General features: G+C 53.5%; 217 protein-coding genes and 1 other RNA gene (2 of these 218 cut by a window edge). 128 read left to right on the plus strand and 90 right to left on the minus strand.

The window, feature by feature from the left end:
- Together ABFZ83_RS00770 and ABFZ83_RS00775 are read left to right on the plus strand one after the other, a co-directional pair.
- Positions 1-162: the end of a serine hydrolase domain-containing protein gene (locus ABFZ83_RS00770; RefSeq protein ID WP_411817526.1), read on the plus strand. Its footprint begins 1,236 nt before the window's first position; the window shows 162 of its 1,398 coding nt (coding positions 1,237-1,398); its start codon lies beyond the left edge, outside the window; the stop codon is at positions 160-162.
- A gap of 127 nt (positions 163-289) precedes the next feature.
- Positions 290-499, plus strand: coding sequence for a DUF2061 domain-containing protein (locus ABFZ83_RS00775; RefSeq protein ID WP_411817527.1), 210 nt, complete (start codon positions 290-292; stop codon positions 497-499).
- On the opposite strand, the gene ABFZ83_RS00780 is transcribed toward ABFZ83_RS00775, so the two are convergent.
- From ABFZ83_RS00780 to ABFZ83_RS00795, 4 genes are read right to left on the minus strand one after another with little or no spacing between them, the layout of a single operon-like run.
- On the minus strand, positions 446-1,342 hold the full coding sequence (locus ABFZ83_RS00780; protein ID WP_411817528.1) for a hydroxymethylglutaryl-CoA lyase: 897 nt from the start codon (positions 1,340-1,342) through the stop codon (positions 446-448). The genes ABFZ83_RS00775 and ABFZ83_RS00780 overlap by 54 nt on opposite strands.
- Before the next feature lies 1 nt (position 1,343).
- Complete coding sequence (locus tag ABFZ83_RS00785) at positions 1,344-3,356, minus strand: acetyl/propionyl/methylcrotonyl-CoA carboxylase subunit alpha (protein ID WP_411817529.1); 2,013 nt, start codon at positions 3,354-3,356, stop codon at positions 1,344-1,346.
- A gap of 8 nt (positions 3,357-3,364) precedes the next feature.
- Positions 3,365-3,889: a GNAT family N-acetyltransferase gene (locus ABFZ83_RS00790; RefSeq protein WP_411817530.1), complete on the minus strand. Its 525-nt coding sequence runs from the start codon at positions 3,887-3,889 to the stop codon at positions 3,365-3,367.
- On the minus strand, positions 3,889-4,680 hold the full coding sequence (locus ABFZ83_RS00795; protein WP_411817531.1) for an enoyl-CoA hydratase/isomerase family protein: 792 nt from the start codon (positions 4,678-4,680) through the stop codon (positions 3,889-3,891). The genes ABFZ83_RS00790 and ABFZ83_RS00795 overlap by 1 nt, the downstream gene beginning before the upstream one ends.
- A 117-nt stretch (positions 4,681-4,797) precedes the next feature.
- Between ABFZ83_RS00795 and ABFZ83_RS00800 the strand changes: the two genes are divergently transcribed.
- Positions 4,798-5,211 carry a DUF3775 domain-containing protein gene (locus ABFZ83_RS00800; protein ID WP_411817532.1) on the plus strand — a complete coding sequence of 138 codons (414 nt, stop codon included), beginning with the start codon at positions 4,798-4,800 and terminating at the stop codon, positions 5,209-5,211.
- A 3-nt stretch (positions 5,212-5,214) separates the two neighbouring features.
- Here the strand turns inward: ABFZ83_RS00800 and ABFZ83_RS00805 are convergent, their stop codons facing one another.
- A complete protein-coding gene (locus ABFZ83_RS00805) occupies positions 5,215-6,819 on the minus strand; it encodes a carboxyl transferase domain-containing protein (protein ID WP_411817533.1) in 1,605 nt (534 codons plus the stop codon).
- A gap of 94 nt (positions 6,820-6,913) precedes the next feature.
- Here ABFZ83_RS00805 and ABFZ83_RS00810 point away from each other — a divergent pair, with 94 nt between their 5' ends.
- Positions 6,914-7,768, plus strand: coding sequence for a TauD/TfdA dioxygenase family protein (locus ABFZ83_RS00810; protein ID WP_411817534.1), 855 nt, complete (start codon positions 6,914-6,916; stop codon positions 7,766-7,768).
- On the opposite strand, the gene ABFZ83_RS00815 is transcribed toward ABFZ83_RS00810, so the two are convergent.
- The 8 genes from ABFZ83_RS00815 to ABFZ83_RS00850 all read right to left on the minus strand — a co-directional run bounded on the left by ABFZ83_RS00815 (position 7,748) and on the right by ABFZ83_RS00850 (position 17,380).
- Entirely contained in the window at positions 7,748-8,167 is a 420-nt protein-coding gene (locus ABFZ83_RS00815; protein ID WP_411817535.1) for an acyl-CoA thioesterase, read from the minus strand. The genes ABFZ83_RS00810 and ABFZ83_RS00815 overlap by 21 nt on opposite strands.
- Positions 8,167-9,294, minus strand: a complete 1,128-nt coding sequence (locus ABFZ83_RS00820) for an iron-containing alcohol dehydrogenase (protein ID WP_411817536.1) — start codon at positions 9,292-9,294, stop codon at positions 8,167-8,169. Before ABFZ83_RS00820 ends, ABFZ83_RS00815 begins: the two co-directional genes overlap by 1 nt.
- Positions 9,295-9,308: 14 nt before the next feature.
- Entirely contained in the window at positions 9,309-11,063 is a 1,755-nt protein-coding gene (locus ABFZ83_RS00825) for an N-acyl-D-amino-acid deacylase family protein (RefSeq protein ID WP_411817537.1), read from the minus strand.
- On the minus strand, positions 11,060-11,980 hold the full coding sequence (locus tag ABFZ83_RS00830) for a bile acid:sodium symporter family protein (RefSeq protein WP_411817538.1): 921 nt from the start codon (positions 11,978-11,980) through the stop codon (positions 11,060-11,062). The genes ABFZ83_RS00825 and ABFZ83_RS00830 overlap by 4 nt, the downstream gene beginning before the upstream one ends.
- Before the next feature lie 46 nt (positions 11,981-12,026).
- Positions 12,027-12,509, minus strand: coding sequence for a DUF3429 family protein (locus ABFZ83_RS00835; RefSeq protein WP_411817539.1), 483 nt, complete (start codon positions 12,507-12,509; stop codon positions 12,027-12,029).
- A gap of 43 nt (positions 12,510-12,552) precedes the next feature.
- Positions 12,553-13,308, minus strand: a complete 756-nt coding sequence (locus tag ABFZ83_RS00840; RefSeq protein ID WP_411817540.1) for a TIGR02186 family protein — start codon at positions 13,306-13,308, stop codon at positions 12,553-12,555.
- Positions 13,305-14,219 carry a sulfite exporter TauE/SafE family protein gene (locus ABFZ83_RS00845; RefSeq protein WP_411817541.1) on the minus strand — a complete coding sequence of 305 codons (915 nt, stop codon included), beginning with the start codon at positions 14,217-14,219 and terminating at the stop codon, positions 13,305-13,307. The genes ABFZ83_RS00840 and ABFZ83_RS00845 overlap by 4 nt, the downstream gene beginning before the upstream one ends.
- A 128-nt stretch (positions 14,220-14,347) precedes the next feature.
- A complete protein-coding gene (locus ABFZ83_RS00850; RefSeq protein ID WP_411817542.1) occupies positions 14,348-17,380 on the minus strand; it encodes a hypothetical protein in 3,033 nt (1,010 codons plus the stop codon).
- A 276-nt stretch (positions 17,381-17,656) separates the two neighbouring features.
- Here ABFZ83_RS00850 and ABFZ83_RS00855 point away from each other — a divergent pair, with 276 nt between their 5' ends.
- Positions 17,657-19,441, plus strand: coding sequence for an acyl-CoA dehydrogenase C-terminal domain-containing protein (locus ABFZ83_RS00855; protein ID WP_411817543.1), 1,785 nt, complete (start codon positions 17,657-17,659; stop codon positions 19,439-19,441).
- Between the two features lie 51 nt (positions 19,442-19,492).
- Here the strand turns inward: ABFZ83_RS00855 and ABFZ83_RS00860 are convergent, their stop codons facing one another.
- Entirely contained in the window at positions 19,493-20,047 is a 555-nt protein-coding gene (locus ABFZ83_RS00860; RefSeq protein WP_411817544.1) for a class I SAM-dependent methyltransferase, read from the minus strand.
- A gap of 213 nt (positions 20,048-20,260) precedes the next feature.
- Between ABFZ83_RS00860 and ABFZ83_RS00865 the strand changes: the two genes are divergently transcribed.
- Positions 20,261-22,150 (plus strand): DUF885 domain-containing protein, encoded by a 1,890-nt coding sequence (locus ABFZ83_RS00865; protein ID WP_411818854.1) that lies wholly within the window; start codon positions 20,261-20,263, stop codon positions 22,148-22,150.
- A gap of 23 nt (positions 22,151-22,173) precedes the next feature.
- Here the strand turns inward: ABFZ83_RS00865 and ABFZ83_RS00870 are convergent, their stop codons facing one another.
- Complete coding sequence (locus ABFZ83_RS00870) at positions 22,174-22,620, minus strand: GNAT family N-acetyltransferase (RefSeq protein ID WP_411818855.1); 447 nt, start codon at positions 22,618-22,620, stop codon at positions 22,174-22,176.
- A 70-nt stretch (positions 22,621-22,690) separates the two neighbouring features.
- Between ABFZ83_RS00870 and ABFZ83_RS00875 the strand changes: the two genes are divergently transcribed.
- Positions 22,691-22,882 carry a hypothetical protein gene (locus tag ABFZ83_RS00875; RefSeq protein ID WP_411817545.1) on the plus strand — a complete coding sequence of 64 codons (192 nt, stop codon included), beginning with the start codon at positions 22,691-22,693 and terminating at the stop codon, positions 22,880-22,882.
- Here the strand turns inward: ABFZ83_RS00875 and ABFZ83_RS00880 are convergent, their stop codons facing one another.
- The 3 genes from ABFZ83_RS00880 to ABFZ83_RS00890 form a co-directional block, all read right to left on the minus strand.
- Positions 22,883-24,019 (minus strand): DNA cytosine methyltransferase, encoded by a 1,137-nt coding sequence (locus tag ABFZ83_RS00880; RefSeq protein WP_411817546.1) that lies wholly within the window; start codon positions 24,017-24,019, stop codon positions 22,883-22,885.
- 251 nt (positions 24,020-24,270) lie between these two features.
- A complete protein-coding gene (locus ABFZ83_RS00885) occupies positions 24,271-24,495 on the minus strand; it encodes a hypothetical protein (RefSeq protein ID WP_411817547.1) in 225 nt (74 codons plus the stop codon).
- Positions 24,479-25,132, minus strand: coding sequence for a hypothetical protein (locus ABFZ83_RS00890; RefSeq protein ID WP_411817548.1), 654 nt, complete (start codon positions 25,130-25,132; stop codon positions 24,479-24,481). Before ABFZ83_RS00890 ends, ABFZ83_RS00885 begins: the two co-directional genes overlap by 17 nt.
- 468 nt (positions 25,133-25,600) lie before the next feature.
- Here ABFZ83_RS00890 and ABFZ83_RS00895 point away from each other — a divergent pair, with 468 nt between their 5' ends.
- The 6 genes from ABFZ83_RS00895 to ABFZ83_RS00920 all read left to right on the plus strand — a co-directional run bounded on the left by ABFZ83_RS00895 (position 25,601) and on the right by ABFZ83_RS00920 (position 29,809).
- Complete coding sequence (locus tag ABFZ83_RS00895; protein ID WP_411817549.1) at positions 25,601-26,644, plus strand: tetratricopeptide repeat protein; 1,044 nt, start codon at positions 25,601-25,603, stop codon at positions 26,642-26,644.
- A gap of 110 nt (positions 26,645-26,754) precedes the next feature.
- The gene (locus ABFZ83_RS00900) at positions 26,755-27,693 is read left to right on the plus strand and encodes a glycine--tRNA ligase subunit alpha (protein ID WP_411817550.1); all 939 of its coding nucleotides are present in this window, start codon (positions 26,755-26,757) and stop codon (positions 27,691-27,693) included.
- Entirely contained in the window at positions 27,690-28,166 is a 477-nt protein-coding gene (locus ABFZ83_RS00905; protein ID WP_411817551.1) for a GFA family protein, read from the plus strand. The genes ABFZ83_RS00900 and ABFZ83_RS00905 overlap by 4 nt, the downstream gene beginning before the upstream one ends.
- Positions 28,167-28,241: 75 nt before the next feature.
- On the plus strand, positions 28,242-28,649 hold the full coding sequence (locus ABFZ83_RS00910; RefSeq protein ID WP_411817552.1) for a DUF1761 domain-containing protein: 408 nt from the start codon (positions 28,242-28,244) through the stop codon (positions 28,647-28,649).
- A gap of 66 nt (positions 28,650-28,715) precedes the next feature.
- The gene (gene mtgA, locus ABFZ83_RS00915) at positions 28,716-29,462 is read left to right on the plus strand and encodes a monofunctional biosynthetic peptidoglycan transglycosylase (RefSeq protein ID WP_411817553.1); all 747 of its coding nucleotides are present in this window, start codon (positions 28,716-28,718) and stop codon (positions 29,460-29,462) included.
- Positions 29,463-29,473: 11 nt separating this feature from the next.
- Positions 29,474-29,809: a DMT family transporter gene (locus tag ABFZ83_RS00920; protein ID WP_411817554.1), complete on the plus strand. Its 336-nt coding sequence runs from the start codon at positions 29,474-29,476 to the stop codon at positions 29,807-29,809.
- Between the two features lie 8 nt (positions 29,810-29,817).
- On the opposite strand, the gene ABFZ83_RS00925 is transcribed toward ABFZ83_RS00920, so the two are convergent.
- Positions 29,818-30,366: a hypothetical protein gene (locus ABFZ83_RS00925; protein ID WP_411817555.1), complete on the minus strand. Its 549-nt coding sequence runs from the start codon at positions 30,364-30,366 to the stop codon at positions 29,818-29,820.
- 94 nt (positions 30,367-30,460) lie between these two features.
- Here ABFZ83_RS00925 and ABFZ83_RS00930 point away from each other — a divergent pair, with 94 nt between their 5' ends.
- Positions 30,461-30,901 (plus strand): PaaI family thioesterase, encoded by a 441-nt coding sequence (locus ABFZ83_RS00930; protein WP_411817556.1) that lies wholly within the window; start codon positions 30,461-30,463, stop codon positions 30,899-30,901.
- A gap of 43 nt (positions 30,902-30,944) precedes the next feature.
- Positions 30,945-33,248 carry a glycine--tRNA ligase subunit beta gene (gene glyS / locus ABFZ83_RS00935; RefSeq protein WP_411817557.1) on the plus strand — a complete coding sequence of 768 codons (2,304 nt, stop codon included), beginning with the start codon at positions 30,945-30,947 and terminating at the stop codon, positions 33,246-33,248.
- Between the two features lie 27 nt (positions 33,249-33,275).
- On the opposite strand, the gene ABFZ83_RS00940 is transcribed toward glyS, so the two are convergent.
- Entirely contained in the window at positions 33,276-34,208 is a 933-nt protein-coding gene (locus ABFZ83_RS00940; protein WP_411817558.1) for a LysR family transcriptional regulator, read from the minus strand.
- A 212-nt stretch (positions 34,209-34,420) separates the two neighbouring features.
- Here ABFZ83_RS00940 and ABFZ83_RS00945 point away from each other — a divergent pair, with 212 nt between their 5' ends.
- A complete protein-coding gene (locus tag ABFZ83_RS00945) occupies positions 34,421-34,750 on the plus strand; it encodes a nuclear transport factor 2 family protein (protein ID WP_411817559.1) in 330 nt (109 codons plus the stop codon).
- The gene (locus tag ABFZ83_RS00950) at positions 34,747-35,526 is read left to right on the plus strand and encodes an SDR family oxidoreductase (protein ID WP_411817560.1); all 780 of its coding nucleotides are present in this window, start codon (positions 34,747-34,749) and stop codon (positions 35,524-35,526) included. Before ABFZ83_RS00945 ends, ABFZ83_RS00950 begins: the two co-directional genes overlap by 4 nt.
- 177 nt (positions 35,527-35,703) lie before the next feature.
- Here ABFZ83_RS00950 and ABFZ83_RS00955 read toward each other — a convergent pair whose 3' ends face one another.
- Positions 35,704-37,218, minus strand: coding sequence for a hypothetical protein (locus tag ABFZ83_RS00955; protein ID WP_411817561.1), 1,515 nt, complete (start codon positions 37,216-37,218; stop codon positions 35,704-35,706).
- A gap of 314 nt (positions 37,219-37,532) precedes the next feature.
- Here ABFZ83_RS00955 and ppdK point away from each other — a divergent pair, with 314 nt between their 5' ends.
- Positions 37,533-40,211, plus strand: a complete 2,679-nt coding sequence (gene ppdK, locus ABFZ83_RS00960) for a pyruvate, phosphate dikinase (protein WP_411817562.1) — start codon at positions 37,533-37,535, stop codon at positions 40,209-40,211.
- Positions 40,212-40,523: 312 nt separating this feature from the next.
- Positions 40,524-41,297 carry a cell wall hydrolase gene (locus tag ABFZ83_RS00965; RefSeq protein ID WP_411817563.1) on the plus strand — a complete coding sequence of 258 codons (774 nt, stop codon included), beginning with the start codon at positions 40,524-40,526 and terminating at the stop codon, positions 41,295-41,297.
- 17 nt (positions 41,298-41,314) lie between these two features.
- Here the strand turns inward: ABFZ83_RS00965 and nadC are convergent, their stop codons facing one another.
- The 6 genes from nadC to ABFZ83_RS00995 form a co-directional block, all read right to left on the minus strand.
- Positions 41,315-42,163 carry a carboxylating nicotinate-nucleotide diphosphorylase gene (gene nadC, locus ABFZ83_RS00970; protein ID WP_411817564.1) on the minus strand — a complete coding sequence of 283 codons (849 nt, stop codon included), beginning with the start codon at positions 42,161-42,163 and terminating at the stop codon, positions 41,315-41,317.
- Positions 42,160-43,722 (minus strand): L-aspartate oxidase, encoded by a 1,563-nt coding sequence (locus ABFZ83_RS00975; RefSeq protein WP_411817565.1) that lies wholly within the window; start codon positions 43,720-43,722, stop codon positions 42,160-42,162. Before ABFZ83_RS00975 ends, nadC begins: the two co-directional genes overlap by 4 nt.
- Positions 43,723-43,829: 107 nt before the next feature.
- Positions 43,830-44,942, minus strand: a complete 1,113-nt coding sequence (gene nadA, locus ABFZ83_RS00980; protein ID WP_411817566.1) for a quinolinate synthase NadA — start codon at positions 44,940-44,942, stop codon at positions 43,830-43,832.
- A gap of 185 nt (positions 44,943-45,127) precedes the next feature.
- Positions 45,128-46,150, minus strand: coding sequence for an NUDIX hydrolase (locus ABFZ83_RS00985; RefSeq protein WP_411817567.1), 1,023 nt, complete (start codon positions 46,148-46,150; stop codon positions 45,128-45,130).
- Between the two features lie 19 nt (positions 46,151-46,169).
- A complete protein-coding gene (locus ABFZ83_RS00990; RefSeq protein WP_411817568.1) occupies positions 46,170-46,664 on the minus strand; it encodes a hypothetical protein in 495 nt (164 codons plus the stop codon).
- A gap of 136 nt (positions 46,665-46,800) precedes the next feature.
- Entirely contained in the window at positions 46,801-47,418 is a 618-nt protein-coding gene (locus ABFZ83_RS00995; protein WP_411817569.1) for a YfbR-like 5'-deoxynucleotidase, read from the minus strand.
- A 216-nt stretch (positions 47,419-47,634) separates the two neighbouring features.
- Here ABFZ83_RS00995 and ABFZ83_RS01000 point away from each other — a divergent pair, with 216 nt between their 5' ends.
- Positions 47,635-48,000: a hypothetical protein gene (locus tag ABFZ83_RS01000; protein WP_411817570.1), complete on the plus strand. Its 366-nt coding sequence runs from the start codon at positions 47,635-47,637 to the stop codon at positions 47,998-48,000.
- A gap of 48 nt (positions 48,001-48,048) precedes the next feature.
- Here the strand turns inward: ABFZ83_RS01000 and ABFZ83_RS01005 are convergent, their stop codons facing one another.
- Positions 48,049-50,160, minus strand: coding sequence for an AsmA family protein (locus ABFZ83_RS01005; RefSeq protein WP_411817571.1), 2,112 nt, complete (start codon positions 50,158-50,160; stop codon positions 48,049-48,051).
- Positions 50,161-50,493: 333 nt separating this feature from the next.
- Here ABFZ83_RS01005 and ABFZ83_RS01010 point away from each other — a divergent pair, with 333 nt between their 5' ends.
- The 6 genes from ABFZ83_RS01010 (at position 50,494) to alaS (ending at position 59,763) form a co-directional block, all read left to right on the plus strand.
- Positions 50,494-51,840 (plus strand): efflux RND transporter periplasmic adaptor subunit, encoded by a 1,347-nt coding sequence (locus tag ABFZ83_RS01010; protein ID WP_411817572.1) that lies wholly within the window; start codon positions 50,494-50,496, stop codon positions 51,838-51,840.
- A gap of 25 nt (positions 51,841-51,865) precedes the next feature.
- Complete coding sequence (locus tag ABFZ83_RS01015) at positions 51,866-53,800, plus strand: MacB family efflux pump subunit (protein ID WP_411817573.1); 1,935 nt, start codon at positions 51,866-51,868, stop codon at positions 53,798-53,800.
- Positions 53,801-53,804: 4 nt separating this feature from the next.
- Entirely contained in the window at positions 53,805-55,166 is a 1,362-nt protein-coding gene (locus tag ABFZ83_RS01020; RefSeq protein ID WP_411817574.1) for an efflux transporter outer membrane subunit, read from the plus strand.
- A gap of 231 nt (positions 55,167-55,397) precedes the next feature.
- Positions 55,398-56,483 (plus strand): recombinase RecA, encoded by a 1,086-nt coding sequence (gene recA / locus ABFZ83_RS01025; RefSeq protein WP_411817575.1) that lies wholly within the window; start codon positions 55,398-55,400, stop codon positions 56,481-56,483.
- Positions 56,484-56,597: 114 nt separating this feature from the next.
- Positions 56,598-56,966, plus strand: coding sequence for a VOC family protein (locus tag ABFZ83_RS01030; protein WP_411817576.1), 369 nt, complete (start codon positions 56,598-56,600; stop codon positions 56,964-56,966).
- A gap of 142 nt (positions 56,967-57,108) precedes the next feature.
- Positions 57,109-59,763 (plus strand): alanine--tRNA ligase, encoded by a 2,655-nt coding sequence (gene alaS / locus ABFZ83_RS01035; protein WP_411817577.1) that lies wholly within the window; start codon positions 57,109-57,111, stop codon positions 59,761-59,763.
- Here the strand turns inward: alaS and ABFZ83_RS01040 are convergent.
- From ABFZ83_RS01040 to ABFZ83_RS01050, 3 genes are all read right to left on the minus strand, one after another.
- Entirely contained in the window at positions 59,760-60,401 is a 642-nt protein-coding gene (locus tag ABFZ83_RS01040; protein WP_411817578.1) for a head GIN domain-containing protein, read from the minus strand. The two genes, alaS and ABFZ83_RS01040, sit on opposite strands and share 4 nt — an antisense overlap.
- A gap of 22 nt (positions 60,402-60,423) precedes the next feature.
- Positions 60,424-61,074: a GIN domain-containing protein gene (locus ABFZ83_RS01045; RefSeq protein WP_411817579.1), complete on the minus strand. Its 651-nt coding sequence runs from the start codon at positions 61,072-61,074 to the stop codon at positions 60,424-60,426.
- A gap of 206 nt (positions 61,075-61,280) precedes the next feature.
- A complete protein-coding gene (locus ABFZ83_RS01050; RefSeq protein WP_411817580.1) occupies positions 61,281-62,495 on the minus strand; it encodes an NADP-dependent isocitrate dehydrogenase in 1,215 nt (404 codons plus the stop codon).
- 165 nt (positions 62,496-62,660) lie between these two features.
- On the opposite strand from ABFZ83_RS01050, the gene ABFZ83_RS01055 reads away from it, so the two are divergent.
- The 7 genes from ABFZ83_RS01055 to ABFZ83_RS01085 all read left to right on the plus strand — a co-directional run bounded on the left by ABFZ83_RS01055 (position 62,661) and on the right by ABFZ83_RS01085 (position 71,938).
- A complete protein-coding gene (locus ABFZ83_RS01055) occupies positions 62,661-63,461 on the plus strand; it encodes an RNA methyltransferase (protein ID WP_411817581.1) in 801 nt (266 codons plus the stop codon).
- 39 nt (positions 63,462-63,500) lie between these two features.
- A complete protein-coding gene (locus ABFZ83_RS01060; RefSeq protein ID WP_411817582.1) occupies positions 63,501-64,247 on the plus strand; it encodes a queuosine precursor transporter in 747 nt (248 codons plus the stop codon).
- 110 nt (positions 64,248-64,357) lie between these two features.
- Positions 64,358-65,878, plus strand: coding sequence for a flavin-containing monooxygenase (locus ABFZ83_RS01065; protein WP_411817583.1), 1,521 nt, complete (start codon positions 64,358-64,360; stop codon positions 65,876-65,878).
- A 133-nt stretch (positions 65,879-66,011) separates the two neighbouring features.
- Positions 66,012-66,611, plus strand: coding sequence for a VPLPA-CTERM sorting domain-containing protein (locus tag ABFZ83_RS01070; RefSeq protein ID WP_411817584.1), 600 nt, complete (start codon positions 66,012-66,014; stop codon positions 66,609-66,611).
- Between the two features lie 205 nt (positions 66,612-66,816).
- Positions 66,817-67,434 (plus strand): 30S ribosomal protein S4, encoded by a 618-nt coding sequence (rpsD, locus tag ABFZ83_RS01075; protein WP_411817585.1) that lies wholly within the window; start codon positions 66,817-66,819, stop codon positions 67,432-67,434.
- Positions 67,435-67,905: 471 nt separating this feature from the next.
- Entirely contained in the window at positions 67,906-70,995 is a 3,090-nt protein-coding gene (locus tag ABFZ83_RS01080; RefSeq protein ID WP_411817586.1) for a TonB-dependent receptor domain-containing protein, read from the plus strand.
- A 169-nt stretch (positions 70,996-71,164) separates the two neighbouring features.
- Positions 71,165-71,938: a hypothetical protein gene (locus tag ABFZ83_RS01085; RefSeq protein WP_411817587.1), complete on the plus strand. Its 774-nt coding sequence runs from the start codon at positions 71,165-71,167 to the stop codon at positions 71,936-71,938.
- Positions 71,939-71,971: 33 nt separating this feature from the next.
- Here ABFZ83_RS01085 and ABFZ83_RS01090 read toward each other — a convergent pair whose 3' ends face one another.
- Together ABFZ83_RS01090 and ABFZ83_RS01095 are read right to left on the minus strand one after the other, a co-directional pair.
- The gene (locus ABFZ83_RS01090) at positions 71,972-72,601 is read right to left on the minus strand and encodes a phospholipid-binding protein MlaC (RefSeq protein ID WP_411817588.1); all 630 of its coding nucleotides are present in this window, start codon (positions 72,599-72,601) and stop codon (positions 71,972-71,974) included.
- Between the two features lie 34 nt (positions 72,602-72,635).
- Complete coding sequence (locus ABFZ83_RS01095; RefSeq protein ID WP_411817589.1) at positions 72,636-73,451, minus strand: VacJ family lipoprotein; 816 nt, start codon at positions 73,449-73,451, stop codon at positions 72,636-72,638.
- A gap of 208 nt (positions 73,452-73,659) precedes the next feature.
- Between ABFZ83_RS01095 and ABFZ83_RS01100 the strand changes: the two genes are divergently transcribed.
- From ABFZ83_RS01100 to ABFZ83_RS01120, 5 genes are all read left to right on the plus strand, one after another.
- Entirely contained in the window at positions 73,660-74,628 is a 969-nt protein-coding gene (locus ABFZ83_RS01100; RefSeq protein ID WP_411817590.1) for an ArsR/SmtB family transcription factor, read from the plus strand.
- A 405-nt stretch (positions 74,629-75,033) separates the two neighbouring features.
- A complete protein-coding gene (locus ABFZ83_RS01105) occupies positions 75,034-75,717 on the plus strand; it encodes a TerB family tellurite resistance protein (protein WP_411817591.1) in 684 nt (227 codons plus the stop codon).
- 56 nt (positions 75,718-75,773) lie between these two features.
- Positions 75,774-76,031, plus strand: a complete 258-nt coding sequence (locus ABFZ83_RS01110) for a hypothetical protein (protein WP_411817592.1) — start codon at positions 75,774-75,776, stop codon at positions 76,029-76,031.
- Positions 76,032-76,145: 114 nt separating this feature from the next.
- Positions 76,146-77,051 (plus strand): DMT family transporter, encoded by a 906-nt coding sequence (locus ABFZ83_RS01115; protein ID WP_411817593.1) that lies wholly within the window; start codon positions 76,146-76,148, stop codon positions 77,049-77,051.
- 3 nt (positions 77,052-77,054) lie between these two features.
- Entirely contained in the window at positions 77,055-77,735 is a 681-nt protein-coding gene (locus ABFZ83_RS01120) for an N-acetylmuramoyl-L-alanine amidase (protein ID WP_411817594.1), read from the plus strand.
- On the opposite strand, the gene ABFZ83_RS01125 is transcribed toward ABFZ83_RS01120, so the two are convergent.
- Positions 77,722-78,081: a DUF1304 domain-containing protein gene (locus ABFZ83_RS01125; RefSeq protein WP_411817595.1), complete on the minus strand. Its 360-nt coding sequence runs from the start codon at positions 78,079-78,081 to the stop codon at positions 77,722-77,724. The two genes, ABFZ83_RS01120 and ABFZ83_RS01125, sit on opposite strands and share 14 nt — an antisense overlap.
- Before the next feature lie 120 nt (positions 78,082-78,201).
- Between ABFZ83_RS01125 and rnpB the strand changes: the two genes are divergently transcribed.
- The 4 genes from rnpB (at position 78,202) to ABFZ83_RS01145 (ending at position 80,700) form a co-directional block, all read left to right on the plus strand.
- Positions 78,202-78,584: RNase P RNA component class A (rnpB, locus tag ABFZ83_RS01130), an RNA gene on the plus strand.
- A 69-nt stretch (positions 78,585-78,653) separates the two neighbouring features.
- Positions 78,654-79,139 carry a YajQ family cyclic di-GMP-binding protein gene (locus ABFZ83_RS01135; protein ID WP_411817596.1) on the plus strand — a complete coding sequence of 162 codons (486 nt, stop codon included), beginning with the start codon at positions 78,654-78,656 and terminating at the stop codon, positions 79,137-79,139.
- Between the two features lie 96 nt (positions 79,140-79,235).
- Positions 79,236-79,487 (plus strand): acyl carrier protein, encoded by a 252-nt coding sequence (locus tag ABFZ83_RS01140; protein ID WP_411817597.1) that lies wholly within the window; start codon positions 79,236-79,238, stop codon positions 79,485-79,487.
- 1 nt (position 79,488) lies between these two features.
- A complete protein-coding gene (locus ABFZ83_RS01145) occupies positions 79,489-80,700 on the plus strand; it encodes a beta-ketoacyl-[acyl-carrier-protein] synthase family protein (RefSeq protein WP_411817598.1) in 1,212 nt (403 codons plus the stop codon).
- Here the strand turns inward: ABFZ83_RS01145 and ABFZ83_RS01150 are convergent.
- Positions 80,697-81,050, minus strand: a complete 354-nt coding sequence (locus ABFZ83_RS01150) for a hypothetical protein (protein ID WP_411817599.1) — start codon at positions 81,048-81,050, stop codon at positions 80,697-80,699. The two genes, ABFZ83_RS01145 and ABFZ83_RS01150, sit on opposite strands and share 4 nt — an antisense overlap.
- Positions 81,051-81,178: 128 nt before the next feature.
- Here ABFZ83_RS01150 and ABFZ83_RS01155 point away from each other — a divergent pair, with 128 nt between their 5' ends.
- Positions 81,179-82,057: a bifunctional transcriptional activator/DNA repair enzyme AdaA gene (locus tag ABFZ83_RS01155; protein ID WP_411817600.1), complete on the plus strand. Its 879-nt coding sequence runs from the start codon at positions 81,179-81,181 to the stop codon at positions 82,055-82,057.
- Between the two features lie 62 nt (positions 82,058-82,119).
- Here the strand turns inward: ABFZ83_RS01155 and ctrA are convergent, their stop codons facing one another.
- A complete protein-coding gene (gene ctrA / locus ABFZ83_RS01160; RefSeq protein WP_411817601.1) occupies positions 82,120-82,821 on the minus strand; it encodes a response regulator transcription factor CtrA in 702 nt (233 codons plus the stop codon).
- 449 nt (positions 82,822-83,270) lie between these two features.
- On the opposite strand from ctrA, the gene ABFZ83_RS01165 reads away from it, so the two are divergent.
- The 25 genes from ABFZ83_RS01165 to lpdA all read left to right on the plus strand — a co-directional run bounded on the left by ABFZ83_RS01165 (position 83,271) and on the right by lpdA (position 113,847).
- Complete coding sequence (locus ABFZ83_RS01165) at positions 83,271-83,597, plus strand: hypothetical protein (RefSeq protein WP_411817602.1); 327 nt, start codon at positions 83,271-83,273, stop codon at positions 83,595-83,597.
- Between the two features lie 314 nt (positions 83,598-83,911).
- Positions 83,912-84,394, plus strand: coding sequence for a division/cell wall cluster transcriptional repressor MraZ (locus ABFZ83_RS01170; protein ID WP_411817603.1), 483 nt, complete (start codon positions 83,912-83,914; stop codon positions 84,392-84,394).
- Complete coding sequence (gene rsmH / locus ABFZ83_RS01175; RefSeq protein WP_411817604.1) at positions 84,391-85,401, plus strand: 16S rRNA (cytosine(1402)-N(4))-methyltransferase RsmH; 1,011 nt, start codon at positions 84,391-84,393, stop codon at positions 85,399-85,401. The genes ABFZ83_RS01170 and rsmH overlap by 4 nt, the downstream gene beginning before the upstream one ends.
- Positions 85,398-85,772, plus strand: a complete 375-nt coding sequence (locus ABFZ83_RS01180; RefSeq protein WP_411817605.1) for a hypothetical protein — start codon at positions 85,398-85,400, stop codon at positions 85,770-85,772. Before rsmH ends, ABFZ83_RS01180 begins: the two co-directional genes overlap by 4 nt.
- Positions 85,773-85,805: 33 nt before the next feature.
- The gene (locus ABFZ83_RS01185) at positions 85,806-87,587 is read left to right on the plus strand and encodes a peptidoglycan D,D-transpeptidase FtsI family protein (RefSeq protein ID WP_411817606.1); all 1,782 of its coding nucleotides are present in this window, start codon (positions 85,806-85,808) and stop codon (positions 87,585-87,587) included.
- Positions 87,584-89,023 (plus strand): UDP-N-acetylmuramoyl-L-alanyl-D-glutamate--2,6-diaminopimelate ligase, encoded by a 1,440-nt coding sequence (locus ABFZ83_RS01190; RefSeq protein WP_411817607.1) that lies wholly within the window; start codon positions 87,584-87,586, stop codon positions 89,021-89,023. Before ABFZ83_RS01185 ends, ABFZ83_RS01190 begins: the two co-directional genes overlap by 4 nt.
- The gene (locus ABFZ83_RS01195; protein WP_411817608.1) at positions 89,020-90,507 is read left to right on the plus strand and encodes a UDP-N-acetylmuramoylalanyl-D-glutamyl-2,6-diaminopimelate--D-alanyl-D-alanine ligase; all 1,488 of its coding nucleotides are present in this window, start codon (positions 89,020-89,022) and stop codon (positions 90,505-90,507) included. The genes ABFZ83_RS01190 and ABFZ83_RS01195 overlap by 4 nt, the downstream gene beginning before the upstream one ends.
- Positions 90,507-91,640 (plus strand): phospho-N-acetylmuramoyl-pentapeptide-transferase, encoded by a 1,134-nt coding sequence (mraY, locus tag ABFZ83_RS01200; protein ID WP_411817609.1) that lies wholly within the window; start codon positions 90,507-90,509, stop codon positions 91,638-91,640. The genes ABFZ83_RS01195 and mraY overlap by 1 nt, the downstream gene beginning before the upstream one ends.
- Positions 91,641-91,649: 9 nt before the next feature.
- The gene (gene murD / locus ABFZ83_RS01205) at positions 91,650-93,062 is read left to right on the plus strand and encodes a UDP-N-acetylmuramoyl-L-alanine--D-glutamate ligase (protein WP_411817610.1); all 1,413 of its coding nucleotides are present in this window, start codon (positions 91,650-91,652) and stop codon (positions 93,060-93,062) included.
- On the plus strand, positions 93,059-94,195 hold the full coding sequence (locus ABFZ83_RS01210) for an FtsW/RodA/SpoVE family cell cycle protein (protein WP_411817611.1): 1,137 nt from the start codon (positions 93,059-93,061) through the stop codon (positions 94,193-94,195). The genes murD and ABFZ83_RS01210 overlap by 4 nt, the downstream gene beginning before the upstream one ends.
- On the plus strand, positions 94,192-95,292 hold the full coding sequence (locus tag ABFZ83_RS01215; protein ID WP_411817612.1) for a UDP-N-acetylglucosamine--N-acetylmuramyl-(pentapeptide) pyrophosphoryl-undecaprenol N-acetylglucosamine transferase: 1,101 nt from the start codon (positions 94,192-94,194) through the stop codon (positions 95,290-95,292). The genes ABFZ83_RS01210 and ABFZ83_RS01215 overlap by 4 nt, the downstream gene beginning before the upstream one ends.
- 8 nt (positions 95,293-95,300) lie before the next feature.
- Entirely contained in the window at positions 95,301-96,749 is a 1,449-nt protein-coding gene (gene murC / locus ABFZ83_RS01220; RefSeq protein WP_411817613.1) for a UDP-N-acetylmuramate--L-alanine ligase, read from the plus strand.
- A complete protein-coding gene (murB, locus tag ABFZ83_RS01225; protein WP_411817614.1) occupies positions 96,750-97,673 on the plus strand; it encodes a UDP-N-acetylmuramate dehydrogenase in 924 nt (307 codons plus the stop codon).
- A complete protein-coding gene (locus ABFZ83_RS01230) occupies positions 97,666-98,592 on the plus strand; it encodes a D-alanine--D-alanine ligase (RefSeq protein ID WP_411817615.1) in 927 nt (308 codons plus the stop codon). Before murB ends, ABFZ83_RS01230 begins: the two co-directional genes overlap by 8 nt.
- Positions 98,580-99,446, plus strand: a complete 867-nt coding sequence (locus tag ABFZ83_RS01235) for a cell division protein FtsQ/DivIB (protein ID WP_411817616.1) — start codon at positions 98,580-98,582, stop codon at positions 99,444-99,446. Before ABFZ83_RS01230 ends, ABFZ83_RS01235 begins: the two co-directional genes overlap by 13 nt.
- A gap of 40 nt (positions 99,447-99,486) precedes the next feature.
- Complete coding sequence (ftsA, locus tag ABFZ83_RS01240) at positions 99,487-100,773, plus strand: cell division protein FtsA (RefSeq protein WP_411817617.1); 1,287 nt, start codon at positions 99,487-99,489, stop codon at positions 100,771-100,773.
- A 143-nt stretch (positions 100,774-100,916) separates the two neighbouring features.
- On the plus strand, positions 100,917-102,476 hold the full coding sequence (gene ftsZ, locus ABFZ83_RS01245; RefSeq protein ID WP_411817618.1) for a cell division protein FtsZ: 1,560 nt from the start codon (positions 100,917-100,919) through the stop codon (positions 102,474-102,476).
- Between the two features lie 240 nt (positions 102,477-102,716).
- Entirely contained in the window at positions 102,717-103,613 is an 897-nt protein-coding gene (gene lpxC / locus ABFZ83_RS01250; protein WP_411817619.1) for a UDP-3-O-acyl-N-acetylglucosamine deacetylase, read from the plus strand.
- A 116-nt stretch (positions 103,614-103,729) separates the two neighbouring features.
- A complete protein-coding gene (locus ABFZ83_RS01255; RefSeq protein WP_411817620.1) occupies positions 103,730-104,686 on the plus strand; it encodes an outer membrane protein assembly factor BamD in 957 nt (318 codons plus the stop codon).
- 93 nt (positions 104,687-104,779) lie between these two features.
- The gene (gene recN, locus ABFZ83_RS01260) at positions 104,780-106,504 is read left to right on the plus strand and encodes a DNA repair protein RecN (RefSeq protein ID WP_411817621.1); all 1,725 of its coding nucleotides are present in this window, start codon (positions 104,780-104,782) and stop codon (positions 106,502-106,504) included.
- A gap of 18 nt (positions 106,505-106,522) precedes the next feature.
- On the plus strand, positions 106,523-108,682 hold the full coding sequence (gene ligA / locus ABFZ83_RS01265; protein ID WP_411817622.1) for an NAD-dependent DNA ligase LigA: 2,160 nt from the start codon (positions 106,523-106,525) through the stop codon (positions 108,680-108,682).
- 218 nt (positions 108,683-108,900) lie between these two features.
- Complete coding sequence (locus ABFZ83_RS01270) at positions 108,901-110,133, plus strand: 3-methyl-2-oxobutanoate dehydrogenase (2-methylpropanoyl-transferring) subunit alpha (protein WP_411817623.1); 1,233 nt, start codon at positions 108,901-108,903, stop codon at positions 110,131-110,133.
- Between the two features lie 3 nt (positions 110,134-110,136).
- Complete coding sequence (locus ABFZ83_RS01275; protein ID WP_411817624.1) at positions 110,137-111,153, plus strand: alpha-ketoacid dehydrogenase subunit beta; 1,017 nt, start codon at positions 110,137-110,139, stop codon at positions 111,151-111,153.
- Positions 111,153-112,454 (plus strand): dihydrolipoamide acetyltransferase family protein, encoded by a 1,302-nt coding sequence (locus tag ABFZ83_RS01280; protein ID WP_411817625.1) that lies wholly within the window; start codon positions 111,153-111,155, stop codon positions 112,452-112,454. The genes ABFZ83_RS01275 and ABFZ83_RS01280 overlap by 1 nt, the downstream gene beginning before the upstream one ends.
- Positions 112,455-112,458: 4 nt before the next feature.
- Positions 112,459-113,847 carry a dihydrolipoyl dehydrogenase gene (lpdA, locus tag ABFZ83_RS01285; protein ID WP_411817626.1) on the plus strand — a complete coding sequence of 463 codons (1,389 nt, stop codon included), beginning with the start codon at positions 112,459-112,461 and terminating at the stop codon, positions 113,845-113,847.
- Here the strand turns inward: lpdA and ABFZ83_RS01290 are convergent.
- The 3 genes from ABFZ83_RS01290 to parE form a co-directional block, all read right to left on the minus strand.
- A complete protein-coding gene (locus ABFZ83_RS01290; RefSeq protein ID WP_411817627.1) occupies positions 113,844-114,644 on the minus strand; it encodes a zinc-dependent peptidase in 801 nt (266 codons plus the stop codon). The genes lpdA and ABFZ83_RS01290 overlap by 4 nt on opposite strands.
- Entirely contained in the window at positions 114,592-114,861 is a 270-nt protein-coding gene (locus tag ABFZ83_RS01295) for a hypothetical protein (protein ID WP_411817628.1), read from the minus strand. Before ABFZ83_RS01295 ends, ABFZ83_RS01290 begins: the two co-directional genes overlap by 53 nt.
- Before the next feature lie 341 nt (positions 114,862-115,202).
- A complete protein-coding gene (gene parE / locus ABFZ83_RS01300) occupies positions 115,203-117,191 on the minus strand; it encodes a DNA topoisomerase IV subunit B (RefSeq protein WP_411817629.1) in 1,989 nt (662 codons plus the stop codon).
- Positions 117,192-117,400: 209 nt separating this feature from the next.
- Between parE and ABFZ83_RS01305 the strand changes: the two genes are divergently transcribed.
- Positions 117,401-118,711, plus strand: a complete 1,311-nt coding sequence (locus ABFZ83_RS01305) for an NADH:flavin oxidoreductase/NADH oxidase family protein (protein ID WP_411817630.1) — start codon at positions 117,401-117,403, stop codon at positions 118,709-118,711.
- A 77-nt stretch (positions 118,712-118,788) separates the two neighbouring features.
- Here ABFZ83_RS01305 and glnA read toward each other — a convergent pair whose 3' ends face one another.
- Positions 118,789-120,195: a type I glutamate--ammonia ligase gene (gene glnA / locus ABFZ83_RS01310; RefSeq protein WP_411817631.1), complete on the minus strand. Its 1,407-nt coding sequence runs from the start codon at positions 120,193-120,195 to the stop codon at positions 118,789-118,791.
- 293 nt (positions 120,196-120,488) lie between these two features.
- Here glnA and ABFZ83_RS01315 point away from each other — a divergent pair, with 293 nt between their 5' ends.
- On the plus strand, positions 120,489-121,430 hold the full coding sequence (locus ABFZ83_RS01315; protein ID WP_411817632.1) for a mitochondrial fission ELM1 family protein: 942 nt from the start codon (positions 120,489-120,491) through the stop codon (positions 121,428-121,430).
- Positions 121,431-121,434: 4 nt separating this feature from the next.
- Here ABFZ83_RS01315 and ABFZ83_RS01320 read toward each other — a convergent pair whose 3' ends face one another.
- On the minus strand, positions 121,435-121,974 hold the full coding sequence (locus ABFZ83_RS01320) for a gamma carbonic anhydrase family protein (RefSeq protein ID WP_411817633.1): 540 nt from the start codon (positions 121,972-121,974) through the stop codon (positions 121,435-121,437).
- Between the two features lies 1 nt (position 121,975).
- Positions 121,976-122,617 carry a maleylacetoacetate isomerase gene (gene maiA, locus ABFZ83_RS01325; RefSeq protein ID WP_411817634.1) on the minus strand — a complete coding sequence of 214 codons (642 nt, stop codon included), beginning with the start codon at positions 122,615-122,617 and terminating at the stop codon, positions 121,976-121,978.
- Positions 122,618-122,725: 108 nt separating this feature from the next.
- Here maiA and hppD point away from each other — a divergent pair, with 108 nt between their 5' ends.
- Genes hppD through ABFZ83_RS01340 form a run of 3 tightly spaced genes read left to right on the plus strand, consistent with a single transcriptional unit; the run spans position 122,726 to position 125,251 of the window.
- A complete protein-coding gene (hppD, locus tag ABFZ83_RS01330; protein ID WP_411817635.1) occupies positions 122,726-123,793 on the plus strand; it encodes a 4-hydroxyphenylpyruvate dioxygenase in 1,068 nt (355 codons plus the stop codon).
- 12 nt (positions 123,794-123,805) lie between these two features.
- Positions 123,806-124,276 (plus strand): MarR family winged helix-turn-helix transcriptional regulator, encoded by a 471-nt coding sequence (locus ABFZ83_RS01335; protein ID WP_411817636.1) that lies wholly within the window; start codon positions 123,806-123,808, stop codon positions 124,274-124,276.
- Between the two features lie 42 nt (positions 124,277-124,318).
- Complete coding sequence (locus ABFZ83_RS01340) at positions 124,319-125,251, plus strand: alpha/beta fold hydrolase (protein WP_411817637.1); 933 nt, start codon at positions 124,319-124,321, stop codon at positions 125,249-125,251.
- On the opposite strand, the gene ABFZ83_RS01345 is transcribed toward ABFZ83_RS01340, so the two are convergent.
- The 4 genes from ABFZ83_RS01345 to cutA all read right to left on the minus strand — a co-directional run bounded on the left by ABFZ83_RS01345 (position 125,248) and on the right by cutA (position 129,967).
- Complete coding sequence (locus ABFZ83_RS01345) at positions 125,248-126,093, minus strand: glycosyltransferase family 2 protein (protein ID WP_411817638.1); 846 nt, start codon at positions 126,091-126,093, stop codon at positions 125,248-125,250. The two genes, ABFZ83_RS01340 and ABFZ83_RS01345, sit on opposite strands and share 4 nt — an antisense overlap.
- A complete protein-coding gene (locus tag ABFZ83_RS01350; RefSeq protein WP_411817639.1) occupies positions 126,093-127,322 on the minus strand; it encodes a glycosyltransferase in 1,230 nt (409 codons plus the stop codon). The genes ABFZ83_RS01345 and ABFZ83_RS01350 overlap by 1 nt, the downstream gene beginning before the upstream one ends.
- Positions 127,323-127,968: 646 nt before the next feature.
- On the minus strand, positions 127,969-129,570 hold the full coding sequence (locus tag ABFZ83_RS01355; protein WP_411817640.1) for an ABC-F family ATP-binding cassette domain-containing protein: 1,602 nt from the start codon (positions 129,568-129,570) through the stop codon (positions 127,969-127,971).
- Between the two features lie 70 nt (positions 129,571-129,640).
- Positions 129,641-129,967, minus strand: a complete 327-nt coding sequence (cutA, locus tag ABFZ83_RS01360) for a divalent-cation tolerance protein CutA (RefSeq protein ID WP_411817641.1) — start codon at positions 129,965-129,967, stop codon at positions 129,641-129,643.
- A 131-nt stretch (positions 129,968-130,098) separates the two neighbouring features.
- Here cutA and queC point away from each other — a divergent pair, with 131 nt between their 5' ends.
- The 3 genes from queC (at position 130,099) to ABFZ83_RS01375 (ending at position 132,882) form a co-directional block, all read left to right on the plus strand.
- Entirely contained in the window at positions 130,099-130,809 is a 711-nt protein-coding gene (gene queC, locus ABFZ83_RS01365; RefSeq protein ID WP_411817642.1) for a 7-cyano-7-deazaguanine synthase QueC, read from the plus strand.
- Between the two features lie 8 nt (positions 130,810-130,817).
- Entirely contained in the window at positions 130,818-132,008 is a 1,191-nt protein-coding gene (locus ABFZ83_RS01370) for an MFS transporter (protein WP_411817643.1), read from the plus strand.
- Positions 132,009-132,090: 82 nt separating this feature from the next.
- Entirely contained in the window at positions 132,091-132,882 is a 792-nt protein-coding gene (locus tag ABFZ83_RS01375) for a class I SAM-dependent methyltransferase (RefSeq protein ID WP_411817644.1), read from the plus strand.
- A gap of 5 nt (positions 132,883-132,887) precedes the next feature.
- On the opposite strand, the gene ABFZ83_RS01380 is transcribed toward ABFZ83_RS01375, so the two are convergent.
- Positions 132,888-135,164, minus strand: coding sequence for a CHASE2 domain-containing protein (locus ABFZ83_RS01380; RefSeq protein ID WP_411817645.1), 2,277 nt, complete (start codon positions 135,162-135,164; stop codon positions 132,888-132,890).
- Between the two features lie 185 nt (positions 135,165-135,349).
- Here ABFZ83_RS01380 and ABFZ83_RS01385 point away from each other — a divergent pair, with 185 nt between their 5' ends.
- Genes ABFZ83_RS01385 through ABFZ83_RS01400 form a run of 4 tightly spaced genes read left to right on the plus strand, consistent with a single transcriptional unit; the run spans position 135,350 to position 138,821 of the window.
- Positions 135,350-136,486 (plus strand): MlaE family ABC transporter permease, encoded by a 1,137-nt coding sequence (locus ABFZ83_RS01385; protein WP_411817646.1) that lies wholly within the window; start codon positions 135,350-135,352, stop codon positions 136,484-136,486.
- Entirely contained in the window at positions 136,483-137,280 is a 798-nt protein-coding gene (locus tag ABFZ83_RS01390; protein WP_411817647.1) for an ABC transporter ATP-binding protein, read from the plus strand. Before ABFZ83_RS01385 ends, ABFZ83_RS01390 begins: the two co-directional genes overlap by 4 nt.
- 6 nt (positions 137,281-137,286) lie before the next feature.
- A complete protein-coding gene (locus ABFZ83_RS01395; protein WP_411817648.1) occupies positions 137,287-138,210 on the plus strand; it encodes an MlaD family protein in 924 nt (307 codons plus the stop codon).
- Positions 138,210-138,821 carry an ABC-type transport auxiliary lipoprotein family protein gene (locus ABFZ83_RS01400; RefSeq protein WP_411817649.1) on the plus strand — a complete coding sequence of 204 codons (612 nt, stop codon included), beginning with the start codon at positions 138,210-138,212 and terminating at the stop codon, positions 138,819-138,821. The genes ABFZ83_RS01395 and ABFZ83_RS01400 overlap by 1 nt, the downstream gene beginning before the upstream one ends.
- Positions 138,822-138,851: 30 nt before the next feature.
- On the opposite strand, the gene ABFZ83_RS01405 is transcribed toward ABFZ83_RS01400, so the two are convergent.
- The 3 genes from ABFZ83_RS01405 to ABFZ83_RS01415 all read right to left on the minus strand — a co-directional run bounded on the left by ABFZ83_RS01405 (position 138,852) and on the right by ABFZ83_RS01415 (position 143,232).
- The gene (locus ABFZ83_RS01405) at positions 138,852-139,256 is read right to left on the minus strand and encodes a response regulator (RefSeq protein WP_411817650.1); all 405 of its coding nucleotides are present in this window, start codon (positions 139,254-139,256) and stop codon (positions 138,852-138,854) included.
- A 25-nt stretch (positions 139,257-139,281) separates the two neighbouring features.
- Positions 139,282-140,610 carry a sensor histidine kinase gene (locus ABFZ83_RS01410; RefSeq protein WP_411817651.1) on the minus strand — a complete coding sequence of 443 codons (1,329 nt, stop codon included), beginning with the start codon at positions 140,608-140,610 and terminating at the stop codon, positions 139,282-139,284.
- 153 nt (positions 140,611-140,763) lie between these two features.
- Entirely contained in the window at positions 140,764-143,232 is a 2,469-nt protein-coding gene (locus ABFZ83_RS01415) for a hypothetical protein (protein ID WP_411817652.1), read from the minus strand.
- Between the two features lie 283 nt (positions 143,233-143,515).
- Between ABFZ83_RS01415 and ABFZ83_RS01420 the strand changes: the two genes are divergently transcribed.
- The 3 genes from ABFZ83_RS01420 (at position 143,516) to ABFZ83_RS01430 (ending at position 146,409) form a co-directional block, all read left to right on the plus strand.
- A complete protein-coding gene (locus tag ABFZ83_RS01420) occupies positions 143,516-144,358 on the plus strand; it encodes an ion transporter (protein WP_411817653.1) in 843 nt (280 codons plus the stop codon).
- Positions 144,359-144,407: 49 nt separating this feature from the next.
- Entirely contained in the window at positions 144,408-145,580 is a 1,173-nt protein-coding gene (locus ABFZ83_RS01425; RefSeq protein WP_411817654.1) for an isovaleryl-CoA dehydrogenase, read from the plus strand.
- Positions 145,581-145,689: 109 nt separating this feature from the next.
- On the plus strand, positions 145,690-146,409 hold the full coding sequence (locus ABFZ83_RS01430; protein WP_411817655.1) for a protein kinase domain-containing protein: 720 nt from the start codon (positions 145,690-145,692) through the stop codon (positions 146,407-146,409).
- On the opposite strand, the gene ABFZ83_RS01435 is transcribed toward ABFZ83_RS01430, so the two are convergent.
- Positions 146,410-147,630 carry a cation:proton antiporter gene (locus ABFZ83_RS01435; RefSeq protein ID WP_411817656.1) on the minus strand — a complete coding sequence of 407 codons (1,221 nt, stop codon included), beginning with the start codon at positions 147,628-147,630 and terminating at the stop codon, positions 146,410-146,412. It abuts the gene before it with no gap.
- Between the two features lie 309 nt (positions 147,631-147,939).
- Here ABFZ83_RS01435 and ABFZ83_RS01440 point away from each other — a divergent pair, with 309 nt between their 5' ends.
- From ABFZ83_RS01440 to ABFZ83_RS01450, 3 genes are read left to right on the plus strand one after another with little or no spacing between them, the layout of a single operon-like run.
- A complete protein-coding gene (locus ABFZ83_RS01440) occupies positions 147,940-148,497 on the plus strand; it encodes a hypothetical protein (RefSeq protein WP_411817657.1) in 558 nt (185 codons plus the stop codon).
- Between the two features lie 34 nt (positions 148,498-148,531).
- The gene (thiO, locus tag ABFZ83_RS01445; RefSeq protein ID WP_411817658.1) at positions 148,532-149,647 is read left to right on the plus strand and encodes a glycine oxidase ThiO; all 1,116 of its coding nucleotides are present in this window, start codon (positions 148,532-148,534) and stop codon (positions 149,645-149,647) included.
- Positions 149,648-149,703: 56 nt separating this feature from the next.
- Complete coding sequence (locus ABFZ83_RS01450) at positions 149,704-150,522, plus strand: transglycosylase SLT domain-containing protein (RefSeq protein ID WP_411817659.1); 819 nt, start codon at positions 149,704-149,706, stop codon at positions 150,520-150,522.
- Between the two features lie 2 nt (positions 150,523-150,524).
- On the opposite strand, the gene ABFZ83_RS01455 is transcribed toward ABFZ83_RS01450, so the two are convergent.
- On the minus strand, positions 150,525-151,373 hold the full coding sequence (locus ABFZ83_RS01455) for a pentapeptide repeat-containing protein (RefSeq protein ID WP_411817660.1): 849 nt from the start codon (positions 151,371-151,373) through the stop codon (positions 150,525-150,527).
- 109 nt (positions 151,374-151,482) lie between these two features.
- Positions 151,483-155,232, minus strand: coding sequence for a vitamin B12-dependent ribonucleotide reductase (locus ABFZ83_RS01460; RefSeq protein ID WP_411817661.1), 3,750 nt, complete (start codon positions 155,230-155,232; stop codon positions 151,483-151,485).
- 219 nt (positions 155,233-155,451) lie between these two features.
- Between ABFZ83_RS01460 and ABFZ83_RS01465 the strand changes: the two genes are divergently transcribed.
- Genes ABFZ83_RS01465 through ABFZ83_RS01475 form a run of 3 tightly spaced genes read left to right on the plus strand, consistent with a single transcriptional unit; the run spans position 155,452 to position 157,055 of the window.
- The gene (locus tag ABFZ83_RS01465; protein ID WP_411817662.1) at positions 155,452-155,862 is read left to right on the plus strand and encodes an NADH:ubiquinone oxidoreductase subunit NDUFA12; all 411 of its coding nucleotides are present in this window, start codon (positions 155,452-155,454) and stop codon (positions 155,860-155,862) included.
- Positions 155,863-155,895: 33 nt separating this feature from the next.
- Entirely contained in the window at positions 155,896-156,393 is a 498-nt protein-coding gene (gene mlaD, locus ABFZ83_RS01470; protein WP_411817663.1) for an outer membrane lipid asymmetry maintenance protein MlaD, read from the plus strand.
- The gene (locus tag ABFZ83_RS01475) at positions 156,393-157,055 is read left to right on the plus strand and encodes a DUF2155 domain-containing protein (RefSeq protein WP_411817664.1); all 663 of its coding nucleotides are present in this window, start codon (positions 156,393-156,395) and stop codon (positions 157,053-157,055) included. The genes mlaD and ABFZ83_RS01475 overlap by 1 nt, the downstream gene beginning before the upstream one ends.
- Here the strand turns inward: ABFZ83_RS01475 and aat are convergent.
- The 4 genes from aat to aroQ are packed head-to-tail and all read right to left on the minus strand — an operon-like array spanning position 157,007 to position 160,101.
- A complete protein-coding gene (gene aat / locus ABFZ83_RS01480) occupies positions 157,007-157,672 on the minus strand; it encodes a leucyl/phenylalanyl-tRNA--protein transferase (protein ID WP_411817665.1) in 666 nt (221 codons plus the stop codon). The genes ABFZ83_RS01475 and aat overlap by 49 nt on opposite strands.
- 55 nt (positions 157,673-157,727) lie before the next feature.
- Positions 157,728-159,074, minus strand: coding sequence for an acetyl-CoA carboxylase biotin carboxylase subunit (gene accC, locus ABFZ83_RS01485; protein ID WP_411817666.1), 1,347 nt, complete (start codon positions 159,072-159,074; stop codon positions 157,728-157,730).
- A gap of 44 nt (positions 159,075-159,118) precedes the next feature.
- On the minus strand, positions 159,119-159,598 hold the full coding sequence (gene accB, locus ABFZ83_RS01490) for an acetyl-CoA carboxylase biotin carboxyl carrier protein (RefSeq protein ID WP_411817667.1): 480 nt from the start codon (positions 159,596-159,598) through the stop codon (positions 159,119-159,121).
- Positions 159,599-159,648: 50 nt separating this feature from the next.
- The gene (gene aroQ / locus ABFZ83_RS01495) at positions 159,649-160,101 is read right to left on the minus strand and encodes a type II 3-dehydroquinate dehydratase (RefSeq protein WP_411817668.1); all 453 of its coding nucleotides are present in this window, start codon (positions 160,099-160,101) and stop codon (positions 159,649-159,651) included.
- Between the two features lie 108 nt (positions 160,102-160,209).
- Here aroQ and thiS point away from each other — a divergent pair, with 108 nt between their 5' ends.
- The 5 genes from thiS (at position 160,210) to ABFZ83_RS01520 (ending at position 165,257) form a co-directional block, all read left to right on the plus strand.
- Positions 160,210-160,410, plus strand: coding sequence for a sulfur carrier protein ThiS (gene thiS / locus ABFZ83_RS01500; protein WP_411817669.1), 201 nt, complete (start codon positions 160,210-160,212; stop codon positions 160,408-160,410).
- A 1-nt stretch (position 160,411) separates the two neighbouring features.
- Positions 160,412-161,200 carry a thiazole synthase gene (locus ABFZ83_RS01505; RefSeq protein ID WP_411817670.1) on the plus strand — a complete coding sequence of 263 codons (789 nt, stop codon included), beginning with the start codon at positions 160,412-160,414 and terminating at the stop codon, positions 161,198-161,200.
- 145 nt (positions 161,201-161,345) lie between these two features.
- Positions 161,346-164,003, plus strand: coding sequence for an ATP-dependent chaperone ClpB (gene clpB, locus ABFZ83_RS01510; protein WP_411817671.1), 2,658 nt, complete (start codon positions 161,346-161,348; stop codon positions 164,001-164,003).
- Between the two features lie 8 nt (positions 164,004-164,011).
- Positions 164,012-164,209: a hypothetical protein gene (locus ABFZ83_RS01515; RefSeq protein WP_411817672.1), complete on the plus strand. Its 198-nt coding sequence runs from the start codon at positions 164,012-164,014 to the stop codon at positions 164,207-164,209.
- Between the two features lie 70 nt (positions 164,210-164,279).
- Positions 164,280-165,257, plus strand: a complete 978-nt coding sequence (locus ABFZ83_RS01520) for a carbon-nitrogen hydrolase family protein (RefSeq protein ID WP_411817673.1) — start codon at positions 164,280-164,282, stop codon at positions 165,255-165,257.
- Here the strand turns inward: ABFZ83_RS01520 and ABFZ83_RS01525 are convergent.
- The 9 genes from ABFZ83_RS01525 to ABFZ83_RS01565 all read right to left on the minus strand — a co-directional run bounded on the left by ABFZ83_RS01525 (position 165,236) and on the right by ABFZ83_RS01565 (position 175,694).
- A complete protein-coding gene (locus ABFZ83_RS01525; protein WP_411817674.1) occupies positions 165,236-166,447 on the minus strand; it encodes a TIGR03087 family PEP-CTERM/XrtA system glycosyltransferase in 1,212 nt (403 codons plus the stop codon). The genes ABFZ83_RS01520 and ABFZ83_RS01525 overlap by 22 nt on opposite strands.
- A gap of 4 nt (positions 166,448-166,451) precedes the next feature.
- Positions 166,452-167,510, minus strand: a complete 1,059-nt coding sequence (locus tag ABFZ83_RS01530; protein WP_411817675.1) for a FemAB family XrtA/PEP-CTERM system-associated protein — start codon at positions 167,508-167,510, stop codon at positions 166,452-166,454.
- The gene (locus ABFZ83_RS01535; protein ID WP_411817676.1) at positions 167,510-168,397 is read right to left on the minus strand and encodes an XrtA system polysaccharide deacetylase; all 888 of its coding nucleotides are present in this window, start codon (positions 168,395-168,397) and stop codon (positions 167,510-167,512) included. The genes ABFZ83_RS01530 and ABFZ83_RS01535 overlap by 1 nt, the downstream gene beginning before the upstream one ends.
- Before the next feature lie 31 nt (positions 168,398-168,428).
- Positions 168,429-169,829 carry an XrtA/PEP-CTERM system-associated ATPase gene (locus tag ABFZ83_RS01540; RefSeq protein ID WP_411817677.1) on the minus strand — a complete coding sequence of 467 codons (1,401 nt, stop codon included), beginning with the start codon at positions 169,827-169,829 and terminating at the stop codon, positions 168,429-168,431.
- A gap of 1 nt (position 169,830) precedes the next feature.
- Positions 169,831-171,519, minus strand: a complete 1,689-nt coding sequence (locus ABFZ83_RS01545; protein ID WP_411817678.1) for a hypothetical protein — start codon at positions 171,517-171,519, stop codon at positions 169,831-169,833.
- A gap of 5 nt (positions 171,520-171,524) precedes the next feature.
- Positions 171,525-172,460 carry a hypothetical protein gene (locus ABFZ83_RS01550; RefSeq protein ID WP_411817679.1) on the minus strand — a complete coding sequence of 312 codons (936 nt, stop codon included), beginning with the start codon at positions 172,458-172,460 and terminating at the stop codon, positions 171,525-171,527.
- Positions 172,457-173,998 carry an XrtA system polysaccharide chain length determinant gene (locus ABFZ83_RS01555; protein ID WP_411817680.1) on the minus strand — a complete coding sequence of 514 codons (1,542 nt, stop codon included), beginning with the start codon at positions 173,996-173,998 and terminating at the stop codon, positions 172,457-172,459. Before ABFZ83_RS01555 ends, ABFZ83_RS01550 begins: the two co-directional genes overlap by 4 nt.
- Before the next feature lie 35 nt (positions 173,999-174,033).
- Positions 174,034-174,672 carry an XrtA/PEP-CTERM system exopolysaccharide export protein gene (locus ABFZ83_RS01560; RefSeq protein WP_411817681.1) on the minus strand — a complete coding sequence of 213 codons (639 nt, stop codon included), beginning with the start codon at positions 174,670-174,672 and terminating at the stop codon, positions 174,034-174,036.
- Positions 174,673-174,884: 212 nt separating this feature from the next.
- On the minus strand, positions 174,885-175,694 hold the full coding sequence (locus ABFZ83_RS01565) for an exopolysaccharide biosynthesis polyprenyl glycosylphosphotransferase (RefSeq protein ID WP_411817682.1): 810 nt from the start codon (positions 175,692-175,694) through the stop codon (positions 174,885-174,887).
- 483 nt (positions 175,695-176,177) lie between these two features.
- Here ABFZ83_RS01565 and ABFZ83_RS01570 point away from each other — a divergent pair, with 483 nt between their 5' ends.
- The 3 genes from ABFZ83_RS01570 to ABFZ83_RS01580 all read left to right on the plus strand — a co-directional run bounded on the left by ABFZ83_RS01570 (position 176,178) and on the right by ABFZ83_RS01580 (position 179,393).
- Positions 176,178-178,346, plus strand: a complete 2,169-nt coding sequence (locus ABFZ83_RS01570; protein ID WP_411817683.1) for a glycosyltransferase — start codon at positions 176,178-176,180, stop codon at positions 178,344-178,346.
- Between the two features lie 59 nt (positions 178,347-178,405).
- The gene (locus ABFZ83_RS01575; protein ID WP_411817684.1) at positions 178,406-178,780 is read left to right on the plus strand and encodes a flagellar biosynthetic protein FliO; all 375 of its coding nucleotides are present in this window, start codon (positions 178,406-178,408) and stop codon (positions 178,778-178,780) included.
- 130 nt (positions 178,781-178,910) lie between these two features.
- Positions 178,911-179,393 carry a hypothetical protein gene (locus ABFZ83_RS01580; RefSeq protein ID WP_411817685.1) on the plus strand — a complete coding sequence of 161 codons (483 nt, stop codon included), beginning with the start codon at positions 178,911-178,913 and terminating at the stop codon, positions 179,391-179,393.
- 114 nt (positions 179,394-179,507) lie between these two features.
- Here ABFZ83_RS01580 and ABFZ83_RS01585 read toward each other — a convergent pair whose 3' ends face one another.
- From ABFZ83_RS01585 to bcp, 4 genes are all read right to left on the minus strand, one after another.
- Entirely contained in the window at positions 179,508-180,002 is a 495-nt protein-coding gene (locus ABFZ83_RS01585; RefSeq protein ID WP_411817686.1) for a bactofilin family protein, read from the minus strand.
- 103 nt (positions 180,003-180,105) lie between these two features.
- Complete coding sequence (locus tag ABFZ83_RS01590; RefSeq protein WP_411817687.1) at positions 180,106-181,410, minus strand: M23 family metallopeptidase; 1,305 nt, start codon at positions 181,408-181,410, stop codon at positions 180,106-180,108.
- A gap of 156 nt (positions 181,411-181,566) precedes the next feature.
- A complete protein-coding gene (locus ABFZ83_RS01595; protein WP_411817688.1) occupies positions 181,567-182,364 on the minus strand; it encodes a ferritin-like domain-containing protein in 798 nt (265 codons plus the stop codon).
- 3 nt (positions 182,365-182,367) lie between these two features.
- Positions 182,368-182,838 (minus strand): thioredoxin-dependent thiol peroxidase, encoded by a 471-nt coding sequence (gene bcp / locus ABFZ83_RS01600; protein ID WP_411817689.1) that lies wholly within the window; start codon positions 182,836-182,838, stop codon positions 182,368-182,370.
- A 193-nt stretch (positions 182,839-183,031) separates the two neighbouring features.
- On the opposite strand from bcp, the gene ABFZ83_RS01605 reads away from it, so the two are divergent.
- A complete protein-coding gene (locus ABFZ83_RS01605) occupies positions 183,032-186,439 on the plus strand; it encodes an AsmA-like C-terminal domain-containing protein (protein ID WP_411817690.1) in 3,408 nt (1,135 codons plus the stop codon).
- Here ABFZ83_RS01605 and tyrS read toward each other — a convergent pair whose 3' ends face one another.
- Positions 186,440-187,696 carry a tyrosine--tRNA ligase gene (gene tyrS / locus ABFZ83_RS01610; RefSeq protein WP_411817691.1) on the minus strand — a complete coding sequence of 419 codons (1,257 nt, stop codon included), beginning with the start codon at positions 187,694-187,696 and terminating at the stop codon, positions 186,440-186,442.
- Between the two features lie 161 nt (positions 187,697-187,857).
- Here tyrS and ABFZ83_RS01615 point away from each other — a divergent pair, with 161 nt between their 5' ends.
- Positions 187,858-188,991 (plus strand): anhydro-N-acetylmuramic acid kinase, encoded by a 1,134-nt coding sequence (locus ABFZ83_RS01615; RefSeq protein ID WP_411817692.1) that lies wholly within the window; start codon positions 187,858-187,860, stop codon positions 188,989-188,991.
- On the opposite strand, the gene ABFZ83_RS01620 is transcribed toward ABFZ83_RS01615, so the two are convergent.
- The 4 genes from ABFZ83_RS01620 to ABFZ83_RS01635 are packed head-to-tail and all read right to left on the minus strand — an operon-like array spanning position 188,988 to position 193,280.
- Complete coding sequence (locus ABFZ83_RS01620) at positions 188,988-190,277, minus strand: TCR/Tet family MFS transporter (protein WP_411817693.1); 1,290 nt, start codon at positions 190,275-190,277, stop codon at positions 188,988-188,990. The two genes, ABFZ83_RS01615 and ABFZ83_RS01620, sit on opposite strands and share 4 nt — an antisense overlap.
- Entirely contained in the window at positions 190,277-191,602 is a 1,326-nt protein-coding gene (locus tag ABFZ83_RS01625) for an HlyC/CorC family transporter (protein ID WP_411817694.1), read from the minus strand. Before ABFZ83_RS01625 ends, ABFZ83_RS01620 begins: the two co-directional genes overlap by 1 nt.
- Positions 191,602-192,705: a 3-dehydroquinate synthase gene (aroB, locus tag ABFZ83_RS01630; RefSeq protein ID WP_411817695.1), complete on the minus strand. Its 1,104-nt coding sequence runs from the start codon at positions 192,703-192,705 to the stop codon at positions 191,602-191,604. Before aroB ends, ABFZ83_RS01625 begins: the two co-directional genes overlap by 1 nt.
- On the minus strand, positions 192,705-193,280 hold the full coding sequence (locus ABFZ83_RS01635; RefSeq protein ID WP_411817696.1) for a shikimate kinase: 576 nt from the start codon (positions 193,278-193,280) through the stop codon (positions 192,705-192,707). Before ABFZ83_RS01635 ends, aroB begins: the two co-directional genes overlap by 1 nt.
- Positions 193,281-193,463: 183 nt before the next feature.
- On the opposite strand from ABFZ83_RS01635, the gene ABFZ83_RS01640 reads away from it, so the two are divergent.
- From ABFZ83_RS01640 to ABFZ83_RS01655, 4 genes are all read left to right on the plus strand, one after another.
- Positions 193,464-193,589, plus strand: a complete 126-nt coding sequence (locus tag ABFZ83_RS01640) for a hypothetical protein (protein ID WP_411817697.1) — start codon at positions 193,464-193,466, stop codon at positions 193,587-193,589.
- Positions 193,576-195,258 (plus strand): hypothetical protein, encoded by a 1,683-nt coding sequence (locus ABFZ83_RS01645; protein WP_411817698.1) that lies wholly within the window; start codon positions 193,576-193,578, stop codon positions 195,256-195,258. Before ABFZ83_RS01640 ends, ABFZ83_RS01645 begins: the two co-directional genes overlap by 14 nt.
- Positions 195,259-195,267: 9 nt before the next feature.
- On the plus strand, positions 195,268-196,209 hold the full coding sequence (locus ABFZ83_RS01650) for a site-specific tyrosine recombinase XerD (RefSeq protein WP_411817699.1): 942 nt from the start codon (positions 195,268-195,270) through the stop codon (positions 196,207-196,209).
- A gap of 93 nt (positions 196,210-196,302) precedes the next feature.
- Complete coding sequence (locus ABFZ83_RS01655; RefSeq protein ID WP_411817700.1) at positions 196,303-197,274, plus strand: acetyl-CoA carboxylase carboxyltransferase subunit alpha; 972 nt, start codon at positions 196,303-196,305, stop codon at positions 197,272-197,274.
- Here ABFZ83_RS01655 and ABFZ83_RS01660 read toward each other — a convergent pair.
- From ABFZ83_RS01660 to ABFZ83_RS01670, 3 genes are all read right to left on the minus strand, one after another.
- Entirely contained in the window at positions 197,271-197,414 is a 144-nt protein-coding gene (locus tag ABFZ83_RS01660) for a hypothetical protein (RefSeq protein ID WP_411817701.1), read from the minus strand. The two genes, ABFZ83_RS01655 and ABFZ83_RS01660, sit on opposite strands and share 4 nt — an antisense overlap.
- A gap of 38 nt (positions 197,415-197,452) precedes the next feature.
- Positions 197,453-197,794, minus strand: coding sequence for a hypothetical protein (locus ABFZ83_RS01665; RefSeq protein ID WP_411817702.1), 342 nt, complete (start codon positions 197,792-197,794; stop codon positions 197,453-197,455).
- Between the two features lie 89 nt (positions 197,795-197,883).
- Positions 197,884-198,558: an alpha/beta hydrolase gene (locus ABFZ83_RS01670; protein WP_411817703.1), complete on the minus strand. Its 675-nt coding sequence runs from the start codon at positions 198,556-198,558 to the stop codon at positions 197,884-197,886.
- 258 nt (positions 198,559-198,816) lie between these two features.
- Here ABFZ83_RS01670 and ABFZ83_RS01675 point away from each other — a divergent pair, with 258 nt between their 5' ends.
- The 9 genes from ABFZ83_RS01675 to ABFZ83_RS01715 are packed head-to-tail and all read left to right on the plus strand — an operon-like array spanning position 198,817 to position 206,430.
- Positions 198,817-199,320, plus strand: a complete 504-nt coding sequence (locus ABFZ83_RS01675) for an Rrf2 family transcriptional regulator (protein WP_411817704.1) — start codon at positions 198,817-198,819, stop codon at positions 199,318-199,320.
- Entirely contained in the window at positions 199,317-200,456 is a 1,140-nt protein-coding gene (locus ABFZ83_RS01680) for a cysteine desulfurase family protein (RefSeq protein WP_411817705.1), read from the plus strand. The genes ABFZ83_RS01675 and ABFZ83_RS01680 overlap by 4 nt, the downstream gene beginning before the upstream one ends.
- Positions 200,456-201,982: a Fe-S cluster assembly protein SufB gene (gene sufB / locus ABFZ83_RS01685; protein ID WP_411817706.1), complete on the plus strand. Its 1,527-nt coding sequence runs from the start codon at positions 200,456-200,458 to the stop codon at positions 201,980-201,982. Before ABFZ83_RS01680 ends, sufB begins: the two co-directional genes overlap by 1 nt.
- Before the next feature lie 53 nt (positions 201,983-202,035).
- Positions 202,036-202,782, plus strand: coding sequence for a Fe-S cluster assembly ATPase SufC (sufC, locus tag ABFZ83_RS01690; protein ID WP_411817707.1), 747 nt, complete (start codon positions 202,036-202,038; stop codon positions 202,780-202,782).
- Between the two features lie 5 nt (positions 202,783-202,787).
- Entirely contained in the window at positions 202,788-204,026 is a 1,239-nt protein-coding gene (sufD, locus tag ABFZ83_RS01695; RefSeq protein ID WP_411817708.1) for a Fe-S cluster assembly protein SufD, read from the plus strand.
- The gene (locus ABFZ83_RS01700; protein WP_411817709.1) at positions 204,023-205,267 is read left to right on the plus strand and encodes a cysteine desulfurase; all 1,245 of its coding nucleotides are present in this window, start codon (positions 204,023-204,025) and stop codon (positions 205,265-205,267) included. The genes sufD and ABFZ83_RS01700 overlap by 4 nt, the downstream gene beginning before the upstream one ends.
- Positions 205,268-205,276: 9 nt before the next feature.
- Entirely contained in the window at positions 205,277-205,681 is a 405-nt protein-coding gene (locus ABFZ83_RS01705) for an SUF system Fe-S cluster assembly protein (RefSeq protein ID WP_411817710.1), read from the plus strand.
- A 2-nt stretch (positions 205,682-205,683) separates the two neighbouring features.
- Entirely contained in the window at positions 205,684-206,049 is a 366-nt protein-coding gene (locus tag ABFZ83_RS01710) for a HesB/IscA family protein (protein WP_411817711.1), read from the plus strand.
- A gap of 18 nt (positions 206,050-206,067) precedes the next feature.
- Positions 206,068-206,430: a TfoX/Sxy family protein gene (locus tag ABFZ83_RS01715; protein WP_411817712.1), complete on the plus strand. Its 363-nt coding sequence runs from the start codon at positions 206,068-206,070 to the stop codon at positions 206,428-206,430.
- Here ABFZ83_RS01715 and ABFZ83_RS01720 read toward each other — a convergent pair.
- The 8 genes from ABFZ83_RS01720 to ABFZ83_RS01755 all read right to left on the minus strand — a co-directional run bounded on the left by ABFZ83_RS01720 (position 206,427) and on the right by ABFZ83_RS01755 (position 211,130).
- Positions 206,427-207,134 (minus strand): dienelactone hydrolase family protein, encoded by a 708-nt coding sequence (locus ABFZ83_RS01720; protein ID WP_411817713.1) that lies wholly within the window; start codon positions 207,132-207,134, stop codon positions 206,427-206,429. The two genes, ABFZ83_RS01715 and ABFZ83_RS01720, sit on opposite strands and share 4 nt — an antisense overlap.
- Positions 207,135-207,185: 51 nt before the next feature.
- Positions 207,186-207,356 carry a hypothetical protein gene (locus ABFZ83_RS01725; RefSeq protein ID WP_411817714.1) on the minus strand — a complete coding sequence of 57 codons (171 nt, stop codon included), beginning with the start codon at positions 207,354-207,356 and terminating at the stop codon, positions 207,186-207,188.
- Between the two features lie 22 nt (positions 207,357-207,378).
- Positions 207,379-207,552, minus strand: a complete 174-nt coding sequence (locus ABFZ83_RS01730; RefSeq protein ID WP_411817715.1) for a YqaE/Pmp3 family membrane protein — start codon at positions 207,550-207,552, stop codon at positions 207,379-207,381.
- A 21-nt stretch (positions 207,553-207,573) separates the two neighbouring features.
- On the minus strand, positions 207,574-207,780 hold the full coding sequence (locus ABFZ83_RS01735; protein WP_411817716.1) for a hypothetical protein: 207 nt from the start codon (positions 207,778-207,780) through the stop codon (positions 207,574-207,576).
- A 70-nt stretch (positions 207,781-207,850) separates the two neighbouring features.
- Entirely contained in the window at positions 207,851-209,269 is a 1,419-nt protein-coding gene (gene pyk, locus ABFZ83_RS01740; RefSeq protein WP_411817717.1) for a pyruvate kinase, read from the minus strand.
- Positions 209,270-209,343: 74 nt separating this feature from the next.
- Positions 209,344-209,856, minus strand: coding sequence for a CreA family protein (locus tag ABFZ83_RS01745; protein ID WP_411817718.1), 513 nt, complete (start codon positions 209,854-209,856; stop codon positions 209,344-209,346).
- A gap of 52 nt (positions 209,857-209,908) precedes the next feature.
- A complete protein-coding gene (locus ABFZ83_RS01750) occupies positions 209,909-210,088 on the minus strand; it encodes a hypothetical protein (protein ID WP_411817719.1) in 180 nt (59 codons plus the stop codon).
- Positions 210,089-210,164: 76 nt separating this feature from the next.
- The gene (locus tag ABFZ83_RS01755) at positions 210,165-211,130 is read right to left on the minus strand and encodes an NAD(P)H-dependent flavin oxidoreductase (protein WP_411817720.1); all 966 of its coding nucleotides are present in this window, start codon (positions 211,128-211,130) and stop codon (positions 210,165-210,167) included.
- 138 nt (positions 211,131-211,268) lie between these two features.
- On the opposite strand from ABFZ83_RS01755, the gene ABFZ83_RS01760 reads away from it, so the two are divergent.
- Together ABFZ83_RS01760 and ABFZ83_RS01765 are read left to right on the plus strand one after the other, a co-directional pair.
- Complete coding sequence (locus ABFZ83_RS01760) at positions 211,269-212,822, plus strand: AMP-binding protein (RefSeq protein ID WP_411817721.1); 1,554 nt, start codon at positions 211,269-211,271, stop codon at positions 212,820-212,822.
- 222 nt (positions 212,823-213,044) lie between these two features.
- On the plus strand, positions 213,045-213,776 hold the full coding sequence (locus ABFZ83_RS01765) for a VPLPA-CTERM sorting domain-containing protein (RefSeq protein ID WP_411817722.1): 732 nt from the start codon (positions 213,045-213,047) through the stop codon (positions 213,774-213,776).
- A 51-nt stretch (positions 213,777-213,827) separates the two neighbouring features.
- On the opposite strand, the gene ABFZ83_RS01770 is transcribed toward ABFZ83_RS01765, so the two are convergent.
- Entirely contained in the window at positions 213,828-214,391 is a 564-nt protein-coding gene (locus ABFZ83_RS01770) for a TetR/AcrR family transcriptional regulator (RefSeq protein ID WP_411817723.1), read from the minus strand.
- 116 nt (positions 214,392-214,507) lie between these two features.
- Here ABFZ83_RS01770 and ABFZ83_RS01775 point away from each other — a divergent pair, with 116 nt between their 5' ends.
- From ABFZ83_RS01775 to ABFZ83_RS01790, 4 genes are read left to right on the plus strand one after another with little or no spacing between them, the layout of a single operon-like run.
- Entirely contained in the window at positions 214,508-216,118 is a 1,611-nt protein-coding gene (locus ABFZ83_RS01775) for an acyl-CoA carboxylase subunit beta (protein ID WP_411817724.1), read from the plus strand.
- Positions 216,119-216,127: 9 nt separating this feature from the next.
- On the plus strand, positions 216,128-217,300 hold the full coding sequence (locus ABFZ83_RS01780) for an acyl-CoA dehydrogenase family protein (RefSeq protein WP_411817725.1): 1,173 nt from the start codon (positions 216,128-216,130) through the stop codon (positions 217,298-217,300).
- A 14-nt stretch (positions 217,301-217,314) separates the two neighbouring features.
- Entirely contained in the window at positions 217,315-219,264 is a 1,950-nt protein-coding gene (locus tag ABFZ83_RS01785) for a biotin carboxylase N-terminal domain-containing protein (RefSeq protein WP_411817726.1), read from the plus strand.
- Positions 219,261-220,121, plus strand: coding sequence for a 3-keto-5-aminohexanoate cleavage protein (locus tag ABFZ83_RS01790; RefSeq protein WP_411817727.1), 861 nt, complete (start codon positions 219,261-219,263; stop codon positions 220,119-220,121). The genes ABFZ83_RS01785 and ABFZ83_RS01790 overlap by 4 nt, the downstream gene beginning before the upstream one ends.
- Here ABFZ83_RS01790 and trxB read toward each other — a convergent pair.
- A complete protein-coding gene (trxB, locus tag ABFZ83_RS01795) occupies positions 220,118-221,065 on the minus strand; it encodes a thioredoxin-disulfide reductase (RefSeq protein ID WP_411817728.1) in 948 nt (315 codons plus the stop codon). The two genes, ABFZ83_RS01790 and trxB, sit on opposite strands and share 4 nt — an antisense overlap.
- A gap of 272 nt (positions 221,066-221,337) precedes the next feature.
- On the opposite strand from trxB, the gene ABFZ83_RS01800 reads away from it, so the two are divergent.
- The 6 genes from ABFZ83_RS01800 (at position 221,338) to ABFZ83_RS01825 (ending at position 227,038) form a co-directional block, all read left to right on the plus strand.
- A complete protein-coding gene (locus ABFZ83_RS01800) occupies positions 221,338-222,471 on the plus strand; it encodes a homogentisate 1,2-dioxygenase (protein ID WP_411817729.1) in 1,134 nt (377 codons plus the stop codon).
- 5 nt (positions 222,472-222,476) lie between these two features.
- On the plus strand, positions 222,477-222,701 hold the full coding sequence (locus tag ABFZ83_RS01805) for a DUF6980 family protein (protein ID WP_411817730.1): 225 nt from the start codon (positions 222,477-222,479) through the stop codon (positions 222,699-222,701).
- Positions 222,702-222,726: 25 nt separating this feature from the next.
- Positions 222,727-223,740, plus strand: coding sequence for a fumarylacetoacetate hydrolase family protein (locus tag ABFZ83_RS01810; RefSeq protein ID WP_411817731.1), 1,014 nt, complete (start codon positions 222,727-222,729; stop codon positions 223,738-223,740).
- Positions 223,741-223,779: 39 nt separating this feature from the next.
- Entirely contained in the window at positions 223,780-225,795 is a 2,016-nt protein-coding gene (locus tag ABFZ83_RS01815) for a TonB-dependent receptor (protein WP_411817732.1), read from the plus strand.
- Positions 225,796-225,869: 74 nt separating this feature from the next.
- Entirely contained in the window at positions 225,870-226,781 is a 912-nt protein-coding gene (locus tag ABFZ83_RS01820) for an alpha/beta hydrolase (RefSeq protein WP_411817733.1), read from the plus strand.
- Positions 226,778-227,038, plus strand: coding sequence for a hypothetical protein (locus ABFZ83_RS01825; protein ID WP_411817734.1), 261 nt, complete (start codon positions 226,778-226,780; stop codon positions 227,036-227,038). Before ABFZ83_RS01820 ends, ABFZ83_RS01825 begins: the two co-directional genes overlap by 4 nt.
- A gap of 27 nt (positions 227,039-227,065) precedes the next feature.
- On the opposite strand, the gene ABFZ83_RS01830 is transcribed toward ABFZ83_RS01825, so the two are convergent.
- Positions 227,066-227,428, minus strand: a complete 363-nt coding sequence (locus tag ABFZ83_RS01830) for a YMGG-like glycine zipper-containing protein (RefSeq protein ID WP_411817735.1) — start codon at positions 227,426-227,428, stop codon at positions 227,066-227,068.
- Positions 227,429-227,589: 161 nt separating this feature from the next.
- On the minus strand, positions 227,590-227,958 hold the full coding sequence (locus ABFZ83_RS01835; RefSeq protein WP_411817736.1) for a hypothetical protein: 369 nt from the start codon (positions 227,956-227,958) through the stop codon (positions 227,590-227,592).
- Positions 227,959-228,197: 239 nt separating this feature from the next.
- Between ABFZ83_RS01835 and ABFZ83_RS01840 the strand changes: the two genes are divergently transcribed.
- The 4 genes from ABFZ83_RS01840 to ABFZ83_RS01855 form a co-directional block, all read left to right on the plus strand.
- The gene (locus ABFZ83_RS01840; protein WP_411817737.1) at positions 228,198-229,235 is read left to right on the plus strand and encodes an NADP-dependent oxidoreductase; all 1,038 of its coding nucleotides are present in this window, start codon (positions 228,198-228,200) and stop codon (positions 229,233-229,235) included.
- A gap of 124 nt (positions 229,236-229,359) precedes the next feature.
- Complete coding sequence (locus tag ABFZ83_RS01845) at positions 229,360-229,845, plus strand: CC0125/CC1285 family lipoprotein (RefSeq protein ID WP_411817738.1); 486 nt, start codon at positions 229,360-229,362, stop codon at positions 229,843-229,845.
- The gene (locus ABFZ83_RS01850) at positions 229,846-230,400 is read left to right on the plus strand and encodes a cupin domain-containing protein (RefSeq protein ID WP_411817739.1); all 555 of its coding nucleotides are present in this window, start codon (positions 229,846-229,848) and stop codon (positions 230,398-230,400) included.
- Positions 230,401-230,412: 12 nt separating this feature from the next.
- On the plus strand, positions 230,413-230,686 hold the 5' portion of the coding sequence (locus ABFZ83_RS01855; RefSeq protein ID WP_411817740.1) for a PaaI family thioesterase. Its footprint extends 140 nt past the window's final position; only the first 274 of its 414 coding nucleotides appear in the window; its start codon is at positions 230,413-230,415; the stop codon falls past the right edge of the window.

Below are 230,686 nucleotides of genomic sequence, written 5' to 3' on the forward strand. Positions count from 1 at the left end.
GGCCTTCCGGCGGGGACGTATGCGGCCCTTGGCAATCGCGGGCAATCGCTCGTGATTGTTCCCTCTCGGAATATTCTGGTCGTTCGGCGCGGTTTCGATGATGGTGGCGGGTTCGATATTGCCCGTTTTACCGCTGATATTCTTGCCGCGTTGGACGATTGATCGGCCCATCTCGCGATAACGTGAGCGCCTTTTGAAAAATAGTAGTTGCGAATCGTTCGCAAAAACTATATCTCTGGTCCTCAGTAATAAGTGGACCCCCGCGATGGAACAGAGTGCTTTAAAAACAATGAGTTATGGCGTTATGCATTTTTGCGTAGCCGTCATCGTCGCCTTTGCGGTGACCCGTAGCTGGGTGGCGGCGCTTGGTGTTGGCCTTGTCGAGCCGGTCATTCAGACGGTTGCTTATACGCTGCATGAACGGGCTTGGGCGCGGCGCGGCCGGTCAGCTAGCGGCGTGACGGGCCAGAGTCACTTTGGAGCCGGGCTTGCGGCCTAAGGATTCGGAGATCCAGATACTCGTTTCAATCAGCGCATCAAGATCGACCCCGGTGTCATAGCCAGAGCGTTCAAGCGAATAAACGACATCTTCACTAGCGACATTGCCCGAGGCGCCCTTGGCATAGGGGCAACCGCCTAGTCCGGATACGGAGGAGTCAAAGACACGGACGCCTTCGTCAATCGCGGCCCAGATATTCGCCAAGGCTTGGCCATAGGTATCATGAAAATGACCGGCGAGAGCCGAGACGGGAACAGCACCAGAGACGGTGCGAATAAGGGCCCGTGTTTCTTCCGGCGTGCCGACGCCAATCGTGTCACCCAAAGATATTTCGTAACAGCCCATGTCAAAAAGCGTTTTGGCAATCGGAACCACAGCGGCAGGCGAGACCTTGCCTTCATAAGGGCAGCCAAGCACGCAGGATACATATCCGCGAACACGCACGCCATCGGCCTTTGCCGCATCGATGACGGGTTTGAAACGCTCAAGGCTTTCTTCAATCGAGCAATTAATGTTCTTTTGGCTGAAGCTTTCAGAAGCCGCGCCAAAGACGGCAACGGTATCCGCTTTAACGGCGCGTGCGCCCTCATAACCTTTCATGTTCGGGGTCAGCACTGGATAAGAAACACCCTCGACGCGATTGATCTTGGTCATCACCTCGTCACTGGCGGCCATTTGCGGCACCCATTTGGGAGAAACAAATGCGCCGCCTTCGACCGATTTCATGCCCGCGCTCACAAGTCGTTCGATAAGTTCAACTTTGGTGGGAATGTCGACGGTGCTCTTTTCATTTTGCAAACCGTCGCGCGGGCCGACTTCGACAATGCTGATATGCTGAGACATGCTAGGCGCTTTCTTCAAATTCGACCAATAAGTCGCCATCCTTGACCTGATCACCGGCCGCAAAGCGATATGATTTTACGGTTCCATCAAATGGGGCCTTCACGGCGTGTTCCATTTTCATGGCCTCCATAATCAATAACGGCGCACCCGCTTCGACCGTGTCGCCGACCTTTGCGGATAACAGGGTAATTACGCCCGGCATCGGGGCCGTCAATGACCCTTCGCTGGAATGATGGGCAGAAATACCCAAAAGTGGGTCAGGTATGGTCACATCCCAATGATCGGCCCCAATCCAAACCCGCAAGCCGTCGCCATGTTTCGTGACGAACGCGACGCATTGGTCTTGATCGACGCTCATACGGATTGTCCCGGTGTCATCGCAGGTGCCGGAGAAGGAGAATGAGAGTGTGTCTTGCGGTTCGCGGCCCTCGCGCCGCGCCGCTGCGGCGGCATCGGGTTCAAGTGTGGCTTTAAAGTCGTCGCCATCTTGTGACAGGCGCATTATTGCGGGCGCGCCCTGATAATCGATCCACATTAATTCGTGTGTAGGGCGGTTTAGGCGAAATCCTTTTAGCGATGCCCACGGATCATCATTGGCAGGGGCGGATTGTTCCAGTTTCCATAAAGCCACAGCCGCCCAAACGCGCTTATCGCTTTTCTTGTCGTCAAAGAGTTCGCTTTTATGCTCTTCGATGAAACGGGTTGAGACATCACCCGCAATAAAATCAGGGGCCGCAGCAAGCGCGTAAAGAAATTGCGCATTCATTTCCAGTCCGGCAACACGCGTCTCTTTCAATGTTGCACGTAATCGCCCCAGGGCCTCATCGCGACTGGTGCCATAGGTAATGACCTTGGCGATCATCGGATCATAATAGGGCGTAATTGCCTGTCCTTCCTCAACACCGGAATCGATGCGCGCATGTTCGACCGGCAGCCGCAAGGTCGTCAGGGTGCCGATTGATGGCGCAAAATTACTGGCGGGGTTTTCGGCGTAGAGGCGCGCTTCAAATGCGTGGCCGGTTTCACCGATTTCATCTTGCGCAAGCGGTAAACCCTCACCAGCCGCGATCCGCAGTTGCCACTCGACGAAATCAAGTCCGGTAATCGCTTCGGATACAGGGTGCTCAACCTGCAGACGCGTATTCATTTCCATGAAATAGACTTTTTCGTCTTTAGGATCGTAAAGAAACTCAACCGTGCCTGCGCCGCGATAATTGACCGCTTTACCGGCATCGACACCGGCCTTTAATAGCGACGCTCGCAGGTCGTCCGACAGGCCCGGCGCGGGTGCTTCTTCGATAACTTTTTGGTGCCGCCGCTGGATCGAGCAATCGCGTTCATACATATGAACGACATTCCCGGTGCCATCACCAAAAATCTGAACCTCAACATGGCGCGCCCGTGCGATATATTTTTCGATCAAAAACCGGTCATCGCCAAACGCGGATTTTGCTTCTCGCTGGGCGGATTTGAGCGCATCTTCTAGGTCGTGTTCCTTTTCGACCATGCGCATGCCCTTGCCGCCACCGCCGGCGGTTGCTTTTAAAAGAACCGGATAGCCAATTCGCGCGGCTTCTTTTTTGAATATTTCAACGGATTGGTCCGCACCCTGATATCCTGGTGTCGTCGGCACATCTGCCGCTTCCATCAGGTCTTTCGCCGCCGATTTTGACCCCATTGCGCGGATGGTTTCGGCTGTTGGGCCGATAAACACAACGCCAGCCTTTTCGAGAGCGTCAGCGAATTCTGCATTTTCCGAAAGAAAACCATAGCCGGGGTGAGCACCTTCCGCGCCGGTTTTTTTGATCGCATCGAGAATTTTTTCGGTGCGAAGATAACTTTCCGCCGCGGGCGAGGGGCCGATGTAAACCGCTTCGTCGCAGGCCCGCACATGCGGTGCATCGCGATCAGCATCGGAAAACACCGCAACTGTCGATACGCCCATTTTCCGCGCTGTCCGGGCAACCCGAACGGCAATTTCACCGCGATTGGCGATAAGAATTTTTTTAAACATAACGGCCCTTATGAAACACTGTCGAATGCGGGGTGATAATGAATGACGCGAATGTCTTCGACGTCGAGGTCGTCATCGTCGCGGGTTATGACGCGAAAGGCGTCGCCAGCGTCAAATCCGGCCCAAGTCATTTTGCGTTTAGATGCGGGTTCAAACCCAAAGCGCGCGTAATATTTGGGATCGCCCAAGACCGCGATCAGGCGCGCATTGTTATCGCGGCAGATCTTGAGGCCTGTATGGACAAGTTCAGATCCAATGCCCTGATTTTGATGTTCCGGTGCAACCGCGAGCGGCCCAAGGCCGAGTAATAAGCCATCAAGATCAGGTTTGGAGGTGACGGGGCTGAACGCACAATAGCCAACGATGACGCCGCTTATCTCTGATACGCGCTCAAATTTTGTCGCGTGTTCTGCCCATAATCTGCGGACAAGGTCAGCCTCATCCTGTCGCCCAAAGGCGCTTGCGAGAAGCGCAGCGACAGCATCGTAATCATCGGTCGTGATTTTCCGTATGACCTGACCAAGCCCTGACATTACTTTTCCTGCCAGTTGGGTTTTCGTTTTTCCAAAAAGGCGGCGATACCTTCCTTGCCGTCTTTGCTGGTTCTTGCCTTGGCAATGATCCCGGCTGTCTCTTCCATGACATTATCGTTTGGCGTTCTGTAGGAAACGCTGCGGATGAGTTCTTTTGCGGAATCTTGTGCGGCGGGACTGCATAATAAGAGATTTTTGAGAACTTCTTCTAGTTCGTCATTCAGAGTATCGGCAGGCACACATTTGTGTAATAGCCCGATCTTTTCTGCGTGGGCAGCATCGAAACGTTCGCCGCTGACAAATAGCCGTCTGGCCTGACGAACGGTGATTGCCTGAATGACGAAGGGCGAAATCACCGCGGGCACCAATCCAACCCGAACTTCGGTCAACGCAAAAAACGACGTATCCGCACCAATGGCAATATCACAAGCGGCAATAAGGCCAAGGCCGCCCCCCATTGCAGGGCCGTTCACAAGCGCAACGGTGGGTTTGGGGGAATGATAGATCGAGCTCAACATGTGGGCGAGGCGACGCGCATCATCTTTGTTTTCCGCAGCGGAGTAACCTGCTGCGCGCTTCATCATATTCAGATCGGCACCGGCCGAAAATGCGGTGCCGCTGCCGGTGATAACGATAACGCGCACATTCGGGTCAGCATTTAAGCGCCCCATGGTGTCACAAATTTCGCCGATCAGTTCTTCATTGAACGCATTTCGTATGTCCGGCCGATTCATGGTGAGCCGCGCAACGCCGCGATTATCTATGGTGGTAATAAGTACTTTATCGTTCATTTTATCGTCTCCCATATGCCCCAATTCATAGGCCAAATTTTGATCTTTCGCCACTAGGCGAACTATTTCTGCTGTGCGGTTGTTATCGTTTTAGAAAGCAAAACAACCGGAGGCACCATGATCCTCGATCCAGATACCGCATGTGCGCTCATTTATAAGATCAGGCGACTCCACGGTAAGGAAGCCGCTGGCCCTGATGTGCTCGTTTCCAACGATATTGATGAAGGCCAGCCCAATAAAATGCGCATGGACGATGTTCTTGCTGAAGGGCAGGACACCGGAAACCTAGCGGAGATTGTTGGCCTTCTGGAAGGGTTGGAGTCTGAGCAAATGCAAGAATTGGCAGGTTTGTTCCTCCTTGGTCGTGATCGCGATAGCTACGAAAATCTGGAAGCGGCGAAAAAAGCATCAATGGACATGAACCAGCCCATAATAGACCTGATACGGAACGATCCTGCATCTGCAGAGTATCTTGCGAGCGGATTGGAAAAAGAAAACATCCGCTGTGATGCCCGTATCGGGGCGGTTTAATCGCTACATCCTGAATACACCGAATTTCGTTTCTTTGACCGGCGCATTCAGCGATGCTGATATGCATAAGCCCAGAACATCACGCGTTTGCGCAGGATCAATAATACCGTCATCCCATAACCGCGCCGAAGAATAATAGGGAGAGCCCTGCGCCTCATAGCCGGCGCGGATTTTATCTTTAAAGGCTTCCTCGTCTTCCTCGGACCAGGTTTCTCCCTCACGGAGGCCATCGCGCTTTACGGTCGCGAGTACGCTCGCGGCCTGTTCGCCGCCCATAACCGAGATCCGCGCATTCGGCCACATAAACATAAAACGTGGGCCATAGGCGCGGCCACACATGCCGTAATTCCCGGCCCCATAGGAGCCACCAACAACGACAGTGAACTTCGGAACATTGGCGGTCGCCACAGCGGTTACCAATTTCGCGCCATCCTTGGCGATGCCGCCTTCTTCGGCTGCGCGCCCGACCATAAAGCCGGTAATATTCTGTAGAAAGATCAACGGAATTTTGCGCTGGCAACACAGCTCGATGAAATGCGCACCCTTTTTTGCGCTTTCAGAAAATAAAATTCCGTTATTGGCGAGAATGCCGACAGGGAAGCCATGCAGGCGCGCAAAGCCGGTTACCAATGTTGAGCCGTAAAGCGGTTTGAATTCGTCAAAGTCAGAACCGTCAACAATGCGTGCGATGATCTCTCGCGCGTCATAGGGTTTGCGCGCATCTGCCTCGACCACGCCATAAAGCTCTTCGGCGTCATATAGCGGTGGGGTTGGTTCGGCCATTGTGACCTCGCCAAGTTTCACCCAATTAAGGCGCGAAACAATCTGGCGCGCAATGCCTAATGCGTGGTCGTCATCTTCGGCGAGATGATCGGCGACGCCAGAAATGCGCGTGTGGGTGTCGCCGCCCCCTAAATCTTCGGCGGATACGACTTCACCGGTTGCTGCTTTGACGAGGGGTGGGCCACCCAGAAAAATCGTGCCTTGCTTTTTAACGATGATCGCTTCGTCCGACATCGCCGGGACGTAAGCACCGCCCGCCGTGCAGGAGCCATGGACAACGGCAATTTGCGGGATGCCCATCGACGACATTTGCGCCTGATTATAAAAAATCCGCCCGAAGTCGTCTTTATCGGGGAAGACTTCGTCCTGCATGGGCAAGAACGCGCCGCCACTCTCAACGAGATATATACACGGCAGTCTATTTTCCTGTGCGATTTCCTGTGCACGCAAATGTTTTTTCACCGTCATCGGGTGATAGGTACCGCCTTTGACCGTCGGGTCATTTGCGACGATCATACATTCAACACCATTGATGCGACCAAGGCCCGCGACGACCCCAGCGGCCATGACATCGCCGCTATACATTTCCCACGCCGCAAACTGCCCGATCTCTAAAAAGGGCGCACCCGGATCAAGCAGGCGTGCAATGCGCTCTCGTGCCAATAATTTTCCGCGCTTTTTGTGGCGTTCGTTGCGCGCTTCGCCGCCCCCTTCGGCAACACGGTCCATATTTGCGCGTAAGGTATCCACGGCGTCGCGCATGGCCCTGGCATTGGTCGCAAAGCTTTCCGAGCGCGGGTCGATCTTCGTTTGTATTACTGGCATGTTCTACTGCGTTTCCCTCGTGTTTGGGGTAACCTATCAAAGCTAATGTGCGAAGGGAATAAGAGTGTGGGGCAAGGGATAAGGAGTGTGGCCGATGAAATTGACTCCAAAGCCGGGCGGGTTCGGGGCAGTCGTTACTGATATCGACCTTACACGTCCTTTAACCAAACAAGTGGTTTCCGCTTTGCGAACAGCATGGCTTGAGCATCATGTGTTGATATTCCCAGATCATGCTATGAGCGACGATGACCTAGAGCGATTTACGCTTTATTTCGGCGAATTTGGAGACGATCCGTTCATTGCGCCTATTGAAGGGCGCGACCACATTATTGCGGTTCAACGAGCGGCCGATGAAACCGCACCCATATTCGCCGAGAGCTGGCATACGGATTGGAGCTTCCAAAAAAATCCGCCGGCAGGCACCTGTCTTTTCGGAATCACCATTCCGCCGCAGGGCGGGGACACGCTTTTTGCGAATCAGCATTGGGCGCTTGAGAAAATGCCGGATGAGCTGCGCCGTAAACTGGAGGGGGTAGAGGCAATTCATTCCGCCCGTGTGCCTTATGCGCCAGACGGTGTTTATGGTAAACGAGACGCGAAAGATCGTTCGATGGATATTCGCGCTTCCGACGATGCGATGGTCGAACAGCGCCATCCGATCATCAGGGCGCATCCGGAAACCGGCCGCGAAGCGATTTATGGCTGTATTGGCTATATCACCGGGATCGCCGATATGGATCAAGCTGAGGGCATGGCGCTTCTTGCGGAGCTATATGCGTGGCAAACCCGGGAAGAATTTCAGTACAGACACAAATGGCGGGAGAATATGTTGGTGATGTGGGACAACCGTTCGGTGTTACATATGGCAACGGGCGGTTATGATGGTTACGCCCGCAAGCTTCATCGGACGACGATCGCGGCGTGGCGATCAGACGAGAATAGTCTCTAGGGCTTTTCGGAATTGTTGCGGAAGGGGAACAGGCTTGCGCGCATCCCGATCAACATAGACATGAATGAAATGTCCCTCTGCGGCTGGCGCGTCATCACCCGCTTTGAATATCGCTAATTCATAACGCACAGATGAATTCCCGATATGGGCGACACGCAAAGCGCCTTCGAGCTTTTGCGGAAATTCGAGCGGTACGAAATATTTGCAACCGGTCTCCACCACAAGGCCGATGACTGGGCCATTGTGGATATCAAGAACCTTTTGGGAAATCAGGAACTCGTTCACGACCGTATCAAAATAGCCGTAATGGGCCACATTATTCACATGGCCATAAATATCATTATCTGCCCATCGCGTTTGCAGCGGCAGAAAATGTTTGTAGTCGCCACGCCGCCCCATCAAAGAACCTCAGTATAAAGCCTTAACGCATCATCATAGGTGACTTCGCGCGGGTTACACCTCATCAAGCGTTCGACCTTAATTGCGTCCTCGGCCAGTTTCGGTAATACATTATGCGATACACCTACATCGGAAAGGCGGTTTTTAACGCCCGTTCCCGCACAGATTGAAAGCATAGTATCGAGAAAATCATTGGCGCTATGAGATGCACCAATGACGGGGCCAAGTTCCGCATAAAGCTTTTCCGCAACCGGCATGTTATGGCGAAGAACCGGCGCGAGCATCAGCGAATTTGCAAGCCCATGGGGCACATGAAAATGAACCCCTAGCGGATAGGCCATTGCATGAACAGCGGCGCAAGGAGAGTTCGTGAACGCCTGTCCCGCGAGCAAGGCACCAAGCAACATGGCTTCGCGCGCCGACGTGTCGCCGGGTTCATCACAGGCGCGCTGAATATTTTGCGAGAGTAGGCTTAGGGCTTTCGTCGCCAGCGCATCTGAGATCGGATTTTTGTAAAGCTTGTTGGTGAAGGCTTCGATGGCGTGTACCATTGCGTCGATACCCGTCGCCGAGGTGACGTGGCGCGGCATCGATAAGGTGAGGGACGCATCGAGTATCGCAAGGTCGGCATAGAGTTGTGGTGCAACAATGCCCATTTTCAAATCGTCATCGCTCGTAATGATCGAAATATTGGTAACTTCCGATCCGGTACCGGCGGTTGTTGGCAATAATACCAAAGGCGCACGGTCGCCGCGCACCGTGTCAGTGCCGTAAATCTCTTCGAGGCTTTGTTGAGACTTTAAAAGAACCGCAATGACTTTTGCGGTGTCCATGGATGATCCGCCGCCAAACCCGATTACGCCATCGCTGCCATGTTGACGCGCTGCCTCAACGGCACCGCGTACGACCTTAGCGGGGGGATCGGCCTCAACACCGTCAAACAAATGATAGTCTAACCCGGCTTTTTTCAGGCTGGCCAACGCATCGTCGATCAATCCCGCATTGATGACACCTTTATCGGTAACAACGCATGGCCGCTGCATCCGTTCTTTGATGATCTCACCAAGGCGATTGGCCGCGCCGGTTTCAAAAATCAAATTCGGTACGGTATCAAAAGTGAAATTCATCGGCTTTTCCCAAACTATCCAAACCGAACCAATCGGCCTGGTCGAGCGTCAGTCACTTCGTCATTGGCAATAACGCGCTGACCGGCGACAAAGGTTGCGCGGTAACCGGATACGGGTTGCAATAGGCGTTGCCCACCGGCCGGAAGATCCTGCACCATTTTGGGCGGGCCCAGCCGCAATTTGTTGTGGTCGATAATGTTGAGGTCTGCCCGCAAACCGACCTTGATCCGCCCACGGTCGTTTAACCTCAGATAATCGGCACCGTCGGCGCTCAGAAATTTAATCGCCCGGGAAAGGTCAAGCCGGTCATGGTCGCGATCCCGGCACCAATGGGTCAGTAAATAGGTCGGGAAGCTGGCATCGCAAATCGTCCCCACATGCGCGCCGCCATCAGAAAGGCCGGGCAGGGCCGCCGGATGGGTCAGCATCTTGTGGACATTGTCATAATTGAATTCGGTATAATTATAGATCGGAAAATAGATCAGTTGCTTGCCATCAAGCTCAAGCAAGGTGTCATAGAGCTTTTCCTTGGCCGTTACGCCGTCGCGCCGGGCCTCTGCTCCCAGTGATTGGTCTGCTGATTGTTCATAGTCCGGGTTTTCGCCAAGGCGGAAAAACTTGTTCGCCACAAGCTCAAGCGCGGCGATCATGGTATCCGCAATTGGCGGTACCGATGACCCTTCGCCCGCGAGCTTGACGGGCTCTTCGGCGAGGCATTTCTTTTTGAATGCCGGATCACGCATAATCGCGACACGTTCGGCCAGCGGTTTATCTTTGATTTCGATATAACTTGGTTGCGCCATCATTGGGTGGAAGGTGCATTGAAGCCCCTGAAAAACCCCAATGGCGCGCGGCGCGACCTGAACGTGAAACTCTATACCGTCCTTGTTCAGCCGTTCAGTTTCATCAAGGATGCGCCGCCAGTCATTCGGTGCCATGTCCCGTTGCATTAGCGAAATCGAGGCAGGTTTACCGCCACCAGCGCGGACGAATTTTTCGACAATCTCAAACTCTTCGTCAAATTGATCGCCTTCACGCTCGAGGTTAAAGTCATTGACGATCTGAAGCACACCATGGTCGAGATCCGCCAGCGTGCTTGATAAGGCCGTTAATTCACGCAGGCCCGCTTCGGCGCTCGGCGTCCAGTCGCCGTCCGCGGTGCGGTGAACATCTGTGCGGCCTATGGAAAATCCGGCAGCACCGGCTTTCATTGCATCCGTTACGATGGATTGCATCAATTTGATGTCATCATCGGTTGCTTCTTCAAATGCGGTTGCGCGCTCCCCCATGGCATAGACCCGCAACGGGTCATGTCCGATCATGACGCCGAAATCGATCGTATGCGGCATGGCGTCAATTGCATCCATATATTCGGGGAAGGTTTCCCAGTTCCACGAAAGCCCCTCATGAAGGGCCGTACCCGGAATATCTTCAACGCCTTCCATCAGGCGGATAAGGCGGTCGTGATCGTCAGGTTTGACCGGTGCAAATCCAACACCGCAATTGCCCATAATAACGGTCGTCACGCCATGGTTGACCGACGGACGCAATTCCTGGTCCCATGAAACCTGGCCATCATAATGGGTATGGATATCGACAAAGCCGGGGGTGACAATTGCGCCTGTGGCATCGACAATTTCCTTCGCATCGCCTGAACATTCGCCAATTTCAGCGATTAGTCCGTCTTTAATACCGATATTCGCGCGAATGGCTTCGCCGCCATTGCCATCGTAAATCAAGCCACCGGTGATTTTCAGATCGAAGCTCATAACGCTTTTGCCTTTCGCCAATCGAGAAAACGGAACAGGGAGATCATAACGCCGCCGGAGATGAAGTGCCAAACACCCCATGCAGCTGCGATAGCGGCGGCACCACCTAAACCTTTTAGTTGTGCTAAAAGCAGAACAACGGCGAGACCTGCGTTTTGGATGCCGACTTCGAAGGTGAGGGACCTGCGTCTGTTTTCTGTTGCGCCTAACAATCGACCAGAAAGCCAACCTAGTCCAAATGCTGAAGCATTATGTGCCGCCACCGGAAATAAAATCAGCATCCAGCCAGCGACGAGCAATGGCCAAAAGCCAATGACACCGACAATAACCACATAGGCGAGGATTCCGCCGCCAATCATGGCGAGTGGTTTTCGAATGCGTTCGGCAATTTGCGGTAAATATCGCGCGGTGGCCATGCCCAGGCCAAGTGGTACGGCGAGCATGAAAGTCGTTTGAATCACAAAGCGCGTGCGGTCAAACGCAATTGTATCAAGCAACTCGGAGGTTGGCCCATAAAGGCTGGACCACAATAATATAGCCGCAGGCGTCCAAAGGGTGGCGATTACGCTTGATCCGGCGGTCAGCGAAACGGAATAGGCGATGTCGCCGCGCGCACCCCATGTCATGAAATTCGAGACATTGCCGCCGGGGCATGCCGCAACAACGATCATGCCGAGTGCAATAGACGGATGCGGCGCAATTAAGGTCACCAACAACAATGTCATGACCGGCAGCCCAATCAGCTGAGCGGCTAATCCGCCCCAGAATAATTTCGGGTCCTGCCGCAAAAATGAAAAATGTTCGGTTTTAAGGCCAAGCGCGATCGCAAAGATCATCGTCACAATGGCGAGCGCCAATAAAGTTTGAGCGGTCGGGTCTAGCGCGATGGTTAGCTGGTCAAGGGCGTTTTCATCCATGAGGGGAAGTCAAACCACAATCCGCGCAACTAATCTTGCGCTATCTTTAATAATAGCCCCAGAGCAAGAGCCGACTGATAATCAGGATTATAGAAATTCCCGCCCAGAAAGTAAGCCTGATGCGCAGTGTGCCATACCAACGCGGCGCGCTATGGCCGGATACGGTCGCCAGATCGCGGGCCAGCAGATAAATCATGAGAACCAGCAAAATGAAATGCCGTTGCGCCGCGCCCAGTGCGAGGAAAAACACGCCATTGGGAAGGATGGCGAGAAAGGCAAGAAGGGTAATCAGTATATTCGGTAAAGGCGAGCTGGTCGCGTTCGCGCCGATCGATGTGCCAAAACCCGCGCCGGCGAAAAAAACGATGAATATCGCGGCCGCAGCCAAGGCAATCTGATGAAAATCCAAGGCGATATGTTGCGGCAAAATTGCGGGGCTTAGCCAAAGCGCAGCCGCCGAAATGATAAGCGGAATGAGCGCGATCAATCCGAGCCGCGTTAGCTCCTGCGATTGTTTATTCTTCGCCATTGATCCCCCCATTGAACCCGGAGGGCATGCTAGCGGAAAAAACCTATTTGCGGAATGCGACGCTCGCAATCCAACCGGCGAAAAGCGATACGATTACGCAAAACACCCCGTAAGAAATCGGTCGTTCGAAGGCGAAATCGTAAAGGCGGCGTTCAACGCCGACGCGGTTCACCCCCAGTTCCGCATGATCGGTAGAGAGCAATTCGCCATTGCGGAATAAATAGACCGACACCGAATATTCACCGACGGGCGTATTGGCCGGCAGGCGTGCATTGATTGTAAAGAGCGCGCCTTTTTTAAATTCGATGCCGCCGATCCGGGCTTCATAGAGGCCGAGGGAGCGCGCTTCATTTAAAAAAGCTTCTCGATAAAGAAGTGTTTTGTCGATTTCGTCGCTATGCGTTTCCGGCGATTGGATGTCGAAGTCGAGAAACTCAGCGCCAAGACGATATTGGTCCTGTAAGGGGAGAGGCGCAATATCGGTTACGGGCCGGGTTGAGTTTGTCAGGTAAAGCCCCGGTGCGCGCTCCACATGATGGGTTGTGCCCGGAACATAGATAAGGCGGTTTTTCTCGATCTGGCGAATTTGAAACCGGGCCTCGGGGCCGCGAATGACGGAGATAATATCAACTTCGTTTGATGGGTCTTCGATCCCTGTGACGGCACCAAACAGCGTGAGTTTTGCACCGGCAAAACTTGTGTCTACCTCGACGCGGTCGTCGGCAATGCCGAGTTCGATATTAGCCGCATTGGCGGGGTAAAGCGCATGAAAAACCAAGGCGAAAAACAGAAACCTCATGACACACCCTGGATGGAAAAGGGTGAGACAGGCGGCACCGCTAGGTCGATCAATAACCGTGCGCAGACGGCGAGAACGATAAGCGCGAGCAATGCCCGTAAATGTTCGGCGCGGAGTTTGACGCCGGCGCGTGCGCCCAGCTGTGCGCCGATGACGCCGCCAATCATCAACATCAACCCCAGCGCAATATCGACGGTCTGGTTGGCTGCCGAATGAAGAATGGTCGTCAGTGCCGTGACGAAAATAATCTGAAATAGCGATGTGCCGACAACCACATTGGTGGGCATGTTCAGAATATAAAGCATCACCGGCACCATGATGAAGCCGCCGCCAACGCCCATGATCGCGGCCATCATCCCGCCGAAGAAACCGAACATGATCGGGGCGAGGGGGCTAATGTAAAGTTGTGAAGACCGGAACCGCATCGCAAAGGGAAGCGCCGCGAGCCAAGCCGGGCTGCGTCGTTTGCGTGGCCTTGGACGGGTATCGCGAGCGCGGATCAGGGCGCGCAGACTTTCCGTCAGCATGAGCCCGCCGATAATCCCGAGGAAAAGCACATAAGCCAGAGAAATAATCAGCTCGACCTGTCCGCTGGCGCTTAAGGCCCGGAAGATCATCACGCCGGTAAAGGAGCCGAAGGCACCACCAGCCACCAGAAAACCGCCCATCTGAAAATCGACGGTTTTACGTTTGAGGTGGGCCGTGACGCCAGAAACCGACGACGCGACGATCTGGGTGGTTTCCGTACCGACGGCAACCGCAGGGGGAATGCCATAAAATATGAGAAGCGGCGTCATCAGAAAGCCACCGCCGACGCCAAACATCCCGGATAAAAATCCGACCGCGCCACCCATCGCCATAATGACAAAGGGATCGACAGGCATCTCCGCGATGGGGAGATAAAGTTGCATGGGTGAAATGCCGAAGGTTTAGGAACGCCAAATGTTTAAATTGTTATAGGCGTGCCCGGCATTGACGCGCAAGCAAGACACCCGCGACATCCCGGCAATTTCCGTAAACGCAATAAGGTGTTCTTGTCTTAGCCTGTTGTGCTGTTCAGGTTTGCGTCGGCATTTGTTTCGTTCGCCGTCCAAGCCGCGACTTGTTGATCGATTGCGGCTTTTTCGCTTTCTGAAAGCGCGACCGCGACACCAGCGGCCAGCGGTTCAGCAGCGGCGTCGCCATTACGCGCGGCGAGCGCATACCAGTAATAGGCTTTTGCGGCGTCCTGAATCGTCGAGGTGCTGTCGCCGGTCGGATGGTAAATCGCGCCGAGATTATATTGCGAGTCAACGAGGCCGTAATTTCCGGCGCGTTCAAACCACGCAATCGCTTCCTGACTATCCGCAGGGCCGCCATCACCGCGCGCGGTCATGACGCCGATCCGGTGCATGGCCAACACATTGCCGCCATTGGCGGCGCGGCGGAACCAGACACGCGCCTGGCCGAGATCCTGATCGACGCCTTGGCCGCTCTTGTATAGCTCACCAAGTTGAAGCTGTGCGGGCGGGAAGCCGAGAGCCGCCGCGTCTTGTAGTTGGCTGATCGCCGCGCCCGCAGCCGTTTCATCCTCGGCGGCGCTTAAAGCGGACATTGCTTCGAGATAGACGGCTTGCGGATCAATCGCTGGCGCTTCCGGCACGGAGACAAGCGCTTCTTCGCCGCTTGTTGTTTCAACCGGTTCTGTCACCGCGGCGGGTGAGCCGCTGCTCGTGCGTGTTTCAGCACCCGGTTTAAAGACCATGTCTTTCATGAGGTAAGCGAGCGCGGCAACCGCCAAGAGGATGGCGATACCCAGCGCAATTGCGACCGGTTTGGTCGAGCTATTGGCCTGCAGCGATTCAAACGCTTCCCGGTCATTATTGCGGCTGTCCGTTTCGGCGGTTTCGTCAGCCGACGTGGGCGCGGTAATCTCCTCATTCGCTTCCGGCGCTACGGGTGTCTCGTCTTTTTCACCTTTTTTTTTGGAAAGACGGCTGCGTGCAGATGACAGGGCCGCTGTCAGCTTTGAAAAGCGACCGGTTGGTTCTGCATCTGTGGTTGTTTCGGGCTTTTCGGCCGCGCGGTTGCGCGCTCGGCGTTCGCGCGCTTCGAAAGCAGCTTCGACCGCTGCCGCGCCCTCGAAAACCTCTGCGGCGGTTTCTGCCCGCTCGTCGGCTTTGCTTTCGAGTTGCGCACGTTTTTGACGTGCGCGCGCAGCAAGGATAGCGCGCTGTTTTGCGGTCAGGTGCGCAAGGGAGGGACGTTTCTTAGAGGCGGCGCGTTCAGCGCTTGCTTCTTTTGCCCGCTGCCGCGCAGCTTTCAGATATTCGTCTTTATTGACTGGTTTCGTATCGGTCGTCGTCGTTGCCGTTTCGCCGACAATATCTGGATTGAGCGACGCAGTGTTCGGTGCTTGCTCGTCATCATCCTCGTCAACACGATCATCTGCTGCTGAGGTTTCATCTTCCTCTTGAGCCGAAAGATTGTCATCGCCTTCAGGTGTTTCTTCTTCGGCGGTGTCAGCTTTTGGTAATCCGTCGCCGGTCAGGGCGTCGCGAACCTCTGCGAGCAATGCCCGCGCATGGCCGGCTTTTTCGTCTTGGGCCGGCTCTTCATTGTCCGCAAACTCTTCGTGAACGGAAATCTCGTCATCGGCTTCGCCCGTAACGTCATCATCCGCTTCGTCATCAAGTTCAAAGCTGATGTCTTCGATCGCAGTTGCTTCGTCTTCTTCCTGAATGGCATCTGCCGCAGCTTCCGTTTCCGGCGCTTCTTCATCAGGCGTGTCGGCGAATGCGAAGGGATCATTATCGGCGTCATCGTCCAGATCGAGCGCCGCTACGGCTTCTTCGATGTCGTCGATCGCCGCATCAACATCATCATTGCCGAGTTCATCGCTAACTTGGTCGTCGGTCTCCGCAACGGCCTCATCTACGATTTCTTCCGCATCGGGTTCGGCATCGAGATCGGCTTCACGTTCGAAATCGACTTCCAGTGTTTCGTCAAACGCGTCTGTCAGGTCGTCGGCGACCTGTTCGGCTGCCGGCTCGTCGATGTCCGCGAGGTCTTTCTCGGCCGCGTCAATATCGGCGGCAACGCGGTCGATTTCTTCAAAGCGCGCATTCATTTCTTCGAGCGAGCGCTGCAATTCTTCTATACGGGCTTCGGTGTCCTTGCGCGCGCTTTCGAGCAATGCTTCGACATCGGCGCTACCGTCATTGCTTTCATCTTCCAGCAATTGGGTACGGACCTCGGCAATCGTATCCGCAACTTTCTGAACGCCTTCGGAGCTGCGTTTCTCCGCCGCTTCGATCTGGCCAGAGAGTTTGGCAATCGTATTTTCCAGCGAACGAATTTGGTCGCCGCCACGTTTGATTTCATCCCCAAGAACGCGAAGGCGCGCGCCTGTCCGCTCGACAAATTCCGGATCGCTTGAATCGGCGGCTGCGTCTTTTAGCTGCGCAGCCTCTTCGGCGATGCGCTCTGCTTTCGAGACACGCTGCGCGAGATCTTCAATCGCAGATTTCAGCGCATTCACATCGTCTGGCTCAGATGTCTCACCGACCTTATCGATGCGTGCGGCAAATTCCTGCAATTGCTGTTCGGCGGAATCGAGGCGGGTGAGGGTGGTTTTCTGTGCATTGTTGAATTGGACAGCAACTTGCGCGACGGCTTTTTCAAGTGCCTTGAGCGCCTCGATGCGGCTGCGGTCACCGGTCGCGCGCTCAACACGCTCAACCCGGCTCAATAGATCCTGATAAGAACCTTCTTCGGGTTTAACGCGTTCCAGGCGTTGAATGCGCTCAACAAAACCGCCGACATTCCGAGATAGCTCGGTGACCATCTTGTTGTTGCGGTTCTCGGCTTCAACAACACGATTTCTAAGATGCTCAATTGCGGTGACGAGGTCGCGAAGTTTGAGACCCTCGACTTCGCCTTCGGAAACATCGTTGCTTTCCTGGCCGTGGCTGTAGATTTTTTTATTGAGCCACTCACCAACGGTCATGCCTTCGCGCCGAGCTGCTTCTTTGGCGGTTTCCCGCGCGTCGCGTTCTATGCCTTTGACGCTCCATGGCGCGTTCGATTTCATGTTGTATCACCGTAATTCGCTGGGGCGAATTCCCCGTATTTCGTCCAGATCCGACGCTGAGCGCGCCTAGGCGAACATTTCACTGGTAAGCTGCTTCGCAGAAGGCGCAAACCCTTAATGAGCAAGGAAAAAGGCCTAATGATTAATGAAAGCTTAACGCTGATTCGGAACCGAACGCAGTTCCTAAACATCCCCACTGTCATCCAAGCTTTAACCTGATCGCGCGGATGTCTACATTGGTGCTCAAATCAAGCTTCACCGACGGAGTATCCGACCATGACGACCTATAACGCCCCCCTAAAAGACATGCAGTTCGTTCTTAACGACGTCCTGCAACTATCTAAATATTCTAATCTTCCCAGCTTTTCCGAAGCCTCGGAAGATGTGGTCGAAGCGATCCTTGAAGAAGGCGCGAAGATGACCTCCAATGTGTTGCACCCGCTCAATCAAGTTGGCGATAAGGAAGGCTGTACCCGCCATCCTGACGGTTCGGTCACGACGCCGACCGGGTTCAAAGAAGCCTATGAGATTTACAAACAGGGCGGATGGCAGGGCCTTTCATTCGATCCGGATTATGGCGGCCAGGGGCTTCCCTATGTTCTCGCGGTGGCCGTCAGTGAAATGGTGTCTGCGGCGAATATGGCGTTTGGCATGTATGGCGGTCTGGCGCGCGGCGCGGCTGATGCGATACACGCCCACGGCACTGACGAGCAAAAGCAGAAATATCTGCCGAACATGATTGCCGGCGAGTGGGGCGGCACCATGAACCTCACAGAGCCCCATTGCGGAACCGATCTGGGGCTCTTGCGGACCAAGGCGGTACCGAATGGCGACGGCAGTTACAAAATTTCCGGCACCAAGATTTTCATCTCCGCCGGTGAGCATGATCTGACGGACAACATCATCCATCTCGTGCTGGCGCGGATCGAAGGTGCGCCCGAAGGGGTGAAGGGGATTTCGCTCTTTATCGTGCCGAAATTCCTGATCAATGAAGATGGCAGCAATGGCGAACGCAATGGCGTGAGCTGCGGCTCGATCGAAGAAAAAATGGGTATCCACGGCAACGCGACCTGTGTGCTCAATTATGACGAAGCAACCGGCTATTTGCTCGGCGAAGAGAACAAAGGCCTTCGCGCGATGTTCACCATGATGAACGAAGCGCGTCTTGGCGTTGGCATGCAAGGCATGGCGATTTCCGAAGTCGCCTATCAGAATGGTGCGGCCTATGCCAAAGATCGTCTGCAGGGGCGTGCGCTGACCGGGCCGGAAGCGCCAGAGAAACCGGCTGACCCGATCATCGTTCACCCGGATGTCCGCCGTATGCTGATGGATCAGCGTGCCTTCACCGAGGGTGCGCGCGCCTGGATGTATTGGTCAGCGCTTTATGGTGACCTCCATAAACATGCCGAGGACGAGACAACGCGCCAAAAAGCTGACGATTATATGGGGCTGATGACGCCGATCCTTAAGTCGTACCTGACCGAGAAGGGATATTGGCACGCGACCAATGCCCAGCAGATCTTGGGTGGTCACGGCTATATTTCCGAATGGGGTATGGAACAATTTGTGCGCGATGCGCGAATTGCCATGATTTATGAAGGCGCGAACGGTATTCAGGCGCTTGACCTTGTGGGCCGGAAATTGATGAAAGATGGTGGCCGCGCATGGCAGACCTATTTCGCCGAGATCGACCAGTTTATCTCTGATAATCAGGGTGATGAGGAATTGAAGCCGTTCCTCGACGGATTGGAAAAGGCCAAAGCCCAAACTTTAGAGGCCACACAGTGGTTTGGCGCGAATGCGATGACCAACTTTAACAATGCGGGCGCAAGCTCGATGGATTATCTGTCGCTCTTTGCGCTGACCTGTCTTGCTTATTCATGGGCGATGATGGCGAAGGCGGCGATCGCGAAAAAAGATTCCGGTGATGATTTCTATAAGAACAAATTGATCACCGGTCGTTATTTCCTCGACCGTATGTTGCCGGATACAGGTATGCATCTTGAGAAAATCAAAGCGGGCGCGGATACGATGATGGCGCTGCCAGAAGAAGCGTTCTAAGCGCGGCGAAATAATCCAACGGGGCGCATGCAGAAATGTATGCGCCCTTTTTTATTTCTCAAGCACCGCTAACTGGTTGCAGCCCATTTGGAACAATTTGTAGTCCGCGAGCTTCAGGCCGAATTCTTGGGCAAAGATCTCGCACCGCTTGCGATTGAATATGACGATATGATCGTCAGCGGCTTCTTTACTGAAGAGACCGAGCATTGCGCCGATACGATGAACTACATCATTCCCGAATGGGGTGGGGGTCGTCAGAACGATTCGCCCGCCGGGTTTGAGCGCTTGCGAAAGCCCTTCGCCCAATAGGCGAAGATTGAAGATATGTTCAATCAGCGCCGACATGACGATCGTATCGAATTCTTCGCGAAAGGGCAGCGGGTCCTGATCGATATTGAGCGCTACAAATTGTGCGTGCGGATTTTCGTTGCGAGCGGCGGAAATGGCATCGGCGCTGATATCAACGCCCGTATAGCTGGTGATCTGATCGTCGACCAATTGTCCTAATTGGCCACGCTGGCAACCAATATCCAAAAGATCACCCTGTATATAGGGTTTTATTTTAGCGAGCCTTGCGTCCGATAAATGTTTCGACAATATGCCCATAGCTGGATGCCGCCTTTTATTGATGAATATATCGCAACAACGCTTCAAAAAGGTGAATTCGGTTTGAGCAACAGACCGGTTCATGCTTAAAAAAAGGTTACACCACTTCCGGGGCGCGCTTCCGCGATCCGGTTTCCAGACCTTGTTTATTCGCTAACTGATCCGTAGGTACGGATTAAGGCAGTTTCGCACTTGAAAGGACGACTTATGGATATGCGCCGATTGACCCTGATGCTTTTGGGGACGGTATCGCTCGCGGCTTGCGGGCAAGGGGCTGATAATGACGCGCCAACGACACCCGCTCAGACGAGCGAAAGCGCCGCGACAGAGACTAGCGCCGAGAACAGCGCAGAGGCCATCGCCGCTGAAACAGAACGGCTTAATCAGTGGTTTGCTGAGCGTTGGGAAGAAGAGCTTAATTTCTCGCCAATGATGAAAACTTATCTTGGTCGCAAGGATGACCAGGCGCTCGTTGATGATTACAGCGAAGAGGCGAGCGACCGCCAGCTTGAATGGCGCAGGAATGCAGTCGCAGAAATGAAAGCGGAGTTTGACTACGAAAAGCTGACACCGGAAGCCAAGACTTCATATGATATTTTTGCCTATCAGCTAGAGCAGGCAGAAGCCGCGCATGATTTCCGTCGCCGCAAATATGTGTTCCACCAAATGAGTGGTCCGCATGCAAACCTTTCCAACTTCTTGATCAATTTCCACCGCGTTGAAACTGCCGAAGATATGGATGCATACATCACCCGTATCGGCGGCATTTCGAGAGCGCTGGAACAGGCTTTGGAACGCGCTCAGACCAACGCATCCGAAGGCGTGCGTCCGCCGCGTTTTGCCTATGAAGGTGTTCTTAAACAATCCCGTGCGCTCGTCACCGGTGCGCCATTTAACGGCGAGGGCGATGCGCCGCTTTGGGCTGATGCAAACAAGAAAATTGATACGCTTTTGCAAAATGGGGCGATCGACGAAGAGCAGGCCGAAACCATGCGCGCTGAAGCACGCGAGGCGTTGGTTACTGCCTATAAGACAAGTATGGATGCGTTGATCGCGTGGTTTGAAAGCGATCTCGAAAATAGTGATGCTGATGCAAAAGGTGTCGGTAGTCTGCCCCAAGGCGAGGCGTTTTATAACGAGCGGCTGGCCTACTCGACCACGACCGACATGACCGCCGAGGAAGTTCACCAGCTTGGTCTTGATGAAGTCGCCCGCATTCGCGGTGAGATGGAAGCGATCAAGGAACAGGTCGGTTTTGAAGGAACGCTTCAGGAGTTCTTCAAATTTGTCCGCGAGGACGAGCAGTTCTACTATCCGAATACGGATGAGGGACGGCAGGCCTATATCGATACGGCCGAAGAGAAACTCGACTATATAAATGATCTGCTGCCAGAATATTTCGGCATTTTGCCGAAAGCCGATTTGGTCGTGAAGCGGGTCGAAGCCTTCCGCGAGCGTGACGGCGGAGCCCAGCATTATTACCCCGGAACGCCGGATGGTTCTCGTCCCGGCATTTATTATGCCCATTTATCGGATATGGGGGCGATGCCAATCCCGCAGCTTGAAGTGATCGCTTATCACGAAGGCAATCCGGGGCACCATATGCAGATTTCCATCGCGCAAGAGCTTGAGGGCGTGCCGGCCTTCCGCACGCAAGCCCGCTTTACCGCCTATTCCGAAGGTTGGGGCCTTTATTCAGAGCTGCTTGCCAAGGAAATGGGTGCCTATGCCGATCCATATTCAGACTTTGGTCGCCTGACCACTGAAATCTGGCGGGCGATCCGTCTGGTGCTCGATACCGGTATCCATGCCAAAGGCTGGACGCAGGAAGAGGCGGTCGATTATTTCCTTGAGAACTCTCCCGCTGCTGATGGACAGATCCGCTCAGAAGTTATGCGTTATATCGTAATGCCCGGACAGGCGACGGCTTATAAAATCGGTATGCTGAAAATACTGGAGCTGCGCACCAAAGCGAAAGAAGCCCTTGGCGATGATTTCGACATCAAGGGCTTCCACGATACGGTATTGGGTGGGGGCGCAATGCCGCTGGCCATTCTAGAGCGCCGTGTTGATCAATGGATTAAAGATCAACAGGCGAGCTAACGCATGAATTGATTTCAGCGCCGTCAGATCGCACGGACTTCGTCAAGGTCTGAACGGCGCTGGAACAATTTGTCCACATACGGACATTGAGGAATTATCCGCGTATCATTTGTACGTGCTTCTTCAACTGCTTTTTCGACTAAAGTCTGCGCAATCTTTCCGCCGCGCGATTCAGGCGGCACAAATGTATGATGAACGTTGATGACGTTCTTTCTGACCTTGTCATAAGTGAGTTCGGCGGTGCCGCCTTTGACCTCGGCGAAATATCGTCCGCCTCGGTCATGTTCTTCGTGTTTGATGTCCAATTCTTCACTCATGATCTGACCTCCGATTAACCATTGATTAGTAAATACTTTCCAGTATTCGCCATGCAGGCGGGAAACAGTCCGGCGACGAAATGGTTGCCGGCGGACGGCGATACGTGTTGTCAGGTTTCCTCTAAGGCCATGAAAATTATAACTAATTTTGATTTTTCATGGAACGCAATGCGGCTTTCGCTGTTTCCGAATTCTTCGACGTAAGCAAAACACGGAGACTTTTATGCGTAAGACGACTTATCTGTTTGAAGCATTAGACAGTAAAGGGAAAACATTGCGCCGCTGTTCCCAACGTTGTGATGGAATTAGCGCGAATGAACGAACACAAGGTCTTTTGGCTTCAACCCCGAATGCCGCTGCAGTCTTTGGTTATGAACGGCGCGGCCACCAAGTCCATTCGGCTTATCGCAATTAGCTAAGCCGCTTTTCTGTTGCGCTTAACCCCTAGCGATGGTTCGAAGATTTGTTCTGCGAGCCATCGCACCACCGGCACGCAAACGCCATCACCTGTTAGTTTAAGCGCCGCTGTATTATTTTCTGGCAGTATATAGTTTTCCGGTAGCCCCATCAGGCGTGCCGTTTCGCGCGGGGTAAAGAGACGTGACCTGACATTGCCGTTCTCAATTGCGAAAACAATCTGCCGCGATGATCCGCCAGCAGGGGTGCGCAAACACCCGGCCAATCCGTCAAACCGCGCTTCGATGCGCTGAACCGATTTGCCATCAACCGTGCGCGTACGCCGAAATGCTGTGCCGACACGGCGGGCACGATATTTGATCAGCGCGTCAATACGCTGGCGTTGGCTGTCGCTCATCATACTTAAAAGACGCGCGGTCTGCGCTGGCTTATGCCAATCCGGCGTATCCCACTCGATTATATCCGATAGGCGGGTGCGGTTTTGGCTTTTTAGCGAAACATCCAACCACCCCCAGTTTTTTTGTGCCTTCGATGAAAGATGCGTCAACGCGTGGTGCAGGGCGCTTGGCGCGAGCGTTGCGGAGGGCGTTTCATCAGCCATTAAAGGAGAAACACCATCCGCAAATCCGAGGATGAATAATCGCGGCCGTGACTGCGGCACAAAATTTTTCGCATCGACAACAAGTGCGGTCGCCTGGTAATTTTGCTGCGCTAGACATTCTATGATCGTTGCGAAGTCGCGCCCGCCATTCGAGGTCAAAAGGCCGGTGACATTCTCGATGGCGATAATTTTTGGCCCATGTCGATTTGCGATCATGCCTTCCATGATTTTCCAAAATGGAAAGAAGACACCGCTGCGTTCGGCGCGAATACCGCCGCGCGCGCCCGCAAGCGATAGGTCCTGACACGGGAATGATGCCCATGCGAGATCCGGTGTCTGGTCCGGCAACCGCGATAAGGTCAGATCGTTTATGTCGCCTTCGAACAAATCGCTGCCGCCAAAATTACGGCGATAGGCGGCGCATTTTTCCGGATCGATATCATTCGATAAAAGGCATTGCCAAGCGGCCCCAAGGCCGGCGCGGGCCATGCCGCCACCAGCAAAAAACTCAAGGAAGGTATAGCTACCGGGCATTCTTTTGTTTTTATTCCGCTCGATTCGTTTTGCCATATGGCGTGGGCTTATTTTGCGATACAGGTTGATTTGGGTGGGCGGCGTGCCCCAATCCTGCCACATTCATCCGCATACGCATGGCCCGTGCCATAATTGCGTCACGATTGCCGTGTTTCCGCCGCAATTCAAGCAATTTCTCGAATTTGTGTAGCGCTGTTTACATTGACCTAACCATTCTGCTGCCGCACATTGGGACCGGGCGCTAAGGGGGTCTATCGCACTAGTCCATAGGAGACGCGAATGCCCTTGATGGAAACATTATCAAAACGGACGCTGTCGCGACGGCGATCAAGTTTAAAAATTGCGGCGATTGCCGCCACAACTGCGTTTGGGTCAGTAGCGTTCGGTGTTCCTGCCAATGCGGCGACGCAAGGTTCGGCGGGTTCTGCCCTGAGTTCTATGTCAATTGTGTCGGTTTCATCAGATATGATGCTCACGGTCGCGGATCGTGAAGATCGGTCCGAACGTCGTGGTGGCGGCGATCGCCGAGCGGATCGGCCGAATAGGCGTGATGATCGCGGGTCGCGGCGTAACGGAAGTCCGCGTGAAGGTGCGCGGCAGCGGAACCGAGAGGCCCGTCGTGCTGACCGTCCACGGAATCAGGAGCGGCGCCGCGCACAAGATCGCGAACATCGCCGCGATGCGCGAAATAACAATGAACGTCGCCGAAATGCGCAAAATGATGGTCAGAACCGGCGCGAGGCACAGCGCAATGATCAGCGCGAACGTCGCGCGCAGGGCAATGATCAACGACGTGAAGCCCAGCGTGGCGAGCGTCGCCGCGAAACGCAGCGCAATAATCAACAACGTGAACGTCGCGCGGATCGCCGAGATCGTCGCGAAGCTTATCGGGACGGGCGCAAGGACCAGCGCCGCGCCGACCGCGGTGATCGACGAGAGGCCTATCGCGACGGACGGCGTGACCAACGCCGAATAGATCGGAGTCGCGAACGTGACGCCTATCGCGATGGTCGCCGAGATCAACGGCGTGATTATCGTGATCGCCGGAAGGATCGCTACGCCCATGATCGCCGCTATCGGCGGGCTGATGGTCGGCGCTATCGCTCCGGTCACTATAAACATCCGAGAGTTCGTTATGGCGGCCGCCATTATGGGCACGGACATGGCCCCCGTCGCGGACATGGATATTGGTGCGCTAGCCACTCCATTTTCCACTACTACCGTGGCTATGACCCATTTGGCTGGGCCTATGTGAGCTTTGGCTGGAACCTCTATTCGTCGTCCTATATCCGTGATTGTGACGTCGTTTCCCAAACCTTCTATCGCCGCGGGCGACGCTATGAAGAAGTGGCTCTGCTTTGTTACGACAGTTGGGGATATGGCTATATCAAGCCAGGCAGCCGGCGGGTCTATCGCACTTATTGATAGGCGGGCGATATAAACAGCATTAAAAGGCACCGGGCTCCGGTGCCTTTTTCGTTGATTTGTAACGGTTTTTGCGTGGGGCCAAGCATATTCCATTGACCAATTGGCCCGACTCTGTGGACAAGAGCGAGTTCATCGCCAGCTGTCGCGTGTCATATGAAGTCAAAGCCTAAAGCCAGATCGCAATCGTTCGTCGCTGCCTTGTTCGCAGTGCCGTTTCTGATGGGCGTTGCGAATGCCGCGGTGGGAATAGGGCTTGAGGATGTGCAGGTCGGGGAGCGGAACCTGCAAACCCGTATTGCGTTAATTTGCGACGGCCCGTGCAGCATTGAAAAGCGCGCCGATGAGCAATTTTTCTTGCGCGGTGTTTCGTCGGATATGACGCTTGATCTGTCTGACCGCAGCAAAAATATCGAAGGGTTTGAGCTGGTCCCTGATCGGGCCGGAAGCGTGATGAGCGTAAAACCTGCGCGCTTGATTGAATATGCGAATGCAAAGCCATGCGTAATTGCCGAGCGGGCAGCGACCTGTATCGATCTCTTTTTTGCGGACGCTAAACCGCGCGAAGCCAAGATTGCAACGCCGGTGCTCAATGCATCCCTGCCAAAGACAGCGCCGCCAGCCTTGCGTGAAAGTGCGCCCGAGCGCTTGTCTCGGTTTGCCGCATTGGCACCGCCCGAGCGTCTAGCGCCGCCAACCGGGGCGCGCCTTGCCAGTGTTCAGCCCGTACAAAACCCACCTGTACCGACCTTGCGCGAGCGTGAGGTCGTTGCCCCGGCGGAGCCACAGCGAACGCAGCAGCAAAGTGCGAACGCGATCCAGACCGGTGCTCGCGCGCCTCAACCGGCCGAAGGGTTCAACTATGCCGAAAAGGTCAAAGCCCTTTTGGGTAAAAACCTGTCGCCCGGCTATTGCGCGTCGGCTAAGGCAAATCTTCAAAGCGATGCGTGGGCGCTCGAATCCATGGTTGATGTCGGGCTTTGCGAGGCGGCCGCAGGGAATGCGGAACTGGCGGAAACCATGCTTTCGCGTTTGCTCGAATATACGCCCGATAATTATGAGGCCCATGTGGGGCGGGCTTTGATTGCCCTTCAGGCGGGTGAGAAAAGCGTCGCCCGGCGCTATTTCCAGGATGCGCTCGATGCACCGCCGCCGATTGAGGAATCGACCCGCATCGTAGAGGCCATGCGCGCATTATAGCCGCAAATTCGGGAAAATGGCCGGCTCCACGCCTTCCAACGCTTGACCTTGCCAAGGGGCGCTTTTAGCGTCCGCGCAAATTTCAACCGGCTATGATTGGCGCGAATACAATGACAACGCAGAAAAAGAAACAATCCTTCCAAGGACTGATCCTGACGCTTCAGCAATTTTGGGCGGATCAGGGCTGCGTGATCTTGCAACCTTATGACAAGGAAGTCGGGGCGGGTACATTCCACCCGGCGACCACATTGCGGTCTTTGGGGCCGAAGCCTTGGAAGGCGGCATATGTTCAGCCCTGTCGCCGTCCGACTGATGGACGCTTTGGGGCCAATCCAAACCGCTTTCAGCATTACTACCAGTTTCAGGTCGTGCTTAAGCCATCGCCGGAAAATATTCAGGAGCTTTATCTTCAGTCGCTTGATGCGATTGGTGTTGATCGCTCCGTACACGATATTCGTTTTGTCGAAGACGATTGGGAAAGCCCGACGCTTGGTGCATGGGGTCTTGGTTGGGAGGTTTGGTGCGATGGCATGGAAGTCACGCAGTTTACCTATTTCCAACAAGTCGGCGGATTTGACTGCAAGCCCGTGACCGGTGAAATCACCTATGGGCTTGAACGTCTTGCGATGTATGTACAGGGCGTCGACAATGGATATGACCTCGACTTTAATGGCGCTGAGGGTGATGACGCGGTCACCTATGGTGACGTGTTCCACCAACAGGAAGTCGAGTTTTCAAACTATAATTTTGACCTTGCGGATACGGATGTTCTCCTTGATCAGTTCCGCGAAGCGGAAGCCGCATGCCTAAGCGTTATCGAAGCCGGGAAAGCGGCGGGCGTGTCTTATGCTTTGCCCGCTTATGATCATTGTATCGCGGCGAGCCATCTTTTTAACCTGTTGGATGCGCGGGGTGTTATCTCCGCAACGGAACGCCAATCCTATATTCTTCGTGTGCGGACATTGGCAAAAGCCTGTTGCGAGGCTTGGCTTGAAAGCCCACAAGGCCGCAGCGCAGGCGCGGGGATTGTTGACTACGCGGAGGCATGATGGCCAAGGCTTCTTTGCCGATTGAAGGCGGGTGTCAGTGCGGTGCATTGCGCTATGAAATCGCGGCGCCACCCCTCATGATCTATGCTTGCCATTGCACAAATTGCCAAAAGCAAACCGGTAGCGCATTCGTTTTATCTGCGACCGTTCCGGAAGCGGCCTTCTCATTCACTGCGGGAAAGCCCGCCAAAACCGAATGGGTGTCTGACGCGGGGAATAAACGCTATGGTCATTATTGCCGCGATTGCGGTAGCCGGATTGCCAATGGTCAGGACCCGTCAATCGGAATTTTAAGCCTCCGTGCAGGGACTTTTGATGATACGAGCTGGGTTCGCCCGGCTGGTCACATTTGGGTCAAAAGCGCTCAAAGCTGGATCAAGTTTGCCGATGACGATTTATTGTCAAATGAACAGCCCACGGATTACGCGCCCTATGTGGCGCGCTTTAAAAGCTTTGATTTATTCGCCAATTAGCTGCGTTTTATGGCCATTGCTCGCGTTTTGCGAAGCACCCTATAATCAGCCCTCAACATAAAAGGGAGGGTTATCATGCCCAAAGTTTTAGGTCTTAGTCTCGTTGGGGTTCTGGTCGCGACTTTGGCGTTCTGGATATCTGGTTTTGTGTGGTATGGATTGCTGTTTGCCGAAGCGTGGATGACGGCAAACAATATTTCTCCGGATGCGGAGGGCAGCTTCGATCTCTATATGGTTGGCGGTATCGTCATCACCTTGATGCAGGTGATCGGGATCGGGCTGGTCATGAAATGGAAAGGGGTGATTAGCCTCGCCGATGCTGTCAAAGTTGCCTTGGTGTTGTGGTTCTTTTTTGGCCTGCCATTTTCGAACTATGCCTATCTCTATAATCCGGCCCACAGCACGACCTTGTTGTTGATTGATGCATCGCATCTTTTGGTCGGTTGGGTCATCTCGGCGGTAATTCTCGCTTTGATAAAATAGGGGCGAACGCCCATCATTATTGCAACAGGGCGGCGTTCGCGCCGCCCTTTGTAATGGGGTGATGCTATGGCGTTGACTGCGCCAAAACGAAAACGAAAAACCAAGCGGCGCAAGAAAAAAGCGGCAAAGGGCCGTGTTGCGCGCGGGTTGAGGCTGGCCGGGTTTGCGTTGATTGGGTTGGTGCTCGGCTCCGTCCTTTGGGCGGGGCTTTATCGGGTTGCGCCGCCGCCGGGCACCTTGTTGATGCTCCAGCGGAAAATGAGCGGCGATGTCATCATCCACCCATGGGTGCCGCTTGATGAGATTTCACCACATCTGGTGACGGCCGTGATTGCCGCAGAAGACACACGGTTCTGCATCCATAATGGCATCGACCTAGAGGCCATCGACAAAGCCTTACTTGAAAAAAAGAACGGCAAAAAACTGCGCGGCGCATCGACGATTTCGCAGCAGACGGCGAAGAATGCATTCTTTTGGAATGGCGGCGGTTGGGTCCGGAAGGGCGGCGAAGCATGGATGACGGTTTTGATCGAAACCGTCTGGCCAAAGCGCCGCATCATGGAAGTCTATCTCAATATCGCCGAATGGGGCGATGGGCATTTCGGGGCCGAGGCCGCCGCGCAGGCGCGCTTCGGTAAAAGTGCGCGCGATCTGACCCGACATGAAGCGGCGTTGCTCGCGAGTGTTCTGCCGAATCCGCATAAATGGCGGGTCGATCCGCCGGGGCCCTATGTGCGGGGTCGCGCTGCAACTATACGGGCACGGATGAATAATGTGCGCCGCGATGGGCTCGATCACTGCGTATTGCGTTAACAGGAGTTTTTATGCCGAACGCCTATATTCAATTGGCGATTGCCATCATCGCTGAGGTCATTGGCACCAGTTCACTGAAAGCGTCGGATAATTTCAGCAATCTCATTCCGACCTTGCTGGTATTCGGCGGCTATGGAATTTCGTTTTACTTTTTGGCGAATGTCGTAAAGGAGATCCCGGTCGGGATTACCTATGCGATCTGGTCCGGGGCAGGGATTGTTTTGGTGGCGCTCATCAGCATCGTCATTTATCGCCAGGTGCCTGATTTCGCCGCATGGCTGGGCATGGGGCTCATCATTGCCGGTATTGTGGTGATGAATGTGTTTTCAAATATGACCGGGCACTAAGACGCGACTTATTCAACCCGTCTTACGGTGATCGTGCTGCCAAGCGGTTCAATACGCAGCTTGTAACTTCCGAGCATGGCACGTTTGATCTTCGCGGTTTTCATGCGGCTAACGGTCGTGCGCATCAGTTTTTTATCGGAATCAAGTTGCCGCCAGACCTGACCATTTTCGAGCGTGATCGTCAGCTTGCCAAAGGGGTTTTTCTCGACATTTGTAATCGTCGCTTCGAAGCTATCGATCTTGTCGTCTTTGGTGGCTTTCTTCTTCAGGGTTTCCTTGCCGAAATCCTCGACCAGCTCCTCGCGGGTCGGCGGAATGACGGTTGCAAGCTCGACCTCTTTTTCGCTCATGACCTGATCAACCGCCTGATCGTTTTCAAAGGCTTTGTCAAAACATAAGAGCCGGTCCGCCGCATTGGAAATTTCGCGGCATTCCATCCCGGCCTCAAAGGCTTTTTTCGGATTAGGTTTTGCTTGCGCAGCGCCCACGGCCATCAAGCATAAAGCCCCGGTGCATAAAGACATTGAGATAGAAATGGCTTTACGGTTGACTGTCATCTCTGAACTCCCCGGAGGCGGTTTGGCTGCGCCATGTAAAGGCATGCGCGTTGAAATAAAGATAAAGTAATTACCCTTGCGGTGAAAGTATACAATGAAAACCTCTGAACGACACACAGATATTTTAAATGGTTATAAAGACGGTGGATCACGATTTAATGAGTGGTCTCGCGAAAAACTTGGCGATTTCACCCTGACTGACTGGAAATGGGGGCAAATCCACCTGCGGTGGGATATTGATGATCGCTTTGTGATGCCCGATGGGGTGATGTTTGGCGGCCATATCGCCTCTGTCGCCGATCATGTGGCGGGCCTGACAGCGATGACCGTCTTGAGCGACAGCAAGGAGCGGTTTCGCACATCACGGCTTGAGACGAATTTTTTCCGCCCGCTTATGATGCCGCTTGCGGTGATCGAGGGGCGGGTGACCAATGCGTCAAAATCCCTGATCCATGTCGAGGCAGACTTCCTTAATGCCGATGAGAAGCTGGCCGTTCGGATAAATGCGGTGCAGGTTCGGCGGATGACGGGTTAAAGCCGCTTGCTCATAGGGCCAAGCCCCACTAGAAACCGGCGCTATGCCAGAACTTCTTTTAGAAATCTTCTCTGAAGAGATCCCCGCCCGCATGCAGCCTCGCGCTGCCGCTGACCTTGAACGCGCCGTCAACAAGGCGTTGATCGATGCCGGATATTTGCCCGAAGGGGTGAAGGCGTTCTCTGGGCCACGCCGCCTGACATTGGTGGCAACGGGGCTGCCTGCGCGGCAGCCGGACCGGCGTGAGGAGAAAAAAGGCCCGCGCGTCGGTGCACCAGATCGCGCGGTTGAAGGGTTCTTGAAAGCCGCTGGCCTGTCATCGCTCGATGAATGCGAACAGCGCGAAGACAAAAAGGGCGCTTACTGGGTCGCGGTGATCGATCAAAAGGGCCGCGAGACCGCTGGCTTTATCGCTGACCTGATCCCTGAAATCGTGCGCGGCTTTTCATGGCCGAAATCCATGCGCTGGGGCGATGGCGAGCTTCGCTGGGTGCGGCCGATCCATTCGATCTTGTGTGTTTTTGATGGCGAAGTCGTGCCGTTTGAAATCGATGGCATTGCCGCCGGTGACAAAAGCGAAGGGCATCGGTTTATGGGCAATGGCGCGATCACGGCCCGATCATTCGAGGCCTATGCCAGCGCCCTGCGCGACGGCAAGGTGATCCTCGATGCGGAGGAGCGCAAAGAAATTATCGCCCGCGACGCGGAAACCCTTTGCAAGGCCCAAGGGCTCGAACTGGTCGAAGATCCGGGCTTGCTCGCCGAGGTCACGGGACTTGCGGAATGGCCGGTTGTGATGATGGGCACGTTCGACGAGAAATTCCTCGCGCTGCCTGATGAGGTCTTAACGGCCTCTATGCGCGGGCATCAGAAATATTTTTCGGTGAGCAACCCAAAGACCGGACGGCTTGCGAATAAATTTGTCTATGTGGCCAATCTCGAAACGCCAGATGGCGGCGCGGCTATGCGCACCGGCTATGAGCGGGTTCTGACCGCGCGGCTTTCCGATGGCTGGTATCTCTATAACCAAGATCTCGGCACAAAACTCGCCGACCGGATTGACGATCTTGACAAGGTGACATTCTTCGAGGGGCTAGGCTCCGTTGGCGACAAAGCCCGGCGGATTGCGTCCCTCGCGCGGGAGATTGCGCCCATGGTTGGTGCCGATCCCGATATGGCCGAGCGCGCGGCGATGCTCGCCAAGGCCGATCTGGTCACGGGCATGGTCTATGAATTCCCCGAGCTTCAAGGCGTGATGGGGCGATATTATGCGATAGAGCAGGGCGAAAGCGCCGACATCGCCGATGCAATCCGCGATCATTACAAACCGGCGGGCCAGGAAGACGATGTGCCGACCAATCCGGTTTCTGTGGCCGTCGCGCTTGCCGATAAAATTGATACGCTTACGGCCTTTTGGGCGATTGATCAGAAACCAACCGGCTCAAAAGACCCATTTGCCCTGCGCCGCGCCGCATTGGGCGTGATTCAATTGATCGAAGAGAATAAGGTTCGTGCGGCGCTGACGCAGTTGATTGAATCTGCGTTTTCTATTTTTGCGGCAGAATGGGAGAGCCAAGGGGGGGTATGGGTGCCTGTTTCCGAACGAGACTATCCACGAGAAATAAAGGGTTCGCCACCAGTTAGATACCGCTATTTTACGTGTGCGCCAGTTGATAAAAATAAGTTGCTACGAGACGGAAACTATATAGCTTTTTCGCACGACCCAGCCATCTTAAAAGTTAAAGAGAATGATATTTTCGAGCCACACAAGTACAACGAGACGCTTGCTCGAAGCGTTGAAGATATAAATTTGTCCCTTACTAGATTCTTAAATGACCGCCTAAAAGTCTACCTCAAGGACAAAGGCCATAAGCACGATGCGATTGATGCTGTATTGATCAGCGCCGATGGTGCGCTTGCGGATGATTTCGTTTTAGTTGCGTCAAAGCTTTCGGCATTGGAAGCATTTCTCAAAACCGATGATGGCGCGAACCTCGCAGCCGCCTATAAGCGCGCGGCGAATATTCTGAAGGCGGAAGAAAAGAAAGACAAAAAGCCCGCCGATCCGAATGGTGTCGACGAAAGCCGCCTCGCCGAAGCCGAAGAAAAAGCGCTTTTCGGTGCGCTCAAAGACGCGGAAGCCAAAACCGAAAAAGCGGTCGCCGCAGAAGACTTCGAAGCCGCTATGACGGCGCTCAGCGGCCTACGCGGCCCGCTTGATGCGTTCTTTGAAAAGGTCACGGTCAATGCGGACGATGCGAACCTTCGCAGCAATCGCCTGTCACTATTGGCCCGCTTCCGTACCGCAACCGCAAGCCTCGCCGATTTCTCAAAGCTAGAGGGATAACCGGGAATATATAACGCTGCCGAGGGATTAGGGAATTTTAGGGCTCATTCCCCCAACTACCTTCGATGTGCGGGCAATTTCGCGTGCGAGATCCACGAATAGCTTGAATGCTGCAGGTGGATTTCGACGGCTGGGATAGTAGAGGCATAAAGGCGATATGGGTGGGGTCCAATCGGTGAGAACACGGACAAGTCTACCGCGCTCAATATCTTCGTATACGTCTGATTCCATAAAAAATCCGATTCCAATAGATTCCAGAACGGCAATACGTGCCAGGCTGGCTTCATCCAGCGTTATCGGGCCGTCAACATCTACCTGTATCGGCTGACCATCAGATTCAAACTGCCATCGGAACATCGCGCCGTTCGGCAATCGAGTTCGAATGCAGGCATGGGAAAGAAGGTCGATCGGAATGCGCGGAAGGTCGTGATTTTCAAAATAGGAAGGCGTGCCTACAACGGCGTATCGCCTTGGGGGGCCGAGCGGGATAGCGATCATGTCGGTCGGAACTAAGTTCTGGCTTCGCACGCCAAAATCGAATCCGTCCGCAACAATATCAACAAGATTTCCTTCCGTAACCAAGTCAATCTGCACGCTTGGAAATCGCCGTAAGAATTCCAAAACAAGTGGCGACAATATTTCACGGCCTGCTGTTGCAAATGTATTGATGCGCAATGTACCGATCGGCGTCTCCTGTTGCGAGCGGACGGCATCTAGCGCCTGATGTATATCTTTAAGGGCGGGCGTTACCTGCTCGACAAAATTGCGCCCGGCGTCTGTGAGCGAAACGCTGCGTGTCGTTCGGTTGAAAAGTCGCACGCCCAGTTGCTTCTCAAGCTTATTGATCGCGTTGCTAAGGGCGCTGGTCGACATGCCGAGGTCAAGCGCGGCAGCTCGGAATGAGCCTCTTCGGCTGATGGCAAGCACGGCGTCCAGATCGGTGAGATTATAGTTTTTCATTGTCCCAAATATCGAAACGCTTCGTCCAACTTTATCCCGCTTATCGGAATGACGTCAAAGCCCTAAATTGCATTCAGACACAATCGGAGGCGCAAACGCAGTGTTTTCAAGCTTCTATTCCGACCGTGAATATTTCGTTTGGGACTCGAAACCTCGATTGGCCCGGTCGGTAGCGGTCGCTGAACACAACACTTCAATGAAAGGATACGATCATGTCGATCAATTTACCGCATGCAATCGCCGAATATTTCTCCGCTGACAAAAAAGCCAATCCGACGGCAGTTTCAGAATGTTTCACTCTTGATGCGACGGTCGTTGACGAAGGAAATACATATACGGGCCGGGACGCGATCCGGCAATGGATGGCAAATGCGTCTACTCAGTACACCTACAAGGTTGAGCCGTTTAATATCTCGGAAGAGGGTGGGCGAACCGTTGTGACCAGTCACCTCGTTGGTAACTTTCCGGGAAGCCCGGTAGACCTGCGTTATTTGTTTGTCCTTGAAGGCGACAAGATCGCAAAACTGGAAATCGTTCCATGAACGAATTTTTGTCCCTTCAAGGAAAGCGTGCGCTTATCACTTCCGGCACGCGCGGGGCCGGTGGTGCAACAGTACGCCTTTTCGAAAAGCTTGGAGCCCGCGTGCTGACAACCGCTCGAAGCAAGCCGTTGGAAATACCGGAGTCGCAGTTTGTAGCCGCTGACCTCACGCACGCCGACGGCTGTGCGCGCGTCGCCAATGTTGTCCGCGACCAGCTCGGTGGAGCTGACATAATCGTCCACATGTTGGGCGGTTCTTCAGCGCCTGCCGGTGGCTATACCGCTCTGGACGACGCTGAATGGAGAAAGGAGCTGGATTTGAATCTTATGCCGGCGGTTCGGCTCGATCGAGAGCTTGTTCCGGACATGGAGGCGCGTGGTTCAGGCGTTGTGATACACGTCACTTCAATACAGCGTGAAATGCCGTTGCCGGAAGCAACGACCGCCTATGCCGCTGCAAAGGCGGCCCTGTCAACATACAGTAAGAGCCTTTCGAAGCTGGTGTCGCCCAAAGGAGTACGTGTTGTTCGCGTTTCCCCGGGCTGGATTGAAACCGAGGCGTCCATCGCATTGGCTAAACGTCTTGCGGAGGAGCAAGGCCTCACGATTGAGCAAGGGAAGCAAATGATCATGAAGTCGCTCGGCGGCGTGCCTATCGGGCGGCCGTCAAAACCCGAAGAGATCGCAAATCTCATCGCGTTTATCGCATCGGATCGGGCCGGTACGATTACCGGAGCAGAATATGTGATCGATGGGGGCACCGTGCCCACTGTGTGAGTTTTTGTGTTTCTGAAAGAAACGTGATCCTCATACGTTCACGATGCAATTCGCGAATAGTTCGATCTCATGTGAATTTTATCGGGGCTGTGTCATTCGTTTTCGCTTGCGGCGAGGTAGAGTAGAACTGAGGGCGAATGAACGAGCGCAGCTTTGCGCGAAATCCGCGTGCAAACATTAATCCTTATACCCCGCGGCGCGTTCGGCGCTGGGGAAGAACAGAAATGCCAGCATCAACAGATAGGGCGCATAGTCCCAGCTAAGGGCGAGGGCCCAGACATCGGAAAAGATGTTGGCGTGTTTTAACACTGCGTCGCGCGGGGTGATGGTTGATAGGCCGGGTACAAATTCCGCATCGACAATCTCTTGTCGTCGCGATACCGTTTCTGGCTCAGGCGGGGGCGGTGTCGGTGAAATCATCTCGCGAAAAATATCGAGCCCACGTGCGGGAGATTTCTCGGCTTCTGATTTAATCGGCACTGGCGGTTTTTGACGCTTCTGTTTGCTGATCAACGACTTCAATGCCCGCTCAACATCATCCGCATAGCGATCAATGGCTGCGCGCTGGGCGGCGTTTATCCGCGCGCCCGCCGGGCGCGGATTGGCGCGATCAAAATTCGACAATTGTTGATCAAGCAGGCGCTCGATCCGTCGGTCATGGCGCCAGCGATTGAGGACATTGGCAAAGTCATTGAACTCGGTTTCGAATTCGCGCGCCCATTTATCGACATTTATAAATGCATTTCGTGACAGGTTTTTGCGCAAACTGTCGGTTTTATCGGCGCAGATGTCCGGATCATAGGGGTTCATGCCCGATGGGTCATCGGCGTCGATCAATGCGCTGACGCTGGCCTCAAGTCCCTGATACCAAGCGGCGAGCCCTTTATAGTAATCGCTCACCGCGCCTTGCCCGGCCGCGCCGGACTGGCTGCCGCCCAGACGTTCAGCATTGGCGACCCGCGTGACGTCACGCACAGAAAGGCGCAGATCCTCGCGGAACAGGAAATCCCGCTGGCGATAGGTCGTGATCCCGGCGCATTCCGCTGCGAGCCGGTCAATCTCGGCGCTATAGGTGTGGCGGACCGCATCGACCCCGCCGATCCCCACAACGGTTGTCCATGTCGAGACAAAAAACAGGATCAGCGCCAGAATCGGGATCACCACGAACAATTTGAAAGCGCGTTCAACGAAAAAAATGAGATCGCCAATCGCGCCGCCTTTAACGCCGCGCAGCCAGTCGCGATGGCGGACAAATTCCGCGCCGCCGACCCAGATCGCAATCGCCAAACAGAAAACAAAGACGCCAAAAGCGGGCGGCAGGACCGCATTTCGGAAAAAGTCGGTGGATTCTTGGGAGGTAATTAACCCAAAGCCGATGGCAGAGCTGACGGCGCTAAAAAAACCGGCGGTGATCGCGACCACCACAAATAGCCGGTTAAAGAGTGACGATCCTTCGAACCGTTTCGAGGTAAGCGCCGCGAAAAGAACCGCGCCGATAATGGCAATTACAATCCCAGCTCCCGCAATCGCGGCGGGATCAAGGAAACCGCTCAGTATTTCGTCAGCTTCCTGCGCGGCGGCATTTGCGAAAAATATTGGAAATGCGGTCAGAAAACCTATTCGGCTTTGGGCATTCCGAATCGATAGGCGAATTTTTGGCAAATTATTGCCGCGACGGACCTTCTGTCCCATGCAATCCCCCAATTGCGCGGCCTACAGCCGGCCAAATTCAAACTCATGGCGGCAAATGGCCAGCAGAGCAGGGGGCGATTGACGCGCAAATACCCCTCCGTGAACTATCCTAACACGTAAAAAAAATGCGTGAATAGTTATCCACGGCTGTTCTCCATGCCGTAATTGTTGGCTGCAATGTGTGCATGCGGCAATTTCTGGCTTGGAAGTTTGGTTGCGGTGCCGTAAGGCATGGTCCGACTTCGTAGGGGCGCGAGATTTAGACGATGCCTCTATGGGGCGATTGAATTTTGGTAACACATGGCGGGAGTACCATGGGCGATAATATGAAATGGGTTTACAGTTTCGGTGCAGATAACGCAGAGGGCGACGCTTCTTTGCGCAATCTTCTCGGCGGCAAAGGCGCTAACCTCGCAGAGATGGCGAGCCTCGGCCTGCCAGTGCCTCCTGGTTTTACGATCACTACCGAAGTCTGTACCGCATTTTATAAGAATGATCGCAATTATCCCGACGGGTTAAAGGCACAGGTCGATGAGGCGCTTGCCAAAGTCGGCGAAAGCGTCGGCATGGTATTTGGCGACAAGTCGCGCCCGCTATTGGTTTCCGTCCGGTCCGGGGCGCGGGCCTCGATGCCGGGAATGATGGATACCGTCCTCAATCTTGGCCTGACCGATGAAACGGTCGAAGGCCTCGCCAAACTTTCGGGCGATCCGCGCTTTGCCTATGACAGCTATCGCCGCTTCATCCAGATGTATTCCGACGTGGTACTCGAAGTTGACCACCACGCCTTCGAAGAATTGCTGGAAACCTATAAAGAAGAGCAGGATTATTTCCTCGATACGGAAATGACAGCCGATGATTGGCGCAAAATCATCAGCGGCTACAAAAAGGTCGTTGAAGACGCGCTTGGCAAGCCATTCCCGCAAGATCCGCAAGAACAGCTTTGGGGCGCGATTTCGGCGGTGTTCAATTCCTGGCGCAATGACCGCGCCGATACCTATCGCCGTTTGCACCATATCCCGGAAAGCTGGGGTACGGCCGTGAATGTTCAGGCAATGGTATTCGGGAATATGGGCGCGACCTCCGCGACCGGTGTTGCCTTTACCCGTGACCCGTCAACGGGCGAAAACTATTACTACGGTGAATTCCTGATTAACGCCCAAGGTGAGGATGTCGTTGCCGGTATCCGTACGCCGCAAGCGTTGACCAAGGAATCGCGCCTTAAAATGGGCGATGAAGAGCCGTCCATGGAAGAGGCGATGCCGAAGGCCTATGCCGAGCTTTGCGCGGTCTTTGACAAGCTCGAAAAGCATTATCGCGACATGCAGGACATTGAGTTCACCATTCAGGACAACAAACTCTGGATGTTGCAAACTCGTAACGGCAAGCGGACGGCGAAAGCATCGCTCAAAATTGCTGTTGATATGTGTGAAGAAGGTTTGATCACGGAAGAAGAAGCGATCAACCGGGTTGATCCACATTCGCTTGATCAGCTTTTGCACCCATCGCTTGACCCTGATGCGCAGCGTGACCTTGTTTTGACCGGCTTGCCCGCATCACCGGGCGCAGCGTCGGGTGAGGTTGTGTTCAATTCCGACGAGGCCGAGCGTCTCGCGCAGGAAGGCAAGAGCGTTATTCTGATCCGGGTTGAGACCAGCCCTGAAGATATTCACGGCATGCATGCCGCAAAAGGCATTGTGACTGCGCGCGGCGGTATGACTTCGCACGCGGCGGTGGTTGCGCGCGGTATGGGCCGGCCCTGTGTCTGCGGGGCAGGGGATCTCAAGATCGATAAGAGCGAGACCTTCTTTACTGCCGGCGGCCGCAAGGTCGAAAAAGGCGAAGTGGTAACGATTGATGGCGGCACCGGCGAATTGTTCTTCGGTGCGGTGCCAACGGTGCAGCCAGAGCTTTCCGGTGATTTCGGCAAGTTGATGGGTTGGGCCGACAAGGTTCGGCGGATGCGCGTTCGCGCGAATGCGGAAACGCCACATGACGCACAAGTCGCGCGCGACTTTGGCGCAGAGGGCATTGGCCTTTGCCGTACGGAACATATGTTCTTCGAGGCCGATCGCATTGTCGCCGTTCGCGAAATGATTTTGGCCGAAGACAAAAATGGCCGCGAGGCCGCGCTGGCGAAACTGTTGCCGATGCAGCGTTCCGACTTTGAAGCGCTATTCAAAGTCATGTCTGGCTTGCCGGTGACAATCCGCTTGCTTGATCCGCCGCTTCATGAATTCCTTCCGCATTCGGACGAGGAAATTGAGGAAGTTGCGAAATCGTCCGGCATGGACGCGCAGAAACTAAAAGATCGCGCGCACAAGCTACATGAATTTAACCCGATGCTCGGTCATCGCGGATGCCGCCTTGGTGTCTCTTATCCGGAGATTTCGGAAATGCAGGCCCGGGCCATCATGGAAGCGGCATGTAATGTCGCCAAAGAAACCGGCGAGAAAGTAACGCCGGAAATCATGATCCCCTTGGTGGCAAAGCGCGAGGAACTTGCTTTCCTCAAAGAGCGCATTGATCGGGTGATAATTGAAGTGCTCAAAGAAAACGACATCAAGCTTGATTATCTGGTCGGTACGATGATCGAACTGCCGCGCGCTGCCCTGACGGCAGATGAAATTGCGCAGGATGCAGAGTTCTTCTCTTTCGGCACCAATGATTTGACGCAAACCACCTTTGGTCTTTCGCGGGATGATTCTGCATCATTCCTGCCGGATTATATGCGCCAGGGCATTTTCGAGCGCGATCCGTTTGTGACGCTTGATCCCGATGGGGTTGGGGTGCTGGTTGAAATCGCGGCGGAAAAAGGCCGGAAAACCCGGCCTGAGATCAAGCTCGGCATTTGCGGCGAGCATGGCGGCGATCCGGATTCGATTAATTTCGTCGAGGGGGCAGGGCTCGATTATGTGTCCTGTTCGCCATACCGGACGCCAATCGCACGTCTTGCTGCAGCGCAAGCAAAATTACGCAAAAGTGAAGGCTGATCAAACGCCTAATTGGTAAATATTAATTTCCACAGATCGCGAATCAAAGCGATTTCAATGGTTTAGCGCAACTCAGGTAAGGTTAATAAAAGGTTAACGCACGCCGATTTTAGTTGCCTAAACCGCATTGCGGCGCCATATTCCAGCTGTCGGCGCGCCCCAGAAGGACGCGTTTTTTGTTTCTCACCAAGTGCCCGGAGTTTGGGTGTTACCGGTGGGGGTATGGGTGCCCTTGGTGTGGTGCCAACCGTTTATTGAGAAGCTTCGCCGCATATTTCGCGTGTGAGGCGAAATCGAAGAGACGAGTGCACGTTGAGAGTTAGTCGCGATCATTACGGCCACGAGGTCAATTGGACACTGCGCAGCCTGCTGGCTGCGGGCATGTTGTCCGTTTGCGCGGTGGCCAGTGCAATGAGCGCTACCGTTAACGCGAATCGTGCAGAGGTTCGCCGCGAAGCGCAACTGGCAATTGCCGAAGAAGCGGCGCTCGTTGAAGATCTTGCAAAATATCTTGCCGCTGAAACCGCTGCGACCCGGCGTTCGCTGGACGAGCCGCGCTTGAAGCCGGCCAAGGCAACGAGCGATGTTCTTTTGGCGGGCGACCCGCTGAAAACATTGGCGACGTTCGATTTTACAGAATTGACCGTAGCGAAGATTGATGCGGAAGAGCGCAATTGTCTGGCCGAGGCGATTTATTATGAAGCCCGGTCAGAGCCACGTATCGGCCAATTGGCTGTTGCGGATGTGATCCTCAATCGCGTGGCAACGCCGATCTATCCAAATTCAATCTGCGAGGTGGTTTACCAAGGATCTGAGCGCCGCACCGGCTGCCAGTTCTCTTTCACCTGTGACGGATCGATGGAAGCCAAGCGCAACAAGCGTAAATGGAAAGAGTCCGAAAATCTTGCGGGCGCAATTCTCGCGGGGCTTCGCGCACCCGTGAGCCGCAACGCAACCCATTACCATGCAGATTATGTAACGCCGCATTGGGCCGATTCATTGACGCCGACAGCGACGATCGGAACGCATAAATTCTATAAGTTCCCAAGCCGCCGTGCTGTGGCTGCGGCCCCCGCGGCAATGTAATCCGAATACGGATTAATTTAGATAAAATCCAGACCAAGATCCAGATTGGGTGCCGAATGGGTGATCCAGCCTGAAGAAATGACATCGACCCCGGTCGCCGCGATGGCGCGGACGCTTTTTGCGGTCACATTCCCCGAAGCCTCTAGCGCCGCACGGCCGCGGTTGATTTCAACGGCTTTTTTCAATTCGTCCGGCGACATATTATCCAGCAAGACGACATTTGCCCCATTGCTGAGCGCTTCTTCTAGCTGATCGAGGCGATCGACTTCGATTTCGATTTTGGTCATATGCCCGATCGCATCGCGCGCCGCCGAAAGGGCTTTGCCGATACCGCCGGAAGCGACGATATGATTGTCTTTAATCATCACAGCGTCATAAAGCCCGAAGCGATGATTGTGGCCGCCGCCACAGCGGACCGCATGTTTTTCAAATGCGCGAAGGCCAGGGGTGGTTTTCCTTGTGCAGACGATTTTGCAATTCGTTCCGTCTGCCTCGCGGACCAATTCGGCGGTCGCGGTCGCAATGCCCGACAGGTGACACATAAAGTTCAAGGCGATACGCTCCGCCGATAAAATCGCGCGGGCAGCTCCTTCTATCTTTATAATCACGTCGCCTTTTTTCACATGCGCGCCGTCGCCATTCTCAACGGTCACCACCGTTTGTGGATCAACCAAGCGGAATGCCGCCAATGCGGCGTCAACGCCGGCAATGACGCCGGGCTTGCGCGCGGCAATCACGGCTTTGCTTTTTGCGTCAGCCGGGATTGTGGCATTTGTTGTTATGTCGCCCGCATCACCAAAGTCTTCGCGCAATGCGCGCGCTACCGCTTCTTCGACGATTACTGGCGGCATCGGGGCGAGGCTCATTCTTCGAATTCTCCGTCAAAGTCTTCGCCATTTTCATAGGCGTCTGTGGTGCAAATTTCCGTATGAAAGGCTTCATCCTCGGTGTCCGGATAATCGCTCCGGAAATGACCGCCGCGCGATTCTTCGCGCATTAATGCACCTTGCGCAATGAGTTCTGCGGTGACGAGGGCACTCTTCAGGCCGCTCGTCATGGCCTCGTGCCCATTCAGACTATGAATGACGTCAAGCACCTTTGTCAGGCTTTCTTCACTGCGCACAAGCGCGCAACCGGCGCTCATGGCATTGCGAAGCTGCATCATCGCATCCTTGTCTGCGGGCTTTGACGGTAGGTTCATCCGGTCACCCGGTGCGCCAGCATCGCCGGAAACGGTAATGTCCTTTTCCCGAAGTTGATCGGCAATGCGCGCGCCAAATACTATTGCTTCGAGCAGTGAATTAGACGCCAGTCGATTTGCGCCGTGAACCCCGGTCGAGGCGACTTCGCCGACAGCCCAAAGGCCATCAACGGAGGTTTTGCCGTTAAGGTCAGTCAAAACCCCGCCCATATGATAATGCGCCGCGGGTGCAATTGGCATGAGATCCGTTCGCGGATCAATCCCCGCGGATTTGCAGGAGGCAAACACGGTCGGGTAGGCGGTCGGGAAGGCCTTGCCGATGCTGCTGCGAGCATCAAGAAATGCACCGCGCCCTGACCGAATTTCCGTTTCTACGGCGCGGGCAACAATATCCCGCGGCGCAAGCTCTTCGGCGCTATGATAATCCGCCATGAAGGGGCGGCCATCTTTGTTGACGAGCTTTGCGCCGTCACCGCGCAAGGCTTCGGTGGCGAGCGGCGCGGGATCGACCTTGATATCTAAAGCGGTCGGGTGGAACTGTACGAATTCCGGATCGCGGATGATTGCGCCGGCACGGGCCGCAAAAGCAAGGCCGTGGCCTTGCGCCGGGGTTGGGTTGGTTGTGACCGCATAAAGGCCGCCCAAACCGCCCGTGGCCATAACAGTCTGACCGGCGTCAAATGCTGCACGTTCACCCGCATCAACGTCATAGACAAGAGCGCCGCCGACAACACCATTGTCATCAACAAGCAGGTCTTCGACAACGATCTGTTCAAGGATTGTTATGTGCGATGATGCGCGCGCGGCAGCGACCAGCGCATCCATAATTGCGGCACCTGCCTGGTCGCCGGTTGCATGTACGATCCGGTCGCGACAATGGGCGGCTTCGCGGCCAAGCTTGATATTGCCGTTCTCATCGACGTCAAAGGCGACACCGAATTGCAATAGATCTTCGACTGCTGCAGGGCCGCCATCCGCTAAAACACTAGCGGCTTCCGGGTCAACCAGGCCTGCGCCCGCTTGCATCGTGTCGGAAAAGTGCAAATTAGGGGTGTCGTTCGGCCCGATCGCGGCGGCGAGACCGCCTTGCGCCCACGGGGTTGCGCCGCCCTTACCGACAGGGCGCGCGGTAATGATCGTAACCGGGCGAGGAGCAAGTTTTAATGCAGTATAGAGACCCGCGACGCCAGCGCCGATAATGAGGATATCGTTCCGATCACTCATCGCATCACCGACCAAAATTGCGCGCGAGACGAATCCATAAATTTCATGCCCGAGATATGCTCGGGCATGAAGGTATCACGGATTCGATTTTGAACCATCTGGAATGTCTAGCCTCGTGCCTCAACGGCAATAACCTCAGCCGGACGTTCATGATTGTACATAGACTGACGTTTGAGCGGCAGCGCGATCATCCGCTCAATCGGGCGGCGCGCCTTTTCGATGATTTCCGGATCAATCAGGACTTCATGTTCCATTGTTTGCAATGCGCGCAATATATTCGGCAGCGAAATCCGCTTCATATGCGGGCAAAGATTACATGGGCGAACGAAATTAACATTCGGGTTATCGAGCGCCACATTGTCAGACATCGAACATTCCGTAATCAATACGACGTTCTTTGGCTGATTGTCCTTTACATAATTGCTCATGCCGCTGGTCGATCCGGCAAAGTCGGCTTCTTCCAGAACTTCCGGTGGGCATTCCGGGTGCGCGAGAACGATCACGCCGGGATTACCTTCGCGTAGCTCGCGAATGTCTTCGGCGGTGAAGCGTTCATGGACCTCACAGGCACCGGCCCAAGTGACGATCTTGATATCAGTCATGGCAGCGACATTCCGCGCCAGGAACTGATCGGGGATTAGAATAACCGTATCCGTGCCGAACTCCTTGGCCGCATGTTCAACGATCTCAACCGCGTTTGACGATGTACAACAAATGTCGGTTTCCGCTTTTACATCGGCGGTTGTGTTCACATAGGTCACGACCGGAACGCCGGGATAGCGTTCTTTCAGAAGGCGAACATCGGCCCCCGTAATCGAAGAGGCGAGGGAACAACCTGCCTGCATATCAGGGATAAGAACGGTCTTTTCAGGACACAGAATTTTTGACGTTTCCGCCATGAAGTGAACGCCCGCCTGTACAATCACATCCGCATCAGAGCGTTCGGCCTCTTTTGCCAATTGCAGACTGTCGCCAGCGAAATCGCCAACGCAGTGGAAAATCTCCGGCGTCATATAGTTATGCGCAAGAATGACCGCGTTTTTCTGTTTTTTCAGATCATTAATCGCGGCGATATAGGGGGCATGAATCTGCCATTCGATTTCAGGAATGAACTTGGCAACCTTTGGGTAGAGATGATCGGTCTTCGCCTTTACCTCTGCGGTATAGGGAAGTTTGATATTCTCTACTTTGCCAAAATCTGGCCCAGATGAATCAGGCATCAACGCCTCCAGCTCTTTCTTGCGCCCCATTAAAGGGCAATATGCTCTATATGAGCATATATGGGATGAAAAAATTAGCCCTCAAGGGCTAAGGCCCGCAAATTAGCGCTTTTTATGAGCGCGTCAACAAAGTTTCCCTGAACTTACAGTGAGTTATTTTGCGATAACTGCAAAAAATCTTGATCTTAAGTCGATGTTTCTTCGGGTCTTTTTAAGCGCGGAACGGCCAATCCCGCAGCTGCCCGGTCCTTCAAACCTGCGCGATCAACCCGAAACAGGGCCGCCGGGCGTCCTGCATTGGGCTGAATGGTCTCGCCGGTATTTTCGACAAATCCGGATTTTTCAACGCTACGCCTGAAATTCTGTTTGTGAAACTCAAAGCCGACAATGGCTTCGGCGGTTTGTTGTAACTGCAATAGGGTGAAGGTCGGCATGGTCATCTCAAAGATGATCGGGCGGTATTTTAACTTGCCGCGAATTCGCCCAATCGCGGTCGCCAAAATTCTTCGATGATCCGATATCATTGGCTGGCCCATTGCGGTGCCGGCGGGGCGCTCACCCACCGGCAGGTCAAGTTCTGCGGCTTCGCGGTCTCGCCACGCTTCCAACACTAACCCGGCCTCATACATGAGTTCATAGCGATCGATCGTGCGCTCTTCTTCCCAGCCGAAACCATCTAGACCGAAGGCGATATTGGCTCTGCGCTGGCGCGTATTTTTCTTTTCCGGTGTTGATGAATTTTCAATCCAATTGGTGATGCCCGGTATAATCCGGTTGCGGAGCATTTCAGGCTCGCCGCCGCGCCAATCCTCCCATGGGAAAATCGAATACCAATCCATCCAGACAGCGTCATCGGCCAAAACATCTGCGGGTCCCGGTGCCAGCGCTAGATAACCAACAGAGACAACGCGTTCTCCTGTACCACCTAATAGAGCCGCCGCTGGTGCCTCCCGGCCCTTATCGCCAAATGTATAGAGCTGTTCGATGTAACCGAGCGAAACATGTGTCTGCCGTTCCACCCATTCGCGCACACCGATTTCAAAAGTCCTGTGGCGTTCGGGGTCAAAAGGACCATAGGGAAGGGCAAGGTTATTTTCGCCGGTTCGAACGCATAGCACTTTAGGCCGGTCGCCATCCACTACGGCAATCACTGCATTAAGGGCGATGGCAACATTGGTCGCATGGGCGGGAATTGGCTTGTTAGTCATGACCGCATTCTATGCGGTGTTATCCTTCGAGAGGCAAGGTGACGATTGGTGCGCAGACAGAACCGCAACACGGACACAAATCAAGGACCGCGCAAACCATGCGGTCATCGCGACCGAGCATTCTGTCGGCCTCGGATACCAGACGCAAATTCGGATCGGCATGGGGTGCCATAGAGCGAAGCTGTTCAGCAATTTTGCATTCGCATTCATTACTGTCGCGGACGCACATCAAAATATAGGCGATGGCGGTCGAGCGGGCGACGCCGCGATGGCAATGGATCAGGACATCTTCGCCTGATTGAGCCCAATCCTTCGCAAAATCGATAATCTTTGGGCACCATGTGATTTCGTCATCGTCATTGCCATCGAGTTTCATGTGATGGGCTTCGTCCAGACCGGCAAATGATGCAGGCGCACAATCATCACAATCCAGGATAGAGATGACATATCCTGGTTGGTGCAGCTTATAAGCCTGTTCAGCGGCTTCGAGCGAGCTGATGATTATCTTCGTCATATCGAGTTAATGCGCTACTTTCTTGGTTTTCGCCGAGTTTTCCCGTCGGTGAGCCCTAGATATGCGCATATTAAGCGGTTTGTGAAGGACGGATCCGTCACGCTGGCTTGAGGTCTCGCAATTGTTATTAAAGTTCTCAGGCCGTTAATGCGTCTGAGAGCGTTTCGAACCGCTTTAAATAGGCTTTTTGTGCGTTAACAGTGGTCATTGCTTCGATTGTGATCGGTGTGACGCCTTTGGGCGCAGAAAACAGCTTGCGAGCTTCATCGACATCAAATCCGGCCAATTGAACCGCTTCGAAATAGGCACTGGCGCGATCAGCGCGCTTGATCAACTTTTCGACCGCTTGCGGCAGGTGTGGAGGCAGTCCAAATCGGAGGTGGATGGCCTGCATCAACCGGCTTTCGATGGTTTTGTAATGACCACCCAATTGCGCCTTAAACGGCGAAATCATGTCGCCAATCACAAATTCCGGGGCATCATGCAAAAGTGCGGCAAGCCGCCATTTTACGGGCCAATCAGGCTTTAGCTCGCCACAGAAGGTTTCCACGATGAGAGAGTGCTGCGCAACATTAAATGGCAAATCACCGGTTGTTTGACCGTTCCAGCGGGCAACACGGGCAAGACCGTGGGCGATGTCCTCGACCTCTATGTCGACCGGTGACGGATCAAGAAGATCAAGCCGCCGGCCGGATAACATTCGTTGCCATGCGCGCGGTTGTTGGGATTGCGCGGATTTCGGTCGCGTCGCCATAGGTGCTCTCTTATTTCGGGGATGCCCGCGTAGCAAAGGGTTTCGCAAGTCGCAACCAATTATTCTCCGCAGATTAGCCATTGAATGCGACGAGGCGCGGTAAACGCGCGTCAGATCGGCTTGTGTCCGATTGTGCGGTTTTTCATTATGCTTATCAGTTCGCGTAAAAAAATCAGACATGGCGAGCTAGATTTGGCTCAAATAAAGGGGGCGCAAATGCCATCAAATGAGTATGGAGAGACCCGCAGTACCAGCGCGGCATGGTTTTATGTTCCAGTATTGCTAATTCTATTCTTAGGCGGAGCATTATCAGTTGGTGCATATTTATTTAGCGATTCAGGATTGACGATCGCAGAGTCCATTGTTGCCGGCTATGCTGGCCTTGCGGCGATTATTGTCGCAATGGTTATGACCGTTTTCGGAATGGTATTGGGATTGATTGGTGCGTTGTTTGGCATTGCAGCCGCAGGCGGCGCAGTTGCCTTCACGCTATTTATAATCGGATCACCAATAATCGCGTTGATTTTGATTTTTATGTTGATGCGACGATCAAATTGCCCGGATCCCGCCGCGCATGAATGAAATGTTCAGGTGTAGCACTGAAAAGGCCGCCATATTTGGCGGCCTTTTTTATTGCGGATCGCTTTCTTGCTCTTCGGTCTCGGTGTTTTTGCGTTTGCCAAAGAGCGCGTTCAGTCCTTCGTTGATCAATTGTTCTTCGGTCGAGGGCGCAGTGGCGCTTTCATCGGTGTTGCTATTGTCATCGGAACTGCCATTGTCCGCAGGGCGTCCGAATAATCCGTCGATAATTGATTTTGCTGGATCTGATTCTTCCGTTTCACCTTCTTCGCTGGCTTCATCATTATTGCCGCGATTAAAAAGGTCTTGAATCCCTTTTTGAATGCCCGTTCTTGCGAGGCTTTCGGCATCAACCCCAATGGTCGGTTTAGAAAATGTGCCGCCAACCCGGACAGGGATCGAGATTGTTCTGCCGCCTTCACCATTCAGTTTTGAATTTGCTTTTGGTACCAACCGCAGATCAATCGTTTGTTGCGCAAGATTGATCGTACCTTTTCCGGTCATGTTGAGATGCGGACCGTTAAGCGTAATTGTCGGCGCATTGACTAGCCCGTCCGTGATTGAAAAATCTGACAGGAATTCTGAAAAGTCCGTTTGCTGAGAAGGGCCGCGGGCCTGTGTGACCGCGCGCTGTAACGCCGCGGGGTTAAAGCCTTCCTGAAACTCGCCGACAGCCCGGACAAGCCCCGCAATATTCACGCCCTTAAGCGCGCCATTCGCAAGATCAAATCCGCCAGATCCGTCGATACTGTTCATGATCGCGGCCTGACTTGCGCCCGTGGCATTGAAGTTAAATTTGAACGAACCCAGCCCAAGCAGGTTGTCGTGTCTGAGGAGGTCTTTGGACAATGGTTGCGCCTTGACCGCGTTCATGTCGAAATTGCCCGCAAAGGATGGCGTTGTGCTGCGTGCATTGAGAACAAACCGGCCTGAGCCTTGACCGCCATACATAGAGAGTTCTGGGATCTCGGCGGTCATGCGTCCAGCGTCGACCATCAGCTTGATCCGGCTTTCGCCCATCACGAGATTGTTCACATAGATTGCATTCGTGGTGATATCGAAAACCGCATCCATGTTGCGAAGGCTGGAAAAGTCCATCTTTGCGTCGGACCATTCCGGGAAGCCTTCGGCGCTGGTTGCGGGCGGCGGCATATAGGGGCGGAGGTCCAGTGTTTCCGTCGAAAGCACCCCATCAGCTTTGGGACGCGGGCCGGACCAATCAAGCGTCATTGCACCATTGGCAGTGATGTCATCAAAATTAATCGTTGCATCGCCCAACCGGACTGCATTCGCAGTGCCGTCGATATTGCCTTTAACCGCGAGCTTATCAAAGCCGGGGGCATCGGCGAGTTCGGTCCCCATCAGCGCGGCGAGCGCAGGCAGGTCAGGGGCATCGATCGTGGCAGGACCAGAATATTCGATGCCGTTTTTCGTTGCGATGGTCAGGTCGGCACCAGCCGTAGCATCGCCGATGGTGAGATTGAGTTTAAGATTTCCCGGCTCTTCTGCCATGAGATCCGCAAGGCTGGTCAGGACCATATCGATCGTGGACGGCGTATCCTGAAAGACAAGATTGCCACGCGCTTCGAGTGGTTCTTTGAGGCTATTGAGAACAATCGTTAGGTTGATATCCTCGGCGCTGTATTTCTGATTTGCGGCGTCATCGTTAAAAATAGCCGAGCCTTCGACGATACGTACGTCACCAAGTTTAAGTTCGCGCAGCGTGTTGCCATTCTCGGCAGTAGCGGGCGCATCAGATTGCTCTGCGGTTTGTTCCGCGCCAATGGCCCAGTTAATTTCGCCATTTTGCTTTCGGGCGAGTTTAATGTCGGGACGCGTTAAAACAAACCTGTCGATTTCAACACTTTCAGATAAGAGCGGAAGCAGTTTAACGCCAATATCCGCCTCCTCGACGCGAAGAAGATAGGGCGCATCGAAACCCTCTTCATTTGCGATGGTCAGATCTTTGACGTGAAAGGCTGTACGCGGAAAAATTCGGAAAGAAAGGTCGTTGCCAATCGTCACTTCGCGTCCGACCGAATTCGTCGCTGCGGTTTCGATACGGTCTTTAAACGCTGCAACCGGGATCAGCCCCGGCAAAAAGAGGAGGATAGACAACGCTATACCGATCAAAGCGACGAGTAGGAAAAGAATTCTGCTCATGACGTTTCTTTCGCGAATTAAAAAATCAGTCGGGAACGGCTCTCAATACGCTAACACATTTAGTCGATAACGGGTTCTGATCCAGTGGTAATCAAAAAAATCCCGCGTTCGAGCTGCTGATTTTAACCCCGCTTATGTGACAAATCCAAGGCTTGGCAAGCCAAGTTGAATATTGGGTAAATGCAGCCGGCCCGCTGCCACAATCGCGCCGCAAATAAGCCGCGATATGATCATGAAACAACAATGGTTTTCCTCGACGGAAATTTGTTCCTGCGCCGTTTAGACAGGGAAACGACCATCTGTCTTTGCTCGGGAAAATAAAAGAGAAATTTCATGCGCGTGCCCAACCTCATTCGAAACCGGCCAAAAACCGCAATTATTGTCGTGGCTGCGGTGGTGATATTGGCCGGAGTGGCTGTCGTTCGGAATGCAGGGGACAAGCCGAGCTATCAGACGGCTGCGGTTACCAAGGGTGACCTAGAGGTGGCGATCTCCGCATCAGGAAAGGTACAGCCAAAAAACTATGTTGATGTCGGCGCGCAGGTCTCGGGCCAGCTAGAGCAATTTTATGCTGAGATCGGCGATTATGTCGAAAAGGGACAATTGCTTGCGCAAATCGATGAAACCATTGCCGCCACCAAAGTTGAGGCAGACCGAGCGCAACTCAAGGAAACCAGGGCCAGCTATGCCCAGCAGGAGGCCACATTAGAGCTTGCCAGGGCGAATGCGGCCCGTGCCGAGATGCTTTATGCGGCGGATGCAATCTCGCAGGCTGAATATCAGGCGGCGATTGCGGACCGGAAAGTGGCACAAGCGCGGCTCACACAGTTAGAAGCGCAAATAGAGCGGCAAAATTCGACGCTGGAAGCTGATCTGGCAACGCTGGAATTTACGAAAATATATGCGCCGATCTCCGGTACAGTTGTTTCCCAGACTGCGGTCGAGGGGCAAACGCTCAATGCGAACCAGACCACACCAACCATTTTGCGGATTGCCGACCTAACGGTCATGACTGTCGAAGCCGAAGTTTCTGAAGCAGATGTTCTGCGCGTGAAAAAGGATCAGGAAGCCTATTTCACGACTCTCGGCGGCGATGAAAAATGGGAAAGCACTGTGCGTCAGGTCTTGCCACAACCTGAAGTGTTGAATGACGTCGTGCTCTACAAAGTTCTCCTTGATGTCGAAAACCATGATGAAATTTTAAAGCCCGAAATGACGGCGCAAGTCTTTTTTGTTTCCGGCAAGGCAGATGACGCAATATTAGCGCCGGTCGCCGCCCTGCGGGATGGTCGTCAACGGCCACAACGCCCGTCAGGTAGCCGGGAACGGGAAGGCCGTCGCGGCCTGATGGCGGCAAATGCGCAAGAGCCCAATGGGACGGATGCAAATAAGGCTCAAAGAGACCGCCCAAGAAATCCAAACCGCGAAGCCATGCGTGCGATCATGCAGGAAAATCCGGATGCGGAGCGAAAAATGGTGCTCGTTATGCGTGACGGAAAACCAGTGCCGCAGCCTGTGTTGGTTGGTATCAAAAACCGCACACAAGCAGAAATTTTGTACGGCCTTGAAGTGGGTGACGAGCTTGTGATCGGCGAGGCGCAAACTGCCCGTCCGCAAAACCGCGGTAATGGCAACCGCGCAAATCGCCCGCCAGGCATGGGCCGGCGTGGCCCGCGTTAATCGCTCTCAAGATCGGAACGATACAATGTCAGCTTTGATCACTCTTGAAAACGTGACCCGCGTCTATGGAAGCGGTGCAGCCGAGGTGCGTGCACTAGACGGCGTCAATCTAACGGTAAATGCGGGTGAATTTGTTGCGATTGTTGGCCAATCCGGGTCGGGCAAATCAACCTTGATGAATATTCTTGGCTGTTTGGATCGGCCCACAAGCGGGGCCTACCATGTGCGCGGTACGGATGTGTCTAACCTCAGTCCCGACCAGCTTGCTGGCTTGCGCCGCGAAACATTTGGTTTTGTCTTTCAGCGCTACAATCTTTTGGCAACGGCCTCTGCGGCCGAGAATGTCGAAATTCCGGCCATCTATGCGGGGCTTGACCGTACGGCGCGGCAATCGCGAGCATTGGACCTTCTCGATAAGTTAGGGATCGGTGATCGCGGACACCACAAGCCGAATGAATTGTCTGGCGGCCAGCAACAAAGGGTTGCTGTGGCTCGTGCACTGATGAATGACGCCGAAATTATTCTCGCGGACGAGCCAACCGGCGCGCTTGATTCCGGATCGAGCGAGGAGCTGTTGCGCTTGCTTGAGGATATGCATGCCGCTGGCCGGACAATAATTTTGATCACTCATGACCAATCAGTCGCAAAGCGCGCGAAGCGCGTCGTCGAAATCAAAGATGGACGTATTGTTTCGGATTCGGGCGCGACGACATCAGCCGAGGAACGCGCGCCCTATGAGCGCGTAAGCGGCGAAAATTCACTTTGGATGCAGTTTCTGGAAGCGGTCAAAATGGCCTTCCGGTCTTTGCACGCAAATTTGTTCCGTACCTCCCTGACCTTGCTCGGGGTTGTCATTGGTGTGTCGGCGGTTGTGGCGATGTTGGCGATCGGTGAGGGGAGCCAGAAACAGGTCGTTTCCAGTATCGAAACGATGGGTGCAAACCTTCTATTTGTGCGGCCCGGCGCGCCGGGAACACGAATGCGCGGAAACGCGATTGCGACATTGACGGTTGAAGATGCCGAATATCTCGAAGAGCTGGATAATGTTATCGCGGCGGTGCCCGGCCGAACCAGTCGTGAAACCCTGCGCGCCGGTGAGGTTGATTATCAAACCACGGTCGAAGGCGCGACTCCCGATTGGGTGGTCGCCAAAAATTGGCCGATGGCGCATGGCACTTTTTATTCCGAAGAAGACGAAACTCGTCGTGCTGCTGTGGTCGTTTTAGGTGCGACGGTCGCCGAAAGCCTGTTCGGCGATCAGGCATCGGCAGTCGGACAGTATTTATTCATCGGTTCGACACCATTTGAGGTCGGCGGCGTTCTGGCCGCTAAGGGCGCGACCGCATGGGGGCAGGATATGGATGACATAGCCCTTGTTCCCCTCAGTACCGGGATGATGCGGATATTCGGGCGAAATTATTTGAATTCAATCACCATCGCGGTCGAGGACGCAAAAAAGATCGGTGAGACCGAGGCGGCGGCCGAGGCGCTTTTATTGACCCGGCATGGAGGTGTGCTCGATTTCAATTTGCGGAACACCGCATCCATTCTTGAATCGGTTCGGGAGACACAAAACGCTTTTTCCATGTTGCTGGGCTCGGTTGCAGCGATCTCGTTAATCGTTGGCGGCATAGGCGTGATGAATATCATGCTCGTCAGCGTAAGCGAACGCACCCGGGAAATCGGTGTACGGATGGCAACAGGCGCACGGCGCTCAGATATCATGATGCAGTTTAACACCGAAGCGCTGGTCGTGGGCGGTTTAGGTGGCCTGTTAGGGGTGTTGATCGGTCTGGGCGTATCGATTGCGCTGGGCGCAAGCGGTATGTCGATTGCGATTACACCGACACCAGCGATTTTGGCTTTCAGTTCTGCGCTGGCAATTGGCCTGATTTTCGGTTTCATGCCCGCCCGCAAGGCTGCGCGCCTTGACCCTGTTATTGCGTTGGCATCGGAGTAGGATAATGAAAAAACTGTTTCTCGTTTCCACTTGCTTGGTCTTGACGGCCTGCACCTCCTTGCCAAACCGTGATGGCGCGACTGGTCCTGTACCGGATGCGTTCGTTTACGCAGACGATACCATGAATGCGGCCGCGCTCGATCAGGTGTGGTGGGAACATTTTGGCGATCCAACGCTGTCGGCATTGATCGAACAAGCCCTTCACGCGAACAAAAATGTCGAGGCAGGGCTCGCGGCGCTGCGCGCCTCGCGTGCATCCCTACGCATTGCCAATGCGTCTTTATATCCTCAATTGAGTGCAGGCGCGTCGGCAAATTCCAATTCAGATAACGGGTTTGACGATGTCTCTGGTTCGGCACGCGGTACGGCATCCTATCAGCTCGATCTATTCGGTCAGAATAGCGCGAACCGGAGCGCCGCCGCATCTAGCTACGAAGCGCAATATTATAATCAGCGTGCATTGGAATTAACGATCTCATCCGATGTTGCCTTCAATTACTTTTCCGTGCTGGCGCTACGGCAACGGCTCGAAGTCGCGCAGTCAAATCTTGATATCTCGGAGCGAATATACGAGATCGTAAAGGCGCGCTATGAAGCGGGCAGCGTTTCCCGCTTTGACCTTAAAAGCCAGGAAGCCGCCATCGCAAATGCGCGAGCGCGCCTACCGCAGATTGAACAGCAGCTTGTCAGTACAGAAACAGCATTGGCTATTCTGCTTGGCCAGGCATCGCAGGACTTCTCAGCTCCCGATGGGGCACTGATGGATATGGTCCCGCCCGATATTGATCCGGGCTTGCCATCCGACCTTCTTTTGCGGCGGCCTGATCTTTTGGGAGCGGAGGCGGCATTGCGGGCTGCTGACGCCGATATTGCGGCGGCACGCGCCGCGTTCTTTCCGTCAATCGACCTGAGCGCGGGCGTTAATGCGGGCCTTACCGGAGGCACCAGCGTTCTGGGCACATTGGCGGGGTCATTGTCGGCACCAATCTTCAGCGGTGGCCGGTTGGAAGGTCAGCTTGAAAGCGCGAGAGCCCGCGCTGACCAGCAACTCGCACAATACCAGCAAGCGACGTTAAACGCATTGCGTGACGTCGATGTCAGTTTGAGCGCTCTCTCAACCGCCGAAAAGCGCGAAGCCGAGCTCTTCATTGCGCAGTCTGCGTCAGATGAATCGCTCCAATTGGCTGAGCTTCGCTACAAGACCGGGGCTGACGATCTCACCAGCCTCTTGAATGCGCAAAGCACCGCATTCAACGCTGCCGATAGCTTGTATCAGGGGCGTCTTGACCGGCTCTCAGCGGCGATTGACTTGTTTGTGGCACTGGGCGGCGGTTGGAGCGAAGCCCCGACCTTGGCGAGCCTCTGATCCCTGTCATATGCGCCCGGTATTATGCTTCGCGAATCGGGCATAAGGTGAGGCCAATTGTTCGCGCGAATTATGGTTAGCCCGAATAAGGGCGGGTGCGAACATATTCGGAACATTTTTGGAAAAATATTGAATTTCAATAGATTGACGACTGTTGAAATATGAGAACAAATAGCGTACAAAGAATCTCACATTGACAGGGCGCGGTCCTGTAATGCAACGGAGGCGGCGGTGAGCAAGAGCGGATTACGAGTGGTGGAGACGGGCAAAGTGGATAAATCAAAAGCGCTGGAATCGGCGATCTCGCAGATCGACAAGGCATTCGGTAAAGGTTCGCTGATGCGTCTTGGTGATCGCGAAGTGGTTGATATTGAATCAATCTCAACCGGCTCAATCGGGCTCGATATCGCGCTCGGTATCGGCGGATTGCCAAAGGGCCGCATTATCGAAGTTTACGGGCCGGAGAGCTCCGGTAAGACGACGCTGGCTTTGCATGTCGCTGCAGAGGCGCAGCGAAAAGGCGGCACCGCAGCATTTGTTGATGCGGAACACGCGCTAGACCCGGTGTATGCGCAAAAGCTCGGCGTTAATCTCGACGAGCTATTGGTGTCGCAGCCAGATACAGGCGAGCAGGCGCTTGAAATCGCGGACACGTTGGTTCGCTCAGGGGCTGTTGATGTTTTGGTGATCGACTCGGTTGCTGCGTTGACGCCGCGGGCTGAACTTGAAGGCGATATGGGCGACTCGCTGCCGGGCCTTCAGGCGCGTCTGATGAGCCAAGCCCTGAGAAAGCTTACGGGATCAATTTCAAAGTCAAATACGCTGGTGATCTTTATCAACCAGATCCGGATGAAAATCGGCGTGATGTTTGGCTCGCCAGAGACAACCACGGGCGGGAATGCGTTGAAATTCTATTCTTCGGTTCGTCTTGATATTCGCCGGATTGGCGCGATTAAAAATCGCGATGAGGTTGTCGGTAACCAGACCCGCGTGAAGGTCGTCAAAAACAAGGTTGCACCGCCGTTTAAACAGGTCGAGTTCGACATCATGTATGGCGAAGGGATCTCGAAAATGGGCGAGTTGATCGACCTCGGCGTGAAGGCCGATGTGGTTGAAAAGTCCGGCTCCTGGTTCTCTTATAACTCAGAGCGTGTCGGCCAAGGTCGCGAGAATGCGAAACAGTTCTTGCGCGATAATCCGGCGATTGCCGCTGAGATCGAAGCGGCTATCCGCCAGAATGCGGGCCTCGTGGCTGAGGAAATGCTGACCGGCGAATCGGGCGGCGATTCCGACGACGATGTTGCGGCCGAAGCGTAACGTCGGTTCCTGCCCTTTGGGGTCGGGCGCATGACGCTTTGGTGAATGGTTATGTGGGGTAGGCGGTAAACTCGGCCATCGGGGTTGCCGCCACCATTTTACACGGAGGGTGTCATGATTGGTTACGTAATGCTCGGAACGAATGATTTTGAAAAATCGATATCGTTTTACGACTCCTTGCTCGGGGAGATGGGGGCGAAGCGCATCCTCGAAGGCGATAATTTCGTGGCGTGGGGTGTCGATCCTAATCAGGCGGCGTTAGCGGTTTGCCGGCCTTATGACGGCAAACCGGCAACCGTCGGGAATGGGTCAATGTCGGCGATTGCCTGTGACAAGCCCGAAACCGTGGACCGGCTCTACAAAAAGGCAATCGCGCTTGGGGCCGCAGATGAAGGGGCAGCGGGGCCACGCGGCGAGAATTTTTATGCCGGTTATTTCCGTGATCTGGACGGCAATAAGCTCAATTTCTTCTGCACGACCTGATTAGGGATGCTGTGCGATGGCCTTTCTTGGCCCGTCCTGCCAATTGCCTAGACGTCTGGCTTCGATAGCCTTATGACGATGAACCGCGTTAGCCGGTATGGCGGCGCGGTTTTTTGAACTCAGTAACGCAGGCCCATTCCGCATGACGTCGTTAAAAGATATTCGGTCGCAATTTTTAAGCTTCTTTGAAGAGCGCGATCATTTTGTTGTGCCATCGGCACCGCTCGTGCCGCAAAACGACCCGACCTTGCTTTTTGTCAATGCGGGCATGGTTCCATTCAAGAATATTTTCACGGGCGCGGAAAAACGCGATTATGTTCGGGCCGCATCGTCGCAAAAATGCGTCCGTGCTGGCGGCAAGCATAACGATCTCGATAATGTGGGTTATACCGCGCGGCACCACACCTTCTTTGAGATGTTGGGCAATTTTTCCTTTGGTGATTATTTCAAAGAACAAGCAATCGAATCGGCCTGGACTTTGGTTCACAAAGAATTTGGTCTGCCTGCGGATAAATTGACCGTAACTGTCTATCACACCGATGACGAAGCCTTCGACCTTTGGCGCAAGATTGCGGGTCTGCCGGAAGAGCGGATCATTCGCATTGCGACTAACGATAATTATTGGGCGATGGGTGATACGGGGCCGTGCGGGCCGTGTTCCGAAATCTTTTATGATCATGGTGATCACATACCGGGCGGACCGCCAGGATCGCCGGATGAAGATGGAGACCGGTTTATCGAGATATGGAATCTCGTCTTCATGCAATTTGACCGGGCACCGGGCGGAAAAGAAACGCCGCTTCCCAAGCCGTCGATCGATACTGGAATGGGGCTAGAGCGAATTGCCGCCGTTCTTCAGGGCGTTCACGACAATTACGATATCGATCTCTTTAAAAAGCTTATTTCGGCATCGGTTGATTTAACCGGCCGTCCCGCAACCGGTGACGATACGCCAGCGCACAGAGTTATTGCCGACCATCTTCGCTCGACAAGTTTTCTCATCGCTGATGGCGTCGCCCCATCAAACGAAGGGCGCGGATATGTCTTGCGTCGGATCATGCGACGCGCGATGCGTTACGCGCATGGCCTAGGTGCGCGCGACCCGTTGATGTGTCGTTTGGCACCGGTGCTGGTCGAAGAAATGGGCGGGGCCTTCCCCGAATTGGTGCGCGCAGAGAATTTGATTATCGAGACGCTCCGGTCCGAGGAAGAGAAGTTCAAAAGCCTTTTGGAACGCGGTTTGAAATTGCTCGACGAGGAAACGTCAAACCTCAAGGACAATGCACCATTACCGGGTGAGGCGGCGTTCAAGCTCTATGACACATATGGTTTTCCGCTGGACCTGACCCAGGATGCGCTTCGCCGCCAAGGGCGCGAAGTTGATGTCGAAGGTTTTGACGCGGCAATGCGCGCCCAGCGCGAAGCTGCGAGAGCGGCGTGGGCGGGCTCTGGCGATGCAACAGACGAATCGGTCTGGTTTGATTTGCGCACGGAGCATGGGGCGACGGAATTTTTGGGCTATATGCACGATACAGCCGAGGGCGTCATTCAGGCGATCATTCGTGATGGAAAGCCGGTCGCCAACGCTAGTGCCGGGGATACGGTCGAGATCGTTGTCAACCAAACGCCGTTCTATGCCGAATCGGGTGGTCAGATTGGCGATAGCGGCGAGATCACCACAGAAGATGGTGTCCATATCGTTGTGAATGACACGAAGAAGCGCGTTGGCGCGCTACACGGACATATCGGCAAGATTGAACGCGGTGTTGTGAAGGTCGGTGACGTAGTGACATTGTCGATTGATGTTGCGCGCCGTAACCGTATCAGGTCAAACCATTCCGTCACGCATTTGGTGCATGCGGCACTGCGGGAAGTTTTGGGCGATCATGTATCCCAAAAAGGTTCGCTCGTCGCCGATGACCGGATGCGTTTTGACATTACGAATCCAAAAGCGATTTCTGAAGATGAGATCGCCGAGGTTGAACGTAGGGTCAACGAAGTCATCCGGCAAAATACCAAAGTCGATACCCGGATCATGTCCTATGACGATGCGGTTGAATCGGGTGCTATAGCGCTTTTCGGCGAAAAATATGAAGACGATGTCCGTGTACTGACAATGGGTGTTTCGTTGGATGGCGACAATAAACCCTATTCGGTCGAGCTTTGCGGCGGGACGCATGTACGGAATTTGGGCGATATTGCCTTGTTCAAAATTATCGGCGAGAGCGCCGTTTCCGCTGGCGTGCGCCGGATAGAAGCTGTGACCGGTGAGGCAGCGCGCCTATATCTTGAAAATCAGGCGAAGCTCGCGCGAACTGCGTCGGATCTTTTGAAAACCTCAATTGATGACCTGCCGCAGCGTGTGGGTGCGTTGGTCAGTGAGCGCAAAAAGCTAGAGCGCGAACTGGCTGAAGCGAAAAAGCAACTTGCCCTTGGCGGCGGCAATGCATCAGGCGGAGATCAGATTACCGAGATTGCAGGTATCAAATTTATCGGCAAGGTGCTTGACGGCGTTGCGGCAAAAGACCTGCGCGGTTTGGTCGATCAGGCGAAAAAACAACTCGAATCCGGTGTTGCGGCATTTATCAGCGTGAATGATGGAAAAGCGGCGCTGGCAGTGGGCGTAACAGATGATTTGAAGGACCGGCTATCGGCCGTAGACCTTGTGCGGGCAGGGGCCTCGTCTATTGGCGGTAAAGGTGGCGGCGGTCGCCCAGACATGGCGCAGGCTGGTGGCCCCGACGGCGCGAATGCGGCCGAGGCCATCAAGTCTATTGAACAGGCTATCGCCGGTTAATCGCGGATCGAAATATTTCCGCCTGATGATTTGTCGATGCGGGTCTGTTTCGGGTTGCCGTACACAGTGATGTTGCCGCCGCTTGAGGCATCAGCATCGATGCGTTTGGCGGCGAAAATGCGCAAATTTGCTCCTGAGGAAACATCCGCTTTCGCATGTTCACATTTGAAATCGTCTGCGTCGAGCGAAGCGCCGCTACTGCCATCGGCGTCTAGGTCGACGCATTTTCCGTGTAGTTCAGCCCGCGCACCGCTTGAAACCGACGCTTCGAATTCGGCCGCATCGATATTTTCTGCTTCGAGGGATGAGCCGCTCGAAACATCCACTTCTTCGAGACGCGGTAATTCAACATAGACAGTCACTTTGCCGTGCCGACCAGAAAATAATGATCCACGCTTGCGGCCAATTTCGAGTGTGTCGTCATCAAGCTCAAATCGCAAACTATCAATTGCTTTCTGATTGCCTTCGGCGCTGACTGAATAGTCCTCGCCGACGCGGACATCGACATTAACGCCAGCTGAGACATCGAGTTTTGAAAACCCTGCGAAACTATAGGTTTCGGTTTCGGCTGAAGCTGTGGTCGTTGCCAGCGCTATTGCTGACATTGCACCGGCTGCGGATAAAACTGCTTTCTTCATATGGCTCCCCTGGTCAGAAAGGTTAGTCTCGGTTTGCTTGTGAAGCGGGGCGAATTTTAATTTGACCGCCCGATGATTTGTCGATGAATACGCGCTCCGGTGATCCGTAGACAGATACGTGACCGCCGCTTGATGCATCGGCGACGAGCGATTTCTTTACGGAAATCTCTCCATGTCCGCCGCTGGAGACGTCAATATTTGCGTCGTTACATTTTAATTCGTGTGCTGCCAAATTAGCGCCACTGGAAATGTCGATTGTGCATTCGTCGCTGCGCCCATCAATCAACACCCGAGAGCCGCTCGATAGATCGGCGTAAAACGCTGGTGCATCGACTTTCTTGATCGTGGAATTGGACCCGGACGAGGCTTCGATGCCGGTGATTTTGGGCGCTGTGACGACGATGTGGAAGTCGGCTTTTTTCTGATGCCAACGCAGGCGATTGAATTCCCGTGATACGATCAAGGTGCGGTTTTTGACGCTAATATAAAGATCGCTGTAATCGCCATCCGTAGAATGGACAATGACCGATTGTGGGCCGCCGACGGTCGCGTCTAGCGAAAGCCCGGCGGAGACATCAATCCGCTCAAATTTTTCGAGGTCAAAGCTGCGTTCTTGGGCCGCCACGGGCAGGGCCAAAAAAACTAATCCAATCAAGAGCGCACATCGGTACATTCCGGTTCTCCAGTCGAGATACTATACACAGACCCCAGAGTTAGGGTCATGCTGCCATGCAACCAATTGAAATGCGAGATTTTTGCGGTGAGATGCAGGGTAATTGCGGGGGGATGAGGGCAATCGCCCCAAAATGCCCGGTCCAGATAGCATTTCGGGAGGGCGAACCCTCCCGAAACTCAGTGAAATAGTTGAATAATTTCCGTTTAGTTGGCCATCGCCTTGCGGAAATTTTCGTCGACTTTTTCAAGGAAGCCAGTGGTTGTGAGCCATTTTTGCTCCGCACCGATCAAGAGCGCGAGGTCTTTGGTCATGTATCCAGCTTCAACTGTTTTAATGACGGTTTCTTCGAGGGTCGTCGCGAATTTGATCAGGTCCTGATTGCCATCAAGTTTGCCGCGATGGGCAAGGCCACGGGTCCAGGCAAAGATCGACGCGATCGAGTTCGTCGAGGTTTCTTCGCCGCGCTGGTGGGCGCGATAGTGACGAGTAACAGTACCATGCGCCGCTTCCGCTTCGACCGTCTTGCCATCTGGCGACATGAGAACTGACGTCATCAGGCCGAGTGAACCAAAGCCCTGCGCAACTGTGTCTGACTGAACGTCGCCGTCATAGTTCTTACAAGCCCAGACATAACCGCCAGACCATTTCATGCAGGCCGCGACCATGTCGTCGATGAGGCGGTGTTCGTAAACGAGATTATGTTCGTCGAATTTCGCTTTGAATTCTGATTCGTACATCTCAGCGAAGATGTCTTTAAAGCGGCCATCATATTTCTTCATGATGGTGTTCTTCGTTGAGAGGTAAAGCGGATATTTGCGCTGAAGGGCGTAGTTAAAGCACGCACGGGCAAAATCCTGAATTGAAGCATCAAGATTATACATGCCCATATAGATACCGGCGCTTGGCGCGTCGAATACTTCATGTTCGATGACTTCGCCGTTTTTGCCTTCCCATTTCAGTGAAAGCTTGCCTTCGCTCGGGAAGAGCATGTCGGTGGCGCGATACTGATCGCCGAAAGCGTGACGGCCGATGATGACCGGCTGGGTCCAGCCCGGCACAAGGCGAGGAACATTGCGGATGATGATTGGCTCGCGGAAAACAACGCCGCCGAGAATGTTACGGATCGTGCCGTTCGGCGAGCGCCACATTTTCTTGAGGCCGAATTCTTCGACCCGCGCTTCATCAGGTGTGATGGTCGCGCATTTAACAGCAACGCCGTATTTCTTGGTCGCTTCAGCCGCGTCGATGGTGATCTGGTCATCAGTGGCGTCCCGGCTTTCCATACCGAGATCGAAATATTTTAAATCCACATCCAGATAAGGATAAATCAGCTTATCCTTGATCATCTGCCAGATGATGCGGGTCATCTCGTCCCCGTCCATTTCAACGACTGGATTTTCAACTTTGATTTTCTGCATGGAATTTCCTACCGGACGTAATGAATGCGCTAAAAATGCGCGTATTGATAATTTCTGTTTAAGGTGGGCGTGGCGCTCTTAGCATTGGGTGCCGCCTCGTGGAAGGGGGGCGCGCCCAATACCTTTACGAATAGCCAATTTTTGAGTGAGGCAAGCCAAGAGGCAATGACAGACAAGACGACTGATAAACCATCGGCGACTGGCCGAATTCCCCGTCGCGATGGCCGCGGAACCCTTGGCGCTGCGCCAATTTTTGTGCTCGTCGAGCCGCAAATGGGAGAAAATATAGGGGCTTGCGCCCGTGCGATGCTCAATTTCGGTTTATCCGGCCTGCGTTTGGTCAATCCCCGCGACGGCTGGCCGAATGAGAAGGCTGGGGCGATGGCCGCCGGGGCAACGATCGTGATCGATCAAACCAGAGTTTTTGATTCGACTGTCGATGCGATCGCCGATTGCCAATATGTGATCGCGACCACGGCACGTCCGCGAGAGGTATTATTACCGGTCTTGACCCCAACTGAAGCGGCTACAGCGCTGAAAAAGCGGATTGCAGGTGGGGAAAAATGTGCTGTTCTTTTCGGCGGGGAGCGCTCGGGCCTTTCTACGAAAGATGTAATGCATGCGGACGCTATCGTCTCCATTCCTGTGAACCCTGCTTTTGCTTCCCTCAATCTGGGGCAGGCAGCACTGTTAATTGCTTATGAATGGGCAATCGCCGACGACAATGAAACGTTCGCAGCGCCAGAGCCGGAAATGATTCCAGCGGCCAAAGAAAACTTCGAACGATTTTTTGCGCATCTCGTAAAAGAACTTGATGAGGCGCGATATTTCTATCCGGAGGACAAACGGGTTAATCGGCAAAATAAGCTAAAAGCGGCGTTTCAACGGGCCGGTCTAACCGAGGGTGAGGTTCGCTCGCTCCGCGGCGTCATCAAAGCGCTGGTGACAAAGCGCAAGCAGGACTGAAAAAAAGGGGCGTTCACGGATTGAGTGGACGGGCGGGATATGGATCAACGGGTGGATATTGAGCGCATTGAAAAGGCAGAAAGCCTGAGCCAGCATCGCTTCAAATATTATGATTTCGCGATGGCTGCCACATGCGTCATTATCGTGTGTGCGAATATCATAGGCGCAGGCAAGGTTTCGACAATTGCCGGGTTTACCTTCGGGGCGGGGGTTTTGTTCTTCCCGCTTTCATATGTGCTCGGCGATGTTTTAACGGAAGTTTATGGTTACGCGCGGGCGCGGCGCGTTATCTGGGCCGGTTTCATCGCGGCAGCTTTTGCAGCGGGCATGGCAGCATTTATCACGGCAATGCCGCCAGCCGATGGTTGGAATCAGGATTTGGGCGGCATTTCAAAACAGGACGCTTTTGCGCTGAATTTCGGACAAGCACCGAGAATCGTTTTTGCGTCAATCGTCGCTATATGGGCCGGTGAGATGTCCAATGCATTCGTGATGGCGCGAATGAAGGTTGCATCTGGCGGCAAGTCGCTTTGGCAACGAACAATCGGATCAACCATTGTCGGCCAAGGCATCGATACTTTGTTGTTCTATCCGTTGGCCTTCGCCGGGGTTTGGTCCGTTGAGCTAATTCTCACGGTGATGGCCACCAATTATGTACTGAAAGTTTTGTGGGAAGCCTTGCTGACGCCGGTGACCTATCGTGTTGTGGGCGCGCTCAAACGTGCGGAAGGCGTGGATGTCTATGATCGGGAAACAGAATTCACGCCGTTCTCGATCCGATCCTGAGGCCACTTTCGCGCTGGCTGTGGGGCGCGCTTGCCGCTCGGGAATAAACCTGAGTAAACTCATGAGTGTAAGTGACCCGCAGACTGTCACAATAAAAACGAGGTCGAGGAATGCCTGATGACCATAAGCAACCGATAGAGCCGACGGTAATCCGATCGGGCCGGGGGCCGCGCATTGCCATTCTTGGTGCTGGTTTCGCCGGTATGGGAATGGCAATCAGGTTGCGTCAGGAAGGCTTCGATAATTTCACGATCTATGAAAAAGCCGAAGACGTTGGCGGTACATGGCGCGAAAATACCTATCCCGGCGTAGCGTGTGATGTGCCGTCCCATCTTTATTCCTTTTCGTTCGAAGCTAATCCGAACTGGTCAAAGCGCTACTCACCGGGGCCGGAAATATTGGCGTATCTTCGCCATTGCGCCCGAAAATATGATCTGTACAGATCAATAGAATTTGGAAAAACCGTAAAAGCAGCGCGCCATGACGGCGCAGTCTGGCATGTCGAATTCGCGGATGGCGAAACGGTTATTGCTGATTTTGTCATCAGCGGGCTTGGCGGTCTTCACAAGCCAAGCTTTCCTGACATCGAAGGGTTAAACGATTTTGACGGACCGGTTTTTCATACGGCGCAATGGCGCGACGATGTGGATTTAACCGGCAAGCGGGTTGCGATTATTGGGTCCGCGGCGAGCGCCGTGCAGGTTGTACCGGAAATTGTGCCACAGGTCGCGCATCTTGATGTCTATCAGCGAACTGCAAACTGGGTCATGGCGCGCAATAGCTATGCCTATCCGGGATGGTTGCAGGCGCTCTTTAGAAAGATGCCGTTTCTTGCGCGGCTTTATCGCGGTCATTATTTCAAGATGGCGGAATGGCGCTTCGACCTGTTCAAAAATCGCGATAGCCGCATTAAGCGCATGTCGCAAAAATTATTCACGCGCCATATGACAGCGCAGGTGCCGGATCCAGATTTGCGCAAAAAACTGACGCCAAACTTCCCTATAGGGTGTAAGCGTATTCTGATTTCCGATGATTACCTGCCGGCGATCCAGCGTGAAAATGTTGATCTGATCACCGAAGGTATCGATCAGGTGACCAAAACCGGTCTTCGGACGAAAGATGGCCAGGCGCGCGATGTTGATGTCATCATATTGGCAACCGGCTTTAAGCCATTTGATATTCTGGAATCGATTGATGTCATCGGTCCCGCTGGAACAAGTCTCAAAGATTATTGGGAGGAGGGGGTAAGGGCACATCGCACGATTGCGGTACCGGGGTTTCCGAACTTCTTTCTTTTGCTCGGGCCGAATTCCGGTTTAGGGCACAACTCGGTCATCCTGATGATCGAGGCGCAGGTGAATTATATCCTCAAACTCATGGGCGGTATCTCCGATCCTGAGCGCCATCTTATTGAGCCATCCGAAGAAGCGATGGAGAAATTTGACCAACGCCTTCAAAGCGAATTGGGCAATCGTGTTTGGTCAGCCAATTGTGGCGCGTGGTATGTTGACGCTAGCGGGCGAAACTATACTCTGTACCCTGATAGTGTTACCGATTATTTGCGCGAAATGCGATCGCCGGACCTCGGCGAGTATAAGATCTCGGAAAAAGAGTTAATTCTCGCGAATTAGTTGTGAAATATAGCGTAGTCACAACGTAGGATGGTCCAAAAGAGAAAATTTAATTAAAATTGATATCGGCACCTATTGTGCATTGCCAACAAGAATGTCTTTTTAATCCATAGCTTAATTGTGGGGATGTACCATGTTGAAACTAATTACGTCAGCTGCGGCGGCGATTATGGCGTTTGCCATTGTGCCTGCGCATGCTGGTCTTGTTTATATCGGGACCTATTCAGGTAACGATAATGCCAATGGCAATAATAATGGCCAAAACAACGATATCTCGGATGAGATTTTCGCGTTTAATGGCGACACAACAGTTGAGCAACTTGCGAAGATTGATGTCTGTAATCCCGCTTCAGACGTCGATTGCTTACCGAATGGCCAAAAGCCGACCAATGGCGCAGTGAATGCGTCTGCCTTTACGCTTGTGAATAATGGCGCGTCTGGTTCTGTTGATTTTGATCTGACCGGATCTGGCTATGGTCTTGAATATGTCGTTCTGAAAGCAAGCAACAGCTTCGCGTTGTTCTATTGGGATATGGATCCGCTGGTCGGATCATTCCTTTGGCAAATTGCGGGTTACATCACGACGAATGGTGGGCAGACACCGGACCTCTCGCACATCACTTTCTATGGTGGTGAGGCTGTGAGCGATATTCCGTTGCCGGCGGCCGTTTGGTTGATGGGTGCCGGTCTTGCTGGGCTTGGTTTTTCAAGCCGTGGTCGCAAGCGGGCCTGATAACGCTCAAAACGATTTTGTTTGATGGAGAACCCGCCAATTTGGCGGGTTTTTCATTGCGAGCGGTTTGATTCTGAATTGGGTTTGACTCTGAATTGGCGCACCGCTATAGCCGGGCGCTCTGAAACGGGAAGACGCGTGGACCGCCGTTTTAATCGCATCAAGGATAGGCTTTGGTGCCGGGCCGCGTCGAGAGTGAGGAAGAATGTCTAAGCGTATTAACGCCAAGCATAAGCTTGACCGCCGCGTTGGCGAAAATGTCTGGGGTCGCCCCAAATCTCCTATCAACAAGCGTGACTATGGTCCTGGCATGCACGGCCAGCGCCGCAAGGGCAAGAAGTCAGACTTCGGCCTGCAGTTGATGGCTAAGCAAAAGCTCAAAGGCTATTACGGCAGCATCTCCGAGAAGCATTTCGAGCGCACCTATAACGAAGCTGTGCGCCGCCGGGGTAACACCGCTGAAAACCTCATTGGCCTCCTTGAGAGCCGCCTTGATGCGATCGTCTACCGCGCGAAATTCGTCCCGACGGTTTTTGCTGCGCGTCAGTTCGTAAATCACGGCCATGTTCTCTTGAATGGGGTTAAAACAAACATCCCTTCAGTTCGTCTGAAGCCTGGTGATGTTGTTGAAATTAAAGAGAAATCCAAGAATATGGCGCTGGTTCTCGAAGCGCTTCAAAGCGCTGAGCGCGATATTCCGGATTATATCGAAGTCGATCCCAAGAAGATGACAGTAACTTATCTTCGCGTGCCTGAATTCGCTGAAGTGCCATATCCGTGCACGATGGAGCCGAATCTGGTCGTCGAATACTACTCTTCGTAACGCGATCAATATTGAGTTTAGAAAAGCCGCCTTCGGGCGGCTTTTTTATTGACCAGGAATCGATTCGTTTAACGCAACTATTTCTATGCATCCGAGCGGCAATACAGATTCGGATCTATGGTGAATTTGCTGGAATTCGCTTTTTGTACTCTTTGAAATCGTTTGATCGCTATTTTCAAACCTTCCGCCGCGATGGAAAGGCAGTTCATCCTGTGCCCTTGCTGCAACAGGCGGTCTGGAATGTAAGTCTAAGACTAACAAAAATGTCATAAACTAGTGAGTTTTGCTGCTACTGCGATAAGCTCCTTTCAAGTCTGGCAGGGGTGCAAGGCCGACATGTGACAACTGAGGGGTTGTGGCCGTCCGCGCGCCCGCTGGTCTTTGGATCATGCAAGGGAGCACAATATGTCCAAATCTGTAATGCGTAGGGGTCTGCCTGGTCTCCTGACTACGGCCTCTGTGGGGGCGATAATGATTTCGACTCCTGTCTATGCGCAGGATGTTGAAACTATCCCCGAAGCAAGCGAAGAGAGCAGCGACGAACGTGATGTTGTCGTTGTTACGGGATCTCGTATTCGTAAAGACGAATTTTCGAGCTCAGGCCCAATTCAGGTTATCGACCCTGAACTCGGATCGCTGGCTGGGACAATCGACGCTGCGGCGTTGATTCAGTCGTCATCGGTTGCGTCTGGTTCGGCCCAGACCACGGCGGCGATTTCTTCTAACTTCGTTACCAATGGTGGTGCCGGTGCGGCTACGATTTCACTTCGTGGTCTCGGCGCTGAACGTACGCTGGTTCTATTGAACGGCCGTCGTGCTGGCCCAGCGGGTACGCGTGGTGCGGTTTCGTCATTCGACCTTAACGTTCTACCGACTTCAATCATTTCGAATATCGAAATTCTGAAAGACGGTGCGTCTTCGATTTACGGTTCTGACGCGGTTGCTGGTGTTGTGAACATCATCACCAAGCGGGATACGGATGGCATCGAGTTCGATTTCTTTGGAACGCAGCCATTCGATTCAGGCGGCGAAGAATATCGCGCAAGTGCCACATGGGGTAAGACCTTTGATCGCGGCCACATTCTTCTGTCTGGTGACTACTACAAGCGTAAAGAGCTTGCGCGTGGCGATCGTAAATATCTGGAATGCGGCGAGGAGCGGATCTTTGATGCGCCAGGCGGCAACCGGATTGATCCAATCGATCCACGGACCGGCAACTTCCGTTGTACGGACGACGTTCCATGGGGCCATATCTGGATTTATGACGTCCATTATTATGACTATCTCTATGGTTACACGACAAACCCGACTTCAAACATTCCGGATAGTGGTTTGTTCCAGGTCACTCAGTTCCAGTATAATTATGCTGGCGACAACCTGCAGAACTATATTCCGGGACTGCCGGCTCCGCGTGATGCGTCTGACCTTGGCGTTCCGGATGGCTTCTTCCCGGTTGCTTATGACCCTGCATCATCAGCAATCTTCAACGAACAGTCACAGTTCGTGCCGGAAACAACGGTTATCCCGGAAACGACTCGCTACTCGGCTTATTTCGATGGCGCTTATCAGCTCTCGGAAGGTGTCGAGGTTTACGGTGAATTCCTGTTCAACCGTCGTGAGACCTACATCAACAGCTATCGTCAGTTCTGGACATTCGGTCTGACATCAGCACCGTCATCGATTGAATTCTTCGGTGCGGGTCCGAACCCATTTGACGCGGCAACAGGTCCATACCTGACCAGCCCGACAGCGGTTACAAACCATGCTGACAGCTCCCAGCGGGTTGACTATTACCGCGGTGTCGGTGGTTTCCGTGGTGAATTCGAAGGTGGTGGCCTCGATGGATGGGCGTGGGATGTTTATTCCCAGTACAGCCGTTCGAAAGGCCTATATCGCAATGATCAGGTCTATCAGGACGCGATCGATTATCAGTATGCCATCGGTTACGGTTACTTCCCGGCAGGGTGTGAAGGCAATGTCACCCCAATCAGTGGAACAGACTGTGTCACGGTTGACTGGTGGGATCCTGAGTTCCTTCGCGGTAACATTCCTGCAGATGCCGCTGCGCACCTGTTTGGTACTGAAGAAGGTTCAACGGTTTACACCCAGCTTTACTTTGAAGGCATCCTGACGGGTAACATCGTCGAACTTCCTGCTGGTCCTTTGGGGGCTGCGTTTGGTGCAACTTGGCGTCGTGATAAAATCGACGATATTCCGGGTGAAATCACACGCGCACCTGATCCTGCAAATCCGGGTGAATTCGTTAACAACGCGTGGTCAACCAGTGCTGCCGGCCGTACGACAGGTAGTAGTGAAACGCTCGAATTCTTCGGCGAGCTGAACATTCCGCTGATCCGTGATGTGCCGGGCATCCAACTATTCGAAGTTGGCGCTGCTGGTCGTTACACAGATGTGAGCACAGTTGGCACAGATGAAACCTGGAAGGTAAGTGCAAACTGGGTCGTCACTGACTGGCTGACATTTGGTGGTACGATGGGTACGTCGTTCCGTGCTCCGGCATTGTTCGAATTGTTCCTCGCAGACCAGACGTCATCGCTTAGCCAGCGGTCAATCGACCCATGTATCCAGTGGGGAACATTGCTCGCGAGTGGTGATATCTCACAGCAGCTCGCTGATAACTGTGCGGCACAGGGCGTTCCAGCGAACCACCCAGGCGGCGGTATCAGTGCGACGATCATCACCGGTGGTGGTCTAGGTGTTCTGGCACCAGAAACGTCGAAAGCGAAAACAGCGAGTGCGACCCTGCGTTTGGATCCGATCCTTCCGGATACAACTCAGATCAGTATTCGTGGTGACTACTTCGACATCGAAGTGAATGGTGAGATCGCACAGCTTGGTGCGGGTAACATCATTGCTGGATGCTTGACCTCCGACTTCTTCCCAACCGATCCACTGTGTAGCCTCTTCTCACGTGGTGCGCAGGGTAACGTGAATAACATTTCAACGGTTCGTGACAGTTTCATCAACGTGAACAGTCAGAAAAACCGCGGTGTGGACGTTACCGTTCGGATCGATCAGGAACTTCCGAAGAACTGGGGTGATATCCAGATCATTTCTCAAATGACGTGGCAGCTTGAAGACAACATCGCGTTATTTGCAGGCACGACTGAGAACCTCAACGGTGAAGCTGGTGAGCCGAAATATACTGGCGATCTGAACTTCATCTGGGAGAAAGACACTTGGTCATTGCTTTGGTCAATTGACTACTTCGGATCAACAAGCGATCTCGAAGACTTCTCTAACGCAACCGGTAGCCCGGATGGCTGCGGTATTTCCGATACGTCGCATGTCGCACCATATTGTGTTGATGTGTATGCGGAGCGGAAAATCTATAACAGTGCTTCAATTGGTAAGACGTTCAACGATGATCAAATCAAACTGATCGTCGGTGTTGCGAACCTCTTCGACACTGAACCGCCACGCATTTCCGAGTACGGTATTAACCGTCGTCAATCTCCGACGGTTGGTTCTGTGCCTTACCAGTCGCAATATGACTTTGTCGGACGCCGCGTGTTCGTCAATCTGAAAGCGGCCTTCTAAGGCGCAATCGATAAAAATCGGAAAGGGACGATGGTTTGGCCATCGTCCCTTTTGTTTTTCTGGCCTTTTATGTCTGGGCCTTTTGCTATTTTGGTAAGACCGAATTAGATTTTTCGGTAAATGATCCTCAAACGAGACAAGAACAGGTGCGACAATGCCGCGAGTCCTAATGAAGCCCGATACCCTCAACGAGGAGAACCGGAAGTTCGAGCAAACCCCGTTAAAACAGCCGTTATTTGTAAATTCGGTCCCTAAAAGTGGAACTCACTTATTACGTAATATCGTGCGTATGTTTGTGCCGGTCGAACAGCAATATGACGCGCAGTTTATTCAGTACCCAAACCTACAAGAGCACTTGGGCGCTTTCGACAAGGAAAAATGTAATTTGAGTTGGGGGCACTTGCTGTTCTCCGATGCCTCCGCGATGGAACTGACGGGTGTCCGCAAGATTGTCCTTTACCGCGACCCACATAGTTGGGTCTTGGCGCGTGCGCGGTTCTTCCTGTCAGATGAATTCACCGGTAATATCGAACACGTAAAAGGTGGACGTATCTCGGTTGAAGAACTCCTCAACCTGATGATTTTCGGTATTTATCAAAAAGTGCCGTCGCTGCTCGACCTCTATATGCATAACGCTGTTGCCTGGATGGGAACCGTTAATGCAATGGTCAAATATGAAGAGCTTGTCGCCGCTGTAAAAAATATCGACGAGTTAGAATCGGAAGTCTATTTCCGAAAACTACTCGGCCAATGCGGCGTTGATCCTATCCCAGAGGATTGGCGCGAGCGCGTGAAGGTCGGATCTGACCGTAAACAAAGCGGTACCGCACGTGAGAACCTATCCGGTCTGTCGGTGGAGATACCTAGCGAGCTTCCGGAAACACAGAAAAAACTTGTCGAGTTCGTGGCACCGGGCCTGCGAAAATTATTGGGCTACGAATAGCTTTAAAAAAGGCCCTCTATGAGGGCCTTTTTCTTAGTTTACGCGATTTTTTAATTCCGCAATCAGGGCATCAATGCCTCGTTCGCCGCCGCCATTATTGGCGATGATTGAGGTGAACTGGCTTCGTTGTTCAATGGCAAGCCAGACATTATCTGCGCCGGCATCAACGACTGTCATGTCGCCATCGCGCGAGCGATATACCCGCCAATGGATCACCGCATTGGCGAAAGGATCACCGGGTTCCGGGTTTTCGATTTTAGAATTGACAATAATATCACGCTCCGAACGGTCGACCGAACCCGTCACATTTAGGCGCTGCCCAGCATAATCGGAGAGGGTGTTTTGATAGATTTGCGTCGCGTAACGTTGAAATAACGGGTAATAGGCGGTCGCCTGTTCGTCCGTCATCTGACGCGCATACTGCCCCAGCACAAAACGCCCAATGCGCCGCATATCGACATGCTTGTCGACAAGCACCTCGATCGCCGCAAACATCTCGTCGCGGTCACTTATGCTGAGGGCCGGTTCCGCTTCATCGAGAATAGCCTGAACAAAATTCTCCGCGCTTTTATCTGCGAAAGCAGGTTGCGCCGAAAGAGTCAAAGCCAGTCCCGCGAAAACGGCGCGGGTCACTGTTGATCGAAACGCAGCAAAGATTTGCATGGTGTTCTCCGGTGAAGGGGTATTTTTTGGGTGCTTATTCGAGTTCGTCAAATTCTTCGAAATCGCCAATATCAGGCAGATCATCAAAGTTCGTTCTACCGTTTGAGATTTCGCGCTTGCGCGACTGCAGGTAGAAGCTGCGAATTGAGGCATAATAATCGAGCGAATCCGCTTCGATATCCGCCAGCGGTTCAATAAGTGGTTCGCGCGCAGAGAGAAGGGATGTGCCGGCCCGCGTGTAGCGGAAATATTTTGCGGGATCCGTTCTGATCCAAATTGCGGGGTCAATGGCAATATCAACGCCCGCGCCCATACCGTCGCGTAGTGTGCTTGGACCAAAGAACGGCAAAACCAGATAAGGGCCGGGCTTTACGCCCCAAACCGCGAGGGTTTGTCCAAAATCTTCTGAGTGCTGAGCAATGCCCATGCGCTCTGCGGGATCGCCCATGCCGCCGAACCCGATTGTTGAATTAACGACAAACCGGCTGGCTGTGTTACCCGCGCGGCCAAATTCACCTTGCAAAATATCGTTCACCAAAATGACTGGCGTGCGAAGATTGGCCAGAAAGTTCCTGATGCCTTTGCGTTGTTTTTTGTGCGTGACCGCGCGATAGGCTTTCGCCGCAGGGACGAATAACGCTCTGTCTAAACTGTTGTTGACCGAGAACATCTTGCGATTAAAGCCTTCCCAAGGGTCGGCAACCGCCGTTGTTTCCGTCGGGGTATTTTCGAGTTCTGTCGCGAGGCTGTCGGGGTCGGCCGCGCCCGTTAGCTGTGCGTGGGCCGGCATGACCAATGGCACGCAAAGGGCGATCGGCAAGATAGCTTTTTTCAGAACGGACGTGGTCATTTGGGCTTTTCCCCGTAAAGCAGTTCGAAACGTCAATTTAGACCACAATCATGGCCCGTTTCGGGCGTGAATATAAGCGTTTGCGGCAAGCAAACAATGAAACTCTAGATAGAGTTCACGTGATCGCAGCCCTTACCGGTGCCATTGCCAGCATATAAAGATATCTTTATATTTCAAAAAGGAATCGGCCAGACAGGACCAATTAAAAATGGCGCTTGATGTAGCGTTGAATATTTTTCGCGCCATAGGCGAAGAGACGCGCTTGCGGATCATGGTTCTCCTTAGCCGCGGGGAACTGACGGTCAGCGAAATCACGTCAATTTTGGGCCAGAGCCAACCAAGGGTCAGCCGCCACCTGAAAATATTGGCCGATGCCGGCCTGGTTGAGCGTCATCGGGAAGGGGCGTGGATGTTCTACCGCGCCAGCGCCGACAATAATGATGCCGGTGACGAGCCAACCCGCCGCGCGGTTTTGCGGGCCGTCTGGGATATGGCAACAACCGAAGATCGAATTCTGGCGCGTGACTCGGATCGTTTCGATCAGGTCAGGGTCGCTCGGGCGGCGCAAGCCGCGGCTTATTTTGAGGAAAATGCCGGGGAGTGGAATCGCCTCCGCAATTTGCATTTGCCTGAACAGGATATCGAGGCGCGGATGCTCGATATTGTTGGCGATGATCCGATTGAGCTTTTCATCGATATGGGGACGGGCACCGGCCGCATGTTAGAGATATTTGCGCCGCTCTATAGCGCGGCGATTGGTTACGACCTTTCGCCGGAAATGTTGGCAATTGCGCGGGCCAATCTCGATCAAGCGAACATCGCGCACGCGCAGGTGCGTCATGGCGATATCTTCTCACTGCCCCTCGAAGCGTCGACAGCGGATGTGGTCTGCATTCATCAAGTGTTGCATTTTCTGGGCGATCCCGGTGCGGCCGTCGCCGAAGGTGCCAGATTGCTCAAATCCGGGGGCAGGCTGATTATTTCGGATTTTGCGCCCCATGATCTGGAATTCCTGCGCGAGGAGCATGCGCATCGCCGGTTGGGTTTTTCCGACGCCGAAGTCGCTGACTGGTGCACCGCGTCAAAGCTGAAGCTAAATCAAACCGAAACTCTGTCGCCAATTTCCGCTGATAAACAAAAGCTTACGGTGAAAATCTGGCAGTGCGTTGCGCCGTAAATTAGCGAATAACGCCCGCAATCAGCAAAGCGAGAAGCGTAAATCCAGCGCCGCAAAACAGCCCGCCGATCAGCATTCCAACCACATCAAAAGTGCGCTCCATCCGATCATCCCCTCATGCGTACGACCCAAAACTGTGTCGTCAGTTGAATTCATTCACGGCCCCGTCGGCGCTTCGACGAAATTGTGTCGCCTAAAATAATTTTTTGCAAAGCTTCGATGGTGACAGCGAACGCATGCAGTGCGCCACAACTTGGTTAAGGGTCTGCACAGCTTTACGAACTTTATTTGTCGTTATTTTTCCACACACTCATGAGGCGAATGTCACTCGGTAAACCGTACGCGGCGGGCGGTGCGTCGAACCATCACTGGATTTTATCGAGGCCGCTATTTAAGACCCCTGCCATGTCTATTTGGGACCGTCTGGAAATTTTTCTGATCGAGGCGCGGAAACGCACGATCGGCGCTTTGCTCGATGCGCTTGCTGCGCGCCAGCAACGCCGAAACGAGGAGGCGTTTGCAATTGCGCTGATCGCGCTTTCGGCGAAAATGGCCAAGGCCGACGGGATCGTGACCGATGATGAGGTCGCCGCGTTTCGCGATTTCTTCAAAATCCCAGAGAAACAGGAAAGCAAGGTCCGCTTGGTTTACCAACTGGCACAGCAGGATGTCGCGGGCTTTAGTGAATATCTGTCCCAAGTCGCCCGGATTTTTGCCGAAACGCCCTCGGTGCTCGAAGACGTACTGGATTGCCTTTTCCACGTTGCTGTTGCTGACGGCGTTGCCCATCCGCGCGAGCTCGAACTTTTGGACGAGGCCGCAAAGGCATTCGGCATTTCTGACCGTGCCTATCATCGTCTAAAAGCGGCCCATTTGGGGCTCGGGGAGGATGATCCATATCTGATTTTGGGCGTCGAGCCGGGAATTCGACTAGATGAGCTCAAAGCTGTCTATCGCGCGCTTTCGCGCGATCATCACCCAGATGTCTTGATGGGGCGGGGCGTGCCGCCTGATCTCGTGCTGATCGCGGAGCGAAGAATGGCAACAATTAACGCTGCTTATGAGCGAATATTAACCGAACTCGGGTAAAAATCGCAGTTTTCTTGTGGGCGGACTGCTGGACGAAACGCCGGGAGTTTGGTCTGATGGATTTTGTAACAAGAGGCATCTACGTGGACAGCAGCCAGAAAACGCAGGAAATTATGGACCCGGAAAAGCATTTCTGGGCGGAACTCGGAAAGCAGGCCGGAGAGGCATTTATACTCGCCAGTCTGATTTTAATTTCTTCCTTGGCAGTGTTCATTTTAGCGATCGCGACCCCCGTTATTTTCACAATATCGGCCATCAGCGGGCTGATCTCACGGGGAAGTGATAATCGCGAATGGCGTTCGCTTAGCGTATAACGCGCACCAATTACGTTCCGTATTCCCCTTTTTAGATAATTTGGATTGATACTTCGCGACCTTTGGCATAAGGCGCGACTAACATTGTCAGTCATTCTTGTAAGGAACGTGCCCGTGTCTGTTCGCGAACTCGGCCTTTTAGCATTAATATGCCTTGTTTGGGGCTTTCATTTCATCGTCGTCAAGACAGCTGTCGGCATCATTCCGCCAATTTTCTATGCGGCTGTGCGTCTGTTTTTGGTGGCGCTCATTATGTCACCATTTCTTCGGTGGCGGCCGAAAGACATGGTATTTGTACTGACGGGTGGATTGTGCCTTGGTGCCTTGAATTATGCATTTATGTTCACCGGCGTTAAGCTGGCGACAGCGTCAACGGCGGCAATCGCTATGGAATTGACGGTTCCGTTTGCGACGATTCTGGCGATGTTGTTTTTAGGCGATAAGCCAGGCTGGCGCAGAATTTTAGGGATCACGCTTGCTTTTCTCGGCGTGGCAATCATCGCGCTGGGCGACAATAGCAATGGCGAAGTAGGCGCGCATGTCGGTCTCGGTATTGGTCTTGTTGCCGCCGGTGCGTTTAGCGAAGCCGTGGGCGCGGTCATTGTTAAGCGGACAACCTCATTCAAGCCTCATGAATTGTTGGCGTGGTTTTCGGTGGTCGGCACGATCGGCCTGACCGTCATGACAATTCTGTTTGAAGATGGGCAAATTGAGGCAATCAAATCCGCTGACAAACTGCTGGTGGCCGGATTGATTTTGTACTCGGCACTAGGGGCGTCGATATTTGGGCATACGACGTATTATTGGCTCTTGCAGCGGCTGCCGATCAGCCTCGTGGCACCGAGTGTTTTGTTTACCACCTTGCTTGCGATTATATTCGGCGTTGTCTTATTGGGCGATCCCTTTGGCCCGCGCATGATGATTGGCGGATTGATGACGCTGGCGGGCGTTGGCGTTGTTCTTTTGCGCAATGTAAAGAAACAGGCCAAGAATGACGCATTCGTAGAGCCGCAAGGATAAGCCATGAACTATATCGAAGCACCGTCACCGAATTTCGATCAGCGCGGGCGTTCGATAGATAGCGTTATCCTTCATTATACAGGCATGGAAACTGGTGCTGAGGCGCTTGAACGCTTATGCGATTCAGCGGCAAAGGTGAGTGCGCATTACCTCGTTGAGGAAAACGGGGATGTCTATCGTTTAGTGAACGAGGCGGATCGCGCCTGGCACGCAGGCGTTGGTTCGTGGAAAGGCGAGACGGATATAAACGCTCGATCAATCGGTATAGAGATCGTCAATCCGGGGCACGAGTGGGGCTATCGTGATTTTCCAGCCGCACAAATTGATGCCGTTATTTCGCTGCTGAAGGATATCAATCAACGACACGACATTGCACCAGCGCGGGTGCTCGGCCATTCCGACATTGCCCCCCGCCGCAAAGAAGATCCCGGAGAGAAATTTCCTTGGGTGCGCTTGGCGGAAGAGGGGTTGGCGATCGCGCCGTTTGATGGTGATGCTGAAGCTGGGTTGGCGGTCAAATATGAGGACGCGCTCAAGGCTCTTTCGGATATTGGCTATGATGCGCCTGCGGGCGATCATGCGGCTGCGCTTTTAGCATTTCAACGCCGGTTCTGTCCGCTGTCACTGGGGCAAGGGTTCGATCCGCGTACAAAAGCGGCACTCATGGCAATCAGCGGCGGTTGAAGATCAGTGTCAGGATCAGCGCAATTGCGCCGGGCGCGGCTTGGCTCAACAGGATGGTTGGTATTGCGGTAATTGCGCCATAGACCCCCGCAATGATAACGCAGCAAAGAAAAAATAGCGTCACATCGATTTTCCGGTAGAGAACGCCCCACACCAGACCCACGGCCAGAAAGCCATTATAGAGCCCTTGGTTGGCAGCGAGGGTAGCGGTTTGTGCAGATTGTTCCGGGGTCATTGAAAAAACTTCTCGACCAAAGGGGTGATCCCAGAAAAACATTTCGAGCACGAGAAAGCCGAAATGTAATAATGCGACAATGATGACCGAAAATCTCGCAAGTAAATGCATGTTCTCCCCCCTTAAATTTGATCGCTAACCCTATCAGATATCGCGATTTTCGACTAATTGCCGGAAACATCGCGCCTGCTTACTTGACCAAAGTCCCTAAGCGATCCAAATCAGGTTCTGTCAGGCGGTCGGACGGCCGCGGGCGGCATTTGCCGCGCGAGGAAAGTCCGGGCTCCATGGAGACAAGGTGCCGGGTAACGCCCGGCCGGGCGATGCATTTGCATCGCTTGAGGGATAGCGCCACAGAAAACAAACCGCCTCATTGATGAGGTAAGGGTGAAAAGGTGCGGTAAGAGCGCACCGCCGTTTCAGCAATGAAGCGGGCACGGCAAGCCCCGCCTGGAGCAAGACCGAATAGGGATGGCGTGCCCATTAGGGCGGGCGGGTCTTCGCGCCTAGCTATCCGGGTTGGTTGCTTGAGCGTCGCGTGCAAGCGCGCGCCTAGAGGAATGGTCGTCGCTCAGAAATGAGTACAGAACCCGGCTTATAGGCCGTCTGGCATTTTTATTCGGATTGCATTTCAATCCGCTGTTATATTCGGTCTAAAGAATCGAAAAATTGGAGACCTTTTTATGCCGTCTTTTGACATCGTTTCTGAAGTCGATCTCGCCGAAGCAGAGAACGCAATTCAGAATGTGACCCGCGAAATTTCCACCCGCTATGATTTTAAAGGGTCGAAATCGACCATTGAAATGAAAGACGGTGTCATCACGATCTTTGCAGATGACGAAATGAAGCTGCGGCAGATGCATGAAATCTTGCAAGGGAATATGCAAAAACGCGGCATTGAGCCCGGCTCCCTCGATTACCAGAAAGAAGAACCCGCGGCCGGGCAATCGGTCCGTCAGCAGGTGCTTTTGAAAGAAGGGATCGACAAGGAGCTGGCGAAGAAAATCGTAAAGGCGATTAAAGGCGAGAAGTTGAAAGTTCAGGTGGCCATTCAGGGCAATGAGCTACGTGTGACCGGTAAAAAGCGCGACGATTTGCAGGCCGTGATTGCCTTTGTAAAGTCCATGAAGCTGGAACAGCCGCTGCAATATAATAATTTCCGAGATTGATCCCAATTTTCCTACCTCCCTCCGATGCGCTAGCCATTCCAAGCCGCATCGGATAAACCCAATGACATGCCCGGCGCGGCGCGAAGGAGAACCGAGATGGCAGAATATGAAGCCAGCCTTTTGGAAATCATCAAAGAGCATGCGGTGGGCCTCACCGGAGAATTGAATCGCGATACCCCGATCGCAGATCTGGGGATCGATTCATTTTCAGTGGTCGAGATCATTTATGAGATCGAAGAAAAGCTGAATGTCGAAGTTCCTTTCAATGCGAATGAGAACCCCTTTGGCGATATGACCACTGTGGGCGATCTCCTTGATGCGCTCGATAAGCTAATTCAGAAAAAATAAAATGACCCGTAAAGTCGTCGTTACCGGAATGGGCGTTGTTTCTCCTTTGGGGAATGACGTTAAATCCTATTGGGATGGACTGCGCGAAGGGCGATGCGCGATCATCAAGCGTGAATATCAAGCGGCGGAGAAGTTCTCGCTGACCGTTCCGGTTGCGCCGATTGATGATCTTGACGATACGATCAAAGGTCTTGGCCGCGATATGTTGCGTGCGGATCGGTTTTCCCAGCTGGCAGTCATCGCGGCTGATGAGGCGATCAAAAATTCCGGTATTGAATTCGACGAAGCGTTGGGCGCAAGAACGGCCTGCATTATCGGAACGGGCATTGGCGGCCAAACAACATTAGACGATGGTTATCAGGCAATGCTTTGCCGCGATCGGCGGCCGCATCCCTTGACGATCCTTAAAATTATTCCGAATGCGCCAGCGAGCCACTTGTCGATCCGCCATGGGTTGCGCGGTCCTAACTTTGCGGTCTCCAGCGCTTGCGCCACTGGTGCCCATGCAATTGGGGTCTGTGCTGATCTTATCCGGTCTGGCAGCGCGGATGTCGGCCTTGCGGGCTCAAGCGAAGCCGCGCTTAGCTATGGTGCGCTCGAAGCATGGAAGGCGATGCACATTCTCGCGGATGAAACCTGCCGACCGTTTTCTAAAAACCGTAACGGCCTGGTTATCGGTGAGGGGGCTGGTGTTCTCGTTCTCGAAGAAGAAGAGCATGCGAAAAAACGCGGCGCGCACATCATCGCGCGGGTGGGCGGTTTTGGTATGAATGCCGACGGCAAGGATATGATCAACCCATCGGTTAATGGTGCGGCGCGGGCAATCGAACTCGCGATGGAAGGCGTCAACGTAACTGATCCATCGGGGATTTATATTAATGCCCACGGGACCGGAACATTGCTGAACGACCCCACGGAAACAAAAGCCATTCGTAGCGTTTTTGGCGATGACGCCGACGCGCTCGTCGTATCCTCGACCAAATCAATGCACGGACATTTGTTAGGGGCGGCTGGCGGTATTGAGATAATTGCAGCTATCATGGCGCTTGAGAGCGGAATTGTACCGCCTACGGTCAATTACGAAGAGCCAGACCCCGATTGCAATCTTGATTATGCGCCGAATGAAGCAAAAGAGCGCAACATTTCTGTTGCGCTCTCAAACTCATTTGCATTTGGTGGGTTGAACGCGGTGGTTGTGTTCACCAAGCCCTAAGCCGCAGCCGTTTTACGTGACGGCATGGCGTGGAGGCTTGCCCGCATCCAGCGGAAACCGCCGACCATCAAAACGATGCCGATATAGCGAACGATATAAATGCCGAGATCGTCAGGAAAGCTCTTGGCCATCGCGCCGATCGCTGCATAGATCGTTTGGATATCTGCGCCGCTCGATCCCATCGCCGCAATTGGCCAGACAGTTCTATCGATCAAGAGGGCAAGGAGCCCAACTTTCCAGATATTTGTCTCACCTTTCGCGAACATGGCGAAAAGAAATGTCAAAATGACCGCCCGAGGCAGGTCCGCACCGGAAAACCCAATGCTCACGATGTACTGAAGATCTTCCATTAAATGATCTCCTTCGATTTGTTGCTTCGGTATTTACGCATAGGTAGGGTTAATGGCGCGTAAAATATCGGCCCAAAGAGCGCAAGAATCGGGTGTTTGACGGGAAAAAGAACGGCTAAATTCACCGCATGAATGATCAGAGCCATATTCCATTATCGGTTACGCGTCTTGACGGTTTTGCCCCGGTGGCGCGCGCGATCGATTACCTCGCGTCGAATGCGGATAGCCGCCCAACGCTTGAGCAAACTGCGGCTCATGTGGGGCTGTCGCCTGCGCATTTCCAGCGTGTGTTTAAAGCCGGCGCAGGTGTGTCGCCGAAAAGGTTTTTGCAATATCTCGCAGCGCAGGAAGCTAAACGCGCCATGACAAATGGCGAAGATGTTCTGTCTGCGGCCTATTCCGCAGGGCTTTCCGGTGCGTCGCGATTACACGATCTGTTTCTTGCTGCCGAGGCGATGACCCCAGGGGAATATCGGCGAAAAGGCGAAGGGTTGTGTATTCGGTTTGCGCTTGTGGATGGTCCTTTAGGCCGGGTACTGATTGGTGCGACCGAAAAAGGAATATGTTGGCTGAGTTTTGCTGATGACGCTGTTCTCGCGGATAGCATGCAGCAGATGAAGCATGATTGGGCCGCGGCGACCTTTGTTGAAGATGCTGAATTTGTAACGCCTCTTGCGCGACAAGCCTTTGCGTTCGCCATGAACCATCGTCTTGATGAACCGCTAAAATTGCATGTCCGCGGGACAAATTTTCAGCTCAAAGTTTGGGAGGCATTGCTGCGCATTCCTTACGGTCATCTTGTGACCTATGGCGATATTGCGAAAAATATCTGCGCCGAAAAAGCCAACCGCGCCGTCGGCACGGCAGTTGGAGCAAACCTGATTTCGGTGTTGATACCTTGCCACCGGGTCATCCTGTCGTCAGGTGTGGTTCATAATTACCGGTGGGGCGCACCGCGCAAAAAAACCATCCTGGCGATGGAAGAAGCAATTTCGCAAAACGCATAAAAAAACACCCCGGTTTTTGCCGGGGCGTTTTTTTAGTTGGTGCAAGTTTAGACTAGTCAGGTTTAGGCGACTGATGCCGCTTGTTCTTCTTGTGGGTCGCGCAATACATAGCCGCGTCCCCAGACTGTTTCGATATAGTGTTCGCCGATTGTCGCTGCAGCGAGTTTCTTGCGCAGCTTACAAATGAACACGTCAATGATTTTGAGTTCTGGCTCGTCCATGCCGCCATAAAGATGGTTCAGGAACATCTCTTTTGTGAGGGTCGTGCCTTTGCGGAGCGAAAGAAGCTCCAGCATCTGATATTCTTTGCCGGTCAGGTGAACCCGCTGGCCAGCCACTTCAACTGTTTTTGCGTCGAGATTGACGACGAGCTTGCCAGTTGTGATCACCGATTGTGAGTGACCTTTTGAGCGGCGCACAATTGCGTGGATCCGCGCGACCAGCTCGTCCTTGTGGAAAGGCTTGGTCATGTAATCGTCTGCGCCGAAGCCTAGGCCGCGAACTTTTGTTTCGATATCGCCCTGGCCCGTAAGGATAAGGATCGGTGTGTTTACCTTGGCGACGCGAAGTGATTTCAATACGTCAAATCCGGTCATGTCCGGAAGGTTTAGGTCAAGTAGAATGATGTCGTAATCATAGACCTTGCCAAGATCGACACCTTCTTCGCCCAAATCGGTAGTATAGCAATTAAAGCCATCCGATTTCAGCATCAGTTCGATGCTCTGTGCTGTGGCGCCGTCGTCTTCGATCAGCAGAACCCGCATTTTCAGTCTCCTGTTGGCGCGCTGTTCCCCTCGAAACCTAACCGCGCTCTTTTGCTTTGTCGTAGGGTAGGTAACGACTATAAGCTTTCATAATAGTTAACAGCATGAACGACATTTGTCGTTTTTGCCTTGGGTTTTTAATTTCCCGAAAATATTTCTTACTATCAGAACCTAGTGTTTGCTTGATTTGCTCCCCCTGTCATTAAGCATAATCGATTTTTTCCTCATTAATTGCGTTCACTATTTTACCCCCGGTTAACTGCGTCTGGATTAACCTTCGGGCGTCGATTGATACTTGTGATTGATGCTCGGATTGACGATTGGGGCGGGCCATTGCGCCACAGCTTGGGCCGTAACGACCTTCTCGGTTGCGAAACAGCGCCGTCGTTAAATTCGGGGGATGGACCTAGCGGGTTGTGCATTTGCGATTGGGCGGAGATAGCGGAAAAATGGGTTACAACTATCATAATGGATTGAACGCGCTTTTGCGGCTCGCCCAAGAAGAGTGCGATGCCCTGAAAGCCGATTTGGCAGATCTTCGCGCTGCGCAAAAAGCTGCGAAACAGTCTCTTGATAATATGGGTGCCGCGCTCGATGAGATGGGGCGCTTCCGCCAGCAAAAATTAAAAGGGATGCTTTCGACATTTGCGCAGGCTGAGGCCGAGGCGAGTGAAAAGCTTCGTGCGGTTCGTGACGAGATGGAAAAATTATCGGGCCTCGTTGATCAAGATGAGGCGGGCATTCTGCCGATTATGCCGATAAAACGGACGGCCTAGGTCCGCGCGCGATTATCGGCGATTTGTTTCCGAGAAATTTTTCGCGCCTCTTCTATTTATTTTCCCCAAGGATTTATCGGTTTTCATCCTTTGTTAACCGTTGCTTAGCGATTCTTTCGCCGTGACAAGAGCACTTTGTTCCGTTTCTGTTCCGGAATGGTGGTGAAAAAACTCTGTCCGGTGGCGAAACATCCTTTGACCACCCATGAAATCCCATGCTATCCCAAATATACCCATAAGTATCGGGTGAGGGGCGGCGCGCGGCTAATTGAGATTGGGCAATTACCGACAGCGACGCGACGAAGGAGTTCGGCATGCGGCGAGGGGCCGAGGCTCGTTTTTTCGGGTCATACGTCAATAAGATCGACGCCAAGGGTCGGCTCGCTACGCCGGCGGCCTTTCGGCGTGCGCTCGATCTCGCCAGCGAAAATGTCATTTATTGTATTCCGTCTACGGAAGAGCCCTGCATTGATTGCGGTGGTGCCGATTATCTCGATCACTGGATGCGGATGATCGACCAGCTTGACCCATGCTCGCCAAAGCGGGTCAGTCTTGAACGCGCCATTGCAACGCAGCTCACGCCAATCACACCCGATAAAGAAGGCCGTATCGTCCTGCCAGACCATTTGCGCAAACATGCCCATCTTGATGGGCAGGCGATGTTCGCGGGGCATATCCGGTCGTTTCAAATCTGGAATCCGGAAGCCTTTGACGAAGTTCTGACGGCAGCCAAAAAAGTCGCCAGTGACGCAAAGCTATCCTTGCGAAACCCGCCAGCAATTGCGGAGGTGTCATGAGCGCATCCCCGCATATTCCTGTCATGTTAAAAGAGGTTGTAACGGCACTAGCGCCAAAGCCGGGCGGTGTTTACGTGGACGCTACTTTTGGCGCGGGCGGATATTCGCGTGCGATCCTCGAGGCGGCCGACTGTACCGTCTACGGGTTTGACCGCGACCCAACGGCAATCGAACGTGCGCAAGACATCATCGTAGAATTCGGCGGACGATTGCAGTTGATCAACCGACCTTTCGCGGAAATGCGTGAAGCGTTGGACGAGGTGGACGTAGAGGTTGTTGACGGCATTGTTTTTGATCTTGGCGTTTCGTCGATGCAGCTTGATGAAGGGGAGCGCGGGTTTTCATTCCGGCACGATGGTCCGCTGTCCATGCGCATGGATGGGGCGAAGCCCGATGCTGCTGATGTGGTTGCGCGAGCCGACGCAAAAGATCTTGCTGCAATTTTTAAATCCTATGGTGAAGAAAAACGTGCCGGTGCAATCGCTCGGGCGATTGTACGCGAGCGTGAATATGCACCTATAGAAACAACGAGCCGATTGGCGTCTATCGTCGAAAAAGCAGCGCCGGTTTACGGTCATCAGCGGATTCACCCGGCAACGCGCGTGTTCCAGGCACTACGGATTTTTGTAAATGACGAGCTGGGCCAATTGATCGCCGGGCTTTATGCGTCGGAGCGCTTATTGCGGCCCGCTGGGCGACTGGTCGTTGTTACCTTTCACTCGCTCGAAGATCGTATCGTGAAGCGTTTTATTGCGGCGCGTAGCGGTGCGCGACGCGAAGCTTCGCGGCATCTTCCGCCTACGGAAGAAGTGCCTGCGTCATTTGAGCTTGTGTATAAAAATTCAGTTGCAGCTTCAGACGAAGAGGCCGAAATAAACCCGCGGGCGCGCTCGGCGAAATTACGCGCGGCGCAACGCACTGATGCTCAACCGGCCCCCGATGGCGATGAGCAATTGGGCGCACCCCGCGAAATTAGACTTTCTTTCATGCACGGAGGACATAAATGATACGTATTACAACTATATTCTTGTGCGTGTTGCTGGCAGCGGCGGCATTTGGGCGATATCGCGCCGAGGTGTCAGTACGCGAGCTACGAGAAGATATTGAAAAAATCGAAATCAGCCAGGTCGAAGAAGTCCGCGCCATTCAAATGTTGCGCGCAGAGATTGCATATCTTGAAAACCCCGAGCGCTTGGCGAAGGTGGCCAATGCGAAAACCGATTTAAGGCCATCGACTGGCGATCAAATGATGAGCGCACGTGAATTCGCTGCTGCATTTGGCGGCGAGCATTATGCAATTGAAGAGCAAGAGCATGATCCGGCAAATGATGTCATCATGCATGCATTGGCGATGGCGCAGGTAACTGACGCGCAATAGGGCTGAACATTAACGTGAAGGACGAAACCGGCAGTGTTTCGCGGAAGGCAGAAAAGAGCAAAGCCTAAGGCTTATATAATCGCTGACTCGAGCGAGGACGAACCCGAATCCGTATCGCTCAAGGTGCAGGCCAAAGGCGCGCGCGGCAAAACGGTCGAGCGCGCCAAAAGCCGCATAATGATGTGCGCGGTTGTTTTTCTTTTCGTCTTTTCTGCGTTGGGTGTTCGATTGGCCATTGTTTCTTTCGGTCAAGATGCGCCCTCGCGCGTTGCCTATGCGGGGCCTGCTGACCGGCAGGAGCGGCCGGAAATTGTCGATAGAAACGGAACGCTATTGGCGGCGGACCTTCCGGTTATCGCGCTCGAAGTGGCTGGCAACGAAGTTTGGGACGCGGCTGAATCTGCGCGCAAGTTAAGTAGCGTTCTGACAGATGTTGACGCGCAAGAACTTGAACTGAAATTCGAAGAGGGCCGCTATGTCGAAGTAAAAGCGGACCTTGCGCCGGCTGAACGGCGGGCGGTTTTCGATCTGGGACTGCCCGGTGTGCGTTTTGCGGCGCGTACCAAGCGTTTTTATCCGCAAGGCGATCTGGCGGCGCATGTGGTTGGCCATGACGAGCCCGGCAAAGGCGGCGTTATGGGCCTCGAGAAGGTCGCAAATCGTTTTCGCGATGAGGGGCCGATGCGTGCGTCGGTCGATATTCGTGTGCAACAAATCCTCGAAGAGGAAGTGTTGGCGACGATGGAGAAATTCGGTGCCAAAGCCGCCTGGGGTGCCGTTATGGATGTGCAGACAGGGGAGGTGATTGCCCTTGCGAGCCTTCCAGATTTTGATCCCAACGTGCCGGGCGCCGTACCGGCCGATTTCCGCCGTAATCGAGCCGTTTATGACCGTTATGAACTTGGTTCGGCCTTCAAGGCCTTTACGGCGGCGGCTGTCATAGAGCTCGGATTGGGTGATGAGCGGACTGAATATGACGCACGTGGTTCGTTCAAGGTCGCGGATCGCCGAATTACCGATTTTCATGGTGAAAACCGTATACTGAGTTTGTCTGAAGTGGTTCAACATTCGTCCAATATCGGGTCTGCGCGAATGGCGCTGGATCTGGGTGCGACCGAGCAACAGAAAGTTCTTCAATCACTCGGCTTGTTCGACGCGCTTCCGATTGAGCTCTCGGAAAACCGATCACCTGAATTGCCTTCGCAATGGGGGCCGGTTGAAACCGCTACGATTTCTTATGGTCACGGAATTTCAGTTACCCCGCTGCATCTTCTGGCGGCGTTTTCGGCAGTGGTAAATGGCGGCGTATATCATACGCCGACTTTTCTGGTGCCGGCGCGATCACCGGAAGGGCGACGGGTATTTGGCGAGGATACGAGCGCAGCAATGCGCCGTATTCTCCGCCGTGTAATCACAGATGGAACTGCGAGATTTTCCGAAGCGCCGGGCTATTACCCCATTGGTAAAACATCGACCGCCGATAAACCGGCGCGCGGTGGTTATAATCGCAATTCGCGGATCGCTAGCTTTATCGGGGCGGTTCCGGGCTACGCGCCGCGCTATGCAATATTAATTAGCTTCGACGAGCCAAAGCCGCTCAAAGAGACCTATGGTTATGCAACAGCCGGATGGAATGCCGCGCCGACCTTTGCGAGATTTGTTGAGCGTGCGTCACCACTATTAGGGTTGACCCCGGTCAGTGAAGACATCGCTCTTGCGTCTTTCGTTTCTGGGCGGCCTCCGGAATTTCGTCGGCATGCTAGTCTTGGTCGCGAGGACAATCTCGATGGCGAGGATCGTGAAATTGCGCGATGAGGCTATCTGAACTGGCATATGATGCGTTTTCGTCTGATCCGAATATTATCGGCATAACGGCTGACAGTCGTGAGGTCTCTCCGGGTTATTTGTTCGCGGCACTTCCCGGCGTTGCGGCGGATGGCGCGAAGTTTATCCCGCAGGCGATTGAAAATGGCGCGGTCGCTATTCTCGCAATGCCGGGCGTTGAGGCATCCGTACCGGTCATTCATGACGACAATCCGCGCCGCCGGTTGGCACAGCTCGCTTCGCGCTTTTTTTCGCGCCAACCCGAGATGATCGCAGGGATCACCGGAACGAACGGAAAGACGTCCACGGCGCTTTTCACCGCGCAGCTATGGTCCATGCTTGGGCATGAGGCCGGTTCGGTCGGCACGCTTGGGGCGCAAGCAAACAAATATGAGCGGCCCCTTATTCACACGACGCCGGACCCGGTGACATTGCACGAAACACTCGATGCCATGACAAGAAGCGGCGTTACGCATCTGGCGATGGAAGTTTCCAGCCATGGGCTTGCACAGGCTCGTGTTGATGCAGTCGATTTCCGTGTTGCGGCATTCACCAACATCACGCAAGATCACCTCGACTATCATGCAAGCTTTGAAGAGTATTTCGATGCGAAATCAAGGCTTTTCGATACGCTTTTGAGTGCCGATGGCGTAGTCGTCGTCAACATGGATGGCGAGGGCGCAGACGATATCGTTGCGCTTGCGGGCAAGCGTGGTTTATCGACGATAAAAACAGGCGCGAAGGGCGAGGATCTGCGTCTTGTTCGGTGCCAACCCCATATGGGTGGGCTTGAAATCGATGTCGATGTCTGGGGTAAAAAATACAATATTGATATTCCGTTGATCGGCGGTTTCCAGGCGGAGAATGTGTTGCTGGCTGCGGGAATTGCGATTGCTGCTGGCGCGCGTGCGGAAGAGATTCTCCCGCTCCTTCCCAAAATAAAGGGCGCGCGCGGACGCATGGAGCAAGCCGCCGAAGTTGCTGGCGCAGGTGTATTTGTGGATTATGCCCATACACCTGATGCGGTTGCGACGGCGCTTCAGGCCATACGGCCACATGCGTGCGGGCGGGTCATTGCGATTGTTGGTGCGGGCGGTGATCGCGACAAAGGGAAAAGACCCTTGATGGGAAAGGCAGCGCGGGACCACGCGGATATGGTGATCGTTACCGATGACAATCCGCGTTCTGAAGACCCGGCGGCTGTCCGTGACGATGTCTTAAAAGGATGCCCTGATGCCGAAAATATCGGCGACAGGGAGCAGGCGATCGCAGCGGGGGTTGCGGCGCTGAGTGAAGGTGATGTGCTTCTTATAATGGGGAAGGGGCATGAAACCGGACAGAAGGTGGGTGATATTCTCTTACCGTTCGACGACGCGGAAGTTGCGCAAAGTGCCGTCGCGAACCGTTTAAAGGAGCTCGGGCGATGACAAAAGGCGAGGCATCAAAAGGCCGGATTGATCCGGAATTGTGGAATGCGTTTGAAGCTGCGGCCGCGACTGGCGGTGCGTTGTGCGCGCGTGGCGGTGATCCGTCGCGTTGGATAGCCGAAGAATGGTCCGCAGCCGGCATATCTATCGACACGCGCACCCTAAAGCCCGGTGATATATTTGTGGCTTTGCGCGATGCCCGGGACGGACATGAATTTTTGAATAATGCGTTCGAGGCCGGTGCTGCGGCGGCGCTCGTCGCTCGTGCGCCGGATGATGCGCCCGAAGGCGCTCCGCTTTTGGTTGTCGGTGACACGCTGGAAGGGCTGCGAGACCTCGCCAAGGCGGCGCGGCTCAGAAATTTTGGAAAGCGGATCGCCGTCACCGGTAGCGCTGGCAAGACCAGTACCAAAGAGATTTTGCGCGCCATTCTTTCATCCGCCGGAACCGTTCACGCCGCGGATAAAAGCTTCAACAATCATTGGGGTGTGCCGCTTACACTGGCGCGCCTGCCCATGCATTCGGAATTTGGCGTCTTTGAAATTGGGATGAACCATCCCGGTGAGATCACACCGCTTACCGAACTTGTGCGTCCGCATGCAGCAATCGTCACGACCGTCGCGGCGGCGCATCTTGAATTTTTCAAATCCGTGGAAGAAATCGCAGAAGCCAAGGCAGAGATTTTCTCCGGTCTTGCGCGCGGCGGCGTTGCGGTTCTTCCCTTCGATAATGATTATTTTGAGTTATTAAAAAAGCGCGCAGAGCAAGCCGGCGCGGCTTCCTTTGTGACCTTTGGTGAAAAGGACGGAGCGGACTTTCAGCTTTTGCATTATCGGGCCGACGGTGCAGGGGCGCGTCTTGAGGTTCGGATAAAAGGCAAAGAGCGCGAATTTTCTGTGGGTATTCCGGGGCGGCATCAGGCGCTCAATATGCTCGCGGCGTTGGCCGCCGCCGACGCAGTTGGTGCGCCTTTGGAGCCTGCGATTGACGCGCTTAGTTCGGTCACGCCCGCAGAGGGGCGCGGCGCGCGCTCTGAGATTGAGGTCGAGGGCGGAACGGCAACACTGATCGATGAGAGTTATAATGCCAATCCGGCATCAATGACCGCCGCAATTGGTCTGTTGGGCGCAACAGCCCCCCAAGGCAATGGACGGCGGATCGCCATTCTCGGCGAGATGTTGGAACTCGGTCCCGAAGGGCCGGAACTCCATAAAATTCTAGAGAAAGCGTTAGTTGCGGCACGGGTCGATAGGGTCTATGCGGCGGGCAAACTAATGCGACATCTCTGGGATGACCTTCCTGCTGACATGCGTGGGCTTTATGCCGATGATGCGGTCGGCATGGTCGGACCAGTTCTCGACGCTGTTTCGCCCGGGGATATCGTTATGGTCAAAGGTTCGAATGCCTCTAAGGTGAGTGCGGTTGCGCGCGCATTAAAAGAGCGATCGAGCAATAGAAACGAAGAAAAAGAAAGCCGGGCCTGATGCTCTATCACTTGCTAACGCCGCTTGCGGATGATTTCCAATTGTTCAATGTCTTCCGCTATCTGACCTTCAGAACCGGCGGCGCGATAATGACGGCGTTGCTGATTTCGTTCTTGTTCGGCCCATCCTTGATTAGTTGGATGCGCCGCAAGCAGGGACGGGGCCAGCCGATCCGGACCGATGGACCACAGACCCATATTATCGAAAAGGCGGGGACACCGACAATGGGCGGTGTGCTGATTTTGTTATCACTGGTTATCGCAACTTTTCTCTGGGCGCGGCTTGATAATATTTATGTCTGGATCGTCATGGGCGTGACGCTTGCGTTCGGCGCGCTTGGTTTCATTGATGATTATCTTAAAGTCACGAAGCAAAGCGCGGACGGCGTCGTCGGTAGTTTAAAATTAGCGGTTCAATTCGCGGTTGCGTTTCTGGCTGCCTATTTGTGCATGTCGGCGCTGTCGGAAGCGCCGGATGCGCCGGTCGGGTTGGCGACATCGGTCGGCGTGCCTTTCGTGCCGCTTAGCCTGTTTGAAAAATGGTTTAACGCGCCGGGCGTTCCGCTCGGTATCTTCATTGTTCCGTTTGCGGCGTTTGTGATTGTGGGTGCGTCAAATACGGTCAATTTGACCGACGGCCTTGATGGTCTGGCGACGGTGCCAGTGATGATTGCATCAGGTGCCTATGCATTGATTGCCTATTTGGTGGGTAACGCGATTTATGCGGGCTATCTTGGTGTTCCTTTTGTACCGGGTGTCGGCGAGCTTGCGGTCATCTGCGGGGCTATCATTGGGGCCGGACTTGGCTTCCTTTGGTATAATGCGCCGCCGGCAGCGATCTTTATGGGAGATACCGGATCGCTCGCATTGGGCGGCGCGATTGGATCAATCGCAGTTGCGTCGAAACATGAGATCGTTCTCGCAATTGTTGGTGGGCTTTTCGTTCTCGAAGGGCTTTCCGTGATGATTCAGATTGCGTCATTCAAATTGACCGGCAAGCGGGTTTTCCGCATGGCCCCAATTCATCACCATTTCGAACAATTGGGCTGGAAAGAATCGACCATTGTCATTCGGTTCTGGATTATTGCGGTTGTGTTGGCGCTAATCGGCCTGGCAACATTGAAATTGAGATAGGGCGCTCAGATGATTTTGATCCCTGACGTTAAACGAAAAAGCATAGGCGTATTCGGCCTTGGCCTAAGCGGTATCGCGACATGCGAAGCGCTGGTGGCGTCCGGGGCGAAGGTCTTTTCCTATGACGAAAATCGTACGGCGCGGGACAAAACATCGGATACAGAATATCGTTGCGAACATCCAAAAGACTGGCCGTGGCAAGAGCTTGAGGCCGTGGTCGTATCGCCCGGTGTGCCACTAACGCACCCAAAACCACATACGATCGTGCGCAAAGCGCGCCAAGAGAACGTACCGGTCATTGGCGATACGGAATTATTCGCAAAAGCGGTGAATGCGTTAGAGCCGCATGACCGCCCGCGCGTGATCGGGGTGACGGGCTCGAACGGTAAATCCACGACCACTGCATTGATTGGACATATCCTCAAACAAGCCGGTGAAGATGTGTATGTCGGCGGAAATATTGGCGAAGCGGTATTGTCGCTTCCCGCCTTTGAGAGCGACGCAGTTTATGTCCTTGAGCTTTCGTCTTTCCAGTTGGATCTGACCCACTCATTGCGATTGGATGCGGCGGTCTTCCTTAATCTATCGCCTGACCATATCGACCGGCATGGGTCGGTTGATGGGTATCTAGCAGCGAAACGCCGCATTTTCATGAACCAGACCGCTGCAGATCTGGCGGTGGTCGGTGTCGATGATGATTATGGTCAGAGCGTTTCCACGCGTCTGATGGCAAATACGGGTACTGAAATCAGGCTGATTTCCGCGGGGAGTGCCCTTGGCCGCGGCGTATATGCGCTTGATGACAAGCTCTATTATAATCTTGACGGCAAGACTGCCATTGCAGGGGATCTTACTGGTGCCCGCAGCCTGCGCGGGGTGCACAATTTCCAGAATGTTGCTGCGGCGGTCGCCGTTTGTGAACGGTTCGGTGTTGCGCCGTCTTTAGCGATCAAGTCGTCGCAACGGTTCGAAGGATTACCGCACCGCCTTGAGGAGGTCGGGCGCAACGGCAAGGTTCTCTTTATCAATGATTCAAAGGCGACCAATGCTGATGCTGCCGCGCGGGCGCTTACTGCATTCAATGACATATTCTGGATCGCTGGCGGTAAAGCCAAAGAGGGGGGCGTTACCAGCCTGCTTCCAATGATGGATCGTGTACGCACGGCCTATCTGATCGGAGACGCGGCGGCCGACTTTGAAAAACAATTAGGCGACACGGTGAATGTTGTTATTTGCGGTGATCTCGAAAAGGCGGTGGAAGCGGCAAATCGTGACGCGCTAAAGAGCGATGCCAAGGCACCGGTCGTTCTCTTGTCGCCAGCTTGCGCGTCCTATGATCAATTCAAAAATTTCGAGACGCGTGGAAACGCCTTTCGGGAATTCGTATCAACACTTTCCGTCGGGAATGGAGAAGCAGCGTGAAACGCCTTTCGCGATTAGATGACTCGCCATTCGCACGGCTTTGGTGGTCTATCGACCGGCCGAGCCTCGCGATCCTGTCATTGATCATGGTGATTGGTGCGGTTGTTTTAATGGCGGCCGGGCCGTCGGCTGCGGCGCGTATTCGCGGCGTGAGCGAGTTTCATTTTCCGTTGCGCCAATTCATTTTTCTAGGGCCAACAATTCTTTTGATGACGGCGCTCGCATTCCTAACGCCGCTTCAGGCACGACGTCTTGGGGTGATCGTTTTTGGCGGCGCTTTATTGTTGATGCTTTACGTTTTGATGTTCGGCGGCGAGGTGAACGGCGCCAAGCGATGGCTTTATATTGGCTCTCTCTCCTTGCAGCCTTCGGAATTTGCGAAACCCGGATTTGTGATTGCGGCAGCATGGATGATGGCTGAGGGGGCGCGGGACCCTAAATTTCCCGGCGGCGCGGTGGCGATTGGTCTATATGCAATTTTTGCCGGGTTGCTATTGGCGCAGCCCGATTTTGGCCAATGGGCATTGATGACCGGCGTATGGGCCGTGATGTTTTTTGTCGCCGGGTGGAGCTGGCTCTGGATCATTGTGCTGGGCGGTGTTGGCGCAACAGCCATGACGGCCGGGTATTTTCTATCGGCCCATGTTGCCGCGCGCGTGGACGGATTTTTGAACCCCGGATCGACGGAGACCTATCAGGTCGATAGAGCCATGGAAACGATTGCGAATGGCGGCCTTTTTGGGCGCGGCGATGCGACGCCCGTAAAAACGACGCTTCCCGATGCGCATACGGATTTCATTTTCGCCGTTGCCGCGGAGGAGTTTGGGTTCGTTCTGACGGCGCTTATTATCCTTTTGTTCGCCGTTTTCACGGCGCGAGTCATGACCGTTGCGGCGGGCCTTAAAAGTGTTTTTGCCCAATGTGCTGCGACCGGGCTTGCAGCACTCATTGGCTTTCAGTCGATAATCAATATTGGTGTCTCGTTGCGGGCACTGCCGGCCAAGGGCATGACCTTGCCGTTTATTTCTTATGGCGGGTCTTCGCTATTGGCGACGGGTCTGACCGTTGGGTTGATATTTGCACTTACCCGCAGCCATCACGGTGTCTATCGGCGCAAGGATATTATGCCATGACGGGTCAGCGATTAATTGCATTGGCCGCAGGCGGCACGGGCGGACATTTGTTCCCGGCTGAAGCATTGGCGCAGGAATTAAAACGTCGTGGTCATCGTATCTTGCTCGTAACCGATGCGCGCGGTGCGCGTTATGCGCAAAACTTTCCGGCCGATGAGCGGTTTGAAATTTCAGCGGCAACACCATCAATTGGTGGCCCTATCGCAAAAGCCGCGGCAGCGGTGTCCATCGCTTTCGGGCTCTATACATCTTTGCGCGAGTTCCGAAAGCGCAAGCCAGCGGCGGCGGTCGGGTTCGGTGGTTATCCGTCACTCCCGGCGATGAAAGCGGCATCCTTGATGGGTATCCCTTATGGGGTGCACGAACAAAATGGCGTTTTAGGCCGCACGAACCGCCTATTGGTCGGCAATGCCGCTTTTACCGCGCACGCATTTCCGGTTCTTGAAAAATTGCCGCGCAATATTCAGACAATCGAAGTTGGGAACCCGCTTCGCGATGCCGTTGCGGCGGTCGAGGCGACGCCATATCCGGGGATCGAAGGCGACATCAATCTTCTAATTTTCGGCGGCAGTCAGGGCGCGAGTATTTTTTCTAAAGCCCCGGTTGCTGCGCTCACGCAGTTGCCCGCGGATTTGCGCGCGAAACTGACCGTGACGCATCAGGCGAGAGAGGCGGAACAGGCCGACGTCGCCGCGACATATGAAGCCGCCGGTATCCGCGCAGAGGTGGCCCCGTTTTTCTCGGACCTGCCGCAACGCATGGCTGCCGCACATCTCGTCATCGCGCGGGCAGGAGCATCAACCGTGACCGAGCTTTCCGCAATCGGACGTCCGTCTATTCTTGTGCCGCTAGCGATTGCGATGGATGATCATCAAACCGGCAATGCGCGGACGCTTTCTGAGCAAGGTGCGGCCCTTATTTTGTCAGAAAATGAATTTACCGAGGCAGAGGTCGGTGCAAAACTGGCTGAACTTCTGGCATCGCCATCGAAATTGGCCACAATGGCGCAAGCTGCCAAAGGTGTCGTAAAGTCAGGAGCGGCAGCGCGGCTGGCCGATTTGGTAGAAAATATTGTCGCCCAAAAAGCGGCAGCGTGAGAGTAAGCATGACGAGTAAAGACCAATATTCGCAAATTGATCCACCAGAAATCAAAGTCCGGTTGCCCTTTGGGGCGGGCGTGGTTCATTTTGTCGGTATTGGCGGGATCGGCATGAGCGGGATCGCGCATATCATGCGCAATCTCGGCTATGACGTGCGCGGCTCCGATGTTGCGGATGGCCAAAATGTTCAACGCCTGCGCGAAGCGGGTATCCCTGTGGTGATCGGTCATGCGCCGAGCAATGTCGAGGGCGCTGATGCGGTCATCATCTCGACGGCCATTCGGCGTGATAACCCGGAGGTCGCTGCTGCGCGGGCCCGGCATATCCCCGTTGTCAAACGCGCCGACATGTTGGCGGAACTGATGCGCTTAAAATGGACCGTGTCCGTCGGCGGAACCCATGGCAAAACCACCACGACCACAATGGTTGCGGCACTTCTTGATGAGGCCAATCTTGATCCGACGGTGATCAATGGCGGGGTCATCAATGCCTATGGAACCAATGCCCGGATTGGCGAAGGCGACTGGATGGTCGTTGAAGCCGATGAAAGCGACGGCACATTCATCCGTTTGCCGACCACTGTTGCTATTGTCACGAATATCGACCCGGAACATCTCGATCATTGGGGCGGGTTCGAGTCGTTACGGAACGCATTTGATCGCTTTATTGAGAACACGCCTTTTTATGGCTTCGGGGTTGTGTGCCTCGACCATCCGGAAGTGCAGGCCCTTGTTGGCCGTGTCACTGACCGGCGTTTGATTACATATGGGGTTAATCCGCAGGCCGACGTTCGTGCGGTAAATATCCGTTTTGAAGACGGAAATTCGGTTTACGATATCGTCTTCCGTGAGCGCGGTACCGAGATTGGACGGATTGAAAATGTCCGTCTGCCAATGCCGGGTGCGCATAATGTTTTAAATTCACTGCCAGCTGCAATTGTTGCCAAGCGACTTGGCGCAACCGATGAACAAATCAAATCGGGCTTTGCAAAATTCTCCGGCGTCAAGCGGCGCTTCACGCAGGCGGGCGAGTGGAATGGCGTGAAAATCATCGACGATTACGGCCATCACCCGGCGGAAATTGCTGCGGTCCTTCGGGCGGCGCGCAATATTGCCCGAGGTCGGGTGATCGCGGTTATCCAGCCGCATCGTTATTCGCGTTTGCACGATTTGTTTGACGAGTTTTGTGCATGCGTCAATGAAGCCGACATTGCGTTGATCGCAGATGTTTATGCAGCCGGTGAAAAACCGATCGAAGGATTTAACCGCGACAGCTTTGTTGCGGGGCTCGAAAGCCATGGCCATCGCGATGCGCGCGCGTTACCAAGTTTCGATCAATTGCCGAAAGTGATCTCCGAAATTGCCGAGCCGGGCGATTATGTTATTTGCCTTGGTGCTGGTGACATTACCAAACACGCCAATAATCTAGCCGATGCGTTGAAGGCGCTTGAATAAATGGCGCGCGTAACAGTCAACGACCTACCAGACATACGCGGAAAATATGTCGAGAATGCAGACCTTTCGACATTAACGTGGTTTCGTGTAGGCGGTTTTGCGGATGTGCTGTTCGTTCCCGCCGATGAAGACGACCTTGCGCATTTCCTAAAGGCGACGCCTTCTGATGTTCCGGTTTTTGTCATGGGGGTCGGTTCAAACCTGTTGGTGCGCGATGGCGGGTATCGCGGTGTTGTCATTCGTTTTGGTTCGGGCTTTCGACAGATTTCAGTTGATGGATTGAAAGTCACGGCCGGAGCCGGTGCCATTGACGCGCAAGTTGCAAAGCGCGCCGCCGAAGCGGGCATTGCCGGGCTTGAATTTTATCGCGGTGTTCCGGGCACAATTGGCGGCGCGTTGCGGATGAATGCTGGCGCTTATGGCGGTGAAACCAAAGATGTCTTGGTGCGCGCCATTGCCTATGATCGCGCAGGCCAGCGCCATGAGCTAAGCAATAGCGAGATGGGCTTTTCCTATCGCCATTGCGATGTGCCGGAAGATTACATTTTTACGAGCGCGATATTCGAGGGAACGCCCGGTGATCCCGCGGAAATCATGGCGCGCATGGATGAAATCAGCGCGCAGCGCGAGGAAACCCAGCCGATCCGGGAGCGGACGGGCGGTTCGACTTTTGCGAATCCCGATCCTGCGTTGTCCGATGGGCGCAAATCATGGCAGTTGATTGATGAAATCGGTGCGCGGGGGCGGGTCGTTGGTGACGCGCAGGTCTCAACGCGGCACTGTAATTTTATGATCAATCGCGGCAATGCAAGTGCGGCTGATCTCGAAACGCTAATTGAATCGCTCCGGACTGATGTGTTGGAAAAGACAGGTGTTGAATTACGTTGGGAAATTCGGCGCGTAGGAGAGGCAACGTATGAGTAAGAAATTTAAACGCGTTGCTGTCTTGAAAGGTGGCTGGTCACCCGAGCGCGAAGTTTCGCTTTCGTCGGGCGCTGCGGCAGGCAAGGCGCTGCGCGAAGCCGGTTATGACGTCGTTGAAATCGATGCGGACCGCATGGTTGCAACCAAGCTCGAAGCTGAAAAACCCGATGCAGTATTTAATGCGCTTCATGGGCAATGGGGCGAGGATGGGTGTGTTCAGGGCCTGTTGGAGGTCATGGGCATTCCCTATACCCATTCCGGCGTTTTGGCATCTTCATTGGCGATGGATAAACAGCGCGCCAAGGCCGTGTTTGAAGACGCCAAAATTCCTTCGCCACCTGGCACGATCGTAACCCGGAAAGATGCCGCCGGTGGGCATGTCATGAAGCCGCCCTATGTGGTCAAACCAAATGCTCAAGGCTCTTCGGTTGGTGTGTTTATCGTTCGGGAAGGGGACAATCGTCCGCCATCGGAATTAACCGGCGAGAAATGGACCTTGGGTGACGAGGTGCTGGTCGAAAAATTTATCCCGGGGCGCGAGCTAACGGTTTCCGTGATGGGTGATCGTGCGCTTTGTGTTACGGAAATCACAACGGCGCTGGCCTTTTATGATTATGAAGCCAAATATGCGGCTGGTGGATCGAAGCATGTCTTGCCGGCTGAAATCCCTGCGGACATTACGGAACGCTGTCTCGATCTAGCGCTTCGGGCACATCAATCGCTGGGCTGTCGTGGATTGTCACGAGCAGATTTCCGATATGACCCGGATGCCGAAGGCGAACAGGTTTACTGTCTGGAGGTCAATACGCAACCAGGGCTTACGCCCACTTCATTATCGCCTGAACAGGCCGCAATGCTCGGAATAACCTTTCCGGAACTTTGTGCCTGGATGGTGGAGGATGCATCATGCCAAAGGTAAAAAAGAAACCCGCAAAAAAATCACCCAGCCGTCGCGGTAAAGCGCAAGAGGCCGGTCTGTTTGATCGCCTTAGCGCAATATGGACGCGCTTCTCGCATGCATTGATTGCCAGTTCGGTATTGCTGGCGCTGCTGGGGATTGGTTTTCTCTGGGCCGGTGGTTATTTCGGCATGATGGGCGAACAGATCAGCCGTTTTGCGGGCGCGCGTGCCGTAAGCGCCGGTTTTGAGATACGCCGCATTACTGCAAAGGGCGCGGATGAAACATCCGAACAGGAAATTCTGACTGCGGTGGGGCCGGTTGTTGGCACGTCCATGCTGCATTTCGATGCTGATCGTGCCCGTGCGCAGGTCGAACAGATCGGCTGGGTGCGCTCGGCGGCGGTTTCAAAATTATTGCCGAACACGATTAATATTTCTGTGCGCGAGCGTGTCCCCGCAGCGGTTTGGCAACTTTCGGGCGCGCTTCATTTGATTGATGAAAATGGCGCGATCATTCGCGAGGTGAATGCCTACGAATATGCTGACCTTCCCTTAATCGTCGGCGCGGGTGCCCCCGGTGCGGCGTCAGAAATGTTGCAGGCTCTCAAGAATGAACCGGAGCTTTGGGGGCGTGCGTCTGCGCTTATCCGCGTTAGTGATCGGCGTTGGAATTTAAAGACAAAAGACGGGATCGACGTCAAATTCCCGGAACGCGATGTTGGCGAGGCGGTGCATTATCTTGGGCGACTGCAAGGCGAGTTGGCATTGCTTGACGAACCTCTCGAATATGTTGATCTTCGAAACCCAGAAAACTTCGTCTACAGAATAAGAGGAACGGCAGAGATCGAAAAGCCGATCGGCCGGATCCAATAAATTACGAACGCGATTATTAATTCGCGAAAAGGCTTGGATAGTGGCAAAGCCCCGCAAAATTCGAAAACGCCGCAAGGATGAGACCCTTGCTGCTGCGCTCGATATTGGTGCGTCAAAGGTTTCGTGTTTTATCGCGCGGATCGTTGACGAGCCCGGCCTTGCGCCACATGCCGAAATTGTCGGCGTTGGCTGTTATGGTGCGGCGCTGAATGCGCGCATGGCGGCCACTGCGGATGTCATCGAAACCGGAATCCGTAATGCGGTCGAGGCCGCCGAACGCATGGCGGGCGAAAATGTCGGCAGAGTTTTGGTCGGTGTTTCCGGTCGACATTTAAGGGCGCGCCGAATTGGCGTTGATATCGAAATTGCAGGCGGGGTCGTCGCGCAAGAAGATATTGATGACAGTCTTTCCGAAGGCATTAAGATCGCAACACCGCCGGATTGTGCGCCGCTTCATGCAATGCCAATTGGCTACCGCGTTGATGGCGAAGAGGGACTTGCGGACCCGATCGGCCTTTCGGGTAGTGTGCTGTCGACCCAGATGTTCGCCTTGGGTGTACGTCAGAGCTATCTCGATAATCTTGAAAATCTGATCGAGCATTGTGACCTCGGGGTCGAAGAATTTGTAGCGGCACCTTATGCCGCAGCAGAAGCGGTTTTGCTTGACGATGAAAAAGAGTTGGGCGTCGTTTCGATTGATATTGGTGCGACGTCGACTGGGTACGCAGTTTATGACAATGGCGCACTCGTTGAATGTGGCGGGGTGCCGATCGGCGGTGGACACATTACACGTGACATCGCGCAAATTTTTGGCGCATCGCTCGCCCATGCGGAGCGGGTGAAAACGCTTTATGGAGCCGCATTGATTGGCCCCGGCGATGAGCACCGTCTCGTCGATTTTCCGCAATTAGGTGTTTCTGGTGAGGTCGCGCGCGCATCACGGGCTGATGTCTGCGAGGTGATCTTGCCGCGCCTTGAAGAAGTTTTTGAAATGGTGCTCGATCAACTTCCTGATGATGGCATGCGCCGTTCCGGTTTGCGGCGTGCCGTTATTACTGGTGGCGGAAGTTTGTTGGTGGGCGCGCGCGAGGTTGCTGAACGTAGCTTGGGGATGAAAACGCGCCTCGGGCGACCTATTGCAATTCCCGGATCGCCAGAAGCCGCATCCGCGCCAGGCTTTGCGGTTTGTTCGGGCCTGATCCAGCATTACACAAATTTAGGCCGTGAAAATGAAAAGGGTCTTGGCCTTTTGCGGCAATCACCCCATGCAAGACAAAGATCATCCGTGCTCGGCGGGTTAGACAACTGGCTGCGTGCAAAATTCTAGTAAATGTTAAGGGGCTGTTAACCTTTTGGAAAGGGTTATGAACGATTCTTTAACGAAGGATTATCCTTAATATTTGCCCAGTGCGAATGTTGAGAAGAAGAGAAGAAATAGAACCTCCAACCTGCGCATCATCGGAGTTATCCATGCCACTAAATCTAAGCGTGCCAGAATTGACAGAATTGAAACCCCGCATAACCGTCATCGGTGTTGGCGGCGCGGGCGGTAATGCTGTTAACAACATGATTGAAAGCCAGCTCGAAGGCGTCGATTTTGTTGTTGCAAACACAGATGCGCAGGCCGTTGGCCTGTCTAAGGCTGAAAAACGAATTCAGCTTGGTGTGAAAACGACCCAGGGGCTCGGGGCAGGGTCCATTCCGGATATCGGGCGCGCAGCCGCGGAAGAGTCGTTGGATGAAATTCTAGAACATGTTGGCAATTGCCACATGCTTTTCGTCACTGCTGGCATGGGTGGCGGAACGGGAACAGGCGCGGCACCGGTTATCGCGAAAGCTGCGAAGGAACGCGACATCCTAACGGTTGGTGTTGTTACCAAGCCTTTCCATTTTGAAGGTGCGCGTCGGATGCGCCTTGCGGGTACAGGTATCGAAGAGCTGCAAAAGCATGTCGATACTTTGCTTATTATTCCGAACCAGAATTTGTTCTCGATCGCGAATGAACGCACGACATTCCACGAAGCTTTTGCAATGGCCGATCAGGTTCTTCATTCCGGCGTGCGCGGCATTACGGATTTGATGGTGATGCCGGGGCTTATCAATCTCGACTTTGCGGATGTGCGCACTGTCATGAGCGAGATGGGCAAAGCCATGATGGGAACGGGCGAAGCCGAAGGTGAAAAGCGCGCTATCCAAGCGGCAGAAGCAGCGATTTCGAACCCGCTGCTCGACGAGCAGTCAATGAAGGGGGCGCGCGGCGTTCTCATCAACATCACGGGTTCGATGGATATGACGCTGTTCGAAGTTGACGAAGCTGCGAACCGCATCCGCGCCGAAGTCGATCCGGACGCAAATATCATCGTCGGTTCGACCTTTAATCAGGATCTGGAAGGCAAGGTCCGCGTTTCTGTCGTTGCAACCGGCATCGACATCAGTGAGCGCGAGGGCAACCAGCCGCAGATCAAGGTCAACACTGGTGCTGTTTCGAAACCGTGGCGTGAGCCGGTTGTTGTCAACAAGCCAGCGGAAGCGCAATCACCTGCGGCACCAGCAGCAGAACTGCCGCAAGCGAAAGTGGAAACAACCGGTTCGGTTCCGGCTGCGAGTTTCCGTCCGTCGAGTGTGACGCCGCAAACGCCAACACCCAATGCGGCAAACCCAGTGGGTGATGTGCATGAGCGCATCCGTAAAATGTTGACAGAAGGGTCTGACGCACCGGCACCACAAGCGCCGGCGCCGACACGGCCACAGCCTCAACGCCAACAACAACAATTGCGCCCGGCGAGCGAAGTGAAATCTGGAAACAATCCATTCCGGAATGCACAGGCATTGGGAAAACATTCGCTCGAAGCCGCAGTGGACATGTTCAAGTCACTTGGTGGTCATGAAGAGCGCCGCGACATTGCACCGCCACGGGCACCAGAGGAAACAAAGCCTTCGAAGCCTGCACCGCGCGGTGATTTATTCGAAGATCACGAAGATGCGGACCTCGAAATCCCATCATTCCTCCGCAAGAAGAAAACCGGGTGATAGCTTAAGGTTCATCTTTAAGTGGTTGATATAAAATACAAAGAGCCGCCAATCCTTAATCGGGTTGGCGGTTTTTTCTATGACTGCTGAATTAAATGGCAATAAACATTGATTATGCCTAATTTTCGGAAATCGGGGAAACCTGCTAACGTTCTGATGTTGACACGTCGCGCCGTGAAGACTGTGACTAAGGGTGCGCTGGCGTTCGGTGGGGGTATTAAGCCAGCTTGTGAGCAAAAGATGAGTTACAAATCTTCGCGACAGCACACTGTGCAATCGGAAATTCGTTTTTCGGGCATTGGTCTTCACACTGGTGTCGATTGTCTGGCCGTGGTGCGTCCAGCATCTGCGAATGCTGGTCTGGTTTTTCGCCGCGTCGATGTGACCGACGAAAACAATGTGATCCCGGCGAAACCAAATAATGTCATGCATGCATCGCACGGCACCACCATTTCAAACGAGAATGGCTGTAGCGTTTCCACCATTGAGCATTTGCTCGCGGCTTTGGCTTTATGCGGTGTCGATAATGCAATTGTTGATGTTACGGGCCCTGAAATTCCAATTTTCGACGGAAGTGCTGCGCATTTTGTGTGTGCGATCCGCAAAGCCGGTACGCGTGCGCAGGACGATGATCGCCAGCCCATCGTTGTCGATCAGCCGCTCAAGGTGGTCGATGGTGAGCGCTGGGTCGAAGTGAAGCCGAGCGATGATCGTATCATCGATATTGAAATTGATTTCGGGGATTGCCTGATCGGCCGACAGTCATTGACGATAGATCTTGATGATCCGCTGATTGTGGAAAAGCTATCGTCGGCACGCACATTTTGCCGCCTCAACGAGGTAGAAGCCTTGCGCGGCGTTGGTTTGATCCTCGGTGGGTCGCTGTCGAATTCGCTGGTTGTTGATGGTGACCGGCTATTGAACGAGGAGCCGCTGCGCGATGAGGCGGAGTTCGTCCTCCATAAGGCGTTGGATCTGATCGGTGATCTCTATCTCCTAGGTGCGCCGTTGGTCGGGCATATCCGTGCTGTGCGCCCGGGGCATGACCTCAATACCCGGCTTGCGCAGGCTGTGAGCCGTGAGAACAGGGCGATGGCGCAGCCGATAGCGCAAGAACCCGTAAGGGCGACCGCCTGAATTCGATAATCAGGTTTGACATAGACGCCTGCACCAAACTAGAAGTTAATACTCCTGAAACCATGCCGTTTGTTGGCGTGTGCCCTTGGTGGCGGAAAGGCTCGTCTCTAGTGAAAATGCGTTTTGCGTTGCTTGGTAAGGCCATGTTTGCTTTGGTTGCTATTACCGCAATCTCAGCCTGTAGCTCCTCTTCGAAAAAAGCCAAATTCGCCTATGTCGAACGGCCGGTTGAATCGCTCTACGCGTCAGCGACCTATGAGCTAGAGCGCCGTCGTTTTGATCGCGCGATCGCATTCTTCGAAGAAGTCGAGCGCCAGCACCCTTATTCAGCGTGGGCGCGCCGGTCGATGCTGATGAAGGCCTTCGCCTATTACCAAGGCAATGACTATGACGAAGCCTTGCAGGCCATCGAACAGTTCACGACATTGCACCCGGGCAATAAAGATGCGGCCTATGCCTATTACCTGAAAGCGATGTGTTATTACGAACGCATTCGCGATGTGGGCCGAGATCAGGAATTTACCAATAACGCCGTTGAATCGCTCAATGACGTCATTCGCCGCTATCCGAACACGGAATATGCGCGGGACGCCCGCCTGAAACTTGACCTTACCTATGACCATCTGGCGGGTAAGGAAATGTATGTCGGTCGTTTTTACCTGAAACAGAACAAACATATTTCGGCGATTAATCGCTTCAAATATGTGATTGAAAACTATCAGACCACAAGCCACGTGCCGGAAGCACTGCACCGTTTGGTCGAAGCCTATCTTGAACTTGGTATCGTTTCCGAAGCGCGCTCAGCCGCTGCGGTTCTCGGTTATAATTATCCCGGTAGTCGCTGGTACCAGGATTCATATCGGTTATTCAAAGCGCGCGATTTGATCGCCGAAGGCTCTGGCCCCGCGCCAAAAGTGAACCAGCCTTTGCCGCAGCAGGTGCGTGATATCGAAGATATCGATCCGAAAGAACTGCGCACGATTGAGCCACCATCGCCAAGCGACCTCGAAGGTTATGCGGAGAGTTCTGATACCACGCCCAACCCGATCGAGCGCCCAAACAGCGATCTTTAATCCCAACCTGAATTACGGTATCCAAGACCTATCGCAGTTCGGGCTAACCCCTGAGCAAGCAATGGTTTTATTGGACAGGCTTTAATTACGCGCATGCTGACCGCGCTTCATATTCAGGACTTCGTTCTCATTGATCAGGCGCGCTTGACGTTGGGAAAGGGCATGACTGCGCTAACCGGTGAAACCGGTGCGGGGAAGTCTATCCTGCTTGATGCGTTGGGTTTGGCCGTTGGTGGTCGTGCCGAACGCGGCGCGGTGCGTCAGGGCGCGAAACAGGGCATTGTCTCGGTGATTTTTGAGCCGGATTCCAATCATCCGGTTTGGGCGATCCTTGAAGAGAACGGTCTTGATACGGGCGAGGACCAGATCATCCTGCGCCGCGTACAGAACAAAGATGGCCGCGGGCGCGGTTTCGTCAATGACCAGCCGGTGTCTATCGCAATGTTGCGGGCGGTTGGGGAAACGCTCATTGAAATTCATGGGCAGCATGACGGTCGCGGATTTTTAACTGCCGCGACCCATCGAAGTCTTTTGGACGAGTTTGGTGGCTTGCAAAAGCGGGTTGAGAAGCTCGAAACGATTTGGCGGAAATGGCGCGATGCGCAAGGGGAGCTCGACGAAAAACGCAGAGAGCGCGATGCCGCCGCGCGTGAGGCTGATTATCTTCGCCATGTGGTTGAGCATCTCGGAAAGCTAGATCCGCAAGAGGATGAAGAAGCAGAATTGTCATTGCGGCGGACCGAACTTATGGCGTCCGACAAAATTGCGGATGACCTCAATGCGGCGGCGAAGGCGTTATCGGAAGGCGGGTTTGACAGCAAATTGGCATCGGCCCTGCGGCGGATCGAAAAGGCCAGTGCGCAGTTCGAAGACGACGATAACCCACTGGCGCAAGCGGCGGCGCGAATAGATAGCGCATTGAACGAAGCAGCCGAGGCGCGCGCCGCGTTAGAGATTGCCATTGATCGGTTTGGTGCAGACCCCGATGAGTTGGACCGCGTTGAGGAGCGGCTTTTCGCGCTCCGTGCCGAAGCGCGCAAGCATGGCGTGTTGCCGGATGAATTAGGGGCGTTTCTAAAAAAGGCGCAATCAACGCTTGATGATCTTGAACAGGGTGAAACTGCATTTAGCGCGCTTGAAAAAGCCGTCAATGAAAGCGCTGCGGCCTATAAAAAAGAAGCGCAGGCGCTTACCAAAGATCGTATAGCGGCGGCGAAAAAGCTCGATAAAACTGTTGCGACAGAGCTTAAACCGCTCAAATTGGGGAACGCCGTATTTTCAACGCAGATCGCCACCGACGAAGATCATCCGACATCGGATGGATATGATCGCGTCGAATTTATGGTTGCGACCAATCCCGGTGCGCCGGCGGGGCCGCTCAAAACTATTGCCTCAGGCGGTGAGCTTTCGCGTTTTGTGCTCGCGATGAAAGCGGCGCTCGCAGCCAAGGAAAACCGAACCGTTATTATTTTTGACGAAGTTGATGCGGGGGTCGGTGGCGCAGTAGCGGATGCGGTCGGGGAGCGGCTGTCGCGTCTCGCGCGCGACGCGCAAGTTCTGGTCGTCACCCACAGCCCACAAGTTGCCGCCCGCGCGGATACCCATTGGCGCATTGAAAAGAAACAATCGAAAACCGCGACTTTGACCTCTGTCAAAACCTTGGAGCCCGATGACCGGACCGAAGAGATTGCACGAATGCTTTCAGGGGCGGAAGTCACGGACGAAGCGCGTGCGGCCGCGCGTCGATTATTGACCACAACCAAAGCGCCGAAAGCCGCGAAAAAGCCTTCGCGTAAAAAACTGGCAAAATCGGCCTGATCCGAATAAGAACGCGCTATGAAAAAGGTCACCGATAGCTCGTTAATCCCCGTCAATAAGCTAACGCCCGAACAAGCGGAGGCGGAACTCGAGCGTCTAGCGACAGAGATCCTGAACGCGGACAAGGCTTATCACGAAAATGACCGCCCGGCGATAAGTGATGCCTCTTATGACGCATTACGTCGCCGAAATCTGTTGATCGAAAAGCGCTTCCCCAAACTCAAACGCAAAGACTCTCCGTCAGACCGGATCGGTGCCGCGCCATCAACGAGATTCGAGAAATCCAAACATGCTGTCGCGATGTTGTCTTTGGATAATGCATTCAGCGATGAAGATGTCGCTGACTTTTCCAAACGCGTGAAGAAATTTTTAGGCATGGCGGATGACACGATTGCATTTACCGCTGAGCCAAAGATCGATGGCCTTTCGCTGAATTTGAGATATGAGAAAGGCGTTTTAAAAGTTGCGGCTACGCGCGGTGATGGTCAGGTTGGTGAGAATGTAACCGTCAATGCACTGACGATTAAAGACATTCCGCAAAAGCTGAAAACCGATATCGACGTTCTTGAGGTGCGCGGCGAAGTTTATATGAGCCATGCTGATTTTGAAGCGCTGAATGCGCGCCTCGAAGGCGAGGGCGAAGAAGTATTCGCTAATCCGCGGAACGCAGCGGCGGGGTCATTGCGGCAGCTTGATGCAGCGATCACCGCGTCACGGCCATTGCGTTTTTTCGCTTATGCTTGGGGTGAGCTTTCAGAGCCCCTGGGTGACACTCAATCGGCTGCGCTTGATCACTTGGGCAAGCTTGGGTTTCAAATCAACCCGCTTACTAAGCGATGCGACACAACCGACGAGATGATTGCGCATTACCGCTTGATCGAAGAGCAGCGCGCGACTCTCGGCTATGATATTGATGGTGTCGTCTACAAGGTCGATCGTCTTGATCTGCAAGAACGTCTCGGGTTTGTCTCGCGGGCACCGCGCTGGGCAATTGCGCATAAATTCCCGGCGGAAAAGGCAATCACGATCCTTGAAGACATTGATATTCAGGTCGGCCGCACAGGCAAGTTAACGCCGGTTGCCCGGCTCAGGCCGGTTACGGTTGGCGGTGTCGTTGTTTCCAACGCAACGCTGCACAATGCGGAAGAGATCGAGCGGAAAGATGTCCGGGTTGGGGATAGCGTGGTCATTCAACGCGCCGGCGATGTTATCCCGCAAGTGGTCGAAGTCATCTTGGACAAACGTCCGAAAGGGGCGAAGGAATACGAGTTTCCCGATCTTTGCCCCGTGTGCGGATCGCATGCTGTCAACGAAGTCAATCCGAATACTGGCAAGGCTGATGTCGATAAACGCTGCACCGGTGGATTGATTTGTTCCGCGCAAGCGGTCGAGCGATTGAAACATTTTGTGTCACGCCAAGCCTTTGACATTGATGGACTAGGCGAAAAGCAAATTGCGTCATTTTTCGAGCAGGGCATCATCAAGGAACCGGCGGATATCTTCACCCTGCGGTCGCGGCAAGAAGCCGGTCAGATCGATCTTTTTACCTATAAAAAGAAATCAAATGGCGATCTCCATCTCGACAAGGATGGCAATAAAGTCGCCACCAATGAGAAGTCCGTAAACAACCTATTCGATGCGATTGATGAACGGCGAAATATTGATTCCGCGCGGTTGATCAATGCGCTCGGTATTCGTCATGTGGGTGAAACCAATGCCCGGCTATTTGCGCGGCATTATGGCGGCTTTGAAGGGTTTTACGATGCTGCCGTCAAAGCCAAGGACGAAACCAGCGACGCTTATCAGGATATGTTGAGCATAGATGGCGTTGGCGCGTTAGTGGCGCGCGGGGTTATTGATTTCTTTGATGAGGAACACAACCGAGACGCGTTGGATCATCTCCTTGAGGAAATTACGCCCCAAAAGGTTGCGGCAGCTTCGTCTTCAAGTGCAGTCGCCGGGAAGACGGTCGTTTTCACCGGATCATTAGAGAGCATGACCCGCGACGAGGCGAAGGCCAAAGCTCAAAGTTTGGGGGCAAAAGTCTCTGGTTCGATATCAGGAAAAACTGATTATTTGGTCGCGGGACCCGGTGCCGGTTCGAAATTGAAGAAGGCTGAAAGTTTGGGCGTGACCGTTCTAACGGAGGAGGAATGGGCCAAATTGGCGTCCAGCTAGGTGTTTTTGGCACCGGAGCAAATGCTATCCGGTCATAAATTCGTAGCAGAATCGGCTTTCTTTTCGCAATTATCGACGCCCCATTGCTCTTTTTGAGGAGTCTCGTTTTCGGCCATTGCGGAGCGCCATTGGCTCGCGGTACAGACGTAAAAAAGAGGCCGAATATCAAGGCTTAAAGTAGCCCGCCGCAATCCGCGGGAGGAAACCCGGAGACTTGAATGAGCGACGAAAAACCGCTTTCGCTATACGTTCCCGAGCCCGAATTCAGACCCGGCGATCAGCCGGACTTCTCAAATGTTCCAATCCCAAGCGCAGGGGTCGCGCCCAAACCACCATTGGACGTCGAGGCCGGCGATATCCGCGATCTCGCCTATACGATCATCCGGGTGATGAATAGAGACGGCGAGGCCGTTGGCGAATGGGCCGACATGCTCACCGATGAGCAGGTCAAAATCGGCCTTGAAGATATGCTCCGTGTGCGGGCGTTTGATGCGCGCATGTTAATGGCGCAGCGTCAGGGCAAGACCAGCTTTTATATGCAGGCTTTGGGTGAAGAGGCGATTGCCTGCGCCAGCCAAAAGGCACTTGAACCGGGAGATATGAATTTCCCGAGCTATCGCCAGCAAGGGCTTTTGCTTTCGACCGATTATCCCATGGTCGATATGATCAATCAGATCTATTCGAACGCAGCGGACCCTTTAAAAGGCCGTCAGTTGCCGATCATGTATTCCTCTAAGGAACATGGGTTTTTTACAATCTCAGGAAACCTCGCCACGCAATTTGTACAGGGCGTTGGTTGGGCGATGGCATCGGCCATTAAGGGCGACACCAAAATTGCGACGTCCTGGATCGGCGAAGGATCAACGGCGGAAAATGATTTCCATTCTGCGCTTGTTTTTGCTTCGACCTATCGTGCGCCCGTGGTGCTCAATATCGTCAATAATCAATGGGCGATCTCGACCTATCAAGGAATTGCGCGCGGTAAAGCGGCAACCTTCGCTTCGCGTGGCTTGGGTTTCGGTATTCCGTCCCTGCGTGTTGATGGTAATGACTATTTGGCTGTTTATGCGGTTGCGAAATGGGCGGCTGATCGCGCCCGTGCGGGGCACGGCCCGACGCTGATCGAACATGTGACCTATCGTATGGGCGGGCACTCCACCTCTGATGATCCGTCCGCGTACCGTGCAAAAGAAGAATCGGCGAAATGGCCTTTAGGCGATCCGATCGAGCGATTGAAAACCTATCTGATTAAACGCGGTGTCTGGTCAGAGGCTCAGCATCTCCAAATGCGTGAGATGGTCGAGTCTCAGGTCGCCGAAGCGCAAAAACAGGCTGAGAAAAACGGCACCCTTCATGACGGGCCGCACTCTTCGCCAGCTGAGATGTTCGAAGATGTCTTCAAAGAAATGCCGACGCATTTGCGTCGCCAACGTCAAGAAGCGGGGTTTTAGACGATGGCACGCATGACAATGATTCAGGCCATCCGTAGTGCGATGGATAATGCCATGGAGCATGACGACAATGTCGTCGTTTATGGCGAAGATGTAGGTTTTTTTGGTGGCGTGTTTCGATGCACCCAAGGGTTACAGGAGAAATACGGTAAAAACCGGTGTTTCGACTCCCCGATCAGTGAAAGCGGGATTATCGGTACCGCGATTGGCATGGCGGCCTATGGATTGCGCCCCTGTGTCGAAATTCAGTTCGCGGATTATATGTATCCGGGATATGACCAGATCACGCAGGAAGCGGCGCGGATTCGTTTCCGCTCGAATGGTGACTTTACGGTACCTATGGTTGTGCGCATGCCCACCGGCGGCGGTATTTTTGGCGGCCAGACCCATAGCCAAAGCCCGGAGGCATTATTTGCCCATGTGGCCGGCATCAAAACGGTTATTCCCTCAAATCCGTATGACGCAAAGGGGTTATTGCTCGCTGCGATCGAGGATGATGATCCGGTGATGTTCCTTGAACCAAAGCGGCTTTATAATGGGCCGTTTGATGGACATCATGACCGGCCAGTTACACCTTGGTCGAAACATGAAATGGGCGAAGTGCCGGATGACTATTATACCGTCCCGCTGAGCAAAGCCGCGATCAGGCGTGAAGGCGAGGACGTAACGGTTCTTGTTTACGGGACGATGGTCTATGTGGCCGAAGCCGCCGCAGAAGAAGCCGGTGTGGACGCTGAGATTATTGATCTGCGGACGATTTTGCCGCTTGATATTGATGCGATAACGGCGTCGGTCAAAAAAACGGGCCGTTGTGTCATTATTCACGAAGCCACGAAAACCTGTGGGTTTGGGGCCGAGCTAATGGCAATTGTTGCAGAAAATTGCTTCTATGATCTCGAAGCACCGATCATCCGGGTGACCGGTTACGACACGCCATATCCTCATGCGCATGAATGGGAATATTTCCCGGGGCCAAAACGCGTGGGTGAAGCGCTGAAAAAAGTGATGGAGTCAGCATAATGGGCGAACATGTCATCAAGCTACCCGATGTAGGCGAGGGCGTTGCTGAGGCGGAACTCGTCGAATGGATGGTAGAGGTCGGTGCCAATGTCCGTGAGGATGAAGTCCTGGCTGCGGTCATGACGGATAAAGCCACGGTAGAAATTCCGTCCCCGGTTGAAGGCAAGATCATCTGGCGTGGCGGTGCCATTGGCGATGTCTTGAGTGTCGGATCACCGTTGATCAAGCTCGAAGTCGATGGGGAAGGGAATGTCAAACCCGGATCAGAGCCGGCGGTCGCTGCGAAAAAAGAAGAATCGAAAGAAACAACTGCCAAAGAAGAAAAGCCTGCGCCCGTAAAAGAAAAGCCGTCAAGCCCGCCCAAACCGGAGGCGGCAAAGGCGAATGGTGCTCAGCCCGTCAAGAACATTCCGCGTGCGGAAGGGGAAAAGCCGCTGGCATCCCCCGCCGTGCGGAAACGTGCACTGGACGCTGGCATTGATCTTCGCCGGGTGCCGGGAACGGGGCCTGCGGGCCGGATTAGCCACGAAGACCTTGATGCGTTTATTGCGGCCGATGGCGCGGGTGTCGCTACGCCGGGGACCGCCTATCGCCGTGACACATCGGTCAAGGAGGTTCCGGTTATCGGTCTGCGCCGCAAAATCGCGGAGAAAATGTCAGTCGCGAAAAGCCGCATTCCGCACATCACCTATGTCGAAGAGGTGGATGTCACCGCGCTCGAAGAATTGCGCGGTGAATTGAATGCTTCGCGTAAGGAAGACCGGCCAAAATTGACGATATTGCCGTTTCTCATGCGCGCAATGGTCAAGGCGATCAGCGAACAGCCGCATCTGAATTCGATTTTCGACGATGAAGCGGGGGTAATTCATCAATATGGCGGGTGTCATATCGGTGTCGCGGCACAAACACCAAATGGCCTGATGGTGCCGGTGGTTCGCCATGCGGAAGCGCGCGATATTTGGGGCTGTGCCGAAGAGGTTGCACGCCTGAGCGACGCCGCGCGCGAAGGGAAGTGCGCCCGCGATGAGCTTTCCGGTTCGACCATCACGATTACATCGCTCGGCGCTATGGGCGGTATTGTTACAACGCCGGTGATTAATCACCCTGAAGTTGCAATCATTGGCGTGAACAAAATTCAGACCTTACCACGCTGGAACGGATCGGAATTCCTGCCGCGCAAAATCATGAATTTGTCTTCGAGCTTTGATCACCGTGTGATCGATGGATGGGACGCGGCGGTTTTCGTTCAGCGCATTCGTGCATTGCTTGAAAATCCGGCAATGATTTTTATCGAGAACTAGACCTATGAAAGACGTAACTTGTAAATTGCTCGTCATCGGTGCTGGGCCAGGTGGTTATGTGGCCGCGATCCGCGCCGGGCAGTTGGGTATCGATACGATTATCGTCGAAGGCCAGTATAATGGCGGTACCTGTTTGAATGTGGGCTGTATCCCCTCAAAGGCCATAATTCACGCGGCCGATGAATTCGAAAAGGCAAGCCATTTCGCGGGCGATTCCGCAATCGGCATTTCTGTTGCCAAACCCGAAATTGATCTCGAGAAAACGATTGCGTGGAAAGACAAGATCGTCAGCCGACTGACCACAGGTGTTGGCGGGCTTTTGAAGAAAAATAAAGTTCGGTCTATTTCTGGCTGGGCGAAATTTGTCGATGGTAAAACGGTCGATGTTGAAAATGGTGACGGAACCCATCGTATCCGCGCCGAGAACATCATCATTGCGACTGGTTCTGTTCCGGTTGAGCTGCCTTTTATGCCCTTCGGCGAGAATGTCATTTCATCAACCGAAGCGCTTGCGCTTTCAAAGCCGCCAAAGACGATGGCGATTGTCGGCGCGGGTTATATCGGGCTTGAGCTAGGTATCGCCTATGCGAAAATGGGCACGAAAGTTACTGTCGTTGAAGCGCTCGATAAAATTTTGCCGCTCTATGACAAAGAGATGACCCGGCCGGTCGCGAAAAAGCTAAAGGCGCTCGGTGTCGAAATCATGTTAGGCGTCAAAGCGAAGGGTGCGAAAGCAAAAGGGCTGGAGATTGAAACCAGCGACGGCAACGCGAAAACGATTGATGCGGAGAAAATTCTCGTAACGGTCGGGCGCGCACCCAAAACGGAAGGCTGGGGCCGGGAAAATCTGGTTCTCGATATGGATGGCCGCTTCATCAAGATTGATGAGCAATGCAAAACCTCCATGCGCGGCATTTATGCGATTGGCGATGTCACCGGCGAACCCATGCTCGCGCACCGTGCGATGGCGCAAGGTGAAATGGTCGCCGAGATCATTGCTGGCGAAAAGCGTCATTGGGATAAGCGCGCAATCGCGGCGGTTTGCTTTACAGATCCTGAGATCGTTTCTGTTGGCCTGTCGCCGGATGAGGCGAAAGAAGAAGGCTTTGACATTATCAGCCAGAACTTTCCGTTCACGGCTAATGGTCGCGCAATGACAATGGAATCGGAAGATGGGTTTATTCGCGTTGTTGCGCGAAAAGATAATCATCTGGTGCTTGGCGTACAGGCCGTTGGGGCAGGGGTTGCTGAATTATCAGCGGCGTTTGCACTAGCGATTGAAATGGGCGCAACGCTTGAAGATATTACCGGGACGATCCACGCTCACCCAACTCAGTCCGAAGCATTCCACGAAGCGTCATTGCGGACGCTCGGGCATGCGCTTCATATTTAGTACCACTCAATCGGATCAAGCCGATAATAATGCGTGAGCTGATCGTATAATTCACGGTCATGCTCGCGCAAATCATTTGGACGCTCAAAAAATATCTCGGTGGCGACCGCGAAAAATTCTGCCGGATTGGTTGCGCCATAAGGATTGATGACCGTGTCGCGACCTTCGTGAACGTCATCGCGCAAACGCTTGAATGCCCGTTGAAATGTTCTGGCCCACTGGCTCGCGCTTTGATCTGCGTCCAGAAGTGGTGATCCGTCGGTGACCCCGGTTTCATCATCGAGCTGATGGGCGAATTCATGAAACACAACATTCTCGCCGTCATGGGGCGCAAATGCGCCATAGGCAGCGTGATCCCATGCGAGGATAACTGGCCCGCGCGACCAGCTTTCACCAGTTCTGACGGCCGCGCGTTCGGAGTGAACATGGCCATCAACCGAAAGTAATTTGCTTTTGAAGGCGGCGGGATAGACAAAGATTGATCTGAGCGAGCGGAACCAACGGTTGTCTTTGTTGACGATCAAGAGACAGGCCTGCGCCGCAATCGTCACCCGAATATCGTCTGTGATCTCAAGGCCCTCTTGTCCATAAAACTTTACCTCGTCGATGAAGCGATTGATCAGTCCATCAAGCCGCTTGCGCAGGTCGAGCGGCAAACGATTATAAACCGGCACGCGGGCGCGCACGATTTTCTTATGGGCGGGCTGTAGCGGCGCGGACAATAATTCCTCGCGCCGCCGCCGCTCATAGGCCCAGCGCCCGCCGATAAACAAACCGGCACCAACGACCAAACTCATCACCAAGAAATTCATCATAGACCCAGATATGGGGTGCCTGGCCGAACTGTCTAGTGCCGTGGGCGTCGTCATTGTGGGTGCCGCGCAATACATCAGAGAGCCTATCACGGATGAGTGGATCCCGGGTCAAGCCCGGGATGACGTTGGGGTGGGTTACTTCCTTGCCACAGGCGTCATTGCGGGTACCGACCCGCAATCCATTTATACGGCGCAGCATTCAAGTGTTGCGTGCTGGCAGTGGATCCCGGCTCAAGCCCGGGATGACGGTGAAGGATGGGGGAGGGGGTGCCTCGGGCGTCATTGCGGGCACCGACCCGCAATCCATTTATACGGCGCAGCATTCAAGTGTTGCGTGCCGGCAGTGGATCCCGGCTCAAGGTCGGGAGGACGGTGAAGGATGGGGTAGGGGGTGCCTCGGGCGTCATTGCGGGCACCGACCCGCAATCCATTTATACGGTGCAGCTTTCAAGTGTTGCGTGCTGGCAGTGGATCCCGGCTCAAGCCCGGGATGACGGCGGCGAATGGGGTAGGCGCATGCCGTGGGCATCAGTGAGGGTACTAAATATCCAGCGCGTCTTTGACGAAGGCTGCGTTTTCCTGAATGAACTGGAACCGGGCTTCCGGTTTTCTGCCCATTAAACGGGTAACCAGATCGCCGCAATCTTCGGATTTATCTTCCGCGATGACCACCCGCGCAAGCGATCGTGTTTCCGGGTTCATGGTCGTTTCCTTGAGCTGTGCAGGCATCATTTCGCCGAGGCCCTTAAACCGGCCGACTTCGACTTTCTGGTTCGGTTTGAATTCCGATTTTAAAAGTTTATCCCGCGCTTCTTCGGTCATGGCGTAGACGGACTTTCCGCCAGCGGTCAGGCGGAACAATGGCGGTTGCGCGAGATATAGTCGCCCTTGGCGAATAAGCTCCGGCATTTCCTGATAGAAGAAAGTAATCAATAGCGCCGCAATATGCGCACCATCGACATCAGCATCGGTCATGATGATGACTTTTTCATAACGCAGATTTTCGAGATCAAACTTTGAACCAAGTCCTGCGCCGAGGGCCTGCGTGATGTCAGCGATCTCCTGGTTTGCGAGGATTTTATCTCGCGCCGCAGAGGCCACATTCAAAATCTTACCACGCAGCGGCAAGATTGCCTGCGTCGCGCGGTTGCGGGCTTGCTTGGCGGAACCGCCAGCGGAGTCGCCCTCAACGAGGAAAATCTCTGTACCCGAACGATTGGCGCTCGAGCAATCTGCGAGCTTACCCGGCAGGCGCAATTTGCGTGTGGCGGCGGCGCGAGAAACCTCTTTTTCCTTACGGCGGCGCTGGCGTTCATCGGCGCGGTCGGCCACCCATTCCACCAAAGCGCCGGCCTGTTTCGGATTGGATGCGAGCCAATGGTCAAAGGCCGGGCGCACTGTCGCCTCAACAATTTTTTGCGCTTCGGTGGTCGCGAGCTTGTCTTTTGTCTGGCCCTGAAATTCCGGGTTACGCACAAAAACAGAAAGCAGCGCACCGGCGGTTCCCAACACATCCTCGGCGGTTATGTTGGCCGCGCGCTTATAGCCCGCAAGTTCCGCATAGGCCTTGAGGCCCTTGGTCAGTGCCGCGCGCAGACCGGCTTCGTGGGTCCCGCCTTCAGGGGTAGGGATCGTGTTACAATATGAATGAACAAATCCGTCGGCCTCGCCAAAGCCCGCGCTGCCCCAAATGACAGCCCATTCGAGATTGCCGTGGCCGCCATCATCTTTCTTTTCGACTTTGCCGGCGAAAATATCTTCCGTGACCGTCGGTTTTGAACCGGCCAGCGTTTTCAAATAATCGGTCAGGCCGCGTTCGAAATGGAAAACCGCTTCAGGCGGCGTATCATCTTTGATGAGGCTCGGGGCGCATTTCCAGCGAATCTCGACACCGCCAAAAAGATAGGATTTTGACCGCGCCATTTTAAAAAGGCGGGCCGGTTTGAATTTGGCACTCGCGCCGAAAATTTTTGCATCAGGGTGGAACATGATGCTGGTGCCGCGTTTGTTTGGCGCTGGGCCCACTTTTTCGAGTTTCGTCCGTGGGTGTCCTTCTGCAAAGGACTGGCGATACATGGTGCGGCCACGGCAGACCTCAACGATCAGGTCATCGGACAGCGCATTCACGACCGAGACACCCACACCGTGCAGACCGCCCGAGGTCGCATAGGCTTTGCCTTCGAATTTCCCGCCGGAGTGGAGGGTGGTCAAAATCACTTCGAGCGCTGATTTCTTTTTGAATTTCGGGTGCGGGTCGATCGGGATACCGCGTCCATTATCGACGACCGATAGATAACCGTCTTCGTGAAGCTCGACCTCGATCCGCGTCGCATGCCCCGCAACGGCTTCGTCCATCGAGTTATCGAGCACTTCGGCAAACAGATGGTGGAGCGCCTTTTCGTCAGTGCCGCCAATATACATGCCCGGGCGTTTCCGGACAGGCTCCAGCCCCTCAAGGACCTCGATATCCTTGGCTGTGTAATCTTCAAACAGGTCTGAATCGTTCTTTTTGGCGGCGCGTTTAGACATAAAACTCACTACTCTGGCGGTAAGCGGGGCGAAGTTGGACGCACGATCTAGCGCGGTTCTGGCGCTTCCGCAAAGCACTGGGGAAAACGGGCTCGAAAACCGGTAAAAATCGCGATCGGGCGTAGCTTTTACCCGCTCATTGCCAATTATACCACGGGCCAATTGGGGGAATCATCCCTAAATATGCCGACTTAGGGAGGCAGCGTCCTATGACCGGTTACACGTCCATCAGCGATTTGTCGAAGCCATTATCGCTTCCCAGCGGTGGATCGGTGAAAAACCGAATCGCCAAAGCGGCGATGACCGAAGGGCTGGCCGATGCCGATAACCGCGCGACGGCGCGGCATGTGACCCTTTATCGGCGGTGGGCCAAAGGCGGTGCGGGGCTGTTACTGACCGGCAATGTCATGGTGGATCGGCGCTATCTGGAGCGGCCGGGCAATGTCGCAATTGATGGTCAGCAATCGGATGAACAGCTTGATGCGCTCAAGCGTTGGTCGGGGGCGGCGCGCGACGCCGGCGCTGATATCTGGATGCAGATTTCCCATGCCGGGCGGCAATCGCCCAAGATCGTCGCAACCGAACCTGTCGCGCCGTCTGCGATAGAGCTTGGGCTGCCCGGTGGCAATTTTGCCAAGCCGCGTGCGCTTTTGGAAAGTGAAATTCACGAGATCATCGAACGCTTTGCCCATTCGGCCTCTGTCGCAAAACGCACAGGGTTTAGCGGTGTGCAAATTCATGCGGCGCATGGCTATTTGCTTTCAGAGTTCCTCAGCCCGCTGGTCAACCAACGTGATGACGAATGGGGCGGTTCATTAGAGAACCGCGCGCGGTTATTGATGCGGGTCATTAACGAGGTGCGCTCGCAAGTGGGTTCCGGTTTCCCGGTTTCCGTTAAGCTCAATTCGTCAGATTTCCAAAAGGGCGGGTTTAGCCCGGATGGCAGCTTGCAAGTCGCGCGGTGGTTAAATGACGCGGGTGTTGACTTATTAGAAATTTCCGGCGGTTCCTATGAGCAACCGGCAATGATGGATATTGAGGGAATGGATGAGCGCTTTGAAGAGCAAAAGCGCGAATCCACCATTGCGCGTGAGGCCTATTTTCTGACCTATGCGGAGGAAATCAGGAAGGTCGCGAAAATGCCGCTCATGGTGACGGGCGGGTTTCGCTCCCGCGCCGGGATGGAAGAGGCCATAAGCGCCGGAGCTTGCGATCTTTGCGGGATGGCGCGGCCATTATGTGTTGGTCCTGACCTGCCACAGCGATTGATGAACGGTGCCGTTGACGCCGCGCCATCCTGGGAAAAGACCTTGCGGATCGGGCCGGGTATTTTCGGGCCGACGTCAAAAATCGATTTGATACGTGCGCTGAACGGATTTGGCGTGATGGCATTTTTCTATGAAAATATTTACCGGCTGGCCGACGGCAAGGAAACAAAGAAAAAAATGGCAGTCCTGCCAGCTTTTATAAAATTCCAACTCAACGAAATGAATATGGCAAAGGCGTTGACGCGCGATTGATCCTCAATGCCGTGGTGACCTTCGGGCACAGAAAAGCCGGGCAGTGCGCCCGGCTTTTTCCGAAGAGAAGTTTGACCTTAGCAGGAATAATACATCGAAAACTCGACCGGGTGCGGCGTCGTTTCGAAACGCAACACCTCTTCCATTTTGAGGTCGATATAACCGTCGATCTGATCGTCGTTAAAGACGTTTCCTTTTTTGAGGAACTCACGGTCGCTGTCGAGCGCCTCAAGCGATTCGCGCAATGACGCACAAACCGTTGGAATGTCTTTAAGCTCTTCCGGCGGAAGGTCGTAAAGGTCTTTATCCATCGGATCGCCCGGATGGATTTTGTTTTCAATACCGTCAAGACCCGCCATCAAGAGCGCCGAGAATGTCAGATATGGGTTACCGCTGGCGTCAGGGAAGCGCGCTTCAAGGCGCTTGCCTTTCGGTGAGGATACCCATGGAATACGGATTGAAGCAGAGCGGTTACGCGCTGAGTAAGCAAGTAGAACAGGTGCTTCGAAACCAGGCACGAGGCGCTTGTAGCTGTTCGTTGTCGCGTTTGCGAAAGCGTTGATCGCGCGTGCGTGCTTGATGATACCGCCAATGTAGTAAAGGCAGGTCTCAGAAAGGTCCGCATAGCGGTCACCAGCGAAGAGCGGCTGACCATCTTTCCAGATGGACTGATGCACGTGCATGCCTGAACCATTATCGCCGAAAATTGGCTTCGGCATAAAGGTCGCGGTTTTGCCGTAACCGGCAGCAACCTGATGCACGATATACTTATAGATCTGAAGCCGGTCTGCCATCGTCGTCAGCGACGAGAATTTCATTCCCAATTCGTGCTGCGAAGGTGCAACTTCGTGGTGATGCTTTTCTGGCTCAATGCCCATCTCGCCCATTAGCGAAAGCATCTCAGAACGCATGTCCTGCTCGCTATCGACTGGCGGGACAGGGAAGTAACCACCCTTTGGTCCCGGACGGTGCGCGAGGTTGCCGCCTTCGAAATCGCTAGAGCTGTTATAGGGGCCTTCGACTGAGTCGACTGCGTAACCCATATTGTTCTGTTCGGTTGACCAGCGAACATCGTCAAAGACGAAGAATTCGGCTTCCGGGCCAAAGAAAGCGCTATCGCCAACGCCAGATGATTTCACATAGGCTTCTGCGGCTTTTGCGGTCGTCCGTGGGTCGCGGCCATAGGGCTGACCCGTTGATGGTTCGAGAACGTCACAAACGACTGAGAGCGTAGGCTGCGCAAAAAACGGATCGATCACAGCGGTTGCCGTATCCGGCATCAACACCATGTCGGATTCATTAATGGCTTTCCAGCCAGCGATGGATGAACCATCGAACATTGTCCCGTCTGAAAATAAATCGTCGTCCGCCATGGATTGGTCGAACGTAACATGCTGCCACTTACCTTTTGGGTCAGTGAAGCGAAGATCAACAAACTTAATCTTCTCGTCTTTAATGCGTTTAAGAATAGCCTCTGAGCTCATTGGAGTAATGCTCCTTTTTTTGTTTTCCGACGACATCCGCAAGCTCTGGATTAAGCCATGCCGCCGCGTGTCGCCGTAGTGTGCGTCGAGATTCGGTTGCTGTGCAACTGAATATTGCGCCGCAGCATCTGAATCAGGGCAGAATCGAAAAATAGTTTGTTTCTAACACCCCACAGCCTGAAAGTTCCAATTGTGAGCAGTTTTACACTAAGAAAAATCACCGTTTTTGGGGACTTTTTGATAGCTGAAATGTCTCCGACCCGTGGTAAGCGAGATTTGGGAGGGAAATCTGAGTGAATATCGCAGACGCGAAAATATGGGTTCTGACCGACGGGAAAATCGGCGATGACGTGCAATGCTTGGCGATTGCACAATGCCTGGATGCGAACTTTGAAAAGCGGGTGGTCTCACCGCGATTGCCGTGGTCGCTGATTGCGCCGTGGGGGCCGGTTGATCCGCGCGAACAGCCCGGCAATGCGTCAGGCCCGCTTGCCGGATCGCCGCCGGACATTGCCATCATATCTGGCCGTCGCGCGATACCGCATGCGAGAGCATTGAAAAAAGAGAGCAATGGGCGGACCCGCATTGTCGTGTTGAAAGATCCACGGATCGGGCGCGGGCATGCGGACATTATTTGGGTGCCGGCCCACGACCGCGTTTCGGGCCCCAATATTATTTCAACACTGACGTCCCCGCATGGCCTCGCGGGGAAAATTGCTGCGTCCCGGAAAAGCCCGTCACCCTATCCGACGCCATTTTTGGGGGTCGTTCTCGGTGGGCCAAGCGGGGGCGCGCGCTATGAAGTAGAGGATGCGCTCGATCTCGGGGCGCGGTTATCCGATGCCGCAGAACAATATGGCGCGATTGTCGTCACCCCATCGCGGCGCACGCCGCCGCAATTTATCAAGGCCTTGCGTGAAGCGATCGCTCACGAACAGCTCTTTTTTTGGGATGGCAATGGCGATAATCCGTATATTGATATTTTAACCCATGCGGATGCGTTGGTCATTGCCGCCGATAGTCACAATATGATGAGTGAGGCCTTGGCGACGGAAGTAGGGGTCTATGCGTGGTGCCCGCGCAATATGGCGTCGAAACTGACCTGGTTTATCGATGAACTTGTGCAGCGAGGCGACGTCATCCGTTTTGACAATAGCGCGCCACCCTTTGTCCGGACACCAATCGATGCAACGCCCGAGATAGTGGAGAAAATAAAAGCGCGGATTTCGCGTTAAGGGATCAATCCTCAGATAGCGCTTTTGCGTGGATGCGCGCTTCTTCGACATAATGGCCCGCGCCAATTGTCGCCATTTTGTCTTCTCCTTCACGAAGGTCGCGAAATTTCTTGGCAGGCATCCCGGCCCACATCTCACCGGCGGGTACGATTTTTTTCGGCGATAGAAACGCCCCTGCTGCAAGCATCGCGCCTGTTTCGACGACTGACCCGTCGAGCATGGTTGCGCACATGCCGACAAAACCGCCATCTTCGACTTTAGCGCCGTGCAGCATGCATTTATGCCCGACCAAGACATTCTCGCCGATCAAGGTCGGCAAGCCGCCCCATTCGGGCGCGTCTACATGAATGATGGTTCCGTCCTGAACGTTTGAGCCTTTACCGACAACGATCTTATTGGTGTCACCACGCAAAACACAGCCATACCACACCGATGCGTTTTCATGGATCTCTACATCACCGCAGACGACAGCGCCGGGGGCGATAAAAGCGGTTTCGTGGATCTTTGGCGTTTTATCGCCAATCGCGAAAATTAAAGGTTTCATTCTAACTTTTCACTGCGTCCGGCTGGTTATCGGGATGGGCTTTTATAAAAGCTGGGTGGTTTATGCATCGTTCATTGATTGCATTCAAGCGAGGCATATTTGAAATATCAACGCCGAAACGCAGTGCTGCATAAATTTGCGGGACCAAAATGCAGTCCGCAAGGCTTGGCGTATCACCGACGCAGAAGTCACCGCCTGTGCGCGCGACGATTTTTTCGGCGGCCATCATGGCGCTACCGGGCCACGTATTCATCCAGTCGGACATGGCCGCATCGTCAAATCCGCCTTTCTCCCGCAGATATTTCTGGATACGGAGGTTTCCGAATGGTTGCGCCTCACATGCGATTGTATAAGCAATAGCCCGGGCATTGGCGCGCGCCACGGCATTCCCCGGCAGTAGGGATGTATCCGGATAAGTTTCCTCAAGAAATTCGATTATTGCCATTGATTGCGTAATGACCGCGCCATCATCGGTTTCAAAGGTTGGCACAACGGCGAGCGGGTTTTGCGCCAGATAGGCCTCGCTTTTTTGTTCGCCCTTTAAAAGATTCACCGGCACATATTCATAGGGAAGGTTCTTCAGCGCCAGAGCGATGCGAACACGATAGCTGGCACTGGAACGCCAATAACCAAACAATTTCATAGGTTTTCTCCCTTATGGGCCGATAGGACCAATTCACACTTGCTGTGAAAAGGTAACATATGTTACTAATATTGAAAATCGAAATCCAAATGATAGCGAGGCAATATTATGGCTGATCTTTTCGAAAACCCAATTGGCACGGACGGGTTCGAATTTGTCGAATATACGAGCAGCAATCCCGATGAACTTGCCGCTTTGTTCGAGCGTTTGGGTTTCACCGCAGTCGGCAAGCACCGCTCGAAAGATGTCGTCCACTACAGACAAGGGGACATCAATTTTCTTCTCAACCGCGAACAAGCGGGCCAGCCGAACGTATTCCGCAATCAACACGGATCAGGTGCCAATGCGATGGCGTTCCGGGTGAAGGACGCGCAAAAAGCATTTGAGGAAGCTGTAAAGCGCGGCGCAAAGCCGATTGAAGCCAAAGCCGGCCCGATGGAGCTGAATATTCCGGGCATCGAAGGCATTGGCGGATTGAATGTTTATCTCGTTGATCGTTACGGTGCGCAGACGATTTACGATGTTGACTTCGAGCCCATCGAAGGGGCGGACCCAGCAAAGAATGATATGGGCCTGACCTATATTGACCATTTGACCCATAATCTGCATCGCGGAAACATGGATAAATGGGCGGCCTATTACGAGGATATCTTCAATTTCCGCGAAATCCGCTATTTCGATATTGAGGGTAAACAAACCGGCCTTGTCTCAAAAGCGATGACGGCACCATGCGGAAAAATCCGCATACCGCTCAATGAAAGTCAGGATGACAAATCGCAGATCGAAGAGTTTCTGCAGCGCTACAATGGCGAAGGCATTCAGCATATCGCCCTGGGTACCGGTGATATTTACAAAACCGTTGAGGCGCTGCGTGAGCGCGGCGTACCATTCCAGGATACGCCTGACACCTATTATGAAAAAGTCGGAGAGCGCGTGGGCGATCATGGCGAGGACCTTGAGCGCCTCAAGAAGAACCGCATCCTTATCGATGGTGCGCCAACCCAAGGGCAGGGATTGCTGTTGCAGATCTTTACCCAAGATGCGATTGGCCCGATCTTTTATGAGATCATTCAGCGCAAAGGAAATGAAGGTTTCGGCGAAGGGAACTTTAAAGCCTTGTTCGAATCAATCGAAGAAGATCAGATTCGCCGCGGCGTTTTGAAGGAAACTGCGTAAAAAGGGCTGTCTATGGCAGAACGCAAAATCGATGCACCTGCCACCTTGCGCGGCAATATCATTCTCGAAGAATTTGCGCCCTATCGCATAGTGGCGCTCGGCCATGCCATTTCGCAGCGCATGGCCAAGGCCTATGAGGATGAGAATATCTCCATTCCCGAATGGCGGGTGTTGGCGGTGATTGCGCAACATGAAACGGTTGCGGCGCGCGACGTGGTTCGCCGCACGCCGATGGACAAGATGAGCGTATCCCGCGCTGTGACCAGCCTTGAGCAAAAAGGCATCGTCGAGCGCACCCCGGACCCGGCAGATCGCCGGGTTTCCGCCATGTCGCTATCGGTCGAGGGGCGTCAGATTTTTGACCGCATCGCGGCGCTCGCGCTTGCCTATGAGCAAAAGCTTTTATCGTCCTTATCGGATGACGAAGCCGAAAAGTTCAGCTCAGCCCTTTCAAAGCTCGAATATCACGTGCAATTGGATTAGCGCAGCAATCAGCATAAGGTTCACCTTTTTGGGCCGATATTTATGCGCGTTGTCGTTCTGCTTTTAGTTATGTTGTTGTCTGGTTGCGTATCTTTCCCTGATGCGCCCCAAGCGACCCATGCGCCAACCATCGAGGGCGATCAATTTATCGCTGTCGATGGCACACCTCTAACGCTCGACATTTGGCAGGCTGATGAACCCCGTGCTGTGTTGGTCGCGCTGCACGGTATGAATGATTATGCCCACGCCTTTGCCTTGCCCGGCGCTTACTGGGCGGAAACGGCAGGGATCACAACCTATGCGCTGGACCAACGCGGTTTCGGGCGTTCGCCGCAATTCGGGCACTGGGTGGGCGAGGAGACAATGGCAGCAGACCTGCGTGGTCTTGTTGAAGCCGTGCGGCGCAACCATCCGGGCCTACCGGTTTTCGCTGTGGGGCATTCCATGGGCGCTGCGGTTTTGATGAGCGCGCAATTGCAAGAACCGCTGAATTTGGACGGGTTGATTCTCGCGGCCCCCGGCGTCTGGGGCGGGCGGGCTTTGCCGTTGCCTTACCGCATGTCCGCAAATTTTGCGGCGATGCTCGCACCCGGAAAAACACTGACCGGCGAACGCGCAGATCGTCAGGCATCGGACAATATCGAGATATTACGGGCCATGTATTATGATCCGCATGTGGTGAAAGAAACGCGGCTTGATGCGATAGTCGGTGCAATCCGCGTTATGGGCACGGCCTATAATGGTGCCGATGACATCCGCGCGAATATATTGGTCGTGATTGGCGAGAAAGATGAAATCATCCCCTTAAAGGCTATAGAAAAAACCGCGATGCGGCTTGATGGTGATGTCACCGTCCATCGGTATCCCGAAGGGTGGCACTTGCTATTCCGCGACCTGCAGGGCGAAAAGGTTTGGCGCGATGTGGCGCATTGGATCGCGCGTCAAACCAATAGCAAATTCGCGTTAGGCGGCTAAATTTCCGCCTGACTTTGCCAAGGTTGGGCGCGTAAGTTCGCGTTCATCAGGTCTCTTTGTTGAAACCGCGTTTTGAGGAAGCGGTAGAAATACCAATCCTTCAACGCATAAGGCGTAAGGTGATAAAGCATGACCTCGAACCAATTCCATGACACGGATTTGCGGTTGCTGCGTCTATTCGACGTTTGGCACCAAAGGTCACGATGGTAAGCGATATGGCCATGCTGAAGCATGCGGTGGACGATTTCATGGTCTTCTAGGGCGTAGGGCCAAAGATCGCGCGAATATCCGCCGACATCGCGCAAAGCTGAGGTCTGGAAAACCTGGCCATAGCCACCGGAATGACATTGACACGCCAAAAGAATACCGACAATCGCGCCTTTAAGGCGTTTGGCGTAACCGGCGAAACTGTCCGGCTCGTTTTCAATGCCGATACCGATTGCGCCGACCAAATCGCCGTCTGACATGGTCAAAAGGCGCATGGCGAGTTCGAAATAATGCGGCGGATAATAAGTGTCCGCATCGCAAAAAGCGACATAGGCGGAATTGACTGCGCGTATGCCTGTTTCGAGCGCATTGACCTTCCCGGGGCGCGGATCGTGAACAATACAGATCAAAATATCTTCGTGGTTTTTCTGAAACGCGCGGCAGATTTCTACCGAACGATCTGTAGACCCATTATCGACAAGGATAATTTCATCGGGTCGGTGCTGCTGAGCGGCGAGCGAGTTTAGCGTCGCGCCGATATACTTCTCTTCATTGAAGAACGGCAGCACGACAGTCAGCAGAGGGGCTTGCCTAGAAGATTTCGTGACCGCAGCGGTGTATTCTGATCCAGTCATCAGCTTGCCTTTGCCGGTTGCAGCGCGATGTCAACGACGTTGCGCGATGTCCGTTTGCGCAATGCGCTGTCGTAAATATTGAAAAACAGGTTCTCAAAAGTGGCATGCCACGAGAAATTGGCGATGGCATGGGCGCGTGCGCGCTCGCCGATATTGGAAAGCCGATCCATCCATATCGCGGAGATATTCGCGGCCATCGCATCACTATCGCCGCAGGGGCCAAGCCGCCCGAGGCTTGGCGGCACGCGGTCGATCATGGCACCGGCTCTTACGCCGACAACCGGCAATCCGGCAGCTTGTGCTTCGATTACGGAAATGCCGAAGGTTTCACTTTCCATGGCCGACACATAGATATCTGACGATGCCAGATAGGCCGCCAAAGTTTCGCGATCATCGACAAAACCGGGGAAGTGCACATTCATATCGGCGCATTCCTGAACCAATGACTGGCGCTCATTGCCGTCGCCGAGCATCACAAGATGGGCATTCCAGGCCTTTGGCAATTTGTGAAACGCATCGACGATCAGCCGGGCTTTCTTTTCGCCGTCGATGCGTCCGGCATATATCAAAAGCGGCGCATCCTCAGCGACACCAATGCTTTCGCGGAGCGCTTCACTGCGCTGGGCTTTATGGAACAGCTTGGTGTCGGCACCTAAAGATAAAATTCCTGCATCGCGGACGCCGAGATGCGCGAAATGTTCTGCCGCCATCTGGGTTAGGGTGTAGAACCCGTCAAACCGCTTATAAAGATTGGCCGCATAGCGGTAAGCAAGATTTTTGACTTGCCGCGCAACAAATGCGCCCGCCCGTGGTTCAAGATATTTCTCGACATAGACGGTCGGAAAATCCGTATGGTACCCCGCGACCAGCGCAGTTTGCGGATGTTTCTTGCGATAAAAGAGGGCTGTCCACGGAAGGTTATACGCATCCTGACATTCAATGAGATCCGGCCGCGCCAGATCAAGCGCACGGAGTACCGCACGTGAGCGGAGTAATAGCCGATAATTCGGGCTGTTCGGGACTTGCGGGGACTTGATTTCAATCGTTGTGGTACGGCCATTGCGATGCACCCGATCTTCGGCCCCCGGAACGATCAGGCAGTGATTGGCATCGGTATTTTCGAGTAGGAACCGGCGCTTTTCAGAAAGAAACGTCCGCACCCCGCCGCCTTTTGCCGCGTATGATTGCGTTATATCGCAAAAGGTGAGCGCCGCCGAACTATTCTGCACAACTCAAATGTCCCACCTTTACGACAAATCGATTCCCACAAATTCATGCGGTCGGTTAGGCACTAATTGTTGAGTGATTGTCGCGGGTTTCATCAAGAGAAAAATTTGTGACAAACGCGCACAATTTGCGGAATTTTCTGAATATAACCGTATACGTATTAAAAGTGGACAGTCACACGAATGTCGTATTTCTACTTAGTTTCTTGTGTCCTCTAGGCTTTTAGATTTGCGTTTTTGGTTAATGCGCACAGAGCGCGTTCCATTGAAAATATTGCTCACTTTTCCGTGCTATTTTCATAACTCTGTCACACGAATGGGGCATCACTTGACTACGTATCGGAATGATGGGGGTAGAGATGATCAAGCGCAGTTTAGAACGTCTCGGTGACGCACTAGGCATGATCATTTTTTTGTTCGCGTTGCTGATTGCGACAAGAAATATGTTCCGACCAAACGGCCAAAAGCTTGATCGAAAAGCGTTTGACGAGAAGTCCGCAAGACAACTTAAGACGGCAAACCTTTCGGCTTCGGCATGAGTGTGAAAGTAAAGAAAGTAGGGCCTAATCAGGTCCAGCGTCGTCGTCGGTTACGCCGACGTTTCGGTCTTGGTGCAGCCGGCACCAAGACCAAATCAAAACAATAAGCGTTAAGCCGCTTTTGATGCTGATCCGCGATCCGCTTGTGCAACAAGTGCGCGATAATCATTCATGTCGCCATTATAGGGTTCTGCGCGCCCATCCTTGACCAGCCACAACTGATCTGCGGTTGCTTCGGCCAGAAAAACATCGTGCGTAATCAGCAAGACGGCACCCTGAAATTCATTAAGGGCATAAATCAACGCTTCGCGGCTATCGATATCGAGGTGGGAGGTCGGCTCATCGAGGATGAGAACATGTGGCTTGTCCATAGACATCAAGCCAAGGAGCAGGCGCACTTTTTCTCCGCCCGATAAATTCTCGACTTTGGTTTCGACTTTCTCGTGCGAGAATCCCATCTGCGCGGCGATGGCGCGCTGTTTGCCGACACTGGTTTCTTTGGGGAGGGCACGACGAACGTGATCGAGCACAGTGTCGCCGAGCGTTAGTTCGTCGAGCTGGTCTTGCGAGAAATACCCAATGCGGATCGAACCCGGTGCGGTACATTCGCCGGCCATCAGGGGGAGGCGCTTGGCGATGGATTTCACCAAGGTTGTTTTACCCTGACCATTCGCGCCAACAATGGCGATCCGGTCATCGGGATCAAGGCGAAGATCAACCCCGCGCAGAATGACTGCATCCTCGCCATAGCCAAGTTCCGCTTCTTTAAGTTGCAACATCGGCGGCGAGAGTTCGTCTTTCGGTGCCGGAAAATGAAACGGGACAGTTCGTTCCGCGAGGGGAATTGTAATGTCCTGCATTTTTTCGAGTTTCTTGACCCGCGATTGCGCCTGCCGGGCTTTGGACGCTTTCGCGCGGAAGCGATCAACAAAGGCCTGAAGATGCGCTTTGTCTGCTTCTTGCTTGCTACGCTGGCTTTCGAGTTGCGCCAGTTTTGCGGCGCGGAGCTTCATCCATGCATCATATCCGCCGGTGCAAAGCGTAAGCTGACGGTGCTCAAGCGCGAGCGTATGGGTTACGCAGCGATTGAGTAGCTCCCGGTCGTGAGAGACCAGCAACACCGTGTGCGGATAGCGACGGAGATACCCCTCCAGCCAAGTCGCGCCCTCAAGATCAAGATAGTTTGTCGGCTCATCAAGCAGCAACAGATCGGGTTGCGAAAACAACACACCCGCAAGGGCCGCACGCATTCGCCATCCGCCGGAAAATTCTTTTGTGGCGCGGCTCAGATCGTCATTGGAAAAACCAAGCCCCATCAAGACTTCTGAGGCCCGTGCTTCTGCGGACCACGCATCAATATCAATGAGCCGTGTATGAATATCGGCAATGCGCATGGGGTCTTCGGCGGTTTCTGCTTCCGCCATCAGCGCGTGCCGCTCGGTATCTGCGGCGAGGACAACATCAATGATGGTCTCGTCCGTGGCGGCAACTTCTTGCGCCACCCATCCCAGACGCGCCTTTTGGTTTAGACGAATAGAGGACTCGCCGGTCGGATTGGCGACATCTTCGCGGATCAGGCGGAGCAGGGTCGACTTGCCGGTGCCATTGCGGCCCACAAGCCCCACTTTCCAGCCAGCGGAAATTTGCACCGACGCCCCCTCAAACAAGGGGCGGGAATCAACGCGATAATCGAGATTGGTAATATTCAACATGCTGGCTGTGTAGAGAAAGCCAGCGCGATAGCAAGTAGGGCCGTTTCAGACGACGCGGATTATCCGGGAATTAACCCTCGACCGATTGAACAATCCAGTCGAGGAACCCTGCATTTGACTGTTTTCGATCAATCGGTAACGCCACAACGCAAGGCACTTCATGGGGGTGCAGGGCAATTATACGATTGCGCGCAGCCGCAGCGCCTTCGGTTGTGGTTTTGAAGATAACCGGGGTTTCGGTGCCGATCTCGACTTTTCCTTCCCACCGATAGACCGAACGCATCTCCGCCAGGATATTCGCGCAGGCCACCAAACGCTCTTCGACAAGGGCGCGGGCAATGCGCGCCGCGATCTCTGCGTTTGGGGTGGTGACATATAAAAAGGTGATCTCGCTCATGGCCGCTCCCTCCATTTCAGGGCATTACGCTAAAGCGATTGAAGGCTTGAAACAAACCATAGCGCCTGATCTGTTGCGCAAAGGGCGCTATAGGCTTAAGCCACCAATAAGCGGATATTTGGTTTGAAAAGATGCGCAAACTCGCAACCGACAATGCATTGGTGCTTTTTTCAGGCGGGCAGGATTCGTCCATTGCCCTCGCTTGGGCATTGTCGCGCTACGATCATGTAGAAACCATCGGTTTCAATTACGGCCAGCGTCACGCGGTGGAGCTAGGGGCGCGGCAGGCGGTTAAGCGCGCATTATGTGATGCTTTTCCCGAATGGGCGGCAAAGCTCGGTGAGGACACGCTCGTCGATGCGGCCGGATTACGCGATCTCGGCGAGACTGCGATGACCCACGAAACTGAAATCGCTTATGCGGATGATGGTTTGCCGAATACATTCGTGCCCGGTCGAAACCTTGTGTTTCTGTCGCTCGCTGGCGGGCTGGCTTATCGGCGCAATCTCGGGGTTTTGGTTGCGGGCATGTGCGAGACGGATTTTTCCGGCTATCCCGATTGCCGCGAAACGACATTAGCAGCGCAACTGGAAGCTCTAAGGCTCGGCATGGATGCGAATTTCGATTTGGAAACACCGCTCATGCATATCGACAAAGCCGAAAGCTGGCGTTTGGCGGCGCGATTGGGCGGCGACAAGTTGGTGCAGCTTATCAACGAACATTCCCACACTTGCTATAAAGGTGTCCGCGGCGACCGCCATGAATGGGGATATGGCTGCGGTGAATGCCCCGCATGTGAATTGCGCGCCCGTGGTTGGGCCGAATATGCCGCTGCGCCCTAGTGAATAGGGTGGATACGGAACAACAGACCAAGGAAAGCCCGCTGGTTGCCGCACTCTATGCGGGGTTCTATGGCGGCCAGTTCGTATTGTTGGGGATCCAGCTTCCGTTCTTTGCAGGCTGGCTTGCGCTCAAAGGTTTTACGACATCCGAAATTGGGTTGATTACGGGCGCAGCATTGATCGCGCGTCTTGCGCTTGGGCCGTTTGTGGCATTTTGGGCTGACCATCAACATGATGAACGCAGGTCACTTCGGATCATGTCCTTTCTGTTTGCCTTGGGCGGCATTGGATTAATCCTTGCGCCGACGAAAGTCTTAATCGGTGCCGCAGCCGCGTTGATTATCTGGACCTTCGGCATGTTGGTGCCGTTGACCGATACGGCCGTGTTGCGCGCCGACCGCAATGGCTGGGTGAAGTATGGTCAGGTGCGCGCTGCCGGTTCTACATTTTTTTTGGTTACAACGATTGTGGGCGGCGCGGTGCTTGGCCAAACCGGTGTGGCGGCCGCCGCGCCCTTTATGGCCATTGCGGCGATCGCCGCTTTTTTCATGTCACTATTGCTGCCCAAGGGGGTCGGCGGGCGTGGCGGCGCAAAACCAGTTTCCTGGCGGGAGGCACCGCGCTTTATTTCGAGCCCGGTTTTTCTGGGTGTTCTGATCGCTGCCGGTCTAACCCAAGGGGCCCATGCGGTTTATTACGCATTCTCGTTTTTGCGGTGGGAAGAGCTGGGCTATTCCACGTTAACGATCGGGTTTTTGTGGGCAACAGGCGTTGTCGCAGAGATTATATTACTAACGCGCGCGCGGAACCTCGCTTATCGATTAGGTCCGGCCTTATTGCTGATCTTGGGCGCGGCGGGCGCTGCGGTGCGATGGTTTTTCGTTGCGCTAGAGCCGCCGCTTCTGTTTTTGTTTTTGTTGCAAACTTTGCACGCCTTGACCTTCGCCGCGACTTATCTGGGCACGATTGAGTTTCTTGATCGCGCAGCGCCCCTGAGGCTTGTTAATACGGGGATGACTTTAATGTCGACGACGGGGGTTGGCGCGGTGACCGGGCTCGCGACTGTCATTGCTGGTTATGTATGGCAATCAAGTGGGGCAGGGCCAGCCTATATGATGATGGCTTTCATGGGTGCAATCGCTGTCATTTGTGCGGTATTGGTGGCGCGTAAATGGGACGGCGGAAAGCTTTTCGAATAGAGGGATTTTGTTCTCCACAATTTAATGTCATCAGATTTTGAAATGCGCGCTTAGTGTGCGAAAAACCTTTTAGCGATTTAGGATGTCTATGCAGGTTTCTGTCAGAGAGAATTGGGAACAACGACTTCGTCGTTTTGTGCGCCGCCATCGATATCGTGGCGATGTACAATGCGCCTTGTGCGGTGCCTATTTCGATGAATTTGTCGAAACCGGACTCCAATCGCCATTAACCGAGAGCCGTGAAATTATCGGCATGGGGCGTGTCAAAGATATGTGTCCGGTTTGTTCGGGACGCGCGCGCACGCGGCTCATTTTGCTTTATCTGCAAGAGCAGGTTCTTGCCGGAGATGGTAAAATAAATATCCTCCATTTCGCGCCGGAATATCCGTTACAGAGCTGGATCAAAATGCATAGCGGCGTCAGCCTCACAATGTGTGACTTGATGCCTGATGTGTACGGATTAATAAAAAATGTCGAACAGGCGGATATAACCAATTTGCCCTATGATGACGGCGCGTTTGATTTCGTTATTTGCTCCCACGTTCTGGAGCATGTTCCCGATGACAAAAAAGCATTGAGCGAATTATACCGGGTTATGGTGCCTGGTGGCCGTGCAATCTTGCTCGCGCCCTTCGCCATCGACGGAAAGGGCACCGACGAGGACCCAAATGTTACCGATGAGACTGAGCGCGAACGGCGATTTGGCCAGTCGGATCACATCCGGATTTATGAACGCGACGATTTTCTTGATCGGATTCGCGATGCAGGGTTCGCGGTGTCGTTGTTCGATCCATTTGCGGAACATCCGCAATTGGCAAAGGAAATGGACCTTAATCCATTAGAGCTTTTGCCAATTGCCACGCGGCCCGAATAGCGGATTTAACCGCCAATCGGGTGGGCACCGTCCCAGCCTTCGGGGGTGCCCGATTGCGAGAACTTTTTGATCCGCTCTTCGTAAATATCAAAAAGAGCGATTTTCGCGCCCGGTGAGTTTTTCGCTTTCTCAAGCAACTCTTCGGCTTTGGTCATGTCGCCTGCGCGATAAGAGGCGAGCAATTGCCGGTGCACATCATCAAGCGCGCGGAAGGCTTTACTGGATTTGATGAAGGGATTGCCAATCAGCGCATAAATCGAAACCGGACGTTTTTCTCCGCGAATGCGCAAACGGTCCAATTCGAGATAGGCAAAATGGTGATGCGATTCCTTATAGACTTGCTCGTCGCAAATCATCGCCGGGCCATAGAATTCCGATTGTCCACGCAACAGGGTCGCGCGATCAACCGCCGGGCCAATTGCTGAATAGCGGTTGTTCCGGCCATGCCCCATCGGTCCGACAAAACATTCGCCTGTGGCGATCCCGATTGCGAGATGGATCTGTAGCCCACGCGTATGGCTCGACCCTTCAAGGCCGGCATTGACCTTATCCATACTCTCGATCAGGCGAAGCGCCGCTGCACAACCCGCTTGTACGTGATCGGCTTTTTCGAGCGGCGCATTGAAATAGGCGAACATGCGGCCGCCATCGGCCTGATCGGCAACGCCGCCTGCATTGATAATCGTCTGACGCAAATCAAGGCTGGCCGCCGCGAGTAATCGTGTCACTTCATCAGGCAGGTTTTCCATCATGCGCAAATCATCATCGGCAATCCGCAACTCGCAGGCGAGGATCGTGACGTCGCGATAAAACCCTTGCAGCACATCGCTATTAGGCGTTTCGCGCAGTTTCTTCATGGCGTCTTCCGGAAGCGTATCGTGGAAAGAGCCGCGCAAATTATCGTCGCGCAATACCCCGCCAATTGATTTCCCGCCCGCGATTGAAAGCGCCCCGAGGAAGAGTGCTGCCGCCGAAGGAAGCGGGTTCAAAAGAACCCCGCCAGATGAAAAGGCGATATACGCGCCCAGCAAAAGCAAAAGACTAAGGACAGCGGCGACGCCCGTTGCCTGCCAGAATTGGAACCGTTGGGCCGTCATGATTGCGGCGGCACCAAAGATCATGACCGCAAGCGCTTCGATATATCCGGTCCAGCCGGGACGGCGCGGTGCGTTGCCCGACGCGATTTGCGCCGCCGTCAGCGCGTGGATCGCCGCAGGGGATAACTCGCCCCGTGCGGTGGGCACTGTCGGTCCAAGCTCCGTATCAAGACCAATCAGGACAACGCTATCTGCTAGTTGACTGTTTGAAGAGGAAACCCGCGTTCCGCTTGCGCCGCTCGCCGCGATAAGACGCGATGCCGAAGTTGACGGCACGGTCACGCGTTTTGGCAGGTAAAGCCGAACCGCAGTTGAGCCTGCGACCGGTACTGATAAATCCCCTAATTGCAGGCTATCGACGATCCGGCCTTGCGAATTTGCTGCTGATGGATCGAAAGCAAGAGACACCTTGTCAACGCCCCGGGCCAGTCGTGCCGCTTCGAGCGAAATTGATGGTGCCGGGGTCCCATTCAATGACCAGAGCAAGGGCACGCGGCGGAAGATACCGTCGCCGTCGGTCGCGAGTGCAGAGACCGCAGGCTGCGCTGCGCCCGCGAGCGCGGGGTTGATTGAATAGAAATAACGCGCCGTGGGCAGGGCGATGTAATCACCTTCTGTCCCAGAATGGGACAACCAATCGGCCGACCGGATATCGGACCGCGCAAAAGCAGTAGGGCGATTGGGGTGAATAGGCGGGGTTTGTGAAACGGCGACAGCCCCCTTCACGGAACCAAACGCGGCGGCGAGGCGTTCATCGGTCCGAGGTAACAAGGAAAGCTGTTGGGCCAATGCTTCATCGCGCGCACCAGAAAGCCAGAATTCGCCAATTGTCTCCGGCGAAAGCGGGTCGGGGGCATCAACGGTTTCGGTCAAAATGACGGCTTTCGCGCCTGCATTCCCGGCGGATTCAACGAGATTTGCCAAAACCGTGCGCGGCCACGGCCACGGGCCTACGGCGTCGATGCTTTCGCGATCGATCAACACCAAGTGGAAGTCTTCCACAGCCTCGCCATCAGCGGGGCTAAGTCTTTGAAAATAATCAAAAAGCCACTCGCGCCAATGGCGGTCGGGAGAATGCGCGCCGGTCAATGTCCCAACCGCAATGACGGCCAATGCCCCCGTCACCAAGAGCAGCGGTAACGCGGTCAACCATTGAAACGACTTGGAAAACATACGTTTGGACAAGAAAGACCCCTTTAAGTGACAGACTCAACGCTCAACTTAGCCGTATAAGGGCCTGATCGAGCAAAACTTACTCGGTTTTCGCCTTTGGTCATGCTTCATTCAGGATGAATTTATTATCCTGCGTTAAAGCATAACACTGCAAGGGGTAGGCCGGAGTGGTTATTCCCTTCGGGAAAGACTGAATAATGACGGATTCGGCGGCAGATTTCGATATTGATATGACACGGGGTGTGTTGAAACTCATCCCCCGTGGGGACTGGCGTGGAAAATTTCTCGGCGATCTCGACGAAAAGTTACGCGACTTTGGTGACGATTCCATTGGGCGCGAGCTGATTATCGATATGAGCGCCGTTAAACGCCTCGATACCGTTGGGGCGATGATGATCCAGCGGACTTTTCTTGCCTGTCAGGATCGCACGAACGAATCGCAGATCATCAACGCAAATGATGCGCAGCGTGCCTTGCTGGATCAGATCGAAGAGCACCTAGCGCCGTGCCATGTTGAGCCGTTTCATCCAAATGCGTTCAAAGCGATGCTTTATCGTCTTGGGCTCGGCGTTGTCGAAGCGATACAGGCCGGCCAGGCGATCCTGAGTTTCGTTGGTTATATTCTGGCGAGCGCTTGGCGGGTTTTAATGAACCCCACCCGTATGCGGTGGACGGCAACGATTCATCACATGGAAGAAGCCGGGCTGAACGCAATTCCCATCGTCGGGTTGATGTCGTTTTTGATCGGGGCCGTCGTGGCCTTTATGGGGGCAAAAATCTTGCGCCTGTTCAATGCGGACATCTTCACGGTCGAGCTGGTGGGCATCTCGGTTTTACGTGAATTTGGCGTATTGCTCACGGCGATACTGATTGCCGGTCGGTCGGGCAGTGCGTTTACGGCGCAAATCGGGTCGATGAAGATCCGTGAAGAAATCGATGCGATGCGTGTTCTGGGCTTGGAGCCCATCGAAGTTCTGGTTCTGCCGCGGGTGATTGCGCTTATTATTATGTTGCCCGCGATTGCATTTCTTGCCGCAATTTTAGGCTTGATCGGCGGCGGTTTGGTGGCCGCGCTCGCTATGGATATTTCGCCGGCATTGTTCATTTCGCGGTTTCAGGAAACCATCATCATCAATCATTTTTGGGCGGGTATAATCAAAGCGCCGTTCTTTGCATTCGTGATCGCCGTTGTCGGTTGTTATCAGGGAATGGAAGTCGAGGGCAGCGCCGAGTCACTTGGTAAGCATACGACCCTTTCTGTGGTGCAGTCTTTGTTCCTTGTGATCCTGATCGATGCGTTCTTCGCCATGTTTTATCTGGAGATCGACTTTTGAGGGACGAAGCGCAGGAAAATGTTATCGAGGTTTCTGGATTAAAGACGCAGTTTGGCGACTTTGTTGTCCACGAAAATCTCGACCTCAATGTTCGGCAGAGCGAAATTATCGGCGTTGTCGGCGGCTCCGGCACCGGTAAATCCGTCCTTATGCGTGCTATTATCGGCCTGAAGCGACCGAGCGAAGGTTCTGTTCACGTCTTTGGACAGGATTATTACAAGGCCGACGACAAAACCCGGATGGCAATCGAACAGCGCTGGGGTGTCCTGTTTCAAGGGGGCGCGCTTTTCTCGTCCATGACCGTGGCGCAGAATGTGATGGCTCCGATCCGCGAGCATATGGATGTCGGCGAAGCGCTTGCCCAGGACATTGCGGCGCTCAAAATATCCATGTCGGGCCTGCCTGAGGAGGCGGGAGCAAAATACCCGTCAGAGCTGTCTGGCGGCATGAAAAAACGCGCAGGGCTTGCGCGGGCACTGGCACTCGACCCGGAAATCGTCTTTCTGGACGAGCCCACAGCCGGTCTAGACCCCATTGGGGCCGCAAAATTCGACGAATTGATCGTCAATCTCAAGGAATCCTTAGGGTTAACAGTGTTTATGGTAACCCATGATCTTGATACGCTACATTCGACCTGTGACCGGGTGGCGGTTCTCGCTGAAAAGCGGGTTATCGCTTGCGGGCCCCTCGAAGAGGTTCGCCGCAACGAACATCCGTGGATACAGGAGTATTTTTCGGGCCCCAGAGGCAGGGCCGCGCTCGCTTCCGGGCCGAGCGTTGGGGCATGTGAGTAACATCTGATGGAAACCCGCGCGAGTTACGTCTTGATCGGTGCCTTTGTGATGATCGTCATCGGGGCAGCCTTTTTATATATTTTGTGGCTCGGTCAGGCCCAGCGCGAATATGATGAATATGACATCATCTTCACTGAACGGGTGTCTGGCCTTTCGGTTGGGGCTGCCGTTCGATTTAACGGAATTCAGAAAGGTGAGGTCGATACGCTGTCGATTGATCCTGAAGATCCCTCAATTGTTATTGCGCGAGTGCATGTTGATAAAGACACGCCCGTAAAAACAGACACCAAAGCCGAGTTGGAACTTGTTGGCTTTACGGGTCTTGCGATCATTCAATTTGTTGGCGGCAGTGCCGATAAGCCCTTGCTCAAGGAGGCAAGCGAAGATCGGGTCCCTACGATCAAGGCGGATGCATCTGGTTTTGCTGCATTCCTCGAAGGGTCCGGCGATGTTCTGGCGCAAGCAAACCGTTTGTTATCGGATGAAAATATCGAAGGCATCGCCAGTATTATTTCCAATGTCGAAACGCTTACCGGTGCATTCGCAGAAAACAGCGATGAAATCGGTACGACCCTCAAGAACATCGATGCCATTACCGCAGATCTTGCGGAGGTGACGGACAAGCTCGATGCCGCGGCGACGGGGCTTCAAACCTTCATGGAAGAAGATGCGCCGGCGACGATGGCCGAGGTCGAGGCATTGCTTCAACAATCGCGCGCATTGGTGGAGGATCTTCGCGGTATCGCCGATGAGAACCGCTCGTCGATCCGTGTGTTTGCGGATCAAGGACTGGGGCAGGTTGCGCCGGCATTATCCGAGGCGCGTCGTTTGTTCCGCACGCTTGATGCAATGTTGCGCGAGATTGATCGCGATCCGAACGCATATTTCTTCGGCGAACGCGCGCCAGAATATGCAGGGAGTGACAACTAATGAGATTGTTTCTGCGCCTGATTGGCGGCATGGCCGCATTGTCGTTGATGGGCTGCGTTTCTGTTTTGCCAGAAGCCGCGCCGCCTAAACCGCGTTTCCATATCACGCCCGCGAATGTCAGCACGATCGAGGGGGATACGCTCGCCTGGTCATTAGTGATCGACGATCCGCGCGCGACCCGGGTTTACGACACGGTTCGTATTGCGGTGACACCCGCGCCGGGGCGTACGGAATATCTAGGCGGGGCCGAATGGGCTGATCGCGCACCGCGATTGTTCCAAACGGCACTTGTGCAGACCTTTGAAGATGCTGGTCGGATTATTGCGGTTGGCGATCGCAATGCGATCCCTGTTGCTGACCTTGTTCTTCAGACCGATATTCGCCGCATGGATCTGGCGGTCAATGCAGGTAACGAACAAGCGGTCGTATCGATTTACGCACGGCTGAGCGACGGTAAGGGAAATGTCTTCGCCGCAAAACGGTTTGATGCGCGCGCGGCTGCAATTTCAACGAAACCCGCTGATGTATATGCCGCGTTTGATAATGTGTTTGGCGAAATTCTCGTAGACCTCGTGCGATGGAGTTACGAGGAAGGAAACGCGGCGCAATAATCGCGCCGCTAATTCCTGACGGTCCGAGATTTATTGGATTGCTGTTTTCAGCCAGAAATTCAAAATATTGCTGACCATCTTGGTGCTCATGTCAAAGCCGATGGGTTTGACCACATAGGCGTTTGCAAAATTCTTATAGCAAAATTGAATGTCTTCATCGCTTTCCGATGTAGACATCATGACGACGGGAATAGACCGGAGACAGTCATCGGATTTGATTTTGCTGAGCGCTGTTCTGCCGTCCATACGCGGCATGCGAATATCCATTAAAATAAGGTCTGGTCGATTGTTCGAAAGCATTTTCAGGGCATCTTCGCCCTCGGTCGCGCGCATGGTTTTTATGTCGGATGAATAAAGTTCAATCGCTTTTTCGAGTGCGATCGCGTCGATATCGTCGTCTTCGACCAGCATTACAGTATTGGGCTGATTATGCATAGTATTATGGAATATCCCCCTTAGTTTACTTTGAAACAGGCATAGTGAAACAGATTCGAGTGCCTTGGGTATAATCTATATCAAGCCAACAATTACCGCCATGACTTTCGACGATGGATTTAACCAAGGAAAGGCCAATGCCAACGCCCGGATATTTGCTGTCTTTGCCGTGGAGACGCTCCATCGGCTCAAAAATGCGCTCTGCGTGCTCCGCGGGAATACCAATTCCGTTATCCGCCACCGAGAACGTCGCCATATTCCCCGTAATGTCACAATCAATCGTAATTTTAGGATGACGGTCGTCATGCGAATATTTCAAACTGTTGGCGATCAAATTATGAAACACCCGTTTCATGAGCTCCGGGTCAGCATCAATAATTGGTGCGCTGCATTGTTGGATGTCTGCGCCCTTTAATTCGATCTCGGGCGTCATTTCCTTGATCGTGTCGGCAATTATCGCATTCGCGTTCAGGCGCGATATTTCCGGTTTTTGAAATCCGGTTTTGGTGAATTCCAAAAGGCTTGTGCATAAGAGATGCATGCGCTCGGTGGCTTGTTTAATCCGGCTGATATGATTTGAAACTTTCTCCGGGTGTTCAATGTCCTGCTGCAGCATGTCGGACGACAGGCTTATATGGCGAATTGGCGATTTCAAATCATGCGAAGCAATGCCCGCAAATTGGCGCAGCGCGAGATTGGAACGGGAGAGGCTGGCATTCGTGTCGGAGAGGTCTTCATTCGCTTTTGCAAGCTTTGCGGACTGAGTTGCAAGATTGTTCAGTGTAATGCAGAAATATATCACGCCGAACATCAAAAGAATAAAAATGATCTGGAGCTGAATTTTTATTGCTTTTTCCAACCGACCCAGCCGTTCATTGATGATGTTGGTGGTTGAGCTTGTGAGCGCATTAATTTCTTCGACCGCATAATCATCGCGATACCGCACTTCTTTATCGATATAAAAAGACCTGACCCCCTCGCTATATAAACGCTCCACCACATCGAGATTGCTCGTGTAGGTGGTGACCATTTTTTTGGTCTGCGGCAGGGAAAAAGCGCTTCCGATGTCGTCAGACAATGTTTCGAGCCGGTCTATCAGCTCTAATGCGCGCGCAGAATTTTCGCGCGCGGATTGGGCATAGTGTTTTTCGTCGGGGCGAAGGACGTAGTTCTTGAAATTGTGGATTAATCCACCAAACCCGATTTCCTGCTGTAATTCCAAACTCGTCGCGTAAACATCAACCGTGGTCATGCGCAGTTGTTCAATACGGGTGCGCTCGGCGTCCAGATAAAAGAACTCCGAGATGGCCAGCAGGGCCAGAATGACTGCGATGATCTTCCAGTTGATATTCATACTTGATCCTTGCCGCAATTCGTCTGGAAATCTTCAGTACTGATACAACTATGAACTGTACACAAATATATTTATCCCAATAGGATAAATACTGCGTAAAGTTTTGATTAATAAGTTATATTATCAGTAAGTGCGCGAATTTATGCAGTAAAATCAAGCGAAATAGCCCACAGTTGCACCAATGAGCAAGTACACTCGTCCTAACGGTGAGCTGAGATACTCTTCCAATTCTTCGTCAGCCGTTTCCGAAGTCGTGGCGTCTTCGAGGAGCTTTTCAAACCCTTGAAGGAATTGATGGACGCTATTTTCAAAATCCCGGTCGCGCGCAGATTCAGTACGTATGCGGCGTTTTACATCCGCTTCATTGAGACGCAAAATCCGGTTCGCAAAGACATTGCGATCCCCATGGTCAAACCGTTCCTGTAACGCAGGCGGCGGATCACCATATAGCCGCGTCTCCAGCTCATAGGTAAAGTCTTGCAACGAAGCGATGATCTGGATTGCGTCTTCCGCATCCTGATCCGTTTTTGCCGTGCGTGTTTTTTCTGCTTCGGCTTTTTTTGCAGCAGCGCCTAAATCGAGGGGAGCGCCATCATCGGCAGCATCAAGGATCTCCCGCCAGGAGACATCACTTTTCAGCCGCTTTTGTTTTTTCTCTTGCACTGGCGGCGGTGTTTTCTGTTTGGCTGCGGTGACCGATGGCTCGTTCCGTTTGGTCTGTTTTGCCGGGCGTCGCTCGGCGATGTCGCGCGCCAATTCCTCAAGCCGCGCCGCGCCGGGATTGGCGGCTGCTTTTTTCGGTGCGGGTGCCGGGCCAGGGGCAGGCGCAGGTGCTGGCTTTGGCGGCTGCCGTTTCTTTGCTTCCACAGGCGGGCTTTTCTTGCGGGCCACACCACCAAGATCGAGAGTCTGGTGCGACTCGCTCACCGCTTTTTTGATGGTTTCAGCGTCGGCTTGTTTTTGGGCCGTTTCCGCCGCGCGTTTTTTCTCTGCGGCTTGCCGGTCGGCGCGGGCCTGCATCTCGTTTTGAGCCTGTGCGAGACGGGCCGAGGCTTCCTGCTCGCGCAATTGCGCTTCGGCCAAGCGTGACAGCCGGTCTGTTTGGGAGGCAATGGCCTCGGCCAATCGGTCGGCGCGTTTGCGCTGCTCGTCGATCAGGGATTCAAGGCGCTCATTCTCTTGTTCGAGGGCAGCGCGCGCTTCGGCGAGGGCCTGATTGCGCTCTTCGATGCGCGATGCTTCGCTTTCAGTGAACTTGATCGCATCTTCTGATGACTGGCGGGCGCGATCGCTCGCTTCGGCAACGTCGCTTGAGGCTTTGTTTGCCGCTTCGCCGGTTTTCTGCGCTGCTTCGGAGACTTCCTGTGCGGCTTTGGTAGCTTTTTCTGCGCCGTCTTTTGCGGCAGCAATCGCTTCGGCAGTTGTGCGCGTAATATCTTCGAGCGCTTTGGCGGCGGCGTCTTGCACGCGCGCAGATTCTTCGCTGGCCGCTTCGATTGCGCTTTGCGTCCCGCGTTCCGCCTGTTGGCGCGCAGTCTCAATTGCCTGATCTGCAGCCTTCTTTGCTTCTTCCGCAGCGCGTTGCGCGGAGGAGGCAACATTAGCGGCATTGCGCGCAGCTGACTCGGCCGCAGCATCCGCCGCGGCATTCGCGCGTTCAGAGGCGCGGCGGGTTTCTTCGGCGGAAGCGTCAATCGCCTGCGCAGAGTTACGCATGGATTCGTCAACATCGCGCAGGGCGTCGCGCAGAGATTCGAAGCTGTTGAATGCGCGCTCCGCGGCTCCTTCGAGGCGCGTCAGGCGTTCGTCAAATTCTCGTTCGGATTGAAGCGACGTGGCTTCTGCGGAATGAAGGCTTTCAATCGTTGCGCTTGCTTTTTCGGCAATCGCCGCCGCAAAGCTATCCGCATGCGCATTAAGGCTTTCGGTCAGTTCCATGAGTTTGGAACGCTCGTCGGCAACTCGCCCGACGGCACCCGTCGCTTTGGTTTCAATTGCCTCGCCGGCAATGCTGATCGCCTCGACCTGTTGCCGGATCATCGCTTCAACGGACGCGAGGCGGGAGAGGGCGCTGTCGAGTCCTTCATTGAGCGCACTCATATGGGTTTGAACGACGGTGCCAACGCTGCTTTCAACATTCTGAATTGCGGATGCATCGGGCGCGGTCATGCGCTGCGCAGCGGCAGCGATTGATTCCGCCGCATTCAACATGGTCAGAACGCGCGATAATGCGTAGCCGATAAACAGAACCAGCGCGGGAATGATGAACGCCAGCAATAGCGTTTCAAGTTCATACGCCGCCAAAGGCGACCATGGTGTTTCCTGTCCGCTGAGTTGTTCAAGCCGTAAATGGGCGAAGTAATTTCCAAGCGGCAGGCCAATGACCACGGAAAAGAAAACGAAAACGGCGGTCAGACGAGAGACCTGCCAGATTTGGCGGCTCATCGAATTCCACTGGCGCTCGTCATGGCGGATATAGCTGAAATTACCGTCGCTATCGGAGACGGCGTCGCGGCGGTCAGATTCAACAATGCCCTTTAGGCGCATTCGTCCGTTCTTACCGTTTCCATTTTCGTTATCGCGCACATTCTCGTCTTTCTGGTCGGTCACGGTATTGCTCACTCGCCTTCGCTTCAGGCCATAGTCATGGCCGCCCCCCCTGAGCGAATTACCCAAGGCAATTGAATGGCCGCCCAATTTGGAGGCGTCGCCCGTAAACCTTCCGCATAGCGGAATTTGCGAAGCGCGCCAATTGTTTGAGAGGAGACTTTATTCGGTTATTTGCCAGTGATCACCCATGATATTCAATAATCCGCAGGAATGGAGACTACACTTTGCTTTCGCGGCTGAGCAGAATCCCGTTAATTGCAATTTCGTAGGATTTTGAAGGGGAGCGAACAAGTTCATGGAGGTGGCCTCTTCATCGACTGATAATCCGAAATTAGGACCCGCCGGAAAGCCGTTGCCACAAACGCCATTGCAGCGTTTTGTGGAAAATCAGGTTTTCCAGACCACTGTTCTCGTATTGATCGTAATCAATGCGATTATCCTGGGGGCGGAAACCCTTAGCGGCCTCGATGATGTCGCCTTGGGCATTCTCCGAACGCTGGACCACATTATCATTTACGCCTTTGTCATCGAGATCGGCATTCGCATCATCGCCTATCGGTCTACCTATTTTCGCAATGGCTGGAACCTCTTTGACTTTCTGATTGTCGTGATTTCGATCGGCGCAGCAACCTCTGGCCTTGCGGCGTTGCGGGCATTCCGGGTTTTACGGGTCTTGCGGGTGATCACGGTTATCCCGCGCATGCGGGTGGTCGTTTCCGCATTGCTGGATTCCATACCCGGGATCGCGTCGGTTGGCGTGGTGATTCTCCTGATCGTCTATGTTTTCGCGGTGATAGCCGCAAATCTTTATGGCGGTGATCACCCTGAGCTATTTGGTAATGTTTTCAGTGCCATGTACACGCTCTTTCAGGTGATGACACTGGAAGGCTGGCCCGATATCGCCTCTGAGGTCTCGAAGACCCATTCGCGGTCATGGATATTTTTTCTCACATTTGTGCTGATCGCCACATTTACGATGCTCAACCTGTTTGTCGCAATTGTGGTCCGTGTCGTGGAAGAAGATTCCGAAGAGGACGCCCAAACTGTCATAGACGGCCAATCAGCGATCCGGAAAGAAATCAGCGCCTTGCGCGTTGAAATTGAAGCGCTTTCGAAACGTTTGCCGCCTGCATCCTAGCGCGGTATTGAAACGTAAAAAGCACAAGAAATCCGGAGGAAACGCAGCCATGCTGTCTAATTCCCAAGCCTTCATGAAGTTCGATCTCGATCCCATGATCGAGGAAATGCGCGAGATGGTTTCGCGCTGGGCAGCCGACAAATTGGCACCGCGTGCGGCCGAGATCGATGAGAAAAACCTGTTCCCGCGCGACCTTTGGCCAGAGCTGGGGGCGTTGGGCCTTTTAGGGATCACCGCCGATGAGGAATATGGTGGCTCCGGTCTCGGCTATGTGGCGCATGTGGTCGCCATGGAAGAGATCTCTCGGGCGTCGGGCGCGGTTGGGCTTTCCTATGGGGCGCATTCGAACCTTTGCGTCAATCAGATCAACCTGAACGGCAATAAAGAGCAAAAAGCGAAATATCTGCCCAAGCTTGTCTCTGGTGAGCATCTTGGCGCGCTCGCAATGTCAGAGCCCGGTGCCGGTTCCGATGTCGTGTCGATGAAAACCCGCGCCGAGAAAAAAGGCGACCGCTATATTTTGAACGGCAACAAAATGTGGATCACCAATGGTCCCGGCGCAGACACGCTCGTGGTCTATGCGAAAACCGATCCGGATGCGGGGCCGCGCGGCATCACCGCGTTCCTGATCGAGAAGGGGTTCAAAGGTTTTTCGACGGCGCAGAAGCTCGACAAACTTGGCATGCGCGGCTCCGACACTTGCGAGCTTGTTTTCGAAGATTGCGAAGTGCCCGAAGAAAATGTGTTGGGCGCGGTCAATGACGGCGTGCGGGTTTTGATGTCGGGGCTTGATTATGAACGCACGGTTCTGGCGGGCGGTTCAACCGGGATTATGCAGGCCTGTCTTGATGTGGTGATCCCGTATGTGCATGACCGCGAACAGTTCGGCAAACCCATTGGCTCGTTCCAGCTTGTTCAGGGTAAGCTTGCGGATATGTATGTAACGACCAATGCCGCTAAATCTTATGTCTATCAGGTCGCCAAGGCCTGTGACCGGGGCGAGACCACCCGGCAGGATGCGGCCGGATGCATTCTCTTTGCGGCAGAAAAAGCAACGCAAGTGGCGCTTGATGCGATCCAGCTTTTGGGCGGTAACGGCTATATCAATGAATATCCAACCGGACGGCTTCTGCGTGATGCCAAACTCTATGAAATTGGCGCAGGTACGTCAGAGGTGCGCCGTATGCTGATTGGCCGCGAGCTTTTTGATCGGACAGGGTAAAATTTCAGGTTCGGTTCGCGCCCAAAAATATGATATAGGCCGCATTCCCGAATAGGGGTGCGGCTTTTTCAATGTGGCCGGTAATTTTCCGTATTTGAAAAACTTGTCGATGAAAAACGATCAAAAAACCTTCGGTCTCGCCCAGGGCGACCGCCTGACATGGCGTTATGAAGTCATTGAATGTCTCGGCGCGGGGACCGAGGGTGAGGTCTATAAGATCCGGGAGCGCGCGACGGGCCTGACCCGTGCGGCCAAGCTCTATTTCAAGAGCAAGGAACATAATGCCAAACGTTTCGTGCGATATGCCCGCAAGCTAGACGCCCTGCGCGATTGCGACATCGTTATCAAATATCTCCACGCTGACGAGGTGTGGATCAATGACCGGTTCATTTTTTGCCTGATCTCAGAATATTTCGGTGGGGCGCTATTGGATGACCTTCAGGCCAGCTATCGCGGCGGCAAAATGCCGGCCTTTGAGGCGCTCAACATCATTCATGCCTTGGCAAGCGGTATTGAGGAAATCCATGCCCGCAAGGAGTTCCACGGCGACCTTCACAAGGGCAATATCTTTGTCGAGCGACGCGGCGTGTTTTTTCAGTTGCGCACCATCGACTTTCACGAATGGGGCCGAACACCGGCGGTCGAGCGCCGTTCAGATATACTCGCCATAACGCGATTGCTTTATGATCTCATCGGCGGACGGGCCAATTACAAAAACCAGCCGCAAGTCATCAAAGACATCTGCATGGGCAACCGCTCTGATTTGATCCTCAAGAAATTCCCGACGATCTTCCATCTACGGGCGCATCTCGAAACTTTTGAGTGGTAATCAGGCGAACATTGCGCGTTTCTTGGCCAGTGCTGTCTGTTTGAGCAGCAGCGTAACCAAGGGGCGCGAGGTGAGGCGCGCCGCAAACACCCCGAAGGCGACGGCGAGTGCGCCAGTGGTCAGGATCGCATCCTGCGCCATGATGGATGGCGCATCGAGCAAGGAGACCAGAAACAGCGCTGAGGCTGCGCCCGGCGCGCCGCCAAACCAGGCGAGGAACATCTGACTCTCGCGCGGGAGCGTGGTTTTCTTGAGCGAGACCAGGCGCGGGCCTGCGCGCATGACCGTGACTGCCGCCGCGGCAAATAACACCGTCAGCAAATCTGCGTTGAATATGCGCGTCGCCAGAAGAAGACCGAAGCCGAAATAGGCAATCGGGGCCACATTGCGTTCAGCAATCCGGCGCAGACGTACGCGGGTGGTCACAAGCGCGGTTGATTGCTCGCCCCAGAGGAGGCCAGCCGCGGCAGCGGCGATCACCGGATGCGCGCCGATGAGCGGCGACAGGGCGAGCGCCAGCAAACCAGCCAAAATCGCAAAGCCGCCTGCTTTATTCTTATATTTCAATTGGTTACTGTAAAAAGCCGCAGCAAGACCTAAAGAGCCGCCAAGGGCAAAGCCGAACAATAGGCTCCGTGATGCTTCAAATACCGGGGTGACCAGCGGCATGCCCTGTGGCGCGGCGGTGGCAAGAGATTCCAAAATCACCGCGACTGGAATGCCCAGCGCGAGGATCGCGGCGCTTTCGAGCCGAACCGCTGCTTTAAGGGTCGATGGCGCTGGCGCGCCCGTTACTGCGCGGCGGTCGAAGGCCGCGCCGTTAAGGGTCAGCGCACCGGCCAAAAGAAAGGCAGCGCTAAAAGAAAGCTGGGGAACTAAAATGAATGCAGCTAATCCGCAAACGATCAGGAAGAGCGGCGCGCCCCCAATCGTCAGCCGGAAGGAGGCGGGACAAACCTGCGCCAGCCGGGTGATGCGAAATTGCGCGGCGGCGGCGAAGGCCAGCATCGCCAACAGAACATCGGCACCAGCGGCCACCCATTCGGACGGCATAAAGGGGGCACCCGACGCGCGATAGGCAAGCGAAATCGTCGCGCCGGCAACCAGCATAATGGCAGGCGCGCGCGCGACATTATTCACCAATTTGGTGATGCCGATTTTGGGTCGGTTTAGAATCGAAAAGAACACGGCAAAGAAGGCCGCAGCCAGCAGTAAAGTCATAGGGAACGTTTCGACCGCCATTGTCGTTCGGCGCTACACAACATCGCCGAATCACTTAAGCGGATAGTGGATTGATCCGACTACAATTGCAAATTGAATTTTTGATAAGAAAGACCGCATGCGGTCTAATTTTTTCCGCAGCTTTTCCGCAAAAATTTTAACAGCCATCTTCGCAGTCAAAATTGAAAATGAGTGTCAGGAAAAACTGTCGCGGTTCGATCCTAACACGGAAAAATTTTTGGTGGATAGATATCCACGGTATTTTTTTTGCCCGTAAGGTTCCGTCCATTACATTTTGTTGAGGCGGTTATGTCAGAAGAAAAAACAAAAGGGCGAATAAAGCGGGCGATCGTCAATATTGCGCCGGGGCTTGCGACAGCGCTTGGCGGGCCGCTGGCAGGGGCGGCGGTTGCGCAATTGTCGCGACTGATTTTCGGCAAAGAAAATATCGATGAAGAAACACTTTCTGCTGCGCTTGAAAAAGCAACACCGGAAACAATCCTCGCGATCAAAAAAGCCGAGCAGGAATTCAAAATTGAAATTGCAAAAACCAATGCAGAACTGCTTCGCGTTGATGCAAGTGACCGCGCCGATGCACGCGCGCGACAAATCAAAATGAATGACTGGACGCCGTCAATTTTAGGGGCGCTTGTCATTGTCGGATTTTTTGTGGTGCTTGGATTTATGATTGCGCGGAAATTGCCGCCGGGCACCGAAACCGAGTTTTCGATTATGCTGGGCGCATTGGCGACCATGACCGCGGCGGTAGTCAATTATTTTTTCGGCTCGTCTGCCGGATCGCGAGAAAAAACACAGCTCATTGCGTATCCCGCAACGTCGCCAAAAGATGACGGGGCGGTGAGGTGACAAAGCCCTCCGTGATGGTCATAAGAGCCGGATAATGACAGTGAAGAATTTTGACATTGCGATAATTGGCGGCGGCGTGATCGGGCTTGCGCTCGCGCGCGCATTGCAAGATAGCGCCGGGTCGGTCGCGGTCATTGACGCCGCGCAGGAAATTCCGCCTGCGAGTTTTGCGGCGGCGGGGATGTTGTCGCCTTCGTTTGAAATTGCCGAACGCGGTGCCGCAATGGCCGAGCAGCTTTATCGGTTCGGTGCTTATTCATTGTCCCTATGGGCGGACTATGCCCGTGGCCTCGAAGACGAAACCGGCTTGTCTGTCGATTATCGGGCCGACGGCACCTTAGGCGTCGCGCAATCAAACGAAGAGTTGGACGCGTGGAAAGAGCAGGCCCACCGCGTGTCATCGATGGGCGGGAATGTGTCGCTCATTTCCGGCGAAGAATGTCGGGCCCTAGAGCCCGCTTTATCGCCAAACATTGTCGGGGCCATGCTCGCGCCGTCGGACGCGCAGGTTGATCCGCGCCGATTGACGGATGCGCTTTCAAAAACGCTTTGGGGAGATCAAGTCAACGCGCGCATAACCGAGATTACGAAATGCGGTGACGCCTATCGGCTCGTGACGAGTGACGGAACCGAATATGGCGCGGGCCGTGTTGTTATTGCTGGCGGCGCGATTAGCGGTCTCGTTTCGCGGGAGATGGTCTTTCCGGTAAAAGGCGAAGCTACGGCGTTGCATTTTGCGGAAGGGACCGTGAAGCGGGTGATCCGCAGCGACGGTGCCTATCTCTGTCCGAAGGCGGGCGGACGTTTGGTGATTGGCGCGAGTGAGACGCGCGGCCGCGATGATTTTGAAATCGATGCGGCGGCGATCACGGCGCTCAAAAGAAATGCGGCGGCACTGGTGCCGGTGCTCACCGATAGTCGCGAGTTGGAGCGCTGGTCCGGGCTTCGGCCCGGCACGCCCGACGGCGCGCCAATATTAGGCAAGGATGAGAGCGGGTGTTTCCTCGCGCTCGGTCATTACCGGAACGGAATTTTGCATACGCCCGCCGCGACCGAAGCCATGGCGGCATTGATCCTCGGTATCGAACCCGCAGCTGAGTTAAAAGCGGCCCTTGCCGCGTTCGGGCCGGCGCGATTGGCCCAGCGATAAATAGTTAGCGCTTTATTGACGATTTAGCGTCAAATTACCCTTGAGAGAGGCAATTCATGACGACAGAAATCGCCGCCAATGCGACCTCGGGTGCTGCGCTTGTCACAAGCGCGGTTAAGCGCGCGAGCACGTCTACGGGCGCGGGTTTTGATTTCCTTATGAAAATGGCGGCGCGCGAGAGCGGTTTTGACCCGAACGCAAAGGCGCAGACCTCGACCGCCTCTGGCCTGTTCCAGTTCATCGAACAGACCTGGCTTTCAACGGTCAAAAAATATGGCGCAGATCATGGCATGGCCGCTGAGGCGAATGCGATCGCGCGCAATGGCAATGGCCGTTATGAAGTTTCGGACACCGCCACGCGCGAAAAGATTTTAAACATGCGTTTTGACGCGAATGCGGCGTCCGCTATGGCGGGCGAGCTTGCGAATGAAAACAAGACCATGCTCGAAGGCCGCTTGGGCCGTGCTGTTTCCAGCGCTGATCTCTATACGGCGCATTTTCTCGGGCCGAGCGGGGCGGTAAAGCTTTTATCCGCCGCCTCAAATGCCAAGGCCGCTGATCTTTTACCGCAAGCGGCGAAGGCAAATCATAATGTCTTTTATGATGGGAGCCGGGCAAAGAGCGTGGGCGAAGTCGTCGCCTCTATCGCAAAGTCGATGCATGGTGATACGCCAAATGTGCCGCAGAATGTTGCTGTTGCGTCGGAGCCGGAACCCGTCAAACGATATGCGGGACAGATTTTCGATGCCTTCACCGCGCCGACCGTAACGCGCCCAGTGCCAAGTGGACTTAGCGCGATGGCGATGGCTGTGCTTGATGCGCTCGACCCAACGGAGTTACGTTCAGAGCGTAATGAGCGCGACCCGCTCCGCTAATCTCAGCATCTTGGTGCAGTAACATTTGGGGGGAGTTTTGTATCCCCATCGACGCAAGCCGATGCGAGTTGTTCCGTCGTCAGATTAACGGCAGCCGATAAGTCGGCACCATAAAGCTCAGCGCCGGTTAAATCCGCAGCTTTCATGTCAGCGCCCGCAAAGGTGCTTTTATGCAAAAGAGCATTTGTAAATCTAACGCCAGTCAAATTCGCCCCTTCAAAACGGACCTTTTTGGCTTCAACACCGACGAAACTCGCACCGGCACTATAGGCCGCCCGGAGGTCAGCACCGTTTAGCGTAGAACCAGCAAGACTTGTGAAAGAAATATCCGCGTCGACGAATAACGCATTTGAAAAATCGGCTGCGCGGGCTTTGGCTTCGCGCAGTTCCGCGCCGGAAAAGTCTGCGCCTGGAAACATGGCAGCGTTTAAATTGGCTTTGGCCATACGCGCGCCCTTAAAATTTGTTGCTTCGCCCGATGCGCCTTCAAGACTGATTCCGTCCAATAGCGCGCCGTTGAATTGCGTCTCGCTTAGAGTAGAGCCCGCGAAGTTCATATTTGGCAGATCAAGATTGGCGAATGTTTCGCCGGTCAGATCTTGCATGCTTCGGCCTGCGTTCTTTGCGGCGTTTTTACTGCCTGAAAGAGAAGGGAGTTTAATCCCGGTACGTTCTAGCGCGGAGCTGAGTTCCGGGCCAATATGATCTGCCTGTGTGAGCGGTTTGGCGATTTCCTTACCCAGATCAACAACAGGGTTTGGTTTTTTATATGTTTTAGAACCCGGTGTTATCGTCGTCACTAACGACATCACCGCGATCATCAACAATATAACGAGCGCAACCAACTTCATTTTATGCCTACTCCTATTCGATCAGGCAGTTTACGCTGAAGGTGGTCAAGGATCGCTTAAGGATAATAAATTAATTTGCTGTACCAAAATGGGACAGAACTAGGCCGTATCAGGAACATCCGGTTGATGCGCCGCAGCTTTCGCATTTGAGGCACGCACCATTCCTGACCATCGTGAACTGGCCGCAATCGGGGCAGGCATCGCCTTCATAGCCCTTTATGCGCGCGTCCTGACGGGCATTGTTGCGCGGGGTCGCCAATACGCCGCGCGGCGCTTTTTGGTTGACCGCATCGGCAAGTTTGGCCACCTGCGCTTCAATCTCGGGCGCGGTTTCAGCCCGCACGGGTGCGTCTTCTTCCGGCTCGATTTCAACCGTATCGGTTTCAATGTTCTCGTTGCTTGGGCGCCGGCTACCGCTTTCATTGGCGGAGTCGCGCAATCGATCGAAATCGCCGCCGCGCAAAATCACCAGATTGTCCGTCACCGTCGAGCGTGAAAAGCCCTTTGAGATAAGCCGTGTTGCATCGGCTTGTGTTTTCTCTTCGCTGACCCCGCGGCCAATCGCGTCAACCGCAGATTCTTCGGGATTCACATGGGCAAGATCGGTCCGGCCAAGATAGGAGATCGCCAACTCGCGGAAGATATAATCGAGGATCGACGTCGCGTTTTTAATCTGGTCGTTGCCTTGCACCGGTCCCGAGGGATCAAACCGGGTAAATACATAGGCGTCGACAAATTCCTCTAGCGGCACGCCATATTGAAGGCCAAGTGAAACCGCGATTGCGAAATTATTCATCAGTGATCGGAACGCGGCACCTTCTTTGTGCATGTCCACAAAAAGTTCGCCTAATTCGCCATCATCAAACTCACCGGTGTGCAGATAGACTTTGTGTCCACCGACGATAGCTTTCTGGATATAGCCTTTGCGCCGGTCGGGCAGGCGACGGCGGCCGGGCGTGCGCTCTATAATGCGCTCGACAATACGTTCCGCGACGACTTTTGATTTCTGCGCGGCGGGCGCTTCCATCAATTCGTCATCGATCAGGTCGTCATCTTCGTCTTCGTCACTGTCAGCGGCGAGCAGCGCAGACGAAAGTGGCTGCGATAATTTTGACCCGTCCCGATAAAGTGCAATGGATTTAAGGCCCATTTTCCAAGCCATCATATAGCTTTGGGCGCAGTCGCCGATGCTCGCATGATTAGGGAGGTTGACGGTTTTTGAAATCGCCCCGGAAATAAACGGCTGAACCGCAGCCATAATCTTCAGATGCGCCTCAACCGACAGGGCGCGGGTGCCAATCCGTCCACATGGGGTTGCGCAGTCAAAGACAGGATAATGCTCAAGCTTGAGATGCGGCGCGCTCTCGACCGTCATCGCGCCACAGCAATAGAGATTGGCCTGATGGATTTCTTCGTCGGAAAAACCGAGGAAGCGCAGAACTTCATAACCCGTGGCACCAAGCTGCGACGCATGAAGCCCCAGCACATGGATGCAAAAATCTTCGCCGAGTGCTTGCGGCGTAAACGCATAGGTAAGGTCGAAGATTGTTTTCAGGCGATCTTCGAGGGCTTTGATGTGGCGGTCTTCAAACCCTTCGCGGCGGAGGTCATCAAGATTGAAACCAGGCGCACCTTCAAGCGTGCCGCGTCCGGCCGCATAGTGGCTGATGTCGTCAATTTCCTGATCGCTATAGTCCAGCGCTTTTAACGCGGCGGGTACGGACCGGTTGACGATTTTCAACATTCCGCCGCCAGCAAGCTTTTTGAATTTGACCAGCGCGAAATCCGGCTCAATGCCGGTCGTGTCGCAATCCATGATGAGGCCGATGGTGCCGGTCGGGGCAACGACACTGACCTGCGCATTCCGGAAACCATTGATTGCGCCGAGCTCATAAGCCTCGTTCCAGACCCGGCGCGCCGCAAGGCTAAGTTCGTTCCATGGGCAGGCATTGGCATCGAATACCAATGGCTCAACGTCCAGCCCTTCAAATTCGCCGCCAATTGCGGTGCCTACACAGGCACGGCGATGATTGCGCATCACCCGCATCATGGCGTCGCGATTTTTCGAATATTTGGCGAATGGCCCGACCGCGGATGCCATTTCGGCAGAGGCGCGATAGGCGGAGCCCGTCATAAGCGCGGAAATGCCTGCGGCCACTGCACGTGCTTCATCGCTGTCATAGGCGAGACCCGATGACATCAAGAGGCCGCCAAGATTGGCAAAACCAAGGCCCAATGTTCTGTAGTCAAAGGACCTCTGCGCGATTTCCTGTGACGGGTATTGCGCCATCATCACCGAAATTTCGAGGGTCAGAGTCCAGAGGCGACAAGCATGTTCAAACAGGTCTGCGTCAAACCCTGTTTCGGTTTTGAACTTCAGCAAATTGAGCGAGGCAAGATTACACGCCGTGTCGTCAAGGAACATATATTCCGAACACGGGTTTGAAGCGCGGATATCACCGCCCTCAGGGCAAGTATGCCAGGCGTTAATCGTATCATGAAATTGCACGCCGGGATCAGCGCAGGTCCATGCGGCGGTGCATATCTCACCCCAGAGATCGCGGGCGCGGATGGTTTTCATCGTTGCGCCATCAGTCCGGCGGGTGAGGTGCCAATTCAGGTCATTATTGACCGCATTGAGAAAATGATCCGTAACCCGAATAGAGTTATTGGCGTTCTGCCCCGAAACCGTCCGATAGCTTTCGGAATCCCAATCCAGATCGAAAACTTCAAGCTCAATCTCTTTGAATCCCTGGCGGGCAAAATCGATCACCCGGCGGATCGACGCATCGGGCACATAGGCTTTTTTTGCGTCTTTGATCGCAGATTTCAGTGTCTCGTTTTTCTTTGGATCGAAACGAGTTTCATCGTCACTACTCGCCCAAACCGCGTCGAGCACTTTGGGCAAATGTTTCGCGAGGGTCTTTGATCCCGATACAAGCGCTGCGACTTTTTCTTCTTCGCGGATTTTCCAAGAAACGAATTCTTCAATATCGGGATGGTCAACGTCGACAACCACCATCTTTGCGGCACGCCGGGTTGTACCGCCGGATTTGACAGCGCCGGCTGCGGTATCACCGACCTTGAGGAAGCTTAAAAGGCCAGAGCTTTTTCCGCCGCTCGAAAGCGGTTCATTCGCGCCGCGAATATTTGAGAAGTTTGTACCCGAGCCTGAGCCGTATTTGAAAAGCAGGGCTTCGCGTTTCCAAAGATCCATGACGCCGCCATCGCCAGTGAGCGTGTCATCGACTGCTTGGATAAAACAGGCATGGGGTTGTGGCCGTTCATAGGCGCTTTCGGATTCGGTCAGCAGGCCCGAAGCATGATCGACAAAATAGTGTCCCTGACCGGCAGCATCGATACCGTAAGCCCAGTGCAATCCGGTATTGAACCATTGCGGGCTGTTAGGCGCTGCGATCTGCATCGCGAGCATGAAGCGCATTTCTTCAAGATAGGCGCGCGCGCCATCTTCGTCGTCGAAATATCCGCCCTTCCATCCCCAATAGGCCCATGCGCCGGCCATCCGGTCGAACACCTGTTTCGCCGAGGTTTCGGGGCCATAGCGCTTTTCGGCCGGTAATTTGGCCAGCGCCGCGATATCAGGCATGGAGCGTTGCAGAAACGCAGGAACGCCTTTTTCCTTAACTTTCTTCGTCTTGGCCGGAACACCCGCTTTTCGCAGATATTTCTGCGCCAAAATGTCGACTGCGGTCTGGCTCCAATCCTTGGGGACCTCCAGATCGCGCATTTCAAAGATGGTTTCACCGGAAATCGAGCGAATTTCCGAATCAGCACGGCGAAAGACGATCGCGCCATAGGGCGCGGCGGTCTTGTCGGAAAATCGCCGATCGATTCGCATTTTATCACCTAATCTGGGCTATTCGGCCGTTCAGACCCCAAATATAGTCATTCCAACCTACTGGCTCCACCCGTTTTCGCCTGAATTCAAGGGGAAAACGGTTAATTCACCTAAGTTGGTGGTGTGGCGCGGTGGTCTATTGCTCGACTGGCCAACGGGCGCCATATTCGCGCCGCGAGAGGCGGCTATTATGGTCGCAAAAGAATTCGGGATATCCGCATGTTTGCAAAGCTATTCACTTGGTGGAACACCTCCACCCTCGGCACATCCTTCACCCTATGGCGCAAAGGTGCGCGGCTTGTCGGCACCGACGAGCAGGGAAACCGCTATTATGAAGAGGCAGGGTCGAGCCTGCCCGGTAGCGAAGGCACGCGGCCACGGCGCTGGGTCGTTTATCATGGGATTGCCGAAGCTTCGCGCGTACCATCCGATTGGCATGGCTGGCTGCACCACACCTTCGACGAGGCACCAACAGTGGCTCCACTTACGCGCCGGGCTTTTGAAAAAGACCACCTTCCCAACATGACGGGGACACCACTGGCCTATCATCCCAAGGGGAGCCTTGCCCTCGCGGATGGTCCCAAGAATGTGAATGATGATTATGAGGCATGGTCACCTGAGAACGTATAAGATCCGGTGATCTGAAACGAGGGGAGTGCTCCCATGTCACGCGCAGGATTCTTTGAAACGATTGTTGGGCTTGCTGTAATCGCGGTGGCGGCGGCGTTTATGGCCTATGCTTATGGTGCCAGCGGCAAGGCGATGGGCCGGGATCAGTATCGCGTGGATGCCGTTTTCGGCAAAGTGGATGGCGTGACGGTCGGGTCGGATGTTCGCATTGCGGGCGTGAAGGTTGGATCAGTCGCGGGCAATTCGCTTGACCCACGAACCTATGAAGCAAATGTCGAGCTTGCGATTAATGATGGGGTGATGATCCCAGAGGATTCCATCGCGAAGGTTGTTTCAGACGGTATTCTGGGCGGCGCACATATCGCGATCGAACCGGGAGCCGCCGAAGAAATGCTCCGCGAAGGCGATAAAATCACGATTACACAGGGGTCTGTGGACCTGTTAGGGCTTGCGGTTCAAGCGTTCACAAGTCAGGCTTCGGGAAACAAGGCTGGCAATGAGCCAGAAACGGATCCTTTGGGGGATTTTTAATGCTGAGATTAGCGGCGATCGGTTTTTTGGGTTTGGTTGCATTGCCAGCGTCCGCGCAAAACCCCGAAGACGAGCTTGAAGCACTATTAAACGGAACTGATGCGACGGAAGAGGAAAGCGAGCTTGATGCGCTTTCCCGGAATGAAGACGATCCGTTTGCGGGTGTTATTGAGACCGAGGAACGTGAGCCTGTTTCTGTTACGCTTCGTGCCCTGAACAAGATTACTGCGCGATATACTGACATCGAAATTGAAATGAACCAGATCGCGAAATTTGGTTCGCTCGAAATACAGCCGCGGACATGCGACAAGCGCCCGCCAGAGGAATTTCCGGAAACAACGGCTTTCCTCGAAATTTTCGATCTTGAATACAATAGCCGGCAAAGTGATCTAAAAATCAAAGAACCGGAAATCATCGAAGATGAGATCGAAACAAAAGAGCTTGAGGTCCTGCCGGGTACCCCGATTGGCGAGCCGCCAGTTCAGTCAGAGCCGCAGGAAATCCGTGGCCCGCTTCCCATCGTGACCGAAGGCCCGCAGGCGGAAGGTATCAATATCTTCAGGGGGTGGATGTTTGCTTCTTCACCGGCGCTGAACGCGTTAGAGCATCCGGTTTATGATGTCTGGGTAATCGACTGCAAAACCAAGCTGGTTGAGAATTGATCGGGAGCCGCAAAAAAGTCGGCATCCTGCATTAAAGCATCGCGCAAAATGACCTGATAGTCTTTGTCCACCATACCAATCAGGCCGAATTGGGTCAGGTGGTCATTATAAAACTGCGCGTCGATAAAGTCGAAACCACCGACAATAAGCCGCCCAATTAGGTGAACCATCGCGACCTTGCTCGCATTGGTCGCCCGCGAAAACATGCTCTCGCCACAAAAAGCAGCGCCGAGCGATACGCCGTATAAACCACCGACGAGCCTGCCATTGTCCCAGCACTCGACTGAATGGGCCAGCCCCTGAAAATGAAGCTCCGTATAGGCTTCGATGATCGCATCATTGATCCATGTATCGGGCCGCGCTTTTGTCGTTTCCGCGCATGCGTTAATCACCTGATCGAAGGCAGTATTGATGCGAATCTCGAATGGATCTTTTTTTACAAATCGCAAAAGGCGTTTTGGAATATGAAAATCATCGAGCGGGATAACGCCGCGTTCGTCAGGCAGGATCCAGACGGTCTGGTTATCGTCGCGCGACCGGGCCATCGGGAAATAGCCAAGCGTATAAGCCTTTAACAGCTCATCAACAGAAATTTCATTTGCCGAGTCACGGGCCATAGGGGCGATTATGCGCTGTAACGCCGCTATGGTCCAATGACTATTTTAGGAGGCCCTAAGCGTCCGTTTTTTCGAGCCACTCTTCCAGCCAGTGAATATGGTAATCACCTTTCTGGAAATCCGGGTTTTCGATGAGGTCGATAAACAGCGGAACCGTGGTTTCAATGCCGACGAAAACCATTTCAGCCAGTGCACGGCGAAGGCGCGCAATGCAATGTGCACGGTCATCGCCATAAACGATCAACTTACCGATCATTGAATCGTAATAGGGCGGAATGCGATATCCCGTATAAACCGCACTATCGAAACGTACGCCGGGGCCACCCGCTGAGTGGAACTGTTTGATCTCGCCCGGCGACGGACGGAACGTGCGCGGGTTCTCTGCGTTTACCCGGCATTCGATCGAGTGACCGGTGAATTTGATATCGTCCTGACTGAAGCTGAGCTTATGGCCTGCCGCGACCATGATCTGTTCACGGACAAGGTCAGTGCCGGTCACCTGTTCGGTGATTGGATGCTCCACCTGAAGGCGGGTGTTCATTTCGATGAAATAGAACTCGCCATTCTCATAGAGGAATTCAACGGTGCCCGCACCCAAATACCCAAGCGATTCAATCGCCTTACGGACCGTGTCACCAATTTTGACGCGCTCTTGAGCTGTGAGGGCAGGCGATAATGCTTCTTCCAGCACTTTCTGGTGCCGACGCTGTAATGAACAATCGCGCTCGCCAAGTTGCACGACATTGCCGTGTTTGTCAGCGATGACCTGAATTTCGATATGACGTGGCTGCTGGAGGTATTTCTCCAGATAAACCGCGTCATCGCCAAAAGACGATTTCGCTTCGGATTTCGCGGTTGAAAGCGCCTCTTCGAGATCGGCCGCAGTTTGGGCCACTTTCATGCCACGTCCGCCGCCACCCGATGCCGCTTTTACCAATACCGGATAGCCGATTTTTTCTGCGGCTTCGCGTGCTTCTTCAAAACTATTTACGGCACCGTCTGAGCCCGGCACAAGCGGGATGCCTGCATTGCCAACAGCGTTCTTAGCCGCAATTTTGTCGCCCATGATGCGGATATGATCTGCATCAGGACCAATAAACGTTATGTTGTGAGCGGCGACAATTTCCGCGAAACGGGCATTCTCCGAAAGGAAACCATAGCCCGGATGAATTGCGTCTGCGCCCGTGATTTCCGCCGCTGAGATAATCGCCGGAATATTGAGATAGCTATCTTTCGGAGCAGGAGGGCCGATGCAGACACTCTCATCTGCGAGGCGAACATGCATTGCGTTTTCGTCTGCAGTTGAGTGAACCGCGACCGTCGCAATGCCGAGTTCTTTGCACGCCCGATGGATACGAAGGGCGATTTCACCGCGATTGGCGATCAGAACCTTTTTGAACATCTTATTTCCGTTACTGGGCCGGGTTAAGCACCCGGCAATTGGTATTACTCGATGATGATGAGCGGCTCATCGAATTCCACTGGCTGACCATCTGAAACGAGGACTTTTGAAACTCGGCCAGATTTCGGTGCTGCAATTGGATTCATTGTTTTCATTGCTTCGACGATCATCACCGTTTGTCCTTCGGTCACTTGTGAACCTTCAGCGGCGAAAGGTGCTGCACCTGGTGATGGTGCGAGATAGGCGGTGCCAACCATTGGCGATTTCACTGCGCCGGGATGGTCATTTGCGGGGGCTGCCGGGGCCGGTGCCGGTGGTGCGGCGGGAGCCGGGGCTGGCGCGGCTGCAGGCGCGGGAGCCGCAGCAATTGTTTGTGCAACGCCACCTTGTCGAGAAACCCGTAATCGCACTGTATCTTTTTCGATCTCGATTTCGGTGAGCCCAGTTTCTTCGAGGATCCCGGCAAGTTCGCGGATCCATGCCGCTTCTAATCCGTGGTCCTTGTTTTCTTTTTTGTCCGACATGCGTTTCCCGCTTCTTCCTACACTAAACATCTGGCTTCCTGCGCGAATCGCTAGGAAGCTTGACTTTCTATAAGGCTTTTAAGTGCTTCTATCGCCAAACGATACCCCGAAGCACCAAAGCCCATAATAACCCCATTTGCCGCCGCCGCAGTGACCGAATGCTGCCGGAATGCCTCGCGTGCGTGAATATTCGACAGATGCAGCTCAATAACCGGAATCTGTGCTGCTTTCAGCGCATCTAAAAGGGCAATCGACGTATGCGTATAAGCGGCCGGGTTTATTATTAATCCCGCCCCTTTTGAATTGGCTTCCTGTATCCAGTCAACCAGTTGGCCTTCACTATTGGATTGGCGAAACTCAATGGAAAGGCCAAGCGCACGCGCCCGGGTGGTGCAGGCGGCCTCAATATCGGCAAGCGTGTCAGAGCCATAAATTTCTGGCTCCCGCTGGCCCAAGAGGTTCAAGTTTGGCCCATTGAGCACATATATAGTCGTCGACGTCATAAACTTCTGCCAATCTTCTTGCGGGGCCCATAGCGCCTTAATAGAAGGGCGCCTAGATATAAAGTGGCTTACCTGACCCCCGCAATAGAGGGAAGAGATTGAATTTTCATGGATATTACAATTAACGGAGAAAAAAAGGCACTCGACGGGCCCCTGACGATTGCCGGGCTTTTGGGCGTTTTGGCGCTGGAGCCGCGAAAAATCGCGGTTGAGCGCAATCTCGAGATTGTTCCCAAGTCCAAATATGACGAAACGCCCCTATCGGATGGGGATAAAATCGAAATTGTGCAGTTTGTAGGTGGTGGTTGATATGTCTGACGGAAAAGAAAAAGCGGATATCCTTGAGGTTGCGGGGCAGAAATTCAATTCGCGGCTGATCATCGGCACCGGCAAATATGAAACCTATGCCCAGAACGCAGAGGCCGCTGAAGCCGCTGGCGCGGAAATGGTTACGGTCGCCGTGCGGCGGGTCAATCTGACGGACAAGGACAAACCGATGTTGGTCGATTTCCTCGACCCGGACAAATATGTCTATCTGCCAAATACGGCCGGGTGCTTTACCGCAGAGGATGCGATTCGCACATTGCGCCTCGCGCGCGAGGCCGGCGGCTGGAACCTCGTAAAGCTTGAGGTTCTATCAGATCAGAAAACGCTTTATCCGGATATGGAAGAGACCCTGCGAGCCGCAAAGCTTTTGATCAAAGAGGGCTTTGAGGTCATGGTCTATTGTTCCGATGATCCGGTTTACGCGCGCAAGCTAGAGGACGCCGGATGTTGTGCGATTATGCCATTGGGCTCCCTTATCGGCTCTGGCCTCGGGATCATGAATCCCGTCAATATTCGATTGATTGTCGAGCAATCATCTGTACCCGTTATTGTTGATGCAGGCGTTGGCACAGCATCTGATGCGGCGATGGCAATGGAACTGGGATGTGATGGTGTGCTGATGAATACGGCGATTGCCGAGGCGCGTGACCCGATACTTATGGCGAGTGCGATGAAGCATGCCGTCATCGCCGGGCGAGAGGCTTATCTCGCTGGCCGGATGCCGAAAAAACGTTATGCGGATCCATCAAGCCCGCTAGCGGGGTTGATTTAATCTGGCACAAACGGTGCGGCGAATTGATGTAAAAATCAGCCGCTCCGTTCCCTTGTGTGACTATTAATCGACCCTATCTATGAGTGGACGTGGTGTCGCCGCAAAGCGGGGCACTAGTGGGAAGTGACGCTCAGATGAGGTCGATATGCAATTTGAAAATTATACGGATCGCGCTCGCGGCCTGATACAGGCTGCTCAAACAATTGCCCTGCGCGAGGGGCATCAGCAATTCACACCAGAACATGTTTTAAAGGCACTGCTTGATGATCAGGAAGGCCTTGCGGCGAACCTTATCCGGGCGGCCGGTGGGCAGCCGGAAACGGCGCTGCAACTGACGGACGAGGCGCTTGCAAAGCTGCCGAAAGTAGAGGGCGGTAACGGCCAGATCTATATGGCTGCGCCAACGGCAAAGGTTTTCGCCAATGCCGAGGAAATCGGCAAAAAAGCCGGTGACAAATTCGTAACTGCTGAACGGCTTTTAACGGCACTCGCGGTAGAGGCCGATGCGCAGACATCAAAAATTTTAAAACAGGCAGGCGTCACGGCAACCAAGCTGAACGCCGCGATCAACGAAATCCGAAAGGGACGCACGGCAGACACTGCCTCCGCCGAGCAGGCCTATGATGCATTGAAGCGCTATGCACGCGACCTGACCGAAGCCGCCCGCAACGGCAAGCTGGATCCGGTTATTGGGCGCGACGAAGAAATCCGCCGCACGATGCAGGTGTTGTCGCGCCGTACAAAGAATAACCCCGTTCTCATTGGTGAGCCAGGTGTTGGTAAAACCGCTATTGCCGAAGGTCTTGCGCTACGTATCGTAAATGGGGATGTGCCAGAAAGCCTTCGTGACAAAAGTCTGTTGGCGCTTGATATGGGATCTTTAATCGCCGGTGCCAAATATCGCGGTGAATTCGAGGAACGCCTAAAGGCTGTCCTACAGGAAGTAACCGGTGCCGCTGGACAGATCATTTTGTTCATTGATGAAATGCACACGCTTGTTGGTGCCGGCAAAACCGATGGCGCGATGGACGCGTCAAATCTTTTGAAACCTGCTTTGGCGCGTGGGGAGCTCCACTGCGTGGGCGCTACGACGCTCGAAGAATATCGGAAATATGTTGAAAAAGACGCCGCCTTAGCGCGGCGCTTCCAGGCCGTTTTTGTCGATGAGCCGACTGTTGAGGATACTGTTTCCATCCTGCGTGGCTTGAAAGAGAAGTATGAGCTGCATCACGGTGTGCGGATTTCCGACAGTGCGATTGTTGCGGCTGCGACTTTGTCCAATCGATATATCACTGACCGGTTTTTGCCGGATAAGGCGATCGACCTTGTGGATGAAGCCGCATCCAGGCTGCGGATGGAAGTGGATAGCAAGCCCGAGGAGCTTGATGAGCTGGATCGCCGGATCATTCAGATGAAGATTGAGCGCGAGGCACTCAAGAAAGAGGATGACCGCGCATCTAAAGACCGGTTGGAGAAGCTCGATAAAGAGCTTTCCGAGTTAGAACAGAAATCTGCTGACATCACGGCGCGGTGGCGTTCTGAAAAAGATAGTCTGGCCTCTGCGACCAAGGTTAAAGAGGCGCTAGACCACGCACGTCAGCAATTGGCGGATGCGGAACGCCGTGGTGATCTGGGGCGGGCATCAGAACTCAAATATGGCGAAATCCCCGCACTTGAAAAACAACTGACGCAGGCTGAATCGAATGCAAATGAGAACGCCAAAACCTTGGTGCACGAAGTTGTCACCGATGAGAATATTGCGTCAATCGTTTCTCGTTGGACGGGTGTTCCCGTTGATAAAATGCTTGAGGGCGAGCGTGAGAAACTTCTCAAAATGGAAGATAATCTCGCTGGCCGTGTTGTCGGTCAAAGCGAAGCCGTTAGCGCTGTGTCATCGGCTGTGCGGCGAGCGCGGGCCGGCCTGAAAGACCCTAATCGCCCTATGGGTTCATTCCTGTTTCTTGGACCAACTGGTGTTGGGAAGACCGAGCTGACCAAAGCGCTCGCGGAGTTCTTGTTTGACGATGAAACCGCTATCGCGCGGATTGATATGTCCGAGTTTATGGAAAAGCATTCCGTAGCAAGATTGATCGGTGCACCGCCAGGCTATGTCGGTTATGAAGAAGGTGGCGTGCTGACCGAACGTGTTCGACGCCGGCCTTATCAGGTCGTTCTTTTCGACGAGATCGAAAAAGCCCACCCGGATGTTTTTAACGTCTTGCTACAGGTGCTTGACGATGGTCGCCTGACGGACGGCCAGGGGCACACAGTCGATTTCAAAAATACGTTGATTTTGATGACGTCGAACCTAGGTGCGGAACACCTTGCCGCGCTTGGTGATAATGACAGTGTGGATAAAGCGCGGCCATTGGTGATGGATGCGGTACGTGCGAATTTCCGTCCGGAATTCCTCAATCGTCTCGATGAAATCATTCTATTCCATCGCCTTAGCCGGGCGAATATGGACCGGATTGTTGATATTCAAATCGGCCGTTTGCAAAAACTGCTGGTCGAGCGAAAGATCACGATTGAGCTGGATGATGACGCGCGTGCCTGGCTGGGCGATCATGGTTATGACCCGGTCTATGGTGCGCGGCCGCTGAAACGCGTCATTCAGAAAAAACTGCAAGATCCGTTGGCAGAGTTGCTGTTAGCTGGTGATGTTGTCGATGGCGAGACACTAAATGTCTCCGCTGACGAAAATGGATTGACGATAAATGGTCAATCCGTCGGTGGGCGGGATACGTTCTCGCTTGATGAAAGCGGAAAGTCGGAACCGCCCCCTGGCGCGTTACTGAATTGAGGACACTGATGACAAAATCAGATTGGAAACCGGACGAGGAAGCCGCGCTCAAGGCGCTGATCCGGGCGACAGTGATGAATATCGGTCCGATCGACCCGGCGACGCTTCCGTCAAAGGTGCGTAAGCGGATCAAAGATCAGATTTCTGGTGATTTTGATATTGACGCCTATGTCCGTGAAATCCTTAAAGAAACGCAGAAAAAATAGCGGCTTTAATGTGATTGGAAAGCGGGGATTTTTCGCGTTATGAAGCAGTCTCGGATAAAGGGATTGCTTCATGACTGATAAATTCAAGATGGCCGCCATTCAGGCTGCGCCCGTGCTTTTCGATAAGCGCGCGTCGACCGACAAAGCGATTACGCTTATCGCCGAAGCAAGTAAGCGGGGCGCAGAGATCGCTGCATTTGGTGAATGTTGGTTGCCGGGCTATCCATTTTGGGTTGATGGTCCCGTGGTTGACCTGACATGGGAAGCAAGCGCGGTTTTTCTTGAGAATTCTGTGTGCCTTGATGGACCGGAAGTTAGTGCTCTTTGCGCTGCCGCCAAAGACTATGAGATCGACATAACGATTGGGGTTGCCGAGAAAGATCCGTTCACGCAAGGCACGGCCTATTGTACCGCACTAACGATTGGGCGTGAGGGCAAGGTGCTGAACCGGCATCGGAAGCTGAAGCCAACCCATGCAGAACGCATTATTTGGGGCGATGGAGATGCCTCTGGATTACGCGTTATCGACCGTGACTATGGCCGGACTAGTGCGCTCAATTGTTGGGAACATCAAATGATGTTGCCCGGCTATGCATTGGCCGCGCAAGGCACGCAAATTCACTCGGCGCTTTGGCCCGGCTGGGAGAAAACACCGCGTGAGGGTGAATATTGTTGGGCGCGGCAACATTTATTATCTCGCGCCTTTGCAAGCCAGTCTGCTTCATATGTTATTTGTGCGGCCGGTTTACGGCTCAAAGAACATATTCCGGATCGCTGGAAACCATTAGGCGAATGGGAACATTCGGGCGCTTCTGCGATCATTGACCCGCGCGGTGAGATTATTGCACAAGCCGGTGAAGGGGAGGAGATCCTGATTGCCGAAGGATCCCTGGAGATCGTGCGTGCAGCGAAATCCGCTTGCGATATTGCGGGGCATTATTCGCGTCCGGATATTTTTGACATACGGATTAATATTGCTGAGACGAAGCCGCGCGTTGAATTTAATAACCCGGCGGATGCAACGCTTTATGCTGACGAAGAAGAATAAACGCCTAATTCATTAAGCGCATTCTCCAAGCGATTGAACGCGCTATCCCAGCTAAAATGTGCTTCTACGAAAGAGCGGGCGGCAGCGCCCATTTCATTCTTCTTCGTATCATCATCAAGTAGGAAATTGATCGCGTCGGCCATTTCCTGTGGCGAATGCGCAATCTTCGCTGCGTTAGCATTTGCATTTATCCCGGTCATGGCTTCCGGGCTTGCGACGATGGCTTTGCCTGCGGCCATGGCTTCGAGGACTTTGTTCTGTATCCCGCGGGCGACCCTTAAGGGAGCAATCATGACTGAGGCTGAGGCGAGCCAAGGGCGAATATCGGGCACGCGACCTGTAACGGTAATTCCGTCATGGTGATTTAGCGCGGTAATTACTTTTGTCGGGTTTGAACCAATTATATTGAAACGCGCGCCGGAGTTTTCCGCGCGAATTTTTGGCCAAACCGCATCCACAAACCCCAGAATGCCTTCGATGTTGGCTTGATAGTCCATCGCACCAACAAATGCGATTTCACATCGTTTTTCCTCGTCGGCGGAAAATTTCGACAAGTCGAAATATTCTAAATCGACCCCGTTTGTGTACCAATCAACCTTTCGATTGACCGCAGCTCGGTTGTTAAAGATGTCCGCTTCATCATTTGAAACCGCGAAACTGTGATCGGCCCAATTCGCTATTTTATTTTCTGCCGCGGCTAAGGTTTTCCCTTCGCGCCGATACAACCGCGAGAGCGGAAGTCGGGCGCGCTCCGCATATTGCAGCCATTTTTCCGAATCTGCGTCACAGAAATCGACAATCCGTTTGCGGTCACCAATTTGCCGTTCAATATAAGGGGCCATGGTTGAAGAGAATGCGAATTCCGCGGCAAGTTTTTTTGACCGTAAATTCGCGACGATATTTTGCATTTTCTGATGGCGGTAAAAGAAAAAGCTCTGCGGATCACTGGTGAGCAATGCGGGAACACTTTTTGCTTTCGCCCAGAAAGGTTTGATCTCGACAAATGCCGCAGAAGCGCATTGGCTTCTCAAAAAATCTCGATACTCAAGGTCCGGTGCATCATCGACGAAGCAGGCCAAATGGACACGAAAGCGCGCATTCAAGAATTTCAGTAAATGCCATGACCGTATTTTATCGCCTTTATCAGGCGGATAAGGGATACGGTGGGTAAGGAGTAAAACCTCGTCCATAACGCTACGGGAAATTAGGGGCGAGCATAGGCCCAACTCGGTTGACGATTGGTGCCGGTATTTTCGGCCAGAGCTTTACGAACGCCGCATATTTCGGGTTGTTTGGGCTGATATTCGGAATGCTGTCGGCTTTAATCGGCTTAATCCGGTAGCGCACTGGTTCGGGATTAAATCCCCATAATTTCTTATAGAAATAGGGGCCGCTATCAATCTTGCTGCGGCCGAAATCAAAATAGGAATACCCTTTTTCAGACGCTCGGCGCATCGTGATCCAATATAAGTAGTCAAAAGCACGGGCTTCGCGCGCAGCATCATTCGCGCCAATATAATAGGGGAGTACAGTGTCGCCAAAATAGAAATTGACGAGCGAAGCAACCGCGTCACCGCGATAAGTAAGCGTCAAGATTTCGGTGTGGTTGCGGAATTCATCGACAAGGTTAGCGATAAACCGTTTTGGAAAAACGGGCGTACCAAGACGGTGTAAAGAGTGGGCATAGAGCCGATAAAACACATCTAAATTGCGGCGCTGATCGAGAACGAGGTCTCCAGCCTCTGCAAGGGCAATTGCCTTTCTAACCTCCGCGCGGCGTTTGCGTGGAATGGCAGCCAAAGCCTCTTTTTCGTTTTTTATAATCGGCGCTTTGAATCCTGCATGGGTGCCAGATTTATCTTGCCAATGATCAGCTGAAAAATCGCTACGCAACTCGATGTAGTCGACATTGCGATTTGTGCCGACTTCTTCCGCAGCGTTTAATAGCCGCGAAAGCGCCTCTTGATCTATCGCTAGCGGGCCGCCGCCAACTGAAAAGGCCGTCGATACCAATGAACGCCCGGTGAGGGGGGCTTTCACGTGAGACAAGGAAAGAACGCCCACCAAACGATTGTCGCGGCGTGCGGTTATATATACCGGCGCATAATTATAAATTTCGTGGGCAATCGCACTCCAACCGGAGAGATGAAAAAAGCTCGCCTCTGGGTGGTTGTTCACAAATGAATCCCACTCCGAACGGTCGACTTGGCCGGATACGTGAATTTCGGTTGAATTGGTCATTGCGGTTGGCATCACGCGGTTTCCAGGGCAAGACATTGGTCAATGCGTCGCCACGGATAGGCTGTTAATGTCTTGTCGAGCTTCGATTCCATCGCCCCTAAATTAATGTAATGACGAATTTTCGATTTGAGGGACGCACGTTTAAGGCGGGGTTGTTCGGGGTCAATTTCCCACGGATGGAAATAAAAAATAACCGGACCATCAAGGCGGTTCGCCGCTCGTTGAATGAGCTTATCGGTAATGAGGCGGGGGAAGGCGCGATACCATCCGCCCCCGGCTGTGCTGATCCGTTTACCGAAAAGGTCAGTAGTCGCCACCGGTGCCTCTATGAAATGATGACCTTCGACAGGAAAGAACGGCAATTGAGATGCCTGCGCATCACCATAATGATCGTGCGCAATTGGATGGCTGCTTGATGAATATTCATAACCGGCCTCGATCAGTACTTCATGCGCCCAAGGTGTTGAGGCATCAATGGAAAATCCTGCGGCGCGATAACCGCGAACGGCAATGCCGCCGATGTCCTCAAGCATTGCTTTGGTTTTTTTGATATCGGCAGCGAATTCTTCGCGAGATTGCTGGTTAACCTTGGTGTGGTCATAACCGTGGCTGGCGAGTTCATGGCCGCGATCCACGATTTCTCGGATGAGGGATTTATCGCGTTCAGCAACCCAGCCCAATGTAAAAAATGTTGCCCGAACATCGTTGCGTTCGAACAGGTCGAGGCACCGGCGGGTTGTCTCGCCTACTCGTAATTTATACCCGTCCCAAGAATCTCGCGTGACAATGTCGGAAAACGCCCAGACTTGAAAATAGTCCTCCACATCAATCGACATGGCGAATTTTCCAATGGCTGATGGGCCATTGTCGGGCGTATTGGTTTGCTCAGCACGGGGCATAATTTGCGATTGTCCCACGCAATCAGGTGAATTAGTTACGTGTTTCGTTCAACGCGCTTAATAGCTCTTCCGCACGGGTCAGGCTCTCGACAATTTTGCGTCGACGATCCTTGCGTCGTTCGTCGAGCGTGACGACCGAACGGGTGAGTTTCATGATGTTCGTGTTCGCCGCTTTCAATTCTTCGCGTGTCTCGTCAATCGAAGTCGCCAGAGCTTTGCGCCATTGAGGCGTATCTTTGTCTCCAGCAGCTTTAATTGCCTCTGCTTCTTCGGCCGGAACCTGCGTATCCGTTGCGCCGTTTGATGCCGCTGCGATTGCCGAGGCTACGTCATTCAAGGTCGCCTCTTGACGGTCAGTAGACGCGTCAGCGTTATCTTTCTTCGCGCGCAAGCGATCAAATACGCTTGTTGAGGCTGTCGGCAGACTAGGCGCAATTGGCGCGTCATCCGCTGGTTTATCTACTTCGACGGTCTCGGTCGTGTTCGGTTTCGGCGTTTCTTTCTTTTTCGCCTCTACCGGTTTTTCTTCTTTCGTCGCCGGCTTCGCTTCCTCTTTCATCGTCTCCTCGCTTTCGACTTTTGAAACAGGCGGCATCGCAGCGGCTTGTTTTCGAGCCTCAAGTTTTTCTTCGCGCAGTTCCGCGCAAACGGTTTCGACAATTTTGGGGGTGATTTCGTGCTTTTTCTCGAGTGAGCAATAAAGCATCAGGCGATTACAAAGCGTATTGATACGTCGCGGTAGGCCCGTCGTTTCTTCAAAAATGATTTTAAACGCGCCATCGGCAAATACCGGATCTTCCTGCCAGCCCGCGACCGAAAGGCGATGCAAAATATAATCTCGCGTTTCTTCTTCGGAGAGGCTTTCGAGGTGATAGGAAGCAATAACGCGCTGTCGCAGTTGTTCCATTTCACTCGACTCGATGATCGTCCGGAACTCAGGTTGGCCAACTAAAAATACCTGGAATAGCGGCGTGCCTTCGTAATCAAGATTAGAAAGCATTCGTAACTCTTCAAGGGTTTTGAAGGGTAAGTTCTGTGCTTCGTCGATAATCAGAAGCACCCGGCGACCGCGATTTAGCTGATCGAAGAGATAGTCTTCAAACGCCTCGATCTCGCCAGTGCGGCCTTCACCTTCGGCTTCGATCCGGAATGCAGAAAGGATCTGACTGAGCAACTCATTCGGTTCGACATTCGAGGTGAGAAGGTTAGCGGCAACGACATTTGAAGAGTTTAACTGATCAAGCAGATGTCCGATGACCATCGATTTCCCAGCGCCAACAGGGCCGGTAATGACGATGAATCCTTCAGCCTGTTTCAAGCCATAATGTAAATAGGCCATGGCTTTATTGTGGCTACGGCTTCCGTAAAAGAATCGCGGATCGGGATTCAACCGGAAAGGCGCGTCGGACAGCTTGAAATACTCTTCATACATACTAAAAGTCCAAGGTTATCCCCGCGAGAACATTGGTTTCGCTATATTCAAGAAGCGGGTTGGGTGCGAAGCGCTCAGTACGCGAGGCTTCGACAAAAATTGAGGCGTTTTCGTAAAGATTATACGAAGCCCCAAGACGTCCAATGAGGGTGTTCGTGACACCATTATCGGCCGCCAAATCGTTACAGCTCATAACCGGATCGAAGAGCGGGTCTGATGTATCGAACCCAAAGATCAACGGATTGGCTTGGCATGTCGCTGGATCAAAGGCCGTATCGGCATAGCGGTAAGTGACCGAGCCATAACCGGTGAGGCGGCGTGACATACGCCGGCGCAAATCGAGTCCGCCGCCGATGGTTTCGATCTGGCGATAGCCAAAATTATCATCCGAATAAAAGCCGTTAATCGACAATTCGGTTCGGTCATAGGCACCGGTCAAAGCAACCGAAGCATTATCTGATACCGAAACGCCAGAGGTTTGAGCCTGACCAAAATTCAGGCTGTTCGCGTACCAGTTTGCTGACTCAATTACAGAGCGCGCAGACAATTCATCGCCTTCACGCAGACGATCTGCAAAATCCAATGTCTGCCGTTGAGTTGTGCGATACTGTGTTGAAATTGACTGCGCCCGTGTGCGGAATGACCGGCTTGCGGCGGCTGAGAATGTCAGGCGTTCTGAAATTTGGTAGCGCGCATCGGCATCGATAAAATCATCGCCATAGCGTTCGCCATATTCTATGCGGAGCGATGAGCGCGGACCCGGTTGTGCGGTAAAGCCAGCACGCCAGAAAAATCCAGATAGCAAATCATCGTCAAAGAAGAGGGCGGTCGCAGCATTGGTTTCAATTTCGTCATAACCAACCGCGCCGGAAAGGGCGAAATTCTGTGTAAGCGCAAATTGCGCATCGGCCGACAATGAACCTTGGCGATATTCGAAGTCCGGGAAAATATCGACGCCGTCTTCGGTGGTGTCGCTACCATAGGCGGTAAAGCGCATTCTCAGGCGTTCATTTTTCCGGCCCGTATCGTAACGAGCGATGACCTCATGCGTGAGGGAGTCGTTAAGAGAACTACCGCGGAACAGCGACGCCAGCGATTGCTCGCCATCGACAAAAACCTGAGAGAAGCGGTAGCGAAGTTCCATCGACGATTCGTCTGCGAACTTATGAAAGATATAGGGGCTTGCATTATAAGAATGAACGTTTACCCGTTGTGACCGCCCGGCATTGATGTTGCCGGAAAAGCGCGCATTGTCACCAGCGAGCTGACGCGAGCTAGAACCCGAAAGGTCGAAATAAAGCCAATTATCGACCGCGGTGAAGGTGCTTGTCGCACCAACATTCTGGTTCACCGCAAAATCCGCATCATCAATGAGATAGGAAAAGTCGAGATCCCCCAATATCATTGCTGTGACACGCGGTGTGGAATAAATCGCGCCACCCGTCAGCAATGTCGAGGCGATAATCTCATCGTCCTCAAGCCCATCGCGAGCGAGATTTATATTGTCGGAATATGACATGCGTGCCGAGACGCCCGCGGCATATCCGAAATAGTCCGTTTGCAGCTTAAGTGGTGCCTCGGGTGCTGCGACCTGGGCGATGGCTGCGCCGGCGAAAACGCTGAGTGCGACGCCGCAAAGAATAGATTTTTTCGTCGTAGATTTTAGTTTTGGATTTCCGAGTTGCCCCATTTGGATCATCCTTTATCTGATTGTTTCGCTGTCGCTAGCGATTCTTCGCTGTCCGCGCGTTCGTAATACTCATAGGAACCGTAATGCGCTCCGCCTGCGCCGATCTGGCACCGGTTGAGCATGACACTGATATTTGGGTTGATTTCCACCAATTCGTCTATAGCGGCGGCAACGGCTGGTTCTGGCGTTGAATTGGCCTCGACGACAAAGACGATTTCATCCACATATTTCGCGAGAACGACCGCATCCGTCGCCGCTAGTACGGGCGGCGCATCTAAAATAATGAGCCTGTCTGATTTTTCCATCGCGACTTCGGTCCAAAGCCGCTGGGCCTCAGGCGATCCGAAAAGATCCGTCGGACGTTCGCTGCGTGCGCCTTCGGGTAAAATGCTCAATGGGCCGTTATTCAAACGCCAGCCCATATCATTCACATTGAGGCGCGGATTACTTAGGCGGTCTGACAGTCCGGGAAGGTGAGGCAGGCCAAGCCGGTCTCGTACTTTCGGACGGGCGAGATCCGCATCAATCAAAAGCGTTTCGATATTGTCTTCTAATGCCAGGCTCAGTGCGATGTTAATCGCGGAAAAGGTTTTGCCTTCGCCAGCGCGGGTTGATGTCACCAATATCAAGTTGCGCTGCTTGCCCGGTGTCCGATAGGCTTGGCGTTCACCGCTTGCGCGCAAATAACCGATGCGGCGCAGTAAGCGCCGCTTCACGGCGCGCAGTTCGAGCGCCAGCTGCGTTGAACGGTCGTTATTATTATAAAACCCGTTCTTGGCGAGTTCTTCGAAATCGAGTTCCAGTTTTTCGGGGCCCACATTCGCGATATCGCTATTGGTGACTTGTTCGGTAACCTGATCGCGATCTTTTTTCTTTTTCTTGTTCTTCTTGCCGAACGAAGTCTTCAAAATATTACTTCCGGCTTTTTCAACGACGCTCATGTCCGTGCCTCCCCGCCAGTTGGCACCATAAACGCGTTCTCCTGCGTGCCCACTGGCGCAGAAGGTAAACGATAAACGGTTAGATAGCTGTAAATACCGGCAACGGCGACGAGCCCAAAACAGGCTAGCGCCAGCCGCGTTAAATCTCGCTTCCGGGCAGCGATAACATTCTCGGACGGCACTTCACTTAATGCTCCAAGAACAGGGAGCCCAAAGGCCTCCTGAAGCTCGCTGGCTTGCGTATAGCTCTTATCAATAAGGACAAGGGCCAATGCTGCGGCCGTGCCAGCGCCCGCGGCGATGATGATGACGCCAAGAATGAGCAAAAAGCGGGGCGGATCGCTTGGGATAAGGGTTTCGGTTGGATATTCGAAAACCTGATATTCCACGCCGCGCCCTGCGGCACCAAGGTTACGCGTGAGGTTCAACCGGTCACGGCGCGCCAATAGTTCTTCGTAGGTTTTTTGCGTTTGTTCATATTCACGAACAATTTGGCGTAGCTCAGCCTCGACGGCAGGGGCTTGCCCGTGCGCCGCGTCCAATGCGTTTAATTCTTCGATCAATCGGGTCTCGCGCGCTTCGAGCGCTACAACGGCGTCGCGCGCAACGCGTAGTTCTGATTGCAGGCGTACATATTCAGGATTGAGCGAGAGCGAGTCGCCGTCCTTTTCGAGCTCCTCAATTCGGGCAAGTACGCCGCGAATATCCGGATGGTTTTCCTCATATTGACTGCGAAGTCCCGCTAGCTCGACTTTCAATCGGTCTAGCTCTCCACCAGATGCACGGCGGGGTGTTGCTGAAAGCAGGTTTTGAATTGTCAGGACACGCCCTTTGGTGCGTTCTAGCTCATCGCTAGTTCGCGTAAGTTCGTTTTCTTTTTGCTCATGCTGGCGGTTGGTGCCGAGCGTGGCCCCAAGCTCGAGCGCATGTTCACTTCGAAATGCAGCAACGCGGCGTTCATTGTCTGTGAGCTTTTCTTCGAATTCTTCGACCTGCAGATCAAGACGCCGGCGCGCAGCTTCGCTTTCTGTGAGGCTCGCTCCGAGATCTTGCTCTATCAGCAGGTTCAGCACAGCGTCCACGACCGCGCGGGCCACCTTTGGATCGCCATTGCGATAGGAAATAATGAAATACATATCTCGCGGGCTTTGTATTTCGATTTCACCAGCAACCCAATCGACCATGCCTTGCATTTTTGCCCGGCGTTCAATTGGGGTCTTGGCTTCGATGGTTTTATCAAGCCCGGCCCGCAGAATGATTTCCTCCACATTCGGACGGGTCAATAATTGAAGTCGCATGACTTCGACGCGTCGGGAATAGTCCGGACGCGCCGTAAAGCCAGTTAGCACAGGTTCGAGAATGGTTTCCGTTTGAACGAAAACCTGAGCCCGTGATTCATACTGATCGGGGATGAGCCATACTGCAAACCAGCCGGCCAATGCCGTCAACCACGTAACGGCAACGATAAGCCAACGACGCCTCCAAAGCCCGTTCAGGCTTCGGAGTACTGGTTGCGGCAATTCAGAAAACTTAAACAACTAAACTCATCCCTCAAAGCCGGTCGTGCGTTCCGTTAGAACGCACTTTCCGGGATCAAAATGACATCCCCAGGCAAGACCGGGACGTTTGCCGCGATGTTCCCTTTACGGAGGAGGTCATCAAGGCGCAGTCGATATGACTGGCGATCCTCGCCATGGCCACGGATAAGAACGGCGCGATTACCCGCTGCAAATTCTGTCAAACCGCCAACAGCCACCATAACGTCCAGCGTGGTCATGCCAGCTTGATAGGGAAGGGCGATCGGCTTTTGCGCCTCACCAAGCACGCGGACCTGTTGGTCAAATGTTGACGAGAAATTGCTGACGATGACGGTAACTTCCGGCGCACGGACAAACTCACGCAAAACGCCTTCGAGATCCGTTGCTAGGGTCGATGGTGTTTTACCGGCTGCGACCATGTCTTCCACCAATGGGGTAGAAATGCGGCCATCCGGGCGAACAGTTACATTGGTTGAGAGTTCCGGCGCGCGCCAAACAAAGATTTCAAGCTGATCAAGCGGCCCAATCAAGTAGTCTGGTGCGGTTGCGGCTGCTGCGCTGGCGTTAGTCGGCGCTGCCTCTAATTTTTCGCCTCCGATAGACGAACAGGCAGCAAGAATTCCGAATACCGCGACGGCAGCGAAAAGTCGTGCAAATTCAATTAATTTATTCATATTCCTAACCTCTATGGCGTCCAGTGAGCTATGGGTCGGCGCGATAGCCCCGTTTGTCGCACAATAGTCTAAAGGCAACGCAAATTCTTTGCCATGCCCCTTAAGTTTTGCGCCGTAAAACGTCGAATTTTGGCCTGAACTGAAAAACTGGCCATTTACCCTCTCAGAGATGTCCGCTGATTCCGGAAAAATCCGTACCGCAAATGCGTAAATTATCGGCTTCCTAGGCCGAAAAGGGCCACACGGACGGTCATCAGAACAATCATTAAATCCAGCAATGGGGAAAAGTGGCGCATGTAGTAAAGGTCATAACGAAGTTTATTGCGCGCGCCTTCGACCGAAGCGGCATATTCGTATTTTACCTGTGCCCATCCGGTAATGCCTGGTTTAATCAAATGCCGGCAGTGATAAAGCGGGATTTCCTGTTCCAATTCGAGAACGAATTCAGGGCGTTCTGGCCTTGGGCCGACAAAGCTCATCTCGCCGCGCAGAACATTGATCGCTTGCGGGATCTCGTCGATTCGAAACTTGCGAATCACGTGCCCAACCCGGGTTATGCGACTGTCTTTTACCGCGGCGTATTGCGGTCCGTTCGCTTCGGCATTGGTGATCATTGAGCGAAATTTATAAACCTCGAAAACGCGCCCACCATAGCCAACACGCTTTTGACGATAGAGAATAGGGCCGGGGCTATCGAGTTTTATGAGTGCGGCTGTGACCAAGAGCAAAGGGGCCAGAAAAACCAGCAAGGACAAGCTAAAAGCGATGTCCAATAGGCGTTTTATCCCTGCACTGACCGGTGCATTCATCTTGGCGGCGGCTTCGGTCAGCTCGCGTGATTGCGCCATTTCATCTGGATTTGCAGGTGTTACGGGCCCGCCGCCAGTCGCGCTTTCGGGCGCGCCTTCGCGACGATAAATAATATCGTGTTCTAGCCTAAATTCACCTGCGTGCAGCAAACGCGCTGATGCAACGATGCAAAGCATCGCGAGCAAAAGCGCGAGCGCATAGATAATAATCATCCCCCACTCCAACTATGCCACGATGCAGTAAAGTGATTGTGCTACTGCTATGGCCCTTCCACTGTCCGAAAACGCAACAATCGAAGTCCTCTACCGCATAATGCATGCCTAACAAAAAGTTAAGATGGTAAATGGGACAATGTTGTGAATTACGCGGTTTTTATTTGGAGTTTTAAGGTGAGGATGGCGAAGAAATTAGAAGAGCGAAAAAATTATCGCCCACATACCGCCAGCAGTTGCAAACCACACCAAAGCACACGCACATACTGGGAGCCGGTCGGCTTCGACAACCGATTGTTCGTCAGTAGATTTTATTGTTGCTGTGGTCATAGTGGTTCACTTTCCTAGCGAATGAACGAACTCTATGAGGCATAGCTTCAAGAAACTCTTAATGAATGCTCAGTCTACGGGACTATTTTAACATCCGCTCGTTAAGAATGTTCCATATTATGCGCCTTACGACACTAAAACCTACGGACTTTTATGCGTATCCTGCTTTTTTCGACGTTGTTTCCCAACGCAAAACAGCCATCACATGGGGTGTTCGTTGAAAATAGATTGCGCGCCTATCTCGAAAATTACGATGCAGACATAAAAGTCATTGCGCCGGTGCCTTGGTTTCCTTTTCGCCATTCGGCATTTGGCGAATATGCAGTGTCGGCAAGTGTGCCATTTCGGGAAAACCGGAACGGCATTGATATCTTGCACCCTCGGTATGTCATCCCGCCGAAGATAGCGATGCATGTTGCGCCTAGTTCACTTACACATTGTTTGGATAAAGCTGTTCGAAATCTTCGGGATGAGGGGTGGGATTTCGACTTTATTGACGGACATTATCTTTACCCGGACGGTGTTGCAGCGACAAGGATTGCACGCCGCTATGACAAGCCGATTGTTTTGACCGGGCGAGGAACCGATATCAATTTACTGCCGTCTTTCAAGGGGCCTCGAAAAGCGATTTTAGAGGCCGCGAACAGAGCAGATCATATCATCACAGTTGCCGCAGCGCTGAAAGATGAACTGGCCCGACTGGGCGTCGCGAAGGAAAAGGTCTCGGTTCTGCGAAACGGTGTTGACCTGAAATTATTTCGCCCTGCCGACCGGGATGAAGAACGCCGCGCTCTTGGGGTGGATGGACCAGTTCTCGCGAGTGTCGGTCATCTTATTGACCGCAAAGGCCATGACCTTGTAATTCAAGCACTTTCTGAAATTGAAAACGCCACATTGATTATCGCCGGAGAGGGACCGGAACGAGATAATCTCGCGACGCTTGCAAAGCGTTTGGGTCTTGAAAACCGTGTTAAATTTTTAGGACGCATTGCGCATAACGAGCTTTACCGGGTTTATTCCGCCGCCGATGTCTTGGTTCTCGCATCCTCGCGAGAGGGGTGGCCAAATGTTCTGTTAGAGGCGCTTGCTTGCGGAACGCCTTGTGTCGCCACAAATGTCTGGGGTTCTGGCGAGGTTATAAATGCGCCTGCGGCCGGGCGATTGGTGAACAACCGTACGGCAAAGGAAATCGCAGCGGAAACAAACACACTGTTAAATGACTTGCCGCCCCGCCAGGAAACAAGAGTGTATGCGGAGCAATATTCGTGGGAAGAAACCGCGCATGGCATGCAACGCATTTTCAAGGCGCTGCATGAGAAAGCAACTGCCCGAAAGTCAATTTCCATCAATCCAATCACGCCGCTAAACGCCGACAAGAGACCAAAGCTGATTGTTACAGTTGATACGGAAGAGGAGTTCGACTGGAATGAATTTCACAATATGCGCTTGTCCGTTAGTGACATTCGAGGCGTTCAAATATTTCAGGAAGTTTGCGAAGCATTCGAAGCAAAGCCGCTTTATTTTGTAACGTCGCCTTTATTGGAGGATAAGCGAACGGCCGAATATTTTCGCGCCTTGAAAGACGCGCGACGTGCGGATTTCGGAATTCATTTGCACCAATGGGCGACGTCGCCGGGCGATTTTCCGAGCGAATATTATTCTTTCCAGATGAACCTGCCGCGTGAAGTCTTGCGAGAAAAATTACAAAATATGGCTGCGCAATATGAGGCAGCGTTTGGCGACATTGCACGGAGCCATCGGGCCGGGCGCTATGGCATTGCGCGAGAGGATTATGCCTATCTTGCTGAAATTGGGATAAAATATGATTTCAGCCCGAGCGCGGGATTCGATTTTCACACTGTCGGCGGACCTGATTTTTCAGATATGACGAATATGCCATTTATGATCTCTGGACCGGATTGGGCAATAAACGTTACGCCTGTCTCTGGGGCCAAGGCATTTGTAAAGTCACGAAAATTTCTCTCGCAGGAAATCAATAGCCGCAGCTTTTCTCATCGTAAGGATGATCGCCTGAGTTCGGTGAAGCGCGCTTTGCGATTATCGCCTGAGGGGGCTGGCCTTGAAGATTTGAAAGCGCTGACCAGTCATCTGATCAAGGAAGAAACGCCTGTTCTCAGTTTCAGTCTTCATTCGACGTCGTTCGTGCCAGGCGGCAATGATTACGCGAAGAGCAGTAGCGATGTCGAAGAAATATTACGCAGAACGGCGGATTATCTGGCGTGGTTTAAAGATGAGATTGGCGGAGACATTGTCGATCTCTCAGCCCTAGAGCGGCTATACGCCAAGCCTTTCATCGCTTAACACCCCGTTAATCATAAAGCGGGTATTTTCTCTATATTGCGAATATAGGGGATGCCGTCATGTTGGCCTCTGAAATACTGCGCGTCGTTTTCGGATTTGTCGTTGTGCTCGGCATGATCGGGCTTGCGGCATACGCTGCGCAAAAAGCGGGGCTCAGCACCATGAATGGTGTTACGGGGCGCAAGAAACGGCTTTCCTTGCGAGAGGTTTTGCCGCTTGATGCACGTCGGCGTGTAGCGATCATAAAATGTGACGATACGGAATATCTAATCATGCTCGGGCCGCAAGGTGAAACCGTGATCGATAAGGAGCTGAAGCCTTCGGTTGAGCACGCCGAAACTGAAGACCAGCTGCAAAATGCTTTGGCAGGGCCGCTGGGAAATATCGCAAGTTTCGCTTCGAAAATTCGTGCTACCGGAAAACATGCTGCCTAACCGTACGGGGTGCGCCGCAGCAAAAACCTTTATACATCCGTGATGACCCATCGGCTTATGCCGCTTGGCTTGCTTTGAAAGAATAGGTAAGCTGTTAACCAAGGGTATTGGTAAAGACGGGGAACCTGCAATGATAAGAATTATTCTACCGCTTGCGATTGTTGCGGCGATGTTTTTGGGGCCTATGTATTCTTACCCATCGGATAATCCGGTGAGTGGGCGGTCTGAACAATCTATTGTGACAGGTGATAAATTCATCGGGGGTGTCATTAACTGCGTGCGCAGATTGGAAGTCCCACTCGGTAAAGAGTGCGCGTCGGAAGCGGTTGTCAATAAATCAAAATTGCCTAGTCAGGTCATGTCTCTCGCCGCGGTGATCTCCATCGCAGCCGCAGCGATCGGCGTTGTTGGCTTGCTGCCATTCATTGGCCGGCTGACGAGTATCGTGACATTGCTGGCTGGTTTGTCCGCGCTCTGTGCGATGGGTATTTTCCTCGCAACGATGATGGGCACGAAAACAGGTTTGCCGGCGGTGCAGTGGGGGGCTTATCTCGCAGCGGGTCTTGCATTGGTGACCACAATTAGCGGCCTATCAGGCATGCGGGGACGATAAACGGTTTTTCTATCAAAGCGTTTCGAAGGCTATTCCGTAATCTGACAAGTCAGTGGAATATAAAAAAAGCCGCTCCTATGAGCGGCTTTTTCAATTTGGATACTGCTGTCTCGATTAACGCAGAGGTGAACGGCCCGCGTTCAAAAATGACGGTGTCTCATTTGCAGCCGCTGGGCGTTCCGCCATTTCGGCAGTTTCATCGTTGGATGATGTAACCGGGCGAGGGGCCGGTGCTGGTGCCGATGGACGTGCCCGCCGGAAATCTTTCGCAGACGTCTCGGAGAGTGGGTCATCGGAATGACGGCAGTTGCCCTCGAAATGCGCGCCAGTTTCAACCGATAGCGAGCTATGAAGAATGTCGCCTTGAATATGCGCTGTAGAAGCAAGAGAAACCGACTTCGCGCGAATGCCGCCTTCAACGCGGCCACGAACGGTTACGGTTTCGCAAATCACTTCGCCTTTTACAGAAGCTTTTTCGCCAATGATCAAAGAGCCAGCTTTGACGTCGCCTTCGAGCGAGCCGTCGAACTGAATTTCGCCCGCTGAGTTGATATTGCCGCGCATGACAACGTCAGATGAAATGATTGATGGTACTCCAGCTGACTTCATTACGCCTGATCCTTTTCTCGACGATTGTTGTGCATTGCCTTGCTGAGCAACGACCTCTTTTGGTGGATTGCCCTGCGACTTTGAGTCGAGAGATTTATTCGGTTTAGCTTTCGAAAACATATCTACCTGCCTCAATGAATCGGCGAGGATTGAGTGGTTTTCCTTTGAACAGCACTTCGTAATGTACGTGCGGCCCGGTTGAACGACCACTTGATCCCAATTCCCCCACCTTGTCGTGAAGTTTTACCTTCTGCCCCGTCTTAACTGATATGCGATTCATATGCGCATAACGCGTAACAAACCCGTTCCCGTGGTTGATTTCAACAACCCGCCCAAAACCAGAACGTGTGCCCGCGAATTTTACCACACCATCCGCGGTCGCTGTAATGGGCGATGCCCATGGTGCAGCAAAATCTACGCCATAATGGCGTGAATACTTGCCGTTAATTGGATCGCGGCGGATACCAAACGAACTTGTAAAGCGTCGGCCAACGATGAGCGGCGATGAAAGAGGAACATTCTGCATTGCTTTTTGCAGTGCAGCTAATTCGTCTACCGCTGCTGCTGTGCGGTTAGCGTGCTTATAAAACTTGGCCGCTGCTTCATCGCCACCAGAGATATCGATAAAGGGGCCGCCCTGCGCTAACGTAATATTTGAAATCTTTGCCGGGGTAACAACGGAATCTAACGGAACCCCTGCGCTTTTCAGGATCATTTGTAGCTGTTCACGCTTGTTATTCGCTTTTTCTTCGAGCGACGCGAGCAGTAGCATCTGTTCGGTATAAAGATCCGCAGCCGCCTTATTCATGGAATGGATTGCGTCCGAGGCAGTGCCGCCAGGCGTAATATCCCGAACTTGTTCGGCCCCTTGGCGGCGTGTTGCTTCGATCCGCGATTGGCGCGGTGTTGGTTCGCCCGGCGTTACGTCAATCATAACACGATTGCCGTTTGTCGGCCGTTGACCACTTGGCCCGCCGGCTTCAGCCAGACCTGCGGCGAGGGTATCTAGGCCCTGATCGATCGCAGTTTTCCGTTCAACCATATTTTGCAGCAGCTGATGCCGCGCGGAGATGTCCGCCATGGTTTCATCGAAATTCTGTTTGATGATTAAATTGAGCTCGCTGACATCGTCATAGGCCTCCTGCGCATCGCGGATACGCTTGGAGTAGGTCGTTTCCATGATCCGGCTGTCGCGATCCTTTGCAACGATGATTTGTTCTTTAAAAACAACGTTAACCGAGGCATAGGCGACCCAGAGCAGGGCAGCCCCTATCACTGTGGCAAGAGCGATCTGGCTCTTGCTCGACATGGAAATAAAATGAACGACGCCATCACTACGATGATAGATCTGCCGCTCTTTAAAGATACGGCTAAGAACGCGCCTGACTTTGCCGGAACGACGGCTCATTAAACATACGCCCCTTGGAAGCGCGAACTCACGCTACGATGCCACCCCTGTCGGTATAGCAACCCAAAACTGAACATTACGCAATACTTATGTGATCGTGTAACGCTAATTTCCGCATTCTTTATCACAGAATTCTGTTTTACGCCCGGTTTAGTTTCAAATCGGTTCATAAAACGGACGATTGAGACCAGCTTTTTCACGTGCATCATGGTTAAAAGGCGGTTTGAGCTCACCAGCGAAGTATATTTTCCTGAGCTTATGGAATGTTTCTGTGACATTTAGATTTCGCGCAGCGCAAATTCTGTCGAACCAATGTTTTCCACAGGCCACGTGACCGACTTCTTCACGATATATCACAGCCAATATATCAGCACTTGCGTCATCGCCCACAGAGCGTAGGCGTGCCATCATATCCGGCGTCACGTCAAGTCCTCTCGCTTCCAAAATGAGTGGTGCAATTGCTAACCGGGCGAGAACATTTTCTTTTGTTTTTTCAGCGCTCTCCCAAAGCCCATTATGGGCAAGGTGGTCGCCATAACACGCACCTAATTCGTTAAGGCGGGCCTCGATCATACTGAAATGGCGTGCTTCCTCGCCGCCGATCCTTACCCAATCCTCAACAAAGGCGTCAGCCTCGAGCCCTGTTGCCGCGATCTCGCTGGCAAAGCGCGCGGCCATGTCGAAGGCGAGGTCGATAGCGTTAAATTCGATGTGCGCGACCGCATGGAGCAGTGAAATCCGTCCCTCAACGGAACCAAAGCGCCGTTTTGGCACATCGCCTGGATTGGCCAATATCGGCCGATCGGGCCGGGCCGGCTGGGCTGGCGGGGCGGGAAGGTTGCTGAGGTCAATGTCGAGCCGCCCTTCCCGCAGCGCATCGGCCTTTGCGGCCGCCGCGACTTTATCTGCCGGGGCAGCTGCCGAGAGAACTGCAATGGCTGCGTCCAAAATCATCGCCTAAAGCTCTTTGACCGCCGCCAAGACCTCTTCGGCATGGCCAGCAACCTTAACTTTGCGCCAAATTTTTTGAATGACGCCTTTGTCGTCAATGAGAAACGTCGAACGCTCGATCCCCATATATTTGCGGCCATACATGTTCTTTTCGACCCAAACGCCGAATTTCTCGGTAACGCTGCCGTCTTCATCAGCCCCGAGTACAACTTTCAGGTCATGTTTATCCTTGAATTTCTGGTGTTTTGCGACCGTATCGCGAGACATGCCGATCACCACAGCGCCCGCGCGCTTAAATTTGGCAATGTCTTCGGAAAAGGCGATCGCCTCCTTAGTGCAGCCCGGCGTGTCATCTTTTGGGTAGAAATAAAGAACGACTTTTTTGCCGAGATAATCTTTGAGGCGCGCGCTTTCGCCATTATCGAGTGTAAATGAAACCGCAGGTGCTTTTTTTCCTTCTGCAATCGTGATGGCCATAATCTATCCCTAATCTTGTGCTTCTATGGCGGCGCAACATATCTGGCAGATTGAAATTCGCCAGCCTTTGCTATCAACAATTCTCTCATAACTTGCGGATAAACAGATTGGCCACTACCGGTATAACATTGCGACGTCCAAATGGGGCTGGCATTGTGCAGCAATTGATTAGTGTCGCGGGGTATGCGGCTGCATGAAAAAGCGGGCCTTGAAATCGGCTATTGTAGCGTTGGAAGTTGTCGCGATCGCGATTGCTATCGTCGCTGCCGCTTTATTCTTCCTTTATTGGCGACTAGGCCAGGGGCCAGTGTCGCTCGATATATTCAAGCGCAGCGTTGAATATTCTATCGAGCAACGGACGCCTGATGATTTCGGCGCGTCGATTGCGTCGATTGAATTGTTACGTGCTGACGCGCGCGACGAATATATGTTGCGCCTTAAAGATACCAGAATTCTCGATGCGGATAATGAGGTTGCGGCCGCCGCACCTGAAATTCTGCTTACCTTCACACTGGGTGATATTTTCAATGGTGAGATAGGCCCAAAGACCATCTTGGCGGATGGGGCGAGCTTTCGAATTATTCGCCGCAAAAATCTGAATGTTGATATCCCGATCGTTGGAAAGAAAACGCCCAAGAAAAAAACCACGCCGCGATTTTCCAATATCAAGAATTTGCCAATCCTGAAAACTGCATTTTCTTCCGCATCGATCAGCAATGCAAAAATTACCTTCCTCGACGAAGCCTCGGGCCGGGCATGGGCGACAGAGAATGCTGAAGTGAATCTCACGAGAGATGATGAAGGCTTAATCGCCTCAGTGCTCGGCGCAATCGACATGGATGGCCAGCAGGCATCAATCGATGCAAATGCGAATTATCGTTCTACGAACGGCGTTGTAAATGTTGTCGTCGATGGTGTGAATTTTCCGATTGGTGACATCTTAAGTACCTTTTACGGAGATGGAGCGGCCTTTATCGATGCGCCCGCGAGTGGCCGCGCCGTTATCGCATTCACGGCCAGCGGCAATGTGTTGTCTTCTCAATTCGATGCACAAATTGGTGAGGGTTATCTTGAATTCGCCGGAGACCGTCGCGCCATTTCGATGATCGAATGGGAAACCGGCTTTGATCCTATACGGAATATTTTTACAATCGAAAATCTTGCCTATGAGGTTGAAGGCGTGAGCGGTGCACTTGGGGGCGAGGTCGCGGTCTCCTTTGGTGATGATATTCGTGAACCTGAGCGAATTTCGTTTGATTTAGAAACTGATGAAACGGTCCTTGATTTGCCGGGATGGCTGTCTACGCCGATGAGCCTGCAATCCGGTAAGTTGGTTGGGCAATACCTATTGGCTGAGCGCCGCCTAACGGTGCGATCACTAAAAGTCGATGTCGCTGAATTAAGTGCGGATGGCTCATTGTCTGTCGTATTACCGCGCCGTCGTGATGATGGTATCAAACCTTCACCCGGTGTCATTGCGAATATCGATATCGATGGCACACTGAACCCGGAGCGACTATTAGCGATCTGGCCAATGACAATCGCAATGGGTGCGCGCGATTGGGTGGTTGACCGATTAAAAAACGCGACCATAGAAAATATCGACTTTTCGATGAACTTGGTTCCCGGTGCAGTCGGTCCCGATGGCGGTCTTCCCGACGAAGCCATGGCGCTTTCATTTGACGCTAAAAATGTCCGGGCGAATTACATCAAGGGCATGACCCCGCTGACGAATGGCCGCGGACGAGGGATGCTGCGCGGAAACTCTTTTCTTCTCGAAGTGGACGCAGCGCGTTTGGGCGACATCGCCATTACAAAAGGCGAGGTTTCATTCCCGGTATTTATTCCGAAATGGGAACCAACCTATTACCGCTTTACCGCCGAAGGTGAAGCGAGTTCGATGCTGTCTGTCCTCGACGAAAAGCCATTATCGTTATTATCCAAGGCAGAATTCAAACCGAGCCAATTTTCGGGAAGTGCCGTTGCGCAAGTTGAGATCATGCGCCCCAATAAGCGGGACGTCGCGCCGGAAGAATATGAATATAAGGGCCTTGCAACATTTGACGACATGCAGATCTCTGAGTTGATCGGCGACACGCAGATTTCAAACGCCAAAGGGAAGGTCGAATTGGCGACGCGTTCATTGACTGTTTCAGCGGATGCGAAACTGGCTGATGATGCGCCCATCAATCTTATTTGGCGGAAGAATTTCTACCTTCAGGATGGCCCGTCTTCGATCAAACTGACCGGCGAATTCGATAGTTCAACCGGTGATCTATTTGGTATCGCTTCACGGCAATATCTCCGTGGACCCGTTAAATTCGATGCGGCGGCAACCGGTGAGATCGGTGCGTTCAAGCAGATGGATCTCTCGGCTGATTTTACGAACTCCGCTTTGACATTTGATGCGTTGGGTTGGCGCAAACCAGCGGGGACGGCGGCAAGCGGTAAGGTTTCAATCGATTTTACATCGGATGAGATCACCGTTGACAGTTTGTCGATCAATGGGCCGAGCGTGAATGTTGGTGGAGAGATTGCCTTCGCTCCTGACGGCGAGCTGCTCAGCGCTTCACTAAAACAATTCTATCTCGAGAACGCAGCCGATCTGGCGCTGACTGCGGAACGCGATGCAACTGGCGTTCTGGCGCTCACGGCGATTGGCGATTTCTTGAACGCAGGCGCGTTTATTGAAACGATATTGAGTGACGCTGGCGGCACCGGTGGCGGTGGATTTAGCTGGGGTAAGGGCATTTATGTTCAGGCGCGAATTGACCAGATCGCTATGCGCAATGGGGTCGAATATCGCGTTGGTGCGCTTGATTTGCGGCGCGATGCGGAGAGACTTCAGGAGCTCGATTTCTCCGCTTTTGATATGAACGGCACACCGATCAAAGCAAACATGACGTTCACTGGCGCTGAGGAAGGATCGCAACGGGCGATTGAAGCACAAACAAGTCAGATTGGTGATTTGATGCGGGGTGTGTTTGGTGTTGAGTCCATTAATGGCGGCGAGGGGATTATGAAGCTCGCGCTCCATTCGACGGGCACGCCCGGCTTTGAGGGCGAACTCGAAGCACGAAACCTGACTGTCGTGGATACACCGCTTCTCGCGCGGATCTTTTCGGCCGGATCCCTTGATGGGCTCGCCAATCTTATGAATGGTGCCGGCATTGATTTTTCCTATGCCTACGGAAAATTTGATTATGGCGACGGTCGCCTAGAGGTCGACTCCATGAGGGCCACCGGGTCATCAGTTGGGATTAGCGCCGAAGGTCATATTGATATTGGTGCCGATGGCCACGCGGATTTGTCCGGTGCAGTGGCTCCGATATACGCGATCAATTCCGCCTTAGGAAACGCGCCCATCATTGGCGATATTCTGGTTGGTAAAAAAGGCGAAGGGATTTTAGCCTTTTCCTATCGCGTGTCCGGTGAGGTCGGAAATCCTTCGGTTTTTGTGAACCCGCTCTCCGCGCTGACGCCCGGTATCTTCCGGCAAATATTCCAGCCGCAGAACACCGATGATGTTGCGCCCATGGCGGAACAAGCGCCGCCTCCAGCACCTGAACCAGAGTTGGATCAGGTGCCAGAAAACCCATGATCAGGAAATTCGGATTATTGCGTGTTTCTTCTTCCCGACGGAGATTTTGATCGCATCGTCGCGAATATCATCCGTAGAAAGATTACGCTCTTCCTTGACCGGCTCGTCATTAACTTTGAGCGCGCCGGCCTTTATGTGACGCCGGGCTTCGCCTTTTGACGCGCAAAGCCCTGCGGTGATGAACTGATCAATCAACGGTGCGCCCGCTGAAATTGCATCGGCGCTAAGATCGACCGTTGGTAAGTCACCGCCCAAGCCGCCTTGTTCAAAGGTTTTTTGTGCAGTTGCCGCGGCCCGTTCTGCGGCTTCGCGGCCATGGAGAAGGGCCGTGGCCTCGGTCGCAAGGATCTTTTTCGCTTCGTTGATTTCAGCGCCTTCGAGTGCTGCCAATCGGCGGACCTCATCCATTGGCAAAATCGTGTAGCGCGCGAGAAGCGTTTCAACATCTGCGTCTTCTGCATTGCGCCAGTACTGCCAATAGTCATAGGGCGAGAACATATCTTCGTTTAGCCAAACAGCACCGCCGACAGTCTTGCCCATCTTGCCACCTGACGCAGTGGTCAATAGCGGCGTCGTCAGTCCAAAGACTTCTTTACTGTCGACGCGTCGACATAATTCCACGCCATTGATGATGTTTCCCCATTGGTCAGAGCCGCCCATTTGAAGGGTGCAATTCTGGCGGTTCAACAGTTCATGGAAATCATATGCCTGCATCAGCATGTAATTGAATTCTAGGAATGTCATCGGGCTTTCGCGTTCAAGCCGCAGCTTCACGCTGTCAAAAGCCAGCATGCGGTTGATGGTGAAGTGAACACCATAGTCGCGGAGAAACTCGATATACCCAAGTTTGGAAAGCCAATCATCATTATTGACCATGATCGCATCAGTGGGGCCATCGCCGAATTTCAAGAATTTCGAGAACACGGTTTTGATCGAATTCATGTTGTCGATGATATCCTGATCGGAAAGCAGCTTACGCTGTTCGTCTTTCCCGGTCGGATCGCCGACTTTCGTCGTTCCGCCGCCCATCAGCGCGATAGGGCGGTGTCCTGTCTGCTGCATCCAATAAAGCAGCATGATCTGGATCAAGCCCCCGGCGTGGAGTGACTTTGCCGTCGCATCAAAGCCGATATAACCGGTGACAATCTCTTTGCTGGCGGCGTCATCAAGACCCTCAAGGTTCGTGCCTTGGGCGATAAAACCGCGTTCATTGAGAATGCGTAGGAAGTCGGATTTGAAACTCATTGCGTCTGTCATTTTTATCTCTGTCGTCGGGGCATAATGCCAATATGTGCGCCCCCTAGCATGATGGGCCCGGATTTCCAACGAATTCGGCCGAGGTTTGGGAATTGATTAAGATTGCCTTCAGGCTTTGTGGCGACTCTGGCTAAGTTCAGGGAGTGCAACTAGCAGGTAATATGAGTGAAGTTCTGACCGCTATTGGTTTGATGAGCGGTACCTCTGTCGACGGGATTGAGGTCGCACTGCTAAACACCGATGGCGACGTCATTCTGGAAGCCGGGCCAACGCTGCAATTTCCCTATAGCCGCGATCTCAAAGTCTGGATTCACCGGGCGATGAAAGCCGCGCTAGAGGGACGGGATGGGGCATCCGAAATCGGCAAAGCCGCCGGCGAAGTCACCTTGGCCCATATATCGGCGGTGGAAGCTTTCCTTGAGGAAACTGGCATCAAGCGTAAAGATGTGGACGTAATCGGATTTCATGGTCACACCATTTTACATAATCCGCGCACCCAGCCGGACAGCCTCGGACGCGCATGGCAGATCGGAGACGGGAGCGTTCTGGCTGAAGAGACGCGCATCGACGTAATCAACAATTTCCGAAGTGCGGATATTGCGGCAGGCGGCGACGGCGCACCATTCATGCCAGTCTATTATCGGGCGCTCATTGCGGCCATGGAAGAGCGCCCCGAATGTGCGGTCGGTGTGATTGATCTCGGTGAGAAATCCACCATTACCTATGTGCCGGAAAACGCGCACGCGACTGAATTGATCGCTTTTGACGGCGGTCCGGGCAACAAGCTTGTTCGTGAGTGGTTGGCTCTGAAAACAGGCGAGCCAAGAGATGAAGACGGGGCAACTGCGCTAGCCGGTAGGGTGGATGAAGAAGCGCTCAGAATGCTGTTGCTGTCGCCCTATCTTCGGCGAAAACCGCCAAAAACTCTCGATCGCTTCGATTTCAAATTAGACCACCTAAAATCGCTCACAGTCGAGGACGGGGCCGCAACGCTTACCGCGCTGACCGCGGCTTGTATCGAGCGGGCAGAGGCGTTTTATCCTGAATTGCCGGGCGGGTATATTGTGTGCGGCAGTGGCCGCCATAACCCAGCGATGATGCAGGCATTGCAAGAACGACTAGACGCGCCAGTTGTCTCCGCGGAGGAAGCAGGCTGGCGAGGCGATGATCTTGAGGCGGAATGTTTCGCTTATCTCGCGGTGCGCAGTCTCAAAAAACTGCCGCTTAGCTTCCCCATGACGACCCGGGCACCGCGACCGATGCTCGGTGGGGTATTTCACCGAGCACCAATTTAAGCTTCGCTTGGGGTTTCCTCCCGTGGCCGGCGTATGCGGCCAAATGCAATGAATAGCATTGCCAAGGCAGTTATTTCGAGCACACCCGCAAAGATGAAGGGCGCACCGGGGAAATAGAATGGTGCGCCATCAGGGAAGATCGTCAGGCTAAATAGTGTGTATGGTGTGTTGGGCGAAGAAAATGCCGAAAAGGTCTGGGTCATCACCCAAGGCCCGATAATCATCGACAGGCTCATGATTGCGGCGATTGCCCCTTGCAATTCACCTTGCGCATTGGCGGGCATGGTGCGTGACATAATTCCCTGAAGTGACGGCTGCGCTAATCCGCCGAGCGCGGAGAAAGCGATAACTGCATAAACCATCCATCCCTGTGATGCGAAAGCAAAAAGGACATAAGCCGTTGCGGTGATGCTCATAGCCGTAATGGCGGATGCCCGTTCGCCGATTTTGGGTATGATGATCCGGGTCAGGCCGCCTTGGACAATCGCAGACATTAAGCCAACGAACATCAATGAGGCTCCGATCAATGACGGCGTCCACGCAAATTTTTCTTCGGCGTAGTAAGACCAAATCGATGGATAGGTCCAATGGGCAATCTGCGCAAAGAACAATACAAGCGCAATCGGCAGCATTGTTGGATATTTTGCGAATTGATTAAAGCTGCCAAAGGCATTCGCACGTTTCCATTCGAATTTTCTACGGTTTTCCGGCTTTAAAGTTTCTGGCAGCGCAAACATGCCAAAGATGAAATTAATCGCGCCGGTCGCCGCAACAAAAAAGAACGGTGCGCGGGGACCGTAATGATCCCCTAACAGCCCGCCTATACCGGGGCCGATGATAAACCCTAAGCCGAAGGCTGCGCCCATCAGGCCAAAATTTGCGGCGCGCTTTTCGGGTGGCGATATGTCGGCAATATAGGCATTGGCCGTTGAGAATGTTGCCGCAAACGCGCCGGCCAACATTCTTGCGATCACAATAAGGCCAATCACAGGCGCAAGTGCCATGACCAAAAAATCAAGCGAATAGGCTGCAAGCGACGTTAGCAAAACGGGTCGCCGTCCAAAACGATCAGACAATCCGCCAATAATCGGCATCATGAGGAACTGCATCGCGGCATAGGCAACGGCGAGATAGCCGCCCCATTTTGCAGCAGCGGAAATGCCTTCGCCGGTTACCTCCATAATCAGTTGTGGCATGACCGGCATGATCACACCGTAACCAATCATGTTGAGCATGACGGTGATGAAGATAAATAACAGGGCGTAGCGGCCCGGGGCTCTCGCCATTATCGCTGACTTTCTTGAGAAGCGGAATTAATGATTGGTGTGATCTTGAGTGCGGTTATCTGATTGCGTCGCCGACGAAGAATTTTGAAACGGAAACCGTGGAATGAAAATGTCTGGCCAACATCGGGGATAGATTGTGCATCATGTATCACGAGACCGGCGACCGTTACGGCTTCATCATCTGGCAGGTTCCAATCCATAGCACGGTTCAGGTCTCGAATGGTGACATCGCCATCAACATTTAGTGAGCCATCGCCTTGCGGGCGCACACCGAGCACCGGACTGTCATGCTCGTCTTCGATCTCCCCTACGATTTCCTCAAGGATATCTTCGAGGGTCACGAGCCCCATCAGCGCCCCATATTCATCAACGATTAGCGCGACATGTTCCTGTTTACGCTTAAAGGCATCTAGCTGTTCTTGCAGCGTCGTCGTCTCTGGCGCGAAATAGGGATCGCGCGCCAACGCTTCAAAATCGATCGCATTGGCATTGCCTTCTGCATCCCATAAGGCGCGCAACAAATCTTTGGCGTGCAGGATGCCGATAATATTGTCCGGGTTCTCCCGATAGAGCGGCAAACGTGTATGCGCGCTTTTCAGGGCCTGACGAATGATCGCGTCTTTTGGGCTGTCGAGATCAAGCATCTCAATTGATTTGCGGTGGACCATGATCTCTTCTGTGCGAATATCTTCGAGATCAAGCGCGCCGCGAATGAGGTCTCGCGCATCTTTATCAACACGGCCCTCGGAATGATGAAGATCAATCGCACCGCGCAATTCTTCCTGCGCCGTGAAAACCGCGCTGTCCTTGGAGATATCAAGACCAAAAATTTTAAACGCCGTGCGTACGATCATCTGGATCAGCCAAGTGATGGGCGCAAAGACGACAACCACCCAACGCATAAGAGGCGCAACGAGCATTGCAAAGGCATCGGGCCGGGCAATGGCTGCGGTCTTAGGCGATACTTCAGCAAAGACCAGAACGAGGACGGTCATCGTCGCGGTCGCAAGGCCTGTAGCCACGATAGATGCGCCGAAAAGCGTGTTAAAAACACTTGCCGCAATGACCGATGCCAGAATGTTCACAAGATTATTGCCAAGCAAGATCGCACCGATCAGGCGTTCTCGATCTCTTATCAATAGATTGACGCGGCGCGCATTCGCATTGCCGTCACTCTCAAGCTTATGCATCCGCGCTTTTGACGTCGCGGTGAGGGCTGTTTCCGATCCTGAGAAAAAGGCGGACAATGCCAATAGGAAAAATATAATTCCTATAGAGACAAATACGGATGGGTCTATTTCTGACATAGCGTGATTGACTGGCATCAGCGGCCAGTTTTCTCCTTTAGGAAAGCAGATACGTCATCAATGTTGGCGTCTTTTACGATCCGGCTGCCGCCGATAGCGTCGGCAAGAATGAGCGTAAGGGCACCATGTTCGACTTTTTTGTCCTGTTTCATGAACTCAACCAAAGTTGACGCGGGGGGCACTTCGGGGAGGTCATGAACATCGACGGGAAGGTCACATGCCCCTAAATGCGATTTGACGCGCTCGGCATCATCAGGGTTGCACATGCCAAGCCGCGCCGAATATTCGAATGCCAAGACCATCCCAAGCGCGACGCCTTCGCCATGAAGTAATTTTTCGGAATAGCCAAAGGCAGCTTCAAAAGCATGTCCGAAAGTATGGCCGAGATTTAAAAGTGCGCGCTTGCCACGCTCTTGTTCATCCGCGCCAACAATTGCGGCCTTGGCTTCGCAGGATTTTTTGACGGCCCGGATACGCGCAGAGGCATCTCCGGCTAAAAGTGCTGTGCCTTGTTTTTCGAGCCAGGCAAAAAACGGCTCATCATCGATCAGCCCGTATTTAACAACTTCAGCATAACCCGCCCGCAACTCGCGGGGCGAGAGCGTATTGAGGCTCGCAGTATCGGCGATCACGATCGAGGGTTGATGGAACGCGCCAATAAGGTTTTTCCCTTGCGGTGCGTTGATGGCGGTTTTCCCGCCAACGGCGCTATCGACCTGCGCCAGTAAAGTAGTCGGAATCTGCGCGAATCGGCATCCGCGCCGCAAGACTGCGCAGGCAAAGCCCGTCAAATCACCGATCACCCCGCCGCCAAAGGCAATGACAATATCGTCACGCTCGACGCCTAAATCTAAAAGCCGACCCGTCAGTTTCTGAAATTCGTCGAAAGATTTTGTGGCTTCACCGGGTTTTAGAATGATGAAATCGGTTTCAATGCCAGCAAGTCCGGCTTTTAGCGAAGCGCCCTGAGCGGCGAAGACATTTTCATCCGTGACAACGACAACCCGCTTGCGTTTGAGAAGTGGCGAGAGGAATTCACCAGCCTTACCGAGAATATTCTCGCCAATCTGGATGTCATAAGCGCGATCACCAAGCGGGACGCGTACAATTTCTGTCGTCATTATTTGTCTTCCTCGCGCGGGCTTAAAAGCCACGGGCTCGAATCAAGCTTTTCCAAAATTACTTCAACGGTTTTGTTATGCGGCCCCGGTTGGGTGTGCACATGAATATCTGCTGCGCGATAATAGTCTTCGCGCTCTTTTAACAGGCGTTTTAGCGTCTCACGCGGATCGCCATTTTGCAAAAGAGGGCGTGTATCGCGGCGTCCCGCTCGCTTAATGATTGTTTCGATATCCGCCTCAATCCAGATCGAAAGAGTCTTTTCCGCGATCAGGGCGCGGGTTTCCGCATTGGTCAGGGCACCCCCGCCAGTTGCGAGAACATGGGGCGGTCCGTCCAAAAGCCGCTTGATTACACGGGCTTCACCCTCGCGGAAACTGGCCTCGCCATGGGTTTTGAATAGGTCGGAAACGCTCATTCCGGCGGCTTTTTCGATTTCCTGATCGGCGTCGAAAAATGGTAGGCCGAGATGGGGCGCGAGGCGCCGCCCGATAGTGGTTTTACCTACACCCATCATGCCGACCAATACGACGGGACGGGTAGTTTTTAATTCCGGATATTTGCGAGATTGCGTCATGACGGGTAGATGTAGGGGAGCACGCAAGCGGATGCTAGCCGGAATTCAGTATTTCCCTGAGCTTCGGCTAGGTCTAATATTGCGTTTGGGGTCTAGGCCGGACAAAGTCTGGCCGGGTATTGCTGGGGTTAGATAGGGCCGAACATTCGTGCGGCCTCTGTCACATATTGGAGGAGCAAGGGCGTGCGTTTCTTTGCGATCGTATTTTTATTGGCATTAGCGGGTCTTGTTGGGTTGTTTGTGTATGGCCAGATGATGGAGCCCGAAGTTCGCGAGATCGAAGTGGATGCCAACTATGTTGCCCAATAAGCGCTCAAAAAATCTAAAAGGACTAGCCGCAATTATCGTCGCCAGTGCGGTCACCCCCTTCGCGGTGGCGCAGATCGCCGCACCGGACGTTGTGGAAAGCGCGCCAATTGCGACGGATGCATTTGCGATTGGTGGCATTAGCCCCGCCGAAGGGGCGTTGCCCAGCTCGCTTTGGGATAGAAGCGACCCTCAGACACTTGAATATTTGCTCGGTCATTTACCGGCGCGTCCGGTATCGCCAAGTATTGGTCAGGCAATGCGTCGGACTTTGTTATCGTCTGGTACGAAACCAAGTGGTGCAAGCCCATCGCTGGGCGGGCGGAAATTGCTGGCGCTGACGCGAGCAGGCTTCGTTACGGAGGCACGCGACATTGCAAGTCTCGCAACATCTGGTCGATCTGACCTGACTGTCGCCGAGGCCGATGCGACAATCAATTTGCTTACGAATAACCTCGAAGCCGCGTGTCGCCGCGGTGCGTCGCTTAATGGCGGGCGCGAGGCATTGTTCTGGGTGCGGCTACGAGCCTTTTGCTATGCGCGCGCGGGTGAACTTGATGCGTTTGACCTCACCATGAATCTTCTGCGCGAGCGCGGCGCGCTGAAAGGTGATGACGAAACACTGCTATTGGCGGTGGCGGGTGCTGAGCCGAAAACCATGCCGACCGTAACTACTGCTATTCAATATGCTGCCGCGAAGTCGGCCGGGCTTTCACTGGATGCGGGCGCGGTGGCGAATGCACAAGGCGGGGTGTTGGCTGCGATCGCGGACGACACAGAAGCCGATAAGAGCTTGCGAATTGCGGCATTGGAACAATTGGTTGCCATGGGAGTCGCGGATATTACGCAACTTAAAGGTCTGTTCAATGAAATGAGTTTCGAAGTCGCAGAGCTTGGTGCGGTGATGGATATCGCCCAAGAACGCCCTGCGGATGCGGGCATTGATGCGATGCTCTATCAATCCATTGGGGCAATGAACGCACCGGAATTCATTCGCGATAAGGCGCAGCGTATCTCCTTTGCACTCAGCCGCGCAGATAGCTTCCATCGCGCATATAGCCTTGCCCATCTTTATGCGGATGAAATCGCAAGTCTTGAGGGTGTATTGGTAACGCCAGAAGAGGCTTCACGTTTTGCCGTCGCGCGCATGGCTGTTGGTGATAGCGTCGGCGCAGGTCGCTGGCTAACGGCGATGATCGGCACCAATGAAAGTGTTGCTGCATTGCCAGAACCACTCGGACTGGCTTTCATTGATCGCGTCAATCTTTTGTCCAATCTCGACCCACAGACCGCTGCCCGCATCGCGCGGGCGGCGGGGGTATCGCTGCTGACTGATGAGCCGGCGCAAGCTGCAGGTGTTTCATCTCATGAAGACCCAAGCGTCACGGCCCGGATTTTAACCGCTGCCTTTGATGCGGTTGCTGGCGAGAAACAGGGGCAGGCCAGTCTTGCGGCCCTCGCAGCCTCAGCGGGAAAGGGGCCTGAAAATGGCGAAGTGGAAATGGTCGTGATCGGCGAAGGGCTTAATGCGGCGGGTATGCCGGAGCTTCGCCGATTGCACGAATTTGAACGCGCTTGGGCAGCGACATTTGTTTCAGGCGCATCAACCGAGGATGCCACTTCGCACGACGGCGACGGATTTGTACCGCGCATTAAACCGCGGGTGAATTAATAAAACTGAATGAATGAGCCCAAGGAGATCAGGCAATCAAATGCGCGCCTGATTGAAGCATTCCTGGAAATGATGGCGGTCGAACGCGCGGCCGCCGCAAACACGCTCAAGAATTACGGACGTGATCTTGAGCGCTTTGCGAGTTTTGTCCTGCCACGCGGCGACGCACTCCAAACTGCCGGGGCAGATGACATTGCCGCATGGCTGTCCGCGCTGGAGGCAGAGGGCCTTGCCGCGTCGACGGCTGCGCTCAAGACATCAGCGCTCAGGCAGTTCTATCAATTTCTCTACAGTGAAAATTACCGTGCGGATAATCCGACGGCATCGATTGAACGGCCCAAAACGCGCAGACCCCTGCCCAAAGTGCTAACAGCAGAAGAAGTCACCGCCCTGTTTGAGGCTGCGGAACAAGATAAAAGCCCGAAGGGGATGCGCATGATGGCGCTTCTGGAGGTCCTTTATGCGGCGGGCTTACGGGTGTCAGAGCTTGTGGGATTACCGCTGGCAGCGGTCCGCCGGGGGGAGCGGTTACTGATTATTCGCGGAAAAGGCGACAAAGAGCGCATGGCACCGTTGACCGGACGGGCGCTAGAAGCCGTTGATGCGTATCTGTCATGCCGTGATCGGTTTCTGTCCAATGAGGGGGATAGCTCACCATGGATGTTCCCCTCGCGGGGGAAAACCGGACATCTGACCGCCGCGCGGTTTGCGCAAATGTTGAAGGACCTTGCGGTTGAGGCCGGGTTAACCCCGTCGAAAATATCTCCGCACGTGCTGCGGCACGCCTTTGCCACCCACCTATTGGAAGGCGGGGCGGATTTGCGAAGCGTACAGCAAATGCTGGGGCATGCGGACATTACCACCACCCAGATTTACACCCATGTGGCACAGGATCGCCTGAAAGATCTGGTGTTTTCCAAACATCCGTTAGCAAAGAAGCAGGGGAAATAACTCTAATATTGGGGTCAAATCGGCCTGATTCTGGTTTGAAATCGCCGTCGGCCCTCTGTAGTGTCCGGAAAAAACGATGAGTAAGTAAAAATTATGCGCACCTATCTCGATTTTGAAAAACCAATCGCTGAGCTAGAAGGCCGGATTGCGGATTTGCGCCAGATGGATGGCGACGCTGGGGTTAATGTGGACGAAGAGATCGAAAAGCTCCAATCCAAAGCAGATGCGATGCTTGCGGACTCCTATGCCAAGCTAACCCGCTGGCAAAAAGTGCAGGTGGCGCGTCATGCGTCTCGCCCGCATTTTTCGGACTATGTCAGCCAGCTTGTCGATGATTTCACACCGCTTGCCGGGGACCGCGCATTTGGTGAGGATGCGGCTATTCTTGGCGGGCCAGCGCGCCTGCGCGGCCACCCCATTATGCTGATTGGTCACGAAAAAGGCGCCGATACCGCCAGCCGTGTTGCCCATAATTTCGGCATGGCACGGCCAGAAGGCTATCGCAAAGCAATGCGCTTAATGGATATGGCCGAACGGTTTAACCTGCCTGTCGTAACCCTTGTTGATACGTCCGGAGCCTATCCGGGGCGCGGCGCGGAGGAGCGCGGTCAGGCAGAGGCGATTGCTTCGTGCACGGAGAAATGCCTTGGGCTTAACTCGCCGCTTGTGTCGGTTATCGTCGGCGAGGGTGGTTCCGGTGGCGCGGTTGCGCTTGCTGCCGGTAACAAGGTTCTGATGCTTGAGCATTCTGTTTATTCAGTCATCTCGCCGGAAGGGTGCGCGTCGATCCTATGGAAAGACGCCGCCGGTAAGGGCGAAAACAAAGCGCCTGACGCCGCGGAGGCCATGCGTATTTCCGCTCAGGATCTTCTGGAATTAGGCGTGATCGACAGCATTATCCCCGAACCAATTGGCGGTGCGCATCGCGATGCGCGGCTGACGATTGAGCGATTGGGTGATGCGGTGGAAACCTCGCTACGTGAGCTCGAACAGCTTGCGCCCGAAGAGCTCAAACGACAGCGCCGCGAGAAATTCCTCGCGATCGGTCGTGTCGGTCTGTCTTAATAAGACCAGATCAGCAAGGCCAACAGGAACAAGGTTCCGCCGAGCAGCAAAAAGAATACGGGCGATAATCGCGGCCCCAAGGAAAGCTTCTTCGGCGGGACGATAAATTCGTCTGCGTCATCTGCGTGATCATTTTCCATTGGGTGGTTTTCCCAGCCTTGCTGCGTTGCGGTAGTATTTAACCGCGCGAAAGCACCCCAGTCAAAACAACATCGCCATTTTGGCGGATTTCAATATTGGAACCGTCATGGAAATCGGGAAGGGCATGGCCCTTCGCTGAGGAAAAGCGCCCCACGGCGCGGCCATTTTTTATGGCAATGGTTGCAGCGTGACTGCCATCAACGTGAATTTCTGCAGATCGGCCCGCAATACCGCGCAGTACTACTGAGAGAGATTTGGTGCCGTTTTTACCCTGATATAGGCCAATCATGCCGCGGCCGGTGAAGCCGCTGACCCCGATCAGCACCGCCTTGTACCCAGATCGAATTCTGGGCATCAGGTGTAAGATATGGCCAAACATTTAATGTCCCCCCGGACAGCTTTTCGAAAGGCGACTATAGCGCAGAAAAGTTAATCCGGGGAAAAGGTCATGAAAATATAGCGTTAGCGCTATTCTTCACCGTGATATTCGCCTTCTGGCGTCTCATAGGCGAGGCGACGATCAAGATAGGTTTCGGCGGTCGAGATAAACTCCTCGACATGGTTGGTGAAGAAGTGATCAGCACCGGGGACCGTCTGGAACTCGACCTTGCGGCCTTTTTGGGTGCGCGTCCGCTCTACCATGCCGCTTGTTTCCTCTGGCGCGCAGATCCGGTCCATTTCGCCGTGAATCACTACGCCTGATGACGGGCAAGGCGCGAGGAAAGAGAAGTCGTAGAGATTTGCGGGTGTAGAGCCGGCAATGAATCCAACAATTTCAGGACGGCGCATAAGAAGCTGCATTGCGATCCATGAACCGAAGGAAAAGCCAGCAACCCAGCTAAAGGGCGCATTCGGGTTGATCTGCTGCATATAATCGAGCGCTGTCGCGGCATCTGCCAATTCGCCCTGGCCTTGGTCGTATTCGCCCTGGCTACGGCCAACACCACGGAAATTAAACCGCATTGTCGAAAAGCCGCGGCGCACGAACATCTGATAAAGTTCATAAGTGGCGCGGTTATTCATCGTCCCGCCAAATTGCGGATGGGGATGGAGCACAAGCGCAACCGGCGGATTTTCGCCCTTTCCTTTTTGATAGCGGCCTTCAAGGCGTCCTTCCGGACCGGCGAAAATCACTTCTGGCATCGTCACCCTTCTCAATAATCTCGGGCTGGGGATGAATACCCCAGCATTTTACTTCGAACTCGACCCCGAGATTGTCACAAATCGCTGAAAAAACAGGTTACACCGCGCATTTTTTGGCCGTGTTAATGTTGACTGTTTTAGTCGGATTTCTTATCTCGGCTTCAAACGGGGTCCTCTGGCGGGCGCGTATAGCATGTTTTTGCCGTGGCGCCAGCCAAGCAATGGATCAGATGAGTTGCAAACAGGCGGAATACAAGAGTGAAGCTGACGACTAAAGGCAGATATGCGGTAGCGGCAATGACTGATATCGCGGCAACGAGCGCTGATAATGATGCGCCGGTGTCGTTGTCTGATGTCGCGCTGCGCCAAGGGATTTCGCTCTCTTATCTTGAACAGCTGTTTGGCAAATTACGCCGCGCGGGACTGGTTGAAAGCGTGCGCGGGGTTTCAGGAGGGTATGCGTTGACCGCAGCGCCCGCCGACATCCGTGTTGCAGAAATTGTTGCGGCGGTGGACGAAGAAATCCGAACGACCGCTTGTACGCCCGGCGCTTCAGTAGGGTGTAAGGGAACCTCGGCGCGGTGTCTGACCCATGATTTATGGGATGAGCTTGGCCGCCAAATCGAAATTTTCCTGAATGCGGTGACGCTGGATGACATCCTGAACAAGCGGGTTCTAGGCATGGCGTCGGTCAATCCACCCAGCGAAGGCGCAGAGGCATCGTTACTGCCAAACAATTCGGTTGCGGAGGTGGTGCAATGACCCGTCACTATCTCGATCATAATGCGACATCGCCAGTGCGGCCTGAAGTTATCGACATTGTCGCCGAGACTATGCGGCTGGATGGTAACAACTCATCCGTACACGAAGAGGGTCGGCGCGCGAGTAATATTGTCGAAGACGCTCGAGAGAAAGTTCGTGCGCTGGTGAATGCGCCCGTAAACGGCATTGTCTTTACCAGTGGTGGCACGGAATCGATCCATTATGCGTTACACGGTTCAGTTAAAGCCCAAGGGTTAGGGCGGATTTTTGTTAGTGCGATTGAACATCCTGCGGTTCTTGCCAATGCGCAAACGACAGGCGCGGAGATCGAAGTCATTCCGGTAACGACGTCTGGTGTTTGTGATGTTAACTGGTTGAAAGATCGCCTTGACGGCTATGACCAAGACCAAGAAGGCAAGTTCCTCGCTTGTGTCATGTATGCCAATAACGAAACCGGCGTTATCCAACCGATCGCAGATATTGCGGGCGTCGTTCACGATGCCGGTGGGCTTTTGTTTTGTGATGCGGCACAGGCCGTTGGCAAGGTGCCGGTAAATTTCGTCATGTCGGGTGCTGACATCCTTAGTTTCACAGGTCACAAATTTGGTGGGCCTCTTGGTGTTGGTGCCGTTGTGGCGGGACCAAACCTGGCGCTCGATCCCGTCTTGCGTGGCGGCGGTCAAGAGATGAATCGCCGAGCCAGTACCACAAACACGCCGGGTATCGCGGGGCTTGGCCGTGCATGTGAACTGGCGCAACGCTCGCTCGCGCGGGCACAAGAAATTGCCGCGTTGCGCGACAAAATGCAGAAAGTTGCCGAAGCAAGCGGCGCAAAAATCTGGGGCGTAGAAGAAGCGCGCCTTCCGGGGACGTTATGTTTGTCTGCACCCGGATTTTCTGGCGCGACACAATTAATGACAATGGATCTTGCTGGGCTAGCGGTTTCCGCGGGTTCTGCGTGTTCCTCAGGCAAGGCAAAGCCGAGCCATGTATTAACGGCGATGGGCGCAAGCGAAGACGAAGCAACGTCGGCCATCCGGGTTTCACTCGGGTGGAATTCCACCGAAGCCGATGCTGAAGCCTTCATCCGCGAATGGCCCCAAGCCTATAACCGAATTAAAGCGAGAGCGGCGTAATGTCCGAAGTAAAAGAAACCATCAGCCGTGAAACGGTAGAAACAGCAAAGTCGCTGGAAACCTATAAATACGGTTTCACGACCGATATCGAATCCGAGAAGGCCCCGAAAGGACTGTCGGAGGAAACGATCCGTTACATCTCCGCTAAAAAAGAAGAGCCGGAATGGATGCTGGAATGGCGTCTTGAGGCCTATCGCCGTTGGTTGACGATGGACGAGCCAACATGGGCGATGGTGGATTATCCTGAAATCGATTATCAGGATGCGTATTACTATGCTGAGCCGAAAACGGGCGCGAAATACGAATCCATTGACGATGTGCCGCCGGAAATTCTGGCTGACTTTGAAAAGTTAGGCATTCCGCTGCGCGAGGCCGAAGTGCTTTTGGGCGTGGAAGGCGCAGGGCAAAGCCCCGGTGATGCGCGGACGCACCCTAATGGCGAACAGCCGAAGGTCGCAGTCGATGCGGTGTTTGATAGTGTTTCCGTCGCAACGACGTTTAAAAAAGAGCTTCAAAAAGCTGGCGTGATTTTCATGTCGATTTCCGAAGCTATCCGCGAGCATCCGGAGCTCGTTCGAAAATATATTGGTACTGTTGTTCCGACTTCTGATAATTTCTTCGCGACATTGAACTCGGCCGTGTTTTCGGATGGGACATTCGTTTATGTGCCTGAAGGCGTACGCTGCCCGATGGAATTATCGACCTATTTCCGCATCAACGAAGCCAATACCGGACAGTTTGAACGCACATTAATCATCGCGGCTCCGGGGGCTTATGTTTCCTATCTCGAAGGGTGTACAGCGCCCATGCGCGATGAAAACCAGTTACACGCGGCTGTGGTTGAGTTGGTGGTCGAGGATGATGCCGAAATCAAATATTCAACCGTCCAGAACTGGTATCCCGGCGACAAGGACGGCAAGGGCGGTATCTATAATTTCGTGACCAAACGCGCTGATTGCCGCGGGGTCAATTCCAAGGTGTCATGGACGCAAGTCGAAACAGGGTCTGCTGTGACCTGGAAATATCCATCTTGTGTTCTCAAAGGAGATAATTCGCAGGGCGAGTTTTATTCGATTGCGATTACCAATAACCACCAACAAGCTGATACCGGTACCAAGATGATTCATCTCGGTAAGAACACCAAATCACGGATCATCTCAAAAGGGATCTCCGCCGGTCAATCAAACTCGACCTATCGCGGGTTGGTGAGCATTCATCGTAAAGCCGGTGGCGCGCGGAACTTTACACAATGTGACTCGCTCCTGATTGGGAATAATTGCGGCGCGCATACGGTTCCCTATGTGGAGAGTAAAAATCCGCACGCTATTCTCGAACATGAGGCAACCACTTCGCGCTTGTCCGAAGACCAGTTGTTTTACTGTCAGCAACGGGGATTGTCGGAAGAAGAATCCGTGGCACTATTGGTCAATGGTTTCTGTAAGGAAGTATTGCAGGAATTGCCGATGGAATTCGCCGTAGAAGCGCAGAAACTAGTAAGCGTCAGCCTTGAGGGCAGCGTCGGTTAATGCCGACACCGAACAGGACGCAAATCGATCAAACGAATGAAATGAACTGAGCCATGTTGAAAATTGATAATTTAAAAGTTTCCGTTGGTGGAAATGAAATTCTAAAAGGCCTTACGCTGGATGTTCCAGCGGGTGAGGTCCATGCGATTATGGGGCCAAACGGGTCGGGTAAATCGACACTTTCCTACACAGTTGCTGGACATGATGATTACGAAGTGACCAATGGCGGTATTTCGTTGAGTGGCGAAGAACTGCTAGATCTGGATGCGAACGAGCGCGCGGCGAAGGGCCTGTTTCTCTCGTTCCAACATCCCATGGAAATTTCTGGCGTTCAGACAATGACCTTCATTCGGACGGCCTTGAATGCGCAGCGCAAGGCGCGCGGCGAGGAAGAAATTTCTGCAGCCGATTTTATCAAGCTGGTTCGAGAAAAAGCAAAACTCGTTGGGCTCGACGATAAAAAACTAAAGCGTCAGTTTAATGTTGGTTTCTCCGGCGGCGAAAAAAAGCGCATGGAAATGCTCCAGATGGCGATGTTTGAGCCGCGCTTTGCGATCATGGATGAAACTGACTCAGGCCTTGATATTGATGCGCTAAAAATGGTCGGTGATGTCGTTAATGCTTTGCGCGGCCCGGAACGTGGCTTTTTGGTCATAACCCATTATCAGCGCCTGTTGGACTATATTAAACCGGATGCGGTTCATGTTCTCGCCGGTGGTCAAATCGTGAAATCTGGCGGCCCGGAACTGGCCCTGGAGCTCGAAAAGTCGGGCTACGAACAATTTATTGAAGCGGCGTAGAAAAAATGGCGCAAACAAGTGTTGATAATAAAACGACACTGGAAACGGCGCTCGAAGCGTCGTTCCGGGGACGGTCGAGTGTAAATGAAGCGCAGGCCGCGGCCTTTGAACGCTTTGAAAAATCACGTTTTCCAAATCGTCGTGTCGAGGGCTGGAAATGGTCGGATTTTGCCACGCGCTTGCGCAATTTCTCCCCGGCGCGTGAGTCTTCAGCGCTAACCACAATTGAGCCGTCGCGTTTTGCGTCATTGAACCCGCTAGAATTTCGATTGTGTGATGGCCGCATTGAATTGCCGCAAGAGGACATGCCTGAGGGCCTACGATACGGTATTTTGGATGCGGTTGCGACGATTGCTGAACTTGAAAACAATCCGATCGCGAATTTGAATGTTGCGATGACGCGAAAAGCGTTGGGCATTGAAATTGGTGAAGGCGTAGATTTCAAACGGCCAATCCTCATTCGTCATATCAATTCCGGTAGCGGGTTTGCGTTCGCGCAAACGATGATGCGTATTTCCGTCAACGCGAAGGTACAAATCATTGAGACCTATGAAGGGGAGGCGACGGGGCTTTATTCCCACCTGTTTCACCTCGTGGTCCGGGACGGCGCGTCGTTTAATCGAGCGATGATGCAAGATACGTCACAAGAAGCGACGATACATGCGATATGCGCTGCGAAAATTGAAGGAGACGCTGCGTTTAATCAGTCGGCTCTATCGACCGGCGGGCAGTTATGTCGTCACGAAACCCATGTTCATTTCTGGTCGCCAAATTCTCGCGCCAAAATAAACAGCGCGTCATTATTGTCGGGCGACCGGCACGCGGATTTCACGTCTGAAACCCGCCATCTCGCGCCAGATTGTGAGACAACGCAGCTACACAAAGGTGTTGCGCGTGACCGTGCTCGGAATGTTTTCCAAGGCAAGTTCTTCGTAAAACGCGAAGCGCAGAAAACTGACGCAAAGATGACTGCGAATGCGTTGTTGCTATCTGATACGGCCGAGGCTAACCATAAGCCGGAACTAGAGATCTATGCGGATGATGTTGAATGTGCGCACGGATCGACCGTCGGGGCGCTTGATCAGGATGCGCTTTTCTACCTGCGGCAGCGCGGCCTGTCAGAAGAAGAAGCGCGCGCATTATTGGTTGATGCCTTTGTCGGCGAAGTGATTGGCGATATCGACCACGAACAAATTCGAGAAATATTCGAAACGCAGGTTCAGAACTGGTTGGCGCAATCATGAGCAACGTTCAGCTAGATATTGATGCACTGCGGGCAGAGTTTCCGATCCTGTCTCGTGAGGCCTATGGTAAGCCGCTTGTCTATCTTGATAGTGCGGCTTCGGCGCAGAAACCGCGCGCCGTTATCGATGCCATGTCGCATGCGATGGAATATTCTTATGCCAATGTGCATCGCGGATTACATTTGTTGTCGAATGAAACGACAACGGCATATGAAAATGCGCGGAAAACCGTTGCCGAATTTATAAATGCGGAAACGGCTGACGAGATTATCTTTACCTCCGGTGGTACAGATGCCTTCAACCTTGTCTCCTATGCGATGGGGGCCACGATTGATGGCCACAGTGCAATTGAGGAAGGTGACGAAATTATCCTTTCGATCGCCGAGCACCATTCGAACATTGTACCGTGGCATTTGTTGCGCGAGCGCAAAGGGGTTGTCCTCAAATGGCTCGATATATCTGACGATGGCATTGTCGATCTGGATGCTTTTCGCGCGCTATTTACTGACCGGACAAAGTTTGTCGCGATTTCCCATATGTCAAATGTGCTGGGAGTAACGACGCCTGCCAAAGAGCTAACTCGGATCGCCCATGAACATGGCGCGAAAATATTGTTCGATGGGTGCCAGGGCGCGGTTCACGGGCATGTGGATGTGCGCGACATTGGTTGTGATTTCTATGTCATGACCGGCCATAAACTTTATGGCCCGTCCGGCATTGGTGTGCTTTACGGTAAAAAATCAATCATGGATAAATTGCCGCCCTTTAAAGGTGGTGGCGAGATGATTGATCTGGTGACCACTGAAAACGTTACCTACAACGAATCGCCGCACCGCTTTGAGGCGGGTACACCGCCAATATTAGAGGCAATCGGGTTGGGCAAGGCGCTTAACTGGATGCAGGAAAAAGGTGTTGGTGCTATCGCCGCTCATGAGGCAAATCTGCGTGAGCATGCGATTGATGAGTTGTCTAAACTCAATTTCGTGCGCATCTATGGTCTAGCGCCAGAAAAGGCACCGATCATTGCTTTCACCGTGGAAGGAGCGCACCCGCATGATGTATCGGCAATTCTCGATAGAACCGGCGTAGCGGTCAGGGCCGGTCATCATTGCGCGCAACCGCTGATGAAAAGATTGGGCGTGAGCGCAACCGCACGCGCGTCATTCGCCGCTTACAATACGCACAAAGATGTGGAGGCGCTGATTGCGGGCCTTCACAAGACTTATGAAATGTTGGGCTAAGTTTAGTATATGGATAATCAACGCGACATCATTGACGTAAACCCGCCGGCACCGGAACCGACGCCGCAGGCGGAAACCTCCGGTGCGTCGTCTATTCCGGCGGACGAGCTAGAGCGCATTACCAGCGAAATCATCCGCTCGCTCAAGACGGTTTATGACCCGGAAATTCCGGTTGATATTTATGAATTAGGCCTCATCTATAAGGTCGACCTCGATGATGATCGCCACTTGACGATTGATATGACACTGACGGCACCGGGTTGCCCTGTGGCAGGCGAAATGCCCGGCTGGGTCGAAGGCGCGGTTCGCGGCACAGAGGGTGTCGAGGATGTAACGGTCAATATGGTTTTTGAACCACCGTGGACGCCAGAGCGGATGTCAGATGAGGCAAAACTCGAACTGGGATGGTTATAATTATGGCTCGTCCAAGACCAAAAGTTATCACGCTGACGGACACCGCGGCCGCGCGCATGAGCGAAATCATGGCCGGTGCGGATGAAGACTATATTGGCGTGAAGATCGGCGTGAAGAACGGCGGTTGCGCGGGCATGGAATATACCATGGATTACGCAACCGAGGCTGCACCGCTTGATGAAGTCGTTGAGGAAAACGGAATCAAAATTCTGATCGATCCGAAAGCAATTCTGTTTTTGATCGGTACAGAGATTGATTACGTGACCGAAAAACTATCGCAGCGCTTTGTGTTCAATAATCCGAACCAGACTGATGCCTGTGGTTGTGGCGAAAGCGTAACGATTATCCCGGCGAAAGCTGACGCATAGTCGAACGGGGAGGGCGTTGTGACAGTTTCCTCCTCTTACCTAAGTCACCTCAAAGATTTATTTGCGCCATTTGGCGAGATTACGATCCGAAAAATGTTTGGCGGAGCCGGGATATATTGCGACGGCAATATTTTCGCGATTACTGGCGAAGATGGTCTTTGGCTAAAAGCTGATGATGTTTCGCGCGCGGAGTTTGAAAATGCCGGATGCGAACGTTTCACCTACGAGTTTGAAAATGGCAAAACCGGGTCAATGTCTTATTATTCGGTACCTGAGGAAGTTTTCGACGATTCGGATGCCTTAGAGCACTGGACGCAGCTCGCGCTCGGGGCCGCATCCAGATCAATAAAGAAACCGAAAAAATCAGCTAAAAAGCGTTAGCCGAAAAGCTCTTCCAGAAATTCAATAGTGGACTGCCATGAACGACGGTCAGCATCTGCGTCGTAGACCGTGCCAAAATCCGGATCATTGGCTTCCGGGTTGGTGAAGGCATGCATCGTTCCGCCATAGGCGTGAAGCTGCCAATCGGCGTTTGCTTTCGTCAGCTCCTCGCCAAGAGCAACCACATCAGTGGGCGGAACCATTGGATCGTCCCAACCATGAAGAACCAGCATTTTTGGTTTGATTTCGTCTGCAGTTTTATCCGGTGCCGCGAACAAGCCGTGGAAGGAGATTACGCCTTTTACGTCGGCATTTGCGCGCGCGGCATCCATGGCGCATAGGCCGCCGAAACAATACCCCGCCACAGCGACATTGGAAGCATCCACATCGTCGAGTTTTTTCATCTCGTCGATATTCGCCAAGAGAAGATCTCGCAACTTCCCGCGATCTTCCATGAATGGGGTAATCAGCGCCTGGCATTCATCCGTAGACGACCCAACAACATCGCTGCCAAAAAGATCGATTGCGATGGCGGTATAGCCGAGCGCGGCAAATGCGTCCGCTTTCGCATTTTCTATGTGGGTACGGCCAGCCCAGGCATGGCACAAAATCACTGTTGGGGCGGCTTTACCGTGACTAGCAATATAGGCCTTATATTGCTTACCGTTGATTTCATAAGAATGCGTGCGGGTCGAAACTGTCATGGCAAAATCCTCTAGCGGCTCAACGAAATTGTGCCGCTAGTTTTGCCAGCCTTAGTGGACTTTGTCAGCCTTTGTTTTTTCCGCATTGTCTTTTGCGGCCGATGGTGGCTTTGGGCCTTGCTTTGACGGATTGCCGGGGCGTGCGCCTAATGTGCGCGAGACGAATACCCGCAATCGATCTAGCGATGAGTTTTCGGGATAATTTGATGAATTAATTTTCATGGGATTTCTCCGCTTAACGGGATTAGCGCCGCAAGATGATAAAGAGCGCGTGGATGATGCCGGGGATATAACCAAGCAAGGTCAGCACGACATTGATCCAGAATTGTGCTGTGAACCCGACTTCCATCGCAACGCCAACTGGCGGCAACAGGACAGATAGAATTACCTTTAATAGATCGCCTTCAGAACGTGCCATCGCCGTTCCTCCTTTCAGACCTTAGGTGCTTCGGATGTTGGAAATGAACTGCCCAAATGTCTGAGCAGTCTGGTTGATCGCCCGCGAAATCCATTGGGGGACTTCTTCTGTTGCGCTTTGTTCCGTAACAGGCGCGGTGTGCTTTCGGTCAGTTTGCGCGACAAGGGCGTTTACCTGATTGTCGGCAGTAATCACGAAAAATCTTTGACCGGAATTACCATCACGCATGATGCCCTCTCTCCATACTATGCGAAGAGAACAGGCCGATCTGTATTTGGTTCCCCGAAAGGCGTGGTGTTTATTCTGGCGCGCCAATGCGGCTGATTTTCAGCGTGTTGGTTTTTCCCGGGCGCCCAAAAGGATAGCCGGCCAAGATGATAATTCGCTCACCGTCCTGACCGCCATTCGATTTGGCCAAGACATCGGCTTTCTCGATCATTTCATGAAAATGCGAGATGTCTTCGGTTACGACCGGGCGGACACCCCAAAACAAACCGAGTTGTCTCGCAACATCAGTGTCTGGTGTCGCCGCGATTACCGGGCAATGCGGACGATCGCGTGAAAGACGCCGTGCGGTTGACCCGGTTTTGGTATAGGCGACCGCATATTTGCAATCCAAAACTTCGGCAATGCGCCGGGCGGAAAGGGTTATCGCATCGGCAGTTGTGTATTCATCTTCGGCGCGCTGAACATTTTTAAAGCCGTCCGAATCTGTGTCGCGCTCGGTGGCTGCGATGATCCGGTCCATAATTGCAACTGCGGTCGGTGGATGACGCCCTACGGCGGTTTCCGCCGAAAGCATGACGGCATCGGCCCCTTGATAGACGGCGGTTGAAACATCTGAAGCTTCGGCGCGGGTTGGGGCGATCGATTCGACCATTGATTCCAGCATGTGCGTCGCAACGATCACCGGTTTACCAGCGCGGCGGCAATTGCGGATGATGCCTCGTTGAATGAGCGGTACATCTTCGGGCGCGCATTCGACCCCCAGATCGCCACGGGCGACCATAATCGCATCAGAAAGTGAAAGGATATCGTCAAACTGATCGACGGCTGATGGCTTTTCGATCTTTGAAATTATGCCCGCACGTCCATTGATGATCTCTCTTGCTTCGCGCACATCATCGGCTTGCTGAACGAATGACAGGGCGATGTAATCGACCCCTAAATCGAGGGCAAAATCGAGGTCAGCCCGATCTTTTTCGGTCAGTGCGGATATCGGCAAACGACGGCCGGGAACATTGATCCCTTTTTTGTTTTTCAACTCGCCGGGTGTATCTGCTTTCGCAATGATGTGATGATCGTTCCGTTCCGAAACGGTGATCTGCAATTTTCCATCATCGAGCTTTAATACGTCGCCGGGCTCCAAAACATCGAGAAGCTCTTTATGCGGAATGGGAATGACATTTTCGTCGTTCGATTCTGCCGATAAGGTGAGTTTATATTCCGCGCCATATCGCAGCTTGATTGAGCCGCCTTCGAACGAGCCGGTACGAATTTTTGGGCCCTGAAGATCGGCAAAAATCGTCGCTGGCGTGCCGGTTTCGCGCTCAATGTCGCGAATGGCCTTGGCCACCAGGGTGAGCTTGTCATGCTCGCCATGGCTCATATTCAGCCGGAAAATATCGACCCCTGCGTTCTGGATAAGCCGGAGCATCGAGGGGGATGCGCTGGCTGGCCCAATTGTCGCGACGATTTTGCAAAGGCGATTTCTCACGGCGTTTCGCTCCGTTATTACTCTTTGAAGAGAGTTACGCCTTTTTGGTATTTCTTGGAACCATACCGACTAAATTATTCGGCGTTAAATTGGTCTTGGGGAAAAACCACATCCTGATCATAAAGTGATATGGTAGATATCGCCATTTTAGCAGATCCTTCGATCGGGCGGCGGCTATATACTACGTATATCAGGGTGTTGTTGGCCTCATCGAAGATCCTGCGGACAGCGATGGATTTAAAGACCAAGCTCATTCGCTGCGAAAAGACTTCTTCGCCGTCGTTGCCGAAATCGATATCGCCAATTTTCAGCGGTCCTGTCTGGCGACAGGCTATTGACGCATTCGACGGGTCTTCGAACCAGTTTCCTTTTGAAACGCGATCCCAAAATCCGCGATCAAAATGTGTCAGATGACAAGTAACGCCGTCAACTTTGGGGTCAGCCAAGGCCTGAACCTTGATTTCATTACCGACAAAATCGTTCTTGAACTCACCAACTTCGTTTTCGCTATCGCGACCGCAGGAGAGCAAAAGAAACAGGCCGAGTACTGCGGCGCTGATGCGGATTGGGGATTTTGACTTTCTCATAGGAAGTATATTGGCGCAGTCCCGTCATAAATCCACAATGAATTTATTGCCCTTACGAATTTGCGTTGGATTTAGCTTTTGTGCGGGTCGCTGCGCCGACAATGCCAAGGCCGATCACCACCAATACGCCGGCACCGATCCAGATGGGCGGGGCGCCTAATAGATGCGCACCGATTGCGAGGCCAATTGTAAAAACCGCCATTCCGACGAGATAGGCTGTAAATGCAGACATAAAATTACTCCGGCAAAACAGTGTCCTGCCGGAGTAACGAAAAATGGAGCGGAAAGTTCCGTCAGCGCATTAAATGTTAACGGTTACACAAACCCGCTTTTGCGGTTTCGTATTCGCGTGCCATTTTATCCACGAACGCAGCAGTTGAGGACACTTCGTTAATTGCGCCGACGCCTTGGCCGCCGCCCCAAATATCTTTCCAGACTTTCTTGGCGTTATCCCCACCGGATTTGAAATCCATTTTGGTGGGATCGCTTTCAGGAAGGTTATCAGGGTCCATGCCAGAGTTCCGGATGGAGCTTTTGATGTAATTGCCGTGTACGCCTGAGAAGTAATTCGTATAGACAATATCATCGGCATAGGCCTCGACAATTCCGTCTTTATAGGCTTGATCCGCATTTGCTTCTTCGGTGGCGATAAATCCGGTACCTACATAACCAAAATCCGCGCCCATCGCTTCGGCGGCGAGTACGGATTGCCCCCTTGTGATACATCCTGAAAGGGCAAGCGGGCCGTCGAACCATTCGCGAATTTCCTGAACCAATGCGAAGGGTGATTGAACGCCCGCATGACCACCAGCACCGGCGGCGACGCAGATAAGCCCGTCAGCCCCTTTTTCGATGGCTTTTTTCGCGAAGGAATTATTGATCACGTCATGAAGGACGATGCCGCCATAGGAGTGGATTGCCTCATACACTTCTTCGCGCGCTCCCAAAGAGGTGATCACGATCGGAACTTCATGTTTTACGCATGCCTCGACATCATGCATCAAGCGGTTGTTTGTACGGTGAACAATTTGATTTACCGCATAGGGCGCAGAAGGCAGGTTCGGCTGCTCTTCATCGTGGCGCGAAAGGGTTTCCTTGATTTCGGTCAACCATTCATCGAGCTTTTCTTCCGGGCGCGCATTCAATGCGGGGAATGAGCCAATCACACCCGCCTGGCATTGGGCGATAACGAGCTTTGGCGTTGAAACAATAAACATAGGTGCCCCGATAACCGGGATGCGCATTTTTGATTTAATTTCGTCGATAGACGTCATGAAATTCTCCTGAAATGGTCCCCTTAGGTACCCGCAGGTCACGTAGACCTGCAACCCGCAAATGCAGTTCTGCCCATTTCACTTTGCGGAAAGCTTTGTTCGAGGCATACTTTTGAAAACAACAAGTCAGGGAGAGAAATGAAGCACGCAGATATCCTCAATCCGCCCATCATAGCTGACCTTGTTCGACTTCAGGCAAATGCGCGCCCCGATAAAATTGGCCTTTCGTTTGAGGGGCGTGATTTCACCTATGCACAGATGAATGAGCGCTCAAACCGGGCTGCTCAGGCGTTGATCTCGCTTGGGGTAAAGAGTGGTGACCGAATCGGCTGGCTGGCCCGCAATGTATCGACATTTTGGGACGTTCTGTTTGGTGCAGCCAAGATTGGCGCGGTTGTCACCCCTATAAATTGGCGGTTAGCACCGCCAGAAGTCGCACAAATCCTTGAAGACGCGCAGCCTGCGCTTTTTGTCGGCGAGAAGATGTTCGTAGACGCGCTTCCGGACAATGCGCGCCGCGGTGACTATCGCACGATGCTGTTGGAAGATGGTGGGGATAACTGCTTCGATACATTGATCGACGAGCAAGACGCGACCGAACCCGATTACCAAGCCTCAACCGACGATGTTTTGATTCAGCTCTATACCAGCGGGACCACCGGACTGCCCAAAGGGGTGGTTTTGCCCAACCGCTGTTATCACGCTGTTGGCGAAGCGGGGCGGGTTGCGGATATCGTTCTCCCCCGCACAGATGACGAGGCAGCGCTGCATGCCTTGCCGCACTTCCATGTGGCCGGTGTGAATTTCGGCCTTATGGCAATAGCGCGCTCTATGCGCATCATTCAGCACCGCCAATTCGATCCCGCGGCAATCGTTAAAGAGGCGCAAGGTGCGGTGCCGCTCAACTCATTTTTCGTCCCTGCAATGATCATGATGATCATGGAGGCGGCTAAAGCCATGGAGCTTTCGCTCGCTCGGTTTGTCGGTATCAGCTATGGTGCAGCACCGATGCCGGAGCCTTTGTTGGATGCGACGATGAAGGCGATGCCGAATGCCATTCTTACGCAATTTTATGGCATGACTGAAACCACTGGTGGGGTTACCGTTCTCGACCATGACGACCATGCGCCAGGCAAGAAGCAGCGGGTGTCTGCAGGTAAACCGCTGCCAGATTGTGCGGTAAAAATTTGTGACCCGATTTCTGGCGAGGAGGTCGCGCAAGGACAAACCGGCGAGGTCGTTGCGCGTGCCGATTTTATTATGGATGGCTATTGGAATAAGCCGGACGCAACTTCAGAGGTTTTGCGCGACGGATGGTATTGGTCCGGTGATGCGGGGTACAAAGATGAAAATGGTTTTGTCTATATTGTCGACCGCATAAAGGACATGATCATATCCGGCGGCGAGAATATTTACCCCGCTGAGCTGGAGGGCATACTGGCCCGTTGTCCGGGTATCGCAGATGTCGCGGTGATTGGCATTCCCGACGAAAAATGGGGCGAATGCGTAAAAGTTTATGCGGTTAAACGGGTTGGGGCGGAAATCGACGAGGAAGGCGTGATCGGCTTTCTGAAAGGCAAGGTCGCCGATTTCAAATTACCGAAAAGTGTCGCATTTATAGACATGCTGCCGCGAAATCCGTCAGGAAAAATTCTCAAAACGGAACTCCGAAAGCGCGAATCGGGCGGCTGAGGTTACGCGAAGATCGCCCATTTTGCTGAAAATGGCTGCGTTTTCGTCAGTATGGCGAGCGCAATATGGCTGTATTTCCTCAGCAATTTCGCCTGATGGGTGTGCGAACTGCGGAATCTCTGGTTTTACGTAAGAATTTTATTAAAAAGCAGCGGGTTCTCCTTTCGGTACGGCACCGAAATTGATAGTATTGTACCGAACTACTGTTCTAGGGGGAACATTATGAAAAAGCTTTTGATTTCCGCGCTGGGATTGGGCTTCGGGCTCATGGCAAGTGCGAACGCCGCCGAGATGACGCTTGGCGGCATTACTTTCGACACCGACAATTCGGCATCGACTGTGCTCTGGGCGCAGGGCGGTGTTTTCGCCGGTAATCTGGATAATCGGCGCGAAGCCTGTGTTGATCCGACCGATTCGTCTTCGACGGTAGGTGCCACAGGCGTTGAGTGTCGCGCGCTTGAAGTGACAGGTTTTGATCTCGATACGGATGTTGAACTAGACGAGAACAATACCGTTACTCAGGATCCGGATGTCCTTTCAGTCTTCTTTGACGATGATCTGATCAATGGCGACGGTTTCGATATTATTGTATTCGAAACCCAGGATCAGGATGATCCGCCTGCGGTTACGATGATCCTTAATGGCACGCAGCTCATTGGTGAGCGCATTGCGGTTGTTGAGGTTGATGGTGATACCTTCACGATGTGGGGTTTCGATTTTGCAAACCTTCCATTCGATTTGGCTATGGGCGCGACCATCAGTGCACCGCTTTATCTTCAAACAGCACGTGACGATGAAAATACTCCTGTTGGTTCATCTGATATCGCTGCGATTGTCGGTTTGAATTTTGGCGTACCAACACCTGAGATACCGCTGCCAGCGGCAGCATGGTTATTCATCGCCGGTATAACCGGCCTTGGGTTCGCTGGACGCAATAAGCGCAAAGCCGCTTAAATAATTTTTTCGCAACTGAACAGCCCGCTGTGGTCCCCGCGGCGGGCTTTTTTATGTGCGGGTCGCGCGTGAAACGATATCGATCCACGCTTCGATTACCGCATCGACCCGTCGTTTATCGTCTAAGAGGCTGTCGTGCACGAGCAGGCCGGTCATCATGCATCGGCCTATGGTTAGCATCGCATTGAGCTCATCAGTGTTGCGTGCGATCGGCGTTAAAAGATCACGCATTTCATTTTCAATTCGCTCGCGCCATTTTTCGAGTTTTGGCGCAATGCGTTTTTTAAGCGTCGGATCGGTCCGTGAAGCCACCAAGATTTGCAAGAGCGCTTCATATTCATGGGTGGAAAACTGGTCCTGCCATGACCGGCGCGTGACCGTGCCAAAGGCGCTTCGATCTTTTTCGAGTTCCGTTTTGATCTGCGTGAACCATTTTATCGAGCGGCCGAGCAAAAATGCCGCCGTTGCCGCAACCAACTCTTCCTTGCTGGGGAAGTGATGTTGTAGCGCCCCTTGCGACACGCCAGCGACGCTTACTACCTGTTTTATCGAGGTGCCGGGATAGCCAATCGTCGCGAGGCAATGGGCGGTTGCTTCGCAAATGCGCCTCCGCATTGCGGCTGATTTCTCCTGCTGGCGCGAGGGGGCTGTGCTCGATGCTTGACCTTGTTCTGGCATCTTTTTAAAACAATATGATCATATTGTTTTGTCAAGCCCGCGACAGAGAAGCCATGCCGATATTCGAAAGCGACATTGATGTTCACGCATCCGGTTTCAAAAAAAACCGGGAAGACCACCTTAAACTCATCGAGCAATTCCGTTCGCTCGAGCAAAAGATTGTCGAGACGTCGGCACGGGCGAAACCAAAGTTCGAAAAGCGGGGGCAATTATTGCCGCGCGAACGATTGGCGCTATTGCTTGATCGCGGTGCACCCTTTGTCGAACTATCGACCTTATGCGGATACAAAATGCACGATGACGATGGCGATCAGGCCATCTCTGGCGGCGGATCAATTTCCGGAATCGGCTTCGTTTCAGGTGTGCGGTGTGTGGTTGCGGCTTCGGACAGCGGCATAAAAGGCGGCGCTGCAACCCCAATGGGGGTTCATAAAGCACTGCGCGCGCAGCAACTCGCACTCGAAAATAAGCTTCCCTTTGTGCAGCTAATCGAAAGCGCCGGCGCGAATTTGATGCGGCAGGCAGAAATGTTTGTCTCGGGCGGTAAGACATTTGCCAATCTGGCGCGCTTGTCTGCGGCTGGGTGCCCGGTAGTTTCCGTTGTGCACGGATCATCGACAGCGGGTGGTGCCTATCAAACGGGACTGTCGGATTATGTGGTCGCAGTGCGGGGGAAGTCGAAAGTCTTCCTTGCGGGACCGCCTTTGCTCAAAGCGGCGACGGGCGAGATTGCGACTGATGAAGATCTTGGCGGCGCGGAGATGCACTATCACACGTCCGGCACAGCTGAGTATATGGCCGAGAATGATGCCGATGGTGTGCGTATCGCGCGAGAAATTCTGTCGAAACTTGGCTGGGACCGCGCCGAGCGTGAGCGCCGATATGATCCGCCACTATATGACCCTGAAGAGCTGTTAGGCGTTGTCCCTGTGGATTATCGTCAACCGTATAACTCGCGCGAAGTCATCGCACGATTGGTTGATGGCTCGGATATTCTCGGCTTCAAAGATGGCTATGGTACCGCGACCGTCTGTTCGCAGGCCGCGATTGCCGGTCATCAGGTCGGCATAATATCGAATAATGGGCCAATTGATTCGGACGGTGCGGCGAAGGTGGCGCAATTCATTCAGCTAATGGAACAGGCGGGTACGCCTGTTGTCTTTTTGCAGAACACAACGGGTTATCTTGTTGGTACGGATGCTGAGCAACGGGGAATTGTAAAGCACGGCTCCAAAATGATCCAGGCGGTCACAAATATGACGGTGCCTAAGCTTACGCTGCATATTGGTGCATCCTTTGGCGCGGGAAATTACGGCATGTGTGGCAGAGCATTTGACCCGCGTTTTATTTTTGCCTGGCCGAATAACCGGATTGCGGTGATGGGCGGGGAACAGGCAGCAAAGACAATGCGCATTGTCGCGGAAGAGGGCGCGCGCCGAAAGGGGCAGGAGCCGAATACGGAATTCCTCGACGGTATGGCGAAGCATATCGTGGATACCTATGACGCAGAATCGCGTGCGCTATTTGCGACTGCGCGCCTTTGGGATGACGGCCTGATCGACCCAAGGGATAGCCGCAACGTTCTGGCCTTTTGCCTTGATAGCCTCGCTGAAGCGGAAAGCCGCCAGCTAAGACCGAATCTTTTCGGTGTTGCACGGATGTAGGAGAGGAATATGAAACTGACTTCTGAACATGAACAAATTCGCGATATGCTCAAACGCTATATCGACGAAAAGATAAATCCGTATGTGGATGAATGGGAAGAGGCAGGGATTTTTCCTGCTCATCAGGTTTTCAAAGGCTTGGGCGATCTTGGGCTTTTGGGCGTGACCAAGCCGACTGAATATGGCGGGATGGGCCTCGATTGGTCATATGGCGCAATCGTTGCGGAAACGCTCGGCTATATTAATTGCGGCGGGATTCCAATGGCGATTGGCGTTCAGACCGATATGGCGACCCCGGCTCTTGCAAAATTCGGTACCGAAGAAGCCAAAGAGGATTTATTGCGGCCCACCATCGCGGGTGATTATGTGGCCTGCCTCGGAGTGTCTGAGGTCGGTGCCGGGTCTGACGTGGCGTCGATTAAAACAACCGCCAAGAAGGATGGTGATGATTACATCATCAATGGCGGTAAAATGTGGACGACGAGCGGTACTCAAGCGGATTGGATGTGTCTATTGGCAAATACGTCTGATGATGGTGCGCACAGAAACAAAACCCTGATTGCGCTTCCCTTGCGGGACGAAAAGGGAAATCTCCGCGAAGGAATAACGATCGCGCGTAAGCTAAAGAAACTTGGCATGCGGAGTTCTGATACGGCAGAATTCTTCTTTGATAATGTCCGCGTTCCCCAGCGCTATCGCATTGGCGAAGAAGGGGCCGGGTTCATGTACCAGATGCTCCAGTTTCAGGAAGAGCGCTTATGGGCGGCATTATCAAGTCTCGTAAGTCTCGATAATACGATTGATGCGACAATTGAATATACGCGCGAGCGAAAAGCCTTTGGAAAATCGATCCTTGATAATCAGGTTGTTCATTTCCGCATGGCCGAACTCAAGACGGAGGTCCAGGCTCTGCGTTCTTTGACGTGGGATGCAGTTGAAAAAATGATGTCCGGCGAGGATGCAACCATGCTTGCCTCGATGGCAAAACTGAAAGTTGGTCGTCTTTCGCGCGAGGTCAATGATTCTTGCCTCCAATATTGGGGCGGTATGGGCTTTATGGAGGAAACCCCAGTTTCGCGTTCGTATCGCGATGGTCGATTGGGATCCATTGGCGGCGGTGCCGACGAAGTAATGTTGTCGATCATCTGTAAATATATGGGCACATTACCCGGCAAATCCTGAGCGGAAATTTACCTATGAAAACGATCCGTAGATTGCTTGTCGCCAATCGTGGCGAGATTGCCTGCCGCATTATTCGAACCGCTAAGATACACGGTATAGAGACGATCGCGGTTTACTCTGCCGCAGATGAAGGCGCATTGCATGTAAGGCAGGCCGATCAAGCGGAATTTATTGGCCCGGCGGAACCGGCAAAAAGCTATCTCAATATTGATGCGATTATTGCCGCAGCCAAGCGTTCAAATGCGGATGCTATCCATCCGGGTTATGGTTTTCTTTCGGAACGGGCGGACTTTGCCGCTGCTTGTAAATCGGAAAATATCATATTTGTCGGGCCACCCGCGGATGCGATTAGTGCCATGGGCGACAAAGCCAGTGCGAAAGAGCGGATGATCGCTGCGGGCGTGCTATGTATACCGGGCTTTCAAGGCGCTGACCAATCAATTGAGCGGCTAACCAAGGAAGCTGAGAACATCGGTTTTCCCGTCATGGTGAAGGCTTCCGCTGGTGGTGGCGGACGCGGTATGCGGATTGTCGAAGATCCCAATAATCTCTCGTCAGCATTGAAATCAGCGAAAGCCGAAGCTGAAAGCGCCTTCGGCGATGGGAATTTGCTGTTAGAGCGTGCGGTGATCGGTGCAAGGCATATCGAAATTCAGATATTTGCCGATGAACACGGTAATTGCATTTATCTCGGCGAGCGGGATTGTTCTTTGCAAAGGCGCAATCAAAAAGTCATCGAAGAAGCACCGTCACCGGTGTTGTCCGATGACCAACGGGTCGTCATGGGTGAAGCGGCGGTAAAAGCGGCAAAAGTTGTCGGATATGTCGGGGCCGGGACGGTTGAATTTCTTTACGACGTGACGCGGCAGGAGTTCTACTTCCTTGAAATGAATACGCGGCTTCAGGTCGAACACCCGGTAACCGAAATGGTTACGGGGCTTGATCTCGTCGAAATTCAGCTCGACGTCGCTGCGGGAAATCCACTGCCGATAACGCAAGCGGATATTGAAATTAGCGGCTGGTCGATGGAAGCACGTCTTTACGCCGAGGACCCTGCCAACGGGTTTGTTCCGCATTCCGGCACTGTGTCGCGTTTCGAGCCCGCACCCGGAGTTCGCTGTGATACGGGGATAGAAACTGGCGATGTTTTGCCAAGCCATTATGACCCGATGGTTGCGAAAGTCATTGCCCATGGCCGCACGCGCGACGAAGCCCGTAGAAAGCTAGTGCAGGGATTAAATTCGACTGTGTTGTTCGGGGTGGTCAACAATCGCGGATTTCTCGTCTCGCTATTGGAGAGCAAAGAATTTGCCTCAGGTGATGCGGCCACTGACTTTATCGAGAAAAACATAGGAAGATTAGGGACGAGGCAAAGCCATCCACTCGCTGTTGCGCTCGCGGCGGCGGCAATGATTGATGTTCCGTTCGAGAGCGAACTAACGGGATGGAACTCTCGTGGTATAGCGGAATTTCCGTTGATGTTGGATGTAGGAAGTGATGGACTAATCCGCGCTACGGTTTCGCTTAATGGCCGCGACCTCACCGTGCGCGTGAATGACGAGGTTTCGGAAATTCGGGTCGAGAGAAAGACAGAACAAGAAATTCAATTCTCGTCGAATGGCGCAAAACAAAGAGCCATAATATGCCGCCTAGGTGACGCTATCGACGTTCAGATCGACGGAGTATCCCACGAGTATAAAGACGTTACGTTGGCACCGGCATCCGATACGGCCGGCGGGGATAGTATAATAAAAGCGCCAATGGCCGGATTGGTGACCTCTGTCTCGGTCAGTGCGGGGGATAAGGTTTCAAAGGGGCAAACTGTGGCGACGATTGAAGCCATGAAGATGGAACACCAATTAAAAGTCCCGCGCGACGGTGTTGTATCTGATGTCATTGCAAAAACTGGCGATCAAGTCGCCATACGTTCGAAGCTGGTCATTCTGGAGGCGGAAAATCAATGAGTGAAAAAGCAATAATAACTTGTGCCCTGACCGGTGTTTTGACCAATCCGGAACAGCACCCGGTGCCAGTTACGCCAGAGCAAATGGCGCAAGAAGCGAAACGTGCTTTTGATGCAGGCGCGTCAATCATGCATGTTCATTACCGCCAGCAAGAAAAAGGAAAGGGACACCTTCCGACTTGGGATCCGGTGATTTGTAATGAGATAAATGAGGCCATTCGCGCGGCATGCCCCGGCGTTGTAATTAATATGACGACTGGTGTTGTCGGATCGGAATATGGATATGTGCTCGATTATTTGCGCGCCTGTAAGCCCGAAATGGCGGCCTGTAATGCGGGAACACTGAATTATTTGAAAACCCGGAAAGATGGTTCTTGGGCGTGGCCGCCGATGGTTTTCGATAATCCGGCTTCGAAGGTAAAAGACTTCATCGACGTGATGAAAGAGTGCAATATCATTCCGGAATTTGAATGTTTCGATATTGGTATTGTTCGCTCTGTTGGGCTCTATATCGAAAACGGCATGACCGATCATGCGGATTATAATTTTGTGATGGGTGTCGCCAGCGGCATGCCTGCTGATCCCGACCTGCTGCCATTGTTAGTCAAATACAAAAAAGCTGGCATGCCTTGGCAGGCGACCGTTATCGGTCGCCAGGACGTTTGGGCGGTCCATGAAAAAGTCGCTGAACTTGGCGGTAATCTAAGGACTGGCCTTGAAGATTGTTTTTATCTGCCAGATGGCACCAAGGCTTCTTCGAATGGCCCGATGATAGAAGCCCTTGCAAATTGCGCAAAAAAAGCGGGGCGCGATGTTTCGAGCCCCGCTGAAACCAGAAAAACGCTGGGGTTAAACTAGTCGGCTTCGACTTCTTCTGCCGCCAATAGTTTCTCGGCCTCAAGCGCTGCCATACAGCCCATACCCGCAGCGGTTACGGCCTGACGATAAATGTCATCCGTGACGTCGCCGGCGGCGTAGATGCCGGGAATATCGGTTGCGGTTGAATCCGGTTTGGTTACCAAATAGCCGTGATCTTTCATCGGCAATTTACCTTCAAAAAGTTCGGTTGATGGCTTGTGCCCGATAGCAACGAAAACCCCATCCGTCGCGATGTCGCGGGTCTCACCGGTTTTCATGCTTTTCAAACGAGCGCCCGTAACGCCGAGTGGGTTCTCATCGCCGAGGATTTCGTCAAGCGTATGGTCCCAGATGACTTCAATATTTTCCTTCGCGAATAATCGCGCTTGAAGAATCTTTTCTGCGCGCAATTCGTCGCGCCGATGGACCAGCGTAACTTTTTTTGCGAGACCTGCAAGATAAAGGGCTTCCTCGACGGCTGTATTACCGCCACCGATAACAACCACGTCTTTGTTGCGATAGAAAAACCCGTCACAGGTCGCGCATGCGGAAACGCCGAAGCCTTGGAATTTTTCTTCTGATGGCAAGCCAAGCCATTTTGCCTGAGCGCCCGTTGCAATGATGAGCGCGTCGGTTTCATAGGTTTCGCCGCTATCACCCTTGAGCGTAAAAGGGCGATTTGAAACATCGACGTCTGTGATCAGATCATTGATGAATTCCGTGCCCACATGTTCGGCTTGCTTTTGCATCTGTTCCATCAGCCATGGGCCCTGAATAACATCCGCAAAACCGGGATAGTTCTCGACATCGGTTGTAATGGTCATCTGACCGCCCGGCTGTAGGCCGTGAACAAGAACAGGCTTCAGGCCCGCGCGGGCGGCATAAATCGCTGCGGTCAATCCGGCAGGGCCGGAGCCTAGAATCAACAAACGTGTCTTTTTCACTTCTTGTCCTCGTTTCTCGTATCGGTCGCTCAATGCGCGCCGGTCACATCAAATGGCGGGTAGGCCGCAACAGTTCAAGCCGACTAAGCGGCTGGCTCGCGCAGGCGTTACCAAACCGAGGGCCATTGGACTAGCCCCCGGAACCGATGAACCCCGTGGGCCGTTTTCTTTAGGCCGAAACGACTAGGACCCTTGCGGGAATGCGGAAAAAATGGTAACAAATGTTACTAATTGAATTTGGGTAATTGCCCATATCGCAGGAGGAGCCCCCAATGGCACGGAAATGGATCACCCCGTCGCGAATCGAAGGCGAGGCATCACGGCAGGCCCATGCGGATATGCCCAAGGGGACCTATGAGCGGGAGATTTCGAAAGAAGGCTTTTTTGGCCCAGCCGCTTTCATGCATCACAAGCGGCCACCGACCAGTTGGGTCAATTTCGAAGGGCCATTGCGGCCGCGCGCGTTTGATCTCGCAGCGCTAAACCATTCATATAAATCACCGTGGACCGCTGACCGAATCCTGCACAATAACGCGACTGAAATCAGATTTTGGCGACTGGATCAGCCGATGGATGTCCTCGCGCGGAATGCCGATGGCGATCAGTTATTGTTCATTCATGACGGCGAGGGCGATCTTTATTGTGATTATGGCCATCTGAGTTTCGAAGCGGGGGACTATATCATGTTGCCGCGCGGAACTATGTGGCGGCTCGCCCCTTCAAAAGCCGTTTCGATACTGATGATCGAGGCGACTAATAATCACTATACCCTGCCGGACAAAGGCTTGTTGGGTCCCCATGCGATTTTTGATCCGGCAGTGTTGGAAGCGCCGTCGATCAATGATGCATTCCGCGAGCATCAATCGAACGATGACGAAACACATGTCGAAATAAAAAAACGTGGGCAAGTCTCGGTCGCGACTTATCCCTATAACCCGCTTGATGTTGTCGGATGGCATGGCGAATTAGCACCAGTGAAACTGAATGTCCGGGATGTGCGGCCCATCATGTCGCATCGTTACCATGTGCCGCCATCGGCGCACACGACGTTTCTTTCGGACAGATTTGTTGTTTGTACTTTCGCGCCGCGTCCATTCGAGACAGACCCAGGCGCGCTCAAAGTGCCGTTCTTCCATAATAACGACGATTATGACGAAGTTCTGTTTTATCATGCAGGTGATTTTTTCAGCCGTGATAATATCGATGCGGGTATGATGACATTTCATCCGTCGGGATTTACCCACGGGCCGCATCCGAAAGCACTTGAAAATATGCTGGTGTCGAAAAAGCCAGCAACCGACGAATATGCCGTGATGATCGATACGCGAGACCCGCTTGATGTTGGGCCGGATGTTGATGCAGTCGAAAACAAGGACTACGTCAATAGCTGGCGAACAAGCGAGTAAAATGAATGACGCGTACACAACACCCTGATCCTGAATCCCTTTGCTGCGAATCCATGCAGGCAGCGTTGGAGATGAACTGCGATAATCACGACGACCCATTTGAGTGTCCGGACAGTCTTATTGCTTACAATGAGGCATTTAATCAGTTCGGATTGATTGTGCATGATGGCGGAAGGAACGTTGTCATCATCCGTCATTGTCCGTGGTGCGGCGTAAGCCTGTCACTCTAAATTAAGCAAAAATGCTGGAGGTACTATGAAATTAGCATCGTTAAAGAGTGGCCGCGACGGCAAGCTCGTTGTCGTGTCAAATGACCTGACCCGCTACACAGATGCGGGCCGTGTCGCGCCGACATTGCAGGCCGCGCTCGATGATTGGGAGAATGTCGCGCCCGGATTACGCGAACTCGCGCAAGGCGTTGAGACCGGATCCGTTCCGGTAGAGCGTTTCCACGAACGCGAGGCAGCGTCACCATTGCCACGAGCCTATCAGTGGGCGGATGGTTCGGCGTATATCAATCATGTTGAGCTCGTGAGAAAAGCACGCGGCGCTGAAGTGCCAGAGAGTTTTTATGAAGACCCTCTGATGTATCAGGGCGGATCGGATTCGTTTCTCGGGCCGCGCGATGCCATCCGTATGCCACAGGATGAAGGCTGGGGCATCGACATGGAAGGTGAGGTCGCTGTTATCACCGGTGATGTGCCGATGGGTGTCAGCGCTGACGAAGCAGGCGATTACATTCGATTGGTCATGTTGGTGAATGATGTTTCATTGCGCGGCCTAATTCCCGGTGAGTTGGCAAAGGGATTTGGTTTTTTTCAATCCAAGCCGTCCTCGGCCTTCAGCCCTGTTGCGGTTACGCCGGATGCGTTAGGCGATGCGTGGAAAGATAGCTCGCTGCATCTCCCGCTGTTGGTTCGCTATAATGGAGAGCCTTTCGGTCAGGCCCATGCGGGTAAAGACCTGACCTTCAATTTTGCGCAATTGATTGCTCACGCGGCGCGATCGCGGCCTCTTTGCGCCGGTACGATCATTGGGTCGGGTACAGTCTCAAACAAGCTGGATGGCGGACCCGGCAAACCGATTTCCGAAGGAGGCGATGGTTATTCCTGCATTGCCGAAATTCGAATGATCGAAACCATCAAGAATGGTGAGCCAAAAACACCCTTCATGCGCTTTGGTGACACGGTAGAAATCAAGATGAAAGATAGCGATGGGCGGTCTATCTTCGGTTCTATCGATCAGAAGGTAGAAAAATACGAGCGTTAATTGTAGAGACTCCGTAAGCTTGGTTTCGGAGTCTCTCTTTTGAAAAATGCGCTCTTTGTCGGTTTTGTATCATGGTCAGCTCTGACGGGGAGCGGCGTTGCGTCTGCGCAAGATGGTGTCGTGGTCACCGCGGAGCGGCGCGCGCAGTCGCTTCAAGAGGTGCCCTTAAGCATTTCCGCAATCGACCAAGATGAATTGAAGCTAATTGACGCCGATCACGTGTCGGAAATTTTAGCGCGGGTGCCCGGTGTTGCCCTACATCGGGGATCCGGGGCTGAGCACCTGACCGCAATTCGTTCGCCCGTCTTAACGTCTGGCGCGGGGGCAGGGTCTTTTTTATTCCTTGAGAATGGCGTGCCTATTCGGTCCGCTGGCTTTGCCAATATCAATGGGCTGTTCGGGGCGCATTATGAAATTGCAGATCGGGTTGAGGTCGTGCGCGGCCCGTCCGGGGCGGTTTACGGTGCCAATGCTATTCACGGGGTCATCAATGTTCTGACGCCCTTGCCAACGGAGGACACATCAATCTTCGCAGAGGCATTTGGCGATACTGAGGACCGTTATAAATTCAAGGGCACGGTTTCTGGCAGCAACGGCGCACATGGCTGGTTCATAGGCGGTTCCGTGGTGACCGAAGCGGGATATCGCGATGATGCTGGGATCGACCAGCAAAAGCTTACCTTGCGGCATGTTTTTGATGATGGCGGCGTTACGATTGATACCATATTCTCGTTTGACAATCTCGAACAGGAAACAGCAGGTTTCATATTCGGTGAGGATACGTTAAACGATCGAGCGCTTAGACGGACAAATAATTTCCCATTCGCTTATCGTGACGCCAAGGCGGCGCGACTTCAATCAACCTTTATCATCGATACCGGCGAAAATACTCGAATTAAATTCACGCCTTATGCGCGTTGGAATCAGATGGAGTTCCCGCAGCATTTCCTCCCCTCCAATGCTTTAGAAGAAAATGGTCATTGGAGTATGGGTGCCCAAAGCGCAATCTACCATGATGCGGGTGCGCTTTCACTGATTGCAGGCACCGATATTGAGTACACGGATGGATATTTGAGCGAATTCCAATCTGCGCCAAGGATTTTTTCTTATACGCCCGGTCAACATTACGATTACGATGTCTCTGCTGTGAATTTGTCAGGCTTTGTACAGGCATCATATGAGCTAACGCCGCGCACAATCGCAACGGCCGCAATGCGGGTTGACGGCACATTTTACGATTATGACAACAAGATCGACAGCGGATTCGAAGGGCGTTTTTTAAGGCTTGATGATAGGTCAGATGAATTTGTGACGGCCAGTCCGAAATTCACATTGATGCATCACATCGATGATCAAACTTCGATATATGCGAGCTATTCACGCGGAACTCGACCGCCGCAAACGTCGGACCTTTATCGGCTACAAATTAATCAAACCGGTGATCAGGCACGTCCTGAAAAAATTGACGCCTTCGAAGTCGGCGCGCGCGCCCAAATTGGATCGATTGTCGATCTCAGCCTATCCGGCTTTTTCATGGATAAGCGCAATTTCTTTTTCCGCGACGCGGATGGGTTTAATGTTGCGAATGGGAAAACACGTCATTTAGGTATTGAGGGCGATATAATGATTGCCCTTCACCCAACGCTTAGCTTGCAAAGTGCGGTGACCTATGCGGCGCATACGTATCGTTTCGATCGGATAACCGGACAGGCGACCGAGACAATCAACTTTGGAGACGATGTTGATACGGCACCGCGCGTCATCGCGAATACGCGGCTGAAATGGACACCGACAGAGCGCGCGACATTGGAAGCGGAGTGGGTTTCGATGGGCTCTTATTTCACCGACGCTGCCAATGACCATGTTTATGATGGGCATGATGTATTGAATTTACGGGCCGAACTTGGCGTAACGTCCAGGCTTGCGGTTTTTGCGACCATTCGAAATTTAACGGATACGCTTTATGCGGAACGAGCGGATTTCGCATTTGGAAATGATCGATATTTCCCGGGGGAAGAGCGCACTTTCGGCTTCGGTATTCGTTATCGGCAGTGACCGGATCTGCTGTTGAGACTTTTCTTGTCTGTTATTAGCGCATAGCCTCTGCGCAGATAGATGGGAGAATAGTTTTGGCTAGTCTGCGCGCAAATTTCTTTAACTGGTATATCAAGGCGACATTTCGCTCAAAGCCAATTCATCTCATGCCGCCTAAATCTCTCCGCGAGGGGGCGGAAAAATTGGCACCGGAAAAGCCGCCAGCAGGCATCACGATGGAACTTGTTCAAGAGCCGAACATTCGCGGGGAATGGCATCGCGCCGTCGATGCTGCGCGCGGCAGAACAGTTTTTTACATGCATGGCGGCGGTTATGTTTTCGGATCACCAAAATCTCACCGCGATGCGACTTTCGCCCTCGCCAAGCAAGCAAGAGCGGATGTTTTCTCGCTCGACTATCGCTTGGCACCGGAGAACCCGTTCCCCGCGGCGGTGGAAGACGCTGTCATGGCTTATGAATGGTTGCTAGGGCAGGGGTGCGATCCTGAGACAATGGTATTGGGCGGCGATTCCGCTGGCGGTGGGTTAACGCTCGCGCTTTTGTTGTCGATTAAGGAAAGAAATCTACCAATGCCGTCGGGGGCGTTGCTTTATTCTCCGTGGACAGACCTTGCGGCGACGGGCCATTCGATAAAAGATAATGACGCAAGCGACGCGATGTTCAAAGCCGTTTATATTGTCGAGGGGGCAAAACGCTATCTGGGCGATGCTGATCCGAAAAATCCATTGGCGTCGCCGCTTTATGGTGACCTTTCGGGGCTACCGCCGATATTGACTTTTGCGAGTAAAGCCGAGGTGTTATTGGACGATTCTGTGCGTCTGCATCTAAGGCTTGAAGAGGCAAGCGTTGATTCGACCTTGATCCTTGAGGATGGACTTTGTCATGTCTGGCCGATCTTTCCTAGCCGTTTTCCCGAAGCTATGATGGCCGTTGAAAAGGCTGCTTCATTTATAAGCAAACAGACCGGAGAGAATACGCTCAAATGAAACCTGCGACCGGAAAGCTCATAATTTCGATCATTCTCGATTTGTTGGACTTCACGATCGGTCGAATACCGGGGTTAGAAATGGTCGTAGACGGATTATTAGGCGTCGCAGCGGTCGTGATGTGGGGCTGGCCGGGCTTAATTGCGTTTTGGGAAATTGCTGACCCGACCGGGCAGGTCGATGCCTTTGTCCCTACGCTTACGCTGTTGGCGCTTAGCCAGATGCGGAAAGAAAAATCTGCCCGTCCTGATCGTTAAGCGACCAAGACAGGCAGTGGCTACTGTTTATGGACGACCCGGTCCATATGATCGGAACTCGCCATTTTCCCACCATGTGTCACCGGTGCGCGGGTCCACATAATAATAGCGATTGGTATAATTATCGTAGCGTCGCTCGCCGTCATCTCGCGCGCGGCCGAAACAGTCATCCGCACGGGAACAACCGGCAATTGCACCGCCAACGGCACCGACACCAGCGCCAATCGCGGCACCGCGTCCGGGCTTACCGGCAATGACTTCGCCTGCGACTGCGCCAGCAGCTGCGCCGGCTGCAGCACCATAGGCGGCATTCCGTTCCGCGGTTCCCGAGGAGGTGCACGCGGAAACAAGTAAAAGGCTACTGGTTGCTGCGGATAAAAGTAACTTCATGGGTACTCCCTCATTCAGCACCCGATTGTCATCGGGCCATATAATGGGGGAACACAATGATTGGTGCGCCGTTCCGAGACCTTACGAAAGTGAAATAAGGAAAACCCGGCGCAGTCATCAGACTGGCCGGGTCTTGCAACGCAACTCCAGTAGTCGAGGGATTAGTATCTGCCGCGGCGTCCCTGCCGGCGGCCATAATCACGGAAGGAACCATCGTCCCAATAGGTGTCACCGTAATATGGATCTTCGTAATAATAGCGACCAGAATAACGATCATAGCGTCTGTGGCCGTGATCTCGGGCGCGGCCCCAACAGGTTCCGGCGCGTGAACACCCTTCATAGGCGCCTAGCGCCGCGCCAACGAGCGCACCATAGGCGGCCCCTTTGCCTGGACTACCGGCGAAAACCTCACCTGCGATGGCACCACCCGCTGCGCCGAGCATTGCCCCGGTCAGCGCACCTTCGCCCGTAGATTGACACCCTGTAACGGCCAACATCATGGCACCAGAGGCGATCAAAATATTCTTCATTGTGTTCTCCTTCGCATGGGTAATGCGCTGAAATTATTCGACTTACTCAAACCATGCGGCCCCTGCCGCTCTGTCACAAAGAGTTAACCAAGCCCGCAAGGCAAGAATGAGGCAGAGCTGCGGCGGAATTGGGCGCTACTGCATCACACTCTTGCGAGGTGGCCAGATTGGCATAGGTTGCAGACAAGCCATCCCCGCATGAATCCGGGGGTAAAGCGACGACAGAAAAGGAGATCGATATGAGCGCCACTAAAAGCAAGGCCGTGTTCCTAACCAGTTATCCGGCCGGAATGCCCGGTCACGAGCATTTCGAAACGCGCGAGATCGACGTCGCAAAGCCCGGCGAAGGTGAAATGTTGTGCCGAACGGTTTGGATGTCCGTTGATCCGTATATGCGCGGGCGAATGCGGCCGGATGTCAAAAGCTATATTCCGCCATTCTCATTAGATGCGCCGCTCGAAGGCGGTGCCGTTTCCGAAGTCATCGAATCGAATGTTCCCGGTTTTGAAGCGGGCGATTATATCGTCGATTTTCTTGGCGGCTGGAAAGAATATTACATCTCAAAGGGCGAGCGCACACAAAAGGTCGATCCCAACCTCGCGCCGCTTTCCGCCTATCTCGGCGTGCTCGGAATGCCGGGCATGACAGCCTGGGCTGGTGTCACGCAGATTTTGAAACCTCAAGAAGGTGAAACACTGTTCGTATCGGGTGCTGCGGGCGCTGTTGGGTCGGTGGTGTGTCAGTTGGGTAAGGCAAAAGGTGCGCGCGTTATCGCGTCAGCGGGTTCAAAAGAAAAATGTGAGTGGCTCGAAAAAGAAGCCGGCGTAGACGTCGCGCTAAACTATAAGGACTACAAAAATGCTGGTGAGCTGACGAAAGCGCTGGCAGAGGCCGCGCCGAAAGGCGTCAATTGTTATTTCGAAAATGTTGGCGGTATGCATCTCGAAGCGGCGCTCAACTGTATTGCGCTGGGCGGTCGGATCGCGCTTTGCGGGATGATTGCGGTTTACAACAACAAGGAAGCTGAGCCCGGACCACCCAATCTTGTTAATTTGATTGGTCGCGGGGTGATGGCGCGCGGATTCATTGTCTCTGAATATATGGATAAAGCGATGGAATTCGCCGCCGAAGTTGCACCGCTTCTGGCGCAGGGTAAAATAAAATATCAAGAATCCGTATACGATGGAATTAATAAGGCACCGGATGCCTTCGTCGGTTTGTTCAAAGGCGAGAATTTGGGCAAGGCGGTTGTCCGCGTCGGGCCAGACAAACAATAGGCGATCATCGAATTGATTTTAAAGGGCCCGACATTGTTCGGGCCTTTTTTGTACCTGCTAAGGGGTTTTGCGCCGGGCCCAAGCTGGTGCTAGCCTATCGTCCTGCAGATGGGAGGTGCGGATAATGAAATATTTGTTGGTATTAATTGCGACGGTCGGGCTTGGTGCCTGTACGACGGTGGGCCCCATGACCTATGGACCTGCGGATGCCAAGGGCTTCGGCTACGAAGACACGCAAATCGAATCAGACCGTCATCGCATCACCTATCGCGGTTCTGGTGATATGCCGCCCGAACAGGTCGAAGATTATGCGCTTTTACGTGCCGGTGAAATCACCATCGCAAAAGGATATGACTGGTTCCGCGTTATCGGACGTGACGTGAGCGGCGAAGAACGCGGCGGGGTCGGTATTGGTGCTGGTTTTGGCACTGGCTCCTATGGTCGGCGCAGTAGTGTTGGCGTCGGTGTTGGCGGTGACCTTGGAACCGTCGGTGGCCGGACTTTCTATACAGCGCGTATTGAAGTGCTGCTGGGCCGCGGCGCACCACCAGATGACGGCCAATATTTTGATGCGCGTGAAATAATCGATACAATCGGCGGGCGGGTTTAAATGAGCACCGGTAAAATGGAATGGCAATCGCTTCGCCGGGTCGTGACCAGCAATGACGAAAATGGTCGCTCACGAGTGTTGATCGATGGATCCGCAGCGAAATTGATCGCGCTAGAAGAAGCAGGGTTGGCAGAAATTTGGTCAGCGGAATTGTCTGAGAAAAGATTATTCGATGCGTCAGACCGCCTTTCAGATATTGATCTTGCGCTCGAACCCGAGGCCGGCACGGTCAAAGTCAGATGGTTCTCGGTTGCGCCCGATGACGAGGAAAAAACCACTGAGGAACTTGAGGCCGCTGCGGCTTTTGCGTTCGGCGCGGTCGATGCATCCCATTGCCGGGTTGATACCAGCCGTCACCCGATGATGCATAAAACCGACTCACTAGACGTAATTATTCTCGTTAAGGGCGCGGTTGATATGTTGTTGGATGATGACGAAGCCACGTCTTTGAAGCCCGGTGATGTGGTCATTCAGCGCGCGACCAATCACGCATGGGTCAATAAAGGCAAGGAAACAGCGCTTTTAGTTGCAGTTTTGATAAACGTAAAAAATTGATTGGTCGTCCCAATGAGCGAAGAAAATCTGGCAGACACATTCAATAAAATGAATGCGCCTTTTGCGAAAACAATGGGCGTGCGGATGACATTGGTCACCAAATCCCGCGTAGAGGGCGAATTGGATGTGACCGAAGAGAACTGCACCATACCGCCAACTCTACATGGCGGCGCGATCATGGCCTTCGCCGATAATATGGGCGGCATTGGTGCGTTTATGAACATGCCGGAAGGCGCAATGACCTCGACAATTGAAAGCAAGACAAACTTTCTGCGCGCCATCCCGG

It is taken from the genome of Hyphococcus formosus, assembly GCF_046736345.1.
In the GTDB taxonomy this organism is placed as follows: domain Bacteria; phylum Pseudomonadota; class Alphaproteobacteria; order Caulobacterales; family Parvularculaceae; genus Hyphococcus; species Hyphococcus formosus.

Coding starts and splice junctions, on each gene's coding strand:
- ABFZ83_RS01275 (WP_411817624.1), top strand. CDS start 110,137: ATGGCACGCATGACAATGATTCAGGCCATCCGTAGTGCGATGGATAAT.
- ABFZ83_RS01165 (WP_411817602.1), top strand. CDS start 83,271: ATGGGTTACAACTATCATAATGGATTGAACGCGCTTTTGCGGCTCGCC.
- ABFZ83_RS01775 (WP_411817724.1), top strand. CDS start 214,508: ATGCCGATATTCGAAAGCGACATTGATGTTCACGCATCCGGTTTCAAA.
- ABFZ83_RS01545 (WP_411817678.1), bottom strand. CDS start 171,519: ATGGGGCAACTCGGAAATCCAAAACTAAAATCTACGACGAAAAAATCT.
- ABFZ83_RS01010 (WP_411817572.1), top strand. CDS start 50,494: ATGCGCGTGCCCAACCTCATTCGAAACCGGCCAAAAACCGCAATTATT.
- ABFZ83_RS01000 (WP_411817570.1), top strand. CDS start 47,635: ATGCCATCAAATGAGTATGGAGAGACCCGCAGTACCAGCGCGGCATGG.
- ABFZ83_RS01150 (WP_411817599.1), bottom strand. CDS start 81,050: ATGGAAGATCTTCAGTACATCGTGAGCATTGGGTTTTCCGGTGCGGAC.
- hppD (WP_411817635.1), top strand. CDS start 122,726: ATGGCTGATCTTTTCGAAAACCCAATTGGCACGGACGGGTTCGAATTT.
- ppdK (WP_411817562.1), top strand. CDS start 37,533: ATGGGCGATAATATGAAATGGGTTTACAGTTTCGGTGCAGATAACGCA.
- ABFZ83_RS01790 (WP_411817727.1), top strand. CDS start 219,261: ATGAGTGAAAAAGCAATAATAACTTGTGCCCTGACCGGTGTTTTGACC.
- ABFZ83_RS01060 (WP_411817582.1), top strand. CDS start 63,501: ATGGATCAACGGGTGGATATTGAGCGCATTGAAAAGGCAGAAAGCCTG.
- ABFZ83_RS01305 (WP_411817630.1), top strand. CDS start 117,401: ATGACCGGTTACACGTCCATCAGCGATTTGTCGAAGCCATTATCGCTT.
- ABFZ83_RS01520 (WP_411817673.1), top strand. CDS start 164,280: ATGACTGATAAATTCAAGATGGCCGCCATTCAGGCTGCGCCCGTGCTT.
- sufD (WP_411817708.1), top strand. CDS start 202,788: ATGGCGCAAACAAGTGTTGATAATAAAACGACACTGGAAACGGCGCTC.
- ABFZ83_RS01835 (WP_411817736.1), bottom strand. CDS start 227,958: ATGAAGAATATTTTGATCGCCTCTGGTGCCATGATGTTGGCCGTTACA.
- ABFZ83_RS01195 (WP_411817608.1), top strand. CDS start 89,020: ATGACAAAAGGCGAGGCATCAAAAGGCCGGATTGATCCGGAATTGTGG.
- ABFZ83_RS01755 (WP_411817720.1), bottom strand. CDS start 211,130: ATGACGTCTATCGACGAAATTAAATCAAAAATGCGCATCCCGGTTATC.
- ABFZ83_RS00940 (WP_411817558.1), bottom strand. CDS start 34,208: ATGAAAAACTATAATCTCACCGATCTGGACGCCGTGCTTGCCATCAGC.
- rsmH (WP_411817604.1), top strand. CDS start 84,391: ATGAGCGCATCCCCGCATATTCCTGTCATGTTAAAAGAGGTTGTAACG.
- ABFZ83_RS01125 (WP_411817595.1), bottom strand. CDS start 78,081: ATGCATTTACTTGCGAGATTTTCGGTCATCATTGTCGCATTATTACAT.
- ABFZ83_RS01505 (WP_411817670.1), top strand. CDS start 160,412: ATGTCTGACGGAAAAGAAAAAGCGGATATCCTTGAGGTTGCGGGGCAG.
- ABFZ83_RS01005 (WP_411817571.1), bottom strand. CDS start 50,160: ATGAGCAGAATTCTTTTCCTACTCGTCGCTTTGATCGGTATAGCGTTG.
- queC (WP_411817642.1), top strand. CDS start 130,099: ATGCGCAAACTCGCAACCGACAATGCATTGGTGCTTTTTTCAGGCGGG.
- ABFZ83_RS01635 (WP_411817696.1), bottom strand. CDS start 193,280: ATGACGCAATCTCGCAAATATCCGGAATTAAAAACTACCCGTCCCGTC.
- alaS (WP_411817577.1), top strand. CDS start 57,109: ATGACGTCGTTAAAAGATATTCGGTCGCAATTTTTAAGCTTCTTTGAA.
- ABFZ83_RS01645 (WP_411817698.1), top strand. CDS start 193,576: ATGTTGCCCAATAAGCGCTCAAAAAATCTAAAAGGACTAGCCGCAATT.
- ABFZ83_RS01080 (WP_411817586.1), top strand. CDS start 67,906: ATGATTTCGACTCCTGTCTATGCGCAGGATGTTGAAACTATCCCCGAA.
- ABFZ83_RS00795 (WP_411817531.1), bottom strand. CDS start 4,680: ATGAACGATAAAGTACTTATTACCACCATAGATAATCGCGGCGTTGCG.
- ABFZ83_RS01435 (WP_411817656.1), bottom strand. CDS start 147,630: ATGACTTTACTGCTGGCTGCGGCCTTCTTTGCCGTGTTCTTTTCGATT.
- ABFZ83_RS01045 (WP_411817579.1), bottom strand. CDS start 61,074: ATGTACCGATGTGCGCTCTTGATTGGATTAGTTTTTTTGGCCCTGCCC.
- ABFZ83_RS01355 (WP_411817640.1), bottom strand. CDS start 129,570: ATGTTGAATATTACCAATCTCGATTATCGCGTTGATTCCCGCCCCTTG.
- ABFZ83_RS01595 (WP_411817688.1), bottom strand. CDS start 182,364: ATGATTTTGGACGCAGCCATTGCAGTTCTCTCGGCAGCTGCCCCGGCA.
- ABFZ83_RS01770 (WP_411817723.1), bottom strand. CDS start 214,391: ATGCGGAGGCGCATTTGCGAAGCAACCGCCCATTGCCTCGCGACGATT.
- ABFZ83_RS00950 (WP_411817560.1), top strand. CDS start 34,747: ATGAACGAATTTTTGTCCCTTCAAGGAAAGCGTGCGCTTATCACTTCC.
- lpxC (WP_411817619.1), top strand. CDS start 102,717: ATGAGTTACAAATCTTCGCGACAGCACACTGTGCAATCGGAAATTCGT.
- ABFZ83_RS00775 (WP_411817527.1), top strand. CDS start 290: ATGAGTTATGGCGTTATGCATTTTTGCGTAGCCGTCATCGTCGCCTTT.
- glyS (WP_411817557.1), top strand. CDS start 30,945: ATGCCAGAACTTCTTTTAGAAATCTTCTCTGAAGAGATCCCCGCCCGC.
- ABFZ83_RS01375 (WP_411817644.1), top strand. CDS start 132,091: ATGTCTATGCAGGTTTCTGTCAGAGAGAATTGGGAACAACGACTTCGT.
- ABFZ83_RS00810 (WP_411817534.1), top strand. CDS start 6,914: ATGAAATTGACTCCAAAGCCGGGCGGGTTCGGGGCAGTCGTTACTGAT.
- ABFZ83_RS01065 (WP_411817583.1), top strand. CDS start 64,358: ATGCCTGATGACCATAAGCAACCGATAGAGCCGACGGTAATCCGATCG.
- ABFZ83_RS01345 (WP_411817638.1), bottom strand. CDS start 126,093: ATGACTGGATCAGAATACACCGCTGCGGTCACGAAATCTTCTAGGCAA.
- thiS (WP_411817669.1), top strand. CDS start 160,210: ATGGATATTACAATTAACGGAGAAAAAAAGGCACTCGACGGGCCCCTG.
- ABFZ83_RS01760 (WP_411817721.1), top strand. CDS start 211,269: ATGAAGCACGCAGATATCCTCAATCCGCCCATCATAGCTGACCTTGTT.
- ABFZ83_RS01565 (WP_411817682.1), bottom strand. CDS start 175,694: ATGATTATTATCTATGCGCTCGCGCTTTTGCTCGCGATGCTTTGCATC.
- ABFZ83_RS01155 (WP_411817600.1), top strand. CDS start 81,179: ATGAATGATCAGAGCCATATTCCATTATCGGTTACGCGTCTTGACGGT.
- ABFZ83_RS01395 (WP_411817648.1), top strand. CDS start 137,287: ATGGAAACCCGCGCGAGTTACGTCTTGATCGGTGCCTTTGTGATGATC.
- ABFZ83_RS01660 (WP_411817701.1), bottom strand. CDS start 197,414: ATGGAAAATGATCACGCAGATGACGCAGACGAATTTATCGTCCCGCCG.
- ABFZ83_RS01295 (WP_411817628.1), bottom strand. CDS start 114,861: ATGCTGCGCCGTATAAATGGATTGCGGGTCGGTACCCGCAATGACGCC.
- murC (WP_411817613.1), top strand. CDS start 95,301: ATGACGAGTAAAGACCAATATTCGCAAATTGATCCACCAGAAATCAAA.
- ABFZ83_RS00835 (WP_411817539.1), bottom strand. CDS start 12,509: ATGGCGAAGAATAAACAATCGCAGGAGCTAACGCGGCTCGGATTGATC.
- ABFZ83_RS00955 (WP_411817561.1), bottom strand. CDS start 37,218: ATGGGACAGAAGGTCCGTCGCGGCAATAATTTGCCAAAAATTCGCCTA.
- ABFZ83_RS01810 (WP_411817731.1), top strand. CDS start 222,727: ATGAAATTAGCATCGTTAAAGAGTGGCCGCGACGGCAAGCTCGTTGTC.
- ABFZ83_RS00830 (WP_411817538.1), bottom strand. CDS start 11,980: ATGGATGAAAACGCCCTTGACCAGCTAACCATCGCGCTAGACCCGACC.
- ABFZ83_RS01705 (WP_411817710.1), top strand. CDS start 205,277: ATGGATAATCAACGCGACATCATTGACGTAAACCCGCCGGCACCGGAA.
- ABFZ83_RS01255 (WP_411817620.1), top strand. CDS start 103,730: ATGCGTTTTGCGTTGCTTGGTAAGGCCATGTTTGCTTTGGTTGCTATT.
- tyrS (WP_411817691.1), bottom strand. CDS start 187,696: ATGACAGACGCAATGAGTTTCAAATCCGACTTCCTACGCATTCTCAAT.
- ABFZ83_RS01780 (WP_411817725.1), top strand. CDS start 216,128: ATGAAACTGACTTCTGAACATGAACAAATTCGCGATATGCTCAAACGC.
- ABFZ83_RS01440 (WP_411817657.1), top strand. CDS start 147,940: ATGTCAGAAGAAAAAACAAAAGGGCGAATAAAGCGGGCGATCGTCAAT.
- lpdA (WP_411817626.1), top strand. CDS start 112,459: ATGAAAGACGTAACTTGTAAATTGCTCGTCATCGGTGCTGGGCCAGGT.
- ABFZ83_RS01850 (WP_411817739.1), top strand. CDS start 229,846: ATGAGCACCGGTAAAATGGAATGGCAATCGCTTCGCCGGGTCGTGACC.
- ABFZ83_RS00840 (WP_411817540.1), bottom strand. CDS start 13,308: ATGAGGTTTCTGTTTTTCGCCTTGGTTTTTCATGCGCTTTACCCCGCC.
- ctrA (WP_411817601.1), bottom strand. CDS start 82,821: ATGCGGGTTCTGCTGATCGAAGACGACGGCGCCACAGCACAGAGCATC.
- parE (WP_411817629.1), bottom strand. CDS start 117,191: ATGTCTAAACGCGCCGCCAAAAAGAACGATTCAGACCTGTTTGAAGAT.
- ABFZ83_RS01710 (WP_411817711.1), top strand. CDS start 205,684: ATGGCTCGTCCAAGACCAAAAGTTATCACGCTGACGGACACCGCGGCC.
- ABFZ83_RS01725 (WP_411817714.1), bottom strand. CDS start 207,356: ATGAAAATTAATTCATCAAATTATCCCGAAAACTCATCGCTAGATCGA.
- ABFZ83_RS01650 (WP_411817699.1), top strand. CDS start 195,268: ATGAATGAGCCCAAGGAGATCAGGCAATCAAATGCGCGCCTGATTGAA.
- ftsZ (WP_411817618.1), top strand. CDS start 100,917: ATGCCACTAAATCTAAGCGTGCCAGAATTGACAGAATTGAAACCCCGC.
- ABFZ83_RS00825 (WP_411817537.1), bottom strand. CDS start 11,063: ATGAGCTTCGATCTGAAAATCACCGGTGGCTTGATTTACGATGGCAAT.
- ABFZ83_RS00975 (WP_411817565.1), bottom strand. CDS start 43,722: ATGAGTGATCGGAACGATATCCTCATTATCGGCGCTGGCGTCGCGGGT.
- ABFZ83_RS01095 (WP_411817589.1), bottom strand. CDS start 73,451: ATGACCACGTCCGTTCTGAAAAAAGCTATCTTGCCGATCGCCCTTTGC.
- ABFZ83_RS01180 (WP_411817605.1), top strand. CDS start 85,398: ATGATACGTATTACAACTATATTCTTGTGCGTGTTGCTGGCAGCGGCG.
- ABFZ83_RS01290 (WP_411817627.1), bottom strand. CDS start 114,644: ATGAGTTTGGTCGTTGGTGCCGGTTTGTTTATCGGCGGGCGCTGGGCC.
- ABFZ83_RS00990 (WP_411817568.1), bottom strand. CDS start 46,664: ATGACGAAGATAATCATCAGCTCGCTCGAAGCCGCTGAACAGGCTTAT.
- ABFZ83_RS00895 (WP_411817549.1), top strand. CDS start 25,601: ATGAAGTCAAAGCCTAAAGCCAGATCGCAATCGTTCGTCGCTGCCTTG.
- ABFZ83_RS01090 (WP_411817588.1), bottom strand. CDS start 72,601: ATGCAAATCTTTGCTGCGTTTCGATCAACAGTGACCCGCGCCGTTTTC.
- ABFZ83_RS01830 (WP_411817735.1), bottom strand. CDS start 227,428: ATGAAGTTACTTTTATCCGCAGCAACCAGTAGCCTTTTACTTGTTTCC.
- ABFZ83_RS00865 (WP_411818854.1), top strand. CDS start 20,261: ATGCGCCGATTGACCCTGATGCTTTTGGGGACGGTATCGCTCGCGGCT.
- ABFZ83_RS01170 (WP_411817603.1), top strand. CDS start 83,912: ATGCGGCGAGGGGCCGAGGCTCGTTTTTTCGGGTCATACGTCAATAAG.
- ABFZ83_RS01465 (WP_411817662.1), top strand. CDS start 155,452: ATGTTTGCAAAGCTATTCACTTGGTGGAACACCTCCACCCTCGGCACA.
- bcp (WP_411817689.1), bottom strand. CDS start 182,838: ATGGCCATCACGATTGCAGAAGGAAAAAAAGCACCTGCGGTTTCATTT.
- ABFZ83_RS01525 (WP_411817674.1), bottom strand. CDS start 166,447: ATGGACGAGGTTTTACTCCTTACCCACCGTATCCCTTATCCGCCTGAT.
- ABFZ83_RS00905 (WP_411817551.1), top strand. CDS start 27,690: ATGATGGCCAAGGCTTCTTTGCCGATTGAAGGCGGGTGTCAGTGCGGT.
- ABFZ83_RS01410 (WP_411817651.1), bottom strand. CDS start 140,610: ATGAATATCAACTGGAAGATCATCGCAGTCATTCTGGCCCTGCTGGCC.
- ABFZ83_RS00995 (WP_411817569.1), bottom strand. CDS start 47,418: ATGGCGACGCGACCGAAATCCGCGCAATCCCAACAACCGCGCGCATGG.
- ABFZ83_RS01585 (WP_411817686.1), bottom strand. CDS start 180,002: ATGAAGTCAGCTGGAGTACCATCAATCATTTCATCTGACGTTGTCATG.
- ABFZ83_RS01700 (WP_411817709.1), top strand. CDS start 204,023: ATGAGCAACGTTCAGCTAGATATTGATGCACTGCGGGCAGAGTTTCCG.
- ABFZ83_RS01190 (WP_411817607.1), top strand. CDS start 87,584: ATGAGGCTATCTGAACTGGCATATGATGCGTTTTCGTCTGATCCGAAT.
- ABFZ83_RS01620 (WP_411817693.1), bottom strand. CDS start 190,277: ATGGCGAGAGCCCCGGGCCGCTACGCCCTGTTATTTATCTTCATCACC.
- accB (WP_411817667.1), bottom strand. CDS start 159,598: ATGTCGGACAAAAAAGAAAACAAGGACCACGGATTAGAAGCGGCATGG.
- ABFZ83_RS00850 (WP_411817542.1), bottom strand. CDS start 17,380: ATGAAATCGAACGCGCCATGGAGCGTCAAAGGCATAGAACGCGACGCG.
- ABFZ83_RS01825 (WP_411817734.1), top strand. CDS start 226,778: ATGAAACCTGCGACCGGAAAGCTCATAATTTCGATCATTCTCGATTTG.
- ABFZ83_RS01215 (WP_411817612.1), top strand. CDS start 94,192: ATGACGGGTCAGCGATTAATTGCATTGGCCGCAGGCGGCACGGGCGGA.
- ABFZ83_RS00785 (WP_411817529.1), bottom strand. CDS start 3,356: ATGTTTAAAAAAATTCTTATCGCCAATCGCGGTGAAATTGCCGTTCGG.
- ABFZ83_RS01270 (WP_411817623.1), top strand. CDS start 108,901: ATGAGCGACGAAAAACCGCTTTCGCTATACGTTCCCGAGCCCGAATTC.
- ligA (WP_411817622.1), top strand. CDS start 106,523: ATGAAAAAGGTCACCGATAGCTCGTTAATCCCCGTCAATAAGCTAACG.
- ABFZ83_RS01680 (WP_411817705.1), top strand. CDS start 199,317: ATGACCCGTCACTATCTCGATCATAATGCGACATCGCCAGTGCGGCCT.
- ABFZ83_RS00875 (WP_411817545.1), top strand. CDS start 22,691: ATGCGTAAGACGACTTATCTGTTTGAAGCATTAGACAGTAAAGGGAAA.
- ABFZ83_RS00845 (WP_411817541.1), bottom strand. CDS start 14,219: ATGCAACTTTATCTCCCCATCGCGGAGATGCCTGTCGATCCCTTTGTC.
- ABFZ83_RS01120 (WP_411817594.1), top strand. CDS start 77,055: ATGAACTATATCGAAGCACCGTCACCGAATTTCGATCAGCGCGGGCGT.
- ABFZ83_RS01040 (WP_411817578.1), bottom strand. CDS start 60,401: ATGAAGAAAGCAGTTTTATCCGCAGCCGGTGCAATGTCAGCAATAGCG.
- ABFZ83_RS00800 (WP_411817532.1), top strand. CDS start 4,798: ATGATCCTCGATCCAGATACCGCATGTGCGCTCATTTATAAGATCAGG.
- ABFZ83_RS01335 (WP_411817636.1), top strand. CDS start 123,806: ATGGCAGAACGCAAAATCGATGCACCTGCCACCTTGCGCGGCAATATC.
- ABFZ83_RS01845 (WP_411817738.1), top strand. CDS start 229,360: ATGAAATATTTGTTGGTATTAATTGCGACGGTCGGGCTTGGTGCCTGT.
- ABFZ83_RS01530 (WP_411817675.1), bottom strand. CDS start 167,510: ATGCCAACCGCAATGACCAATTCAACCGAAATTCACGTATCCGGCCAA.
- ABFZ83_RS01745 (WP_411817718.1), bottom strand. CDS start 209,856: ATGAGAAAGTCAAAATCCCCAATCCGCATCAGCGCCGCAGTACTCGGC.
- ABFZ83_RS01615 (WP_411817692.1), top strand. CDS start 187,858: ATGAGTGAAGTTCTGACCGCTATTGGTTTGATGAGCGGTACCTCTGTC.
- ABFZ83_RS01110 (WP_411817592.1), top strand. CDS start 75,774: ATGGATTTTGTAACAAGAGGCATCTACGTGGACAGCAGCCAGAAAACG.
- ABFZ83_RS01050 (WP_411817580.1), bottom strand. CDS start 62,495: ATGCAGAAAATCAAAGTTGAAAATCCAGTCGTTGAAATGGACGGGGAC.
- ABFZ83_RS01785 (WP_411817726.1), top strand. CDS start 217,315: ATGAAAACGATCCGTAGATTGCTTGTCGCCAATCGTGGCGAGATTGCC.
- ABFZ83_RS01385 (WP_411817646.1), top strand. CDS start 135,350: ATGACGGATTCGGCGGCAGATTTCGATATTGATATGACACGGGGTGTG.
- ABFZ83_RS00805 (WP_411817533.1), bottom strand. CDS start 6,819: ATGCCAGTAATACAAACGAAGATCGACCCGCGCTCGGAAAGCTTTGCG.
- ABFZ83_RS01425 (WP_411817654.1), top strand. CDS start 144,408: ATGCTGTCTAATTCCCAAGCCTTCATGAAGTTCGATCTCGATCCCATG.
- ABFZ83_RS01720 (WP_411817713.1), bottom strand. CDS start 207,134: ATGACAGTTTCGACCCGCACGCATTCTTATGAAATCAACGGTAAGCAA.
- ABFZ83_RS00855 (WP_411817543.1), top strand. CDS start 17,657: ATGACGACCTATAACGCCCCCCTAAAAGACATGCAGTTCGTTCTTAAC.
- aroB (WP_411817695.1), bottom strand. CDS start 192,705: ATGACGACAGAAATTGTACGCGTCCCGCTTGGTGATCGCGCTTATGAC.
- ABFZ83_RS01070 (WP_411817584.1), top strand. CDS start 66,012: ATGTTGAAACTAATTACGTCAGCTGCGGCGGCGATTATGGCGTTTGCC.
- maiA (WP_411817634.1), bottom strand. CDS start 122,617: ATGAAATTGTTTGGTTATTGGCGTTCCAGTGCCAGCTATCGTGTTCGC.
- ABFZ83_RS00860 (WP_411817544.1), bottom strand. CDS start 20,047: ATGGGCATATTGTCGAAACATTTATCGGACGCAAGGCTCGCTAAAATA.
- nadA (WP_411817566.1), bottom strand. CDS start 44,942: ATGCCTGATTCATCTGGGCCAGATTTTGGCAAAGTAGAGAATATCAAA.
- ABFZ83_RS01280 (WP_411817625.1), top strand. CDS start 111,153: ATGGGCGAACATGTCATCAAGCTACCCGATGTAGGCGAGGGCGTTGCT.
- ABFZ83_RS01800 (WP_411817729.1), top strand. CDS start 221,338: ATGGCACGGAAATGGATCACCCCGTCGCGAATCGAAGGCGAGGCATCA.
- recN (WP_411817621.1), top strand. CDS start 104,780: ATGCTGACCGCGCTTCATATTCAGGACTTCGTTCTCATTGATCAGGCG.
- ABFZ83_RS01625 (WP_411817694.1), bottom strand. CDS start 191,602: ATGCCAGTCAATCACGCTATGTCAGAAATAGACCCATCCGTATTTGTC.
- ABFZ83_RS00900 (WP_411817550.1), top strand. CDS start 26,755: ATGACAACGCAGAAAAAGAAACAATCCTTCCAAGGACTGATCCTGACG.
- sufB (WP_411817706.1), top strand. CDS start 200,456: ATGTCCGAAGTAAAAGAAACCATCAGCCGTGAAACGGTAGAAACAGCA.
- ABFZ83_RS01575 (WP_411817684.1), top strand. CDS start 178,406: ATGTTGGCCTCTGAAATACTGCGCGTCGTTTTCGGATTTGTCGTTGTG.
- ABFZ83_RS01015 (WP_411817573.1), top strand. CDS start 51,866: ATGTCAGCTTTGATCACTCTTGAAAACGTGACCCGCGTCTATGGAAGC.
- ABFZ83_RS00910 (WP_411817552.1), top strand. CDS start 28,242: ATGCCCAAAGTTTTAGGTCTTAGTCTCGTTGGGGTTCTGGTCGCGACT.
- ABFZ83_RS01455 (WP_411817660.1), bottom strand. CDS start 151,373: ATGAAGTTGGTTGCGCTCGTTATATTGTTGATGATCGCGGTGATGTCG.
- thiO (WP_411817658.1), top strand. CDS start 148,532: ATGACAGTGAAGAATTTTGACATTGCGATAATTGGCGGCGGCGTGATC.
- ABFZ83_RS00790 (WP_411817530.1), bottom strand. CDS start 3,889: ATGTCAGGGCTTGGTCAGGTCATACGGAAAATCACGACCGATGATTAC.
- ABFZ83_RS01135 (WP_411817596.1), top strand. CDS start 78,654: ATGCCGTCTTTTGACATCGTTTCTGAAGTCGATCTCGCCGAAGCAGAG.
- ABFZ83_RS01020 (WP_411817574.1), top strand. CDS start 53,805: ATGAAAAAACTGTTTCTCGTTTCCACTTGCTTGGTCTTGACGGCCTGC.
- ABFZ83_RS01140 (WP_411817597.1), top strand. CDS start 79,236: ATGGCAGAATATGAAGCCAGCCTTTTGGAAATCATCAAAGAGCATGCG.
- clpB (WP_411817671.1), top strand. CDS start 161,346: ATGCAATTTGAAAATTATACGGATCGCGCTCGCGGCCTGATACAGGCT.
- ABFZ83_RS01605 (WP_411817690.1), top strand. CDS start 183,032: ATGAAAAAGCGGGCCTTGAAATCGGCTATTGTAGCGTTGGAAGTTGTC.
- ABFZ83_RS01765 (WP_411817722.1), top strand. CDS start 213,045: ATGAAAAAGCTTTTGATTTCCGCGCTGGGATTGGGCTTCGGGCTCATG.
- sufC (WP_411817707.1), top strand. CDS start 202,036: ATGTTGAAAATTGATAATTTAAAAGTTTCCGTTGGTGGAAATGAAATT.
- mlaD (WP_411817663.1), top strand. CDS start 155,896: ATGTCACGCGCAGGATTCTTTGAAACGATTGTTGGGCTTGCTGTAATC.
- ABFZ83_RS01570 (WP_411817683.1), top strand. CDS start 176,178: ATGCGTATCCTGCTTTTTTCGACGTTGTTTCCCAACGCAAAACAGCCA.
- ABFZ83_RS01670 (WP_411817703.1), bottom strand. CDS start 198,558: ATGCCAGAAGTGATTTTCGCCGGTCCGGAAGGACGCCTTGAAGGCCGC.
- ABFZ83_RS01655 (WP_411817700.1), top strand. CDS start 196,303: ATGCGCACCTATCTCGATTTTGAAAAACCAATCGCTGAGCTAGAAGGC.
- ABFZ83_RS01535 (WP_411817676.1), bottom strand. CDS start 168,397: ATGCCCCGTGCTGAGCAAACCAATACGCCCGACAATGGCCCATCAGCC.
- murD (WP_411817610.1), top strand. CDS start 91,650: ATGATTTTGATCCCTGACGTTAAACGAAAAAGCATAGGCGTATTCGGC.
- ABFZ83_RS01460 (WP_411817661.1), bottom strand. CDS start 155,232: ATGCGAATCGATCGGCGATTTTCCGACAAGACCGCCGCGCCCTATGGC.
- nadC (WP_411817564.1), bottom strand. CDS start 42,163: ATGAGCCTCGCCCCGATGCCGCCAGTAATCGTCGAAGAAGCGGTAGCG.
- cutA (WP_411817641.1), bottom strand. CDS start 129,967: ATGAGCGAGATCACCTTTTTATATGTCACCACCCCAAACGCAGAGATC.
- ABFZ83_RS00945 (WP_411817559.1), top strand. CDS start 34,421: ATGTCGATCAATTTACCGCATGCAATCGCCGAATATTTCTCCGCTGAC.
- ABFZ83_RS01730 (WP_411817715.1), bottom strand. CDS start 207,552: ATGGCACGTTCTGAAGGCGATCTATTAAAGGTAATTCTATCTGTCCTG.
- aroQ (WP_411817668.1), bottom strand. CDS start 160,101: ATGACGTCGACGACTATATATGTGCTCAATGGGCCAAACTTGAACCTC.
- ABFZ83_RS01515 (WP_411817672.1), top strand. CDS start 164,012: ATGACAAAATCAGATTGGAAACCGGACGAGGAAGCCGCGCTCAAGGCG.
- mraY (WP_411817609.1), top strand. CDS start 90,507: ATGCTCTATCACTTGCTAACGCCGCTTGCGGATGATTTCCAATTGTTC.
- ABFZ83_RS01030 (WP_411817576.1), top strand. CDS start 56,598: ATGATTGGTTACGTAATGCTCGGAACGAATGATTTTGAAAAATCGATA.
- ABFZ83_RS00820 (WP_411817536.1), bottom strand. CDS start 9,294: ATGAATTTCACTTTTGATACCGTACCGAATTTGATTTTTGAAACCGGC.
- ABFZ83_RS01475 (WP_411817664.1), top strand. CDS start 156,393: ATGCTGAGATTAGCGGCGATCGGTTTTTTGGGTTTGGTTGCATTGCCA.
- ABFZ83_RS00780 (WP_411817528.1), bottom strand. CDS start 1,342: ATGTCTCAGCATATCAGCATTGTCGAAGTCGGCCCGCGCGACGGTTTG.
- ABFZ83_RS01590 (WP_411817687.1), bottom strand. CDS start 181,410: ATGAGCCGTCGTTCCGGCAAAGTCAGGCGCGTTCTTAGCCGTATCTTT.
- ABFZ83_RS01665 (WP_411817702.1), bottom strand. CDS start 197,794: ATGTTTGGCCATATCTTACACCTGATGCCCAGAATTCGATCTGGGTAC.
- rpsD (WP_411817585.1), top strand. CDS start 66,817: ATGTCTAAGCGTATTAACGCCAAGCATAAGCTTGACCGCCGCGTTGGC.
- ABFZ83_RS01400 (WP_411817649.1), top strand. CDS start 138,210: ATGAGATTGTTTCTGCGCCTGATTGGCGGCATGGCCGCATTGTCGTTG.
- ABFZ83_RS00880 (WP_411817546.1), bottom strand. CDS start 24,019: ATGCCCGGTAGCTATACCTTCCTTGAGTTTTTTGCTGGTGGCGGCATG.
- mtgA (WP_411817553.1), top strand. CDS start 28,716: ATGGCGTTGACTGCGCCAAAACGAAAACGAAAAACCAAGCGGCGCAAG.
- ABFZ83_RS01840 (WP_411817737.1), top strand. CDS start 228,198: ATGAGCGCCACTAAAAGCAAGGCCGTGTTCCTAACCAGTTATCCGGCC.
- accC (WP_411817666.1), bottom strand. CDS start 159,074: ATGTTCAAAAAGGTTCTGATCGCCAATCGCGGTGAAATCGCCCTTCGT.
- ABFZ83_RS01430 (WP_411817655.1), top strand. CDS start 145,690: ATGAAAAACGATCAAAAAACCTTCGGTCTCGCCCAGGGCGACCGCCTG.
- ABFZ83_RS00925 (WP_411817555.1), bottom strand. CDS start 30,366: ATGACAGTCAACCGTAAAGCCATTTCTATCTCAATGTCTTTATGCACC.
- ABFZ83_RS01735 (WP_411817716.1), bottom strand. CDS start 207,780: ATGCGTGATGGTAATTCCGGTCAAAGATTTTTCGTGATTACTGCCGAC.
- aat (WP_411817665.1), bottom strand. CDS start 157,672: ATGGCCCGTGACTCGGCAAATGAAATTTCTGTTGATGAGCTGTTAAAG.
- ABFZ83_RS01560 (WP_411817681.1), bottom strand. CDS start 174,672: ATGAATAAATTAATTGAATTTGCACGACTTTTCGCTGCCGTCGCGGTA.
- ABFZ83_RS01055 (WP_411817581.1), top strand. CDS start 62,661: ATGACAGACAAGACGACTGATAAACCATCGGCGACTGGCCGAATTCCC.
- ABFZ83_RS01100 (WP_411817590.1), top strand. CDS start 73,660: ATGGCGCTTGATGTAGCGTTGAATATTTTTCGCGCCATAGGCGAAGAG.
- ABFZ83_RS01145 (WP_411817598.1), top strand. CDS start 79,489: ATGACCCGTAAAGTCGTCGTTACCGGAATGGGCGTTGTTTCTCCTTTG.
- ABFZ83_RS01550 (WP_411817679.1), bottom strand. CDS start 172,460: ATGAGCGTCGTTGAAAAAGCCGGAAGTAATATTTTGAAGACTTCGTTC.
- ABFZ83_RS01420 (WP_411817653.1), top strand. CDS start 143,516: ATGGAGGTGGCCTCTTCATCGACTGATAATCCGAAATTAGGACCCGCC.
- ABFZ83_RS01580 (WP_411817685.1), top strand. CDS start 178,911: ATGATAAGAATTATTCTACCGCTTGCGATTGTTGCGGCGATGTTTTTG.
- ABFZ83_RS00815 (WP_411817535.1), bottom strand. CDS start 8,167: ATGGGGCGGCGTGGCGACTACAAACATTTTCTGCCGCTGCAAACGCGA.
- ABFZ83_RS00985 (WP_411817567.1), bottom strand. CDS start 46,150: ATGACTAACAAGCCAATTCCCGCCCATGCGACCAATGTTGCCATCGCC.
- ABFZ83_RS01340 (WP_411817637.1), top strand. CDS start 124,319: ATGCGCGTTGTCGTTCTGCTTTTAGTTATGTTGTTGTCTGGTTGCGTA.
- glnA (WP_411817631.1), bottom strand. CDS start 120,195: ATGAGCTCAGAGGCTATTCTTAAACGCATTAAAGACGAGAAGATTAAG.
- ABFZ83_RS00930 (WP_411817556.1), top strand. CDS start 30,461: ATGAAAACCTCTGAACGACACACAGATATTTTAAATGGTTATAAAGAC.
- ABFZ83_RS01405 (WP_411817650.1), bottom strand. CDS start 139,256: ATGCATAATCAGCCCAATACTGTAATGCTGGTCGAAGACGACGATATC.
- ABFZ83_RS01230 (WP_411817615.1), top strand. CDS start 97,666: ATGAGTAAGAAATTTAAACGCGTTGCTGTCTTGAAAGGTGGCTGGTCA.
- ABFZ83_RS00920 (WP_411817554.1), top strand. CDS start 29,474: ATGCCGAACGCCTATATTCAATTGGCGATTGCCATCATCGCTGAGGTC.
- ABFZ83_RS01320 (WP_411817633.1), bottom strand. CDS start 121,974: ATGAAACCTTTAATTTTCGCGATTGGCGATAAAACGCCAAAGATCCAC.
- ABFZ83_RS01085 (WP_411817587.1), top strand. CDS start 71,165: ATGAAGCCCGATACCCTCAACGAGGAGAACCGGAAGTTCGAGCAAACC.
- ABFZ83_RS01450 (WP_411817659.1), top strand. CDS start 149,704: ATGACGACAGAAATCGCCGCCAATGCGACCTCGGGTGCTGCGCTTGTC.
- murB (WP_411817614.1), top strand. CDS start 96,750: ATGGCGCGCGTAACAGTCAACGACCTACCAGACATACGCGGAAAATAT.
- ABFZ83_RS01750 (WP_411817719.1), bottom strand. CDS start 210,088: ATGTCTGCATTTACAGCCTATCTCGTCGGAATGGCGGTTTTTACAATT.
- ABFZ83_RS01105 (WP_411817591.1), top strand. CDS start 75,034: ATGTCTATTTGGGACCGTCTGGAAATTTTTCTGATCGAGGCGCGGAAA.
- ABFZ83_RS01540 (WP_411817677.1), bottom strand. CDS start 169,829: ATGTATGAAGAGTATTTCAAGCTGTCCGACGCGCCTTTCCGGTTGAAT.
- ABFZ83_RS01235 (WP_411817616.1), top strand. CDS start 98,580: ATGCCAAAGGTAAAAAAGAAACCCGCAAAAAAATCACCCAGCCGTCGC.
- ABFZ83_RS01805 (WP_411817730.1), top strand. CDS start 222,477: ATGACGCGTACACAACACCCTGATCCTGAATCCCTTTGCTGCGAATCC.